212 protein-coding genes, 3 tRNA genes, 1 other RNA gene and 2 pseudogenes (1 of these 218 running past the window's edge) are annotated in these 224689 nt (G+C 63.7%); 115 read left to right on the top strand and 103 right to left on the bottom strand.

Going from position 1 to position 224689, the window contains the following annotated elements; genetic code table 11:
* From AC6CIG_RS14095 to glnT, 3 genes are all read left to right on the top strand, one after another.
* Positions 1 to 583: the 3' portion of a GltB/FmdC/FwdC-like GXGXG domain-containing protein gene (locus AC6CIG_RS14095; RefSeq protein ID WP_127708828.1), read on the top strand. 104 nt of this gene lie to the left of the window's left edge; only the last 583 of its 687 coding nucleotides appear in the window; its start codon lies beyond the left edge, outside the window; it ends in the stop codon at positions 581 to 583.
* A gap of 14 nt (positions 584 to 597) precedes the next feature.
* On the top strand, positions 598 to 1926 hold the full coding sequence (locus AC6CIG_RS14090) for an FMN-binding glutamate synthase family protein (RefSeq protein WP_127708826.1): 1329 nt from the start codon (positions 598 to 600) through the stop codon (positions 1924 to 1926).
* A gap of 81 nt (positions 1927 to 2007) precedes the next feature.
* Positions 2008 to 3315: a type III glutamate--ammonia ligase gene (gene glnT / locus AC6CIG_RS14085; protein WP_018099595.1), complete on the top strand. Its 1308-nt coding sequence runs from the start codon at positions 2008 to 2010 to the stop codon at positions 3313 to 3315.
* 113 nt (positions 3316 to 3428) lie between these two features.
* Here the strand turns inward: glnT and AC6CIG_RS14080 are convergent, their stop codons facing one another.
* The 6 genes and pseudogenes from AC6CIG_RS14080 to AC6CIG_RS14055 all read right to left on the bottom strand — a co-directional run bounded on the left by AC6CIG_RS14080 (position 3429) and on the right by AC6CIG_RS14055 (position 6897).
* Positions 3429 to 3692 (bottom strand): hypothetical protein, encoded by a 264-nt coding sequence (locus AC6CIG_RS14080; RefSeq protein ID WP_127708823.1) that lies wholly within the window; start codon positions 3690 to 3692, stop codon positions 3429 to 3431.
* Between the two features lie 27 nt (positions 3693 to 3719).
* Positions 3720 to 4461: pseudogene (locus AC6CIG_RS14075) on the bottom strand (hypothetical protein); the annotation flags it as partial.
* A gap of 139 nt (positions 4462 to 4600) precedes the next feature.
* Positions 4601 to 5998 carry an APC family permease gene (locus tag AC6CIG_RS14070; RefSeq protein ID WP_018099594.1) on the bottom strand — a complete coding sequence of 466 codons (1398 nt, stop codon included), beginning with the start codon at positions 5996 to 5998 and terminating at the stop codon, positions 4601 to 4603.
* A gap of 14 nt (positions 5999 to 6012) precedes the next feature.
* Entirely contained in the window at positions 6013 to 6174 is a 162-nt protein-coding gene (locus AC6CIG_RS14065) for a hypothetical protein (RefSeq protein ID WP_003532521.1), read from the bottom strand.
* A 13-nt stretch (positions 6175 to 6187) separates the two neighbouring features.
* The gene (locus tag AC6CIG_RS14060; protein ID WP_018099593.1) at positions 6188 to 6571 is read right to left on the bottom strand and encodes a hypothetical protein; all 384 of its coding nucleotides are present in this window, start codon (positions 6569 to 6571) and stop codon (positions 6188 to 6190) included.
* A gap of 8 nt (positions 6572 to 6579) precedes the next feature.
* Complete coding sequence (locus tag AC6CIG_RS14055) at positions 6580 to 6897, bottom strand: hypothetical protein (RefSeq protein WP_100669949.1); 318 nt, start codon at positions 6895 to 6897, stop codon at positions 6580 to 6582.
* Between the two features lie 388 nt (positions 6898 to 7285).
* Here AC6CIG_RS14055 and AC6CIG_RS14050 point away from each other — a divergent pair, with 388 nt between their 5' ends.
* Together AC6CIG_RS14050 and purU are read left to right on the top strand one after the other, a co-directional pair.
* Positions 7286 to 8020: a helix-turn-helix domain-containing protein gene (locus AC6CIG_RS14050; protein WP_018099591.1), complete on the top strand. Its 735-nt coding sequence runs from the start codon at positions 7286 to 7288 to the stop codon at positions 8018 to 8020.
* A gap of 181 nt (positions 8021 to 8201) precedes the next feature.
* Positions 8202 to 9086, top strand: a complete 885-nt coding sequence (gene purU, locus AC6CIG_RS14045) for a formyltetrahydrofolate deformylase (RefSeq protein WP_127708868.1) — start codon at positions 8202 to 8204, stop codon at positions 9084 to 9086.
* 155 nt (positions 9087 to 9241) lie between these two features.
* Here the strand turns inward: purU and AC6CIG_RS14040 are convergent, their stop codons facing one another.
* From AC6CIG_RS14040 to araD, 3 genes are all read right to left on the bottom strand, one after another.
* Entirely contained in the window at positions 9242 to 11695 is a 2454-nt protein-coding gene (locus AC6CIG_RS14040) for a phosphoketolase family protein (RefSeq protein ID WP_127708819.1), read from the bottom strand.
* Between the two features lie 144 nt (positions 11696 to 11839).
* On the bottom strand, positions 11840 to 12625 hold the full coding sequence (locus AC6CIG_RS14035; protein WP_127708817.1) for an NAD-dependent epimerase/dehydratase family protein: 786 nt from the start codon (positions 12623 to 12625) through the stop codon (positions 11840 to 11842).
* 63 nt (positions 12626 to 12688) lie between these two features.
* Positions 12689 to 14413, bottom strand: coding sequence for an L-arabinonate dehydratase (gene araD / locus AC6CIG_RS14030; protein WP_127708814.1), 1725 nt, complete (start codon positions 14411 to 14413; stop codon positions 12689 to 12691).
* A gap of 77 nt (positions 14414 to 14490) precedes the next feature.
* Here araD and AC6CIG_RS14025 point away from each other — a divergent pair, with 77 nt between their 5' ends.
* Positions 14491 to 15213, top strand: a complete 723-nt coding sequence (locus AC6CIG_RS14025) for a FadR/GntR family transcriptional regulator (RefSeq protein ID WP_018093743.1) — start codon at positions 14491 to 14493, stop codon at positions 15211 to 15213.
* A gap of 5 nt (positions 15214 to 15218) precedes the next feature.
* Here the strand turns inward: AC6CIG_RS14025 and AC6CIG_RS14020 are convergent, their stop codons facing one another.
* Complete coding sequence (locus AC6CIG_RS14020) at positions 15219 to 15362, bottom strand: hypothetical protein (protein WP_164866772.1); 144 nt, start codon at positions 15360 to 15362, stop codon at positions 15219 to 15221.
* A 160-nt stretch (positions 15363 to 15522) separates the two neighbouring features.
* On the opposite strand from AC6CIG_RS14020, the gene AC6CIG_RS14015 reads away from it, so the two are divergent.
* Positions 15523 to 16407 carry an SMP-30/gluconolactonase/LRE family protein gene (locus AC6CIG_RS14015; RefSeq protein WP_127708810.1) on the top strand — a complete coding sequence of 295 codons (885 nt, stop codon included), beginning with the start codon at positions 15523 to 15525 and terminating at the stop codon, positions 16405 to 16407.
* Between the two features lie 20 nt (positions 16408 to 16427).
* Here the strand turns inward: AC6CIG_RS14015 and AC6CIG_RS14010 are convergent, their stop codons facing one another.
* Genes AC6CIG_RS14010 through AC6CIG_RS13980 form a run of 7 tightly spaced genes read right to left on the bottom strand, consistent with a single transcriptional unit; the run spans position 16428 to position 23412 of the window.
* Complete coding sequence (locus AC6CIG_RS14010) at positions 16428 to 17069, bottom strand: glutathione S-transferase family protein (protein ID WP_498322833.1); 642 nt, start codon at positions 17067 to 17069, stop codon at positions 16428 to 16430.
* Positions 17066 to 18148: an ABC transporter ATP-binding protein gene (locus AC6CIG_RS14005; protein ID WP_127708806.1), complete on the bottom strand. Its 1083-nt coding sequence runs from the start codon at positions 18146 to 18148 to the stop codon at positions 17066 to 17068. Before AC6CIG_RS14005 ends, AC6CIG_RS14010 begins: the two co-directional genes overlap by 4 nt.
* A 24-nt stretch (positions 18149 to 18172) precedes the next feature.
* On the bottom strand, positions 18173 to 19246 hold the full coding sequence (locus AC6CIG_RS14000) for a Gfo/Idh/MocA family protein (RefSeq protein ID WP_127708804.1): 1074 nt from the start codon (positions 19244 to 19246) through the stop codon (positions 18173 to 18175).
* 1 nt (position 19247) lies between these two features.
* A complete protein-coding gene (locus tag AC6CIG_RS13995; RefSeq protein WP_127708802.1) occupies positions 19248 to 20264 on the bottom strand; it encodes a Gfo/Idh/MocA family protein in 1017 nt (338 codons plus the stop codon).
* A 22-nt stretch (positions 20265 to 20286) separates the two neighbouring features.
* Positions 20287 to 21174, bottom strand: coding sequence for a carbohydrate ABC transporter permease (locus AC6CIG_RS13990; RefSeq protein WP_018093749.1), 888 nt, complete (start codon positions 21172 to 21174; stop codon positions 20287 to 20289).
* Positions 21167 to 22123: a carbohydrate ABC transporter permease gene (locus AC6CIG_RS13985; RefSeq protein WP_018093750.1), complete on the bottom strand. Its 957-nt coding sequence runs from the start codon at positions 22121 to 22123 to the stop codon at positions 21167 to 21169. Before AC6CIG_RS13985 ends, AC6CIG_RS13990 begins: the two co-directional genes overlap by 8 nt.
* 5 nt (positions 22124 to 22128) lie before the next feature.
* A complete protein-coding gene (locus tag AC6CIG_RS13980; RefSeq protein ID WP_127708800.1) occupies positions 22129 to 23412 on the bottom strand; it encodes an ABC transporter substrate-binding protein in 1284 nt (427 codons plus the stop codon).
* A 193-nt stretch (positions 23413 to 23605) separates the two neighbouring features.
* Here AC6CIG_RS13980 and AC6CIG_RS13975 point away from each other — a divergent pair, with 193 nt between their 5' ends.
* From AC6CIG_RS13975 to deoA, 13 genes are all read left to right on the top strand, one after another.
* A complete protein-coding gene (locus tag AC6CIG_RS13975; RefSeq protein WP_018093752.1) occupies positions 23606 to 24283 on the top strand; it encodes a TetR/AcrR family transcriptional regulator in 678 nt (225 codons plus the stop codon).
* 122 nt (positions 24284 to 24405) lie between these two features.
* On the top strand, positions 24406 to 25554 hold the full coding sequence (locus AC6CIG_RS13970; RefSeq protein ID WP_437411864.1) for a Gfo/Idh/MocA family protein: 1149 nt from the start codon (positions 24406 to 24408) through the stop codon (positions 25552 to 25554).
* Positions 25555 to 25557: 3 nt separating this feature from the next.
* Complete coding sequence (locus tag AC6CIG_RS13965) at positions 25558 to 26721, top strand: dihydrodipicolinate synthase family protein (RefSeq protein WP_127708796.1); 1164 nt, start codon at positions 25558 to 25560, stop codon at positions 26719 to 26721.
* A gap of 9 nt (positions 26722 to 26730) precedes the next feature.
* Positions 26731 to 28146 carry an enolase C-terminal domain-like protein gene (locus AC6CIG_RS13960; protein ID WP_127708794.1) on the top strand — a complete coding sequence of 472 codons (1416 nt, stop codon included), beginning with the start codon at positions 26731 to 26733 and terminating at the stop codon, positions 28144 to 28146.
* Between the two features lie 17 nt (positions 28147 to 28163).
* Positions 28164 to 28988: a sugar phosphate isomerase/epimerase family protein gene (locus tag AC6CIG_RS13955; RefSeq protein ID WP_127708792.1), complete on the top strand. Its 825-nt coding sequence runs from the start codon at positions 28164 to 28166 to the stop codon at positions 28986 to 28988.
* A 47-nt stretch (positions 28989 to 29035) separates the two neighbouring features.
* Positions 29036 to 30346 carry a Gfo/Idh/MocA family protein gene (locus tag AC6CIG_RS13950; RefSeq protein ID WP_164866771.1) on the top strand — a complete coding sequence of 437 codons (1311 nt, stop codon included), beginning with the start codon at positions 29036 to 29038 and terminating at the stop codon, positions 30344 to 30346.
* 53 nt (positions 30347 to 30399) lie between these two features.
* Positions 30400 to 32619 (top strand): heavy metal translocating P-type ATPase, encoded by a 2220-nt coding sequence (locus AC6CIG_RS13945; protein ID WP_127708788.1) that lies wholly within the window; start codon positions 30400 to 30402, stop codon positions 32617 to 32619.
* A 276-nt stretch (positions 32620 to 32895) separates the two neighbouring features.
* The gene (locus AC6CIG_RS13940; RefSeq protein ID WP_018093759.1) at positions 32896 to 34431 is read left to right on the top strand and encodes an ABC transporter ATP-binding protein; all 1536 of its coding nucleotides are present in this window, start codon (positions 32896 to 32898) and stop codon (positions 34429 to 34431) included.
* Positions 34428 to 35561, top strand: coding sequence for an ABC transporter permease (locus AC6CIG_RS13935; protein ID WP_127708786.1), 1134 nt, complete (start codon positions 34428 to 34430; stop codon positions 35559 to 35561). Before AC6CIG_RS13940 ends, AC6CIG_RS13935 begins: the two co-directional genes overlap by 4 nt.
* Before the next feature lies 1 nt (position 35562).
* Positions 35563 to 36534 (top strand): ABC transporter permease, encoded by a 972-nt coding sequence (locus AC6CIG_RS13930; protein ID WP_018093761.1) that lies wholly within the window; start codon positions 35563 to 35565, stop codon positions 36532 to 36534.
* A 2-nt stretch (positions 36535 to 36536) separates the two neighbouring features.
* The gene (locus AC6CIG_RS13925; protein WP_003536146.1) at positions 36537 to 36932 is read left to right on the top strand and encodes a cytidine deaminase; all 396 of its coding nucleotides are present in this window, start codon (positions 36537 to 36539) and stop codon (positions 36930 to 36932) included.
* Entirely contained in the window at positions 36929 to 37726 is a 798-nt protein-coding gene (locus tag AC6CIG_RS13920) for a purine-nucleoside phosphorylase (RefSeq protein WP_127708784.1), read from the top strand. The genes AC6CIG_RS13925 and AC6CIG_RS13920 overlap by 4 nt, the downstream gene beginning before the upstream one ends.
* 6 nt (positions 37727 to 37732) lie before the next feature.
* Positions 37733 to 39049 carry a thymidine phosphorylase gene (gene deoA, locus AC6CIG_RS13915; RefSeq protein WP_127708782.1) on the top strand — a complete coding sequence of 439 codons (1317 nt, stop codon included), beginning with the start codon at positions 37733 to 37735 and terminating at the stop codon, positions 39047 to 39049.
* Between the two features lie 103 nt (positions 39050 to 39152).
* Here the strand turns inward: deoA and upp are convergent, their stop codons facing one another.
* The 6 genes from upp to AC6CIG_RS13885 form a co-directional block, all read right to left on the bottom strand.
* Positions 39153 to 39782 (bottom strand): uracil phosphoribosyltransferase, encoded by a 630-nt coding sequence (upp, locus tag AC6CIG_RS13910; RefSeq protein ID WP_018093764.1) that lies wholly within the window; start codon positions 39780 to 39782, stop codon positions 39153 to 39155.
* A gap of 110 nt (positions 39783 to 39892) precedes the next feature.
* A complete protein-coding gene (locus tag AC6CIG_RS13905; RefSeq protein ID WP_127708780.1) occupies positions 39893 to 40867 on the bottom strand; it encodes an adenosine deaminase in 975 nt (324 codons plus the stop codon).
* Positions 40864 to 42081 carry a phosphopentomutase gene (locus AC6CIG_RS13900; RefSeq protein WP_127708778.1) on the bottom strand — a complete coding sequence of 406 codons (1218 nt, stop codon included), beginning with the start codon at positions 42079 to 42081 and terminating at the stop codon, positions 40864 to 40866. The genes AC6CIG_RS13905 and AC6CIG_RS13900 overlap by 4 nt, the downstream gene beginning before the upstream one ends.
* Positions 42082 to 42251: 170 nt before the next feature.
* On the bottom strand, positions 42252 to 42836 hold the full coding sequence (locus AC6CIG_RS13895; protein ID WP_127708777.1) for a TadE/TadG family type IV pilus assembly protein: 585 nt from the start codon (positions 42834 to 42836) through the stop codon (positions 42252 to 42254).
* A gap of 7 nt (positions 42837 to 42843) precedes the next feature.
* Positions 42844 to 43458 carry a TadE/TadG family type IV pilus assembly protein gene (locus AC6CIG_RS13890; RefSeq protein ID WP_127708775.1) on the bottom strand — a complete coding sequence of 205 codons (615 nt, stop codon included), beginning with the start codon at positions 43456 to 43458 and terminating at the stop codon, positions 42844 to 42846.
* Positions 43459 to 43701: 243 nt separating this feature from the next.
* Positions 43702 to 44118 (bottom strand): pilus assembly protein N-terminal domain-containing protein, encoded by a 417-nt coding sequence (locus AC6CIG_RS13885; RefSeq protein WP_127708773.1) that lies wholly within the window; start codon positions 44116 to 44118, stop codon positions 43702 to 43704.
* 251 nt (positions 44119 to 44369) lie between these two features.
* Here AC6CIG_RS13885 and AC6CIG_RS13880 point away from each other — a divergent pair, with 251 nt between their 5' ends.
* The 9 genes from AC6CIG_RS13880 to AC6CIG_RS13840 all read left to right on the top strand — a co-directional run bounded on the left by AC6CIG_RS13880 (position 44370) and on the right by AC6CIG_RS13840 (position 53315).
* Positions 44370 to 44558 carry a Flp family type IVb pilin gene (locus tag AC6CIG_RS13880; RefSeq protein ID WP_127708771.1) on the top strand — a complete coding sequence of 63 codons (189 nt, stop codon included), beginning with the start codon at positions 44370 to 44372 and terminating at the stop codon, positions 44556 to 44558.
* 134 nt (positions 44559 to 44692) lie between these two features.
* Entirely contained in the window at positions 44693 to 45205 is a 513-nt protein-coding gene (locus tag AC6CIG_RS13875; RefSeq protein WP_127708866.1) for an A24 family peptidase, read from the top strand.
* Between the two features lie 127 nt (positions 45206 to 45332).
* Complete coding sequence (cpaB, locus tag AC6CIG_RS13870; protein WP_127708769.1) at positions 45333 to 46142, top strand: Flp pilus assembly protein CpaB; 810 nt, start codon at positions 45333 to 45335, stop codon at positions 46140 to 46142.
* A gap of 13 nt (positions 46143 to 46155) precedes the next feature.
* Positions 46156 to 47691 (top strand): type II and III secretion system protein family protein, encoded by a 1536-nt coding sequence (locus AC6CIG_RS13865; RefSeq protein WP_127708767.1) that lies wholly within the window; start codon positions 46156 to 46158, stop codon positions 47689 to 47691.
* 55 nt (positions 47692 to 47746) lie between these two features.
* Positions 47747 to 48427: a CpaD family pilus assembly protein gene (locus AC6CIG_RS13860; protein WP_127708765.1), complete on the top strand. Its 681-nt coding sequence runs from the start codon at positions 47747 to 47749 to the stop codon at positions 48425 to 48427.
* Positions 48428 to 48449: 22 nt separating this feature from the next.
* The gene (locus AC6CIG_RS13855; protein WP_018093776.1) at positions 48450 to 49736 is read left to right on the top strand and encodes a CpaE/TadZ family protein; all 1287 of its coding nucleotides are present in this window, start codon (positions 48450 to 48452) and stop codon (positions 49734 to 49736) included.
* A 62-nt stretch (positions 49737 to 49798) separates the two neighbouring features.
* The gene (locus AC6CIG_RS13850; protein ID WP_018093777.1) at positions 49799 to 51265 is read left to right on the top strand and encodes a TadA family conjugal transfer-associated ATPase; all 1467 of its coding nucleotides are present in this window, start codon (positions 49799 to 49801) and stop codon (positions 51263 to 51265) included.
* Between the two features lie 48 nt (positions 51266 to 51313).
* Positions 51314 to 52324 (top strand): type II secretion system F family protein, encoded by a 1011-nt coding sequence (locus tag AC6CIG_RS13845; RefSeq protein ID WP_127708763.1) that lies wholly within the window; start codon positions 51314 to 51316, stop codon positions 52322 to 52324.
* Positions 52325 to 52331: 7 nt separating this feature from the next.
* The gene (locus AC6CIG_RS13840; RefSeq protein WP_498322827.1) at positions 52332 to 53315 is read left to right on the top strand and encodes a type II secretion system F family protein; all 984 of its coding nucleotides are present in this window, start codon (positions 52332 to 52334) and stop codon (positions 53313 to 53315) included.
* Positions 53316 to 53527: 212 nt separating this feature from the next.
* Here the strand turns inward: AC6CIG_RS13840 and AC6CIG_RS13835 are convergent, their stop codons facing one another.
* On the bottom strand, positions 53528 to 54352 hold the full coding sequence (locus AC6CIG_RS13835; protein ID WP_127708759.1) for a tetratricopeptide repeat protein: 825 nt from the start codon (positions 54350 to 54352) through the stop codon (positions 53528 to 53530).
* Positions 54353 to 54483: 131 nt separating this feature from the next.
* On the opposite strand from AC6CIG_RS13835, the gene AC6CIG_RS13830 reads away from it, so the two are divergent.
* The 3 genes from AC6CIG_RS13830 to AC6CIG_RS13820 all read left to right on the top strand — a co-directional run bounded on the left by AC6CIG_RS13830 (position 54484) and on the right by AC6CIG_RS13820 (position 57171).
* Positions 54484 to 55875 (top strand): leucyl aminopeptidase family protein, encoded by a 1392-nt coding sequence (locus AC6CIG_RS13830; protein WP_127708757.1) that lies wholly within the window; start codon positions 54484 to 54486, stop codon positions 55873 to 55875.
* 88 nt (positions 55876 to 55963) lie between these two features.
* Entirely contained in the window at positions 55964 to 56308 is a 345-nt protein-coding gene (locus AC6CIG_RS13825) for a MarR family transcriptional regulator (protein WP_018093782.1), read from the top strand.
* 8 nt (positions 56309 to 56316) lie between these two features.
* Positions 56317 to 57171 (top strand): C40 family peptidase, encoded by an 855-nt coding sequence (locus tag AC6CIG_RS13820; protein ID WP_127708755.1) that lies wholly within the window; start codon positions 56317 to 56319, stop codon positions 57169 to 57171.
* Between the two features lie 118 nt (positions 57172 to 57289).
* Here AC6CIG_RS13820 and AC6CIG_RS13815 read toward each other — a convergent pair whose 3' ends face one another.
* The 5 genes from AC6CIG_RS13815 to AC6CIG_RS13795 form a co-directional block, all read right to left on the bottom strand.
* Positions 57290 to 58249, bottom strand: coding sequence for a 2-hydroxyacid dehydrogenase (locus AC6CIG_RS13815; RefSeq protein WP_127708753.1), 960 nt, complete (start codon positions 58247 to 58249; stop codon positions 57290 to 57292).
* Between the two features lie 10 nt (positions 58250 to 58259).
* A complete protein-coding gene (locus AC6CIG_RS13810; RefSeq protein ID WP_100670054.1) occupies positions 58260 to 59888 on the bottom strand; it encodes an ABC transporter ATP-binding protein in 1629 nt (542 codons plus the stop codon).
* 8 nt (positions 59889 to 59896) lie between these two features.
* Complete coding sequence (locus AC6CIG_RS13805; RefSeq protein ID WP_018093786.1) at positions 59897 to 61030, bottom strand: ABC transporter permease; 1134 nt, start codon at positions 61028 to 61030, stop codon at positions 59897 to 59899.
* Positions 61030 to 62112: a microcin C ABC transporter permease YejB gene (locus AC6CIG_RS13800; protein WP_127708751.1), complete on the bottom strand. Its 1083-nt coding sequence runs from the start codon at positions 62110 to 62112 to the stop codon at positions 61030 to 61032. The genes AC6CIG_RS13805 and AC6CIG_RS13800 overlap by 1 nt, the downstream gene beginning before the upstream one ends.
* A gap of 179 nt (positions 62113 to 62291) precedes the next feature.
* Positions 62292 to 64142 (bottom strand): extracellular solute-binding protein, encoded by a 1851-nt coding sequence (locus tag AC6CIG_RS13795; RefSeq protein ID WP_127708749.1) that lies wholly within the window; start codon positions 64140 to 64142, stop codon positions 62292 to 62294.
* A 193-nt stretch (positions 64143 to 64335) separates the two neighbouring features.
* Between AC6CIG_RS13795 and mepA the strand changes: the two genes are divergently transcribed.
* The 6 genes from mepA to AC6CIG_RS13765 all read left to right on the top strand — a co-directional run bounded on the left by mepA (position 64336) and on the right by AC6CIG_RS13765 (position 70375).
* Positions 64336 to 65403, top strand: a complete 1068-nt coding sequence (gene mepA, locus AC6CIG_RS13790) for a penicillin-insensitive murein endopeptidase (protein WP_127708747.1) — start codon at positions 64336 to 64338, stop codon at positions 65401 to 65403.
* 111 nt (positions 65404 to 65514) lie between these two features.
* Positions 65515 to 65895: a methylglyoxal synthase gene (locus tag AC6CIG_RS13785; protein ID WP_018093790.1), complete on the top strand. Its 381-nt coding sequence runs from the start codon at positions 65515 to 65517 to the stop codon at positions 65893 to 65895.
* Between the two features lie 46 nt (positions 65896 to 65941).
* Positions 65942 to 66961 (top strand): glucokinase, encoded by a 1020-nt coding sequence (locus tag AC6CIG_RS13780; protein ID WP_437411862.1) that lies wholly within the window; start codon positions 65942 to 65944, stop codon positions 66959 to 66961.
* A gap of 108 nt (positions 66962 to 67069) precedes the next feature.
* Entirely contained in the window at positions 67070 to 68875 is a 1806-nt protein-coding gene (locus AC6CIG_RS13775) for an ABC transporter ATP-binding protein (RefSeq protein ID WP_100669905.1), read from the top strand.
* Positions 68876 to 68890: 15 nt separating this feature from the next.
* Positions 68891 to 69709 carry a 4-hydroxy-tetrahydrodipicolinate reductase gene (dapB, locus tag AC6CIG_RS13770; RefSeq protein WP_437408048.1) on the top strand — a complete coding sequence of 273 codons (819 nt, stop codon included), beginning with the start codon at positions 68891 to 68893 and terminating at the stop codon, positions 69707 to 69709.
* A 30-nt stretch (positions 69710 to 69739) separates the two neighbouring features.
* Entirely contained in the window at positions 69740 to 70375 is a 636-nt protein-coding gene (locus tag AC6CIG_RS13765) for a 2,3-bisphosphoglycerate-dependent phosphoglycerate mutase (RefSeq protein WP_018093794.1), read from the top strand.
* Positions 70376 to 70481: 106 nt separating this feature from the next.
* On the opposite strand, the gene AC6CIG_RS13760 is transcribed toward AC6CIG_RS13765, so the two are convergent.
* Both AC6CIG_RS13760 and AC6CIG_RS13755 read right to left on the bottom strand, forming a co-directional pair.
* Positions 70482 to 71354 (bottom strand): methylated-DNA--[protein]-cysteine S-methyltransferase, encoded by an 873-nt coding sequence (locus AC6CIG_RS13760; protein ID WP_018093795.1) that lies wholly within the window; start codon positions 71352 to 71354, stop codon positions 70482 to 70484.
* A gap of 71 nt (positions 71355 to 71425) precedes the next feature.
* The gene (locus AC6CIG_RS13755) at positions 71426 to 71923 is read right to left on the bottom strand and encodes a DUF2244 domain-containing protein (RefSeq protein ID WP_437408047.1); all 498 of its coding nucleotides are present in this window, start codon (positions 71921 to 71923) and stop codon (positions 71426 to 71428) included.
* Between the two features lie 22 nt (positions 71924 to 71945).
* Here AC6CIG_RS13755 and nth point away from each other — a divergent pair, with 22 nt between their 5' ends.
* Positions 71946 to 72719, top strand: coding sequence for an endonuclease III (nth, locus tag AC6CIG_RS13750; RefSeq protein WP_437408046.1), 774 nt, complete (start codon positions 71946 to 71948; stop codon positions 72717 to 72719).
* On the opposite strand, the gene AC6CIG_RS13745 is transcribed toward nth, so the two are convergent.
* Positions 72713 to 73306 carry a TetR family transcriptional regulator gene (locus AC6CIG_RS13745; RefSeq protein WP_437408045.1) on the bottom strand — a complete coding sequence of 198 codons (594 nt, stop codon included), beginning with the start codon at positions 73304 to 73306 and terminating at the stop codon, positions 72713 to 72715. The two genes, nth and AC6CIG_RS13745, sit on opposite strands and share 7 nt — an antisense overlap.
* Before the next feature lie 67 nt (positions 73307 to 73373).
* On the opposite strand from AC6CIG_RS13745, the gene AC6CIG_RS13740 reads away from it, so the two are divergent.
* The 3 genes from AC6CIG_RS13740 (at position 73374) to AC6CIG_RS13730 (ending at position 75483) form a co-directional block, all read left to right on the top strand.
* Positions 73374 to 73799: a VOC family protein gene (locus AC6CIG_RS13740; RefSeq protein ID WP_018093799.1), complete on the top strand. Its 426-nt coding sequence runs from the start codon at positions 73374 to 73376 to the stop codon at positions 73797 to 73799.
* 138 nt (positions 73800 to 73937) lie between these two features.
* A complete protein-coding gene (locus tag AC6CIG_RS13735; protein ID WP_437408044.1) occupies positions 73938 to 74930 on the top strand; it encodes an adenosine kinase in 993 nt (330 codons plus the stop codon).
* A 37-nt stretch (positions 74931 to 74967) separates the two neighbouring features.
* Positions 74968 to 75483: a P-loop nucleotide/nucleoside kinase family protein gene (locus AC6CIG_RS13730; protein ID WP_437408043.1), complete on the top strand. Its 516-nt coding sequence runs from the start codon at positions 74968 to 74970 to the stop codon at positions 75481 to 75483.
* Between the two features lie 16 nt (positions 75484 to 75499).
* Here AC6CIG_RS13730 and AC6CIG_RS13725 read toward each other — a convergent pair whose 3' ends face one another.
* A complete protein-coding gene (locus AC6CIG_RS13725; protein WP_050563083.1) occupies positions 75500 to 76003 on the bottom strand; it encodes an SH3 domain-containing protein in 504 nt (167 codons plus the stop codon).
* A gap of 252 nt (positions 76004 to 76255) precedes the next feature.
* Between AC6CIG_RS13725 and AC6CIG_RS13720 the strand changes: the two genes are divergently transcribed.
* On the top strand, positions 76256 to 77260 hold the full coding sequence (locus tag AC6CIG_RS13720) for a 2-hydroxyacid dehydrogenase (RefSeq protein ID WP_003531928.1): 1005 nt from the start codon (positions 76256 to 76258) through the stop codon (positions 77258 to 77260).
* Between the two features lie 220 nt (positions 77261 to 77480).
* On the opposite strand, the gene polA is transcribed toward AC6CIG_RS13720, so the two are convergent.
* Positions 77481 to 80495 (bottom strand): DNA polymerase I, encoded by a 3015-nt coding sequence (gene polA / locus AC6CIG_RS13715; protein ID WP_437408042.1) that lies wholly within the window; start codon positions 80493 to 80495, stop codon positions 77481 to 77483.
* Between the two features lie 474 nt (positions 80496 to 80969).
* Here polA and AC6CIG_RS13710 point away from each other — a divergent pair, with 474 nt between their 5' ends.
* The 3 genes from AC6CIG_RS13710 to AC6CIG_RS13700 all read left to right on the top strand — a co-directional run bounded on the left by AC6CIG_RS13710 (position 80970) and on the right by AC6CIG_RS13700 (position 84213).
* Positions 80970 to 81413: a MarR family winged helix-turn-helix transcriptional regulator gene (locus tag AC6CIG_RS13710; protein ID WP_018093804.1), complete on the top strand. Its 444-nt coding sequence runs from the start codon at positions 80970 to 80972 to the stop codon at positions 81411 to 81413.
* Between the two features lie 94 nt (positions 81414 to 81507).
* A complete protein-coding gene (locus AC6CIG_RS13705; RefSeq protein ID WP_498322821.1) occupies positions 81508 to 82902 on the top strand; it encodes a M20/M25/M40 family metallo-hydrolase in 1395 nt (464 codons plus the stop codon).
* 363 nt (positions 82903 to 83265) lie between these two features.
* Positions 83266 to 84213 (top strand): lysylphosphatidylglycerol synthase transmembrane domain-containing protein, encoded by a 948-nt coding sequence (locus AC6CIG_RS13700; RefSeq protein WP_018093807.1) that lies wholly within the window; start codon positions 83266 to 83268, stop codon positions 84211 to 84213.
* Positions 84214 to 84266: 53 nt separating this feature from the next.
* On the opposite strand, the gene AC6CIG_RS13695 is transcribed toward AC6CIG_RS13700, so the two are convergent.
* Positions 84267 to 84758 carry a hypothetical protein gene (locus tag AC6CIG_RS13695; protein WP_437411860.1) on the bottom strand — a complete coding sequence of 164 codons (492 nt, stop codon included), beginning with the start codon at positions 84756 to 84758 and terminating at the stop codon, positions 84267 to 84269.
* Positions 84759 to 84855: 97 nt separating this feature from the next.
* The gene (locus tag AC6CIG_RS13690) at positions 84856 to 85779 is read right to left on the bottom strand and encodes a DMT family transporter (protein ID WP_275597004.1); all 924 of its coding nucleotides are present in this window, start codon (positions 85777 to 85779) and stop codon (positions 84856 to 84858) included.
* A gap of 504 nt (positions 85780 to 86283) precedes the next feature.
* Between AC6CIG_RS13690 and AC6CIG_RS13685 the strand changes: the two genes are divergently transcribed.
* The 3 genes from AC6CIG_RS13685 to dnaJ all read left to right on the top strand — a co-directional run bounded on the left by AC6CIG_RS13685 (position 86284) and on the right by dnaJ (position 92096).
* Positions 86284 to 88542, top strand: a complete 2259-nt coding sequence (locus AC6CIG_RS13685) for a transglycosylase domain-containing protein (protein WP_437408038.1) — start codon at positions 86284 to 86286, stop codon at positions 88540 to 88542.
* A 215-nt stretch (positions 88543 to 88757) separates the two neighbouring features.
* Complete coding sequence (dnaK, locus tag AC6CIG_RS13680; protein WP_018093811.1) at positions 88758 to 90683, top strand: molecular chaperone DnaK; 1926 nt, start codon at positions 88758 to 88760, stop codon at positions 90681 to 90683.
* Between the two features lie 273 nt (positions 90684 to 90956).
* Positions 90957 to 92096, top strand: coding sequence for a molecular chaperone DnaJ (gene dnaJ / locus AC6CIG_RS13675; protein WP_018093812.1), 1140 nt, complete (start codon positions 90957 to 90959; stop codon positions 92094 to 92096).
* Between the two features lie 154 nt (positions 92097 to 92250).
* Here the strand turns inward: dnaJ and AC6CIG_RS13670 are convergent, their stop codons facing one another.
* From AC6CIG_RS13670 to AC6CIG_RS13655, 4 genes are all read right to left on the bottom strand, one after another.
* Positions 92251 to 93135 carry a copper chaperone gene (locus AC6CIG_RS13670; RefSeq protein WP_437408037.1) on the bottom strand — a complete coding sequence of 295 codons (885 nt, stop codon included), beginning with the start codon at positions 93133 to 93135 and terminating at the stop codon, positions 92251 to 92253.
* Between the two features lie 4 nt (positions 93136 to 93139).
* Complete coding sequence (locus tag AC6CIG_RS13665; RefSeq protein ID WP_437408036.1) at positions 93140 to 93775, bottom strand: DUF1326 domain-containing protein; 636 nt, start codon at positions 93773 to 93775, stop codon at positions 93140 to 93142.
* Between the two features lie 114 nt (positions 93776 to 93889).
* Positions 93890 to 94894, bottom strand: a complete 1005-nt coding sequence (locus AC6CIG_RS13660; protein ID WP_018093815.1) for an inorganic phosphate transporter — start codon at positions 94892 to 94894, stop codon at positions 93890 to 93892.
* Complete coding sequence (locus tag AC6CIG_RS13655; RefSeq protein ID WP_437411857.1) at positions 94894 to 95538, bottom strand: DUF47 domain-containing protein; 645 nt, start codon at positions 95536 to 95538, stop codon at positions 94894 to 94896. Before AC6CIG_RS13655 ends, AC6CIG_RS13660 begins: the two co-directional genes overlap by 1 nt.
* 233 nt (positions 95539 to 95771) lie before the next feature.
* Here AC6CIG_RS13655 and recF point away from each other — a divergent pair, with 233 nt between their 5' ends.
* Genes recF through AC6CIG_RS13640 form a run of 3 tightly spaced genes read left to right on the top strand, consistent with a single transcriptional unit; the run spans position 95772 to position 98177 of the window.
* Complete coding sequence (gene recF / locus AC6CIG_RS13650) at positions 95772 to 96896, top strand: DNA replication/repair protein RecF (RefSeq protein WP_437408034.1); 1125 nt, start codon at positions 95772 to 95774, stop codon at positions 96894 to 96896.
* A 26-nt stretch (positions 96897 to 96922) separates the two neighbouring features.
* On the top strand, positions 96923 to 97699 hold the full coding sequence (locus AC6CIG_RS13645) for a molybdopterin-synthase adenylyltransferase MoeB (RefSeq protein ID WP_437408033.1): 777 nt from the start codon (positions 96923 to 96925) through the stop codon (positions 97697 to 97699).
* Between the two features lie 7 nt (positions 97700 to 97706).
* Positions 97707 to 98177 (top strand): GNAT family N-acetyltransferase, encoded by a 471-nt coding sequence (locus AC6CIG_RS13640; RefSeq protein WP_437411855.1) that lies wholly within the window; start codon positions 97707 to 97709, stop codon positions 98175 to 98177.
* A 117-nt stretch (positions 98178 to 98294) separates the two neighbouring features.
* Here the strand turns inward: AC6CIG_RS13640 and AC6CIG_RS13635 are convergent, their stop codons facing one another.
* From AC6CIG_RS13635 to AC6CIG_RS13595, 9 genes are all read right to left on the bottom strand, one after another.
* Positions 98295 to 98951, bottom strand: coding sequence for a TetR family transcriptional regulator (locus AC6CIG_RS13635; RefSeq protein WP_437408031.1), 657 nt, complete (start codon positions 98949 to 98951; stop codon positions 98295 to 98297).
* A gap of 64 nt (positions 98952 to 99015) precedes the next feature.
* Positions 99016 to 102162 carry an efflux RND transporter permease subunit gene (locus AC6CIG_RS13630; protein ID WP_437408030.1) on the bottom strand — a complete coding sequence of 1049 codons (3147 nt, stop codon included), beginning with the start codon at positions 102160 to 102162 and terminating at the stop codon, positions 99016 to 99018.
* Between the two features lie 10 nt (positions 102163 to 102172).
* Complete coding sequence (locus AC6CIG_RS13625) at positions 102173 to 103384, bottom strand: efflux RND transporter periplasmic adaptor subunit (RefSeq protein ID WP_494297771.1); 1212 nt, start codon at positions 103382 to 103384, stop codon at positions 102173 to 102175.
* Between the two features lie 404 nt (positions 103385 to 103788).
* Positions 103789 to 104799, bottom strand: a complete 1011-nt coding sequence (locus AC6CIG_RS13620; RefSeq protein ID WP_018093823.1) for an ABC transporter ATP-binding protein — start codon at positions 104797 to 104799, stop codon at positions 103789 to 103791.
* Positions 104800 to 104815: 16 nt separating this feature from the next.
* Positions 104816 to 105880, bottom strand: coding sequence for a Gfo/Idh/MocA family protein (locus AC6CIG_RS13615; RefSeq protein ID WP_437408029.1), 1065 nt, complete (start codon positions 105878 to 105880; stop codon positions 104816 to 104818).
* Entirely contained in the window at positions 105877 to 106716 is an 840-nt protein-coding gene (locus tag AC6CIG_RS13610; RefSeq protein ID WP_018093825.1) for a carbohydrate ABC transporter permease, read from the bottom strand. The genes AC6CIG_RS13615 and AC6CIG_RS13610 overlap by 4 nt, the downstream gene beginning before the upstream one ends.
* 12 nt (positions 106717 to 106728) lie before the next feature.
* The gene (locus AC6CIG_RS13605; protein WP_018093826.1) at positions 106729 to 107676 is read right to left on the bottom strand and encodes a carbohydrate ABC transporter permease; all 948 of its coding nucleotides are present in this window, start codon (positions 107674 to 107676) and stop codon (positions 106729 to 106731) included.
* Positions 107677 to 107942: 266 nt separating this feature from the next.
* The gene (locus tag AC6CIG_RS13600) at positions 107943 to 109202 is read right to left on the bottom strand and encodes an ABC transporter substrate-binding protein (protein ID WP_018093827.1); all 1260 of its coding nucleotides are present in this window, start codon (positions 109200 to 109202) and stop codon (positions 107943 to 107945) included.
* 55 nt (positions 109203 to 109257) lie between these two features.
* Positions 109258 to 110154 carry an N-acetylmuramic acid 6-phosphate etherase gene (locus AC6CIG_RS13595; RefSeq protein ID WP_437408028.1) on the bottom strand — a complete coding sequence of 299 codons (897 nt, stop codon included), beginning with the start codon at positions 110152 to 110154 and terminating at the stop codon, positions 109258 to 109260.
* Positions 110155 to 110353: 199 nt separating this feature from the next.
* On the opposite strand from AC6CIG_RS13595, the gene AC6CIG_RS13590 reads away from it, so the two are divergent.
* From AC6CIG_RS13590 to nagA, 4 genes are all read left to right on the top strand, one after another.
* Positions 110354 to 111238 (top strand): glucosamine kinase nucleotide-binding domain-containing protein, encoded by an 885-nt coding sequence (locus tag AC6CIG_RS13590; RefSeq protein WP_437408027.1) that lies wholly within the window; start codon positions 110354 to 110356, stop codon positions 111236 to 111238.
* Entirely contained in the window at positions 111235 to 111999 is a 765-nt protein-coding gene (locus AC6CIG_RS13585; RefSeq protein ID WP_018093830.1) for a GntR family transcriptional regulator, read from the top strand. The genes AC6CIG_RS13590 and AC6CIG_RS13585 overlap by 4 nt, the downstream gene beginning before the upstream one ends.
* 90 nt (positions 112000 to 112089) lie before the next feature.
* A complete protein-coding gene (locus AC6CIG_RS13580) occupies positions 112090 to 113112 on the top strand; it encodes an SIS domain-containing protein (RefSeq protein ID WP_437408055.1) in 1023 nt (340 codons plus the stop codon).
* Complete coding sequence (gene nagA, locus AC6CIG_RS13575) at positions 113109 to 114269, top strand: N-acetylglucosamine-6-phosphate deacetylase (RefSeq protein WP_437408026.1); 1161 nt, start codon at positions 113109 to 113111, stop codon at positions 114267 to 114269. Before AC6CIG_RS13580 ends, nagA begins: the two co-directional genes overlap by 4 nt.
* A 189-nt stretch (positions 114270 to 114458) precedes the next feature.
* Here the strand turns inward: nagA and AC6CIG_RS13570 are convergent, their stop codons facing one another.
* The 3 genes from AC6CIG_RS13570 to AC6CIG_RS13560 are packed head-to-tail and all read right to left on the bottom strand — an operon-like array spanning position 114459 to position 117468.
* Complete coding sequence (locus AC6CIG_RS13570; protein ID WP_437408025.1) at positions 114459 to 115202, bottom strand: copper homeostasis protein CutC; 744 nt, start codon at positions 115200 to 115202, stop codon at positions 114459 to 114461.
* On the bottom strand, positions 115199 to 116110 hold the full coding sequence (locus tag AC6CIG_RS13565; protein ID WP_437408024.1) for an ROK family protein: 912 nt from the start codon (positions 116108 to 116110) through the stop codon (positions 115199 to 115201). The genes AC6CIG_RS13570 and AC6CIG_RS13565 overlap by 4 nt, the downstream gene beginning before the upstream one ends.
* Positions 116107 to 117468 (bottom strand): amidase, encoded by a 1362-nt coding sequence (locus tag AC6CIG_RS13560; protein ID WP_018093835.1) that lies wholly within the window; start codon positions 117466 to 117468, stop codon positions 116107 to 116109. The genes AC6CIG_RS13565 and AC6CIG_RS13560 overlap by 4 nt, the downstream gene beginning before the upstream one ends.
* 385 nt (positions 117469 to 117853) lie before the next feature.
* Here AC6CIG_RS13560 and AC6CIG_RS13555 point away from each other — a divergent pair, with 385 nt between their 5' ends.
* Together AC6CIG_RS13555 and AC6CIG_RS13550 are read left to right on the top strand one after the other, a co-directional pair.
* Complete coding sequence (locus tag AC6CIG_RS13555; protein WP_437408023.1) at positions 117854 to 118588, top strand: sulfate transporter family protein; 735 nt, start codon at positions 117854 to 117856, stop codon at positions 118586 to 118588.
* A 76-nt stretch (positions 118589 to 118664) separates the two neighbouring features.
* Entirely contained in the window at positions 118665 to 118877 is a 213-nt protein-coding gene (locus tag AC6CIG_RS13550) for a SlyX family protein (RefSeq protein ID WP_033047208.1), read from the top strand.
* A 75-nt stretch (positions 118878 to 118952) separates the two neighbouring features.
* Here the strand turns inward: AC6CIG_RS13550 and AC6CIG_RS13545 are convergent, their stop codons facing one another.
* The 3 genes from AC6CIG_RS13545 to AC6CIG_RS13535 form a co-directional block, all read right to left on the bottom strand.
* Positions 118953 to 119945: a BMP family lipoprotein gene (locus tag AC6CIG_RS13545; protein ID WP_018093839.1), complete on the bottom strand. Its 993-nt coding sequence runs from the start codon at positions 119943 to 119945 to the stop codon at positions 118953 to 118955.
* Positions 119946 to 120229: 284 nt separating this feature from the next.
* The gene (gene msrA / locus AC6CIG_RS13540) at positions 120230 to 120883 is read right to left on the bottom strand and encodes a peptide-methionine (S)-S-oxide reductase MsrA (protein WP_018093840.1); all 654 of its coding nucleotides are present in this window, start codon (positions 120881 to 120883) and stop codon (positions 120230 to 120232) included.
* A 52-nt stretch (positions 120884 to 120935) separates the two neighbouring features.
* Entirely contained in the window at positions 120936 to 121253 is a 318-nt protein-coding gene (locus tag AC6CIG_RS13535; RefSeq protein WP_018093841.1) for a membrane protein, read from the bottom strand.
* Between the two features lie 230 nt (positions 121254 to 121483).
* On the opposite strand from AC6CIG_RS13535, the gene AC6CIG_RS13530 reads away from it, so the two are divergent.
* From AC6CIG_RS13530 to AC6CIG_RS13515, 4 genes are all read left to right on the top strand, one after another.
* A tRNA-Ser gene (locus AC6CIG_RS13530) sits at positions 121484 to 121573 on the top strand.
* Positions 121574 to 121892: 319 nt separating this feature from the next.
* The gene (locus AC6CIG_RS13525) at positions 121893 to 123074 is read left to right on the top strand and encodes a Fic family protein (protein ID WP_437408022.1); all 1182 of its coding nucleotides are present in this window, start codon (positions 121893 to 121895) and stop codon (positions 123072 to 123074) included.
* 12 nt (positions 123075 to 123086) lie between these two features.
* Positions 123087 to 124970 (top strand): SIR2 family protein, encoded by a 1884-nt coding sequence (locus AC6CIG_RS13520; RefSeq protein WP_437408021.1) that lies wholly within the window; start codon positions 123087 to 123089, stop codon positions 124968 to 124970.
* Positions 124970 to 126418: an argonaute/piwi family protein gene (locus AC6CIG_RS13515; RefSeq protein WP_437408020.1), complete on the top strand. Its 1449-nt coding sequence runs from the start codon at positions 124970 to 124972 to the stop codon at positions 126416 to 126418. The genes AC6CIG_RS13520 and AC6CIG_RS13515 overlap by 1 nt, the downstream gene beginning before the upstream one ends.
* Before the next feature lie 610 nt (positions 126419 to 127028).
* Here the strand turns inward: AC6CIG_RS13515 and AC6CIG_RS13510 are convergent.
* The gene (locus AC6CIG_RS13510) at positions 127029 to 128507 is read right to left on the bottom strand and encodes an MFS transporter (RefSeq protein WP_437411847.1); all 1479 of its coding nucleotides are present in this window, start codon (positions 128505 to 128507) and stop codon (positions 127029 to 127031) included.
* 131 nt (positions 128508 to 128638) lie between these two features.
* On the opposite strand from AC6CIG_RS13510, the gene AC6CIG_RS13505 reads away from it, so the two are divergent.
* Complete coding sequence (locus AC6CIG_RS13505) at positions 128639 to 129565, top strand: LysR family transcriptional regulator (protein WP_437408018.1); 927 nt, start codon at positions 128639 to 128641, stop codon at positions 129563 to 129565.
* Positions 129566 to 129578: 13 nt separating this feature from the next.
* Here the strand turns inward: AC6CIG_RS13505 and AC6CIG_RS13500 are convergent, their stop codons facing one another.
* Positions 129579 to 129848 carry a BON domain-containing protein gene (locus AC6CIG_RS13500; protein WP_437408054.1) on the bottom strand — a complete coding sequence of 90 codons (270 nt, stop codon included), beginning with the start codon at positions 129846 to 129848 and terminating at the stop codon, positions 129579 to 129581.
* Positions 129849 to 130049: 201 nt separating this feature from the next.
* Here AC6CIG_RS13500 and AC6CIG_RS13495 point away from each other — a divergent pair, with 201 nt between their 5' ends.
* Positions 130050 to 130994 (top strand): AEC family transporter, encoded by a 945-nt coding sequence (locus AC6CIG_RS13495; RefSeq protein ID WP_100669871.1) that lies wholly within the window; start codon positions 130050 to 130052, stop codon positions 130992 to 130994.
* Positions 130995 to 131023: 29 nt separating this feature from the next.
* On the opposite strand, the gene AC6CIG_RS13490 is transcribed toward AC6CIG_RS13495, so the two are convergent.
* Positions 131024 to 132121 carry a branched-chain amino acid aminotransferase gene (locus tag AC6CIG_RS13490; protein WP_437408017.1) on the bottom strand — a complete coding sequence of 366 codons (1098 nt, stop codon included), beginning with the start codon at positions 132119 to 132121 and terminating at the stop codon, positions 131024 to 131026.
* A gap of 172 nt (positions 132122 to 132293) precedes the next feature.
* Positions 132294 to 133064 (bottom strand): c-type cytochrome, encoded by a 771-nt coding sequence (locus AC6CIG_RS13485; RefSeq protein WP_498322813.1) that lies wholly within the window; start codon positions 133062 to 133064, stop codon positions 132294 to 132296.
* Positions 133065 to 133217: 153 nt separating this feature from the next.
* Here AC6CIG_RS13485 and AC6CIG_RS13480 point away from each other — a divergent pair, with 153 nt between their 5' ends.
* From AC6CIG_RS13480 to AC6CIG_RS13470, 3 genes are all read left to right on the top strand, one after another.
* Positions 133218 to 133970, top strand: a complete 753-nt coding sequence (locus AC6CIG_RS13480) for a 3-deoxy-manno-octulosonate cytidylyltransferase (protein ID WP_437408015.1) — start codon at positions 133218 to 133220, stop codon at positions 133968 to 133970.
* A 24-nt stretch (positions 133971 to 133994) separates the two neighbouring features.
* Positions 133995 to 134849: a prephenate dehydratase gene (locus AC6CIG_RS13475; protein ID WP_029961701.1), complete on the top strand. Its 855-nt coding sequence runs from the start codon at positions 133995 to 133997 to the stop codon at positions 134847 to 134849.
* A 168-nt stretch (positions 134850 to 135017) separates the two neighbouring features.
* Positions 135018 to 135155 carry a DUF1127 domain-containing protein gene (locus tag AC6CIG_RS13470; RefSeq protein ID WP_003533421.1) on the top strand — a complete coding sequence of 46 codons (138 nt, stop codon included), beginning with the start codon at positions 135018 to 135020 and terminating at the stop codon, positions 135153 to 135155.
* A gap of 122 nt (positions 135156 to 135277) precedes the next feature.
* Here AC6CIG_RS13470 and nudC read toward each other — a convergent pair whose 3' ends face one another.
* Positions 135278 to 136258, bottom strand: coding sequence for an NAD(+) diphosphatase (gene nudC, locus AC6CIG_RS13465; RefSeq protein ID WP_437408014.1), 981 nt, complete (start codon positions 136256 to 136258; stop codon positions 135278 to 135280).
* A gap of 2 nt (positions 136259 to 136260) precedes the next feature.
* Positions 136261 to 136707 (bottom strand): HIT domain-containing protein, encoded by a 447-nt coding sequence (locus tag AC6CIG_RS13460; RefSeq protein WP_437408013.1) that lies wholly within the window; start codon positions 136705 to 136707, stop codon positions 136261 to 136263.
* Between the two features lie 64 nt (positions 136708 to 136771).
* On the opposite strand from AC6CIG_RS13460, the gene ffs reads away from it, so the two are divergent.
* The 6 genes from ffs (at position 136772) to AC6CIG_RS13430 (ending at position 141887) form a co-directional block, all read left to right on the top strand.
* Positions 136772 to 136869: signal recognition particle sRNA small type (ffs, locus tag AC6CIG_RS13455), an RNA gene on the top strand.
* Between the two features lie 97 nt (positions 136870 to 136966).
* Positions 136967 to 138835, top strand: a complete 1869-nt coding sequence (locus AC6CIG_RS13450) for a DNA polymerase III subunit gamma/tau (protein WP_437408012.1) — start codon at positions 136967 to 136969, stop codon at positions 138833 to 138835.
* A gap of 107 nt (positions 138836 to 138942) precedes the next feature.
* Positions 138943 to 139266, top strand: a complete 324-nt coding sequence (locus tag AC6CIG_RS13445) for a YbaB/EbfC family nucleoid-associated protein (RefSeq protein WP_003533413.1) — start codon at positions 138943 to 138945, stop codon at positions 139264 to 139266.
* Positions 139267 to 139342: 76 nt separating this feature from the next.
* Entirely contained in the window at positions 139343 to 139954 is a 612-nt protein-coding gene (locus AC6CIG_RS13440) for a LysE family translocator (protein WP_437408011.1), read from the top strand.
* A gap of 51 nt (positions 139955 to 140005) precedes the next feature.
* A complete protein-coding gene (gene recR / locus AC6CIG_RS13435; RefSeq protein ID WP_018093855.1) occupies positions 140006 to 140611 on the top strand; it encodes a recombination mediator RecR in 606 nt (201 codons plus the stop codon).
* Positions 140612 to 140648: 37 nt separating this feature from the next.
* The gene (locus tag AC6CIG_RS13430) at positions 140649 to 141887 is read left to right on the top strand and encodes a lytic murein transglycosylase (RefSeq protein ID WP_437408010.1); all 1239 of its coding nucleotides are present in this window, start codon (positions 140649 to 140651) and stop codon (positions 141885 to 141887) included.
* 31 nt (positions 141888 to 141918) lie between these two features.
* Here the strand turns inward: AC6CIG_RS13430 and AC6CIG_RS13425 are convergent, their stop codons facing one another.
* Positions 141919 to 143574, bottom strand: coding sequence for an MFS transporter (locus AC6CIG_RS13425; protein WP_018093857.1), 1656 nt, complete (start codon positions 143572 to 143574; stop codon positions 141919 to 141921).
* A gap of 207 nt (positions 143575 to 143781) precedes the next feature.
* On the opposite strand from AC6CIG_RS13425, the gene rimP reads away from it, so the two are divergent.
* The 10 genes from rimP to AC6CIG_RS13375 all read left to right on the top strand — a co-directional run bounded on the left by rimP (position 143782) and on the right by AC6CIG_RS13375 (position 157100).
* A complete protein-coding gene (gene rimP, locus AC6CIG_RS13420; RefSeq protein WP_003534362.1) occupies positions 143782 to 144399 on the top strand; it encodes a ribosome maturation factor RimP in 618 nt (205 codons plus the stop codon).
* 45 nt (positions 144400 to 144444) lie between these two features.
* Positions 144445 to 146076 (top strand): transcription termination factor NusA, encoded by a 1632-nt coding sequence (gene nusA, locus AC6CIG_RS13415; protein ID WP_018093859.1) that lies wholly within the window; start codon positions 144445 to 144447, stop codon positions 146074 to 146076.
* Positions 146077 to 146081: 5 nt separating this feature from the next.
* Entirely contained in the window at positions 146082 to 146774 is a 693-nt protein-coding gene (locus AC6CIG_RS13410) for an RNA-binding protein (RefSeq protein ID WP_437408009.1), read from the top strand.
* Positions 146775 to 146879: 105 nt separating this feature from the next.
* A complete protein-coding gene (gene infB, locus AC6CIG_RS13405) occupies positions 146880 to 149549 on the top strand; it encodes a translation initiation factor IF-2 (protein WP_018093861.1) in 2670 nt (889 codons plus the stop codon).
* Between the two features lie 159 nt (positions 149550 to 149708).
* Complete coding sequence (rbfA, locus tag AC6CIG_RS13400; protein ID WP_026168496.1) at positions 149709 to 150116, top strand: 30S ribosome-binding factor RbfA; 408 nt, start codon at positions 149709 to 149711, stop codon at positions 150114 to 150116.
* Positions 150117 to 150128: 12 nt separating this feature from the next.
* Entirely contained in the window at positions 150129 to 151064 is a 936-nt protein-coding gene (truB, locus tag AC6CIG_RS13395; protein ID WP_437408008.1) for a tRNA pseudouridine(55) synthase TruB, read from the top strand.
* 193 nt (positions 151065 to 151257) lie between these two features.
* Complete coding sequence (locus AC6CIG_RS13390) at positions 151258 to 152976, top strand: sensor histidine kinase (RefSeq protein ID WP_018093864.1); 1719 nt, start codon at positions 151258 to 151260, stop codon at positions 152974 to 152976.
* 237 nt (positions 152977 to 153213) lie between these two features.
* Entirely contained in the window at positions 153214 to 153483 is a 270-nt protein-coding gene (gene rpsO / locus AC6CIG_RS13385; RefSeq protein WP_003534369.1) for a 30S ribosomal protein S15, read from the top strand.
* 366 nt (positions 153484 to 153849) lie between these two features.
* On the top strand, positions 153850 to 156003 hold the full coding sequence (gene pnp / locus AC6CIG_RS13380) for a polyribonucleotide nucleotidyltransferase (RefSeq protein WP_411922713.1): 2154 nt from the start codon (positions 153850 to 153852) through the stop codon (positions 156001 to 156003).
* 80 nt (positions 156004 to 156083) lie between these two features.
* Positions 156084 to 157100 carry a class I SAM-dependent methyltransferase gene (locus AC6CIG_RS13375; RefSeq protein ID WP_411922712.1) on the top strand — a complete coding sequence of 339 codons (1017 nt, stop codon included), beginning with the start codon at positions 156084 to 156086 and terminating at the stop codon, positions 157098 to 157100.
* Positions 157101 to 157184: 84 nt separating this feature from the next.
* Here AC6CIG_RS13375 and fabI read toward each other — a convergent pair whose 3' ends face one another.
* From fabI to fabA, 3 genes are read right to left on the bottom strand one after another with little or no spacing between them, the layout of a single operon-like run.
* Complete coding sequence (gene fabI / locus AC6CIG_RS13370) at positions 157185 to 157991, bottom strand: enoyl-ACP reductase FabI (protein ID WP_437408007.1); 807 nt, start codon at positions 157989 to 157991, stop codon at positions 157185 to 157187.
* Positions 157992 to 157995: 4 nt separating this feature from the next.
* A complete protein-coding gene (gene fabB, locus AC6CIG_RS13365; protein WP_018093868.1) occupies positions 157996 to 159216 on the bottom strand; it encodes a beta-ketoacyl-ACP synthase I in 1221 nt (406 codons plus the stop codon).
* 49 nt (positions 159217 to 159265) lie between these two features.
* Positions 159266 to 159781 carry a 3-hydroxyacyl-[acyl-carrier-protein] dehydratase FabA gene (fabA, locus tag AC6CIG_RS13360; RefSeq protein WP_003534377.1) on the bottom strand — a complete coding sequence of 172 codons (516 nt, stop codon included), beginning with the start codon at positions 159779 to 159781 and terminating at the stop codon, positions 159266 to 159268.
* A gap of 377 nt (positions 159782 to 160158) precedes the next feature.
* On the opposite strand from fabA, the gene irrA reads away from it, so the two are divergent.
* Entirely contained in the window at positions 160159 to 160581 is a 423-nt protein-coding gene (gene irrA / locus AC6CIG_RS13355; RefSeq protein WP_018093869.1) for an iron response transcriptional regulator IrrA, read from the top strand.
* 30 nt (positions 160582 to 160611) lie between these two features.
* Here the strand turns inward: irrA and AC6CIG_RS13350 are convergent, their stop codons facing one another.
* The 4 genes from AC6CIG_RS13350 to AC6CIG_RS13335 form a co-directional block, all read right to left on the bottom strand.
* Positions 160612 to 161247: a trimeric intracellular cation channel family protein gene (locus AC6CIG_RS13350; protein WP_018093870.1), complete on the bottom strand. Its 636-nt coding sequence runs from the start codon at positions 161245 to 161247 to the stop codon at positions 160612 to 160614.
* 63 nt (positions 161248 to 161310) lie between these two features.
* Complete coding sequence (locus AC6CIG_RS13345) at positions 161311 to 162099, bottom strand: YdcF family protein (RefSeq protein ID WP_018093871.1); 789 nt, start codon at positions 162097 to 162099, stop codon at positions 161311 to 161313.
* Positions 162100 to 162281: 182 nt separating this feature from the next.
* Positions 162282 to 162357 (bottom strand) — tRNA-Ala (locus tag AC6CIG_RS13340).
* A 245-nt stretch (positions 162358 to 162602) separates the two neighbouring features.
* A complete protein-coding gene (locus AC6CIG_RS13335; protein WP_003534381.1) occupies positions 162603 to 162992 on the bottom strand; it encodes a TIGR02300 family protein in 390 nt (129 codons plus the stop codon).
* Between the two features lie 284 nt (positions 162993 to 163276).
* Here AC6CIG_RS13335 and aroA point away from each other — a divergent pair, with 284 nt between their 5' ends.
* The 3 genes from aroA (at position 163277) to rpsA (ending at position 167151) form a co-directional block, all read left to right on the top strand.
* On the top strand, positions 163277 to 164644 hold the full coding sequence (gene aroA, locus AC6CIG_RS13330) for a 3-phosphoshikimate 1-carboxyvinyltransferase (protein WP_411922711.1): 1368 nt from the start codon (positions 163277 to 163279) through the stop codon (positions 164642 to 164644).
* Positions 164644 to 165282, top strand: a complete 639-nt coding sequence (gene cmk / locus AC6CIG_RS13325; protein WP_018093873.1) for a (d)CMP kinase — start codon at positions 164644 to 164646, stop codon at positions 165280 to 165282. Before aroA ends, cmk begins: the two co-directional genes overlap by 1 nt.
* Positions 165283 to 165444: 162 nt before the next feature.
* Positions 165445 to 167151, top strand: a complete 1707-nt coding sequence (gene rpsA / locus AC6CIG_RS13320) for a 30S ribosomal protein S1 (protein ID WP_003534399.1) — start codon at positions 165445 to 165447, stop codon at positions 167149 to 167151.
* A 366-nt stretch (positions 167152 to 167517) separates the two neighbouring features.
* Here rpsA and AC6CIG_RS13315 read toward each other — a convergent pair whose 3' ends face one another.
* Positions 167518 to 169113, bottom strand: a complete 1596-nt coding sequence (locus AC6CIG_RS13315; protein ID WP_437408004.1) for a hypothetical protein — start codon at positions 169111 to 169113, stop codon at positions 167518 to 167520.
* A gap of 238 nt (positions 169114 to 169351) precedes the next feature.
* Here AC6CIG_RS13315 and AC6CIG_RS13310 point away from each other — a divergent pair, with 238 nt between their 5' ends.
* A complete protein-coding gene (locus AC6CIG_RS13310) occupies positions 169352 to 169684 on the top strand; it encodes a DUF6665 family protein (protein ID WP_437408003.1) in 333 nt (110 codons plus the stop codon).
* Between the two features lie 65 nt (positions 169685 to 169749).
* On the opposite strand, the gene AC6CIG_RS13305 is transcribed toward AC6CIG_RS13310, so the two are convergent.
* Positions 169750 to 170277, bottom strand: coding sequence for a BA14K family protein (locus tag AC6CIG_RS13305; protein WP_437408002.1), 528 nt, complete (start codon positions 170275 to 170277; stop codon positions 169750 to 169752).
* A gap of 394 nt (positions 170278 to 170671) precedes the next feature.
* Between AC6CIG_RS13305 and AC6CIG_RS13300 the strand changes: the two genes are divergently transcribed.
* A tRNA-Leu gene (locus tag AC6CIG_RS13300) sits at positions 170672 to 170758 on the top strand.
* 132 nt (positions 170759 to 170890) lie between these two features.
* On the opposite strand, the gene cya1 is transcribed toward AC6CIG_RS13300, so the two are convergent.
* From cya1 to AC6CIG_RS13285, 3 genes are all read right to left on the bottom strand, one after another.
* A complete protein-coding gene (cya1, locus tag AC6CIG_RS13295; RefSeq protein WP_018093876.1) occupies positions 170891 to 172888 on the bottom strand; it encodes an adenylate cyclase Cya1 in 1998 nt (665 codons plus the stop codon).
* 150 nt (positions 172889 to 173038) lie between these two features.
* Positions 173039 to 174085 carry a hydroxyacid dehydrogenase gene (locus AC6CIG_RS13290; RefSeq protein WP_018093877.1) on the bottom strand — a complete coding sequence of 349 codons (1047 nt, stop codon included), beginning with the start codon at positions 174083 to 174085 and terminating at the stop codon, positions 173039 to 173041.
* An 84-nt stretch (positions 174086 to 174169) separates the two neighbouring features.
* Positions 174170 to 174499 (bottom strand): hypothetical protein, encoded by a 330-nt coding sequence (locus AC6CIG_RS13285; RefSeq protein WP_437408001.1) that lies wholly within the window; start codon positions 174497 to 174499, stop codon positions 174170 to 174172.
* A gap of 206 nt (positions 174500 to 174705) precedes the next feature.
* Here AC6CIG_RS13285 and AC6CIG_RS13280 point away from each other — a divergent pair, with 206 nt between their 5' ends.
* Positions 174706 to 175332, top strand: a complete 627-nt coding sequence (locus AC6CIG_RS13280) for a ribonuclease D (RefSeq protein ID WP_100669850.1) — start codon at positions 174706 to 174708, stop codon at positions 175330 to 175332.
* Positions 175333 to 175479: 147 nt separating this feature from the next.
* Here the strand turns inward: AC6CIG_RS13280 and AC6CIG_RS13275 are convergent, their stop codons facing one another.
* Entirely contained in the window at positions 175480 to 175761 is a 282-nt protein-coding gene (locus AC6CIG_RS13275; protein WP_018093880.1) for an Rdx family protein, read from the bottom strand.
* A 202-nt stretch (positions 175762 to 175963) separates the two neighbouring features.
* Here AC6CIG_RS13275 and AC6CIG_RS13270 point away from each other — a divergent pair, with 202 nt between their 5' ends.
* Positions 175964 to 176416 carry a DoxX family protein gene (locus AC6CIG_RS13270; RefSeq protein WP_010968461.1) on the top strand — a complete coding sequence of 151 codons (453 nt, stop codon included), beginning with the start codon at positions 175964 to 175966 and terminating at the stop codon, positions 176414 to 176416.
* 111 nt (positions 176417 to 176527) lie between these two features.
* Here AC6CIG_RS13270 and rnk read toward each other — a convergent pair whose 3' ends face one another.
* From rnk to AC6CIG_RS13255, 3 genes are all read right to left on the bottom strand, one after another.
* Positions 176528 to 176935 carry a nucleoside diphosphate kinase regulator gene (gene rnk / locus AC6CIG_RS13265; RefSeq protein WP_018093881.1) on the bottom strand — a complete coding sequence of 136 codons (408 nt, stop codon included), beginning with the start codon at positions 176933 to 176935 and terminating at the stop codon, positions 176528 to 176530.
* Positions 176936 to 177379: 444 nt separating this feature from the next.
* Positions 177380 to 179215 carry a translation elongation factor 4 gene (gene lepA, locus AC6CIG_RS13260; protein ID WP_018093883.1) on the bottom strand — a complete coding sequence of 612 codons (1836 nt, stop codon included), beginning with the start codon at positions 179213 to 179215 and terminating at the stop codon, positions 177380 to 177382.
* A 49-nt stretch (positions 179216 to 179264) separates the two neighbouring features.
* Complete coding sequence (locus AC6CIG_RS13255) at positions 179265 to 180530, bottom strand: MFS transporter (RefSeq protein WP_275596961.1); 1266 nt, start codon at positions 180528 to 180530, stop codon at positions 179265 to 179267.
* Between the two features lie 190 nt (positions 180531 to 180720).
* Here AC6CIG_RS13255 and AC6CIG_RS13250 point away from each other — a divergent pair, with 190 nt between their 5' ends.
* Positions 180721 to 181299: a helix-turn-helix domain-containing protein gene (locus AC6CIG_RS13250; protein WP_437408000.1), complete on the top strand. Its 579-nt coding sequence runs from the start codon at positions 180721 to 180723 to the stop codon at positions 181297 to 181299.
* A gap of 1 nt (position 181300) precedes the next feature.
* Positions 181301 to 181828: a GNAT family N-acetyltransferase gene (locus tag AC6CIG_RS13245; RefSeq protein ID WP_018093886.1), complete on the top strand. Its 528-nt coding sequence runs from the start codon at positions 181301 to 181303 to the stop codon at positions 181826 to 181828.
* 36 nt (positions 181829 to 181864) lie between these two features.
* Here AC6CIG_RS13245 and AC6CIG_RS13240 read toward each other — a convergent pair whose 3' ends face one another.
* Positions 181865 to 182503, bottom strand: a complete 639-nt coding sequence (locus AC6CIG_RS13240) for an exopolysaccharide biosynthesis protein (RefSeq protein ID WP_033047229.1) — start codon at positions 182501 to 182503, stop codon at positions 181865 to 181867.
* 260 nt (positions 182504 to 182763) lie between these two features.
* On the opposite strand from AC6CIG_RS13240, the gene AC6CIG_RS13235 reads away from it, so the two are divergent.
* Positions 182764 to 183429: a YiaD family glycine zipper/OmpA-like lipoprotein gene (locus AC6CIG_RS13235; RefSeq protein WP_033047230.1), complete on the top strand. Its 666-nt coding sequence runs from the start codon at positions 182764 to 182766 to the stop codon at positions 183427 to 183429.
* Between the two features lie 70 nt (positions 183430 to 183499).
* On the opposite strand, the gene AC6CIG_RS13230 is transcribed toward AC6CIG_RS13235, so the two are convergent.
* The gene (locus tag AC6CIG_RS13230) at positions 183500 to 184552 is read right to left on the bottom strand and encodes a lysine-2,3-aminomutase-like protein (protein WP_437407999.1); all 1053 of its coding nucleotides are present in this window, start codon (positions 184550 to 184552) and stop codon (positions 183500 to 183502) included.
* Complete coding sequence (epmA, locus tag AC6CIG_RS13225; RefSeq protein ID WP_437411842.1) at positions 184549 to 185601, bottom strand: EF-P lysine aminoacylase EpmA; 1053 nt, start codon at positions 185599 to 185601, stop codon at positions 184549 to 184551. The genes AC6CIG_RS13230 and epmA overlap by 4 nt, the downstream gene beginning before the upstream one ends.
* A 160-nt stretch (positions 185602 to 185761) precedes the next feature.
* Between epmA and efp the strand changes: the two genes are divergently transcribed.
* The 3 genes from efp (at position 185762) to mbfA (ending at position 188902) form a co-directional block, all read left to right on the top strand.
* Positions 185762 to 186331 (top strand): elongation factor P, encoded by a 570-nt coding sequence (efp, locus tag AC6CIG_RS13220; RefSeq protein ID WP_004435501.1) that lies wholly within the window; start codon positions 185762 to 185764, stop codon positions 186329 to 186331.
* Positions 186332 to 186527: 196 nt separating this feature from the next.
* Positions 186528 to 187769: a cyclopropane-fatty-acyl-phospholipid synthase gene (gene cfa1 / locus AC6CIG_RS13215; protein WP_018093891.1), complete on the top strand. Its 1242-nt coding sequence runs from the start codon at positions 186528 to 186530 to the stop codon at positions 187767 to 187769.
* 149 nt (positions 187770 to 187918) lie between these two features.
* Positions 187919 to 188902, top strand: coding sequence for an iron exporter MbfA (gene mbfA / locus AC6CIG_RS13210; protein ID WP_018093892.1), 984 nt, complete (start codon positions 187919 to 187921; stop codon positions 188900 to 188902).
* Between the two features lie 248 nt (positions 188903 to 189150).
* Here mbfA and AC6CIG_RS13205 read toward each other — a convergent pair whose 3' ends face one another.
* Both AC6CIG_RS13205 and AC6CIG_RS13200 read right to left on the bottom strand, forming a co-directional pair.
* Entirely contained in the window at positions 189151 to 189771 is a 621-nt protein-coding gene (locus AC6CIG_RS13205) for a transglutaminase-like cysteine peptidase (protein WP_026168499.1), read from the bottom strand.
* A gap of 282 nt (positions 189772 to 190053) precedes the next feature.
* On the bottom strand, positions 190054 to 190905 hold the full coding sequence (locus AC6CIG_RS13200) for an alpha/beta hydrolase (protein ID WP_437407997.1): 852 nt from the start codon (positions 190903 to 190905) through the stop codon (positions 190054 to 190056).
* A gap of 217 nt (positions 190906 to 191122) precedes the next feature.
* Between AC6CIG_RS13200 and infC the strand changes: the two genes are divergently transcribed.
* The 5 genes from infC to pheT all read left to right on the top strand — a co-directional run bounded on the left by infC (position 191123) and on the right by pheT (position 196232).
* Entirely contained in the window at positions 191123 to 191659 is a 537-nt protein-coding gene (infC, locus tag AC6CIG_RS13195; protein ID WP_014527030.1) for a translation initiation factor IF-3, read from the top strand.
* Between the two features lie 240 nt (positions 191660 to 191899).
* On the top strand, positions 191900 to 192103 hold the full coding sequence (gene rpmI, locus AC6CIG_RS13190; protein ID WP_004435490.1) for a 50S ribosomal protein L35: 204 nt from the start codon (positions 191900 to 191902) through the stop codon (positions 192101 to 192103).
* Between the two features lie 36 nt (positions 192104 to 192139).
* Positions 192140 to 192544 (top strand): 50S ribosomal protein L20, encoded by a 405-nt coding sequence (gene rplT / locus AC6CIG_RS13185; RefSeq protein ID WP_004435481.1) that lies wholly within the window; start codon positions 192140 to 192142, stop codon positions 192542 to 192544.
* A 145-nt stretch (positions 192545 to 192689) separates the two neighbouring features.
* Positions 192690 to 193772 (top strand): phenylalanine--tRNA ligase subunit alpha, encoded by a 1083-nt coding sequence (gene pheS / locus AC6CIG_RS13180; RefSeq protein ID WP_004435478.1) that lies wholly within the window; start codon positions 192690 to 192692, stop codon positions 193770 to 193772.
* A gap of 33 nt (positions 193773 to 193805) precedes the next feature.
* Complete coding sequence (gene pheT / locus AC6CIG_RS13175; RefSeq protein WP_437411840.1) at positions 193806 to 196232, top strand: phenylalanine--tRNA ligase subunit beta; 2427 nt, start codon at positions 193806 to 193808, stop codon at positions 196230 to 196232.
* A 213-nt stretch (positions 196233 to 196445) separates the two neighbouring features.
* Here the strand turns inward: pheT and AC6CIG_RS13170 are convergent, their stop codons facing one another.
* Together AC6CIG_RS13170 and AC6CIG_RS13165 are read right to left on the bottom strand one after the other, a co-directional pair.
* Positions 196446 to 196805, bottom strand: a complete 360-nt coding sequence (locus AC6CIG_RS13170; protein WP_018093897.1) for a nuclear transport factor 2 family protein — start codon at positions 196803 to 196805, stop codon at positions 196446 to 196448.
* 151 nt (positions 196806 to 196956) lie between these two features.
* Entirely contained in the window at positions 196957 to 197952 is a 996-nt protein-coding gene (locus AC6CIG_RS13165) for an aldo/keto reductase (RefSeq protein WP_437407995.1), read from the bottom strand.
* A gap of 184 nt (positions 197953 to 198136) precedes the next feature.
* Between AC6CIG_RS13165 and AC6CIG_RS13160 the strand changes: the two genes are divergently transcribed.
* A complete protein-coding gene (locus AC6CIG_RS13160; protein WP_018093899.1) occupies positions 198137 to 199027 on the top strand; it encodes a LysR family transcriptional regulator in 891 nt (296 codons plus the stop codon).
* A gap of 33 nt (positions 199028 to 199060) precedes the next feature.
* Here the strand turns inward: AC6CIG_RS13160 and AC6CIG_RS13155 are convergent, their stop codons facing one another.
* The gene (locus AC6CIG_RS13155; RefSeq protein ID WP_018093900.1) at positions 199061 to 199552 is read right to left on the bottom strand and encodes a YciE/YciF ferroxidase family protein; all 492 of its coding nucleotides are present in this window, start codon (positions 199550 to 199552) and stop codon (positions 199061 to 199063) included.
* A 221-nt stretch (positions 199553 to 199773) separates the two neighbouring features.
* On the opposite strand from AC6CIG_RS13155, the pseudogene AC6CIG_RS13150 reads away from it, so the two are divergent.
* Positions 199774 to 200483 (top strand): annotated as a pseudogene (locus AC6CIG_RS13150) (SDR family oxidoreductase).
* A 38-nt stretch (positions 200484 to 200521) separates the two neighbouring features.
* A complete protein-coding gene (locus tag AC6CIG_RS13145) occupies positions 200522 to 201154 on the top strand; it encodes a hypothetical protein (protein ID WP_437407994.1) in 633 nt (210 codons plus the stop codon).
* Positions 201155 to 201170: 16 nt separating this feature from the next.
* Here the strand turns inward: AC6CIG_RS13145 and AC6CIG_RS13140 are convergent, their stop codons facing one another.
* On the bottom strand, positions 201171 to 202121 hold the full coding sequence (locus AC6CIG_RS13140) for an aldo/keto reductase (protein WP_437407993.1): 951 nt from the start codon (positions 202119 to 202121) through the stop codon (positions 201171 to 201173).
* Positions 202122 to 202338: 217 nt separating this feature from the next.
* Here AC6CIG_RS13140 and AC6CIG_RS13135 point away from each other — a divergent pair, with 217 nt between their 5' ends.
* Positions 202339 to 203325 carry a Gfo/Idh/MocA family protein gene (locus tag AC6CIG_RS13135; RefSeq protein WP_018093904.1) on the top strand — a complete coding sequence of 329 codons (987 nt, stop codon included), beginning with the start codon at positions 202339 to 202341 and terminating at the stop codon, positions 203323 to 203325.
* 44 nt (positions 203326 to 203369) lie between these two features.
* On the opposite strand, the gene AC6CIG_RS13130 is transcribed toward AC6CIG_RS13135, so the two are convergent.
* A complete protein-coding gene (locus AC6CIG_RS13130) occupies positions 203370 to 203780 on the bottom strand; it encodes a hypothetical protein (RefSeq protein WP_324762726.1) in 411 nt (136 codons plus the stop codon).
* 126 nt (positions 203781 to 203906) lie between these two features.
* On the opposite strand from AC6CIG_RS13130, the gene AC6CIG_RS13125 reads away from it, so the two are divergent.
* The 3 genes from AC6CIG_RS13125 to AC6CIG_RS13115 all read left to right on the top strand — a co-directional run bounded on the left by AC6CIG_RS13125 (position 203907) and on the right by AC6CIG_RS13115 (position 207004).
* Positions 203907 to 204698, top strand: coding sequence for a helix-turn-helix domain-containing protein (locus AC6CIG_RS13125; protein ID WP_018093906.1), 792 nt, complete (start codon positions 203907 to 203909; stop codon positions 204696 to 204698).
* A gap of 135 nt (positions 204699 to 204833) precedes the next feature.
* Complete coding sequence (xseA, locus tag AC6CIG_RS13120) at positions 204834 to 206414, top strand: exodeoxyribonuclease VII large subunit (RefSeq protein WP_437407992.1); 1581 nt, start codon at positions 204834 to 204836, stop codon at positions 206412 to 206414.
* Positions 206414 to 207004, top strand: coding sequence for an NAD(P)H-dependent oxidoreductase (locus tag AC6CIG_RS13115; RefSeq protein ID WP_018093908.1), 591 nt, complete (start codon positions 206414 to 206416; stop codon positions 207002 to 207004). Before xseA ends, AC6CIG_RS13115 begins: the two co-directional genes overlap by 1 nt.
* Before the next feature lie 8 nt (positions 207005 to 207012).
* Here AC6CIG_RS13115 and AC6CIG_RS13110 read toward each other — a convergent pair whose 3' ends face one another.
* A complete protein-coding gene (locus tag AC6CIG_RS13110; protein ID WP_018093909.1) occupies positions 207013 to 207507 on the bottom strand; it encodes a MarR family winged helix-turn-helix transcriptional regulator in 495 nt (164 codons plus the stop codon).
* 175 nt (positions 207508 to 207682) lie between these two features.
* On the opposite strand from AC6CIG_RS13110, the gene AC6CIG_RS13105 reads away from it, so the two are divergent.
* Positions 207683 to 208567, top strand: coding sequence for an EamA family transporter (locus AC6CIG_RS13105; RefSeq protein WP_437407991.1), 885 nt, complete (start codon positions 207683 to 207685; stop codon positions 208565 to 208567).
* A gap of 136 nt (positions 208568 to 208703) precedes the next feature.
* On the opposite strand, the gene AC6CIG_RS13100 is transcribed toward AC6CIG_RS13105, so the two are convergent.
* Positions 208704 to 209960: an aminopeptidase gene (locus AC6CIG_RS13100; protein WP_018093911.1), complete on the bottom strand. Its 1257-nt coding sequence runs from the start codon at positions 209958 to 209960 to the stop codon at positions 208704 to 208706.
* Positions 209961 to 210031: 71 nt separating this feature from the next.
* Positions 210032 to 210718, bottom strand: a complete 687-nt coding sequence (locus AC6CIG_RS13095; RefSeq protein ID WP_437407990.1) for a glutathione S-transferase family protein — start codon at positions 210716 to 210718, stop codon at positions 210032 to 210034.
* 80 nt (positions 210719 to 210798) lie between these two features.
* Here AC6CIG_RS13095 and AC6CIG_RS13090 point away from each other — a divergent pair, with 80 nt between their 5' ends.
* Positions 210799 to 211251 (top strand): MarR family winged helix-turn-helix transcriptional regulator, encoded by a 453-nt coding sequence (locus AC6CIG_RS13090; protein ID WP_018093913.1) that lies wholly within the window; start codon positions 210799 to 210801, stop codon positions 211249 to 211251.
* Positions 211252 to 211276: 25 nt separating this feature from the next.
* Here AC6CIG_RS13090 and ybaK read toward each other — a convergent pair whose 3' ends face one another.
* The 4 genes from ybaK to AC6CIG_RS13070 form a co-directional block, all read right to left on the bottom strand.
* A complete protein-coding gene (gene ybaK, locus AC6CIG_RS13085; RefSeq protein WP_437411838.1) occupies positions 211277 to 211750 on the bottom strand; it encodes a Cys-tRNA(Pro) deacylase in 474 nt (157 codons plus the stop codon).
* 3 nt (positions 211751 to 211753) lie between these two features.
* On the bottom strand, positions 211754 to 212104 hold the full coding sequence (locus tag AC6CIG_RS13080; RefSeq protein WP_100669823.1) for an ArsC family reductase: 351 nt from the start codon (positions 212102 to 212104) through the stop codon (positions 211754 to 211756).
* Between the two features lie 84 nt (positions 212105 to 212188).
* Positions 212189 to 213358, bottom strand: coding sequence for a tyrosine aminotransferase (gene tatA, locus AC6CIG_RS13075; RefSeq protein ID WP_437407989.1), 1170 nt, complete (start codon positions 213356 to 213358; stop codon positions 212189 to 212191).
* A 96-nt stretch (positions 213359 to 213454) separates the two neighbouring features.
* Positions 213455 to 214516 (bottom strand): M14 family metallopeptidase, encoded by a 1062-nt coding sequence (locus AC6CIG_RS13070; RefSeq protein ID WP_437407988.1) that lies wholly within the window; start codon positions 214514 to 214516, stop codon positions 213455 to 213457.
* A gap of 243 nt (positions 214517 to 214759) precedes the next feature.
* Between AC6CIG_RS13070 and AC6CIG_RS13065 the strand changes: the two genes are divergently transcribed.
* The 3 genes from AC6CIG_RS13065 to AC6CIG_RS13055 are packed head-to-tail and all read left to right on the top strand — an operon-like array spanning position 214760 to position 215663.
* Positions 214760 to 215059 carry a hypothetical protein gene (locus tag AC6CIG_RS13065; RefSeq protein ID WP_018093919.1) on the top strand — a complete coding sequence of 100 codons (300 nt, stop codon included), beginning with the start codon at positions 214760 to 214762 and terminating at the stop codon, positions 215057 to 215059.
* Entirely contained in the window at positions 215056 to 215487 is a 432-nt protein-coding gene (locus AC6CIG_RS13060; protein ID WP_437407987.1) for a type II toxin-antitoxin system VapC family toxin, read from the top strand. The genes AC6CIG_RS13065 and AC6CIG_RS13060 overlap by 4 nt, the downstream gene beginning before the upstream one ends.
* Positions 215487 to 215663 carry a DUF5131 family protein gene (locus AC6CIG_RS13055; protein ID WP_437407986.1) on the top strand — a complete coding sequence of 59 codons (177 nt, stop codon included), beginning with the start codon at positions 215487 to 215489 and terminating at the stop codon, positions 215661 to 215663. Before AC6CIG_RS13060 ends, AC6CIG_RS13055 begins: the two co-directional genes overlap by 1 nt.
* Before the next feature lie 57 nt (positions 215664 to 215720).
* Here AC6CIG_RS13055 and guaA read toward each other — a convergent pair whose 3' ends face one another.
* From guaA to AC6CIG_RS13035, 4 genes are all read right to left on the bottom strand, one after another.
* Positions 215721 to 217283, bottom strand: a complete 1563-nt coding sequence (gene guaA / locus AC6CIG_RS13050) for a glutamine-hydrolyzing GMP synthase (RefSeq protein ID WP_324762739.1) — start codon at positions 217281 to 217283, stop codon at positions 215721 to 215723.
* 105 nt (positions 217284 to 217388) lie between these two features.
* A complete protein-coding gene (locus tag AC6CIG_RS13045) occupies positions 217389 to 218027 on the bottom strand; it encodes a 5'-methylthioadenosine/S-adenosylhomocysteine nucleosidase (protein WP_018093922.1) in 639 nt (212 codons plus the stop codon).
* Positions 218024 to 218476, bottom strand: coding sequence for a PaaI family thioesterase (locus AC6CIG_RS13040; RefSeq protein ID WP_018093923.1), 453 nt, complete (start codon positions 218474 to 218476; stop codon positions 218024 to 218026). Before AC6CIG_RS13040 ends, AC6CIG_RS13045 begins: the two co-directional genes overlap by 4 nt.
* Before the next feature lie 80 nt (positions 218477 to 218556).
* Complete coding sequence (locus AC6CIG_RS13035) at positions 218557 to 219012, bottom strand: TspO/MBR family protein (RefSeq protein ID WP_018093924.1); 456 nt, start codon at positions 219010 to 219012, stop codon at positions 218557 to 218559.
* Between the two features lie 81 nt (positions 219013 to 219093).
* Between AC6CIG_RS13035 and AC6CIG_RS13030 the strand changes: the two genes are divergently transcribed.
* Positions 219094 to 219648 carry a GNAT family N-acetyltransferase gene (locus tag AC6CIG_RS13030; RefSeq protein ID WP_033047231.1) on the top strand — a complete coding sequence of 185 codons (555 nt, stop codon included), beginning with the start codon at positions 219094 to 219096 and terminating at the stop codon, positions 219646 to 219648.
* On the opposite strand, the gene AC6CIG_RS13025 is transcribed toward AC6CIG_RS13030, so the two are convergent.
* The 4 genes from AC6CIG_RS13025 to AC6CIG_RS13010 form a co-directional block, all read right to left on the bottom strand.
* The gene (locus tag AC6CIG_RS13025) at positions 219594 to 220733 is read right to left on the bottom strand and encodes a DUF1513 domain-containing protein (protein WP_437407985.1); all 1140 of its coding nucleotides are present in this window, start codon (positions 220731 to 220733) and stop codon (positions 219594 to 219596) included. The genes AC6CIG_RS13030 and AC6CIG_RS13025 overlap by 55 nt on opposite strands.
* Before the next feature lie 51 nt (positions 220734 to 220784).
* Entirely contained in the window at positions 220785 to 221774 is a 990-nt protein-coding gene (corA, locus tag AC6CIG_RS13020) for a magnesium/cobalt transporter CorA (protein ID WP_026168503.1), read from the bottom strand.
* A gap of 218 nt (positions 221775 to 221992) precedes the next feature.
* Entirely contained in the window at positions 221993 to 223120 is a 1128-nt protein-coding gene (locus tag AC6CIG_RS13015) for an imelysin family protein (RefSeq protein WP_437407984.1), read from the bottom strand.
* Positions 223120 to 224670, bottom strand: a complete 1551-nt coding sequence (locus AC6CIG_RS13010; protein ID WP_437407983.1) for a di-heme oxidoreductase family protein — start codon at positions 224668 to 224670, stop codon at positions 223120 to 223122. The genes AC6CIG_RS13015 and AC6CIG_RS13010 overlap by 1 nt, the downstream gene beginning before the upstream one ends.
* Positions 224671 to 224689: the final 19 nt, after the last annotated feature.

Below are 224689 nucleotides of genomic sequence, written 5' to 3'. Positions count from 1 at the left end.
GCGCGGAAGCCATGCGGTCGCCGTCGGGATCGACGGTCCCGTCGTGGTCGATGTGAACGGCTCCGTCGGCTACTATTGCGCCGGCATGAACGACGGCGGAACGGTCACGGTCCATGGCTCGGCAGGCCCGGGTGTCGCGGAAAACATGATGTCCGGCACAGTGGTCGTCGAGGGCGATGCCAGCCAGTATGCGGGCGCGACCGGCCGCGGCGGCCTGCTTGTGATTAAGGGCAACGCGGCGTCGCGCTGCGGCATCTCGATGAAGGGCATCGATATCGTCGTCCACGGAAATATCGGCCATATGTCGGCTTTCATGGGCCAGTCGGGCCACCTCGTCGTGCTCGGCGACGCGGGCGATGCCTTGGGTGACAGCCTCTACGAGGCCAAGCTCTTCGTACGCGGCACGGTCAAGAGTCTCGGCGCCGATTGCATCGAGAAGGAGATGCGTCCGGAGCACCTGCAAAAGCTGGCCGAGCTCCTGGAAAAGGCCGATGTCAAGGATGTCCGTCCGGAAGAGTTCAAGCGCTACGGCTCGGCCCGCAAGCTCTACAATTTCAACATCGACAACGCAGACGCGTATTAAAGGCAGGGACCAGTATGAGCTATCACAACCCCTATACCCCGCCGCGCAAGTCCGCGACTTTCGACGACTATACGCTTGCGGAAATCCGCCGTGCGGCTGCGACGGGCATTTATGATATCAGAGGCGCCGGGACCAAGCGCAAGGTTCCGCATTTCGACGACCTTCTCTTTCTCGGTGCATCGATCTCGCGCTATCCGCTCGAAGGCTATCGCGAGAAGTGCGACACCTCGGTCGTTCTGGGAACGCGCTTCGCGAAGAAGCCGATCCATCTGAAGGTTCCGATCACCATCGCCGGCATGAGCTTCGGAGCGCTTTCCGGCCCCGCCAAGGAAGCACTCGGACGCGGTGCGACGGCTTCGGGAACGTCGACCACCACCGGCGACGGCGGTATGACGGATGAGGAGCGCGGTCATTCTCAGACGCTCGTCTATCAGTACCTGCCGTCGCGTTACGGCATGAACCCGAGGGATCTGCGCCGCGCGGATGCGATCGAGGTGGTGGTCGGGCAAGGGGCCAAGCCCGGTGGCGGCGGCATGCTGCTCGGCCAGAAGATCTCCGACAGGGTCGCCAACATGCGCAACCTGCCGAAGGGCATCGACCAGCGCTCGGCCTGCCGTCATCCCGATTGGACCGGGCCGGACGACCTCGAGATCAAAATTCTCGAATTGCGCGAGATTACCGATTGGGAGAAGCCGATCTACGTCAAGGTCGGCGGTGCGCGGCCCTATTACGACACGGCGCTCGCGGTAAAAGCCGGTGCGGATGTCGTCGTGCTCGACGGCATGCAGGGCGGGACCGCGGCGACGCAGGACGTCTTCATCGAGAATGTCGGCATGCCGACGCTTGCCTGCATTCGGCCGGCCGTCCAGGCGCTCCAGGATCTCGGCATGCACCGCAAGGTACAGCTCGTCGTGTCCGGGGGTATCCGCTCCGGCGCGGACGTCGCCAAGGCGCTGGCGCTTGGAGCCGACGCGGTGGCCATCGGTACCGCGGCGCTGGTCGCCATCGGCGACAACGACCCCCACTGGGAAGAAGAATACCAGAAGCTCGGCACGACGGCCGGCGCCTATGACGACTGGCACGAGGGCAAGGACCCCGCCGGCATCACGACGCAGGACCCCGAACTGATGAAGCGCCTCGACCCGGTCGCCGCCGGCCGGCGGCTGGCCAACTATCTGAAGGTGATGACGCTCGAAGCACAGACCATCGCCCGTGCCTGCGGCAAGAACCACCTCCACAATCTCGAGCCGGAGGATCTGTGCGCGCTGACGATGGAAGCCGCAGCCATGGCCCAGGTGCCGCTCGCGGGAACGAGCTGGTATCCTGGCAAAGGTACCTTTTGAATGAAAGGGTTAAGGGCCGCACTTGAGAGGGTGCGGCCCTTTCGTTTGAAATTGAGTGTCGGAATCCAAAAGGGGAACAAAGTGACACTGGATCTCTCCACATTCGCCCGCGAAAAGGGCGTCAAATATTTCATGATCAGCTACACCGATCTCTTCGGCGGGCAGCGCGCCAAACTGGTTCCCGCAGAGGCGATCGCCGACATGCAGAAGGGCGGCGCGGGCTTCGCAGGCTTTGCCACCTGGTTCGATCTCACGCCTGCACATCCCGATCTCTTCGCTCTCCCGGATGCGTCCGCGGCCATCCAACTCCCCTGGAAGAAGGATGTCGCCTGGGTGGCGGCAGACTGCGTCATGGACGACGCGCCCGTGGAACAGGCACCGCGCGTGGTGCTGAAGAAGCTCGTCGCTCAGGCCGCCCAGGAAGGTCTTCGCGTCAAGACCGGCGTCGAACCGGAGTTCTTCCTGATCTCGCCGGACGGATCGAAGATTTCCGACACGTTCGATACGGCGGAAAAGCCTTGCTATGACCAGCAGGCGATCATGCGCCGCTACGACGTGATCGCCGAAATCTGCGACTACATGCTGGAACTCGGATGGAAGCCCTACCAGAACGACCATGAGGATGCGAACGGCCAGTTCGAGATGAACTGGGAGTATGACGACGCGCTCCGGACCGCCGACAAGCACTCCTTTTTCAAGTTCATGGTGAAGTCGGTCGCCGAGAAGCACGGGTTGCGCGCGACCTTCATGCCGAAGCCGTTCAAGGGTCTGACGGGCAACGGTTGCCATTGCCACATTTCGGTCTGGGACCTGGAAGGCGAAGTGAATGCCTTTGCCGACAGCAAAGCGGAGTTCGGCCTTTCAGCCGAGGGACGCCACTTCCTGGGCGGCATCATGAAACATGCAAGCGCGCTCGCCGCGGTTACCAATCCGACGGTCAACTCCTACAAGCGGATCAACGCGCCGCGCACGATCTCCGGCGCGACCTGGGCGCCCAATTCGGTGACCTGGACCGGCAACAACCGCACCCACATGGTGCGCGTTCCCGGCCCCGGCCGTTTCGAGCTGCGCCTTCCGGACGGCGCCGTCAATCCCTACCTCCTGCAGGCGATCATCATTGCGGCCGGCCTTTCGGGCGTTCGCTCCAAGGCCGATCCCGGCCGTCACTACGACATCGACATGTACAAGGACGGCCATAAGGTAACCGACGCGCCGAAGCTTCCGCTGAACCTGCTCGACGCATTGCGGGAATACAATCGGGACGAGGAGCTGCAGGAGGCCTTGGGACGCGAGTTCTCCGCCGCCTATCTGAAGCTGAAACAGGGCGAGTGGAACACCTATTGCTCGCAATTCACCGAATGGGAGCACCAGACCACGCTCGACGTGTAGCACCAGGGCTTGTCCGTCAGCTTAAAAGAACCGGATCGTTTCGTTGTTGAAAGACAGTGAAACGATCTTGGAAACGCCTCGGCCGACGTCCCGGCCGTGACCTGCAGGTCGCTTCAGCTCTTCCGGGCCATCACCGTGCGGATGCGCGCACGGCGGTAGGCGTCGGGGATCGACAGGGCCCAGACGAAAATGCCGCCTGCATGCCGCCCGATGAAGGAGCGGTCCGGTGGCGTCGTCATGTAGGTGATCACCGAAAAGAAAACGACGAAAAAAGCGAAGGCCAGGCCCCGAGCCGCATCGCGCAGGGCAACATGGCCGGCCCCGGGCAACACCGTGGCCAATACCAGCACGAGATAGGGATTGATCGGCTTGGCCACGGCGGCCTCCTCAGCACTTTGAAACTGCGCACTCCCGGTCCGAAAACCGTTGAATACCTTCTGGGATCGCCCCCGCCGACGGCGGCAGCGAATAAACGGGCTCATCGTCCGCCAGCGAGCCGCTCAGGGCCTCTGCTTCGGCGATCGTCCGGCGTATCGTCTCGGGCGCGATGGCCGTGATTGAAAACTGCGCCTGCCGCAACAGCAGATGGGCGCCGCGTTGCCCCTGAGCCGCCTGGCGGACCAGCCGCACGCCGCGTGGAGTAATCGCGGCCTCCTTGAGCGTGGGATCGGCGAACAGCTTGCCGAACATGGCTGCGGCGCGTTCGACCTGCCGACGCGAAGCATTGCCGTCGCCGCGCATCAGGAGGGCGGCGTCGCTGGGCGGCGGGATCAACAGATGCGGCATCTCGTGCACGAGCGAGTAGAATTCGGCGCCGGTCGGCCGCGCCAGCGCACCGATCTTCGGCCTGGCACAGGGGCTGGTTTCGAGCAGGGTGAGCTTCAGCCACAGTTGCGGCAATCGTCGGCAGACCAGCGTGTCGGGGACGAGTTCGACCCGTACCTGCCGCCCGTCGTCCAGCCTGCCGGCGAGGATCGGAAAATGATCTGCGCCGTGGGTAATGCGGGCGCCCGGAAAGTGCCGCGCCGCTTCGTCCAGGAGGCCGCGGCGCTCGGTAATGGCGGCCCGGTGGTCGCGGACCGCGCGAACGCTCATCCATACGCCGGAAGCTATTGCGAAGGCAGAGAAGGCAATTGTGGTGATCATACGATCGCCCTGGCTTGGTCGCCGGCTTCTGCGCGGGAAGCGCTCCGGACAGTTTCGTGAGGGCGGGCGGCGCGCGCCGAACGGGCAGTGCGCGCCCCTTGAAGGCCGGCGGCTCGCAGGCGCCGCCGGCCCGACCCGATCAATAGCCTTGTGGCTTTGGCCACGGCATCGTGAACTGATCGCCGCGGCGTACGAACTTGTAGCGCCGGAAGTGAAACCACAGCGAAGCCACGATGTAGAAGCACATCATCGCGCTGAGCTGCGTGCCGTAGCCCAGGAACACGGCGAAATAGGCGGTCGAGCACAGAATGAGCAACACGACCGTGGGTAGCGGATGAAACGGGTGCACGTAGCCGCGCTTGATCTTGCCGAGCGGCCACTTGTTTCGGAACATCACCATGTTGAAGGTCATGAAGGTGTAGCCGAGCAGGCCCGACAGGATCGAGAAGGTCACGACCTGATCGAGCGGGGCGCCGAGCGCGAAGATAAGCGCGATCGGGACCAGGAATACGATCGCTCGATAGGGCGTGCGGTAGACCGGATGGACGGCCCCGAACCAGCTTGGCAGATAACGGTCACGGCTCATCGAGAACCAGGCGCGGGAAGCGTCGTTGATGCAGCCGTTGGCGGAGGCGAGCGTGGCGAATGCCGTGCCGACGAAAAGCAGGACCATCAGTCCGGTGCTGCCGGTGACGCGGGCGGCGTCGAACAAAGGCGTGCCGGCCTGGCCGAGATATTCCCACGGCATCAGGCCGGAGCAGATATACCAGGTCATGGTGGCCGCGATCAGCAGCGTCATGATGCCGGCCATCGTGCCGTAGGGAAGCGAGCGGGCAGGAGAGCGCACCTCCTCGGCCGCCTGGCAAGTACCCTCGATACCGAGATAGTACCAGAGCCCGAAATGCAGCGATGCCACGATGCCCACCCAGCCATAGGGTAGCGGATCCGAGGTGATGGCCGAAAAATCGAGCGGCACCGCCGAGGCGCCGAACTGCACCGATACGAACAACGCCACGATCGCAAGGAAGGCGATGGCGGTGATCACCAGGTTGAAGGTCAGGGTCGCGAGCACGCCGCGATAGTTGAGCCACGCCAGGAACATGATGGCGAGAACGATGAAGGGTTGCTGGTTGAGCCCGGCCTGGCCCTGCATTCCGGCCACGGTGTCGAGCAGGAAGCCGACGGTGATGGCGTTGGCGGCTTCGAGCATGGTATAAGCCATCACAAGGAAGAGGCCGACATTGAAGGCCATCAGCGGGCCGACGATGTGCTTGGCCTGAGCGTACTGCCCGCCGGCCGCGGCGACCGTCGAAGTCACTTCCGAGTCGATCATGGCGACGCAGGTGTAGAGCAGGCCGGCCACCCAGCAGGCCAACAGGCCGGCGATCATGCCGCCTTTGCCCACCGAGAAATTCCAGCCCATATATTCGCCGACGAGCACGATGCCGACGCCGAGTGCCCAGACGTGCGCAGGCCCGAGCACCCTCAGCAGGCGCAGCCGGTCCGGCTCGGCTACGGCGGATGTAGTATCGTCCATTTGCCGTCCTCCCCTCAGATCTCGTGGCGCTCTGCCGTCGCCTCGATCTCGCCTTCGCGAGAGGAGATCAGCAGTTCGTTGTCGTACGTGGTGTCGATGCGAACGAGATCGGCGAGCATCAGCACGCCGAACAGCGCCGAAAGCGCCCAGGCCGCGTATTCGAGTATGTCCCACATGGCCGCCGCCTCCCTAGCGTCGTTTCGTGCCGAAGCGTTCTTCGATCACTTCGCGGTACTCCCTGTCGGAAAGCCGGACCACCATCACGAAGTAACCGATGACGAGCACGGCCATGACGACGAGCGAGGCCCAACTGAAGCTATAGTCGAAGCGCGCGGTGATGATGTCGTTGGCGGCCGCCGGATCGGTGATGCCGAGCGCGGCCCACTGCTGCTGCTCGGTGGCGTTCTGGCCGAGCGCTTCCCAGGTCGGATCGGGGATCGGATTGGGCACCTTGGCCGCGCCCGCAAGGCCAAGATAGAGCGGTATGTAGAGGGCTCCGATGGTCAGCACCAGCAACGTGATCACGTCGAAGATCTGGCCTGCAAAGCTCTGTTTCGGAGGTTCGTATGCCATGATACCTCCTAGCGGCTTTGCGGGCGCATCTCGTCGAGATGCTTGAGATCGAGGCTGTAGATGAAGTGCTTGTCTTCTTCGTAATGGCGCAGCATGGCAATGATGGCGGCTGTGTTGAAGAGCAGCACCAGGCCGCAGGCGACCGTCAGGATGACGGCGATGGCCGGCGTTGCGATGTAGGGCCAAACGGTAAACAGCGCGAAGAGCAGGGTGCACCATAGGACCACGACGAAGGCCGTAAGGCAGACGCGGTCACGTCTGTGCATTGCATCGATACGCTGGCTGAAGCTCGCATCCTCGCCAAGCTTGCTTAGTGTCGCTTCCATTCGCTTTCCTCCTCCAATGGTTCTTCCTCCGGGTAGTTTTTCGTTCCTTATAATTTCGGTGCCGGGAGCCGGCCTTTTTCTGCTTAGAAAAAATATTTGCCTAACAGGAATGTCAGGCAAAGCGAGACCACTGTCAAGTGACGCCGTCCCGACCGAGCCGGGCCCGGGCGATCGAGCGACAGTGAGGCGGGGGGCTGATGGACGCGCGGGCGCATTCCAGCGTGTTCGCGGTCACGCCCCGTTAAGCGCAACACATCGCCGGAGCAGGCATAGGCTGCAGCGAGAGTTGATCTTCTACTCAGGGCAGAATACTTCCTCGGCCGCGCGCTTATGGCGTTGTGGAAGACCCAGAAATATTTACTATCAGTAAAAACAAGGCGAGATGGGCATGGGCAGGGAAAACGCGGAAAAACATCGGAACTCGAAGAAGAACGGCAAGGGGTCCGTGGGCGCCGACGGCGCGCGCAAGACGGCGGCAGAATTGGCGCGTGTCACGCCGCTCACTCAGGATCCGCATGCCATCCGCGATACTCGTGAAAAGGTGCTGGAAGTCGCGATCGGTCATGAGGTGCGTGCCTTCCGCAAGAAGCTCGGCATTACAGTCGCCGACGTCGCCTCCGCCACCGATATTTCGGTCGGCATGCTGTCGAAGATCGAGAATGGCAACACATCGCCGTCGCTCACGACTTTGCAGACGCTGTCCCGGGCGCTCGGCGTGCCGATCACCGCCTTCTTCCGCCGTTTCGAGGAGGAGCATAGCGCCGTGTTCGTCAAAGCGGGGGAAGGCGTCGACGTCGAGCGGCGCGGCACCCGCGCCGGCCACCAGTACAACCTCCTCGGCCATATCGGATCGAACACCTCCGGCGTCGTCGTCGAGCCTTATCTCATCACGCTGACCGAAGACTCGGACGTCTTTCCGACGTTTCAACACGATGGTCTGGAGTTCCTCTACATGCTGGAAGGCGAGGTGGTTTACCGGCATGGCAACAATCTTTACCGCATGACTCCGGGGGATAGTCTGTTCTTCGACGCCGACGCGCCGCACGGGCCGGAAGAACTGACCACGCTGCCGATCCGGTATCTGTCGATCATTTCCTATCCGCGCGGCCGCGGAGAGGACTGAGGAAAGCTTCTGCTCATCCCTTTTCGCCTACGCGCGATTTCCCGCCAAGCTGCGAAAGCAAAAGTTGCCTGAGGAGAAATATATATTCCTGAAGATTGATTCCATCGATCTGCTCTGGTAGCAATTTGCGGCGTCGGCAACACCCGTGCGCGCTACCAACGGCGAGGGGAGAGAAATGAAGATGCAGAATTTCGTTCTGACCGTATCCTGCAAGTCGACGCGCGGCGTGGTTGCGGCGCTATCGGGATATCTGGCCGAGCAGGGCTGCAATATCGCCGACAGCTCGCAGTTCGACGATCTGGGTACCGGCAAGTTCTTCATGCGCACCAGCTTCATCTCGGAGGAGCGGGTTGGCCTTGCGGCTCTCAAGGAAGGGCTGAAACCGATTGCCTCGAAGTTCGAGATGGAGACGGCGCTCCACGAACAGTCCGAGCGCATGAAGGTGTTGCTCATGGTGTCGCGCTTCGGCCATTGCCTGAACGATCTTCTCTACCGCTGGAAGATCGGCGCCTTGCCGATCGACATCGTCGGGGTCGTCTCCAACCACTTCGACTACCAGAAGGTGGTCGTCAACCACGACATCCCCTTCCACTGCATCAAGGTGACGAAGGAGAATAAGCCCAAGGCCGAAGCCCAGCTGATGGACGTCGTCGAGCAGACCGGCGCCGAGCTGATCGTTCTTGCCCGCTACATGCAGGTGCTTTCCGATGCGCTCTGCAAGAAGATGTCGGGGAAGATCATCAACATCCACCACTCCTTCCTGCCCTCGTTCAAGGGGGCGAACCCCTACAAGCAGGCCTATGAGCGCGGCGTGAAGCTGATCGGCGCGACGGCGCATTACGTCACCGCCGATCTCGACGAGGGACCGATCATCGAGCAGGATATCGCCCGCATCACCCATGCGCAGTCAGCCGACGACTACGTCTCGATCGGCCGCGACGTCGAAAGCCAGGTGCTGGCCCGCGCCGTGCACGCCCATATCCACCACCGCTGCTTCATCAACGGCAACCGCGTCGTCGTCTTCCCGCCGAGCCCGGGTTCCTACGCGTCGGAGCGGATGGGCTGAGGCCGATAGAGGCCGAGACCGGCTTGCTCCAACCCGCCATTACCGCCCATCGCATCAGAGGCACGCTCTGCATCGGACCCGTGATCGAAACACGGAAATAGGCCCGCTTCGGCGGGCCTTTCGTGATGGTAGGTCCGGCCGCGGAAGTGCGTCTCTCAGACATTGTCGCCTTCGGTCGATGTTCCCTGTGCCGTCCCGGCGCTGCCGCCGCCCCATTTCCAGCCACTGATCGCCGGCATGTCCTCGCCGTATTTTTCGATATGGTGCTTGTGGTCGATCAGCCGCTCGTGGATCGCCTGCTTGAAATATGCGGCGCGGGCGCCGAGTTGCGGCAGCCGGTCGATGACGTCCTCGACCAGATGGAACCGGTCCAGATGGTTGAGCACCACCATGTCGAAGGGCGTCGTCGTCGTCCCCTCTTCCTTGTAGCCGCGGACATGCAGATTGGCATGGTTCGTGCGGCGATAGGTGAGGCGGTGGATCAGCCAGGGATAGCCATGGAAGGCGAAGATGATCGGCTTGTCCTTGGTGAACAGGGCGTCGAAGTCGCGGTCCGGCAGGCCGTGCGGGTGCTCCCCCGACGGCTGCAGCTTCATCAGATTGACCACGTTGATCACCCGCACCTTCAATTCCGGCAGGTGCTCGCGCAGCAATTGCACTGCGGCAAGCGTCTCCAGCGTCGGAACATCGCCGCAGCATGCCATGACCACGTCCGGCTCGCAGCCTTTGTCGTTGCTGGCCCATTCCCAGATGCCGAGGCCTTCGGTGCAATGCTTCACCGCCTGGTCCATGGTTAGCCATTGCGGAGAGGGCTGCTTGCCGGCAACGACGACGTTGATGTAGTTGCGGCTCCTCAGGCAATGGTCCGTCACCGACAGCAGCGTATTGGCGTCCGGCGGCAGATAGACGCGGATGATGTCCGCCTTCTTGTTGACCACGTGGTCGATGAAGCCCGGATCTTGATGGCTGAAGCCGTTATGGTCCTGGCGCCAGACATGCGAGCTCAGGAAATAGTTCAAGGAAGCGATCGGGCGCCGCCACGGGATTTCGTTGCAGACCTTCAGCCATTTGGCGTGCTGGTTGAACATCGAGTCGATGATGTGAATGAAGGCTTCGTAGCAGGAAAAGAAGCCGTGGCGTCCGGTAAGCAGATAGCCTTCGAGCCAGCCCTGGCATTGATGCTCACTCAGGACCTCCATCAGCCGCCCGTCCGGCGACAAATGGTCGTCTTCCGGATAGATGTCCGCCATGAAACAGCGATCCGTGACTTCGAGCACGTCCTGCCAGCGGTTCGAGTTGTTTTCGTCCGGACTGAACAGGCGGAAGTTCCCGGACTTCAGGTTGAGCTTCATCACGTCGCGCAGATAGCTGCCCATCACGCGGGCCGATTCGGCCGTGGCCGTTCCGGGGCTCTGAATCGAAACCGCATAATCGCGGAAGTCGGGCATCTTCAGGTCGCGCAGCAACAGCCCGCCATTGGCATGCGGATTGTCGCTCATCCGGCGGCGGCCCGTTGGGGCAAGCTCCGCCAGTTCCGCCATCAGCCGCCCTTCACCGTCGAAAAGCTCCTCCGGCCGATAGCTCTTCATCCAGCCTTCGAGGATGCGGACATGCTCCGGCTTGTCCATGTCCCCCATCGGCACCTGATGCGATCGCCAGTAACCCTCGCATTTCTTACCGTCGATCTCGGCCGGGCAGGTCCAGCCCTTGGGTGTGCGGAAGACGATCATCGGCCAGGCAGGGCGTTTCAGATTTCCGTTGACCCGGGCGTCGGCCCGAATGCGCCTGATATCGGCAAGCGCGCTATCGAGCGCGCCCGCCAGCTGCTGGTGCACGTCTGCGGGGTCATGACCTTCGACGAAAAGCGGCGCATAGCCCATGCCCTCGAAGAATTTCTGCAGCTCCTCTCTGGGAATGCGTGCGAGAAAGCAGGGATTGGCGATCTTGTATCCGTTGAGGTGCAGGATGGGCAGGACGCACCCGTCGCGCGCCGGGTTCAGGAACTTGTTGCCGTGCCAGCCCGTCGCGAGCGGACCCGTTTCGGCTTCCCCGTCGCCCACGACGCAGGCGACGATCAGCTCCGGATTGTCGAAGGCGGCACCGTAGGCATGGCTCAACGCATAGCCGAGCTCACCGCCCTCGTGAATGCTGCCCGGCGTTTCCGGCGCGACATGGCTCGGGATGCCGCCGGGGAAGCTGAACTGCTTGAACAGCTTCCGCAGGCCCTCGGCGTCCTGGCTGATGTCCGGATAGACCTCGCTATAGGTGCCCTCCAGATAGGCGTGGGCGACGAGCGAGGGCCCGCCATGCCCGGGCCCGATGACATACATCATCTCGAGATCGTCGCGCTTGATCACCCGGTTCAGGTGGACATAGAGCATGTTTAGGCCCGGCGACGTACCCCAATGGCCGAGAAGCCGCGGTTTGATGTGCTCCCGCTTCAGCGGCTCGCTGAGAAGCGGATTGTCGAGGAGGTAGATCTGGCCGACGGAGAGATAGTTCGACGCCCGCCAGTAGGCGTCCATCCGCCGAAGTTCATCTGCGGAGAGCGGATTGGCGGATAATGGATTTTGGCCGGAAACGTCACCTGCCGTCCTGGGGGAAGTCATGTATTCCTCCTGAAGCGAGAGCTCGGATAGCGACGGCGCAACGAGCTGCCGAAGCTGCCGCTGCAGAATCTATGGCGGTGCCGCGCCAGGGCAATGCCGAGCAGCGGCGGGGATGGAGAACCGTGGTCTTGCGGACCGGTTGCGTTAACCCGGCAACTTCGCCGCCGCATGACGCCCGCCCTGATAGCGCACGCCGTCCGAAAGCGCCTCCTCACGCTCTTCAATCGCGTGCCGGTAAGGTTCGCTGCTGTCCTGCGGGCGCCAGCCGAGGAAATCCGCATGCCCGTTCGACCACCAGACGTCGCGGTTGGCGGAGACGCCATAGAGCACCAGATGGCCGATTTTCGGGGCATCGAGAAGCCTGCGCACAAGCGCCAGGAAGTCGCGCGGGCTCAGCCAGGTGGAGAGCATGCGGCGGTTCGTGGGTTCGGCAAAGCAGCTGCCGATCCTGAGGCAGGCGGTTTCCATGCCGTATTTGTCGAAATAGAGCCGGGAAAGATCCTCGCCGAAGCACTTGCTCACGCCGTAAAGGCTGTCCGGCCGCCGCGGCGACAGGTGGTCGAGCGTCTCGCCGACGGGATGGAAGCCGGTCACATGGTTGGTGCTGGCAAAGAGAACGCGGTTCACGCCGGCCTTTCGCGCGGCCTCGTAGAGATTGTAGGTGCCGAGGATGTTGGCCTGAAGAAGAGCGTCGAAGTCGGACTCCACCGAGATCGCACCGAGATGCAGGATCGCATCGCAGCCGCGCACGAGTCGGTCGACCGTCTCGCGCTCGGCGAGGTCGCAATGCACGACTTCCTCGCCCTCTCCGGCGGGAAAAAGCGTGGCGACATCCGAAAGGCGCAGAACATCGGCGCAGCCCTTCAGTCCCTCGCGGGCATAGCGGCCGAGGCCGCCTGCGGCCCCGGTTATCAATAGTCGCGTCGTCATGCGTACAACCTGCTTCGCACGGATCGTGATGACTTCGGCTCCAATGACCAGTCGTCACGGTGATCAATGAATCTCGGGTTCGGGCAGCTTATGGGGCGATTGCAGGAAGGTGAAGTCGCAGCCTTCCGGTGCCTGCTGGATATTCTCCGCATGCATCTTCAGATAGCCCCTCGAATAATCGCGCTCCGGCGGCCTCCATTCGGCGAGCCGGCGTTCGATCTCGGCCTGATCGACCTCGAGCGTGATCGTGCGGCGATCGACGTCGAGCGCGATGATGTCGCCGTTGCGGACCGCTGCCAGCGGGCCGCCGACATAGGCCTCCGGCGCCACGTGGAGGATGCAGGCGCCGTAGCTGGTGCCGCTCATCCGGGCGTCGGAAATGCGCACCATGTCGCGCACGCCCTCTTTCAAAAGCTTCTTCGGGATCGGCAGCATGCCCCATTCCGGCATGCCCGGTCCGCCGACCGGACCGGCATTGCGCAGGATCATCACCGTGTCGGCTGTGACGTCGAGATCCTCGTCGTTCACCGCTCTCATCATCGCGTCGTAATCGTCGAAGACGAGGGCCGGACCGCGGTGTTCGAGGAGGGCAGGGTCGGCGGCCGCGGGCTTCATCACGCAGCCCTGCGGCGCGAGGTTGCCTTTGAGAATTGCCGTGCCGCCGCGCGCGGCAACCGGCCTGTCCAGCGGGCGGATCACCTCCGGCAGATGGACTTCGGCCTCGTCGAGAGCGCCGCCGATCGTGCCGATCACATTGCGTTCCCCGGTGTGCAGGAGCGGCTTCAATTGTTTCCAGAGCGCGATCAGACCGCCGGCATAGTAGAAGTCCTCCATCAGGAATTCACCGGTCGGCCGGATGTTGCAGAGAACAGGGACTTGGGCCGATACGCGATCGAAATCATCGAGCGTCAGAGGAACGCCGCAGCGCCGCGCGATCGCGATAAGATGGATCATCGCATTGGTCGAGCCGGCCATCGCCATGTGCACCGCGAGCGCATTCTCGAATGCCTGCGCCGTCATGATGTCGGACGGCTTCAGGTCCTCGAAGACCATCTCGACGATGCGCGCGCCGGAAAGCGCAGCCATTCGCGCATGGCCGGCATCCGCCGCGGGGATGGCGGAGGCGCCGGGCAGGGAAAGCCCCAGCGTGTCGGCCAGCGCCGTCATGGTCGAGGCCGTGCCCATCGTCATGCAGGTGCCGAAGGAGCGGGCGATACCGCGCTCCATTTCGCTCCATTCGTTCTCGGTGATGCGGCCGGCTTCCTTTTCCGCCCAGTATTTCCAGACGTCCGATCCGGAACCCAGCATCCGGCCGCGATAATTGCCGCGCAGCATCGGCCCGGCCGGCACGAAGATCGTCGGCAGGTCGACCTGGATCGCTCCCATGATCGTTCCCGGCGTGGTCTTGTCGCAGCCGGCAAGCAGTACGACGCCGTCGACCGGATGCGAGCGGATGAGCTCCTCCACTTCCATCGCCAGGAAGTTGCGGTAGAGCATCGTCGTCGGCTTCACATAGGTCTCTGCCAGCGACATGGCCGGCAGCTCGATCGGGAAGCCGCCCGCCTGCCAGACGCCGCGCTTGACCTCCTCCGCCCGAGTCCTCAGATGCGCGTGGCACGGATTGATGTCGCTCCAGGTATTGATGATCGCGATGACGGGCTTGTTTGCGAGTTCCGCATGGTCGTAGCCCATCTGATAAAGGCGGGATCTGTGACCGAAGGCGCGAAGGTCCTTGACGCCGAACCAGCGAAAGCTTCGAAATTCCTCCGGCTTCTTGCGCCCGGTCATCGGCAGCCTCCTTTGCATTTGCGGGTGGGTCGGCTAGATTGCGCCTGTACAGAAAAATGACAGGTGAAGGCAGACCCTTGAACGACGTAACGTTGAAACTGAAACCGGCGCGGCGGGAGCGGCTTGCCGATGTTCTCTACGGGCAGATTCTCGAGCAGATCGCCAGCGGCCAGATGGCCGAGGGGGCCAAGCTGCCGTCCGAAGCGCATATCTGCCGCGACTTTCAGGTTTCCCGTCCGGTCGTGCGAGAGGCGCTGATGCGGCTGCAGGCCGACGGCCTCGTGGTTTCGCGCCAGGGCATCGGCACCTTCGTGAAATCGCGTCCGTCCGACAAGCTCACCAGTCTCGCCGCCTCGGCCGAGATCGCGATCTATCTCAGGGCTTTCGAGCCCCGGCTCGCGCTCGAGACGGAATGCGCGGGGCTTGCCGCGATGCGCCGGACCAAGGCTCAGCTCAACCAGATCGGCGAGGCGCTGGCGGCGCTGGAAGGCGCCTTCGCGCGCGGGGAAACCGGATGGGAAGAGGACTTCGCCTTTCACCACGCGGTAGCGGAAGCTGCGGGCAACGAACTTTTTCCACGCCTTCTGGAAGAGCTGCGTGACATTCTCAGCGGCTCGATGCGCATGGCGCTCGGCCTGACGCGGCAGGGCTCCGATGACCGCCGCCGCCGTGTCCTCGAAGAACACCGCAAGATCTACTCCGCCGTTTCGGGCCAGAACCGGGATCTCGCCCGCCTGTACATGCGCTACCATCTGACGGAATCGCGCGCCCGTATCACCGGCTCCCATGGCGATCTCTGATCCGGTCATGCTCCGATCCACTTCAAGCGCTCGCCGGTAGCCGGCTCGACCATTGCGGCCTCGCTCTCCGCCTTCGGGCGACACGCTGCCGCGGCGCGCCGCGCCGAGCGGCAGGCCTTCAGGGTCGCGGTTACGAGGGGCGTTTTCATGCAGATTTCCCGGCCGGTTTCTTGTATTTTTATTTTACAAGTTGAGCGAGGGCAAGAGCAATGATAGAGCTGGCAACGGCGGCAGCGAATTCAAAAACGGGAGTTTAAGCGCCTCTGGGCGCGTTTCTTCTGGCAGCGGCCCGGGCCCATGGTGTCAAACATGTCTTTCGATTTAACATTTGAGTGTCTTCTGGAATCGCGTTGCGACGTCGCCGAAAGCCCGGTTTTCGATGAGCACCGGAACTGCCTGTTCTTCGTCGATATCGGCCGCAGCGCCCTTCATCGCGTCGAGCTTTCGGGCGCCGGCCACGTCGAATGGACCGTCGAGGGCGGCGCCTGCAGCGCCGGCCTTGCGCGCTCCGGACGCCTCGTGCTGGCGCAGCGCGATCGCGTGGTTCTGTTCGATCCCGATGTCGGCGCGATCACCAGGGAAATCGCCGCGATCGAGCCGGACGTTGCTGATACGCGCCTCAACGACGGCAAGGTCGGACCGGACGGCGCCTTCTGGGTGGGGACGATGCACGATGTGCCCGACCGCCGGCCCGTCGCGTCGCTCTACCGCGTCTCGCCGGACGGCGCGGTGGAACGCAAGGTGGAAGGCATCGTCTGCTCCAACGGCCTTGCCTGGAGCGGCGACGGTACTCTTCTGTTCCACTCGGATTCGCGCGGCGCCTGGATCGACCGCTGGCAGTTCGACCCCGCAACGGGCGCGCTTTCCGGGCGCAGGCGGCTGGCAAGCCTGGATGAGGCGAGCGGCCGACCGGACGGAGCCGCAACCGACGCGGAAGCCCATTACTGGAGCGCCGGCGTGTCGGCGGGCGTCGTCAATCGCTTCTCGCCCGAGGGTCGCCTTGTCGGGACGCATCGCTTTCCGGTGCCGGCGCCGACCATGCCCTGCTTCGCCGGACCGGACCTGAAGACGCTTCTCGTCACGTCGCTGCGGCCTGCGGGCATCGGCGAGAAAAACCGCTCCGGCGGCATTTTCGCCGCAAGAAGTCCCGTGGCGGGTGTGGCCGTCCACCGCTTCGACGATCGCCGGATTTGAGGCTGGCGTCTGCGGTCTGATCAGCGCTCCGGAATCGGCGGCAGTTCGGGCGCATCCAGACCCCTGAAGGGATCGCGCCAGGCATCGATCTCCTCGAGCCGGTCATTCCAGCGGCAGATGTTGGGATAATCGCCAAGCGGCAGTCGGGCGGCATCGTTGAAGGGCAGAAAGCTCGCCATTCGGAAATCCGCATGGGATACGGCGTCTCCGACCAGCCAGTTCCGCCCGGAAAGCTCCATGTCGAGTATCGCCGCTGCCGTACGGAACCTGCTCAACCCCTCCTCGACCAGCAGTTGGTCGATCGGGCCGAGCCCATAGCGCTGCTTCGTGCCGCGCTCGAACTGCACCATGTCGCAAGCTCTTACGAAGTTTTCCTTGCCCCAGCTGATCCATCGGACCATGTCGGGTTCGTCGTCGCCCATGCGCCAGAAATCCGATTGCACCTGGCGTGAAAGCCGGCAGGCGATCGCGTCGGCCTCCCAAAGGCTTTTTCCGGCCTCCACGAGTATCGGCAGCGAAAGGTTGGGGTTGAGCGGCCGAAACCGCTCCGCCTGCCCCGGCGCGAAAGGTGAGGCGAATTCGAACTCAACCTCGGCTGCGAGATGGCGTGCCACCGCGACGGCAAGCCTCGGGTTGGGATTACGGCTGTAGAACAGTTTCATCGCATGGCCCTTCCGTCGGCGCCGAAGACGTGGCAGCGCGACGGGTCGAAGTGGACGGCGAGATTGGAGCCCCGCTCGACCTTCTGCTGCCCCTCCAGCGCGACGGTCAGCTGCTGGCGATCCAGCGTGATCCCGTAGAGCATGGTTTCGCCGCCGAGATTCTCGACGATCTCGACATTGACCGAAGCGAGCTCGATACCGCCCTCGCGCGCGGAAAGGTGCTCCGGCCGGATGCCGAATGTGACGTCCTGCCCCTGTGTCGCACCGTTCAGGCGACGGGGGAGGCGGATCGTTCCGCCGCAGACCTCGATCGCCGTTTCGCTTCCGGTGACGTCCGCGATCCGCGCCTTGAGGAAATTCATCTTGGGGCTGCCGATGAAGCCGGCGACGAAGCGGTTGACGGGATTGTTGTAGAGATCGAGCGGTGCGCCCACCTGCTCGATCCGGCCGGAATTCAGGACGACGATCTTGTCGGCCATGGTCATGGCCTCCACCTGATCGTGCGTCACATAGATCATGGTGTTGCCGAGGTCCCGATGAAGCCTTGAGATCTCCACGCGCATCTGCACGCGGAGTTCGGCGTCGAGGTTGGAAAGCGGCTCGTCGAAGAGGAAGATCCGCGGCTCGCGCACGATCGCGCGGCCGATCGCCACGCGCTGCCGCTGACCGCCGGAGAGCGCCTTCGGCTTGCGGTCGAGCAGCTTTTCGATCTGCAGGATCTCGGCCGCCCGGCGCACCTTCGGCTCGATTTCGGCCTTCTTGAAGCCGGCCGTTTCGAGGCCGAAAGCGAGGTTCTTGTAGACCGACATGTGCGGATAGAGCGCATAGGACTGGAACACCATCGCAATGCCGCGCCTGGCGGGTGCCACTTCGTTCATCCGGTCGCTGTCGAGCATCAGGGTGCCGCCGGAAATCTCCTCCAGTCCGGCGATCATTCTGAGCAGCGTCGACTTGCCGCAACCGGACGGACCCACGAAGACGGCGAACTCGCCGGGGTCTATGGTCAGGTCGATGCCGTGGATCACGTCGAGCGCGCCGTAGCGCTTCTCGACTTTCTGAAGAACGACGCTCGTCGCCATGTCAAAGTTCCTCCCTGCAGCCCTTTATCGGGTATTCGCACGCCAATCGGCATATTTCGGGCTGTCCGGCCCAAGCGGCAACTCTATTTCGCGGCCGGTATCGGCGGATTGATAGATCGCGGTGACCAGTTCCAGCGCGCGGCGCGCATCCTGCGTCGTCACGGGCAGGGGTCCTCTGCCGCTCAGGAAATCGTGGAAATGCGCCATCTGGGTGGTGAAGCGCGGCAAGACCGGACGCCAGTCGCCGGTCACTTCGTCTATGCGCGCCTGCACTTCGTCATTTGCCGCGATGATCTTCCACGGATCCTTACCCGGCGCATAAGGTTCGTGGCTGCTCTCGAAGGTGACGTTCTCGAAATGCAGCCTGAGCCGGCTGATCTGCTCCTGAGAGCCGAGCGTACAGGAAAGCGAAACGAAGGCGCCGTTCTTCATGAGCAGGCTCGCGGAGGCGCAGTCCTCGACCTCGATGTCGTTGACCCGGGTCGCGACCCGGCCGAACACGCGCGCCACCGGGCCGAGAAGATGCAGCATCATATCGTGCAGATGCAGCGCGTGGGTGACGAGCACGCCGCCGAGCTCCGTCGCCCACTTGCCCCTCCAGGGGACGGAATAATATTCGGGCGTGCGCAGCCAGAAAGTCTCGACCGAGCCGACATAGGGCTTGCCCGCGATGCCCGCCTCGATGATGCGCTTGGCTTTCTCGATGCCGTCGCCGTAGCGATACTGGAAGATCGGCATCAGCACGCCACTTGCCTGCTTCTCGGCTTCCATGATCGCATCGACGCCCTTCAGCGATCCGGTCAGCGGCTTTTCGCAGACCACATGCTTGCCGGCGGCAAGGGCCGCGAGCACCTGTTCGAGATGGATTCCTGGCGGGGTGCAGATGTCGATGATGTCGATTCCATCGTCGGCGAGAAGTTCCTCGAAGTGGCGGGTCCGCTGCTCGATCCCGAATTCGTCGCCCACTTCGTTCATCCGTTCCTCGTTGAGGTCGCAGAGAGCCTGGACTCGGAACTTGTCCGGGTGCGGCTGATAGCCCTCGACGATATGCGAACGCCCGATGCCGCAGCCGATGATGGCGACTGTCTTCACGCTCATGTCAGTTCCTGTCCCCGTTCTGTTCGGCGATCGCCTGCGCCTGAAGCGCAAGCTCCATGGCCTTGAAGCAGCGCTCCTGCGGCATCGCGGTTTCGGTCCTGTCGCGGATGTCGGCGAGGAACTGGCGCCCGAAGGGCAGGTCGACGCGGGAGCAGTCGATATGTTCGACGCCGTTCCGGTCCGCGAGAAACAGGTGGTTGCCGCCTTCGCGCCCGGCGAGATCGACCGTCTTGCGGACCTCGATCGTTCCGGATGTGCCGACGATGAAGAGCCGGCCGTCACCCCAGGTCGGCATTCCCTCCGGGGTCAGCCAGTTCACATGGATCATGCCGGTGCTCCGCCCGGTCGAGAGGTGGATGCTGCCCGTATCCTGCAGTTCGGGAGCGTCGGGAACGCTCCGGTTGCCGACGCTCGCCGAAAGCACGGTCGCGTCGTTGGCGCCGGTGAAGAACAGGAACTGCTCGCACTGGTGCGATGCGATGTCGGTCAGGATGCCGCCATAGTCCGTGCGGCGGAAGAACCAGTCGGGCCGCGTCCCGCGGCGCAGCCTGTGCGGGCCGAGGCCGACTATGTGCACCACCTCGCCGATCGCGCCGGCGGCGACGAGCTCGCCGGCCTTGACCGTGGCCGGGCTCTCGAAATGCTCCGAATAGAGGATCGAGAAGATGCGGCCCGTCTCGGCCTGGACCCGGCGCAGCTTGGCGAGCTGGTCGAAGCTCGTCATGCCCGGCTTGTCGACAAGCACGTCCTTGCCGTGCTGCATGGCGCGGATCGCCAGTTCCGCGCGCTCGCTCGAAACGGCGGCCGAGACGATGAGGCCGATGCTCTCGTCCTCGAGGATTTCCTCTGCCGTCGCGATGCGCGGGGCGTCTGCGTAGACGGCGGAAAATTCCGCGGCCAGCGCATCGTCCTTCTCGTGGAAACCGGCGAGGCGGGCGCCGGCCCGAAGCAGGCAGTCGACCTGGCCGTAGATGTGGTTGTGGTTGAGCCCGACGGCAGCGAAACGCAGTTCGTCCATGATGATTTTCTAGCTCCGTCGCTCAGCGCTTCATGCCGGTGGTGGCGATGCCCTCGATCAGAAGGCGCTGGAAGAAGAGGAAGAAGAAGAACACCGGCACGAGCGAGAGCGTCGACATGGCGAAGAGCCCGCCCCAGTCGGAGGTGCTGCTCGAGTCGACGAAGGTCCTCAAGCCGAGCTGGATCGTGTAGCTGTTCATGTCGTTGAGGTAGATCAGCGGCCCGAAGAAATCGTCCCAGGTCCAGATGAAGGAGAAGATGGCGGCCGTCGCCAGAACGGGAAGCGATAGCGGCAGCATGATCTTCCAGTAGATGCGCCAGGCGCCGCAGCCGTCCATCATCGCCGCTTCGTCCAGTTCGCGCGGGATTCCGCGGAAGAACTGCACCATGAGGAAGATGAAGAAGGCATCGCTGGCGAGAAACTTCGGGACCACCAGCGGCAGGAATGTGTTCACCCAGCCGAGATCGAGGAAGAGGACATATTGGGGAATGAGCGTCACGTGATACGGGATCATCATCGTGCCGAGCATGATCGCGAACCAGAAATTCCGCCCCGCGAAGCGCAGCCTTGCGAAGGCATAGGCCGCGAGCGAGCAGGCGACGACATTGCCGACGACGGTGAGGACCGCGATGACCAGCGAGTTCCAGAAGAACCGCCCGAAGCTGACGTCGAGCCCGAACCAGCCGCGCAGATAGGAGGAGAAATCCACCGAGGAGGGCCAAAGCGACGTGGAGGCGAAGATCTCGTCCTCCGGCCTGACCGATGCCGAGATCATCCACAGGAGCGGATAGATCATGGCGATCGAGGCGGCGATCAGGGCGGCGTGAACGAGGACCGATCCGACAGGGCCGCGGCGGCCCGTCGGGACCGGCGGCGGGGCGGTTACCGAGCTCATGGTCGCGTCAGTCATCGTAGTGCACCCAGTAGCGAGAGGTGAGGAACGAGAAGGCCGTGAACAGCCCGATGATCAGCACGAGAATCCAGGCAAGCGCCGAGGCGTAGCCCATGCGGAAATTACCGAAGGCCTCCTGGTAGAGGTAAAGAGTGTAGAACAGCGTCGAATTGATCGGACCGCCGGTGCCGCCGGAAATGATGAAGGCGGGAGTGAAGGCCTTGAAGGCGTCGATCGTCTGCACGACCGCGTTGAAGAAGATCACCGGCGTCAAGAGCGGCAGCGTGATCTTGTAGAACTGACGGAACTTGGACGCCCCGTCGAGGCTCGCCGCCTCGTACATGTCCGTCGGGATCTGCCGAAGGCCCGCAAGGAAGATGATCATCGGCGATCCGAACTGCCAGACGCTCAAGACCACGAGCGTCCATATCGAATAGTCCGGGTGAGAGATCCAGCTCGGCCCCTCGATGCCGAACTGGGCCAGCAGGCTGTTGATCAGGCCGTCGCCGGCGAAGAGCTGTCGCCAGAGCACGGCGATCGCGACGCTGCCGCCAAGGAGCGACGGCAGGTAGAAGATCGCCCGATAGACGGTGAGCCCCCGGACGCCGCGGTCGAGAAGGATCGCGACGAGCAGCGCGAAGGCGAGCTTGAAGGGCACCGAAAGCACGACATAGAGAAAGGTCACCTTGATCGCCGCGGCGAATTTCGGGTCCGCCGTCGCGATGCGCACGTAATTGGCGGTGCCGATCCATTCCGGCGCGCGGATCAGGTCGAAATTGGTGAAGGAAAGATAGAGCGAGGCGATGGCGGGCCCGAGCGTCAGGCCGAAGAAGCCGATGAGCCATGGCAACAGAAACATGTAGCCGGCTCCATGGCTTGCCCATGTCCTGGCCAGGCGGCCCTGTGCGGCCGGGCGCGATGACGCGCCCGTGCCGACTGCGACAGCGGTGTCCTGCACGGCCGCCATCCTCCTTAACCTCGTGCAAGGATTTGGCTGACCTCGTTCACCAGCGTCTCGCCTCCTTGCTTGGCGTCGAGCTGACCGAAGCCGACCTGTTCGGCGACGTTGCGCAGAGCGAATTCCGCCTCGCCGGCACCGCTGGGCGGCGGCGGCGGCAGATCGCCGGCAAGCGCTCCGAGGCCCGAGACATAGTCGAGCATGGCGCGGCCGAGCTCGTCGAGCGTCGACGCCAGTTTCTCGCGTACGGCTGCCGATTCCGGTACGCCGCGCTCGACGCCCAGGATTTCGGCGGCTTTCGGGTCCTTGACGAAGAAGTTGACGTATTTTGCGCCGAGTTCCGGGTCCTTGGTCTGGGCCGAGACCGAGAAGAACATCGACGGCTTGCGATAATGGCCGCCCTTCGCATCCTTGTCGATCAGCGGGTGGCTTCTCAGCGCCAGTTTGTCCTTGTTTATGCCCTGATAGGCGACGAACTGATTGGAGTGCGCGAAGGAAGCGGCCGCCTTGCCGAGCGATAGGGGGCTCGTCTCCACATTGTACTGGTCGAGCGCCTGGATGTCCGGCGGGACGCAGGCCTTGTCCTCGCGCATTTTCTGCCACATGGCGAACCATTCGGCCGCATCGTTCGCATCATAGGCGATCTTGCCGTCCGCGGTGAACAATGCCTTGCCGCGCTGGCGCAGCCAGTTTTCGAACAGCGGCTCGACCGCGCTGCCGTCGGAGAGGCCATAGAAACCCTTGCGCTTGCCGGCCTTGGTGATCTCGGCGCCCGTCCGCGCCATCTCTTCCCAGGTCGTGGACGGCGTCGGAAGTTCGATGCCGGCTTCCTCGAAAGCGGCGACATTGACCATCATCGCCGCCGAATTGGCGCCGAGGCTGATGCCGTAGAGCTTGCCTTCGACGCTGCCGCCCTTGATCTGCACCTGGTCGAAATCCTCGACCTTGAGCACGGAACCGAGATAATCGTCGAGAGGCGCGAGCGCGCCGCGCCGGGCATATTCGACGATGTAGCGATAGTCCATCTGGATGATATCGGGCGCATTGCGCCCGGCGACCTGGGTCGCAAGCCGCGGCCAGTAGTCGCTCCAGCCGAGGAATTCGCCGTTGATGGCGACGCCCGCGTTCTGTTCCTGGAAGAGCTGATTGACCTTGTTCGTGCGGTCGGCACGTGCCTGTGAACCCCACCAGAGCACCCGCAGCCGCGCCTCCTGCGCAAAGGCGGGCCCTAGTGCGGACATCGAAAGAAGTGCCGCCCCTCCCGCGAGTACGTTTCGCCTGCTGATCTTATGCGTCATCTGTTCCTCCTCCCTTCGGAACGCCTCCACAACGTTCCGGCCTCTTGCAACAAATAACTATTTGGTTACAAGTTATGGAGAAGCAGTGATCCTGTCAAGCAGTTGTGTGCCGAACTGTCATTGGCTTGTAAATTATTTTGACAAAGTTGCACCGAAGGCCGTTAAAGGCAAGAGGTTGCGGAGGTTGCGCGTGATGGACAAGATAAGAGGCGAGGCGAAAGGGAGGAGCGGGTCCGGGGGGCGCGCGGAGCGGGCGCTTCAGCGCGACCCCGAGCGCACGCGTGCCTCGATCCTCGCCGCCGCGACCCGGGAGTTCGCCGAAAACGGCATAGGCGGCGCCCGCGTCGATTCCATCGCCGAGAGGGCCGGCATCAACAAGCGCATGCTCTACCACTACTTCGGCGACAAGGAACAGCTTTATCTCGCGGTCCTGGAAGAGGCCTATGTGGGGATAAGAACGGCAGAAAAATCCCTTAATCTCAGCGACTTGGAACCCGAGCAGGGAATTGCCGAGCTTGCCATGTTCACCTGGGACTACTTCCTGGAACATCCGGAATTCCTGAGTCTCCTCGGCACCGAGAACCTGCACCGGGCCCGCTGGCTGCGTCAGTCGACGCGTCTAAAGGAGCTGCATTCGAGCTTCATAGACAAGCTTTCCGACCTTCTCCGGCGCGGCAAGGCCGAGGGGCTCTTTCGGCCCGACGTCGATCCGCTCAACCTCTATCTGACGATCGCCGCCCTCGGTTATTTCTACCTGTCCAACCAGTACACGCTCTCGACGATCTTCGGCCGCGACCTCATGGACAAGAGCAATCTCGACGTCTGGAAGCGCCATATCGTCCATGTCACGCTGGCGTCGATCCGGCGCTGATCCAGGCACATGTCGTTTTTTTTGTTGACAAGTGCGATTCTCCTCTGCCACAAAGTAACCGATTAGTTACTGGCTTGGGAGGGCTGGTTCTTCCCCTCACCGGCCTCTCAGGGAGGAACGGCATGCCGCGTTTGGGTATAATATTGCACGGTGTCACCGGCCGCATGGGCTACAACCAGCATCTGGTGCGCTCGATCCTGGCCATCCGTGATCAGGGCGGGATCACGCTCCAGTCGGGCGAAAGGCTGGAGATCGATCCGATCATTGTCGGCCGCAATCGCGACAAGATGGAGCAATTGGCCAAGCGCCATGCCATCGCCCGCTGGTCGACCGATCTCGACGCGGCGCTTGCCGATCCGAACGACCAGATATTCTTCGATGCCGGCACGACGCTGATGCGTGCCGAGCTCATCGGCCGCGCGCTCGACGCCGGCAAGCACGTCTATTGCGAGAAGCCGATCTCCGACGATCTGAGGACGGCGGTCAAGCTGGCGCGGAAGGCGCGCACCTCCGGGCTCAAGCATGGAGTCGTGCAGGACAAGCTGTTCCTGCCGGGCCTTCGCAAGCTGGCCCTGCTGAGGGATTCGGGCTTTTTCGGCAAGATACTCTCGGTGCGGGGCGAGTTCGGCTACTGGGTGTTCGAAGGCGATTGGGGCGTTCCGGCCCAGCGGCCCTCATGGAACTACCGGAAAAAGGACGGCGGCGGCATCATCCTCGACATGCTCTGCCACTGGCGCTACGTCCTCGACAATCTCTTCGGGGAAGTGAAGGCCGTCTCCTGCCTCGGCGCGACCCATATCCCAAGCCGTATCGACGAACAGGGCCGCGCCTACGACTGCGACACCGACGACGCGGCCTATGCCACCTTCGAACTCGAAGGCGGCATCGTCGCGCATATCAATTCCTCCTGGGCGGTGCGCGTGCGGCGCGACGATCTGGTGACGTTTCAGGTCGACGGAACCCATGGTTCCGCTGTCGCCGGACTCACGAAATGCTGGACGCAGCACCGCGTCAACACCCCGAAACCGGTCTGGAATCCCGATCAGCCGCAGATGATCGATTTCTACAGGACATGGGACGAGGTGCCGGATACGCAGGCCTTCGACAACGGCTTCAAGGCGCAATGGGAAATGTTCCTGCGCGACGTGGCGGAGGACGGCCCCTGGCCCTATGGGCTCGAGGCCGGCGCCAAGGGCGTACAGCTTGCGGAACTCGGCCTCAAATCCTGGGCGGAGCGCCGCTGGCTCGACGTTCCGGAATTGGAGCTCTGAACCATGGTCAGCATCAAGCTTCCAATCGAAGGCAGGCTTGCCAGCTACGACCTCACGGGTCGGCCGGTGCCTTTCAACAGGCGTGACGCCAAGGCCTTTTCCAGGGTCGCCTTCGCCGCCGCCCATGTGGTCGCCGACCCGCTCGCCGACAACGATCCCTGGCTGGCGCCGGCGATCGACTGGGAGCGCACGCTTGCCTTTCGTCACCGCCTCTGGGATCTCGGTCTCGGCGTCGCCGAAGCGATGGATACAGCCCAGCGCGGCATGGGCCTCGGCTGGCCGGAAGCGCGCGAACTCATCCGCCGCTCGCTTGCCGAAGCGCGCGGCCGCCAGGGCGCGCTGATCGCCTGCGGCGTCGGCACCGACCATCTGGCGCCTGGGCCGGACGTGTCGATCGACGATATTCTCCGGGCCTATGAGAGCCAGATCGAGGCGATCGAGGCAGAAGGAGGCCGGATCATCCTGATGGCGAGCCGGGCGCTTGCCGCCGCGGCGAAGGGCCCGGAGGACTATATCCGCGTCTACGACCGCGTTCTCTCGCAGGTGAAGGAGCCGGTGATCATTCACTGGCTCGGCGAGATGTTCGATCCGGCGCTCGAAGGCTACTGGGGCAATGGCGACCACATGGCGGCGATGAAGACCTGCCTCGAGGTCCTCGAGGCGCATGCCGCAAAGGTCGACGGCATCAAGATTTCACTCCTTTCCAAGGAGAAGGAGATCGTGATGCGGCGGCAACTGCCCAAAGCCGTGCGCATGTATACCGGCGACGACTTCAACTATGCCGAACTCATCGCCGGCGACGAGGAAGGGCATTCGGATGCGCTGCTCGGCATCTTCGACGCCATCGCGCCGGTGGCTTCGGCGGCGCTGGAAGCGCTGGGCAGCGGGCGAAACGGCGAATTCTTCGAATTGCTGGAGCCGACGGTGCCGCTCTCGCGCCACATCTTCAAGGCGCCGACGCGTTTCTACAAGACCGGCGTCGTCTTCCTTGCTTATCTGAACGGCCTTCAGGACCATTTCGTCATGATCGGCGGACAGCAGAGCGCCCGATCGCTCGTCCATCTCGCCGAGCTTTTCCGCCTTGCTGACAAAGCCGGGGTCCTGACCGATCCGGAGCTTGCCGCCGCCCGCATGCGGCGCGTGCTCGCCGTGCACGGCGTCGAGTGAGGCTTTGCGATGACGCAAGCCCCGCGCGTCAGGCTGGCCGAAGCGGAGGTTTTCGAGCGGCCGGTCGAGTTCCGTTTTCCCTTCCGCTTCGGCTCGGCGCGCGTTGCGAGCGCGCCGCAGGCCTTCGTCCGGGTGCGGGTGGAGGATGCGCGCGGCCGGTCCGCCATCGGCTGGTCGGCAGAGATGATGATGCCGAAATGGTTCGACAAGAACCCGGGTCTTTCGCCGCAGGATAATGTCGAGCAGCTGCGTGCCTCCTTGCGTCTGGCGGTCGAAGGGCTGACCACGCTGCAGGCGCAGACCCCCTTTGGACTGCACGCGGCTGCCGAGGGTGATCACCACCGGGCGGCAGCCGGGCATGGCCTGCCAGCCCTTGTCGCCTCCTACGGCCTGGCGCTCCTTGACCGCGCCATCCTCGACGCGGTGTGCCGCATGACCGGAGCAAGCGCCGCCGAGGCGGTCAGAGGCAACCTGCCGGGCATCACCGACGCAACCGCGCCCGATCTGGGAGGCTTCGACCTTGCGCGGTTCCTCTCGCGCCTCGAACCCGGCCCCAGGCTGGCCGTTCGCCACACGATCGGCCTTGCAGACGCGCTGACGGCGGCCGATTTCGCGCCCGGGCAGCGGCTGGCGGACGGCCTGCCACAGACGCTGGAAGAGGTGATCGCCGCCTATGGCCACCGCTATTTCAAGATCAAGGTATCGGGGCGCCCGGCCGAAGACACCGAGCGTCTGCTCGCCATCGCCGCCATTCTCGACCAGAGCGTCGATGCGTATCGGGTGACGCTCGACGGCAACGAACAGTTCGAAAATGCCGATGCCGTTGCCGATCTTCTCGACCGGATCGCCGAAGAGCCGCGTCTCGAAAAATTGAGCGCCTCGGCGCTCTTCTTCGAGCAGCCGATCGCTCGCGCCGAGGCGCTGTCGAAACCGGTCACGGAAGTCGCCCGGCGGATGCCGCTCGAAATCGACGAGTCCGACGGCGATATCGGCGCGTTTCTCCGTGCCCGCGCGCTCGGTTATGCCGGCATCTCGTCGAAGTCCTGCAAAGGCTTCTACCGGGCACTCATCAACCGCGCTCGCGTGGAGATGTGGAACGCCGAGGCCGGGACGGCATCCTGTTTCATGTCCGCCGAGGACCTGACCACGCAGTCGGGCCTGGCGCTCCAGCAGGACCTCGTGCTGGCAGCGCTTATCGGCGCCGGCCACGTCGAACGCAACGGCCACCACTATGTCGACGGCATGGCCGGCGCCCCGGCGGCAGAGCGGGCCGCCTATCTCGCCCGTCATGGCGATCTCTACGAAAGCGCTTCCGGGCGGGCGCGGCTGGCGATCCGCGGCGGCGAAATCACCTTTTCCACCGTCTTGCGGTCCGTCGGTCTCGGCTCATCCGTCGAGCCGGACTGGGCGGCGACGGTGTCCTGAAATCGGGAGGAAAACATATGCTGGTCGAAGGGCTTTCCATCAATCTGGCGACGATCCGGGAGCAGTGCGGCTTCGCCGAAGCCGTGGATATCTGTCTAAAGCACGGCATCACGGCGATTGCGCCCTGGCGGGACCAGGTGGCGGCGGTCGGGTTCGACGAGGCCGTGCGTATCGTCCGCTCCAACGGTCTGAAGCTCACTGGGCTATGTCGCGGCGGCTTCTTTCCGGCGCCGGAAGCCGCAGGACGCGAAAAGGCGATCGACGACAACAGGCGCGCGGTGGACGAGGCAGCGGAACTCGGCGCCGATTGCCTGGTACTGGTCGTCGGCGGCCTTCCGGGAGGTTCGAAGAACATCGACGCGGCCCGGCGGATGGTTCTGGAAGGGATCGCGGCGGTGCTGCCGCATGCGCGCGCGGCCGGCGTGCCGCTTGCGATCGAGCCGCTGCATCCGATGTATGCCGCCGACCGCGCCTGCGTGAACACGCTCGGACAGGCTCTCGATATCTGCGACACCCTCGGCCCGGGCGTCGGCGTGGCGATCGACGTCTATCACGTATGGTGGGATCCCGATCTCGACGAGCAGATCGCGAGGGCAGGCAAAATGAAGGCGATCCTCGCTCATCACATCTGCGATTGGCTCGTCCCCACCAAGGACATGCTGACGGATCGCGGCATGATGGGCGACGGCGTCATCGACCTCAAGGGTATCCGGCGCCGGATCGAGGCGGCCGGCTTCCACGGGGCTCAGGAGGTCGAGATCTTCTCAGCAGACAACTGGTGGAAGCGCCCGGCCGAGGAGGTGATCGCGACCTGTGTGGAACGCTACCGGAACTGCTGCTGATATGCTGGGGCAGGATGTGTCTCCTATAAAATATGCGTGAGGGTATGATGGACAACAAGCGTCGCTTTGCGCTGGTCGGCACCGGCAACCGCGGAACCACCATGTGGGGCAGGGATCTTCTGGCCGGCTGGCGCGGCCTCGTCGATCTGGTCGCCATTGCCGATACGAACGCGCTGCGGGCCGAGCGCGCCCGCACAATGATCGCCACCAATGCGCCCGTTTACGGCAATGTCGATACCATGCTTGCCGAAACGCGCCCCGATCTCGTCATCGTCTGCACCCCGGACGACACGCATGACGATATCGTCGTGCGCGCCCTGGAGTCCGGCGCCGACGTCATCACCGAAAAGCCGATGTCGACCACGGTCGAGAAGATCCGCCGCATTCTCGACGCGGAGAAGCGGACCGGGCGGCGGGTGGACGTTTCCTTCAACTACCGCTTCGCGCCGACCGCAGCACGCATCAAGGAACTCCTCAATGCCGGCGAGATCGGTCGCGTCACCTCGGTCGACTTCCACTGGTATCTCGATACGCGCCACGGCGCCGATTATTTCCGCCGCTGGCATGCCTATACGGAACGCTCGGGCAGCCTCTTCGTGCACAAGGCGACACACCATTTCGATCTCCTGAACTGGTATCTCGACAGCGATCCGGACGCGGTCAGCGCCTTTGCCGACCTGCAGATGTACGGCCGCAAGGGACCGTTTCGAGGTCCCCGCTGCAAGCTCTGTCCTCACAAGAGCGAGTGCGACTTCTACCTCGATCTCGAAGCCGATCCGTTTCTCGACTCGCTCTATGAGGAACCTTCCGAAATCGACGGCTATTTCCGCGACGGCTGCGTCTTCCGCGAGGACATCGACATCCCCGACACGATGGTCGCGAATATCCGCTACCGCAACGACGTCCACGTCTCCTATTCGCTCAACACCTTCCAGCCGATCGAGGGCCATCATATCGCCTTCAACGGTACGAAGGGCAGGATCGAGCTTCGCCAGTACGAGGACCAGCCGTGGGAGACGCCGGCCGAGGACATGATCCTGCTCGTCCGCAACTTTCCCAAGGGCAAGGCGGCGATCGAACGGATCACGGTGCCGCATTTTCCCGGCGGGCACTATGGCGGCGACGACCGGCTGCGGAATACGCTCTTCGCGCCGGATGCGACGGATCCGCTTGGACAGCGCGCAGGTGCGCGGGCCGGCGCCATGTCGGTCCTTTGCGGCATTGCGGCGCTTCAGAGTTCGCGTACGGGCAAGATCGTCAGCCTGGCCGATCTGATGCCGGAATTGTTCACCGACGGGGCGCAGGCGGAGCGCAAGCTCGCGGCGAATGCCGGGTGGACCGCGCATTTTCCCTCTTGAACCTCTAGTTGCTAGAGGACTTAGCCTGCTTCCGGTTTCGTAAGGAGCATGGAATGACAGGCATATTTCGGGAAACGAGATTCCGCGTCGATGGGATGGATTGCGCGTCCTGCGCGACCAAGATCGACACGGCCGTCAGGCGGGTTGCGGGGGTCGAGGACGTGAATGTCTCGGTGGCCGCCGGCACCATGACCGTCCGGCATGTGGCGCGCGACGATATCGGCGCCCAGGTGATGCGGAAGGTCGGCGGCCTCGGCTACGGGCTTACGCCGCTTGACGTTGCGACGGAACGGCAGCCGGCTCAGAGCGAGCACGCCTGCTGCGGCCACGGGCAAGTTGCAGGCGGCCCGCACCACGATCACGGCCATCCGACAATCCTTCCGGCAGGCACGAAGCCGTCGTCCCATTTCAGGGCGCCCTTGCCATGGTGGCGAACGGCAAAGGGCAGGCTCACGCTCGCCTGCGGCGTTGCCCTTGCCGCAGCCTATGCCATCGGTCAGTTCGTTCCCGGTACCGAGCCCTGGATTTTCACCCTCGCCATGCTCGTCGGCCTGGTGCCGATCGCGAGACGCGCGCTCATGGCAGCTGTTTCCGGCACGCCTTTCTCGATCGAGATGCTGATGACCATTGCGGCAGCCGGTGCCGTTTTCATCGGCGCCGGCGAGGAAGCGGCCATGGTCGTCCTCCTGTTCCTGATCGGGGAACTGCTCGAGGGCGTTGCCGCGGGCAAGGCACGGGCGAGCATACAGGCGCTGACCGCGCTCGTGCCAAAATCGGCGCTCCTCGAAGAAAACGGCAGGACCGTGGAGGTCCCCGCCGAAAGCCTGGCCCCTGGCGCCATCGTCCTCGTCCGTCCCGGCGACCGGCTTCCCGCCGATGGCATCATCGTCTCCGGCGAGAGCGGCGTCGACGAGGCGCCGGTGACCGGCGAGAGCACGCCCGTCCTGAAGGAAGCCGGCGCGAACGTCTTTGCCGGAACCGTCAATGGTGACGGCGCGCTGCGGGTGCGCGTCACCGCCGCCGCGGCCGACAATACCATCGCGCGCGTCATCAGGCTTGTCGAAGAGGCGCAGGAGAAGAAGGCGCCGACGGAGCGTTTCATCGATCGCTTCTCCCGATATTACACGCCGGGCGTGGTGCTCGTCGCGGCATTGGTCGCGATCATCCCGCCGCTCGCCTTCGGCGGCCTGTGGCAGGACTGGATTTACAAAGGGCTCGCGCTTCTCCTGATCGGTTGCCCCTGTGCCCTCGTCATCTCCACGCCGGCCGCGATCGCCGCGAGTCTTTCGGCAGGTGCACGCCGCGGTCTTCTGATCAAGGGCGGCGCCGTCCTCGAAAATCTCGGCAGGATCACAGCCGTCGCCTTCGACAAGACCGGAACGCTCACCGAAGGCAGGCCGAAGCTGACCGACATCGTCGCCTTCGGCAGATCGGAAGCGGAGGTGCTCGACTACGCCGCTGCGCTCGAACAGGGATCCAGCCATCCGCTGGCCCGTGCCGTCCTGTCGCGTGCCGAAGCCGATGGATTGGCGCTCCTTCCCGTCGAAGGCGCCAGGGCGATCGGGGGCAAGGGCGTTGCCGCTTCCGCAGACGGCGTCGAGCTTTTCCTCGGCTCGCCCGAGGCGGCCCGGGAGCGCGCACCGCTGGCGGCGGATGAACTGGCTCGGATCGAAACCCTGCAGGATGAGGGGAAGACCGTCTCCGTGCTCGTCGTCGGCGGGAGGGCAGCCGGAGCGCTTGCCATGCGCGACGAACCGCGTGCGGATGCCGCGGCGGGCCTGAGGGCGCTCGCCGCTCAGGGGTTGCGGGTGGTGATGCTCACCGGCGACAACCGGGCGACGGCCGAGGCGATCGCCGACCGGCTCGGGGGCATCGAGGCGCATGCAGGGCTTCTTCCCGAGGATAAGCAGCGCATCGTAAGCGGGCTCAAGGCCGAAGGCCTCGTCGTGGCGAAGGTCGGCGACGGCATCAACGACGCGCCGGCTCTGGCGGCGGCGGATGTCGGCATCGCCGTTGGCGGCGGCACCGACGTGGCGCTGGAAACGGCCGACGCGGCCAGCCTCCATGCCCGCGTCTCGGACGTCTCGGAGATGGTGAAGCTGTCACGGGTGACGATGCGCAACATTCACCAGAACATCACGATCGCACTCGGCCTCAAGGCCGTGTTCCTGGCGACCACCATTGCCGGCGTGACGGGCCTCTGGCCGGCGATCCTCGCCGATACCGGCGCGACCGTCCTGGTGACGATCAACGCATTGAGGCTGCTGCGTTAGCTGGCCGGGATTTAACCCGCGGCCTTCCGCAAGGCCCCCAAACCCTCCCCTCAAGGGGGAGGGAAGCGCCTTCACGCACCCGCGCCATGGATGCAATCTCCCTGTGTATATTCGCGCTGGACTCTCACCGGCGATCCTATGAGAGTATAAGGAGATTTCGTCGCCCAGGCTTTCGCGCCTGAAAATCGATGATAAACTTATACCAAATGGTAAAAAAATTGTCGGCACGGTTTCTGCGATGAGCCGAAGCGGGCAAAAAGGGGATCGCAGGCCAATATGAACAATATTGCCATCGAATTGCGTGGAATAGACAAGAGCTTCGGGCTGGTCCACGCCAACAGGAACATCAATCTCAAGGTTCGCAAGGGCACGATCCACGGCATCATCGGCGAAAACGGTGCCGGCAAGTCGACGCTGATGTCGATCCTCTATGGCTTCTATCAGGCCGACAACGGTGAGATCCTGGTCGACGGCAAGCCTGTTACCATTCGCGATCCGAATGCGGCGATCTCCGTCGGGATCGGCATGGTCCACCAGCACTTCATGCTGGTCGAGAACTTTACCGTGCTCGAAAACGTCATGCTCGGCGCCGAGGACAGCCAGATCCTCAACAAGGGCATCGCCAAGGCGCGGCAGGAGCTGAAACGGCTCGAGAAGGAATATGCGCTCGAGGTCAATCCGGACGCCCTGATCGAGGAGCTGCCGGTCGGCCTCCAGCAGCGCGTCGAGATATTGAAGGCGCTTTATCGAAGGGCCGATATCCTGATCCTCGACGAACCGACCGGCGTCTTGACGCCGGCCGAGGCCGATCACCTGTTTCGTATCCTCGGCCAGCTCAAGGCGCAGGGAAAGACGATCATCCTCATCACCCATAAGCTGCGCGAGATCATGGCGATCACCGACGAGGTGTCGGTCATGCGCCGCGGCGAAATGGTGGCGACGCGCACGACGCGTGAAACCTCGGTCGAGGAATTGGCCGAGCTGATGGTCGGTCGGCGCGTGCTGCTGCGTGTCGAGAAGGGCGAGAGCAATCCCGTTGACGTGAAGCTCGCCGTCCAGGGGCTGACGGTCAAGGACAGCCGCGGCGTGACCATGGTCGATAACGTCTCCTTCGAGGTTCGTGCAGGCGAGATCGTCGGCATCGCCGGCGTGGCCGGCAACGGCCAGTCGGAACTGCTCGAAGCGATCGCCGGCATCCGCAAGGCCGCCTCCGGGACGGTTCTCCTCAACGGCAAGCCGGTGGACGTGACCGGCAACGCGGACCCGGCGAAACTGCGGGATCGCGGACTGGCGCATGTGCCGGAAGACCGGCATCACGTCGGGCTCGTGCTCAAGTTCGAGGAGTGCGAAAACGCGATCCTCGGTTACCACCATGACCCGCGCTTCTCCAACGGCATGTTCCTGAACATCGATGCGATCCGCAAGGATGCCGAGGAGAAGATTGCCAAATATGATATTCGCCCGCCGAATGCGCGGCTGAGGACGGCCAATTTCTCCGGTGGCAACCAGCAGAAGGTCGTGCTTGCGCGCGAGATGGAGCGGGATCCGGACGTCCTCATCATCGGCCAGCCGACCCGCGGAGTCGACGTCGGCGCGATCGAATTCATCCACAAGCGGATCATCGAGATGCGCGACCAGGGCAAGGCCGTTCTGCTGGTTTCGGTCGAGCTCGACGAGATACGTTCCCTTTCCGACCGCATCCTCGTGATGTTTGCCGGACGCGTCGTCGGCGAACGCAGCCCCGAGGCGACCGAAGGCGAGCTCGGCCTGCTGATGGCCGGTGTCGAAGGCCGCAAGGAGGCCGCAGAATGAGTACGCCCTATGCGAAACTCCCGGTATGGGTGGAATATGGCCTCATCCCGCTGATCAATCTTGCCGTCGCCTTCCTCGTCGCCGGCCTCGTCGTTCTCCTCGTCGGCGAAAACCCGCTCGAAGCCGCCTATCATCTCATCAACGGCGCCTTCGGCCGCGGCGAATATATCGGCTTCACGCTCTATTATGCGACGACCTTCATCTTCACCGGGCTCGCGGTGGCGGTCGCCTTTCATGCCGGTCTTTTCAACATCGGCGGCGAGGGCCAGGCCTATGTCGGCGGCATCGGCGTGGCGCTCGCCTGCCTCTGGCTCGACCAGACTATGCCCTGGTACGTGGTCTTCCCGCTCGCCATCGTCGGCTCCGCCTTCTTCGGCGCGCTCTGGGCGTTCCTGCCCGGCTGGCTGCAGGCCAAACGCGGCAGCCATATCGTCATCACCACCATCATGTTCAATTTCATCGCCTCCAGCCTGATGGTCTATCTGCTGACACGCGTGCTGAAGCCGCTCGGCTCGATGGCGCCGCAGACGCGCACCTTCGCCGAAGGCGGGCAATTGCCGAAGCTCGACTGGCTGCTGTCGATCTTCGGCCTCAATATCGGCACGGCGCCGTTCAACATCTCGTTCCTCCTGGCGCTGGCGGCCGCCTTCGCGGTCTGGGTGCTGATCTGGCGCACCAGGCTCGGCTACGAGATGCGCACCATGGGCCATAGCCCGTCCGCCGCGCGCTATGCCGGTATCAGCGAAAGCCGCATCACCGTCGTCGCCATGATGATATCAGGCGGCCTTGCCGGCATGATGGCGCTGAACCCGATCATGGGCGAGCAGTTCCGCATGCAGCTGGATTTCGTGCAAGGCGCCGGCTTCGTCGGCATCGCGGTCGCGTTGATGGGGCGCTCGCATCCGGGCGGCATCATTCCCGCCGCGATCCTTTTCGGCGTGCTCTACCAGGGCGGCGCCGAGATCGCCTTCGAGATGCCTTCGATCTCCCGGGACATGATCGTCATCATCCAGGGTCTCGTGATCCTCTTTGCCGGGGCGCTCGAGAACATGTTCCGCCCGGCGATCACGCGCGCCTTCGCGATGCGCGGCCAGCGCGCGGCCGCCGTCGTGCAGACCAAGGGAGCCTGAAATGGACTTCTTCCACGTTCTCGTCGTGCTCCTGGAATCGACGATCCGCGTCTCCGTGCCGCTGGTCTTCGCAGCCCTTGCCGGTCTGTTCACCGAGCGCGCCGGCGTCTTCGACATCGGCCTGGAGGGCAAGATGCTCGGTGCGGCCTTTGCCGCCGGGGCGGCGGCAGCCGTCACGCAGTCCGTCTGGGTGGGGCTCGTTGCGGCGATCCTCGTTTCCGTGGCCCTCTCGCTCGTCCACGGCTATGCTTCGATCACCCAGCGCGGCAACCAGATCGTCTCGGGTGTGGCGATCAACTTCATCGTTGCCGGTTCCACCGTGATCCTGGGAGAGGCCTGGTTCCGGCAAGGCGGCCGCACGCCGGCGCTCGCCGAAGGCGCGCGGTTCCAGACGATCAACTTCCCCGACGCGGACATGATCCGCGAAATTCCCGTCCTCGGGCCGGTCTATGCGGACCTCCTGTCCGGCCATTTCCTGCTCACCTATCTCGCCTTCGCCATGGTGCCGATCAGCTGGTGGATTCTCTACCGCACCCGTTTCGGCCTGAGGCTGCGCGCCGTCGGCGAGAATCCGGGCGCGGTCGATACCGCCGGTATCTCGGTGATCTGGCTCAGATACCGGGCTGTCATCTGCTGCGGCATTCTCTGCGGCTTTGCCGGCGCCTATCTTTCGCTGGCGATGACGGCGGGCTTCGTCAAGGGCATGACGGCGGGTAAGGGCTATATCGCGCTTGCGGCGCTGATCTTCGCCAAATGGCGGCCGCTCAACGTCATGTTCGCCTGCCTGCTCTTCGGCTTCCTCGATGCGCTCGCGATTCGTCTGCAGGGCACGCCCTTGCCGCTTATCGGCCAGGTTCCGGTGCAGCTCATGCAGGCCCTGCCCTATATCCTCACCGTTATCCTGCTTGCCGGCTTCATCGGCAAGGCCATTCCGCCGAAGGCGGGCGGCGTACCCTATGTGAAGGAGCGCTAATCATGTCCAAGGACGAACTCTTTGTCGCGGCGCGTGAAGCCATGGCGAAGGCGCATGCGCCCTATTCCAAGTTTCCGGTCGGCGCCGCCATTCGCGCCGAGGACGGCAGGATCTATACGGGCGCAAACATCGAGAACCTGTCCTTTCCGGAGGGCTGGTGCGCCGAGACGACGGCGATCAGCCATATGGTAATGGCCGGCCAGCGCAAGATCACGGAGGTCGCGGTGGTCGCCGAGAAACTCGCGCTCTGCCCGCCCTGCGGCGGCTGCCGTCAGCGGCTTGCGGAATTTTCCGGCGCGAGCACCCGCATCTATCTTTGCGACGAAACGGGGATCAGGAAGACGCTGGCGCTCTCCGACCTGCTGCCGCACAGCTTCGAGACGGAGATTCTCGGATGACGGCGGCGGCGGACTTCCTCGGGGGCAAGCTCGGAGCGCTTGCGCCCCGCTACGGCATCGTGCTCGGTTCCGGCCTCGGCTCGCTCGTCGACGCAGTGGCGGAGCCGCTGCGCATCCCCTATGCGGAGATCCCGGGCTTTCCGGTGAGCGGCGTTTCCGGCCATGCCGGCGAGTTCGTGGCGGGCAGGATCGGCAACACTCCCGTCGCCGTGCTTTCCGGCCGTGCCCACTATTACGAACGCGGCGACGCCAATGCCATGCGCGTGCCGATCGAGATGCTGAAGCGGATCGGCGTCGAGAACCTGATCCTCACCAATTCCGCCGGTTCGCTGCGCGAAGACATGCCGCCGGGCTCGGTCATGCGCATTGCCGATCACATCGCCTTTGCCGGCGCCAATCCGCTGATCGGCGTCGAAAGCGACGAGCGCTTCGTCGGCATGACGAATGCCTATGACGCGGCGCTGGCCATAGGGATGGAGGAGGCCGCCGAACGCCTCGGCATCCCGCTCGCGCGCGGCGTCTATATGTGGTTCTCCGGGCCGAGCTTCGAGACGCCGGCCGAAATCCGCATGGCCCGTATCCTCGGTGCCGATGCGGTCGGCATGTCCACGGTACCGGAGGTCATTCTCGCCCGGTTCTTCGGACTGAAGGTCGCCGCCGCCTCCGTCGTCACCAATTTTGCCGCCGGCATGACCGGGGCGGAACTCAGCCATGAAGAAACCAAGCAAATGGCACCGCTCGGCGGCACGCGGCTGGCGGCAATCCTGAAAGAGATGATCGCGAGCGAAGGCTGAACGGCCATGCTTCCGCAGGAAATCATACGAAAGAAAAGGGACGGCGATCGGCTTGATCCGGCGGATATCGCCGGTTTCGTCGCGGGTGTGACCGATGGCTCGGTCTCGGAAGGGCAGGCGGCCGCCTTCGCCATGGCGGTCTGGTTTTCCGGAATGAATCGCGACGAATGCGTGGCGCTGACGCTGGCGATGCGCGATTCCGGGGAAACGCTCGACTGGAGCGATCTCGCACGCCCCATCGTCGACAAGCACTCGACGGGCGGCGTCGGCGACAATGTCTCGCTGATGCTGGCACCAATCGTCGCCGCCTGCGGTGCGGCCGTGCCGATGATTTCGGGCCGGGGGCTCGGCCACACCGGCGGGACGCTCGACAAGCTCGAATCGATTCCCGGCTATGACATCCAGCCATCGCCCGAGCTTTTTCGGCTGGTGGTCGATGAGGTCGGCTGCGCCATCATCGGCCAGACCGCCGATCTCGCGCCGGCCGACAAGCGCCTCTATGCGATCCGCGACGTGACGGCCACGGTCGATTCGGTGCCGCTGATCACCGCATCGATCCTTTCGAAAAAGCTCGCCGCAGGGCTCCGGTCGCTGGTCCTCGACGTCAAGCTCGGCAATGGCTCCTTCATGACGGATCCCGCCGAAACCGAAGTCCTGGCGCGTTCGCTGGTCGAGGTCGCCAATGGCGCGGGCGTGCGCACCTCTGCGCTGATCACCGACATGAACGAGCCACTGGCGGACGCGGCCGGCAACGCGCTCGAAATAGAGAGCTGCCTGGCCTATCTGCGCGGCGAGAAAGCGGGAACTCGCCTCGATCAGGTCGTGATGGCCCTGGCTGGGGAAATGCTCGTTGCAGCGGGTGTCGCGGCGCATGAAGCCGAAGCCGAAGCCATGGCGCGGCGCGTCCTGGAGAGCGGGGAGGCGATGGAGCGTTTCGGCCTCATGATCCGGCGGCTCGGCGGACCTGGCGATTTCGTGGATCGCCCGGGCGCCTATCTTGCCGGGGCGCCCGCGGTCCTTGCCGTGCCGGCGGGCCGGAATGGCTATCTGGCGTCCTGCGAGACGCGCGAATTGGGAATGTCGGTCATCGCACTCGGCGGCGGGCGCACCCGCCCGGATGACCGGATCGATCATCGCGTCGGTTTTACCGGCCTGAGACCGCTCGGGACGAAAGTCGAAAAGGGCGAGCCGATCGCCTTCGTCCATGCTGCCGACCGAAGCCAGGCCGAGGCGATCGCAAAGCGGGTTGCCACGCTCTATGCGATCGCAGACGAGGAGCCGGCGCAACGGCCTGTGGTCGTTTCGAAGCTGAGAGCGGAGTGAGGAAAAGCGTGTGCGGTTTTCCGCCCGCATCCCGCACCTTATCGGACTCGTTGACGAGATGCAGCGCCGTTTTCCGAGGCGGCAGGACGGCAGACCGACAGCCCTACTTCGTTCCGTACATGCGGTCTCCCGCATCGCCGAGGCCCGGCACGATATAGCCCTTCTCGTTGAGATGGCTGTCGATCGAGGCGGTGAAGATCGGTACGTCCGGATGGGCGCCCTGGAAGTTGCGAATACCCTCCGGAGCGGCAAGGAGGCAGAGGAAGCGGATGTTCCGCGCACCGCGCTCCTTGAGCTTCTCGATGGCCGCGATCGAGGAATTGCCGGTGGCGAGCATCGGGTCGACGACGATGACGAGGCGCTCGTTGATGTTGTCCGGCGCCTTGAAGAAATATTCGACCGCCTGCAGAGTCTCGTGGTCCCGGTAGACGCCGATATGCGCAACGCGCGCCGAGGGCACCAGTTCGAGCATGCCCTCGAGCAGGCCGTTGCCGGCGCGCAGGATGGAAGCGAAGACGAGCTTCTTGCCCTCGAGCACCGGCGCGTCGGTTTCCACGAGAGGCGTCTCGATCCGTTCGGTCGTCAGCTCCAGATCGCGCGTGACCTCATAGCAGAGCAGCGTCGAGATTTCCTTGAGCAGCCGGCGGAAGCCCGCAGTCGACGTTTCCTTCTTGCGCATGATGGTCAGCTTGTGCTGCACCAGCGGATGACCGATCACCGTTACGCCGTCCATGGCTCATCTTCCCCGCGAAAATTGGCTATCCACCCTCTTTTCCATGGAAAGGGCGGGGGCCGCAAGAGTGTAGGTGGAAGTTGTGCAGCTAGGCCCGCTCATCCGCGCAACTAGACATGCAACGCGGCCAGCAACCTCTCCCGCGTCGGCTCGTCCACGAAGGCGGCTTCAATCGCGGTCTGCGTCATCCGGTCGATCTCGCTGTCGGAGAAGCCCATCGCGTGGAAGGCGATTTCGTATTCCTGCGCGAGCGACGTGTGGAAGAAGGGAGGATCGTCGGAATTGAGCGTCACGCGGACGCCGGCTTCGTAAAGCCGCCTAAGGGGATGCGAGGCAAAGTCCGGGAACACCTGAAGCGCGACATTCGAACCGGGACAGACTTCGAGCACGACGCCCTCGTCGGCAAGGCGCTTCACGAGATCGCCGTCCTCGATCGCCCGGACCCCGTGGCTGATCCGGGCCGGGCGGACATGGTCCAGCGCATCACGCACGCTGAAGGCGCCGGAAAGTTCACCCGCGTGGATGGTGAGGCCGAGGCCGGCATCGCGGACGGTGTCGAAGGCGCGGGAGAATTCCGCGACGCTGTGCATGCGCTCCTCGCCGGCCAGATTGAAGCCGGTCACGAGCGGATGCCGGCGCATCGCTGCATATTCGGCGGTCCTGATGACCGAGTCGGGACCGAAATGGCGGATGCCGGTGATCAGCATGCGCGATTCGATGCCGGTCTTCGCCTTCGCCGCCTCCATGCCGGCGGCGAGGCCCTCGATATAGGCGTCGGCGCCGAGCCCGATCGTTTCGCCATGGTCGGGCGAGACAATGATTTCGCTGTAGATCGTACCCGCTTCGGCAAGCTCCGTCAGATAGGTCTCGGCGAGAAGCGCATAGTCGCCTTCGGTTCGAAACAGCGAGGCGACGGCGTCGTAGCACCTTACGAAGCTGGTGAAATCCTCCCAGACATAGGCCCTGTCGCGGATGATCGCGCTGGTGTCGACGCCGTATTTGCGGGCCTGCCTCAGCGCCAGTTCAGGCGGCGTCGCGCCCTCGATATGGCAATGCAGTTCGGCTTTCTTCAGATGAGCGGTCAAATGAGGCTTCTCCCATGTGGGCCGGCGCCAATGCCGAGATGTCTTGCGACGGTTTCGCCGATATGGGCGAAGCTGTCGGCGATGCCGAAGGAGCGGCTGCGAAGCGTCGGGCCGAACATCAGCACCGGCACGCGCTCGCGCGTGTGGTCGGTGCCGCGCCAGGTCGGATCGCAGCCATGGTCGGCGGTCAGGATCACCATGTCGCCGGGTTTCAGCCGGCGGTCGAGATCGGGCAGGCGTGCATCGAAGGCTTCCAGCGCGGCGGCATAGCCGGGCACGTCGCGGCGATGTCCGTAGAGCATGTCGAAGTCGACGAAATTGGTGAAGACGAGCGCCCCGTCTTCGGCCTCTTCGATGGCTTCCAGACTGGCGTCGAAGAGGGCCATGTTGCCGTTGGCCTTGGTGAGCCTGGTCACACCCTGATGGGCGAAGATGTCGCCGATCTTGCCGATCGCGTGCACCGTGCGCCCGGCCTCCTGCAGCCGGTCGAGAACGGTCTCGGGCGGCGGCACCGAATAGTCGCGACGGTTGCCCGTGCGCGTGAAGTTGCCCGGGTCGCTGCCGACGAAGGGCCGTGCGATGACGCGGCCGATATTGTGGTCGTCGACGAGCCGGCGGACGACCTCGCAGAGGTTCAGCAGGCGCTCCAGCCCGAAGGTCTGTTCATGCGCGGCGATCTGGAAGACGGAATCGGACGAGGTGTAGCAGATCGGCTTGCCGCTCCGCATATGCTCTTCGCCGTGGCGGGCGATGATGTCGGTACCCGAAGCATGGCAATTGCCGAGAATGCCGGGCACATCGCCCTCACGACAGATCGCTTCCACAAGTTCGGGAGGGAAGGCGTCGCCTTCGGCCGGAAAATAGCCCCAGTCGAAGGTCACCGGCGTGCCGGCGATTTCCCAATGACCGGACGGCGTGTCCTTGCCGCGCGAGACTTCGCTTGCAGCGCCGTAGATCCCGTAGACGCGTTCCGGCAGCGCCATGCCGGCGGGCAGCCGCCCGGTCGCGAGCCGCGCCGCATGCATGAGGCCGAGCGCCGACATGTTGGGCAGATGAAGCGGCCCTTCCCGCAGACCCGTCCGGTCGGCCGCTCCCGCCGCGCAGAATTCCGCAATATGTCCGAGCGTATCGGCGCCGAGATCGCCGAAAGCCTCTGCGTCCGGCGCATTGCCGATGCCGAAGGAATCGAGGACGAAAAGGAACGCACGCGCCATGAAACACCCTGACTGATCCCGAGCGCGAGCGCGATAAGCGGCGAGCCGGTGCCATTAAGATTTTCGCGGCCGTCGCCGCACAATCCGGCAGAAATAGCGCGCCGCCTTGTCCATTGCAATTGATGCATGCCGCCCAGGACCCACCCCGCGTGGGTGCCGGGAGGGAAGCCTCAGCAATCGGTGCAGTTGATGGTCGTGCCGAAGCGCTGGCGGTAGTATGAGGTCCGGGAGAGCGGGATCGTGCCGCCGGCGTCCGAGCCGAACAGGGAAATCTGGTGGTTGACGACGAGTTCGGTGCGCACGACGAAGGCATTCACCGCGTCGAGCTCCGCCGGAACGCTGACCACGGAATTGACCGCATAGGGGACCGTCGCGCCGTCGCTCGCGTCCGACCAGCCCCGGGACCAGGCGACCTTGCCTTCAGTCGTGCCGTTCACCTGGATACCGGTGATCTTGAGGTCGTAGTCGGAGCCGTCATAGGGCACCAGCATGTTTTTCGCGACGTTGCGCATGTCGTCCAGAAAGGCCTTGTTCACCTGCTGCTCCTGGGTGACGATATCGCTCACCGCACTCGAGGCCCGCCCGACCTTGCGCGCCACGGTGAAGCCGAGCGAAAGCTCGAAAGCGCCGACATAGGCCGCGATCAGAAGCGGCGCGACAATGGCGAATTCCACGGCACCGGCGCCGCGCCGGTCCCGCAACAGTCCGTGGAAGACACCCCACAGCTGCCGTTTGCATGCAGGAAGACGTTCCATGGCGGCCTCAATAGTTTTCGTTGCGGAAGGTGGCGGTCGAGACCATCAGATAGTCGCGCGGCATGCTGTCGCCGGCGGGTCTGAGCTTGGTCACCAGGGGACGAACGAGATCGGTGATCACGGTCCAGCGGTAATAGGCGCGCACCATGGTGTAGTCGTTCGGGCCGCCGGGTGCGAACGTAAAGCCGCTGGTGTCGAGATCGGAGCCGATCCGCGGCACGGCTTCCGGAAAGACACTGAGATCGGCGGGAAGCTTGCGGACGTCGAGATAGAGTTTCGAGGCTTGCGTCGCCTCGGTCGCCGAGCAGGTCATCATGATCGCGATTTCCTCGCAGAAGGCCTGGCGGAACTGGGTTTCTGTCGTGAAGCCGGGCTTGCCGGCATCGGTGGTGATTTCACCCGTGCGGATTTTCCGCGCCAGCGTATCGGTCGCATTGGCCAGCAATTGCTCCCCGGCAAAAGCGACGAATGTCTCGATCGAGGCGAAGACGACGATGAAGAAAGGCAGTGCAAGGATCGCGAATTCGATCGCCGTCGCACCTTTCCGGTCGCCGATGAAGCGCCGAAACAGGCCGCGCGGGGAGCGAGCCCGGGGAGTGGATGCTTTCTCGTCGATCGACATCGCGCCGTTCCATCATGTCAACTGGTTGGCGCAAAATACACGGCGACTGTTGAAGATTCGTTTTCGAGGACCCGGAGAATTTTAGTGGTTCTGAAGCTGAGGGCGGAAGGGCCCCTCATCCCGCTGCCGCGACCTTCTCCCCGCACGCGGGGAGAAGGGACAAGCGGCTCGCTTTGCGGCTCAAGTCCCCTCTCCCCGCGCGCGGGGAAGGGTTAGGGTGAGGGCAGGGCGAATTTCCCGGTCTTAATTGCCGCTCGAAGCCGAGGCCTGCCGTTCCGCACGCTCGCAATTGGGCGTGCAGGAGAGAACGGTGCGGACGGTCTGTTTATAGACGCGCACCGTGTTGCCCTCGTCGATCGATACGAGGATGCGCTCGTCGACCATGGCGTTGCCGTCCTGGTCGAGAATGACGAGATTGGTGGTGCCGAAATTGCGCCCGGTCAGCACGATGGTCTTCGCATCCGCCACGGTCGCGTCCGCAACCTCCGCATTGCCGATGATCACCTTGCTGACGGGCCGGTCGAGCTTCAGCACACGGGCGTGGTCCATATAGACGCGCATCATTTCTTCAGCTGCGCGGGCGCCGCCCGGTGCGGCGATCGCCAGAAGTGCAGTCGTTGCAAGCAGTGCGGCCCGTGGGGTCGCTGAGGGCGTGTTCATGGCGCGTCCTGACGGTCTATCTGCCGCATCTTGGCGCCTTTTGGTGAATGAATGGTTACGCCGATGCGGCGCAATTTAAGGCATCCATTTTCCGCACATTTACCCAGGAAAAAGCGAGTTTCCTTTAACCTCACGATAACCGGTTTCCTTAAGCGGAAAGCAATTAGCCCCCGCTAAATTCAGGGTATCCGATCAACGGCAACAGTTTGACGGACGTGCTGAACAACAAGTGAAGTTTGAGGAGAATAGTCATGAAGACCATTTTTGCACGCCTGATGAAGGATGAGTCCGGCGCAACCGCAATCGAATACGGCCTGATCGCAGCTCTGATCTCGGTGGCGTTGATCACCGGGGCGACGACGCTTGGAACTTCCCTGGATACCACCTTCAAAGGTCTCGGCACGAAGCTGACGACGGCCGTGAACAAGACTGCACCATAAGCACCGGATCGTAGCTTAGGTCTGAAACGAAAGAGCCGCCCTTGGGCGGCTCTGCCATCCATTCGCTTCAAATAGAACTTTTCTGGGATTTGCCAACAAGAGCATCGTCTTCACAGGACGGGAACATAGAAATCGTGACACAGGCTACCATTTTCGTCGTCTTCCCACTTTGCTTGGGATTTGCAGCGTTCTCGGACCTGTTCACCATGACGATTCCGAACCGCGTTTCCGTGATTCTTTTAAGTACTTTCCCAGTGGTTGCATTGCTGACGGGCTTCGATTTCGTCGAAGTTTGCTTCCATATGGCCGCCGCGGCGGCCGTCTTTGCAGTGTGCTTCTGCTTGTTTGCCACAAATGTGATGGGCGGGGGTGATGTTAAACTTCTCACCGCAAGTGCGGTTTGGTTCGGCTTTACACCATCGCTCACCATCTTCATCTTGTATGTTTCTGTCTTTGGCGGTCTATTGACGCTCGTCGTCCTGTTCTTGCGCAGCCAAGACGACCTGATCCTTGGCGCTCGCATCCCAATTCCGCGCTTGCTGCTAACGGCCAAAAAAATTCCCTACGGCATCGCCATCGCTTGCGGCGGATTTGCTGCCTATCCCTCGTCACCCCTGATGCAGGCCGCCTTTGCGCAGCTTCCCTGACACGCCTCCACCTCAAGGCTGGAGCGTAGCCTTCCGTTAACCATCTGCATAAGCATTCCATTAACCATAATTACACCAATTCCTGATCAACCTGATCCCGGGCAATTCCTGGGGGTTTGGGGCGATCATGAAACCGGTGCGCATTATCATTCTGGCGGTGGCCGTCGGCTCGGCTGCCTTGGCCGGGCTGTTGGCGATGAAGCTCACCCGCGCGCCCGCCCCGCAGACGGCGGAACCCGTCATCGAGCAGGCACCAACCATCAACGTGCTGGTCGCCGGTAAAAGCCTGCCGGTCGGCTCCCGCCTCGGTGCCGATTCCATCCATTGGAAGGCCTGGCCGAAGGATGGTGTCGCCGAGGGCATGATAACGGAGGAAAACCGTCCCGCCGCCGTCGAAGATCTTGCCGGCGCCGTCGTCCGCCTGCCGATCTTCACCGGCGAGCCGGTCCGCCGGGAAAAGATCGCCGACGCATCGAACCGGATCATGTCGTCGCTGCTGCCCGCCGGAAAACGCGCCGTCGCCACGGAGATCACGGTTGCGACCGGGGCGGGCGGCTTCATCCTACCGAACGATCGTGTCGACGTGATCATGGTGCGCAAGTCCGACGGCGATTTCTATCTGACCGAAACGGTGCTGAGCAATGTCCGTGTGCTGGCGATCGACCAGCAGATCGAGGAGAAGGAAGACGGCTCGAAAGCGGTCGTCGGTACGACCGCGACGCTGGAGCTGACGCCGGACCAATCGAAGGTCATGACGGTCGCGCAGCAGATGGCGGACCGCATCTCGCTGGCTCTGCGCAGCGTCGCCGACGCGCAAGAGCCGGATACCACGGCTGCCGACTACCTTCTCAACGGCGACGGCCGGCCGAGCATTCAGGTCATCAAGTCGGGCTCCATCGTCAAGGGCGACGGTGTGGCCCTCCAGAACCAGAAGTGAGGCGGGGCGCAAGGTGAAACCGATCGTAAAAAAGTTTCGGGCGTCTGTCGCAGCCGGCCTTTCCTTCTGCCTGACCTTTTCGGGTATGGCGCTGCCGACCCTCCCGGCCGCCGAGGCCGCCTCCTCCTCGGTGGTGAGGATCGTCGACAGCGGCCCCGGCGCCCGCAAGACCATCAATCTCGGTCTCAACAAGGCGGTCGTCGTGGACCTGCCGAGCGACGCCCACGACATCCTCGTCGCCGACCCGTCGCTCGCCGATGCGATCACCCGCACCTCGCGCCGCATCTATCTCTTCGGCAAGTCCGTCGGCCAGACGAATATCTTCGTCTTCGGCCCGGGCGGCGAGGAGATCGTCAGCCTGGAGGTCGCCGTCGAGCGCGACGTTGCCGGTTTGGAGGCGAACCTTCGCCGCTTCATTCCCGATGCGGATATCAATGTCGAAATCATTTCGGACAACGTGGTGCTGACAGGCACGGTCCGCACGCCGCTCGACTCGACCAGGGCCGTCGATCTCGCACGCGCCTTCCTGAAGGGCGGCGAGGCGACCACGCGCAACATCACCGCGCAGGGCAATAACGGCGATGCCGATATCTTCGCCGAGGATCGCCAGAGCTCGCAGATCGTCAATCTGCTGACGATCGAGGGCGACGACCAGGTGACGCTGAAGGTGACCGTCGCCGAGGTCAGCCGGCAGGTGCTGAAGCAGCTCGGCTTCAACGGCCGCGTCTCCGACGGCGAAAGCGGTATCAGCTTCCGTAATCCGGCCAATCTGGGCGACGCCATCGGCGTCGGTACGAACGCACTCATAAAGGGCTCGATCGGGCCAACCACCATTTCGAGCTACATCAACGCGATGGAGCAGGCCGGCGTGATGCGCACCCTGGCCGAGCCGAGCCTCACGGCCATTTCCGGACAGGAGGCGAAGTTCTATGTCGGCGGCGAGTTCCGGATCGCAGGCGTGCAGGAAGTGTCGAAAGACAAAGACACCGGAGATCCGGTCGTTGCCCGCGAAGTCAATGACGTCGAATATGGCATCAGGCTGAATTTCAAGCCCGTCGTTCTCGGCCCCGGCCGCATCAGCCTGCAGATCGAGACCGATGTGTCCGAGCCGACCTATGAAGGATCGGTCGTGACGGGCAACGGCGCCAACGGCATCCCCGGCAACACCTTCCTCGGCATCCGCCGGCGCGAGGCCTCGACCAGCGTCGAACTGCCGTCCGGCGGCTCGATCGTGATCGCCGGCCTCGTCCAGGACAATATCCGCCAGGCGATGTCGGGCCTGCCCGCCGCCTCGAAGATCCCGATCCTCGGCACGCTCTTCCGCAGCAAGGACTTCCAGCGCAGCGAGACGGAACTGGTCATCATCGCCACGCCCTACCTCGTCAGGCCGGTTGCCCGCAGCGCGATCTCGCGCCCGGACGACAACTTCAATCCGGCGAACGATCTCGAAAGCTTTTTCCTCGGCCGCGTCAACCGGATCTATGGACGCCCCGAGGCTCAGCCGCCGGCCGGCCGCTATCACGGCAATGTCGGCTTCATCTACAAATAGGCCGGCCATGAAGAAGCGAAGCGCAGCTCGAAACAGTCCCGAAAGGCAGCCGCCGATGGCCCTGAACCGCTTTCCGTATCGCCTGGCCCTGGGCGCGCTCGTCGGCCTGCTGCTGGCTGGCTGCACCAACAAAGACAGGCTCGCGACCGGTGCTCTTCCGGACGATTACCGCACCCGCCACCCGATCGTGCTGACGGAGGGCGAGCGGACGATCGACATTCCCGTCGCCTCGGGCGACACGCGGCTCACTCAGGGGACCCGCGACGTCATCCGCGGCTTTGCCGCCGAATATCGGAATGCGTCGAGCGGCGTCATCCAGATCATGCTGCCGCGCGGATCGGTGAACGGCCATGCCGCGCAGATCGTCCGCAAGGATATTCGTCGCGTGTTGGCAGCGGGCGGCGTGTCCCCGAAGAAGATGATCGAAACCACCTATGACGCCTCCGTGACGGGCGATGCCGCACCGATCCGCCTGAGCTATGTCGCGATAACTGCGCAGACCGCACCCTGCGGCGCGTGGCCGGAAGATCTGGCGCTGAACACGCTGGAAAACCGCAACTACTACAATTTCGGCTGTGCCACCCAGTCCAATCTCGCCGCTCAGATTGCCAATCCGACGGATCTCGTCGGCCCGCGCCAGATGTCGCCGATCGACGCCGAGCAGCGGGGCCAGGTGATCGACAGCTGGCGCGGCACGGAAAAGGGCGACGGCGGAACCACGATCGTCTTCAACTGAAACGGGCCTTCAAGGAAAAGCGATGAACGCGATTGAATACACGATCGAAAGCGGCGCTGCCGGCGATTGGCCCGCGGACGGGTCGCGCCCCGGCGACCTCGAGCAGCTCCGGCCCCTGCCGCGCATCTCGATCCACGCCTTCTGCGAAAGCGAAGCGGTGCAGCGACTCATGGAGCGTTGCGGCCAAGACCGCCGTATGGCGAAGGTCAGCCTTCGCATCACCGGTGGCGGCATCGCCGCCGCCGCGACCACTTTTACCAGCGTCTCGACGCCCAATCTGATCATTCTCGAAACCGCGGCCGAGACCGGCTCGCTGCTTTCGGAGCTGGCGCCGCTCGCGGAGGTCTGCGATCCGAGCACCAAGGTCATCGTCATCGGCCGCCATAACGACATCGCTCTCTATCGCGAGCTGATCCGCAACGGCATTTCCGAATATATGGTCGCGCCGGTCGGGATGGCGGATATGCTGAGCGCCGTCTCGGCGATCTTCGTGGATCCGGAGGCGGAGCCGCTCGGACGCAGCCTTGCCTTCATCGGCGCGAAGGGCGGCTGCGGATCGTCGGTCATCGCCCATAATTGCGCCTGGGGCATTTCCAATCTTTTCTCGACCGAGACGATCCTTGCCGATCTCGATCTGCCTTACGGAACCGCCAATATCGATTTCGATCAGGACCCCCCGCAGGGGATCGCCGAGGCCGTATTCGCACCGGATCGGCTGGACGAGGTCTTTCTCGACCGGCTCCTGACCAGATGCTCCGATCATCTGTCGCTGCTCGCCGCCCCCTCCATGCTCGACCGCGCCTATGACTTCGAGACGGGTGCGTTTCAGCCGATCCTGGAAGTTCTTCAGCGCAGCGCGCCCGTATCCGTTCTGGACCTGCCGCATGGCTGGACCGACTGGACCCGCTCTGTGCTTTCCGCGGCCGACGAGGTGGTCATCACCGCCGCCCCGGACCTGGCAAGCCTCAGAAACGCGAAGAACTTGCTCGATGCCTTGAAGAAGTTGAGGCCGAACGACAAGGCACCGCATCTCGTGCTCAACCAGGTGGGCGTGCCCAAGCGTCCGGAGATCGCTCCCGATGAGTTCTGCGCGTCGCTGGAGATCGAAGCCGCAGCGATCATTCCGTTCGATGCGGTCCTCTTCGGCAATGCCTCCAACAGCGGACGCATGATCGCGGAGATCGACCGGAAGTCGCCGGCCGCCGAGACCTTCTCCCAGCTGTCCCACCTCTTGACCGGGCGCACCACCGTCAAGAAGGCCAGACGGGGCGGCCTCGGCAAGGTTCTGGCGAAGCTCGGCAGGCGGTAGCGGACTATTTCCGATCCCGCACCCGAAGGGGCGGAGATCGATGAAGCAACTGGAATGAAGTGATGTTTGGCAAACGCGGAAATGAAGGTTCTGGCAAGGGTGGTGCGCGCGGCTTCTCGCCTGCGCCCCCGATGCCCGCGGTCCAGCTGGTACCGGTGGAGCGTGCCGCCGCGCCCGTTCTCGGCGAAACGATCGCTGCGCCATCCCGCCCGCAAGCGGCGGCGCCGCCTCAGCGGCGCCGAGCGCCGAGGGCGGAAGATTATTACGACACGAAATCGCAGGTCTTCTCCGCGCTGATCGATACGATCGATCTGTCGCAGCTCTCCAAGCTCGATATCGAGAGCGCCCGCGAGGAAATCCGCGACATCGTCAATGATATCATCACCATCAAGAACTTCGCGATGTCGATCTCGGAGCAGGAGGAACTGCTCGACGACATCTGCAACGACGTGCTCGGCTACGGACCGCTGGAACCATTGCTCGCGCGCGACGACATCGCCGACATCATGGTCAACGGCGCCGGGCAAACCTTCATCGAAGTGGGCGGCAAGGTCGAGGAATCGGAGATCCGGTTCCGCGACAACGGGCAACTGCTGTCGATCTGCCAGCGCATCGTCAGCCAAGTAGGCCGCCGCGTCGACGAATCGAGCCCGATCTGCGATGCGCGCCTGCCGGACGGGTCACGCGTCAACGTCATCGCGCCGCCGCTCGCGATCGACGGTACGGCGCTCACCATCCGCAAGTTCAAGAAGGACAAGCTGACGCTGGAGCAACTGGTGCGCTTCGGATCGATCACGCCCGAGGCCGCCGTCCTGCTGCAGATCATCGGCCGCGTCCGCTGCAACATCGTCATTTCCGGCGGCACCGGCTCCGGAAAGACGACGCTGCTCAACTGCCTGACGCGCTATATCGACAGCACCGAGCGGATCATTACCTGCGAGGATTCCGCCGAATTGCAACTGCAGCAGCCGCATGTCGTCCGGCTCGAGACGCGCCCGCCGAACATCGAGGGCGAGGGCGAGATCACCATGCGCGACCTCGTGAAGAACTGCCTGCGCATGCGCCCGGAGCGCATCATCGTCGGTGAAGTGCGCGGCCCGGAAGTCTTCGACCTGCTGCAGGCGATGAACACCGGCCATGACGGTTCGATGGGAACGATCCACGCAAATACCCCGCGCGAATGCCTGAGCCGCATGGAATCGATGATCGCCATGGGTGGCTATACCCTGCCGGCCAGGACCGTTCGCGAGATCATCTCCGGCTCGGTGGACGTGATCATCCAGGCCTCGCGCCTGCGTGACGGATCGCGCCGGATCACCCACATCACCGAAGTCACCGGCATGGAAGGCGACGTGATCATCACCCAGGACCTGATGCGCTACGAGATCGACGGGGAGGACGCCAATGGCCGCATCGTCGGCCGCCACGTCTCCACCGGCATCGGCCGGCCGCATTTCTGGGACCGGGCCCGTTACTTCAATGAGGACAAGCGGCTCGCGGCGACCCTCGACGCGATGGAAAAGCAATAGGCGAAACGGCTGCGGTCCCGCCGCTCCGAGTAAAGGACAGACCGAGCGATGTTCGGCATAGACATCACCGTCCTGGGATTGGCCGGCCTCGTCGCCCTGGCGGCGGCAGCACTCGCCTATGGTGTGCTCTATCCCCGTATCGAGACAGAGAAAAAGGCGGAAGGCCGCCTGCGCCGGGTCAGCGCCTCGGAGACGGACCGCACCAAGATCAAGGCGGCGCGCGACCGCGTCAACGAGATGTCGAAGCGTCGCAAATCCGTTCAGGATTCCCTGAAGGACCTCGAGAAGAAGCAACAGGAAAAATCCGCCAATGCGGCGCCTTCGATGAAGAAACGCCTGCTGCAGGCCGGTCTTTCGATATCGATCGCGCAGTTCTATCTGTTCAGTGCGCTTTTCGGGTTGCTCGCCTTCCTTGTCGTCCTCCTGGCAGGGGCCGGACTGATCATTGCCGCAGGCGTCGGCCTGATAGGCGCGGCCGGCCTGCCGCGGTGGATCGTCGGCTCGATGGTCAAACGCCGTTGCAGAAAGTTTCTCGACGAGTTTCCGAATTCGCTCGATGTCATGGTCCGGTCGATCAAGTCGGGGCTGCCGCTGAACGACGCCTTGCGGCTGATCGCGAGCGACGGGCAGGAGCCGGTCAGGACCGAATTCCGCCGTGTCGTCGAGTCCCAGCAGGTGGGTCTCAACGTTCCCGAAGCCTGCGCCCGCATGATTCACAGCATCCCGCTGCCGGAAGTGAACTTCTTCGCGATCGTCATCGCCATTCAGGCGCAGGCGGGTGGCAATCTGTCCGAGGCGCTCGGCAACCTCTCCAAGGTCCTGCGCGAACGCAGGAAGATGAAGGCGAAGGTCAGCGCGCTGTCGATGGAGGCCAAGGCGTCCGCCTGCATCATCGGCGGGCTGCCCTTCATCGTCGCAAGTCTCGTCTATCTGACTTCGCCGGACTACATGATGATTCTCTTCACCGACCCGCGCGGCCACATCATCATGGGCGCTTCCGCCGTTTGGATGAGCATCGGCATCTGGATGATGCGCAACATGATCAACTTCGACATCTGAGGATCCCGTGGCCGGCTGGATAGAGACGCTTACCGATCTGAACATCATCGTCGCGGCGCTCGCCTCGATGGCCGTGCTCGCCACGTTCTATTCGCTCGTGGCGCCCTTGCTCGAACGGGGAGACCTCGCGAAGCGGATGAAGTCGGTCGCCACCGAACGGGAGCAGATTCGCGCCCGCGAGCGCGCCCGGCTCAATGCCGAGGCGACCACCGGCAGGGCAAGCCTCAGGGCACAGCACAACACCTCGGTCCGGGAGATCGTCGAGCGGCTGAACCTCAGGAAGGCTCTGGTGGACGACAACACCGTCAACCGCCTGAAGACGGCCGGCTATCGCTCGCAGAACGCGCTCAACACCTTCCTCTTCGCCCGCTTCTGCCTGCCGTTCCTGTTTCTGACCGTTGCGGTTCTTTATATTTTCATGCTCGGAAATTTTGCCGATAAGCCGATCATGGTCAGGGTGTCCTTCGCCATCGGATTCGCCTATGTCGGCTTCTACGCGCCGAACATCTTCATCGCCAATGCGATCTCCAAGCGCCAGCAGTCCATTCGCCGCGCCTGGCCGGACGCGCTCGATCTCCTGCTCATCTGCGTCGAGTCCGGCGTCTCGATGGAACTCGCCATGCGCCGCGTCGCCGACGAGATAGCCGTGCAGTCGCAGCCGCTGGCGGAGGAACTGGTGCTGACGACCGCGGAACTCTCCTTCCTGCCCGAAAGGCGCATCGCGCTCGAAAATCTCGGCATGCGCACGGGTCTCGATGAGGTGAAATCGGTGACGCAGGCGCTGATCCAGGCCGACCGCTACGGCACGCCCGTCGCTCAGGCGCTGCGCGTTCTGGCGCAGGAGAGCCGCGACCAGCGCATGACCGCCGCCGAGAAAAAGGCGGCCGCACTGCCGCCGAAGCTGACGGTGCCGATGATCCTGTTCTTCCTGCCGGTCCTCGTCGCCGTCATCCTCGGCCCCGCCGGGATACAGGTGGCGGACAAGTTTTAGGATGGAAAGGCAAAGGTGGTTTAACCGCCCTTGAAAGGGACTGCCGCCTTTACCGGCTGTACTGCCTCACCCTAGCCCCTCTCCCCCGTGGAGAGAGGGGAGTGGAGAGGGCGGCATATCCCTTCTCCCCGCCTGCGGGGAGAAGGTCGCGGCAGCGGGATGAGGGGCGCGTGCCGCCACCCTTGCAGGTGGCGGTGCCGGCCGGTCAAGCTTCAATCCGCCTTCGCCGCATCCGCCTTTGCCAGCTGCTTCCACGCGCCCTGCTGAGACAGCATGGAGCGAAGATAGGCGACATTGGCCTCCGCCTGCTCGGCTGTCAGTTCCTGGCGGGCGATGACCTCCGCTTCCTGGAAGCGGCCCTGCAGGCCGACGGCAAGCGCGAGGTTCTGGCGCACGCTGCTGCCGGCATCCGGTTGGCTCGCCGCGGATTTGAGGTAGGTCTCGGCCGTCCGCAGATCCTTCGAGAGCAAATAGGACATGCCCAGATTGGAGAGGACCGAAGGCTCGTTGGGCTTGAGGTCCAGAGCCTCGCGATAGCGCAGCCGTGCCTCGGCGGAGCGGCCGAGCTGGTCGAGGATGGCGCCTTCCGCGGATTTCAGCTTCCAGTCGGGCCGGTCCGGCGTCTGGGCACGGCTGATCGTTGCGAGCGCCTGTTCCAGCTGACCCGCTGCGGCCTGGGCCTTGCCGTAGGCTCCGAGCACCTCGCGATCCGCCGGATGGTAGATCGCCACCTGTTGCATGACGGCAAGCGCCTGTTCGTTGCGGCCCGTCATGCGCAGGAGATTGGCGTAGTTGAGCCCGGCCTCCCGATCCTTCGGATTGCGCTCATAGGCCTTGCCGATGCGTTCGGCGGCGGCAGCGAGTTCGGTCGCGTTCATCGACTGCACCGGCCTCGTGAGCTTCGGGATAGATCCGGTCGTCAGCTCCTTCCTGCCCTGTTGTCCGGCGCAGGCGGAGAGCGACAGCGCCACCATCGCAACGGCAACCCCCGTTGCGAGGCGGCAAAGGGATAAGGAGAAAGTGTATTGCATCGTCATCGAAGCCCCAGCCATCCAGTCCTGCACCGGAACTCCAGACAAAAGCGGCGCAACTTTCACTCCAGCAATAATCTGTTAACCCTAACGGAGCGTTAATCGCACCTGTTCGCATCCGCCAAGCGAGGATTCCAATGGCTCCCTATCAGTTCATCGAGCGGCCATCGCCGTTCAACACCAGCAACGGCAAGACGCTGCCGATCTTTGCGGTGACGCCCGCGCATATAGAGACGGGGAGCATCGATCCGATCGCGCTCGATTGGGCGAAGAAGGCCGGCTTCAAGGCGGAATCCGGCGCGGTGCTGCTGATCCCCTCGGCCGATGGTCATCTCGGAGGCGCGCTGTTCGGGCTCGGCGCCAACCCGTCCGACACGCCCTTCCTGACCGGCAAGCTCGCCCGGGCGCTCCCGGCCGGCAAATGGCACATCGAAACGGCGCCGCTCACCGCCAATCGGCTGGCTCTCGGCTACGGCCTCGGGTCCTACCGCTTCGAGCGCTACAAACCCTCGAAGACGGACGCGCCGACGCTGCTCATTCCGGCCGATTCGGATGCGACCGATATCAAGCGGCAACTCGCCGGCGTGTTCCTGGCGCGCGACCTGATCAACACGCCGACCAACGATATGGGACCGGAAGCGCTGGAAACCGCATTCCGGGCGCTGGCCGCCCATTACAAGGCCGACGTATCGGTGATTTCTGGCGAAGCCCTGCTGACCGAGAACTTCCCGCTCGTCCACACGGTCGGCCGCGCCAGCGCCGAAGCGCCGCGGCTGCTTGAAATGCGCTGGGGCAGGAAGGGCCACCGGCAGGTGACGCTCGTCGGCAAGGGCGTCTGCTTCGACACCGGCGGGCTGGACATCAAACCGGCGTCCTCGATGCTGCTCATGAAGAAGGACATGGGCGGCGCTGCGAACGTCATGGGCCTTGCGCTGATGATCATGGATGCAAAGCTCAAGGTGGATCTGCGCGTGATCATTCCAGTGGTCGAGAATTCGATCTCGGCGAATGCCTTCCGTCCCGGCGACATCTACAAGAGCCGCAAGGGTCTGACAGTGCAGATCGACAACACCGACGCGGAGGGACGGCTGATCCTCGCCGATGCTCTCGCCTATGCGGACGAGGAGAAGACGGACCTCGTCATCGACATGGCGACCCTGACGGGCGCCGCCCGCGTGGCGCTGGGGCCGGACCTGCCGCCCTTCTTCACCGACGACGATGACCTCGCCCATGATCTTGCCGAAGCGAGCCTGGCCGTGGACGATCCGGTCTGGCGGATGCCGCTCTACAGGGGCTATGACAAGGATGTTTCCGCCCGCATCGCCGATCTCACCAACGCCCCCTCGGGCGGCATGGCCGGCTCGATCACGGCGGCGCTGTTCCTCAAGCGTTTCGTGACGAACGCGAAAAGCTGGGTCCATTTCGACATCTTCGGCTGGGCACAGTCCGAGCGCCCGCATTCGCCGATCGGCGGTGAAGCTCAGGCGATCCGAGCGCTTTACCATCACATCGGCAGGATAGCGGGGTAGCCGTTCGCGCGATCGAGCCACAAAAGAAACGCTTGCGTAACGATCGCCGGCTATGCTCCCGGACAGGTGATCCACGCAGGAGTTTCCTTTGCCGGTCGAACTTACCCCTTCTCAGGCGCTGGGGCTCTGGCATGCCGTGTCGCTCGAACAGGTGCGCGTCGACAGCCGCGATCTGACCTTGCGCCAGATGGCGATCCTGTTACAGATTTATCTCGTGCCGCCGCCCCATACGGTGCGCGGCCTCGCCGCGGCGCTCGGGGTGACGAAGCCGGTGATCACGCGCGCGCTCGACACCATGGGTGCGCTCGGCCTCGTCGACCGGATTCGCGACGAGCGCGACAGGCGCAACGTCATCATCAAGCGCACCGTCGAGGGCGCGCTTTATCTTGAAAAGTTCGGCGATCTGATCATCGATCAGGGCCGGAAAATGTGAGCTTATCCATGTCCGAGGTCCTCGACCGCCGCCTGAATGCCTATCGCGAGGATCTCGCGGAGGAACGCCTGCGCGGCATGGTCGAGGCAAAGCGCTTCGTGGAAGGCACGTCGGCGGCCGTATCCGTGCCGGTGACGCCGCTGCGGTCGAGGCCGGAGGCCGGCTGCGGTACCGATACGGAGCTTCTCTATGGCGAGACGGTGCGCGTGCTCGACGTCGCCGACAGATGGGCGTGGGTGAAGTCCGACCTCGACGGCTATGTCGGCTACGTACCGGAGGATGTGGTGCAGCCCCCGCAAGCGCCGGCGACGCACCTCGTGGCGGTGCCGAGGACGTTCGTCTATCGCGGCGCGGATCTGCGCTTTCCCCAGGCCTTTGCCCTTTCCATGGGAAGCCGGATCGCCGTCTCCGGTGAGGCCGAGACGCGCGGCACGCGCTATTTTCTGCTGGATGGCGGGCTGGCAATCGTCGCCGATCACTGCATCCCTGCAACCGGCGCGCTTACGGATGATTATGTCGCAATCGCGACCCGCTTTCTCGAAACGCCCTATCTCTGGGGTGGCCGCTCCGGCTTCGGCATAGACTGTTCCGGCCTCGTGCAACTCGCGATGCAGATGGCGGGGCGCAATGCGCCGCGCGATTCCGACATGCAGGCAAGCGGACTCGGCCGCCCCATCGAGCGCGAAGATCTCACGCGCGGCGACCTCGTCTTCTGGAAGGGCCATGTGGCGATCATGGAAGACGAGAAGACCCTGGTGCATGCCAACGGACACACGATGACGGTGGCGCGCGAAGGTCTCGAAGATGCCATCCGGCGCATCGCGTGGCTTTACGCGCAGCCGACGGGATACCGGCGGCCCTGATCCCCGGACTTTGCGGCTTTCTTGAGCCGCAGCCGCCCCTCATCTGCCTGCCGGCACCTTCTCCCCGCAGGCGGGGAGAGGGGGTGAGGGTGAGGGGCGGTCGCTGCGCTCCGCGCAATCAATAGCCGGCTAGCTTATCCACCACATGCTCCAGAGGCAGCCCGCGCTCGAAGCGCGCGATCTGGTGCTCCACATGCACAAAGAGCGCCCTGACGTCGGACGAAGCGGCGACATGCGGCGTCACATAGACATCCGGCATGTCCCAGAAGCGGCTTTCCGGGGAGAGCGGCTCCTGTTCGAAGACGTCGAGCGATGCGCCTCCGAGAACACCGGAATCGAGGCAGTCCAGAATGTCGGCCTCGACCTGACTGCCGCCACGGCCGGCATTGATGAAAACGGGCGCTCCGAACGGCCCCTTCCGGCTGAGCTTGGCGAAGAGGGCGGCGTTGAAGATACCCTTCGTATCCGGCGTCAGCGGCAGCAGGCCGACGAGAAAATCCGTCCTGCCGAGAAATGCGTCCAGTCCGGCGGCGTCGTAGGTCTCTACACCCTCGACCACCCGTTTGCTTCGCGACCAGCCGATCACCTTGAAGCCCATCACGGCGAGCTTGCGGGCGGAGTCCTGGCCAAGCACGCCCATGCCCATGATGCCGACCGTCACGTCGGCTGCTTCCGGCTGGCTGAGGTCGCGCCATTCGTGCTTCTTCGCCAGCGCCTCGTAGGCGCGGTGCTGGCGAAGATGCAGGAGGCACTGCATCACCACCCACTCGCTCATCCGCGTCGTCAGCGTCCGGTCGACGAAGCGCACCAGCGGCACGTCGGGCAGGCCCGGCAGCGTCAGCACGTGGTCGACGCCGGCGCCGCCGGAAAAGACCACCTTGAGATCGGGGGCGCGGGAGAAGAGGTCAGGCGCGGATTTCCAGACCACCGCATAGTCGATGCCGGAGAGGTCACGCCCCTGATGCGCCGGGTCGGCGAGATCGATCACCTCGCGGCCGGGAAAGGCGCCCGCAAGGGCGGCTTCGACCTCCTCGGGGATGAATTTCAGGTCGACGATTACGGGGCTTCTGGCGGACATGGACGCAACTCTACTGATGAATGGCGGCGAGATTGACCGCTTCGAGGTTGAAGGCGGCGGCCATCAGCGCCTTGGTATAATCTTCCGCCGGCGCCTCGAAGATGCGCTCGGCGGGTCCCTGTTCCACGACCTTGCCGAGCCGCATGACGATCACCTCGTTGGCGAGCGCGCGCACGACCCTGAGGTCATGGCTGATGAAGAGATAGGCGAGATTGTGCTTGCGCTGGAGATCGCGCAGGAGATCGACCACCTGGGCCTGCACGCTCATGTCGAGGGCGGAGGTCGGCTCGTCGAGCATGACGAACTGAGGTTTCAGCACCATCGCCCGGGCGATCGCGATGCGCTGGCGCTGGCCGCCGGAAAATTCGTGCGGATAGCGCCAGCGCGTCGCGGGATCGAGGCCGACCTCTTCCAGTGCTGCGGCGACGCGCTGATCGCGCTCGCCGTCCGTCAGCGCCTTCTCGTGGATCTTCAAACCCTCGCCGATAATATCGGCGATCGACATGCGCGGGCTCAGCGATCCGTAAGGGTCCTGAAACACCACCTGCATCCGGTTTCTGAGCGGCCGCATCTCGCGGAAACTGTAGGCGTCGATGTCTTCCCCGACGAAGGCGATGCGGCCCTTGGACGAGATCAGTCGCGTCAGCGCAAGGCCGAGCGTCGTCTTGCCGGAACCGGACTCGCCGACCACGCCCAGCGTCTGGCCGGCGCGGAGCGTCAGGTCGATGCCGTCCACCGCCTTGACGTGGTCGACCACCCGGCGCAGGAAGCCCGCCTTGATGGGAAACCAGACTTTCATGTCCTTGGCTTCGATCACGATCGGCCTGGAGGCGTCAGAGGGGGGCGGTTCGCCCCGCGGCTCGGAGGCAAGCAGGTGGCGGGTATAGGCGTGCTGCGGATTGGCGAAGATCTCGGCGGTCGGTCCGGTCTCGACGATCTTGCCCTTGGTCATGACGCAGACCCGATCGGCGATCTTGCGGACGATGCCGAGGTCGTGGGTGATGAACAGCATGGACATGCCGTGCTCGTCCTTGAGCGACTTCAAAAGCTCGAGGATCTGCGCCTGCACCGTGACGTCGAGCGCCGTCGTCGGCTCGTCGGCGATCAAGAGCTCCGGCCGGTTGGCGAGAGCCATGGCTATCATCACGCGCTGGCGCTGGCCGCCCGAAAGCTGATGCGGGTAGGCGCCGAGCCGCTTCTCCGCTTCGCGAATACCGACCTGCTCGAGGAGCTCCAGCGTTCTCGCGCGGGCGGCCGCACCCTTGAGTTGCTGGTGGATTTCCAGGATTTCGCCGATCTGCTGCTCGATCGTGTGCAGCGGATTGAGCGATGTCATCGGCTCCTGGAAGATCATGGTGACGTCGTTGCCGCGGACATGCCTGAGCTCGTCGTCGCTCGCCTTCAGGAGATCCTTCCCGTTGAAGAGGATTTCGCCGCTCGGATGGCTTGCGGCGGGGTAGGGCAGGAGCTTCAGGATCGAGTTGGCGGAGACGGATTTGCCTGAGCCGGACTCTCCGACCAGCGCCACGGTCTCGCCGCGCCTGATGTCGAAGGAGATGCGGTCGACAGCAAGCGAGGTTTCGCCGCCCTGGTGGAAGGCGACGGAGAGGTCGCGCACGGAAAGGAGGGTATCTGTCATCGTCGCGCTCACCGGAACGTCTTTCTCGGGTCGAAGGCGTCGCGCGTCGCCTCGCCGACGAAGATCAAAAGCGACAGCATGATCGACATGGCGAAGAAGGCGGTCAGCCCCAGCCAGGGCGCCTGCAGGTTGGACTTGCCCTGCGCGATCATCTCGCCGAGCGACGGGGAACCCGGAGGCATGCCGAAGCCGAGAAAGTCGAGCGAGGTGAGCGTGGTGATCGAGCCCGAAAGAATGAAGGGCAGGAAGGTGAGCGTCGCCACCATCGCGTTCGGCAGCAGGTGACGGTACATGATGGTGCCGTTGCCGACGCCGAGCGCGCGCGCCGCGTTGACATATTCGAAATTGCGGGCGCGCAGGAATTCGGCCCTGACGACGCCGACGAAGCCGACCCAGGAAAAGAGCAGCATGATGCCGAGCAGGATGAAGAAGCCCGGCGGCAGGATGGCGGCGATGATGAGCAGGATGTAGAGCACCGGCATCGACGACCAGATCTCGATGAAGCGCTGCATGAGCAGATCGGTCCAGCCGCCGAAATAGCCCTGCACGGCACCGGCCGAAACCCCGATCACCGCCGAGGCGATGGTCAGTGCGAGGCCGAATAGGACCGAGATGCGAAAACCGTAGATCATCCGCGCCATCACGTCGCGGGCCTGGTCGTCGGTGCCGAGCCAGTTCAGGTTGCCGGCTATGCATCCGGGGTCGTCGGCCCCTTGCGGATAGGCGGAGCAGCGCTCTTCTTCGCTCATCAGCCAGAAAGGGGGCGTCGGCGCCGAATGGGGGATGCTGGAATTGACCGTCTGGTAGGAATAGCGGATCGGCGGCCAGACCATCCAGCCGTTCGCCTCGATCTCGTCGCGGACGAAGTCGGACCGATAGTCGGTCTCGGCGAGGAAGCCGCCGAATTTCTCTTCCGGATAATCGATCAGCACCGGGACCAGGATCTCGCCCTTGTAGGAGGCGAGGATCGGCTTGTCGTTGGCGATGAATTCCGCGAACAGACTGAGTCCAAAGAGGAGAAGGAAGAGCCACAGAGACCAGTAGCCGCGGCGGTTGGCCTTGAAATTCTGCCAGCGGCGGCGCCCGATCGGCGTGAGCCAGCCCTTTTCCGGCGCGCCGGCATAGGCGGTAGCGGTGCTCATCAGACGTCCCTCCGCTCGAAATCGATGCGCGGGTCGACCCAGGTGTAGATGAGGTCCGAGACGAGGCTGACGACAAGGCCCATCAGCGAATAGATGAAGAGGGTCGCGAAGACGATGGGATAGTCGCGTTTTACGACCGCGTCATAGCCGAGCCGCCCCAGCCCATCGAGCGAGAATATGTATTCGATGAGCAGCGACCCGGTGAAGAAGGCGGAGATGAAGGCGCCGGGAAAGCCCGCAATGATGATCAGCATCGCATTGCGGAACACATGGCCGTAGAGAACGCGCCGCTCGGTCAGGCCCTTGGCCCGCGCCGTCGTCACATATTGTTTCTTGATCTCGTCGATGAAGGAATTCTTGGTCAGCAGTGTCGTGGTCGCGAAGGCGGAGAGCAGAAGCGTGATCAGCGGCAGCGTCATGTGCCAGAAATAATCGAGGATCTTCTCGTACCAGGGAAGCTGGTCGAAATTGTCGGAGACGAGGCCGCGCAGGGGGAACCAGTCGAAGAAGGATCCGCCCGCAAACAGCACGATCAGGAGAATGCCGAAGAGGAAACTCGGCACCGCATAGCCAACGATGATGACGCCGGAGGTCCAGACGTCGAAGGTGGAACCGTCGGAGACCGCCTTCTTGATGCCGAGCGGGATCGAGATCGCATAGGAAAAGATCAGGATCCAGACCCCGAGCGAGATCGAAACCGGCATTTTCTGGATGATGAGGTCGATGACCGGCGTATTGCGGAAGAAGCTCTCGCCGAAGTCGAAGCGGATATAATCCCACATCATCGTGACGAAGCGCTCGAGCGGCGGCTTGTCGAAGCCGAACTGCTTTTCGAGCTTGGCGATGAAATCGGGATCGAGCCCTTGCGCCCCGCGATACTGCCCGCCATCGCCGCCGCCGCTGGGCACGAGGTCGCCGGCATTGCCGGAAAGCCTGTCGGAGCCGGCCGCGTTGGTGAGGTCGGAGATCACCTGCTCCACCGGCCCGCCCGGCGCGAACTGCACCACGGCGAAGGAGATGGCCATGATGCCGACGATCGTCGGGATCATCAGCAGAAGCCGGCGCAGGATATAGGCACCCATCAGGCGAACCTCGGCAGAGTGGCGCCGCCGATCGTCGCGATCCGCGAGGCTCTGGCTTGCCGTCTATGTCGTCTCAATGGCCCAACTCCCTGGCGTGGTCGAATCCGCCGGCTCGTTTCCGTATTTGAGTGATTCGGTATTCGCATTTGGAATCGACCGGAGCCCCGAGCGCAAGTGCTTCATTTGCCGACGGCACTCTTGAACCACCATACGTCGGGGAAGCCGATGGAGTATTTCGGTAGTTCGGCGGGGCGCTCGAACTTATCCCAGTAGGCGATGTTCGCCTTCAGCTTGTAATAAAGCGGTACGACGTAGTTGTGCGCGAGGAGCACGCGATCAAGCGCTTTGGTAGCAGCGACGAGCGTTTCCCGGTCCTCGGCGAAGATCACCCGTTGGATCAGCTTGTCCACGCCCGGGTCGGCGATGCCCGCATAGTTTCGCGAGCCTTCGCGCGAGGCGGCGCTGGATCCCCAATAGTCGGCCTGCTCGTTGCCCGGGCTCAGGGTCTGGCCCCAGACCTGCCAGGTCATATCGTAGTCGAAGGTCCGCTCACGATTTGTATATTGCGAGGCATCGACCGTGCGTACGCGCGCCTCGATGCCGATTTTTCTGAGGTTCTGGGCGTAGGGCAGGGCAGCGCGCTCGAGTGCGGGACTGCTCAAAAGGATCTCGAAGGAAAAAGGCCGGCCCGTTGCCGTATCGACCATGCGATTGCCCTTGAGCTCGAAACCGGCCTGCTTCAGGAGTTCGATCGCCTTGCGCAGGTTGGCGCGCGCCTGCTGTGGCGTGCCGTTTACAGGGTTTGCATAGGGAGTGGTGAACACTTCCGGCGGAACGAGGTCTTTCACCTCGTTCAGGATTTCGAGTTCCTTGCCTTGCGGCAGCCCGGAGGAGGCAAGCTCGGTACCGAAGAAAAAGCTGTCGACGCGCTGATACTGGTTGAAGAAAACGGTGCGATTCAACTCTTCGAAGTCCAGCGCATAGTTCAGGGCCTGCCGTACCCTCTCGTCGTCGAAGGGCTTGCGGCGCATGTTGGGCACCATGGCCTGCATCACGCCAGTCGCGCGGAAGGGGTTAGGCACTTCCTCGCGCTTTACCTTTCCTTCCTTCGCGGCCGGAAAATCGAAGCCGGTCACCCAGCGCACGGCCTGATTTTCGACCCAGTAGTCGACGTTTCCGGAGCGGAAGGCTTCGAATTCGACATCGCGATCGCCGAAAAAGGAATAGGTGATCGAGTCGAAATTGTTCTGGCCGACATTGACGTTGAGCGAGGCGCCCCAATAGTCCGGCCGCCGTTCATAGCGGATCGTGCTGCCGGGAGAGAAGGATGCGATGCGATAGGGACCGGAACCCATGACCGGCTCCAGTGTCGTCCGTGATATGTCGCGCGGCTTGCCGTCCGCTCCCGTGCCTTCCCACCAGTGCTTCGGCACGACCAGAATCTGCCCCAGAATGAGCGGCAGTTCGTGGTTGTTCTTTTCGTCGAAACGGAAAGTGACGTCGCGGTCGCCGGTTTTCTCCGCCGCCACCACGTGCCGGTAGTAGCTCTGGTAGAGCGGATTCAACTCCTTAGCCCGTTCGAAGCTGAAGACGACATCTTCGGGCGTGACGGGTTTTCCGTCGGCCCATTTCGCTTCCGGCCGCAGACGGAAGGTCGCCGAGGAGATATCCTCGGGGAAGGATACGCCTTCTGCGAGAAGTCCGTAGGCGGTGGAAATTTCATCGTCGGCCGACTTCAGGAGCGTGTCGAAGACGAGCCCCAGCCCGATGGCGACTTCCCCTTTGACGAGAAGCGGATTGAAGGTATCGAAGGTGCCCGCTTGCGAAAGCCTGACGTCGCCGCCCTTTGGTGCGTCGGGGTTTACATAGCTGAAATGCTCGAAGCCGGGTGCATATTTGAGCTTGTCGACGAGCGACAGGCCGTGATGCCAGGTCGGTTCCTGCGCGTGTCCGGTTTGCGGCAGTAGGAAGCAGATTGCCAGACATGCGGCCACGAGGTTCGTTCTTACAGTACCGCCAAAATCCAGCATGCCAGCCGTTTCTCCTTTAGTTACCGCTGATCCTCCCGATGAGAATAGGCGAAATCAGGGCAATTGACAGGACCTGCCAAAAAACAGGCTGATTTCTTCGGTCACATCCCGGTGAGTCGCAAGCTTGATGCAACTGCGGCGAATCAGGATAGGAGAGGTCGGCGGCTTCCGCTGCAAGATCATGGGGAATGGAATGAGATTTGATGCGCGGGCTGCGCTTCGGCGCTGCGGTTCGACCGTCCTGGCTCTGATCATGGGGGTGAGCCTCGTCTCCGCCGAGGCGGCTGCAAACGACGCTCCCCCGGCCAAGGAACTCTTCGGCGCCAAGGACCTGCCGATGCAGGCGGCGCCGGCTTCGTTCGGCTTCTACTCCAAGGGTTGCCTTGCCGGCGGGGTCGCCATCCCCACCGACGGCCCGACTTGGCAGGCGATGCGCCTGTCGCGAAACCGCCGCTGGGGGCATCCCGCGATGATCGCTCTGATCGAGCGCTTCTCCCACGATGCCGTCGAGAAGATCGGCTGGCCCGGCCTTCTGCTCGGCGATATCTCGCAGCCGCGCGGCGGGCCGATGCTTTCGGGTCACGCTTCGCATCAGATCGGGCTGGATGCGGATATCTGGCTGACGCCGATGCCGCAGCGGACGCTGAGCTACCAGGAGCGGGAGACGATTTCCGCGACGTCCATGCTCGACAAGAGCAAGTTTCTGACGGTCGATCCCTCCATCTGGACACCCTCTCACGCCCGGCTGATCATGATGGCGGCGAGCTATCCGCAGGTCGAGCGGGTCTTCGTCAACCCGGCCATCAAGAAAAAGCTATGTGAAACCTGGAAGGGCGACCGCTCGGCGCTCGGCAAGGTCCGGCCGATCTACGGCCACGACTATCATTTCCACATCCGGATCAAATGCCCTGAAGGCTCCAAGGGCTGCAAGGACCAGGCCGTGGTTCCGGCGGGTGACGGCTGCGACAAGTCGCTCGCCTGGTGGTTCACGGACGAGCCCTGGGCAAAGCCGACCCAAAAGCCGGCCGCGAAGCCGCAGAAGCCGAAATTCGCGACTCTTGCCGATCTGCCGAAGGCCTGCGCCGTCGTGCTGAACGGTCCGGCACCCGCTTCCGAACAGGAGGCGACCTACAGCACCGCCTATCGCGCTCCTGCCGCCACTCCGGCTGCCGCGACCAGCATAGAGGCCGTAATCAGCGCGGCAGGCGAAGGGCTGCCCGCGAACATTCCCGTACCCCTGCCGCGGCCGGGCCTGCAGTAGCGCCATTGCAATTTGCCGATGCTCATGTATAGGCGTTCAATCGATTTAAATCGGTTCGCATGAGTGCGCCTGCTGCATCTGTGCGCCATGAACTTGCCGGGGGGCTCTCGCATGGCAGATCGGAAATGTCTCGCCCTGATCGCCCATGATCAGAAGAAGGATGACCTCGCGTCTTTTGCCAAGGCGAACGAGGCGGTCCTCTCCAAGTGGAAGATCGTCGCCACGGGGACGACCGGCGGACGTGTCCTCGACGTGTGTCCGGCGCTCGACATCGTCCGGCTGAAGAGCGGTCCCCTCGGCGGCGACCAGCAGATCGGCGCGCTGATCGCCACGGGAGACGTGGACTGCCTGATCTTCTTCGTCGATCCGTTGACGGCCATGCCGCACGACGTCGACGTCAAGGCACTGATGCGGCTCGCGATCGTCTATGACATCCCTATGGCGCTCAACCGCGCGACTGCCGAGCAGTTGATCGACTTCAGGCGCAACTGATACATAAACCCCGACATTCACGCCGCGATCAGGACGGACCTCTGCCATGGCCAATGCGAGTGAACACAGCTTTCCCTTCCCGATCCTGATCGGCGACATCGGCGGCACCAATGCCCGGTTCGCATTGCTCATCGACGCCTACGGCGAACCGAAGCAGCTTGCCCCGATCAGAACGGGCGATTTCGCCACGATCGAGGAGGCGATGCAGAAAAGCATCCTCGACAAGACCTCCGTCCAGCCGCGCTCGGCGATCCTCGCCGTAGCCGGGCCGATCAAGGGCGACGAGATACCGCTGACGAATGCCGGCTGGGTGATTCGCCCGAAGGACATGCTGGCCAGCCTCGGACTGGAGGACGTGCTGGTCATCAACGACTTCGAGGCCCAGGCGCTCGCCATTGCCGCGCCGGCCGATCAGGATGTCGTTCAGATTGGCGGCGGCGCCGTCCGGCCCTTCCATTCGCGCGTCGTGCTCGGCCCGGGTACCGGTCTGGGCGTCGCTGGACTGGTCTATGCGCAGCATACCTGGATACCCGTGCCCGGCGAGGGCGGCCATGTCGATATTGGCCCCCGAACGGAGCGCGACTTCCGGATCTGGCCCTTCCTCGAACCGATCGAGGGACGTATGGCCGGCGAGCAGATCCTGTGCGGCCGCGGCATCATGAATCTCTATCGCGCGGTCTGCGCAGCCAATGGCGAGGAAGCGGTTCTTGCGGATCAGGCGGCAGTGACGACGAGCGCCCTGTCCGGCGCCGATGCGGCGGCGGTCGAAACCGTGTCGCTCTTTGCGACCTATCTCGGGCGCGTTGCCGGCGACATGGCGCTGATCTTCATGGCGCGCGGCGGCGTGTTCCTTGCCGGCGGCATTTCGCAGAAGATACTGCCGGCGCTGACGAAGCCCGAATTTCGCGCCGCCTTCGAGGACAAGGCGCCGCATTCGGCGTTGATGCGGACGATTCCGACCTTCGCCGTCATTCATCCCATGGCGGCGCTCTCCGGCCTCGCGGCCTTTGCCCGCACGCCGAGGGACTTCGGTGTTGCAATGGAGGGACGCCGCTGGAGAAGGTGACGCTGCGGCCGGCGCAGAGACTCGCCAAAACGGCAGCAAAGCACTATAGAGCCCCCGAAAGCGATGCCGGGGTGCGGTACGCGAGCGGGCTCAGGGAAGACGGGCTTATTGAACGCCAAAGATAGAAACAAGCGCGCAGTCGATTCCGAAACGATCACGGGAATCCTCAGGCGCGTCATCGCCGAGAACGGCCGCGACCACATTCGTGGCTATGCTTTCGCAATCGCATGCCTTGTCGTGGTGGCGGCGACGACCGGCTTCACCGCCTGGATCATGGAGGCGGTCGTCAACGAGGCTTTCGCCAACAGGCGCGCCGACATCGTGCTCCTGATCTGCGGTGCGATCTTCGCCGCCTTCGTCCTCAGGGGGCTTGCGACCTACGGGCAGGCGGTCGCCCTTTCCAAGATCGGCAACAACATCGTGGCGCGCTATCAGCGCCGGCTTTATGCGCATCTGATGGCGCTCAGCGTCGGCTATTTCCACGAGCACCGCTCGGCCCAGCTCGCCGCCAAAGTCAGCCAGAACGTCAGCGGCATCCGCGACGTGCTCAACATGACGGTCACGTCCGTCGCCCGCGACCTCCTGACGCTGATCGGCCTGGTCGTGGTCATGTTCAGCAAGGACTGGCTCCTGTCGCTGATCGTCTTCTTCGTCGCGCCGCCATTGCTCCTCGGGCTCCGCTACATTTCCAGACGCCTGCGCCTGGCGACGCGCGAAGCCGTCGAGGTCAACAGCCGGGTTCTCGGCGCCATGCAGGAGACCATCCAGGGCATCACCATCGTCAAGGCCTTCACGATGGAGAACGAATTGCGGCGCAAGGTCGAGTCGATCATCGATCGTGCCGAGAACCGGGCAAACCGCATCGCGCGCCTGAGCGAGCGCACGGCGCCGATGACCGAGACCTTCGCGGGACTGGCGATCTCCAGCGTGCTTGCCTATGCGGCCTTCCGCACGATCTATCACAACGTGCCGCCCGGAGCGTTCTTCGCCTTCGTCACCGCCCTGCTCATGGCCTATGATCCGGCTCGCCGTCTCGCGCGCCTGCAGGTTTCGCTGGAACGCGCGGCCGTCAATGCCCGCATGATCTACGAGATTCTCGATACGGTGCCGCACCAGCGCGACCGTCCGGACGCCACCGAGCTGAGGCTCGGCGAGGCGACCGTCGAATTGCGCGACGTGCGCTTCGCCTATGGCACCGGCGACGAGATCCTCAAAGGCGTCAGCTTCCGTGCGGAGGGCGGCAAGACCACCGCCCTCGTCGGCCCCTCGGGCGCCGGCAAGTCGACCATCATCAGCCTGATCCCGCGCTTCTACGATCCGATGTCCGGCGAGATCCTGATCGACGGCCAGAATATCGCCGGCGTCACCAAGCAATCGCTTCGGGCGGGCCTCGCCTATGTCTCGCAGCAGCCCTATCTTTTCGAAGGCTCGATCCGCGACAACATCCGCTACGGCCGGCCCGATGCGACCGATGCCGAGATCGAGGAAGCGGCGCGGCTGGCCTATGCGCATGATTTCATTCTGGCGCAGCCGCAGGGTTACGATACGCCCGTCGGCGAGCATGGCGTGACGCTTTCCGGCGGCCAGCGTCAGCGCCTGTCGATCGCCCGCGCACTCGTCCGCAACGCGCCCGTCTTGCTTCTGGACGAGGCGACATCGGCGCTCGACACCGAGTCGGAAGCCGCCGTCCAGAAGGCACTCGAAGAGGCGATGAGCGGCCGCACCGTCATCGTCATCGCGCACAGGCTTTCCACCGTCGTCAACGCCGACAAGATCGTCGTCATGAAGGAGGGTACCGTCGTCGAGGAGGGCTCCCATGAGGAGCTTGCGCGGCGTCCTGACGGCCTTTACGCTCGCCTCCACAATCTCCAGGGCAGCGGAGCGGATACGGTCGCCGAGGCCCAGATCCTGTAGCACAAGGAATTTCAGATGAACGAAACGGACATGAAGCTCGTTGTGGTCGGCGCGGCCGGCCGTATGGGCCAGACATTGATCCGGATCATTCACGAGACGGCCGGGGTGCGCCTTCATGCCGCGATCGAGCGGACCGGATCGCCCTTTATCGGCCGGGATGCCGGCGAGCTTGCCGGTGTCGGTCCGATGGGGGTCGCGGTTACCGACAAGCCGCTCGAAGCCTTTGTCGAGGCCGAGGGCGTCCTCGACTTCACGGCCCCCGCCGCCACGGTGGAATTCGCCGGCCTTGCGGCGCAGGCACGCATCGTCCACGTGATCGGCACGACCGGCTGCTCGGCGGATGACGAGGCGAAGATCCGCGCCGCCGCCCGTCATGCCCGCGTCGTCAAGTCGGGCAATATGAGCCTCGGCGTCAACCTTCTCGGCGTGCTCACGGAAAAGGCGGCGCGTGCGCTTCCGGCCCGGGGTTGGGACATAGAGATCCTCGAAATGCACCACAAGCACAAGGTCGATGCGCCCTCGGGCACGGCACTGCTTCTCGGCGAAGCGGCGGCCAAGGGGCGCGGCATCGATCTTGCGGATCACTCCGTGCGGGTCCGCGACGGCCACACCGGTGCGCGGCCCGAAGGGTCAATCGGTTTTGCGACGCTTCGCGGCGGCTCCGTCATCGGCGAGCACTCGGTTGTGATTGCCGGAGAGGGTGAGATTGTCACGCTTTCGCACAGCGCGACCGACCGCTCCATCTTCGCCCGCGGCGCCGTCGCTGCCGCCCTCTGGGGCCGCAGCCAAAAGCCCCGCCTTTACTCAATGCTCGACGTTCTCGGGCTCGACTGACATCCGATAGTTCACAATGAGGAAATCGAAATGAGCGGCACCCTCGTCCTTGTCCGGCACGGCCAGAGCGACTGGAACCTGAAGAACCTCTTCACCGGCTGGCGCGATCCCGACCTCACCGAGCTCGGCATCGAGGAGGCAAAGGCCGGCGGCAAGGCGCTTGCCGATTACGGCATCAAGTTCGACATCGCATTCACCTCCGTCCTCATCCGGGCCCAGCGTACCTGCCAGCTCGTCCTCGACGCCGTCGGCCAGTCGTCGCTCGAAACGGTCCGTGACCAAGCCTTGAACGAGCGCGACTACGGCGACCTCTCCGGTCTCAACAAGGACGATGCCCGGGCGAAATGGGGCGAAGAACAGGTCCATATCTGGCGCCGCTCCTACGACGTGCCGCCGCCCGGCGGCGAAAGCCTGCGCGACACCGGCGCGCGCGTCTGGCCCTATTACCTGACCGACATCCTGCCGCGCGTGCTTTCGGGCGAGAAGGTGCTCGTCGCCGCCCATGGCAACTCGCTACGCTCTCTCGTCATGGTGCTGGACAAGCTGACCAAGGAGCAGATCCTCAAGCTCAATCTCGCGACCGGAGTGCCGATGGTCTACAAGCTGAACGCGGATTCGACGGTCGCTTCGAAGGAAGTGCTCGGGGATATGTCCGGGGCGCATTGAGGGCGCTTGATGGCAGGGGTTTTAACCCCTCCCGAACCCCTCCCCAAAAGGGGCTGGGGTTCGGGAGGGGCCTGTTTCCTACCCCATCATACCAGGAATGCTCCCTTCAAGCCTTCCCGGCCTCCCAGCCGAGGATCGCGCGCTTGCGCGTCAGGCCCCAGTGATAGCCGGTGAGATCGCCGGTCTTGCCGAGCGCACGGTGGCAGGGGACGACGAAGGAGATCGGGTTGCGCCCGACCGCGGCGCCGACCGCACGCGAGGCCGTCGGCTGGCCGAGGTTTTCGGCGATCCTGGAATAGGTCGTGGCCTTGCCGAGCGGAATCTGCAGCAGGGTCTGCCATACGCGGATCTGGAAATCCGAACCGATCAGGAAAATCCGGAGCGGCTCTTCCGCGCACCAGCGGTCGGGGTCGAAAATGCGTGCCGCATAGCGCGCCGTCGCCGCGCTGTCCTCGACATAGACGGCGTTCGGCCACCGGGCGGCCATGTCTTCGAAGCTCGCGCGCTCCTCGCCCGAATCGGCGAAGGCAAGGCCGGCGAGGCCGCGGTCGGTCACCATCACCAGGGCCGTGCCGAAGGGCGAGGGGTGAAAGCCGTAGCGGATGGTGAGGCCGGCGCCGCGCGCCTTCCACTCGCCGGGCGACATGGCCTCATGGGTGACGAAAAGATCGTGCAGCCGGCTCGGACCTGACAGACCGACCTCGATGCTGGTCTCGAGCAAGGGCATGTCTTCCTGGCGCAGGAGCCGCTTGGCATGATCGAGGGTGACCGCCTGCAGGAAGGCCTTCGGCGAAAGCCCGGCCCAACGGGTGAAGACTTTCTGGAGCTGCGTCGGCGACTGGCCGAGGCGTCGGGCGAGCGACTCGAGCGAGGGCTGCTCGCGATAGTCTTCGGTCAGCATCGCGATCACACGCCTGACCGTGTCGTAGTCGGTGCCTTCCGGGGTGATGTCGGTGGGAATGGATGTAACGACGTTCATGATCATCTCCTTGTGCCACAGATAATCATGCAGGCGATGCTATAACCACCCGATTCTTGTCGGCCGACCGCTCAGCGCGACCTGGAGGTCGCCAGCGCCCGGGCGAAGGCGACGGCGAAGGTTTCGCGGTCGTCGCGGTTGAGGAAGGAGCCGATATCGGTCTGCCGGCCGCCGCCACTGATCTTCATCGACACGATGCCGATCTCCTGATGACGCTTGATGCTGAAGCGCGCCCAGAAGGTGTTGAAGCGGTGCTCGATCATCCTCCCCGAGGGCGCGAACTTCCTGACCGAGACGTCGGTCCGCGAAACGCTGACCTCCTCGCGGGCCCGCGCAGTGTGGTAGTTGAGCCAGAAGGCACCGAAGAGCAGGATGAAATCGAGGCCGAAGAAAAAGACGACAGGCCAGGCGCCGATGACCAGAAACACGACGATGTGCATCAGGCTCATGACGCCGGCGATCATCAGGAAAATCTTGAGGCCCCTATGTCCCAGCGAGCGGTAGGGGGTGAGTTCGGCCGCAAAGATCGGCTCGTCATCGATGTTTGGCGCGGCGTTGCCTTTGATCATGACCCTTGACTATAGATGCAGCATGAAAAACGTGAAGCTCAAATCGCCACCGAAAGCGCCGAAGCCGGCGAAAGCGACAACGCGCCGCACGGGGCCGCGCAGTGCCTACCGCAGGGCGGAAGTCGAGGAAATCTTCCGCCGATTTTCGGTGCAGCGTCCGGAACCGAAGGGCGAGCTCGAGCACGTCAATCCGTTCACGCTCGTCGTGGCGGTCGCTCTCTCGGCGCAGGCGACGGATGCCGGCGTCAACAAGGCGACCCGGCAGCTCTTCGCTGTCGCCGATACGCCGGAAAAGATGCTGGCGCTCGGCGAGGAACGGGTTCGCGATTATATCAAGACGATCGGCCTCTACCGCAACAAGGCGAAAAACGTCATCGCTCTCTCCGAGAAGCTCATCACCGACTTCGGCGGCGAGGTGCCGCGCACGCGCGAGGAGCTCGTGACGCTGCCCGGCGTCGGGCGAAAGACCGCCAATGTCGTGCTCTCCATGGCCTTTGGTCAGCCGACGATGGCCGTCGACACCCATATCTTCCGCATCGCCAACCGTATCCGTCTTGCCCCGGGCAAGACGCCGGATGAGGTGGAGGCCCACCTCCTGCGGGTGATCCCCGACCACTATCTGCTCCACGCCCATCACTGGCTGATCCTGCACGGCCGCTACGTCTGCAAGGCGCGCCGGCCGGAATGCGAGCGCTGCGTGATAGCGGACCTCTGCAAATCGCCGGAAAAGACCTGCGACATCCCGGCCCCGCTCGTGGAATTGCCGCCGCAGGCGATCTCGCTCGCCGCTCATTGAGCGATCAGGCGATCGATCAGCCTGTCGATGGCGTAGGCATAGTCGGCCCGTGCGGCGCCCGCATCGATCTCGAGCGCAGCGCGGTCGAAGGCGGCCGATAACAGGAATGCCATCGCCTTGACCGTCTTCTCCTCCAGGCGGTGCGGAGTCATGGCGGCAGCGAGGCCTTCCTCCAGCGTTCTGCCGCCATGGGCGGCGTCGAGAGCCGCCATTTCGGTGACGCCCAGCACGGCCGGCCCGTCGAGCAACAGCAGGCGTACCCTGCCCGGAACGGCCATGGCGTCGAAATAGCCCGCCGCTCCTGCGAGGAGTGCCTCGCGGGGTGGGAGGGGAGCACCGGCCAATTGCTCGATCGTCGCCGCGACGTCGCGTGCTTCCCGTTCTACGATCGCCCGAAACAGCGCCTTCTTGTCCTCGAAGTGGTGATAGAGCGCGCCGCGCGTGAGCCCGGCTGCGGCAACGATGTCCGGCGTCGCCGTTTCGGCGTAGCCTCTGGAGACGAAGAGCGCCCGTGCGGCATCCAGGATCGCCGTGCGGGTGGCATCGGAGCGCTCCCGGTTGGAGCGTCTTGGTTCTTTCTGTTGCATACATGCAGCCTGTATGTTATTGAACGGATACATGCAGACTGTATGTTATCGAAAAACGGAGGGAAAGATGAAATCGACAAGCTATTATCCGGTGATCATGACGCAGGACGTTCGGCAGACGGCGGATTTCTACGTCAGGCATCTAGGCTTCGAGGCGCTTTTCGTGAGCGATTGGTACATGCACCTTCAGTCGACCGAAAACGAACATGTGACGCTCGCGGTGCTCGATTACCGTCATGAGACGGTGCCCGAACGGCACCGGGCGCCGGTGCAGGGCCTGCTCCTGAATTTCGAGGTGGAAGATCCCGATCGGCTCTATGCCACGATGCGTGACGCGGGCCTGCCCATCCTCAAGCCGATCTGCGACGAAGACTTCGGCCAGCGTCATTTCATCACGGCCGATCCGAACGGCGTGATGATCGACATCATTAAACCGATCCCGCCAAGCGCCGAGTTCGCCGCCGCCTATGACGCAAAGGCGCTGCCGACGTGATCGTCGGCATCTCCGAATTCCGCCGCATGCGGGAGCCTTCCCGCATTTGAAGAAGCGCATAACGCTGTTGCGTCTTCCAAATGGCCGGAAAACCGCTATTAACGAACACCGGTCACCAAGGAAACCCGGACGGAGTTCATGGCAAAATACGACGTTCTGACGATCGGCAACGCGATCGTCGATATCATTGCGCGCTGCGATGACAGCTTTCTCGAAGAAAACGGCATCATCAAGGGCGCGATGAACCTCATCAATGCCGATCGTGCCGAACTGCTCTATTCGAGAATGGGACCGGCGGTCGAAGCCTCCGGCGGCAGCGCCGGCAATACGGCGGCTGGCGTCGCGAGCCTCGGCGGCCGCGCCGCCTATTTCGGCAAGGTCGCCGACGACCAGCTCGGCGAAATCTTCACCCATGATATTCGCGCACAGGGCGTCCATTTTCAGACGAAGCCGCTCGACGGCCACCCCCCGACGGCCCGCTCGATGATTTTCGTGACCGAGGACGGCGAGCGCTCGATGAACACCTATCTCGGCGCCTGCGTCGAGCTCGGCCCGGAGGACGTCGAGGACGACGTCGTCGCCCAGTCGAAGGTCACCTATTTCGAAGGCTATCTGTGGGACCCGCCACGTGCCAAGGATGCGATCCGCGAAGCGGCGCGCATCGCCCACGCCCATGGGCGGGAAACGGCGATGACGCTGTCCGACAGTTTCTGCGTGCATCGCTACCGCAGCGAGTTTCTCGAACTCATGCGCTCGGGCACGGTCGATATCGTTTTCGCCAACCGGCAGGAGGCGCTCGCGCTTTACGAGACCGAGGACTTCGATCGCGCGCTCGAGCTGCTGGCCAAGGACTGCAAGCTTGCGGCGGTCACGCTGAGCGAGGAAGGCTCCGTCGTCGTGCGCGGCACTGAGCGCGTACGCGTCGGCGCGAGCGTTCTGGAGCAGGTGGTCGACACCACCGGCGCCGGCGATCTCTATGCCGCCGGCTTCCTCTTCGGCTATACCAGCGGCCGCTCGCTCGACGAGTGCAGCAGGCTCGGCAATCTGGCAGCCGGTATCGTCATAGGCCAGATCGGCCCGCGGCCGCTGGTCTCGCTTGCAACCGCTGCCCGGCAGGCCGCTCTCGTCTGAGGCGCCCGTCCGAGCGGCCAATCGAAAGCGCGCGTTCATGCTCATCATCTTGGGAGGCTTGCCCGGATCCGGGAAGACGACGATTGCTCGCGCTTTGGCGAAGCGATTGCGCGCGGTGCATGTGCGCGTCGATACGATCGAGCAATGCATCCGGGTTTCGGGCGGTCCGGGCTCCGACGTCGGGGCCGCAGGATATGTAGCGGCCTACGGGGTGGCTGAAGACAACCTCACGCTCGGCCACACCGTCATCGCGGATTCCGTCAATGGCCTGGGTGTGACGCGGGAGGCCTGGCTCGCCGTGGCAGACCGATCGGCGGCACGGGCGGTCGAGGTGGAGGTCGTCTGCTCGGACAAGGGGGAACATCGCCGGCGCGCGGAAACCCGGCTTTCCGACGTACCGGGTCTGACGAAACCAAGCTGGGAAGAGATTATCGATCGCGTTTACGAAGATTGGGGATCGCGACCCCTCGTCATCGACACCGCGAAGAAGAGCCCCGACGAGCTCGTCGCCGATCTCATTTCGAAGCTCGAACGCCAGAAACCGGGGAGCTGACGCCCTCCCGCACCGCTTACTTGAAGGCCTCGCCGGGATAGGCGCCCCAGATCTCGCTCTGGGCGATCCAGCCTTCGACCCCTTGCGTGTCGGCATGGCACCAGTCGCCGTTGCATTCGCCGATGTGCAGCATGACGCCTGGTTCGACGCGCGCGACGATCGGCGCCGTGCTCTGCGGATCGCGCCGCATGTTGACGAAAACTCCCTCTCCCTTGCTGCGCATCCACGGGGCGGCCAGCGCCGTGCGGTCGCCGGAGAGAAGCGCCTGGTTGACCCAGCCCTCGGTTCCGTCGGCGTCGCGGATACGGCGCCAGTTGTCATATTCCTGGATGATCTCGACCGGCACGCCGGATTTGAGATAGCGGAACGCCACGGCATAGTCGACGCTCGGGCCGATTCTCAAGTTCACGCTTTTCGCCTTCAGGCTGACGAAGCGGGGGAGGGGAAGGCCGCTCGGCCCCTTCGCCGCCTGCGCCTGGGCGGTGCCTGCCGTCAAGACCGCTCCGAGCAAGGCTGCCATCGTGAGGGTGGAAACTCGTGAAATGAAGTGACGCATGACGAAGCTCATCTTCCGAAGGTAAGCAGGGCTTGGCGCAAGCCCTTGCGGTGCTGACCGGCCAGGCGCTCGCAGATTCCCGCACTTTTCAAATCCCCGCACGGGGCGGCGAGTTTCAATTGTGTTCCCCACCGGGTCTGGTAGAAATTGCGGCTGTAGGGAGAACTATCACCCGACTTGGTTAAGGACCCGTCAACGAGGGCGCCGCTCACAGCAATGACAAGCAAGAAAAAGCCAACGGTCTACATCACCCGCAAACTGCCGGATGTCGTCGAAACCAGGATGCGTGAGCTCTTCGACGCGGAGCTGAACATCGATGACACGCCGCGCAGCCAGCCGGAGCTGGTCGCCGCGGTCAAACGGGCCGACGTGCTCGTGCCGACGGTGACGGACCGGATCGATGCGGCTCTGATCGAGCAGGCCGGGCCGCAGCTGAAGCTCATTGCCGCCTTCTCGAACGGCGTCGACAACATCGATGTGGATGCGGCCGCGCGCAAAGGCATAACCGTCACCAACACGCCGAACGTCCTGACGGAGGACACGGCCGACATGACCATGGCGCTGATCCTCGCGGTGCCGCGCCGGCTCGCCGAAGGTGCGCAGGTGCTGACCGACCGCAAGGGGGAGTGGGCAGGCTGGTCTCCCACCTGGATGCTGGGGCGGCGCATTGCCGGGAAACGCATCGGCATTGTCGGCATGGGGAGAATCGGCACCGCCGTCGCCCGCCGTGCCAAGGCCTTCGGGCTTTCGATCCACTATCACAATCGCCACCGCGTCAAACCGGAAACCGAGGAGATGCTGGAAGCGACCTATTGGGACAGCCTCGACCAGATGCTCGCCCGCGTCGACATCGTCTCCGTCAACTGCCCGTCGACCCCGGCGACCTATCATCTGCTCTCGGCCCGGCGGCTGGCGCTGATGCGGCCCGACAGCTACATCGTCAACACCGCGCGCGGCGGCATCATCGACGAGGCGGCGCTGATCAAGAGCCTCCGCGAGGGCAAGATCGCCGGCGCCGGGCTCGACGTGTTCGAGAACGAGCCGTCCGTCAATCCGAAGCTCATCAAGCTCGCCGGCGAGGGAAAGGTCGTTCTCCTGCCGCATATGAGCTCGGCGACGCTGGAAGGCCGTATCGACATGGGCGAGAAGGTGGTGATCAACATCCGCACCTTCTTCGACGGCCATCGCCCGCCGGACCGGGTCCTTCCGGGGCGGGATTGAAACACCACCACTTTGGCAAAAGCCGCGGCGCTATCCGCCGAGGGGCCGCATCCTCTCTACCCTCGTCCCTGTGCTCGTCACCGGGCCGAGAGCAGCGCCGCGTCTGCGGCGCGGGAAGCGTTCTTTCAGCCCAAGGACCTGGTCTGGCTGGATCCCTGTGACGAGCAAAGGGAGGAGGGATCAAACAAGCGGCGCCGGGTATTCCAGATCCCAACAGGCCTTAATGCGCCTCGTCCCAGTTGTGTGCCGCGCGCGCATCGACCTTGAGGGGCACCCTCATGTCGAGCGCGGGCATCGCGGCGTTCTCCATCACCGAGATGATGACCGGAATGGTGCGCTCGATCTCGCCATCCTCCACCTCGAAGATCAGCTCGTCATGCACCTGAAGCAGCATTCGCGCGGAGAGCTTTGCCGCTTCGAGCGCCGGCTCCATCTTGACCATCGCGCGGCGGATGATGTCGGCGGCCGAGCCCTGGATCGGGGCGTTGATCGAAGCACGCTCGTTGAAGGCACGCATCGACGGATTGGACGAGCGGATGTCCGGGTAGTGGGCCCGGCGTCCGAAGATCGTCTCGACATAGCCGTTCTCGCGGGCAAAGGCCTTGGTGTTCTCCATATAGTCGCGAATGCCGGGGAAGCGTTCGAAATAGCGTTTGATGTAGTCACCCGCCTCCGAACGCTCGATCGAAAGCTGGTTGGCTAGTCCGAAGGCGGAGATGCCGTAGATGATGCCGAAATTGATCGCCTTGGCGCGGCGGCGGATCTCGCTCGGCATGCCGTCCACCGGCACGCCGAACATTTCGGAAGCTGTCATCGCATGGATGTCGACGCCATCGGCGAAAGCCTGGCGCAGCTGCGGGATATCGGCCACATGGGCGAGCACTCTCAGCTCGATCTGGCTATAGTCGGCCGAGACCAGCTTGTGTCCCGGCGCCGCCACGAAGGCCGTGCGGATCTTGCGGCCTTCGCCGGTCCTGATCGGAATGTTCTGCAGGTTCGGATCGGAGGAGGAAAGCCGCCCGGTCGCCGTCGCAGCCATTGCAAAACAGGTGTGGACGCGCCTCGTTTCCGGATGCACGAAGCCGGGCAGGGCGTCGGTATAGGTCGATTTCAACTTGGTCAGCTGCCGCCAGTCGACGATCTTGCGAGGCAGGTCGTGCCCGGCGGCCGCGAGGTCTTCGAGCACCTGCGCGGAGGTCGACCATTGCCCGGTCTTGGTTTTGGAGCCGCCCGGAAGGCCCATCTTGCCGAAGAGAATGTCGCCGAGCTGCTTCGGCGAGCCGATGGTGAATGTCTCGCCGGCGAGGCGATAGATCTCGTCTTCGAGCGCCGCCGCCCCCTGTGCCAGCTCGCCGGAAAGGCGTGACAGGATTTGCCGGTCGATGGTTATGCCGCGTTCCTCCATCCCGGCAAGGACAGAAATCAGCGGTCGCTCCAGTCGCTCGTAGACGCGCGTCAACCCCTTGGCGGCGAGCCGGGGCTTCAGCACATGCCAAAGCCTTAGCGCGATATCCGCATCCTCGGCCGCATAGGTCGTCGCCTTGTCGATGTCGACGAAGTCGAAGGTGAGTGAAGACCGGCCGGTGCCGGTGACGTCCTTATAGGCGATCGGCTTGTGGCCGAGCCACCGCTCGGCAAGCGAATCCATGCTGTGGGCGCCGTTGCCGGCATCGAGCACATAGGACATCAGCATCGTGTCGTCGAAGCTTCGCATGGTGATGCCGTGCCGCTTCATCACGAGGTAGCCGTATTTCAGGTTCTGCCCGACCTTCAGGACGGACGGGTCCTCCAGCAGGTCCTTTATCCGGCTAAGGGCTTCACGGACCGGTGCCTGGCTGTCGACGGGTCCACCCCCCAGGAGGTCGCTGACGCCGCTCTTGTGCGCGAGCGGCACATAGGCCGCCCTGATCCTGGAGCCCGAAGGGTTGTTCGCGTAATCGGCGACCGCGAGCGAAAAGCCGACGAGGTCGGCGCGCATGGCGTCGGGCGACGTCGCCTGGGTGTCGAAGCCGACGAGCCCCGCCTCGCGGGCGTCGGCGATCCAACGCTCGAGCGTATCGAGATCGCGGATGGTGAGATATCCGGAATGATCGAAGGCGGCTTTGCCGAAATAGGACGCACGCGCCTCGGCGAGGCCCGCGGGCGTCGCGCCGGTCGTATCGGCATCCTGGCCGGAGGAGAGGAAGGAGACAGCCGCCCTGGCCGCATTTCCCCTGGGCGGCGTCGCGCTCGATGATTGCGGCGACGGCAACGGGCCGCCGGCCTCGCCGACGTCCAGATCCGGCCCATGCGCCTGCGCGCCCCATTCGACCGGCACATGAGCCGGTTCGATCGCTTCCGCATCCGTGTCGGTCGCCGCTGCGACGCGGCGCGTGAGCGTGGTGAATTCCATCGCCTTCAGGAATGCGATGAGCTTCGGGCCGTCCTGCGAATCGAGCCTGAAGTCCTCGGGCAGAACGTCGAGCGGCGTGTCCTTCTTCAACGTCACGAGCTCACGCGAAAGGCGCGCCAGATCGGCATTGGCGATGATGGACTCGCGCCGCTTCTGCTGTTTGATCTCGCCAGCCCGTTCGAGCAGCGTGTCCAGATCGCCATATTCTTCGAGGAGCTGGGCTGCCGTCTTCGGCCCGATCCCGGGGATGCCCGGCACGTTGTCGGTCGAATCGCCGGTCATGGCCTGGAGATCGATCATCTTTTCCGGGGGCACGCCCCACTTTTCGATCACGTCCGGAACGGTGATCTGCTTGTCCTTCATGCTGTCGTACATCGACACTTTCGGCGTGACGAGCTGCATGAGGTCCTTGTCGGAGGAAACGATGGTCACGTCGGCGCCCGCCTCCTCGGCAAGCCGCGCATAGGTCGCGATGAGGTCGTCGGCCTCGTAGCCCTCCTTCTCGATGCAGGGCAGGTTGAAAGCGCGGGTGGCGTGGCGGATGAGCCCGAACTGCGGAATCAGATCCTCCGGCGGCGCCGTACGGTTGGCCTTGTACTGGTCGTAGAGCCCGTTGCGGAAGGTCTTCGAGGAATAGTCGAAGATCACGGCCAAATGCGTCGGCGTCACGCCCACCGAGGTGTCGCGCGCGTCGGTCAAAAGCTTCCAGAGCATGTTGCAGAATCCCGCAACCGCATTGACGGGAAGCCCGTCCGACTTGCGGTTGAGCGGCGGGATGGCGTGGAACGCCCGGAAGATGAAGCCCGAGCCGTCGACGAGGAAGAGATGATCACCGTTTTTCATGCGGCCATGGATAGCGCGAGGCAGGGGAAAGGTCCATTGCGCTTTTCCGGCGCTACCCCATTTAAGTGGAGCGACAAAGGCCTGCCGGAACCCTGATATTCCGGTGCCGAACACTCACGCAAACGTTACGCATTTGTAATGCGCGATTCAGTCTCCCTATCCTTGAAATGCCACATTTGACTCCACAAATCATGTCGAGCGGCAATCATTCAATGCCGTGAGTCTGGTGATTGGCCTGTCCCCCGCCCGCACCAGATGAGGACAAAGGCCTCATCCCCCTCTCCGGGCCTTTGTCCCGCTTTCAAAGAGCCGCCACGGCGCAGCCTCCGCGCCGTGGCGGTTTTTTGTTGCCTATGCCCGTCAGTCGAAAGCGTATCGCCACACAGTCTCAAATCCCCGTGAAGTCGGCGCGGGTTCGGCTTCATTGCAGGCATTGTAACTTGTCTTCGCGCTCCTTCCCGCGTAGGCATAGACATGGCCTTCAATCGTATGGAATCTGCGACTTACCTGGCCAGCTTGTTGGCGAGGGGTTTCTCGCGCGCCCTGCAGGAGCGCGGTCAGAAACTCGGCTTTGCCCCCGGGCAATTCCCGGTCCTCCTGGAATTATGGTCCGAGGAAGGGCTGACTCAGAGACAGCTTCTCGACCGGCTCGACATCGAGCAGGCAACCATGGCCAATACGCTCGCCCGAATGGAGCGAGACGGCCTCATCGTCCGCCGCAAGCATCCGAACGACAAGCGTTCGCAGCAGATATTCCTGACCGAACGAGCCCGCAAGATGGAGGCCGCTGCGAAGGAGGCTGCTGCTGCAGCGGAGCAGTCGCTGCTTTCCGGCTTTCGCCGCTTCGAGAAAGAACTGATGCTCGAATATATGCGCATGGCGCTGGCGAATACGGCGCGCCACGGCGACGCCTCCTGATTTCACCCGACAATTTATCGTTGCATCAAAAGTTTTCGCTTAAAGCCGCCGGGTTTCGATTCTAGTTTCGCCGCGAAACCCAAAAAGGATTCGCATGATGGCAGATATCACCCCGGTTCTCGAGCGCGCCGACGCAAATCTCCCGCAAAGCCTCGAGCGGCTCTTCGACCTCGTCCGCATCAAGTCCATTTCCACCGATCCCGCCTTCAAGGAGGAGTGCCGCAAGGCTGCGGAGTGGCTGGTGGCGGAACTCGGAGCGATCGGCTTCGAAGCCTCGGTACGCGACACGCCCGGCCATCCGATGGTCGTCGCCCATCACGCTGCCGAGAAGGCGGACGCTCCGCACCTGCTCTTCTACGGCCATTACGATGTGCAGCCGGTCGATCCCCTGAACCTCTGGGAGACCCCGCCCTTCGAGCCCTCCGTCAAGGAGGTCGAGCCCGGCCGCAAAATCATCACCGGCCGGGGTACGGCCGACGACAAGGGCCAGTTGATGACCTTCGTCGAGGCAGTGCGCGCCTATAAGGAGACCCGTGGCGGCTTGCCCTGCCGCATCACCATTCTCTTCGAGGGCGAAGAGGAATCCGGCTCTCCGTCGCTCAAGCCCTTCCTCGAAGCCAATGCCGGTGAACTCAAGGCCGACTACGCTCTTGTCTGCGATACCAGCATGTGGGACCGGGACACGCCCGCGATTTCGGCCGGCTTGCGGGGCCTCGTCGGCGAGGAGGTCGTCGTCAAGGCGGCGGACCGCGACCTGCACTCCGGTTATTTCGGTGGCGCGGCGGCGAACCCGATCCATATCCTGGCCGAGATTCTCGCCGGCCTTCACGACGAGACCGGCCGCGTGACGCTCGACGATTTCTACGAAGGCGTCGAGGAGACGCCGGCCGAGATCAAGGCTGGCTGGGAAACGCTCGGACAGACCGCCGAGAAATTCCTCGGCGAGATCGGCCTCTCTATCCCCTCCGGCGAAAGGGGCCGCTCCGTGCTCGAACTCACCTGGGCACGGCCGACGGCGGAGATCAACGGCATCACCGGGGGCTATACCGGCGAAGGATTCAAGACGGTGATCGCTGCAGAAGCCTCCGCCAAGGTTTCGTTCCGCCTGGTCGGCAAGCAGGACCCGGCAAAGATCCGCGAGAGCTTCCGCGCCTATGCGCGCTCGAAAATTCCGGCGGACTGCTCCGTCGAATTTCATGCGCATGGCGGTTCGCCGGCTATTCATCTTCCCTATGATTCGGCGCTGCTGAGCACGGCTAAGGCGGCACTTTCGGATGAATGGCCGAAGCCCGCCGTGGTCATCGGCATGGGCGGCTCCATACCGATCGTCGGCGATTTCCAGCGGATGCTCGGCATGGAATCGCTGCTGGTCGGGTTCGGTCTTTCCGACGACCGCATCCACTCGCCCAATGAGAAATACGAGCTCGCGTCCTTCCACAAGGGCATCCGCTCGTGGGTTCGCATTCTCGACGCACTCGGCACGCGGTAAAGCTTTGCGGGCGGGGGGCTATGGTGAACACCGTTCGGCCATTGTCCACCGCCTTCGGCCATGAATGACAAATCGCATCCGCTTGACGGATATCAAGTCGACTTTGCTTGACCTGCCTGCCTTGGGATGCTTCCCTTTTTGAAAACAAACCAAAGTGGGAAATGAGCTGTTGGCAAGTGCAAGGATCGGGACGCGTCGTCCCGAGCATGTTTCTTTCGTTACGCAGAATGGGCATCGCCACCTCGGCAGCACCGCGAAGCGCTTGGCGTGCCTTCAACCGGCCGCTGCTGATGGGCACCCGCATCGCCGCGACGCTTCGCTCGTGAATCGATTTCCGCCGGAAAATCACGCAGAAGCCCCGGCATGAAACGGCTCAAGGCATATTTCTGGCCCGTTGTGGGGCTTGCGGCGATCTTGGTTTCGGTGCGCGCGCTCGTCGATGAACTGCGCGGCCTGTCTCTCAACGAGTTCCTGGCGAGCTTCCAGGCCATTTCGCTCGAAAGCTGGCTGCTCGCCATCGGTTCGACGTTTGTCGCCTATGCGGCGCTTGCCGCCTATGACCGGCTGGCGCTCGATCATCTCGGCCACCGCATCTCGCTGTGGTTCATCACCCTCTGCTCGTTCACCACCTATGCGCTTTCGCACAATCTCGGCGCCTCGGTTTTTTCCGGCGCGGTGGTGCGCTATCGAGCGTATCGGTCGAAAGGCCTGACGCCGGGAGAGGTGGGCGTGCTCGTCGCCTTCTGCTCCTTCACCTTCACGCTCGGCACGCTGATGCTCTCGGCCATCGTGCTGCTCCTGAGGCCGAATATCATCGAGAGATTTTCGGAGTTCCTGCCCATCGAAATGTCGTTGACGACGGGCGGCCTCATTCTCGCGCTCATCGCGCTCTACGTCCTCGGCAGCCTGGTCGGCATGCGGCCGCTGCGCACGCGCTGGTTCCAGCTGCATTACCCGCGACCCTCCATCGTGCTGAGGCAATTGATCATCGCCCCCGTCGAGCTTCTGGGCGCGGCCGGCATCATCTATTTCGCGCTGCCCGAAGCCGGCAATCCCGGCTATCTGGTCATTCTGGGCATCTTCCTCGCGTCCTTCTCCGCCGCGCTGCTCTCCCATGCGCCGGGCGGCATCGGTGTGCTTGAATTCTTCTTCATCGCGGCGCTTCCGGAAATGGACCCGGCCGACGTTCTGGCTGCGCTTGCCATTTTTCGGCTGCTCTACCTCCTCGTCCCCTTCGTGCTGGCGCTCGTCGTCATCCTCGTTTTCGAGCATTCCCGCTTTCTGGCCGAGCGTGCCGCGAAGGAGCCGTAGAGTTTCGCTGGAGCACTTCCAGGAAAAGTGTGGAACGGTTTTCCGTCCGGACCTCAGGGGGCGTTGCAGGTGGCGGGGATCGCCTTCTCGATGGGGCCTTCCGCTTCGTCGAGCCGGGCCGTCTCGATCTGATAGGGCGTGAAGGGCGGCACCTGCAGCGACGGATTGATGATCCTCGTCACGTAACAGCCGGAGAAAAAGCGGGTCTGTCCGCCTTCTTCGATGGATTTGATCGCGACCGGAACGGCCGAATAGATGCTGCCGGCAGCGCCCTCCGTGACGACCTTGCCGAACTTCGCTTCCACCGACACCGTCTTGGCGTAACCGTCGGCGAAGGCCTTGAACTCGCCGACGGGTTTCGACGCTCCGAAGTAGCCGTAGGCTCTGGCATATTCCTTCCGGTTGATCGCGTTGTAGAGCGAGCGGACGAGCGCCGCGCCGTCGGAGCGGTCGTCGACATAGGGAAATTCCTCCTGTGCCCTGGCCCCGATCCCCTGCGTGGCAAGGGCGGCAAGGGCGATCAGCACGGTGCAGCGAACCCTCATTCTCTCTCCTTTCGAACGGATGAGCCGGCCGGCCGAGAAGCCGGCGCGCTCGCGAGTGTCCGGTACGATCCCGACGATTTTGAGTCGAAGGAGAGGCTTACCGGGGCGGCAGACCGGCCTTTCGGCGGCCGACGACATGCTCGCGCCAGATGGTGAAGATGCCGGCGGCGACCACCAGCACCGAGCCGATAATCATGTTCGTCGTCAGCGTCTCGCCGAAGATGGTCACGCCCATGACGGAGGCGAAGACGAGCTGCAGGTAGGTAAGCGGCTGAACCGCGGCGGCATCGAGCATGTCGTAGGCGCGGATCAGAAAATAGTGGCTCGACGTGCCGGTGATGCAGAGCAGCACCATCCAGATCCAGTCCGCCCCGGAAAGCGTCGCCCAGAAGAAGGGCCCGACGAGACTGATCGCGAAGGCGCCGACGATGCCGGTATAAAAGAAGCTGGTCATCGCCGAATCGTCGCGACTGGCAAGCCTGGTGGTGATGACATAGAAGGCGAACATCACGGCTGCGGCCAGCGGCAGCAGAAAGTTCACGTCGAACGACCCGTCTTCCGGCCGCAGGATCAGAAGAACGCCGATGAGTCCGACGGCAATCGCCGACCAGCGCCGCCACCCGACCCGTTCGCCGAGCAGAGGCATCGACAGGAGCGCCACGAAGAGCGGAGTGGCCGCGAGGATCGCCTGCGAATGCGCCAGCCCGACGATGGTGAAGGACGTGATCACCACGACGATCTGCACGGGCAACAGGACGCCCCGCAGGAGCTGAATGAGCGGCTTTCTCGTCACCGCGGTCGCGGCAAATCCGCCCGGTGCCCGCGCCGCGATCACCGCAGCGAAGCCGGCAAATGCCCAGTAGCGGATCATTGCCACGAAGACCGGCGGGTAGATGGCGCCCAGATGCTTGGAGATGCCGTCCTGAATCGAGAAGATGACGATCGCCAGAAGGGCGAAGACGTAACCGTTTGCCTTGGATCTCATGGGGTGGTGATACACGCGCTTTGCGGCCGCAGCCACGAGTTTTTCGCCCTGTGCATCTGGCCGGATCCGAAGCGCGTCGCGCGAATGCGATGCGCTTTCAGGTATCGCCAGATACAGAAAGACCCCGAGCCGGGAGGAGGTGGCTCGGGGTCTTAAACTTGATCGGTTCTGGGAGGAGGAGTGAACCGACCGAATGCCGGGCGCCGTGGGAGGAGGTACAGCGCTTCGACAAGGAGGAGAATAGATTATTTTCGCTGAGGTAATAGTGCGAATGTTGCATTGCAGCATTGCGCCGGATGCAAGGCGGCGTTCAGCCTTCCAAGGGTGTGGAACCAGGAGGCCGGGGCCGATGCAAGGTTTTGAACAATCTGCCTTTTTCGCAAGAGAGCTCTTAACTCCCCCTTAAATTGCCGCATTTAAAGTACAACGCATCGGGACCAGCGGACGGGGTGGAGCCTACCGCACGACAACGGCACGGCCGGGATCGCCTGGGGGCGATGGGCACCGGTCCGGCCCCCAAAGGGGATATTTCCTTCCGGCATGGCGAGCGGCAAATCAGGACAGCGGATCGAGCCTTCCTTCGGCAGTAGCGACGACGGCGGCGACCTGCGCGTCGACGCGAGCGACCGCGTCTCGGGCGGCGGCGGCAAGCCGAAGCGCGCCAAGTCGCCCGAACGCGGCGCCAGGCGAGAAAAGCCCGGCAGGCGCGCCGGCGGGCGCGGCTCCGGAAGAAGCGGCTCCGGCGGCGGGTTCTTCGGCCTCGTGCGGCGGCTCGCCTATTGGTGCATCGTGCTCGGCATATGGGGCGCGATCGGCGTCGGCGGCCTCGTGCTCTATTACGGGGCGCGCATGCCGAGCGCCACGAGCTGGTCGATCCCCGAACGGCCGCCCAACGTCAAGATTCTCGCGGCGAATGGCGACATCATCGCCAACAGGGGCGCGACCGGCGGCGAGGCGGTCGCTCTCGAAGACATGTCGCCCTATATCCCGCAGGCGGTGATCGCCATCGAGGATCGCCGCTTCTATTCGCATTTCGGAGTCGATCCGCTGGGGCTGGCGCGCGCCATGCTCACGAACGTCATGAGCGGCCGCATGGTCCAGGGCGGCTCCACGCTCACCCAGCAGCTTGCCAAGAACCTGTTTCTCTCGCCGGAGCGGACGTTGGAGCGCAAGGTGCAGGAGGTGCTGCTCGCCTTTTGGCTGGAGCAGAAATACACCAAGGACCAGATCCTGGCGATGTATCTCAACCGCGTCTTCTTCGGGTCGAACGCCTATGGCGTCGAGGCGGCCTCCCGGCGTTACTTCAACAAGTCGGCGCGCGACGTCAATCTCGGCGAAGCGGCGCTGCTCGCAGGCCTTCTGAAGGCTCCCTCACGGCTGTCGCCGGCCCGAGACCCCGAAGCGGCGGAGGAGCGCGCACAGCTCGTGCTCGGCGCAATGCGCGAGGAAGGCTTCATCAGCGACTCCGAGATCAAGACGGCGATGTCGCAGGCGCCGACACGGGCAAAGAGCTTCTGGTCCGGCGCCGAGCACTATGTCGCCGACATGGTGATGGACCAGCTCCCCGGCATGATCGGCGAAGTCACGCAAGACCTCGTCATCGATACGACCATCGACCTTGCGCTCGAGAAGAAGGCGGAGGAGGTGCTCGCCGAGAAGCTCGAGGCCGAGGGCGGCAAGCTCAACGCCTCCCAGGCGGCGCTCGTCTCGATCGACGGCACAGGCGCCATCCGCGCGCTCGTCGGCGGCAGGGACTATGCCGAAAGCCAGTTCGACCGCGCCTCCAAGGCGAAGCGCCAGCCTGGCTCGGCCTTCAAGCCCTTCGTCTACGCGGCGGCGCTCGAGATCGGCCGCACGCCGATGTCCGTGCGCAACGACGCGCCGGTCCGGATCGGCAACTGGACACCTGAAAACTATGATCAGAAATACCGCGGCGAGGTGACGCTCGCCGATGCGCTCGCCAATTCGCTGAACACCATCGCCGCCCAGCTCGTCATGGAGGTGGGGCCGCAGAACGTGGTCAAGCTCGCGCACCGGCTGGGCATAGATTCCGAGATGCAGGCCAATGCATCGATCGCGCTCGGCACGTCGGAAGTGACGCTGGTGGAGCTGACGTCCTCCTATGCGCCTTTCATGAATGGCGGCTTCAAGGCGACGCCGCACGTCATCCGGCGCATCTCCGCCGCCGACGGCACCGTGCTTTACGAAAACACCTACGACAACCCGCCGCGGGTGCTCGATCCGGCGATCGTCAGCGAGATGAACCGGATGTTGGTGCGCGTGCTGACGGATGGCACCGGCAAAAATGCGCGCCTGCCGGGTTGGGAGGCGGCCGGGAAGACCGGAACGACGCAGTCCTTCCGCGACGCGCTGTTCGTCGGCTACACCTCCAACCTCGCGACCGGCATCTGGTTCGGCAACGACGACGGAAAATTCATGAAGAAGGTCACCGGCGGCGGCCTTCCCGCCAAGGCCTGGCACGATTTCATGGTTGCGGCGCATGAGGGTCTTTCGCCGTCGCCGCTCTTCGGCACGACGGGCGTGCAGCCGGTCTTCGACGAGGGCGGCATCGCTGCTGCCGGCGAAATGCCGGCCGAGGGTTTCGGCACGGGTAATCCCGACGTCTTTCCCGAGCGCCCGGCAGGCATGGACGGCGTCGAAAGCATGGACGGCATGGCCGCGGTCGATCAGGTCCGGCCTGCAGAACAGGCCGGAGGACCAGTCCCGCCGGCCGGCGTCGGAGAGACCACCGGTGGGACCCGCCGAACGACGCTGTTCGACCTGCTGACCGGCGGTTGAACCAGCGGCAGCGGGCCCCGTCGGGTGTTTGTGGATGACGGCTTGCATTTGCCGTCGTTCCCCCCGCAGAATGCCTTGCAGTCCGAAACGCCGGTCCTTATATACGCCGCATCGATGCAGCCGCGGCTGCGATGAAAGACAAAGACCATCCCGTTAGGGGCTGTCCCACGAATGCCTGACCGGGTTCCGACAGTCCGCTGCAAGGAGAGAACGACATGGCTAAAGTTATTGGTATTGACCTGGGAACGACCAACTCCTGCGTCTCCGTCATGGACGGCAAGGACGCGAAGGTGATCGAGAATGCGGAGGGCGCGCGTACGACCCCCTCCATGGTGGCATTCACCGAAGACGGCGAACGTCTCGTCGGCCAGCCGGCCAAGCGCCAGGCGGTGACCAATCCCGAAAACACGCTTTTTGCGATCAAGCGCCTGATCGGCCGCACCTTCGAGGATCCCACCACCCAGAAGGATAAGGGGATGGTCCCCTACAAGATCGTCAAGGCAGACAATGGCGACGCCTGGGTCGAAGCCCACGGCACCAGCTACTCTCCGTCGCAGATCTCCGCGATGATCCTTCAGAAGATGAAGGAAACGGCCGAGTCCTATCTCGGTGAAAAGGTCGAAAAGGCCGTCATCACCGTTCCGGCCTACTTCAACGACGCACAGCGCCAGGCCACGAAGGATGCCGGCAAGATCGCCGGTCTCGACGTGCTGCGCATCATCAACGAGCCGACCGCAGCGGCCCTTGCCTACGGCCTCGACAAGAAGGAAGGCAAGACGATCGCCGTCTACGATCTTGGCGGCGGCACGTTCGACATCTCGGTCCTGGAAATCGGCGACGGCGTCTTCGAAGTGAAGTCGACCAACGGCGACACCTTCCTTGGCGGTGAAGACTTCGACATGCGCCTCGTCGAATATCTTGCCTCCGAGTTCAAGAAGGAGCAGGGCATCGACCTCAAGAACGACAAGCTCGCGCTGCAGCGCCTGAAGGAAGCTGCCGAAAAGGCGAAGATCGAACTCTCGTCCTCGCAGCAGACCGAAATCAACCTGCCGTTCATCACGGCGGACGCTTCCGGTCCGAAGCACCTGACGATGAAGCTGTCCCGCGCCAAATTCGAGAGCCTGGTCGAAGACCTGATCCAGAAGACCATCGCGCCCTGCAAGGCCGCGCTTAAGGATGCCGGCGTTTCGGCTGCCGAGATCGACGAAGTCGTTCTCGTCGGCGGCATGACCCGCATGCCGAAGGTTCAGGAAACGGTGAAGCAGCTTTTCGGCAAGGAGCCGCACAAGGGTGTCAACCCGGATGAAGTGGTTGCCATGGGCGCCGCGATCCAGGCCGGCGTTCTGCAGGGCGACGTCAAGGACGTGCTGCTGCTGGACGTCACCCCGCTCTCGCTCGGTATCGAAACGCTCGGCGGCGTCTTCACCCGCCTGATCGAGCGCAACACGACGATCCCGACGAAGAAGAGCCAGGTCTTCTCGACGGCCGACGACAACCAGTCCGCCGTGACGATTCGCGTCTCGCAGGGCGAGCGTGAAATGGCGGCCGACAACAAGCTGCTCGGCCAGTTCGATCTCGTCGGCATTCCGCCGGCACCGCGCGGCGTGCCGCAAATCGAGGTCACGTTCGACATCGATGCGAACGGCATCGTCCAGGTGTCCGCCAAGGACAAGGGCACGGGCAAGGAGCACCAGATCCGCATCCAGGCCTCGGGTGGTCTTTCCGACGCCGAGATCGAGAAGATGGTCAAGGATGCCGAAGCCAATGCGGAAGCCGACAAGAAGCGCCGCGAAGGCGTAGAGGCCAAGAACCAGGCCGAAAGCCTGATCCATTCTTCGGAGAAGTCGCTCCAGGAGCATGGCGACAAGGTTTCCGAGACGGACCGCAAGGCGATCGAGGATGCGATCGCAGCGCTCAAGAGCTCCGTCGAAGCTTCCGAGCCGGACGCCGAGGACATCAAGGCCAAGACCAATACCCTCATGGAAGTCTCCATGAAGCTCGGTCAGGCGATCTATGAGGCTCAGCAGACGGACGCCGCCCATGCGGATGCCGCCGCCGACGCCAAGCGCTCCGGCGATGACGTGGTCGACGCCGACTACGAGGAAGTCAAGGACGAAGACGACCGTAAGCGGTCGGCCTGACGGCTTCGCCTTTCGATGAACGGGCCCGGGAGCAATCCCGGGCTTTTTCATAGATGGTTCATGGGCTGCAGCCCCAGGCGTGGAAGCGAACCGACCCTGCGCAGGAAAGTGGCTGCGAAACCGCCGTTTTCCGACAAAAAACGGCTTCCGCCCCGACTTGGCTATGGTATCGCGCTTAAAGGTTTACTAAATCCTGTGGCAAGATAATCAGGCAGCCGTCGGATCCTTCGCGCTGGCAAGCCCTGTCGCTGATAACAGGACGATCTTTGAAGCATGAAACGTGATCTTTACGAAACGCTTGGCGTTCAAAAAAACGCGGACGAAAAGGAGCTGAAGAGCGCCTTTCGCAAGCTCGCGATGAAATATCACCCGGACAGGAATCCCGGCGACCAGGAATCGGAAAAGTCCTTCAAGGAAATCAACGAAGCCTATGAGACGCTGAAGGACCCGCAGAAACGGGCAGCCTATGACCGCTACGGCCATGCGGCCTTCGAGCAGGGCGGCATGGGCGGAGGCTTCGGCAACGGCTTCGCCGGCGGCGGAGCGCACGGCTTCTCCGATATTTTCGAGGACATCTTCGGCGAGATGATGGGTGGCCGTCAGCGCCGCTCGTCCGGCGGACGCGAGCGCGGCGCGGACCTGCGCTACAACATGGAGATTTCGCTCGAGGAGGCCTATTCCGGCAAGACGGCGCAGATCCGCGTGCCGACGTCGATCACCTGCGACGTCTGCACCGGCACGGGCGCCAAGCCCGGTACCAGCCCGAAGACCTGCGGCACCTGTCAGGGTACCGGCCGCGTCCGCGCGGCCCAGGGCTTCTTCTCGATCGAGCGGACCTGCCCGACCTGCGGCGGCCGCGGCCAGACGATCGCCGACCCTTGCACCAAATGCCACGGCCAGGGCCGCGTCGTGGAGGAGCGGACGCTCTCGGTCAACATTCCGGCCGGTATCGAGGACGGCACGCGCATCCGGCTTTCCGGCGAGGGCGAGGCCGGCCTTCGCGGCGGCCCGGCGGGCGACCTCTACATCTTCCTCTCGGTCAAGCCGCATGAGTTCTATCAGCGCGACGGCGCGGATCTCTATTGCGCCGTGCCGATCTCCATGACGACGGCGGCGCTCGGCGGCAAGTTCGACGTCACCACGCTCGACGGTACCAAATCGCGCGTCACCGTGCCGGAAGGCACGCAGGCCGGCAAGCAGTTCCGCCTCAAGGGCAAGGGCATGCCGGTGCTGCGCTCCAGCCAGACGGGCGATCTCTATATCCAGATTCAAATCGAGACGCCGCAGAAGCTCACCAAGCGCCAACGCGAGTTGCTGCAGGAATTCGAGCAGATCTCGTCCAAGGAGAACAATCCCGAATCGACGGGCTTCTTCTCCCGAATGAAGGACTTCTTCGATACGCTGAGCGATTGAGGTAACGTCTCGGATGTTGCGCCTTCCCCTGTGCGGCCGCCTGGGGAAGGGGCCCGGGCCTGCGCGGCTTGTCCCTTCTCCGGTGAAACCGGCAGAAGGTGGCGGCAGCCGGAGGAGGGCCCGTTCGGCGGTCCCCCGGCATGGCACCATCCACCTATATTGCAGCTGAAACCAGTTGCCAAAGGCCGGCGGCGATGAGCAGCGTGCCCGCAATACGGGAGAGGAGGCGGCCCGGGAAGAACACCTTCTCCGCCAGCACGAAGATGGCGATTGCCGCAATCCAGAGCACATTCATGATGCCGCCGACGAAAAGAAGCGTCATCAGCGCCCAGCAGCAGCCGATGCAATAGAGCCCATGGCGCAAGCCCAGTCCGACGGCTCCCGCGGGGTCGCGGCGAAAGCCGCCGTGGCGCTGCAGGAACACGATTGGCGCCTGACATTGGCTGAGGCAGGCATCCTTGAGCGGCGTCCATTGGTAAAGACCCGCGACGATCAACACGGCACCGCTGAAGATGCGACTGGCGCTTGCCAGCGCCGTCGACAGCAGGGTTCCCTCCATGAGCCATTGCCCAAGCGTCGCGGCAAGCGCAAATCCCACCCAGGCAAGGAGATAGCCGCCGGCGAAAAAACCGGTCGCCGCAAAGGGCTTGCCCTCTTTCCGGCTTTGCCGGCCGACCCGGGCATAGAGCAGGATCATCGGCGTTGCCGAAGGCAGCATCATGCCGACCATCATCACGACCCACATGGTCAGGGTGACGCCGGCCTCTACGGAACTCCAGGGACGCGGTGAAATGCCGAGGACGGTGCCGAGCGACAGGGCGGCGCCGGCGTCCATCTCCATGCCGTCCATCTCCATGGCAGGGTCCATCCGCATGTCCGCTCCCATGCCGGGACCGGACATGCTCATGCCATCAATGTTCATGGCTGCTGCCAGCCAAAGAGTGTATGTCCAGGCGATCACCGTCAATGCGGCGAGCGACGCTGCCACGATGACGCGATCCCGTCTGAGCAGGCTTTCAAGCGCGGTGTCGGCCGGCATGACGTCAGTGAACCACGCCGCTTCCGGTCATGTGCAGATTGGCGAAGTGGGCGTGCGAATCCGCGAGCGAAACCGCCAGCGGCCCGCTCGTCTCGGCCCAGCCGCGCCCCACCTCGCAGCGGTCGTATTCGAAGCCGTGCGGAAGGTTGATGCGGGCGTGGTGCTCCTCACCGGTCACCGGATTGACGATCGGCTCGCCGCGAGCCTCCATCCATCCCGGAATGTTAACGCGCGCCGAGCGCCTTTCGACGTCGATCTCGAAATCGATCGGCGCGAAAACCGGTTCGTGGAAGGTCTCGAAAGTCGTCGCGAACACCTGGAAGAAGGTGGCGCCGGGCTCGGTGTCCTGGCCGCTCATGATCCGTAGCAGCGCCTCCCGCTGCTTGTCGGAGGCACGCTCGTCGATGATCGGAACCACCGCGCCCCTGCCCTCGTGAATGGCACCGGGCCAGGATACGATCATGCCGCACCTCAAGCCGTCGAGCCGGGTGTCGCCATGGTGTCCCTCGTCGATATCGACGACCCCGATCGCGCGGCAATTCCCCTCTGTAGGCAGTGCGTTGAACTGGCACGGGCAGCCATAGGCGCAGTTGCAATGGATGAATTCGCGGCCCTTGATCGTCCACTCGACGTCCGTCATCGTTTCCTCCCCAGATACGATGGAAGTTTCACTCTCCTCCGAATGCAATGCTATTAGATAGCGGGAATATACTCCCCGCCGACGGCAATGCCAACGGGGTGCCTCGCGAAAGCGTCAGGCGATGAGGTCCACTGCGAAATAGCAGAGCGCCGAGATCAACGCTGCCGCCGGCATGGTGATCACCCACGCGACGACGATGTTGCCGGCGAGCCCCCACCGCACCGCCGATACCCGCCTCGCCGCGCCGACGCCGATGATCGCGCCGGTGATCGTGTGGGTGGTCGAAACCGGAATGCCGAGCCAGGTCGCCGCGAACAGCGTGATGGCACCGCCCGTCTCCGCGCAGAAGCCCTGCATCGGGTTGAGCTTGGTGATCTTCGAGCCCATCGTGTGGACGATCCTCCAGCCGCCGAAGAGCGTGCCGAGCGCGATCGCCGCCTGGCATGTGATGACCACCCAGAAGGGCACGTAGAATTCCGAGCCGAGATAGCCCTGCGAGAAGAGAAGCACGGCAATGATGCCCATGGTCTTCTGCGCATCGTTGCCGCCATGGCCGAGCGAATAGAGGGAAGCCGAAACGAATTGCAGCACCCGGAAGGTGCTGTCGACGGCGAAGGGCGTCTGGCGGACGAAGACCCAGGAGACGATCAGGATCAACAGCAGTGCCAGAACGAAGCCGATGCCCGGCGACATGACGATGGCGCCGGCCGTCTTCAGGAGTCCTTGCCAGACGATCGAGCTGAAACCGGTCTTGGCCAGCCCGGCACCGACGAGGCCGCCGATGAGCGCGTGCGAGGAACTCGACGGGATGCCGAAGACCCAGGTGACGATGTTCCAGGTGATTGCGCCCATCAGCGCCGCGAAGATCACCTGCGGCGTGACGATACCCGGATCGATGATGCCCGTTCCAAGCGTTTCGGCGACGTGCAGTCCGAAGAAGAGGAAGGCTATGAAGTTGAAGAACGCCGCCCAGAAAACAGCATATTGCGGCCGGAGCACGCGAGTCGAAACGATGGTCGCGATCGAATTGGCCGCATCGTGCAAGCCGTTGAGGAAGTCGAAGAAAAGCGCGACGGCAATGAGCCCCACGAGCAGCGGGAAGGCGAGCGTCGCATCCATCAGACGTTCTCGATCACGATGCCGCTGATTTCGTTTGCCACGTCCTCGAAGCGGTCGACGACCCTTTCCAGTTCGCCGTAGATCTCGCTGCCGATGATATAGGCCATGGGGTTGGAAGCGCCGTGGCGCTGGAAGAGATCCTTCAGGCCCTGCTCGTGGAGCTGGTCGGATCTATCCTCGACATGCGTCACTTCCTCGGCGATGGCGCCGAGGCGATGGGCATTGGCGCCGATGCGACTGAGGAGCGGGATGGCCTCGGCGACCAGATGGGCGGCCTCGACGACCGCCGCGCCCATGGCCTGCATGCCGGGGTCGAAGCTCTTCTGTTCGTAGAGCCGGATCGTTTTCACCGTCTTGTGCATCATGTCGATCGCATCGTCCATCGACTGGATGAGATCCTTGATGTCGCCGCGGTCGAAGGGGGTGATGAAGCTGCGGCGGACCGCCAGCAGAACCTCGCGGGTGATCTCGTCGGCCTCGTTCTCGAGCGCGACGATGCGGTCGCAATGGCTTTCGATGTCAGGACCGCCGGCAAGCAGCGCGTTCAGCGCCTCCGCCGCACCCATGACGGCGCGCGAATGGTCGGCGAAGAGGTCGAAGAAACGGTCTTCCCGGGGGAGGAGCTTGCGAAACAGGCCGAGCATCAGGGATCCATCCAACTGTCGATTGTCACGCAGTTGTCATATTGTACTTGCGCGTTCGGGGAAAGTTCCGGTGCGGCCGAAAAAAAGGGCTTTCCCACAGGCGATTGGGCGGAAATGCGCAGCCCGGATACGGAATCGCCGCGGGCCGGGGAGAGGCAGACGAAACGCCCTTTCCGCCTTGCCTTGGCCCGGCTTTCATCCTACCTGACAGCAACGTCGAATGCGGACCCGCAATGCCCCACAAGGTCTTTCTCACACGCCTGAAACTGAGCGACTTTCGCAACTATGCAACGCTGGCGCTCGACCTCGACCAGCGCCATGTGGTGCTGACCGGCGAGAACGGCGCGGGTAAAACCAATCTGATGGAGGCGGTCTCCCTTCTTTCGCCCGGGCGCGGCTTGAGGCGCGCTGCCTATGCGGATATCGCCCGCGTCGGCGCCGCCGATGGTTTCTCGATCTTCGCCGCCGTCGACGGCATGGAAGGTTCGGTGGAGATCGGCACCGGTACTCAAGGGACCGAGGAGGGGCAATCACGGCGCCTCAGACTCAACGGCACTGTGGCCCGCACGGTCGACGAACTCACCGATCACCTCCGGGTGCTCTGGCTCACGCCGGCGATGGATGGCCTCTTCACCGGCCCTTCCGCCGACCGCAGGCGCTTTCTCGACCGGCTGGTACTGTCGCTCGATCCCGGGCACGGCCGGCGCGCCAGCGAGTTCGAGCGCGCCATGCGCAGCCGCAACCGGTTACTCTCGGAATTCCGGCCCGATCCCGCATGGCTGTCGGCCATCGAGCGCGAAATGGCCGGGCTCGGCATCTCCATGGCGCTCGCCCGTCAGGAGATGCTCGGCCTGCTCTCGGCCCTCGTCGAGCGAAGCCGGATCGATGGGACCTTTCCGTCCGCAAGCCTGTCGCTCGCCGGCTTTCTCGATGACTGTGCAGGTATTCCCGCCTTTGAACTCGAAGAGCGCTATCTGGCAATGCTCGCCGAAGGCCGTGCCCGCGATGCGGCCGCCGGCCGCACGCTCGACGGGCCGCACCGCACCGATCTCCTGATCCGCCACCAGGAAAAGGACATGGAGGCAGAGCGTTGTTCGACCGGCGAGCAGAAGGCGCTGCTCGTCGGTCTGGTTCTCGCGCATGCACGGCTCGTCGGGGACATGACCGGCCACGCCCCGGTGTTGCTGCTCGACGAAATCGCCGCCCATCTCGACCGGGGACGCCGTGCCGCCCTCTTCGATCTGGTCGATGGGCTGGGCGGCCAGGCCTTCATGACGGGCACCGACCGGGCGATGTTCGACGCCCTTGGCGAGCGGGCTCAATATCTGGCCGTTGCAAACGGCCGCGTTTCCGGGTGACATAGAGCGCCGTCCGCGAAAATTAAATGGAGACGCTAATGACGACCGATGCGACGCTCGCTCCTTCGGAGATCGCGCGCTACGCACGCCACATCGTGCTGCCGGAGATCGGCGGCCCGGGGCAGCAGAAACTCAAGGCCGCGCGCGTGCTCGTCATCGGCGCGGGCGGGCTCGGCGCGCCGGCTCTGCAATATCTCGCGGCCGCCGGTGTCGGCACGCTCGGGGTCGTCGACGATGACGTGGTCTCGTTGTCGAACCTGCAGCGTCAGGTGATCCACGCCACCGCCGATATCGGGCGGCCGAAGGTCGAGAGCGCCGCCGCGGCGATCGACGCCCTCAATCCGCATGTGAAGGTCGTGGCGCACGCGCTCAGGCTGGACCCCGAAAATGCAGATGCGCTCATGCGCCAATACGATCTCGTCGTCGACGGGTCGGATAATTTCGATACGCGTTATCTCGCCGCCGATACGGCCGCGGCGGCAGGCGTGGCGCTCGTCACCGGTGCCGTCGGACGCTTCGACGGCTCGGTCACCGTGCTGAAGCCCTACGAGACCGATGCCGAGGGGCACCCGAACCCCTCCTACCGCGATCTCTTCCCGGAGCCGCCACCGCCGGGAACCGTGCCGAGCTGCGCCGAAGCCGGCGTCCTGGGCGCGCTCACCGGCGTCATCGGCACGCTGCAGGCGATGGAAGCGATCAAGCTCGTCACCGGCATCGGCGAGCCGCTGGTCGGCCGTCTGCTGCTCTACGATGCGCTCGCCGCCCGGTTCGACACGATCCGCTATCGGCGCGGCACGCGTTGAGGACGCCATGGAGACGGTTCGCATCGGCGCCAGCTTCGATCGTTACGAGGAGTTGCTGTCGCTGATCCGTGCGTCCTTCGCCTATATGGACGGCCGCATCGATCCGCCCTCCTCGGCCCATGCGCTGACTGCGGCGTCCCTTAACCGGAAAGCAAGGGACGAGATCGCCTTCGTGGCCGTCGCCGGGCGTGAGCTCCTGGGCTGCATCTTCTGCAAGCCGGAAGCGGACTGTCTCTATATCGGCAAACTCGCCGTCGCTCCCGGCTTCCAGGGAAAGGGAGTAGGACGGATGCTCATCGCCGCCGCCGAGGAAACGGCGCGTGGTCTGGGCCTGCCTGCGCTGAGGCTTCAGACACGCATCGAGCTCACCGGGAACCAGGCCGCTTTTGCGGCTTTGGGCTTCGTGGAGACGGCGCGAACCGCCCATCCAGGCTTCACCCGCCCGACCTCGGTCGATATGCGCAAAGTGCTCAGCTAGATCACCATGCTTTTGGGTCGGGTCGACCTAGAAACACCACCGTGATCGGTTCCACGAAGTTGAGACGCGGGATGCGGGCGGAAACCGCACACGTTTGTCCTCATCCCGCTCTTATCCTTATCCCGCTCCAGGGCCGAGGTGTGGGGAGGTATCGCCGCGCGCCGGCATCCGCCGGAAGCCCGCAAAGAGAGACTGGAGCGCTTCGCTCCCCTGGGCCACGAGGTCGAAGCGACGGCCGAACAGCAGCCATTCGGTACAAAGCCCCATCATCATCCAGCGCAGGGTCCGTGCCGCGGTCGGCGGCGCCCAGTGCTCCTGCAACTGGCCCCTTTCCAATGCCCGGGCGAAGGCAAGCTCCAGAAGGGCATCGTGGCGCTCCTCGATCTCGCGCTGGCGCACGAGAACGGCGGACATGTCATTGTCGTAGTCGCAGCGCAGCATGATCGCGAGAATGCGCTGCCGCTGCTCGTCCGCGGCCAGGGTCGTCAACCAGTCGCTGGTCGCGCTCTCGACGATGGCGAGCGTGTCGAAGGCTTCCGTTTCGATCTCGCGTGCGATCATGTCTTCGTGAGGCAGCGGCACGGCCTCGTAAAGGGCGAGGAAGAGATCCGTCTTGTTGGCGAAATGCCAGTAGATGGCGCCGCGGGTGACGCCTGCCTCCTTCGCCACTTCCTCGAGCGTCGTATTGGGAACGCCCTTCTTGTAGAACATCCGCTCGGCGGCACACAGGATCTTCTGTCTTGTGGCCTCGGCGTCGGCCTTGGTTCGGCGCATCTATTCAAATTCTCCTTCGGCGACGGCCCGCCCGCCGCCCTAGGCGGGCGGGCCGTCTTCGATATTATTCGGCCGGGCTGGCGGTTTCGGATGCTGGCTTGGCCGCCTCCGGCGTCGCTCTTCCGCGTTCGAAGATCTTCATCACGAACACGAAGAAGACCGGGACGAAGAAGATCGCCAGCACCGTCGCCGAGATCATGCCGCCCATGACCCCCGTGCCGATGGCGCGCTGGCTGCCGGAACTTGCGCCCGTCGCGATCGCCAGCGGCAGGACGCCGAGGGTGAAGGCGAGCGAGGTCATCAGGATCGGCCGGAAGCGCAGATGCGCAGCCTCCAGTGTCGAGTCGATGAGCGACTTGCCCTGTTCGCGGAGTTCCTTGGCGAACTCGATGATCAGGATCGCGTTCTTCGCCGAAAGCCCGATGATCGCGATCAGGCCGACCTTGAAGTAGACGTCGTTCGGCATGTCCCGCATCGTCACGGCAAGCACGGCGCCGATGACGCCGAGCGGCACGACCATGATGACCGAGACCGGAATGGACCAGCTCTCATAGAGCGCGGCCAGGCACAGGAAGACGAGCAGGCAGGAGAGCGCAATCAGGAGCGGCGCCTGCGAGCCCGACTGGATTTCCTGCAGCGACTGCCCCGTCCATTCATAGCCGAAGCCCGCCGGAAGCTGGGCCACCAGGCGCTCCATCTCGGCGATCGCATCGCCGGAAGAGTAGCCGGGCGCGGCCTCGCCGCTGATGCGGACCGCCGGATAACCGTTGTAGCCCACCGTTTGCGTCGCCGCCTTGACCCATTCCACGTCCGCAAAGGCCGAAAGCGGAACCATGCCGCCATTGGAGTTGCGGACGTTCAGGTTCAGGAGATCCGCCGTCTGCATGCGCTTCGTTTCGTCCGCCTGCACCGTCACGCGCTGCATGCGGCCGGCATTCGGGAAGTCGTTGACATAGGACGAGCCGAGATTGGTCGAGATGGTCGAGTTGATGTCGGCAAAGGTCACGCCGAAGGTATTGGCCTTCTCGCGGTCGATATTGACGCTGACCTGCGCCGCATCGGGCATGCCCTCGAAGCGGACCCCCGTCAGGACCTTGCTCTGGGAGGCGAGGCCGAGCAGCTGATCGCGCGCTTGCGCCAGCGCCTCTTGACCGAGACCCGCACGGTCCTGCAGGCGGAAAGAAAACCCGCCGGTCGTCCCGAGCCCCTGGATCGCCGGAGGCGACAGAGCGAAGCTGATCGCATCCTTGATCTGACTCATGGCCATCGTGGCGCGGCCGGCGATCGACTGGGCGGAGTTGTCAGCATCGCGCTCGCTCCAGTCCTTGAGCGTCACGAATGCGAGCCCCGCATTCTGCCCGCTGCCGAAAAACGAGAAGCCGTTGATCGCCACGATCGTGTCGACCGCCTTTTCCTGGCCGAAGATGGTCTCGGTCTGCTCGATCACCTCCGTGGTGCGGTTTGCAGTCGCTTCCGAAGGCAGTTGCATCATGACGATGACGAAGCCCTGGTCCTCGTCCGGCAGAAAGGACGAAGGAAGCTGGAGAAAGGCCCAGCCGAGGCCGGCAAGCAGCGCGAGATAGATGACCATGAAGCGGCCGGTCCGCCGGACGATGCCCCCGACGGCGCGCGTGTAGCCGTGCGACGTCCGGTCGAAACCGCGATTGAACCAGCCGAAGAAGCCGCGCTTGGCGTGATGGTGACCCTTCGGAACCTGCTTGAGGAAGCTTGCGCAAAGCGCCGGCGTCAGCGAGAGCGCAAGCAGCGCCGAGAACAGGATCGAGACGACCATGGTAAGACTGAACTGGCGGTAGATCACGCCGACGGCGCCCGGGAAGAATGCCATCGGGATGAACACCGAAGCCAGCACCAGGGTGATGCCGATCACCGCACCAGTGATCTGCTTCATCGCCTTGCGGGTTGCATCCTTCGGAGTGAGCCCTTCTTCCGACATGATACGCTCGACGTTCTCGACCACAATGATCGCATCGTCGACGAGAATACCGATCGCCAGCACCATGCCGAACATCGTCAGCACGTTGATCGAGAAGCCCATCGCCAGCATGACGGCGCAGGTGCCGAGCAGGGCGACCGGCACGACGATGGTGGGAATTATCGTATAGCGGACGTTCTGCAGGAAGAGGAACATTACCAGGAAGACGAGGCCGACGGCCTCGACGAGGGTGTGCAGCACCTTCTCAATCGACACCGCGACGAAGGGCGAGGTGTCATAGGGGACCGAATATTCGAGCCCTTGCGGGAAGAACTCCGCGAGCTCGTCCATGCGCGCCTTGATCGCTGCCGAGGTCGACATCGCGTTGCCGCTCGGAGAGAGCTGCACGGCGATGGCCGCCGAGGGGCTGCCGTTGAGGCGGGTGGAGAAGGTGTAGCTTTCGCCGCCGATCTCGAGGCGCGCGACGTCGCGCAGCCGCACGGCGGAGCCGTCGGCATTCGCCCTCAGCACGATGGCACCGAATTCCTCCGGGGTCGAAAGCTGACCCTTGATGACGACCGGAGCGGTGACCTGCTGCGTGATCGGATTCGGCTGGGCGCCGATCGAGCCCGAGGCGATCTGGGCGTTTTGAGCCTGGATCGCTGCCGTGACGTCGGCTGCCGTCAGGTTGAGGCCGAGCATCTTGTCGGGATCAAGCCAGACGCGCATCGAGCGCTCGGTCGCAAAGAGCTGGGCGCGTCCGACGCCGGGCACGCGCTGGATCTCGCTGAGCACGTTGCGGCTGAGATAGTCGCCAAGCCCGATCGCGTCCATCGAACCGTCGGTCGACGTGAGCGAGATGATCAGCAGGAAGCCGGCGCCGGCCTCGTCCACCTGCACGCCTTGCTGCCTGACGGGATCGGGCAGGCGCGGTTCGACGCGCTGCACCCGGTTCTGAATGTCGACCGAGGCCTGGCTTGGATCGGTGCCCGGCTGGAAGGTGGCGTCGATCGAGACCGAGCCGGAGGAGCTGGTCGACGATTCGAAGTAAAGCAGCCCCTCGACGCCGTTCAGCTCGTCCTCGATCAGCCGCGTGACGCTCTGATAGGTGTCCTGCGAGGAGGCGCCGGGATAGTTGGTATTGATCGATATCTGCGGCGGTGCGACATCCGGATACTGCGAAACCGGCAGGAGCGGGATAGCGATGATGCCGGCGATCATGATGAAGATCGCCACCACCCAGGCAAAGATCGGCCTGTCTATGAAAAAACTGGGCATGATTTCGGTCTCACTTCACTTCGGTGCCGGGCTTTTCGCCGGCATCTGCCGAAGCGCTGGCCTGTTCGGGCGCGGGCTTTGCGTTCGGGTTCCAGTCGGAAGGCTGCACGGGCGCGCCCGGGCCGACTTTCTGGAAACCCTCGACTATGACCTTTTCGCCGGGTTTCAGGCCGGAGGTCACCTGCCAGCGCTCGCCGACGGTGCGTCCGAGCGTGACGTTGCGGAATTCAACCTTGTTGTCGGCATTCACGACATAGACCTGCGACTGCCCGGCATTGTTGCGCTGCACGGCCTGTTGCGGGACGGTGATCGCGTCCTTTTCCAAACCCTGCTGGATCTGGACGCGGACATACATGCCCGGCAGCAGATCGTTGTTCGGGTTGGGGAATTCGCCGCGCAGCGTCACCTGGCCCGTCGTCGCGTCGACGGCGGCTTCGGAGAAGAGCAGCCTGCCCTTGAGGGCGTAGGGCGTCCCGTCGTCGAGGATCAGCTGAACTTCGGCCTCGTTGTTGGCGCTCATCCACTGGCCGTCCTTGAGCGCCTTGCGCAGGCGGATCAGATCCGTCGCCGACTGGGTGAAATCGGCATAGATCGGGTCGAGCTGCTGGATCATTGCAAGGTTCTGGGTGTCGTTGGTGTTGACGAGCGCGCCTTCGGTGATCAGCGCCCGGCCGATCCGGCCGCTGATCGGAGCCGTGACGTTCGTATATTGCAGATTGAGCTTGGCCTCGGCGAGCCCTGCCTCGGCGATGCCGACATCGGCCTCGGCCTGGGCGAGGGCCGCGATCGCATCGTCGTACTGCTGCACGGCGGTGACCTGCGCCTCCTTCAGTCGCGACTGGCGGTCGGCCGTCCGCTTGGCCTGATCGACCACCGCCTGAGCGCGCTTCAGCGTCGCCGCGGCGCTGTCCACCTTGACCTGGAACGGTGCCGGGTCGATGCGGTAGAGCACGTCGCCTTCCTTGACCATGGTGCCCTGCTCGAACACGCGCTCGACGACGATGCCGGAGATGCGCGGGCGGACCTCGGCGATGCGGGTGGCGGTGATGCGGCCGGGCAGTTCGTTGGTGATCGGCAGCGGTTCCGCCTTCGTCGTGAAGACGGCGACCGGCGACGGCGGAGGGGCGGCAGCCGCTGCCTGCTGTTCTTCATTCTTCTGGCAGCCCGCGAGAAAAATCACGGATGCCAGCGCGGCGGCCAATATCGGTCGGTTCATGCGCATCGCAATGTCCATATTGTCAAAGGACCGGCCGCAGTCGCGGCGTTTCGCAAGCGCTGCGCGGTCCAAAAGTGAGGTGAAGCGGAGCCGGTATCGGCGTGGAAAATACCGGAAAGCTAATATACAGACGCCAATGTATGTTAATTTCTGCCGCAGTGCAACAGAGTTTCGACGCGCCGGTCGGGGAGGCAGAAAAGGACGAGTCGCAACGGTTTCGGCGTTGCGGCTCGCGGTGATCACGCAGGCGTGATTCGGGCCGAAGCTGTTTCAGGGGGCAAATCGGCCCCTCATCCCGCTGCCGTGACCTTCTCCCCGCCAGCGGGGAGAAGGAAAACAGGGGGACCGTCTGCGCCACGATGCCATGCCCCGCGGGCGGGGAGCGGGCAATCACACCGGCGCTTCGTCTCTTACTGACCCGACTTGATCACGCGCCCGTCCGCATCGAAGCGGTGCATGCTGCCGATTACCGGCGTCGCGTGGACGATGTCGTCGGCGGCGTAGCGGTGTTCGCCGAAGAGGCGCACCGTCAGCAGGCCGACCGTCTCCGATTCGATATAGATGATCGTGTCGGCGCCAAGATGCTCGACATGGATCACCTTGCCCTTCCAGTCCCCGCTTTCACGGGAGAGGCCGATATGCTCCGGACGGATACCGATCGTCTTTGCCTCTCCGTCGCCGAGCTTTGCGGCTTCGATGAAATTCATCTGCGGCGAGCCGATGAAGCCGGCGACGAAAAGGTTGGCCGGGCGATTGTAGAGCTCCATCGGCGAGCCGACCTGCTCGATCCGGCCGGCATTCAGCACGACGATCTTGTCGGCAAGCGTCATCGCCTCGACCTGATCGTGGGTCACGTAGATCATCGTCGCCTTGAGGCTGCGGTGAAGGCGGGCGATCTCGAGCCGCGTGTTGACGCGCAGCGCCGCGTCGAGGTTCGACAGCGGCTCGTCGAAAAGGAAGAGCTTCGGCTCGCGCACGATCGCGCGGCCGATCGCCACGCGCTGACGCTGGCCTCCGGAAAGCTCGGCCGGACGGCGGGCGAGATAGGGTTCGAGCGACAGCATGCCGGCCGCCTTGGCGACCTTTTCTTCGATCTCCGCCTTCGGCACACCCGCCTGCTTCAGCCCGAGGCCCATATTGTCCTTGACGGTCAGGTGCGGATAGAGCGCGTAGGACTGAAACACCATGGCGATGCCGCGCTTGGCCGGCGCCACATGGCCGACCTCGACGCCGTCGATCTGAACGCTGCCCGAGGTCGCGTCCTCGAGGCCGGCGATAGTGCGCAGAAGCGTCGACTTTCCGCAGCCGGACGGACCGACGAAGATGACGAACTCGCCGTCCTTCACGTCCAGGTCGATGCCCTTCAGCACCTCATGACTGCCGAAGGCCTTGCGGATGGTTTTGAGTTGAAGTGATCCCACGTGTCGCCCTCTTGGGTTAAAGCTCGACCGGCTTGCCGGTGCGCACACTCTCGTCGGCGGCGAGGCAGATCTTCAGCGACTGCACCGCATCGTCCATGTGCCGGCCGAGATCGATGTCTTCTCGTATGGCCTTGAGCACGAAGGCCTGCTCGCGCTCGCAAAGCTCCTGGTGGCCGGGCTCGCCCTCCATCACCAGGTCCTCGTCGGATTTCAGGAACCGGCCGTCCGGTCCCGTCGCGGCGCTGTGCACGCGGATGACGGAGGTTTTCGTGTGCACGTCGATGTCGTCCGATTTGGCGTTCTGATCCATAACGATCGACACGGAGCCGTTCGGAGACATCACATCCTTCACGAAAAAGGCCGTCTCGGAGATCATCGGGCCCCAACCCGCCTCGTACCAGCCCACAGAGCCGTCCTCGAAGATCACCTGCAGATGCCCGTAATTGTACATATCCGCGGCGATCTCGTTCGAGAGCCTCAAGCCCATGCCGCGCACCTCGACGGGCCTGGCATCGGTGATCTGGCACATGACGTCGACATAGTGGACGCCGCAATCGACGATCGGCGGTGTCGTCTGCATCAGCGACTTGTGCGTCATCCAGGTCGGGCCGCTCGACTGCTGGTTAAGGTTCATGCGGAAGACAAAGGGCCCTCCGAGCTTGCGGGCTTCCGCGATCAGCCGCATCCAGGACGGGTGGTGGCGCAGGATATAGCCGACGACCAGCTTGCGGCCGTTGGCCCGCGCGCAGGCGACGACGCGCTCGGCGTCGGCGACCGTCGTTGCCAGCGGCTTCTCCACGAAGACGTGGGCTCCCGCCTCCATCGCCATCACCGCATAATCCGCATGCGTGTCGGAATAGGTGTTGATCGAGCAGAGCTCCGGCTTCAGCGCGGCCAGCGCCTCCGGGAACGACGGCAGGATCTCGTATCCTGCCAGAGCCTCGGGCAACGCCACCTTCGATCGGTTGACCAGCCCGGCGATTTCGAAGCCGGGGTTCTGATGATAGGCGAGCGCGTGGCTGCGGCCCATATTGCCGAGCCCGGCGCTGAGCACGCGGATCGGGGGTGCGGATGAATTCACTTGACTGCTCCTGCCGTGATGCCGCGGATCAGCTGCCGCGAGAAGATGACGTAAAGGACGAGGACCGGGAAGATCGCCAGCGACAGAGCCGAGAGGACCGCGTTCCAGTTGGTGACGAACTGGCCGATGAAGATCTGCGAGCCGAGGGTGACGGTCTTGGTCGCCTCGGCGGGCGCGAGGATCAGGGGGAACCAGAGATCGTTCCAGATGGGGATCATGGTGAAGACGGCGACCGTCGCCATGGCCGGGCGGATGAGCGGCAGCACCAGCCGCAGGAAGATCGCATATTCCGACAGGCCGTCGATGCGTCCGGCATTCTTCAGGTCGTCGGATACGGTGCGCATGAACTCGGACAGAATGAATACCGCCAACGGCAGGCCTTGCGCCGTATAGACGAGGATCAGCGCGGTCAGCGTATTGACGAGACCAGTCGCCACCATGCCCTGCAGGATCGCCACCGTTCCGAGCCGGATCGGGATCATGATGCCAAGCGCCAGATAGAGTCCCATCAGCGTATTGCCGCGGAAGCGGTATTCGGAAAGCGCGAAGGCGGCCATGGCGCCGAACAGCAGGACGAGCGTGATCGAGACCACGGTGACGATGATGCTGTTCTGGAAATAGCCGATGAAGTCACCCTGCTTCAGCACCGTTTCGTAGCCGATCAGGCTGAAGGTCTCGGGTGTCGGGATCGCCAGAGGCTCCCGGAAGATCGCGTTGCGGCTCTTGAACGAGTTTACGATCGTCAGGAACACCGGAAAGAGTGCAACGAGCGTATAGGCGATCAGGGCCGCGTGAACGGCGCCCATGCGCACGAAGGAGGCGCGTGCTTTCGACATCTTCTATCCTCCTTAGAACTGATAGCGGCGCATGCGGCGCTGTATGCCGAAGAGATAGAGCGCGACGCCGGCGAGAATGATCAGGAACATGATCGCGGCGATCGTCGCGCCCATCGAACGGTCGCCGAGCTGAAGCTGGAAACCGAAGAAGGTGCGATAGAGCAGGGTGCCCAGGATGTCGGTCGACTTGTCCGGGCCGGCCAGCGCGCCCTGCACCGTATAGATCAGGTCGAAGGCGTTGAAATTGCCGACGAAGGTGAGGATCGACACGATGCCGATGGCAGGCAGGATCAGCGGAAGCTTGATCTTCCAGAACTGGCTCCAGCCGGTGACGCCGTCGAGCTCCGCCGCCTCGGTCACCTCGTCTGGAATGTTGAGGAGCGCCGCATAGATCAGCATCATCGGGATGCCGATATATTGCCAGACGGAAATGAGCGAAACCGCGATAAGCGCGGTGTCGGGCTTGCCGAGCCAGGGCCCGAACAGCGATCGCAGGCCGACCGTGTCGAGAAGATAGGGGGCGACGCCCCAGATCGGCGACAGGATCAGCTTCCAGATGAAACCGACGATGACGAAGGAGAGCAGCGTCGGCAGAAAGATCGCCGTGCGGTAGAAGGCGCCGAAGCGCAGCTTCGGGACGGACAGCATGGCGGCGAGCGCGATGCCGATCGGGTTCTGCACGGCCATGTGGATCAGGAAAAAGACGAAATTGTTCTTGAGCGCGTTCCAGAAATCCGCCGCCCAGCGCGGGTCGCCGAACAGAACCTTGAAATTGCCCAGGCCCACGAAGGTCAACTGGCCGTCAACCGTGTTGTAGAAGGACTGGCGCAGCGTCTCGAAGAGCGGAAGGATCATCACCGCCGTGTAGACGACGAGCGCCGGCAGCAGAAAGACGAGGATGTGCCAGCGCCGCGGGCGCCTGATCTCGGTGACGTCGGTCGTGATTTCACGTGGGTTCATCGGCCTCTGGCCCGTTCTCAAACCGGCTGGCCATAAGGGCGCAGCCTCGATTTCTTTCGAAATGCGGCGCGGCTTCCTGCCTTGCACCGTGCTTCCGTCAGGCGTCCCGGGGTCGCGGAGAGCCGGCAAGCCGCTTCGATCCGCTCGTTACAGGCGCGGCGCCTTAGCGCCGGTGCCCGAGCAATCCATGACGCCGCCCCGCATGCGATACGTTTGCACATGTCGGGGAGGGTGCGCAGACGGCGTCCACGCACCCCGTTTCGGTCTTACTTTACCGGCTTGAACCAGCTGTCGAGGCCGTCCTGGAGCTTCTTGGCCGCCGCCTCCGGCGTGTCCGTGCCGTTGATGACATTGGCCGACATGACCCAGGTTTCGTTCTCGAGGTTAGGGGTTCCGCGCGACAGGATCTGATAGGTCGAGCGGATGGTCGGCTTGCATTTCTCCCGCCAGGAGACGAATTCCTGAGCGAGCGGATCGGACATCTTCACCGCCGTCGAATTCAGGCTGAAGAAGCCGGGCAGGGCGTTCGCATAGATATCCGCGAACTCCGGCGAGGCGACCCAGGTGAGGAAGGTCTTGGCGGCATCCGCATTCTTGCTCTTGGCATTGAGTCCGATGCCGATGTCGTTGTGGTCGGAGATGTAGCAGGTATCGCCCGCCTTCTTCACCGGGGGCGGAAAGGCACCCATCTTGAATTCGGCCTGTGTGTTGAAGCCGGAGATTTCCCAGGAGCCGGCCGGGTAGATCGCCGCCCGGCCGAGCGTGAAGAGGTTCTGGCTGTCCGGATAGGTCTGCGCCTCGAAGCCGTCGCCGAGGTAATCCTTCCACTTCGCCAGCACGCGGAAAGGCTCGACCCACGGCTCGTCGGTCAGTTTCTGCTCGCCTTTCAGCAGAGCCAGACGGCCTTCCTCGCCCTTCCAGTAGTTCGGGCCGATGTTCTGGTAGCCCATCGTGGCGGCTTCCCAGAGGTCCTTGGTGCCCATCGCCATCGGGATGTAGTTGCCGTCCGCCTTGATCTTTTCGAGGACCGCGAAGAACTCCTCCTCGGTCGTCGGAACGGAAAGGCCGAGCTGGTCGAAGGCATCCTTGTTGTAGATGAAGCCGTGAATGACGGAAGCCATCGGCACGCAGAAGGTCGCCTTGCCGTCGTCGGTCGTCCACGCGGATTTGGCGACGTCGGAGAAATTCTCCATGCCGGGAAGACCGGTCAGGTCGGCAAGATGCTTCTTGTTGTAGAGTTCGAGCGAGGCGTCGAAGGGACGGCAGGTGATGAGGTCACCCGCGGAGCCGGCGTCGAGCTTGGCGTTGAGGGCGGCGTTGTATTCGGTGGGGGCCGAGGGCGCGAATACCACCTTGATGCCCGGGTTCTTCGCCTCGAAGGCGGGGATCAGCTTTTCCTGCCAGATCGCCAGGTCGTCATTGCGCCAGCTTTCGATCGTCAGCGTTGCATCCTGGGCTTGTGCAAGCCCGGTCGAGCCGAGAATGCTCGATGCGAGCAGCAAGCCTTTCATTGTTGTGCGGGTCATGCAGTTTCTCCCCTTTAGGCGCGTGTCGCGCGGTTTTGAATTCCCAGTTTATCTCTCACGCCCCGACGATGGCGATCGCCCGGCGCAAATTCTGATCGGCGCGCTCGAGCGCGTCCTCGGCATGGGCGACGTCCCTCGCTCCGGATGCGAGCAGGATCGCCAGCTTGACCGACCCGGCGGCAAGGCCGAGAAGCCTGTCCGCCTCGGCGGCGCCGATGCCGGTTATGTCCGAGACGATGCGGATCGCCCGGCCGCGCAGCTTGATGTTGTCGGCACGCAGATTGACCATGTGACCATCGAGCACGTGGCCGAGATGGATGCCGACCATGGTCGAGAGCATGTTGAAAGCGATCTTCTGAGCCGTCCCGGCGCCCATGCGGGTCGAGCCGGACACGACTTCCGGAGGCGTCTCCAGGAGGATGGAGACGTCGGCGTTCAGAAGGAGCGGTGCGCCGGCATTGTTGGCCACGCCGATGACGCGGGCGCCGCGTTGCCCGGCCTCGTCGGCAGCGGCGATCGCATAGGGCGTGGAACCGCTGGCAGAAACCGAAATGAGGCAGTCGCCCGCCCCGATTCCGGCGTTGCGCACATCGGCGCGCGCGAGCTCCATGTCGTCCTCATAGCCGCCGGCAAGATCGGTGAGGCTTTCGGCGCCGCCGGCAATGAGAATGACGATCTGCTCCCGAGCTATGCCGTAGGTGCCCGGCAGCTCGAGCGCGTCCGCCAACGCCATCAACCCGGAGCTTCCTGCGCCGGCATAGGCAAGCCGGCCGCCCGAGGCAAGGCTGTCCGCCGCAAGGCGGGCCGCGGCGGAAATCGGCTTGATCGCCTGTTCCACCGACCTTGCCGCCTCCTGCTGACCGGCTGCGAGCAAACGAAGGGCCAGCTCCGGACGCATGACGTCCAGGCCCTTGGCATTGTCGCGGCGTTCTTCGGTCTTGGCTGGCGGCATGGCATCGTCCTCCTCTTCTGGAATTAATGCCAAAAAAATACCACTTGTCTAGGAGAAATTTAACTTTTACCGCAAGAAACCACTGAAAAAAGAAATAAATCCATAGTTTTCAAAGAAGTAAGCTGGGGAATGATCTGTAGTCAGAAATCTCGCTTGGTTAATGGTATTTTTTTGGTATCTTGTGGTGACGGAGGTGCCCATGGCGTTTTACCTGATCGGAATTGATGGCGGCGGAACGAGCTGCCGCGCGGCTGTGGCAGCCCTCGACGGCCGCATTCTCGGCCGCGGCAAGGCGGGCGCCGCGAACATCCTTACCGATCCGGAAACGGCGCTGCAGAACATAACCGATGCGGCGCGCAACGCTTTCGGGGATGCGGGCCTCGACCAGGCCGCAATTGCGGCATCGCGCGCCATCGTCGGCGTCGCCGGCCACAATGTGGGCGATGCCGTTCATTACGTGAAGAGGCGGCTTCCCTTCGCTCAGGCCGATATCGAGTCCGACGGGCTGATCGCGCTGCAGGGCGCTCTCGGCGACGGGGACGGGGCCGTCGCGATACTCGGGACGGGCACGATCTATATCGCGCGCCGGGGCGATGAGATCAGCTATGTCGGCGGCTGGGGCTTCACCATCGGAGATCACGGCAGCGGCGCACGCATCGGTCACGCGCTGCTGCAGGAGACCCTGCTCGCCTATGACGGCATACATGAAGGCTCGCGCGTGACCGATGCCGTACTTGCCGAGTTCAACCACGACCCGCGCGACATCGTCGACTTCGCACGCCTCGCCAAACCCGGCGAGTTCGGCCGCTATGCGCCGCGCGTCTTCGAATATGCCGAGCGCGGCGACCCTGTGGCAGTCAGCCTGTTGGAGGCTGCCGCCGCGACGGTGGACGAGGCCCTCGACGTGGTGGTTTCGAGGGGAAGCGAGAAGCTGTGCCTGCTCGGAGGATTGGCGCCGCTTTATCGCCGCTGGCTCGCCGACCGGCATCAGCCGCGCTTCGTCGAGGCGCAGGCCGATGCTTTGACCGGCGCCGTCGCGCTGGCGGCGGCCCGTTTCGGCTCCCATTCCGGGGTATCGGCATGAACCAGCAGCTCGCCGCCATTCTGCCGCTCGAAACCCTGCAGTCGGGGGGCGCCGGCCCGCTCTATCTGAAGCTCAGACAATCGCTCGAAGAGGCAATCCTGTCGGGCAAGCTCAATCACGGAGATGCGCTGCCGCCGGAGCGGGATCTTGCGGATTACGCCAATGTCAGCCGAGTCACGGTCCGCAAAGCCGTCGACGATCTCGTGCGTGACGGGCTCCTCGTGCGCCGCCACGGTTCCGGGACCTTCGTCGTCCGGCCGGTTTCGCGCGTCGAGCAGTCGCTCTCGCGCCTGACCTCCTTCACCGAGGACATGGCCCGGCGCGGCCTCAACACGCGTGCGGAATGGCTGGAGCGCGGTCTCTTCCATCCCTCGCCGGACGAGATGATGACCCTCGGGCTCGCGGCCGACGCGCTGGTGGCGCGCCTTGGGCGGCTCCGTATTGCCGACGACATGCCGCTTGCGATCGAACGCGCCTGCGTTTCGGCGGAATTCGTTCCCGATCCGCTCGCCGTCGCCTCCTCGCTCTATTCAGAGCTCGAGAAGAAACAGGCCCGGCCGGTGCGCGCGGTGCAGCGGATCTCCGCCTGCAATATCAAGGAACCGGACGCGGCCATGCTCGGCGTCGCGGTCGGCGCCGCCGGTCTTTCGATCGAGCGCGTCTCCTATCTTGCTTCGGGGCGTGTGGTCGAATTCACACGGTCGCTCTACCGCGGCGATGCCTATGATTTCGTCGCGGAGCTGACGATCCCGGAAAACTGAGCCGGCGTGGCCGGACGAGGGAAGGGCGGGACCAAAAGTGTAAAGCGGTTTTCCGCCCGCATCCCGCCTGTTTGATGAAAGGACATGACGATGCAGACCAACATGCGGCGAGAAATCGACGAGATTCCCGAGGCCGCAGCCCGGTTGCTGGAGCGCTCGGCCACGGAGCTGGCGCAAGCAGGCGCGGCGCTGCGCGACAAGGATCCGGCCTTTCTGGTAACGATCGCCAGAGGCTCTTCCGACCATGCCGCGCTGTTCTTGAAATACGCGATCGAGCTCACGATCGGTCGTCCGGTCGCCTCGCTCGGACCATCGCTGGCGTCGATATACGGTGCCGATCTGAAACTCGGCGGTGCGGCGGCGATTGCGATCTCGCAGTCCGGCAAGAGCCCGGACATCGTGGCCATGGCCGAAGCCGCGACACGCGCCGGCGCCGTTTCGATCGCGCTGACGAACACGCTGCCGTCGCCGACCGCCGAGGCCTGCACCCACCCGCTCGACATTCTCGCCGGGCCCGAAATTGCCGTTGCGGCGACCAAGTCCTATGTCAACTCGATCGTCGCCGGTCTTGCCGTGCTCGGCGAGTGGACCGGCGACGCGACGCTCAAGCATGCGGTCGCCGATCTGCCGAACCAGCTTGCCAAGGCCGTGAAGCTCGATTGGCAGGACTTTGCCGACGACCTTGCAGAAGCGGAATCGCTCTATGTGCTGGGCCGCGGTCCGGCGTTGGCCATCGCCAGCGAAGCGGCGCTGAAGTTCAAGGAGACGTCCGGCATGCATGCCGAGGCCTATTCCGCGGCAGAGGTGCTGCACGGACCGGTGGCACTGGTCGGGCCCCGGTTCCCGGTGCTTGTGCTGGCCGCCCGCGATGCTGCCGAGGCCTCGGTTGCCGATATCGCGGACGGCATGAGCGCCAAGGGCGCGGTGGTGCACGTGACCTCGGCACGGGCGAGCAAGGCAAAGCGCCTGCCCTTCGTCGAGACCGGGCACCCGCTCACGGACGCCTTGGCACTGATCCTGCCGTTCTATGGCTTCGTCGAGGCCTGGTCCCGCTCTCGCGGTCTCAATCCCGACGCACCGGAGAATCTCAAGAAGGTGACGGAGACACGATGACTGCGAAGAAGACGATCAGCGGAGCGCGGATTTTCGACGGCATCGACTGGCACGACGGGGCAGCCCTCGTGATCGAGGCGGGACACGTCAAGGCGATTGCGCCGGCGGGAAGCGTCCCCGCCGGCGGCGAGACCGTCGACGCGCGTGGCCTGCTTCTCGTGCCCGGTTTCATCGATCTGCAGGTGAATGGCGGCGGCGGCGCGCTTCTGAACGAAGGGCCGACCCTCGAAAGCATCCGGCAGATCTGCGCGGCGCATGCGAAATTCGGCACGACGGCGCTGCTGCCGACCCTGATCACCGACACGCGCGCGGTCAGGACCGCGGCCATTGCCGCAGGCGTCGAGGCGAAAGCCGCGGCGGTTCCGGGCTTCCTCGGGCTGCATCTCGAAGGCCCGCATCTGTCCGTCGCGCGCAAGGGGGCTCACGATCCGGCGCTGATCCGCCCGATGGGCGATGACGATCTTGCCGAGATACTCGCTTGCGCAAAGGCGCTCGGCCGTCTGATGCTCACCGTGGCCCCGGAAAACGCCACCAGGGAGCAGGTGCGGGCGCTGGCCGATGCCGGCGTCGTGGTGAGCCTCGGCCATACCGACGTGGATTACGATACCGCCTGCGCCTATGCCAAAGCGGGTGCCCGGACCGTCACGCATCTCTTCAACGCCATGAGCGGGCTCGGCCATCGCGAGCCCGGCGTGGTCGGCGCGGCGCTTTCGACCGGCACGCTCCACGCCGGCATGATCGCCGATGGTTTTCACGTTCACCCGGCGTCGATGGGCATCGCGCTGCGCGGCAAGAAAGGGCCGGGTCAGATTTTCCTGGTCACCGACGCCATGTCGCCGATCGGCACCGACCAGACGAGTTTCTTCCTGAACGGACGGGAAATCCTGCGCCGGGGCGGGCGCCTGACGCTTGCCGACGGCACGCTTGCCGGCGCCGATATCGACATGCTGTCGTCGGTCCGCTTCGTCCACCAAAGGCTTGGTCTGCCGATCGAAGAGGCCGTTCGCATGGCCTCCGCCTATCCCGCCGACGCCATGGGAATCGCCTCGCACAAGGGCCGGCTCCTGCCTGGTACGGATGCGGACTTCGTGCTGCTCACGCCGGAACTCGCAATGAAATCGACCTGGATCGCCGGGGAGGCGGTTTTCGCGGCTTGAGGCAGCTTGGCGGCGCGATACACGGCAAGATTGTTCCTCTCCCCGCAGGCGGGGAGAGGGTACTTGCCCTATGAAACATGGGCGGTTGTGGCTGGGCAGGCAGTCTCCGCTCGTCCCTTCGCCCCGCCTGCGGGGAGAAGGTGGCCGGCGGGCCGGATGAGGGGCGGACGCCGGAAGGAGCCTCACAACTTACGCTTGAATCTTCGCCCCTATGGCATCGAGCCGCGCCCGCATCGCCCTGATCGTTGCTGCGTCCGTGCGGCGACGCTCAGGCGCGGCGAATCCCATCTCGACGAGGCGCATGTCTTTAGCCGGCTCAGCAACAGAACAGGACGAATGAACCTCGGCGACAGCAAGCCTCGGCACGATCGCTCCGACTGTGTCGATGGTGATGCCCGATCCGGGCATGATCGAGAGCCGTCCCGCCGCCAGTTCGATCAGTCTTTCCAGCGTATCGGCCGCTTCCGGTGCCGTTCTCGCGCCGCCCGAGGTCAGGATGCGTTCGAAGCCGAGATCGGCGGCGATCTCCACCGCCTCGGCGAAATCCGGCACCAGATCGAAGGCGCGGTGCAAGGTGAGCCCCAAACCTGACGCATGGCCGGCGAGTTTCGTCAGCATGCGCGCGTCCAGGCGGCCGTCGGCGAGCGATGCGCCGAGAACCACGCCGGCGAGCCCGGCATGCCGCGCGGCATCGATGTCGTGTCGCATGACCTCGAGGTCGGCCCTGTCATAGATGAAATCGCCCGCCCGCGGCCGGATCATCGCATAGACGGGCACCGGCGGTGGAGCGGCGGCGGCCATCAGGCCGGGGCTGGGTGTCAGCCCTCCCGCCCCAAGCGCCGAACAAAGTTCGATGCGGTCGGCGCCCCCGGCAACGGCGGCCTCCAGACCATCGGGATCGTCGACGCAGACCTCCAGCAATATGCGGCTCATGCCGATCTCCCTGCGAAGCCGAGCAAGGCGGCGCCGATCAGGCCGGGCTCCACCCGGCACTCGCCACGCACGACGAGCGGCCGGTCGAAACGCCTGAGGATGCGCGCCCGCACCGCCCGGTCGATCTCGGTGAGCAGCGCTTCGGCATTGGAAAGACCGCCGCCCACCGGCACGATCGTCGCCCCGGTGATGTTGATCACGAGCGCCAGCGGCGAACTCACCAGATCGACGAAGACGTCGATCGTGCGCGCCGCCTCGGCATTTCCGTTCTGCCAGCCTTCGATAATGTCGTGACTGGAGAGCGACTTGCCGTGGACCGTCTCGTGGAGTCTTTCCAGCCCGCGTGCACCGCCGACCGTATCGACGCAACGGCTCTGGCCGCAGCCGCAGGGAAAGGCCGGTATGGCAATGGGCGGGTGTCCGGCCGCGGCCGCGACGGCGGGGCCGTGACCCCACTCGCCGGCAAAGCCGCCATCGGCATTGATCAGCCGGCCGTCGATCACCAGCCCGCCGCCGACCCCGGTGCCGAGGATGGCACCGAAGACGATGCGATGGCCGCGCCCGGCGCCGACACCGGCCTCGGCAAGGGCGAAACAATCGGCATCGTTGGCGATCACCACCGGCAGGTGCAGCGCCGCTTCGAGTTCGGCGACGAGCTCACGCCCGTCGATGCAGGGAATGTTGGCGCATTTGATCCGGCGCGTCTCCGGATCGATCACCCCGGTGATCGAGATCGCCACCCTTTCGGGCAGGCCGCCCGCTTCGTCGAGCACGGATTCCATCGCCTCGACGAAGCGGCGGAAATCCGTGAGCGGCGTCGCGCGTCGGGGCAGCGGGAATATCCGCTCCGGCGAATGGGTGATCGCGCCCTTGATCGCCGAGCCGCCGATGTCGAAACAGACGATCATGCATCGCCCCGGATGGACGCCTCGGCGGCGAGTGCTGCGGAAAGCAGGCGGTCGTCCTGGTGATGAGGCGCCGAAAGCTGGAAGCCGACCGGCATGCCAGCCGCACCCGTGCCGCAGGGAAGAGAGACGCCGCAGAAATCCAGGAAGTTGCCGATCGATGTATTGCGCAGCGTCCTGGCATTGACCTTGAAGAAGAGATCGTCGTCGGCAAGAAGCGGATCGAGCGGCGGCGCCACATGCGGCAGGGTCGGATGCGCAATGAGCTCGCCGGCCCTGATGCTCTCGCCCGCTTCATGGATCAGCCGCTCGCGGGCGTCGAGGATGGCGATGTAATCGCTGACGGTGATCTTCTCGCCGAGGCGGCTACGGGCGACGACGCGCGGGTCCATGCGCTCCGCCTCCGGCCCTGCCAAGCGTTCCCGGTGCAGCGCGTAGGCCTCTGCCGTCACAAGAGCGCCGTGGCGGGCGGTAAGCTCGAAAATTTCCGCAAAGCTCGGGAAGGCCTGCCGGCGGACCTTCGCGCCCGCCGCTTCGAGGCGCTTGATCGCTTCCTCGAATGCGGTCACGACTTCCGGTTCGGCATCGTCGAAGACGATCGTCTCGGGAACGACGATTGAAAGATCGGCGATTTCGGCGCGGCGGATCACCGGCGCGGTCAGTCCATGCATGGCGGCGTCGGCCCAGACTGCATCCTGCACCGTCTGGCAAAGAGGGCCGAGCGAATCGAGGCTTTGCGCGAGCGGGAAGACGCCCTTCATCGCGTAACGGCCGCGTGTCGCCTTGTAGCCGACGATGCCGGTCATTGCCGCCGGGATACGGATCGAGCCGCCGGTGTCGGTGCCGATCGCCAGCGGTACGAGGCCGGCGGCGACCGCAGCGGCGGAGCCGGAGGAGGAGCCGCCGGGAATGCGATGGACATCCGCGGACCTCGGATTGCGCGGCGTGCCGTAATGCGGATTGATGCCGAGCCCGGAGAAGGCGAATTCGCTCATATTGGTCCGCCCGACGCTGACCATGCCGGCGCTGCCGATGTTCGCGACCACCGTTGCGTCGGCCGCGGCCGGCGGCCCTCCAGCGAGAATGACGGAACCTGCGGTCGTGACACCGCCGGCAAGATCGAAGAGGTCCTTCCAGGCGACGGGCAGGCCGTCGAGCAGCCCGAGGGAGCGGCCGGTCTTGATGCGCTCGGAAGCCGCCTTCGCTTCGCGCGCCGCACGCTCCTGCGTGAGCGCGACGAAGATCGATCGGTCGGGGTGGTTTTCGATCCGCGTCAGGGTTTCCGCGACAAGTGCGACGGGATCGAGCTTGCCGGACTGCGCGAGCACGGCGAGGCTCGCAAGTGTTCGTTGGTTGATCATGGTACCTTTTCCCGCTGGCGTTCCAGCGCTCGGATACGACTTTCCTTCCCCTGGATCACGATGTTTTTAGGTCGGGAGACCTGAAAACATGAGCGTGATCGTTTCCAGGAGGTTGAGACGCGGGATCCGGGCGGAAAACCGCACACACTTTTCCTCGTCCCGCTCCAGCATATCGCATTCGTTCGACGCACACGACAATGCCCTCCTCGTTATTCCGATAGAGCAGGCGGGGTGCTTCTGCGATGGTAAAGCAACCGGCGACTTGGGGGCTGTCGCCACAAAAGGAAACAGCAGCAGGCCCGAAAACCGCCTCCGGCCGGCTTGCCCCTGCCGGCCGCTCTGCCTACATGCCTTCCGGTTGCACTTATCGGCCAGGGAGACGGTCATGATTCTCGATGCGGCGCGCCTTGCCTTCGCCAATCTTTTCGCGACGGAGACCCGCACGGTCTTCTGGAAGGTCATCGGGCTGACGCTGCTGGCGCTCGTCGCGCTCTGGTTCGCGCTGCGCGAGCTCTTCGTCTGGCTTGCCCTGCCCTGGATCGATGCGCTGATGCCGGGCACACCCGACTGGGCGGGGTGGCTCACTTTCGTCGTCGGGATCTTTGCGAGCCTGGGACTCGCGCTCGCTCTGGCGCTGCTGCTGGCGCCGGTGACGGCGCTGATTGCCGGCTTCTTCCTCGACGATGTCGCCGAGGTGGTCGAGAAACGGGACTATCCCGGCGAGGCGCCCGGCACGCCGTTGCCTCTCGCCGAGGCTATCACCGGTTCGGCGAAATTCCTCGGCGTCGTCATTCTCGGCAACATCGTCGCGCTCTTCCTCCTGCTGGTGCCGGGCGTCAATCTTATCGCCTTCTTCCTCGTCAACGGCTACCTGCTCGGTCGGGAGTTCTTCGAGTTCGCCGCCATGCGCCATCGTCCGCCCGCGGAGGCGCGGCTCTTCCGTGCCAAACATCGCTCGACCGTATTCCTCGCCGGCCTCGTGCTGGCGGCCTTCCTAGCCGTGCCTCTGCTCAACCTGCTGACGCCGCTCTTTGCTGCCGGCATGATGGTGCACCTGCACAAGATGCTCTCGGCGCGGGACACCGGATTTGCGGGCACGACCGCGGCTGCGAGAAGCTGATCGCACCGCGCTCCCTTGACACCCGGCCGCGCGCCGACATTCTGCGCCCGACTTTGAATCCGACCGACGGAGAAGCATGATGCGCGAAGCAGAAGAGCGGATCACCCGGCTCGAAGAGACGGTGGCTCATCAATTGAAGACCATCGAGGAGCTTTCGGACCAACTGGCGGAGCAATGGAAGGTGGTCGAGCAGACGCGCGCCAAGCTCGATCGTCTGACGGAACGGTTCCTGAGCCTCGAAGAACAGGCGCAAGATGCGACTCCGGTGACGCGCCCGCCGCATTATTGATGCCTCTTGATCCGACAAAAAAAGCCTCCGGTCGGCTGAACCGGAGGCTTTTGAATAAGGTCAGATGTGCGACGATCAGTACGGGCAGGTCTCGTCGGTCATATAGTCGTGAACCTGGACCTTGCCGGCGATGATGTCGGCCTTCACCTTCTCGACCGCTTCCTTCATTTCCGGCGTGATCAGCGCCTGATTGTGCTCGTCGAGCGCGTAGCCGACTCCGTCTTCCTTGAGACCGAGGTTGGAGATGCCGAATTCGAACTTGTCGTCCTTCGCGGCCATGAAGGAGTCGTAGACGGCGACGTCGACGCGCTTCAGCATGGATGTCAGCACCTTGCCCGGCTGCAGCATGTTCTGGTTGGAATCGACACCGATTCCGAGCTTGCCCGCATCCGCTGCCGCCTGCAGCACGCCCACGCCGGTGCCGCCGGCAGCATGATAGACGACGTCGGAGCCCTGATCGATCTGCGACTTGGCGATCTCGCCGCCCTTTACCGGGTCGTTCCATGCATCGGGCGTGGTGCCGGTGTAAGCCTCGAGCACCTTTACGTCCTCACCGGTCGACTTGGCGCCGCCGACATAGCCGCAGGCGAATTTGTGGATCAGCGGGATGTCCATGCCGCCGACGAAGCTGACCGTCTTGGTCTTGGAAGCGAGGCCGGCAAGAACGCCGACGAGATATGAGCCTTCCTGCTCCTTGAAGACGATCGATTTGACGTTGGGTTTTTCGACAACCATGTCGATGATCGCGAACTTGGTGTCCGGATATTCGCCGGCGAGCTTCTCGAGCGACGCGGCCCAGTTGAAGCCGGCCATGACGATCGGGCTGTTGCCGTCGCTGGCGAAGCGGCGCAGCGCCTGTTCGCGCTGGGCGTCGTTGGCGATCTCGAACTCGCGATATTCGATGCCGGTTTCGGCCTTGAACTTTTCGGCTCCGTTGAAGGCCGCTTCGTTGAAGGATTTGTCGAACTTTCCGCCGAGGTCGTAGATGATCGCCGGCTTGATGTCGGCGGCCAATGCCGTCGCGGACATCATCGAGAATGCAAGGAGACCGAGAATGGTTTTTTTCATTGTAAAGCCCTGTTGTCGCTATTGATCTTTTCGGGTCTTCCGCCGGTCCCGAACGGGGCCCCCACCGCGGAACCCGCCCCTCTCTTTAAGGCTTGGGTGGGCGCATCCTTGCACGGCTTCGGCAAAAAAACATCCAAATTTTTTCGGATGGTAAAAAAGCGATCCGGCCGCCGAACTGGGCGGCGGAGGCGGCTCACGGCGCAAAAAAGGGGTGCGGACATATATCCGCACCCCGTTCGATCCTCCGCATGTCGAGAGCGTCGCTTCGACGCGCCGCGGAACGGTCAGGCGCCGATCGGGCAGCTGACGCCGGTGCCGCGCAATCCGCAATAGCCGTCCGGATTCTTGGCGAGATATTGCTGGTGATAGTCTTCGGCGAAGTAGAAAGGTCCCGCCTTCGCGATTTCGGTGGTGATCTCGCGATCATGCTTGCCGACCCGCAGCGCCTTCTGGAAGGCGTTGCGCGCAGCATTCGCCTCGGCGAGCTGCTCCTCGTCATAGACGTAGATCGCCGAGCGGTAGGTGGTGCCGACGTCGTTGCCCTGGCGCATGCCCTGGGTGGGGTCGTGCTCCTCGAAGAATGTCTTCAGCAGGCGCTGAAGCGAGACCTTGGCCGGATCGTAGACCACCAGCACCACCTCCGTGTGGCCGGTCAGCCCCGTCGTCGTCTCCTGATAGGTCGGATTGGGCGTGAGCCCGCCGGAGTAGCCGGCAGCCGTCACGTAGACGCCGGGGATCTCCCACAGGAGACGCTCGGCGCCCCAGAAGCAGCCCATACCGAAGAGGATCTTCTTCATGCCCTCCGGATAAGGGCCCTTGAGCGGCCGTCCGGACACGAAATGCGTCGTCGCGGTCGGGATCTCCTCCTCTCGGCCGGGCAGCGCCGTTGCAGCATCGGGCAGGATGGTCTTCTTGTTGAACATGTCGATCAGAAACATCTGAGGCTCCTTTCGTCAGCGCTCGTGGGAGCAAGCCGTGCGGCTCCGGCGCTCAGGCGGCAAAGCGCCCGGCAGCGGGTTTCTTCCTGTATCCGGCCATCCACAGGAGGAGGGCGAGGGCGAGGAATACGGCAAAGGCGGGCTGCGCCAGAATCCAGTGCAGCGCCCTGAGCCACATTGCAGGCCCGGCACCGGTCCGCTGCAGCGACTGAATCCAGTTCAGCTGGTCGGACCCGATCGCCGCTATGCCGTCGGCAAGCGAAGTGATGACCGGCTCCGACGCCGCTACCGACTGAATGGAATCGATCGTCCCTGCAAAGACCGCAGCCATCAGCGCCAGAAAGCTCGCAAACCGAAGCAGCAACCGCATCCGCTCCCCCCTTTCGGCTCGTCCTGCGCAAGAGATAGGCGCAAGGGCGGGCAAGCGCAATGGCGGGTCATCCGCAGCAGCTTTCACGGCCTGTCAATAATATGTCAGAAACCAGTTGATCCCGCGCGCATCATCGGTATATATCGCGCCCGTCTCCCGGTTTCACCGGTGACGCGGAAAAGCTTCGCTTTTCCCCATCCAGCCGGATCGACCGCCGGCTGCAGAAGGATGGACAGGTGGCCGAGTGGTTGAAGGCGCACGCCTGGAACGCGTGTATACGTGAAAGCGTATCGAGGGTTCGAATCCCTCTCTGTCCGCCATCAGCCGCCGATTGTCCTCTACAGCGCGATATTGCCGTCGGTCACCGCCGTTTCTCGATAAAGCCTGACATCTCAGCGTCTACAGCAATGAATAATCTTGTGGATCACTCGGTATCGTCCGCGTTGCCGGCGACGGACCATTTAGTGACAGTATCGGCGGCGCTTCCGCCACTGAAAGCGGACAAATACTACCAAGAACCTTTTGCGTGGGCCTACCGATGATGGTGTCGACCCTTATTTAAGAGCGCTTATCTTAGCTCACCCGCTATTTAAGTCAAAAGCTGATTGCTTAAATAACGCCGCGTTCGCATAATGCGACATGTCCGAATCAGCATCCAACCTCCGACTAGGCCGCTTTGTCGAAACCCCCGTTGCGGGGGAAATCGTGCGCGCCTTCGTACCGCCCTCACTACCTCCAGAACCGGCTATTGACGTGCTGGCCCTCCTGGAGCGGCTAAGTTTGGCCGAACGCGCCTTGGGGCGTCTGGACGGCATCACCGTGCTGCTGCCACGTCAAGAGCTGTTCCTTTATATGTATGTGAGGAAAGAAGCCGTGCTCTCGTCCCAGATCGAGGGCACGCAATCAACCCTTTCGGACCTGCTCCGCTTCGAAACTGAGGCGCAAGCCGGCCAGCCGATCGACGACATCCGCGAAGTCTCGAACTATGTCGATGCGATGATGTATGGGCTGGAGCGGCTGGAAGACCTGCCGCTATCGCTGCGTCTGATCCGCGAGATGCACCAACGGCTGCTACAGAGCGGGCGTGGCGGCACGAAAAATCCCGGCCAGTTTCGGCGGTCTCAGAACTGGATCGGCGGCTCACGCCCAGGCAACGCGCTGTTCGTGCCGCCGCCGCCGACCGAGATGGATGCTTGTCTCGATGCGCTTGAGCGCTTCATGCACGAGGACGGCTCGCGCCTGCCCGCCCTCATCAAGGCTGGGCTGCTGCATGTCCAATTCGAGACCATCCACCCGTTCCTGGATGGAAACGGCAGGATCGGTCGCTTGTTGGTGACGCTGTACCTGTGCGTCAACGGTGTGCTGCGCAAGCCGCTGCTCTATCTGAGCCTCTACCTTAAAACGCATCGCGCCGACTATTACCGCCTGCTTCAGGAGGTGCGCGAGCACGGGGCATGGGAAGCCTGGCTCGATTTCTTCCTTGCCGGTGTTGCGGATACGGCCAATCAGGCATTCGAAGCCGCCACCCGGATTGTCGATCTGTTCAAGGAAGACCGCGAGCGGATTACGACAGAAAGCGACCGGGCAGGCTCCGCGCTGCGTATCCATGATTTGTTTCAGCAAAACCCGTTCCTGACGGCCAACCAACTCGTTCAGCAAACAGGTCTCTCTGCCCCGACGGTCAATGCGGCGCTCGCCGATCTGGAACGGTTCGGCATCGTTGAAGAAATCACCGGACGCAAACGGGGGCGCGTGTTCAGTTACCGGCGATATCTCGCCATCTTGAGCGAGGGAACCGACCCGCTCCCCACGACGGCTTAAAAGGGGGAGTCCGTGCCGATAAAAACTATATCCGCCGCACAATTCGCGACCGCGTTCGATCTCAGGCCAAACCTCGTGGCATGGTTCCTCGGTGCTGGTGCATCGGCCGCCTCCGGCATTCCTACCGGCTATGCCATGATCCGCGATTTCAAGGCGCAAATCTTTTGCCGCGAGACAAACCTGTCAAAGCGGGAGATCGATACCGCTGATCCGATCTGGATTGACAGGATCGATGCCTTTTTCCGGCAAACGTCATTGTTGCCGCCTGACGGCGACCCTACGGAATATGCCAAGGCCTTTGAAGCGGTCTATCCAGAGGCCCGGCATCGCCGACAGTATATCGACGATGCGATCTCAAAGGGCAGTCCCTGTTTTGGACACAAGATACTTGGCAGTCTGATGGCTGTAGGCAAGGTCGATTGCGTTTTCTCGACGAACTTCGATCCGCTCATCGAGGAGTCGGCGCATTCGGCAAATAAGATTCTGCCAATAGGCGACCAGAACCGCCCGACTGTGGCGGCGATCGATTCCGCCGACCGTGCCATGCGGTGCCTCAATGAATCGGACTGGCCGTTGGTCGCCAAGCTCCACGGTGATTATCAGTCGATCGCGATTAAGAACACGGGATCGGAACTAGAGGAACAGGACGCCCGGATGCGGCATGTGCTGGTGGAATCCGGCAAGCGCTTCGGAATGATCTTCGTCGGCTATAGCGGACGCGACGCTTCGATCATGGAGGCGCTGAACACGGTTCTCGATGCGCCGTCGCCATTTCCGAACGGACTGTACTGGCTCACCTCGTCAGCTTCGCGTTTACTGCCCGCAGTGATCGAATTCCTAGAGCGCGCCGGAGCGGCTGGCGTGGACGTGGCCGTCGTTGAGTGCGCGACCTTCGACGAACTGGCTGCCGATATCATCAAGATAACCGATTTACCCAAGCCGCTTCTTGATCGGGTGATGGAAGGGCGACCTACGCCGCGCCTCGTACCCGTTCAGATTCCAAATGCCAAAGCCCGCGCATTCCCGGTGCTGCGCTATTCGGCAATTCTGCTCCAATCGATGCCGACCGCGGCTAGGCGCATCAGGTTGAGCCAACCGACAACATCGGCAGAGGTGCGCGAGATCTTCAAGGCGAAGGGATGTCGGGCGACGGCGGCCGCTTTGGCGCGTGAGCTAGCGGTGTTCGGGCGGGACCAAGAAATCCTGGATGCCTTGGATCCGCTCGGCCCATCGCTCGCTGGAACGATCGACCTAGATCCGGTCGCCGATAGCTGGGCGATGGGATTGCTCTACGACACGCTTGTGCGATCTCTCGCCCGACAGCGCCCGCTCATCCCACGTTACAGGCGTTCGGGCCATTCGCTCGTCGTTGCAACACCGCGCGACGGCGATGATCCTGATCGAACGCGGCGTCAGCAACAAACCCTATCCCGGCTGCGCGATGCCTACGGCACCAGTCTGTTTGGCACAGTGCCCAAGCTTGGCTTCCCGTTTCAGGAGGGTGTCCACCTCAAGCTGGAACAGGTCGATGGAAAGTGGTGGTGCGGCTTCGAGCCTTACACGTTCGTCCAGTTGCCCCGACAAGACACTCCACAAACGGAAGGTGCGGAGGATCTGGTCGCGCAAGAAGCGGCGGCCGAAGTGGGCATGCAAGCCGAGCGACGAGGTGATCCTGCCGGTGACTGGCGCCGCGAACGATGGGCTCCGCGCTATAATAGGAATTGGGCCAGCATTATTGGGGCTTGGGCCCAGCTTCTGACCGAGACGGGCGGCACGCTTCGAAGCGCTTTCGGACTCGAAGATGGCACTGGCATTGATGCCGTGTTCAAGGTGTCACCCGTCACAGGGTTTAGCCGGCCGTCGCATCACCATACCTACTTCGACAGGAGCAAATAATGGCGAACCCAGCCCTCACCGAGCTGCCGCCATTCACGCTCTTGGATGAGCCGGAACTGTCGTTTTCGCCATCCGACGCCACCCAGGTAGATGTCCATCCATTGCGCGGCCTCCTGAACTTCGGGCCGTATTCGAAAGGATCGTTTAGCGGATACACTCCCCGCATTCGAATCGCGACGGTTGGCCCGGAGAGCGCCTTCCATCGTCGTGGCGATCTGATGAAGCTGTTGCGCGGCGTGCATCGGCCTTCCGACCGATCAGAATATGTGCCGGAATATCCCGGTTTTGAGCGCCTGTTCCGCGTGTCGCTCGATCCCGCGCCAGCGAGTGCGCACATCAAGTGGCCTGAACACCTCGACCAGTTGCCGGGTGACGGCAACGCGCAGCATCGCCTATACCTTGCGCTGGATGCCGCGCTCCGCCGCCTCGACGCCGTTCGCAACGAGTTCGACGTTGTGCTGGTCCACTTTCCCGACACCTGGGACACGGCGACACGCGGAAAATTCTTTGACGCGCACGACGTGCTCAAGGCTCTGGGCGCCAAGTATAATATTCCAACCCAGGTTCTGAACGATCGCGTCTTCACCTTCAGCTTTAAGGCCTCGCTCGCGTGGCGTCTTTCAACCGCACTGTATGTGAAGGCTGCGGGCACGCCATGGAAGCTCGCGCCGCTGAAGGGTGTGCCGGCGGACACCGCCTACATCGGGTTGGCTTATGCCCTGCGCGGTGACCAACAAGATGCGCATTATGTGACGTGCTGCTCGCAGGTCTTCGACATGGACGGTGGCGGCATGCAGTTCGTCGCGTTCGAGGCGCGAGACCCGGTGGTCGACGTGGCCGAAGCCCGCCGGAACCCCTTTCTAAGTCGCGACGACATGCGCGCGGTCCTCGCCCGTAGCCTGGAACTCTATCAGGGGCGCAATGGCGGCAACCTACCAAAACGCATGGTCATTCACAAAACGACCGCGTTCAAGGAAGCTGAAATCGAGGGCGCGTTCGATGCGCTTACCGGCGTAGCGGAAATAGAGTGCGTCGAGGTCAGTTCGGCGTCGTGCTGGCGCGGCGTCTGGCTCATCAAGTCGGGACTAGAGAAGCCGCCGTCAAAACCGTCGGGGTTTCCCGTACCGCGCGGGACGATGGTGATCCGAACGGGCAATTCTGCCTTGGTATGGGTGGCGGGCAATGCTCCCGGGGTCTCAACCAAAGGCGATTACTATCAGGGCAAGAAGAGCATCCCCCGACCGCTGCAACTAATCCGTCATGCCGGCAGCGGGCCACTTGAACTCACAGCCCACGAGGCGTTGGCCCTCACGAAGATGGATTGGAACAACGACGCGCTTTACGACCCTGTGCCGGTTAGCATTCGCTATTCGCAGAAACTGGCCCGCACGATAGCGAATGTCCCCGACCTACCTCGGAATGTTTATCCTTATCGGTTGTTCATGTGAGCCCTCCGCGGGTGCCGATCACATGATGCTGTAGGATTGGCCATATTAATTGCAACAGATCGCGTAACTTAATTTGGCAAACAAGAATTCGCTACGTCCAGAGTCCCAGCACTGATGGCGAGCGCTCTGCACGCTTCAACCTCCACGTCGCGGCAACTCGTGCACGGCGGGCGGTGACCATCATGACGCCCGAAATTCAACCCTGTCATATCCTTCCCTGAGCAAGCCACCGTGACGGATGGGCATCGCAAGCACCCATTATTCTGGGTACGCAGCTTCGCGGGCTCTGACGGACGGCTCTTGCCGTCCGCTTATACCTATTTGGGAGGGCTATAGAGGGCTATGGAATAGATATAGTTCTCATCGCTATCCCGCATGGCCCGCCATCAGCCCCGATTGCCCTCTATAGTGCGATATTGCCGCCGATCGCCGCCGACGGCCGCAACGTCACCAAGTAACATGCGCGCCGTAGATCGCCGCCGTTTTTACGCCACAGCCCGACGTCTGCGACGCTCGTGATCGACCGTGTTGTCGGTGACGGACCAGTCGTCGAACGCAGCCGGCAGGGTTCCCGCCACTGACGAAGCAAGATGGTGCCGACAGCCGTACCTCACCGATCTTCGTCGCGTAGTGCTGCGCCGGCGGAAGCGCGCATCAAGAGAGCGCGGCTCCGGAGCGCGATGACGAGTGCTGCCATGACCAGGACGCCCGCGACTGTGAAAGTGATCCGCATGCCGGCGGCAACGGCCACGGGTGATGCGGCCGCGATCTCGGGTGCAGCCGATGCGAAGGCGAAGACGACTCCCATGACCGACGCGCCGGTGACGAGCCCGAGATTGCGCGAGAGATTGAGCATTCCGGAGACGACGCCGCGCCGGTCCGGGCGGACTTCCACCATCACGGCCGTATTGTTGGCCGCCTGGAACAGCTGGTAACCCGGCGTCAGGATAAGCATGGCGGCCAGGTAGCCGGCGACGCCGAACATCTCCGGAAGCACCGTCAGGGCGAATGAGCCGGCGGCCATTGCGAGGAGACCTGCGACGATCATGAACGGGGCTCCCAGACGGTCGACGGCACGGCCGGCCGGCAGACCGCTCAGGGCGGAGACGACCGGACCCGCCGACATGACGATCCCGACCAGCGCTTCGCCGAGGCCGAGCGAGCGCGAGAGGTAGAACGGCCCGACCACCAGCGTTGCCATCATCACCGTCGAGACGAGTGCGCTCATGGCAAGCCCCGCACCGAGCACCGGGTCCCGCAGAGCCTCGATCCGGATCAAGGGGGTCGCCGCTCTCCGCTCGGCCAGTACGAAGAGGCCGGCGCCGACGACGGCGGCGGCCAGGAGAGCCATGTTGAGCGGACCGAATCGATCGCGCCCAACGGTCATGGCGAGTGCATAGGCGGCCAGCGTCAGGCCGAGCAGCACCGTGCCCGGAACGTCGAAGCCTGCTTGCCTGGCCGCGGGCCTTTGGAGATCGGCGGGCAGCGAGCGGTGCGCGAGAAGAAGGGTCAAAGCGCCGAGCGGCACGTTAACGAGGAAGATCGCCTGCCAGCCGAGACCGGCGATGATGACGCCGCCGAGCGACGGCCCCAGCGCGGTTCCGATCGCAGACATGGTGCCCAGCAGGCCCATGGCGCCACCGGTCTTTTCCTTCGACACGGTCTCTCCGACCAGGGCCGTGGCGAGCGCCATCATGACCGCCGCACCGAGCCCCTGAACCGCCCGGGCGGCAATGAGGAGCTGCAGGCTTGGTGCAGCGCCGCACAAGCCCGAAGCCACGGTAAAGAGCAGGATCCCGGCAAGCAACAGCCGCCGGCGCCCGACGATGTCGCCGAGCCGGCCGACACCGACGATGAGGGTGGTAATGGCAAGGAGATAGGCAAGGACGACCCATTGGACCTGCTGGAACGAGGCGGAGAACGCCGTGGCGAGGCTCGGCAGGCCGACATTCGCGATGCTGGTGCCGAGCGAGGACAGCAGCATGGAGAGCGAAAGGCTGGCGAGCGCCCATCGGGCCGAGGCGGCTCTGTGCGGATTTGCACCTGCGGCATCATCTCGCGCGGCAACGGCTGGTTTCGGCATGAACATTCCTTCCCCGGACCCTGAAGCGTTCCGAGGAGAAGCTAACCGCTCGACCGTCATGGCGGAACACGCACGATTTGCACTTCATTCGTGTGTTTCACGCCATGTCCGATTGAAATCTGTGCTACTGTCGCCGCATGCCGAAACCCGATCTCAATCTCCTCGTCGTCCTCGACGTGCTGCTCGCAGAAGGCAGCGTCGCGCGCGCTGCCAAGCGGCTGCGCCTGAGCCCCTCGGCAATGAGCCGGGCGCTTCAGCGATTGCGCGAGACGACCGGCGACCCGCTTCTGGTTCGGGCCGGGCGCGGCCTCGTTGCGACGCCGCGTGCGCTCGAGCTGCGCGAGAAGGTCGGCCGGCTGGTGGAGGAGGCGCAATCCGTCCTGCGGCCGCAGGAGAAACTCGACCTGAAACGGCTCGTTCGGACGTTCACGCTGCGCACCAGCGACGGCTTCGTCGAAAACTTCGGGCCGAACCTCCTTGCCCGGCTCGGCGCGGAAGCCCCCGGACTACGCCTGGCCTTCGTGCAGAAATCGGACAAGGACAGCGGCCCGCTTCGGGACGGGAGCGTCGATCTCGAAACTGGTGTGGTGGGCGAGGCGACAGGGCCGGAGTTGCGGACGCAGGCTCTGTTCCGGGACCGGTTCATCGGCGTCGTGCGCAATGGCCACGCTTTGAGCGGGGGCGAGGTAACACCGGCCCGCTACGCAGCCGGCAGGCACATCCTTGTTTCACGGCGGGGGCCGGAGAAGGCGGCTGTCGGCATCGATGATATAATGAGGTCGATCGGATTGGAGCGCGAGGTCGTTACCATTGTGGGCGGCTTTTCGAGCGCCCTGGCGCTGGCTCGCTCCACGGATCTGATCGCCAGCGTTCCTGAGCGCCACACCAGCGCCTTGCGTCAGGGAATGCACAGCTTTGCGCTGCCCTTCTCCTTGCCGCAGATCACGGTTTCGCTGCTCTGGCATCCGCGGCTCGATGCCGATCCGGCGCATCGCTGGCTGCGCGGCTGCATTCGCGAGGTTTGCACCGCGCAAGGCTCAGACATGCCGGCCCTGGCCGGTTGAGAAACGGCGCGCTTCACTTTGTATCTTCGCGCGCCCTTAGTTCGTTCTCCACGCTCGAAACACCGATGACCGAGGCGGCCGCTTCGCCGGCAGAGGCAATGTCCGCTTCGCTTCCAACCGTACCGGAGAGCACGACGATGTTGCCTAAAGCGATCACCTCCATGTCGCTCGTATCGATCGCAGTTGCGTAGCGAAGGAAATGCAGAACTTTCTCCGCCAGATCGTCATCGGTCAGATGAGGATCGTCGTCCTTGTGAGAGTATTTCGGGTATTCGCTCGGCATTTCTGGTCGTTCCCGTCCTTGATCGCAACGCTTGGCAGCCCCGGAATGTTCCGGTCGCGCATGGCCGCGTTCGCGCTGATTCTTCTGTAATTGCTGCATGTTGGCTTGGGTTGGCCTAATCAAGAAGGCCGGCAGCATGCGCGTCCCTTGCCTCCACGGCTCGAACAGGGCTATGGCTTGGAAACCCATCAAGGCTCTTCCATGTCCGACGTCTTCCTGAACGTTCTACCGATTTTCGTCCTGATCCTGACCGGCTGGCTCATCGTCCGGCTCGGCTATCTGAAGCCGGCCGTCGGCGAAGCGCTCGGCGATTTCGTCTTCCGCGTCGCGGTGCCGGTGCTGCTCTTCCGTACCATCGCCGAGGCCGATTTCAAGGAAGGGTCGCCCTGGCCGCTCTGGGTTGCCTATTTCTCCGGCGTCGCGGTGACCTGGACCATCGGCCATCTGGCGGCGACGCTCGGCTTCGGCCGGGACGCGCGCATGGGGGTGCTTGCCGGCGTTTCGTCCGCCTTCGCCAATACGGTCTTCATCGGCCTGCCGCTCGTTTCCCGCCTTGTCGGCCAAGACGGTATCGTTGCGCTGTCGATCCTTCTCTCCGTCCATCTGCCGGTCATGATGATTGCCGGAACGGTGATGATGGAGCGCGCGGAACGTCAGACGACCGGCGCACCCGGGCAGGGCATCTGGAAGCTCATGGGCGGAGTTGCCCGCAACCTCGTCCGCAATCCCCTCGTGATCGGCCTTGCCTTCGGCGCTCTGTTCCATCTCCTCGGACAACCGCTCGGCGGACCGGTGAAGATCGTCGTCGACCAGCTTGCGGGCGTGGCAGCGCCTGCGGCGCTCGTCTCGATCGGCATGGCCCTCGACAAGTACGGTCTTGCCGGCAATACCGGGCTCGCGGCCGTGACGAGCACCCTCAAACTCCTGGTGCTGCCCGGCGCCGTCTTCGCCGCCTGCCATCTGTTAGGGCTGAGCGACAGCTGGACCGCGGCGCTGGTGCTGACCTCGTCGGTTCCGACCGGCGTCAACGCCTGGCTGATCGCCAACCACTTCAATGTCGGGCATGCGCTCGCCTCCTCGACCATCACCCTGACCACTGCGCTCGGCGTGGTCAGCGTGTCGGTGTGGGCCTATCTGCTGATGTGACGGGCGGGATTCCTGACCGAAGGCTGCGCTCAAAACAGCCGGTCGAGCCAGCCATGCGGGTCCGGCGCGCGGCCGTTCTGGATGTCCAGCAAGGCTGCCTTCAGGCGGCCGGCAACCGGACCGGCTCCGCCGTCGCCAATGGTGAAGCTGTGTTCACGGCCCTTGACCTTGCCGATCGGCGTTACGACCGCAGCCGTCCCGCAGGCGAAGGCCTCGGTGAGGCGGCCGCTTTCCGCATCCGCCTGCCATTGATCGATGGCATAGGGCTCTTCACGCACCGTAAGCCCCATATCGCGGGCAAGCGTGATCAGCGAATCGCGCGTGATGCCCGGCAGGATCGTGCCCGTCAGCGGCGGCGTCTGCAGCGAGCCGTCGCGGAAGACGAAGAAGACGTTCATGCCGCCGAGCTCTTCGACGAAGCGGCGCTCGACCGCGTCGAGGAACACCACTTGCTCGCAGCCCTCCTGCATCGCCTCCGCCTGCGCCGCAAGACTCGCGGCATAGTTGCCGCCGCATTTGGCCTCGCCGGTGCCGCCGGGCGCTGCCCGGGTGTAATTCTCCGAAACCCATATGGTGACGGCCGGGGCGCCGCCCTTGAAGTAGGAACCGACCGAGGAAGCAACGACGCAGTAGAGGTATTCAGCCGAGGGCTTCACGCCGAGGAGCACTTCCGTCGCGATCATGAACGGCCGGAGATAGAGCGCGGCTCCTTCACCGGCGGGAATCCAGTCGCGGTCGATACGAACCAGTTCGCGCACGGATTGGACGAACAGCTCCTCCGGCAGCGGCGCCATTGCGAGCCGAAGCGCGGAATTGCGGAAACGGCGCGCATTGGCGTCGGGGCGAAACAGCGTGGCGCCTCCGTCGGGAAGGCGATACGCCTTCATGCCCTCGAAGATCTCCTGGGCATAATGCAGAACGAGTGTCGACGGATCGAGATCGAACGCCTTTCGCGGGCCGATCTTCGCATCGTGCCAGCCGCGGCCCTCGGAATAGCGGATCGTCGCCATGTGATCGGTGAACACGCGCCCGAAGCCCGGATTGGCAAGCAGCGCATCGCGCTCGCCGGTCGCCATTCTGGTCGGGTTCTGCTCGAACAGGAAAGTCTGCTCACCGCTACCGGTCATCTGTCGTCTGCTCCTTCGTTCCGAGCGGTTGGTGTCGCTCGCGTTGCATATGTCGAATGGTGAAGGCCATTCTATATCATCATGCGGCCAGGCTCATCACATCTGCGGGATGTGAAAAAACCCGATCGACCGACCGGGTTTTTCAGGAAGTCTGGCCGTGTGCTGACCGCAGTCAGTTTGCCGGAGCCGGCGCCGGAGCGCCGGTCTGACCTGCCGGAGCTGCTCCGCCTTCGGCGGGAGCAGGGGCCGGGCTGGCTTCAGTGGCTGCGGGAGCCGCACCGCCCTCGGCAGGAGCCGCACCGCCCTCGGCAGGAGCCGGAGCTTCAGCAGCGGCGGGAGCCTGTCCCTCCTGACCTGCAGCGGGTGCTGCCTCGGTGGAGCCTGCCGCGGCGGCGTCCGGCAGCGGGGCCGGGCTGTCGGCCTTTTCACGCATCCATGCGATCAGGTTGGCGCGCTCGTCGGTCTTCTTGAGGCCCGCGAAGCCCATGGCCGTGCCCGGCACGTGCTTCTTCGGCGCTTCGAGGAAGTAGCTCAGATGATCGTAGTCCCACACGACCTTGCCGCCTTCGGAAAAGGTCTGCATGCCCGCGGAATAGCTGAAGCCCTCATGCGAGGCGATCGGGCGGTTGACGATGCCCCAGAGGTTCGGGCCGACCTTGTTCGGTCCGCCCTTCTCGATGGTGTGACAGCTTGCGCATTTCTTGAACACGGCCTCGCCGGCGGAGGCATCGGCGCTGGCGAGCAGTGGCCCGATCGGTTCGGACTTCGCTTCCTCGCCGCCGGCAGCACCCGCTTCGCCTGCCGCTTCCTCGGCGACGATGGCGAAACCTTCCTTCTCGGGAGCTTCGGAATGGAAAATGCCTTCCGACGCAATGGATACGGACATCAGAACGAAGACCGTACCCAACAAGGCACCCACACCCATGTTCACATATGGATTCATCTGCAAACGCTCCCTTAGCCACCGGCAAACAAAAAACCGGCCCATCTTGAAATCGCGCGGAACCTATGTCTTTTGGCTCTGCGTTGCAACAGAGATTATCAACCCCGGAGTGAGACGTTTTGACACTTTTTCCGGGTTTTCGAAGGCCGAACGATGAATCGTGAACAATCGGGCAAAACCCTCGTACTCATTCCGGCGCGCATAGCGTCGACTCGCCTTCCCGGCAAGCCGCTTGCCGACATTTGCGGCCTGCCGATGATCGTGCAGGTGGCAAGGCGGGCGGCGGAGGCCGAGGTCGGGCGGATCGTGGTGGCAGTCGATCATCCCGATGTCTTCGCGGCCGTGACCGGCGCCGGCTTCGAAGCGATCATGACGCGCGTCGATCACCAGTCGGGCTCCGACCGGATCCACGAGGCCCTTCTGAAGGCCGATCCGCATGGCGAAGCGGAAATCGTCATCAACGTTCAGGGCGATCTTCCGACGATCGAGCCCGGTCCCATTCGTGCGGCGCTGAAGCCGCTGGAAAATGCCTCGACCGACATCGCCACGCTGACCGTGGCGATCACCGACGAACACGAAAAGACCAATCCCAACGTCGTCAAGGTCGTCGGCTCGCCGCTTTCCGAAAGCCGCTTTCGCGCGCTCTATTTCACCCGCGCCACCGCACCCTACGGCGAAGGCCCCCTCTATCACCACATCGGGCTTTACGCCTATCGTCGCAAGGCGCTGGAAAGCTTCGTTTCGCTGAAGCCGTCGACGCTCGAGAAACGCGAATCGCTGGAGCAGTTGCGGGCGCTCGAAGCGGGTATGCGCATCGATGTCGAGATCGTGGACTCCGTGCCGCTCGGGGTCGACACGCCGGCCGATCTCGACAAGGCCCGCCGCATCCTTTCCGCCCGCGTCTGACATTCCGACATCAAGGGGACCAAAGTGACCGCCAAGACCAACCGGATTTCATTCCAGGGCGACTACGGCGCCAATTCCGACATGGCCTGCCGCGACATGTTCCCGTCGATGGAGCCGCTGCCGTGCCAGACCTTCGAGGACGCTTTCCTGGCGGTTGAAAACGGCGAGGCCGATCTCGCCATGATCCCGATCGAAAACACGATTGCCGGACGCGTCGCCGACATCCATCACCTCCTGCCGGAATCGCGCCTGCATATCGTCGGCGAATATTTCATGCCGATTCGCTTCCAGCTGATGGTGCTGCCCGGCGTCGGGCGCGAGGAAATCCGCACCGTGCACAGCCATATCCATGCGCTCGGCCAGTGTCGCAAGATCGTGCGTGCCAACGGGTGGAAGCCGGTGGTCGCGGGCGATACTGCCGGCGCCGCCAAGCTCGTCAAGGAAGTGGGCGACCGCTCGATGGCGGCGCTTGCTCCGCGTCTTGCCGCCGACCTCTACGGCCTCGACATCATCGCCGAGAACGTCGAGGACACCGACAGCAACGTCACGCGCTTCGTGGTGCTGTCCAGAGAGGAGAGCAGGGTTGCCCGCACCTCGAAGGACGAACTGATCATCACGACCTTCGTCTTCAACGTGCGCAATATCCCGGCGGCGCTCTACAAGGCGATGGGCGGCTTCGCGACGAACGGGATCAACATGACCAAGCTCGAGAGCTACCAGCTCGGCGGCAAGTTCGTGGCGACCCAGTTCTATGCGGACATCGAGGGGCATCCCGACGATACAGGCGTGCGCCACGCGATGGACGAGCTGCGCTTCTTCTCGGAAAATGTGCGCATCCTCGGCACCTATCCGGCGCATCCGATGCGCGGCGTGCTCTGACCATGCGGTGCGGCTTCGGCCGACCCGCTTCACCCCGGACGGCACGAGAAAACGGCAAAACTCGTTAACCGGCTACGCGTCCAGTGCATGCCTAATTTGCAATCATGGAACTACTTAAATCTTAGGCAAATGCCTATTTAGCTCTCGTACAAAGAAGGAGCTAAAAAGATGAAAATCCGTCAGAAGATTACGGAATACGTAAAGATGCGCCGTGCGGTCCGCGAGCTGAACGCTCTCGACGATCACGCCCTGAGCGATATCGGTATTTCCCGTTCCCAGATTCAGGCAGCCGTTTACGGCCGTTAATACCGGGATGACCCCGCGCCGCATTTGACCGCGCGACATCCGAAGTCTTCCACACCCCGCCTCCGTGCGGGGTGTGAGCGTTTTATACGCACGTTTGCTTACGGGCGTTCAAACATGGCACCTCAGCTGCGCTCGGGCCAGGCGAGCCAGTCGCGCATGAGCTGGTGCGCAATGGCGCCCTTCGGCGGCGGAATGTGCTCGTCTCCGGTGTCGGCGACGCCCGTGGCGCGCTCCAGCATCGCCTCGGTTTCCGCCCGCGTGAACCAGCGGACGTCTTCCAGTTCCTGTTCGTCGCGCTTGATGGCGGTCGACTTCGCTTCCGCATAGCAGCCGATCATCAGCGAATGGGGGAGCGGCCAGGGCTGCGACGCATGATAGCGCACGCGGCCGATCCGGATGCCGGACTCCTCGAGCGTTTCCCGCCGCACCGCGTTTTCGATCGTCTCGCCCGGCTCGACGAAACCGGCGAGGCAGGAATACATGCCCGGCGTAAAATGCGGGCTGCGGCCGAGCAGGCATTGATCGCGCTCGACATCGATCGTCAGCATGATAACGACCGGATCGGTACGCGGGAAGACCATGTGCCCGCAGGCCGTACAGATGCGCCTATAACCGCCGGCCGCACCGTCCATCGGGCCGCCGCAGCGGCCGCAGAACCGGTTGCCGGCGTTCCAGACGATCAGGCTCGACGCCTGCGCAAACTGCCCCAGCAGGTTTTCCGGCAGCATCTGTTGGCGATAGAGCGTGCGGGCATCGGCGATCTTGAAGGGCTCCGGCACCGTCTCCTCCGTCAGCCCCGAAGGCACGGCAAGACGCGGCTCGCCATTCGGCAGAAAGCCGAGCAGGACCGCATCGTCCATGGTCGGCTCGAGCCCCGCCAGTTCATAGGGCGCGAAGAGCGGATCGATGACCTTCTCGTCGTGCTTGACGATAAGCTTCGCCCCGGAAAAAGCCAGGAAATGCGCGCCGGGATGCTTGAGCGCCGCCTCGATGCAGTCGTCGGGGCGATGCTCGGACCGGCGGTCCAGGTGGTTCTCCGCGAAGGCGACGAGCGTGCTCGGCTCGGGGTGCGGGCTGTGAAGATCGAAGATCGTTTTCGTCATGCTCAGAGATTTTCCATGATGCGTGCTGCGAATGCCCTGTGCTCCTCCTCCGGCCACGGCTCGGCCTTGCCGAAGCCCCAGACCGGGCCCGGCCAGTTCGGATCGCCTTCACGACGGGCGATGATATGCACGTGAAGCTGCCGGACGATGTTGCCGAGCGCGCCGATATTGATCTTTACGGCGCCGGTCGCCTTCTTCAGGCCTGCCGCTACCATATTGGTCTCGAAGGTGAGCATCGCCTGGTCGAGCGGCGTCAGTTCGAAGACCTCCGTTATGTCGGCGCGTTGGGGTACGAGGATCAGCCAGGGCCAGCGCCGATCGTTCATCAGCCGCATCTGGCACAGCCCGAGCGTGCCGATCGGTATGCCGTCGCGCTCAAGTCGCTCGTCAAGCGTGAAGGTCGTCAAGAAACTCTCCTCGGCATCAAACGGATTCGCTTTGTTTTGCATATCGATACCAGTTTTTTGAAGGCTTGGCTTGCATTTGCTGCGGATATTGCCGATATGAAAGCCGGGAGGTTGGTGGTGGACGAGCCACTCGCCAACCGGGTCAGGTCCGGAAGGAAGCAGCCCTAACGAGCCCCGGCACGGGTCATCGTGCCAGCCTCCCACCTTCTCCGTCCTGTCGGGACACCACCTTCTTCGTCCCTGTCGGGGCACCACTTTCTTTGTCCCTGTCGGGACAAGAGTTCGAACAGCGGCAGGGTCGATGAGCGACGAAGCGCCCACTTCATCCCCGATTTTACCCGTCGAGAAACCGGCCGCCTACCGTGTTCTGGCGCGCAAATACCGCCCCAAGGACTTCTCCGACCTGATGGTCGGCCAGGAGCCGATGGTGCGCACGCTCACCAACGCCTTCGAAACCGGCCGCATCGCCCAGGCCTATATGCTGACCGGCGTTCGCGGCGTCGGCAAGACGACGACGGCGCGTATCCTGGCACGGGCGCTGAACTACAAGACCGCCGAGATCGACAAGCCCACCATCGACCTTCGCGTCCCCGGCGAACATTGCCAGGCGATCATGGACGGCCGCCATGTCGACGTGATCGAGATGGACGCCGCCTCGCATACCGGGATCGACGATATCCGCGAGATCATCGAGCAGGTACGCTATCGGCCGGTCTCCGCGCGCTACAAGGTCTATATCATCGACGAAGTGCACATGCTCTCGACGCAGGCCTTCAATGGCTTGCTGAAGACGCTCGAGGAGCCGCCGGAGCATGTGAAGTTCATTTTCGCGACGACCGAAATCCGCAAGGTTCCGATTACCGTCCTGTCGCGCTGCCAGCGCTTCGATCTCCGGCGCATCAGCGCTTCCGATCTGGTCGGCCTCTTCTCCACCATTCTCGGCAAGGAGGGAGTGCCCTTCGATCCGGAGGCGCTGGCGATGGTGGCGCGGGCAGCGGAAGGCTCGGCGCGCGACGGCCTGTCGCTGCTCGATCAGGCGATCGCCCATGGCGGCGGTTCGGTCGAGATCGAAACCGTGCGTTCGATGCTCGGCCTTGCCGACCGGGCGCGGATCGTCGATCTGTTCGAGCATGTCATCAAGGGCGACGTCGCCGCTGCGCTTGGCGAGTTCGCCGCGCAATACGAAGCCGGCGCCAATCCGACCGTGGTCCTCACCGACCTTGCCGACTTCACCCACCTCGTGACAAGGCTGAAATATGTGCCCGACGCGGTCAACGACCAGTCGCTGAGCGAGATCGAGCGCACGCGCGGGGCCGAATTCGCCGGCAGCGTTGCGGTGACGACGCTGTCGCGCGTCTGGCAGATGCTGCTCAAGGGCATTCCCGAGGCGGAGAGCTCGGCGCGCCCCGCAGGTGCTGCCGAGATGGTGCTGATCAGGCTCGCCCATGCCGCCCATCTGCCTTCGCCCGAAGAGGCCGCGCGGCGGCTTCTCGATCTTTCGGGTGGCGAAGGCGGCGGGCGCCCGGCCCCGAACGGCGGTGGCGGTGCGCAGGCGCCTGCAGGCACCCCGGTCGAAGCTCGCGCCGTGGAGACGGCCGTTTCGCGTCCAAGCGGCAATGGCGCGACCATGCTGCGCGCCGTGCCGAGCTCCGCGGCCCAGCCGATCGGTATCGGCCGCATCGAAGAGCGCACGGTGGCGAGTGCCGCTCCTAAACCCGAACCGAAGGTTGCTGTCAGTTCCATCGGCGACATCGCCGATCTCTGCGCCAAGAACCGCGACATCAAGCTGAAGACGATGGTGCGCGGTTTCCTGAGGCTCGTGCATATCGAACCCGGCCGGCTCGACGTCAATCTGCCCGACGACGCACCGAAGACGCTGCTGAACGAACTCGCAGTCAAGCTCAAGGAATGGACGGGTATCCATTGGGTCGTCAGCTACAGCCGGGAGCAGGGCGAACCGACGCTGGTCGAGGCCGAGCAGCGCGCGCAGGAGCAGCGCGTCAACGATGCGCGCCAGGACCCGGACGTCGCTGCCATTCTTGCGCGCTTTCCAGGGGCCAGGATCACCGACGTGCGCATCCGCGCGGCGGCAGAGGAGGTCGAGAGCCTCGCTCCGGCCGCGGCCGAATCCGAGGACGGCGACATCGTCCCGGGAGACGACATCGAGTAGCCGCGTCGCACGGACGCGGCGCTTCAGAGTATTTCCAGGAAAAGCGTGTAACGGTTTTCGTCCGGAAGTGCGTAGGGCCAAAGAATACCAGAGAACAGGAGACGACGATGCGCGACATCATGGGCATGATGGGCAAGGTCAAGGAAATGCAGGCCAAGATGGAGAAAATGCAGGCGGAGATCGCCGCGCTCGAAATCGACGGCACTTCCGGCGGCGGGCTCGTCACCGTCCGTCTCGACGGCAAGGGCCACATGAAAAGCCTTAAGGTCGATCCCTCGCTCTTCAAGGAAGACGATGTCGAGATCCTCGAAGATCTGATCGTCGCGGCCCATAAGGATGCCAAGGACAAAGCCGAGGCGGTGCAGGCGGAAAAAACCCGCGAACTGACCGCCGGTCTGCCGATCCCCCCGGGCATGAAGCTGCCGTTCTGATCCTCGGCCCCGCAGAGGCTGGCGCCAGCCGAGATGCGTGCTATCTTGCGGACCGTTTGCCGGAGGAGGGAGTGACATGACCGTCGCAACGCTGCTCGTCTTTGCCGGGGCGCTGCTGATTGCCGCTGGGTCGCCGGGGCCGAGCATTGCCGCGCTCGTCGCCCGGGTGCTGTCCAAGGGCGCCCGCGACGTCTTGCCGTTCCTCGCGGCCATGTGGATCGGTGAGGCGATCTGGCTCTCCTTTGCGGTTGCCGGTCTCGCGGCGATCGCCGAGACGTTCCATTGGATGTTCGTCGCGATCAAATGGGCGGGCGTCGCCTATCTCCTCTTCCTCGCCTGGAAGATGTGGTCGGCCGAGCCGCAAACGCCCGGCGAAAGCCTGCCGGAGGCGCGATCTGCATCGAAGATGTTCTTCGCCGGGCTGACGATCACGCTCGGCAATCCCAAGATCATGATGTTCTATGTGGCGCTGCTGCCCTCGATCATCGATCTCGGCTCCGTCACCCTCTTCGGCTGGGCCGAACTGGTCGCGACCATGTTCGTAGTCCTCGTCGCGATCGATGTCGCCTGGGTGCTTATGGCCGCAAAGGCGCGGCAGTTCCTCAAGAGCCGCCGGGCAGTAAGGATCGTGAACCGTGCCAGCGCAGGCACGATGGCAGGCGCGGCAGTGGCCATCGCCACGCGCTGAAGCGCTACGATTCCCATTGGCGGCGATAGACGGTTGGTCTAAAAGCCGGGCATGGCAAAGCGAGTCACCGGCCCCGAAATCGAAAAGCTGATCCAGCTCCTGGCGAAGGTCCCGGGCCTCGGGCCTCGTTCCGCCCGCCGCGCGGCGCTGCATCTCGTCAAGAAGAAGGAACAGTTGCTCGGCCCCCTTGCCGAGGCCATGGGCGAGGCCCATCGCAAGGTCAAGATCTGTTCCTGCTGCGGCAATGTCGACACTATCGACCCCTGCACGGTCTGCACCGACGAGCAGCGCGACCAGGCGGTGATCATCGTGGTCGAAGACGTCGCCGATCTCTGGGCGCTGGAGCGCGCCGGCGCCATGAACGCCGCCTATCACGTGCTCGGCGGCACGCTGTCGCCGCTCGACGGCATCGGGCCGGAGGATCTGAACATCAGGGGCCTCATCGACCGCGTCGCCAAGGGCGACGTGCGCGAGCTGATCATCGCCGTCAACGCGACCGTCGAGGGCCAGACGACGGCGCATTACATCACCGATCGACTCGAGGGCATGCCGGTGAGGATCACGCGCCTCGCCCACGGCGTGCCCGTCGGCGGCGAGCTCGACTATCTCGACGAGGGAACGCTGGCCGCCGCGCTCCGGGCGAGAACGGTGATTTGAGCATTCGCCTCCGCAGCTTCAGTTTCAAGGAAAAGAAATGCTGAGATTCCTTTCCATTCTGCTCCTGGCCTGCCTGTCTTTCGCTACCTTCTCCTTCGCCGCTTCCAAGGCCGACGTCGAAGCGCAGTTCCGGCAGTGGCTGCGAAACGATCTCTGGCCGGAGGCGCAGAAGGCCGGCGTATCGAATGCGGCCTTCGAAGCAGCGTTCGAGGGCGTCCGGCTCGACTGGGACCTGCCCGACCTCGCGCCGCCCGGCTTTCCCAAACCGAAGCAGCGCAAGCAGAGCCAGGCCGAATTTTCCTCTCCCGGATCCTATTTCTCGGAAAAGCGCCTGCAGGGTCTTGCCGCGACGGGCCGCAGCCTCGCCTCCGCCCACGCCTCGACCTTGAAGCGGATCGAGAGGACCTATGGTGTTCCCGGTCCGATCGTCCTTGCCATATGGGGCAAGGAATCCGGCTTCGGCCGGGCGAAGATCCCGCATCCGATCATGGATGTGCTGGCGACCAAGGCTTTCATGTCGACCCGGCCCGAGCTTTTCCGGCGCGAACTGATCGCGGCGCTGCATATTCTCGACAGCGGTGACGTCAAGGAGGCGCAGATGCGCGGTTCCTGGGCAGGTGCCATGGGCCAGCCGCAGTTCCTGCCTTCGAGCTTTCTGAAATATGCCGTCGATTTCGACGGGGACGGACGCCGCGACATCTGGAATTCCGTGCCGGACAGCCTCGCCTCGATTGCCAATTATCTGGCGCAGAAGGGGTGGCAGAGCGGGCGCGACTGGGGTTTCGAGGTCGCAATCCCGTCGGGCGTCTCCTGCGCCCAGGAAGGCCCGGACCTTGCCCGCCCGATCGCCGAATGGGCCGGCATGGGGATCGGCCGCATTTCGGGCAAGGCCTTCCCGGCGGCAGAACGTGCCGCGGCAGGCATGATGCTCGTCCCGGCGGGGACCCATGGACCGCAATTCATCGTCACGCCGAATTTCTACGTGATCAAGGAATACAATAATTCCGATCTCTACGCGCTGTACATCGGCAATCTGGCCGATCGCATCGCTTCCGGCGGCGGTGCCTTCCGCGGCAGATGGGGCGATGTCGGCGGCATGTTGCGATCCGATGTGCTCGCGATGCAGAACGCGCTGGTCGCGAAAGGCTACGACGTCGGCAAGGCCGACGGGCTGCCGGGCTACAAGACGCGCCGCTCGCTCGGCGACTGGCAGGCGAAGAGCGGCCTCAAGCCGACATGCTTTCCCGATGTTTCGCTGAAAGCAAAGCTTCGGTGAGTGACGTGGGGGATGGGCGGCTCCGCCCTCCTCAATGCATCTCGACGGATCGCTTGTAGCGCTCGTAGTGATCGGGAACGATCGTCTGGCGCTCGATCATGCGATGGACACGCGGCGGGTTCGGGCCGCGATGGAACGCGGTCAGCTTGTCGCCGACGGCGGCGTCGGCCTGGGTGCGCCGCTGATTGTGACGGACATATTCGACCCAGGTCGGCACGTGGTAGGTCTCGGTCCAGGTGGTCGGGTTTTCGAGGTCGCGCATCAGCGCCCAGTGGCCGGCTCCGTCGCGGATGCGGATACGCCTCCGCTCCGCCATCGTTTTCAGGAACTCGGGGATGTCCTCATCGGCGATTTCGTAGTCGATCATGACGACGATGGGGCCGCTGCGCGGCTTCAGGTCGAGCTCGAGCAGCGGCTCGTTGAAGCGGTTGAGCGGGTCGAGATTGAGCGACTTGAACTCCGGCAGGGCGAAGCGCAGTCCGATTGCCGCTCCCGCGAGCATTAGCAGACAGGAGCCGATGAGTGCGTTGGCCGCGCCGTATTGTTCGGCAGTGACGCCCCAGAGCCAGCTGCCGCCGGCAATCCCGCCGAAGGTCATCGTCTGGTAGAGCGAAAGCGCCCGGCCGACGACCCAGCGCGGCGTGGAGAGCTGTACCGTCGTGTTGAAGAGCGACAGCGCCAGCACCCAGCAGGCACCGGACACGGCGAGCACGAGGCAGGTCAGCCAGGCCTGCGAGCTGATGGCCGTGACCAGGGCGCTGAAGGCGAAGCCGGCGAAGGCATAGCGCACGATCGCCTCGCTGGTGAGGAATTCCCTCAGCCTTGCACTCAGGAGCGCGCCGCCGATCGCGCCGACGCCGAAGGCGCCCAGCATGACGCCGTAGGTGAGCGGGCCGCCGCCGACAAGGTCGCGTGCCACCAGCGGCAGCAGTGCAAGTATGGCGCTCGCCGAAAGGCCGAAGGCGAAGCCGCGCACGAGCACCTTGCCGATATTGGGCGACATCGCCACGTAGCGCAGCCCCGCAGAAACCGCGCGTCCGAGCGTCTCGCGCGGCAGCCGGTTTTCGGGAGCGACCGGTTTCCATCGGGCGAGCGCGAAGAGAATCGCGAAATAGCTGAGCGTGTTGGCGGCAAAGGCAGCCGCCGCACCCGCGGCCGCGACGATGGCGCCGCCGATCGCCGGACCGACGCTGCGGGTAAGATTGAATCCCATGCTGTTCAGCGCGACCGCAGCCGGCAGGTCGTCGCGCGGAACCATGTCGCCGACCGAGGCTTGCCAGGACGGGTTGTTGAGAGCCGTGCCGCAGCCGAGAAGAAAGGTGAAGATGAGCAGTAGCCACGGCGTAACGATACCGTAATAGGCGCAGACGGTGAGCAGCGCCGAGACGGCGAGCATGAAGCTCTGCGCGACGAGCATGATCCGCCGCCGGTCGAAATTGTCGGCAAGTGCGCCGGAAACCAGCGAGAAGAGCATGATCGGAAGCGAGGTCGAGGCCTGCACCAGCGCCACCATGTTCACCGATTGCGAAATGGACGTCATAAGCCAGGCCGCACCCACGGCCTGGATCAGCCCGCCGAAATTGGAGGCAAGGCTCGCGATCCAGATAGTACGGAAGATGTCGTGCCTGAAGGGCGCCAACGGCGATATGCGGTTCGTCACCTCTGATCTCTTTCGGTTGCTCGTCATATTGCTTCGTTATAAACCTCGCAACGCGATGCGCCAGACGCTGAAACTTGCGTTCGGGCCGAAAGGTCCGACCCGGCGCCTGCGCGACCCTTGCAATTTGCGGCAATGAAGCGTATATGAGCCTCAAATTCTTGATCGGTTAGATGAAGAGTGGGGCCGTGAGGACCCGCTCTTTTTTATTAGCCGGTCCGACGAGGAGAGGATCGTTTGTCCGATACGACAACGGCTGAAAATACGAATGAACCCCGGCTGATTACCGAAACCGGCCTCGACCGGCGTGTTGCCGACATCATCGAGCCGGTGCTCGTGGATATGGGTTTCCGCCTGGTGCGCGTGCGTATGTCCGGTCAGAACGGCCTGACGCTGCAGGTCATGACCGAACGCAACGACGGCACCATGACGGTCGAGGATTGCGAGGAGGTCTCCAAAGCGATCTCGCCGGTTCTGGATGTGGAAGATCCGATCGACAAGGCGTATCATCTCGAAGTGTCGTCCCCGGGGATCGATCGTCCCATGGTGCGCAGGTCCGACTTCATCCGCTGGCAGGGCCATCTGGTGAAGTGCGAGACGTCGGTCATGGTCGACGGGCGCAAGCGCTTTCGCGGCAAGATCGTTTCGGTGGACGAGGATGGCTTCCGGCTCGAGCGCGACCAGCCCGCCTATGGTGAAGAGGCGGCAGTCGCCATCCCGTTCACGGCGCTTTCGGAGGCGCGACTGATCCTGACGGACGAGCTCATCCGCGACGCGCTGACGGCCGACAAGAAAGCCAAGGCCGCGCGCGCCGCCAACGAAAACTTCGAAGACGAAGACACAGACAACGAATAAGGCTGGGTGCGCTTTCGATGCGCCTGCAACAGACGGAGACAAGACATGGCAGTCAGTGCTAACCGGCTCGAACTTCTGCAGATCGCAGATGCTGTGGCACGCGAAAAGGTCATCGACCGTGAGATCGTTCTGGCCGCGATGGCGGACGCGATCCAGAAGGCGGCTCGTTCGCGCTACGGTTCGGAATCGAACATCCGCGCCGACATCAATCCGAAGACCGGTGAAATCCGTCTCCAGCGTCTCCTGGAAGTCGTCGAAAAGGCCGAAGACTATTCGACCCAGATCCCGATCGAGCTCGCCCGCGACCGCAATCCCGATGCAAAGCTCGGCGATTTCATCGCCGATCCGCTGCCGCCCATGGATTTCGGCCGCATCGCCGCCCAGTCCGCCAAACAGGTGATCGTGCAGAAGGTGCGCGAAGCCGAGCGCGACCGTCAATATGAAGAGTTCAAGGATCGCGTCGGCGAGATCGTCAACGGCACCGTCAAGCGCGTCGAATACGGCAACGTCATCGTCGATCTCGGCCGTGGCGAGGGCATCATCCGCCGCGACGAGATGATCCCGCGTGAGAACATGCGCTATGGCGACCGCGTCCGCGCCTTCGTCTACGACGTCCGCCGCGAGCAGCGCGGACCGCAGATCTTCCTGTCGCGCACGCATCCGCAGTTCATGGTGAAGCTCTTCACCATGGAGGTGCCGGAAATCTATGACGGTATCATCCACATCAAGTCGGTCGCCCGCGACCCGGGCTCCCGCGCCAAGATCGCCGTCGTCTCCAACGATTCGTCGATCGATCCGGTCGGCGCCTGCGTCGGTATGCGCGGCTCGCGCGTGCAGGCCGTGGTCGGCGAGCTTCAGGGCGAGAAGATCGATATCATTCCCTGGTCGCCGGATCCGGCTTCCTTCATCGTCAATGCGCTGCAGCCGGCGGAAGTGGCCAAGGTGGTTCTCGACGAGGACGCGGAACGCATCGAGGTCGTGGTTCCGGACGAGCAGCTTTCGCTCGCGATCGGCCGCCGCGGCCAGAACGTGCGCCTTGCCTCGCAGCTGACCGGCTGGGACATCGATATCCTCACCGAGCAGGAGGAAAGCGAGCGTCGCCAGAAGGAATTCAACGAGCGCACGCAGCTCTTCATGGATGCGCTGGACGTCGACGAGATGGTCGGTCAGGTGCTCGCCTCCGAGGGCTTCGCCCAGGTCGAAGAGCTCGCCTATGTCGAACTCGACGAAATCTCCTCCATCGAGGGCTTCGACGAGGATACGGCAAACGAGCTCCAGACCCGCGCCCGCGAATATCTCGAAAAGATCGAGGCGGAAATGGATGCCAAGCGCAAGGAGCTCGGCGTTTCCGACGAGCTGCGGACGATCGATGGCCTCAACAGCCAGATGCTGGTCGCTCTCGGCGAGGAAGGCATCAAGACGATCGAGGACTTTGCCGGCTGCGCCGCCGACGACCTCGTGGGCTGGACCGAGCGCAAGGATGGCGAGACCAAGCGTTTCGAGGGCATCTTCTCGAAGTTCGAAGTCACCCGGGAAGAGGCCGAAACGATGATCGTGCAGGCTCGTCTGGCCGCCGGCTGGATCACCGAAGAGGATCTGGTCAAGCAGCAGGAGGAGGAGGAGCAGGAGCAGGATGAGACGATCGAGGTCGCCGAAGGCGCGGATCAGGACGCCTGATCGCGATGACCGTCGAGATCGATGCCGACAGCCTGCCTGCGGACAAGGGTCCGAAGGACCGGAACGGCAACAACCGGACCTGTATCGTCACGCGTGAGAGCGGCTCTCCTGAAGAGTTGATCCGCTTTGTCGCCGGCCCCGACGGCGTCGTCGTTGCGGATCTGAAGCGGCAGCTCCCGGGGCGCGGATGTTGGGTCAAGTCCGAGCGGCAGCTCGTGGAAAAAGCGGTGGCGAAGAAGCTCTTCGCCCGCGCTCTTCGCGCCGAAGTGAAGGCGAATGCCGGGCTCGCCGACGAGGTCGAGAGACTTCTCGCCGAGCAGCTCGCGGGCATGATGCACATGGCGCGCAAGGCGGGCCAGTTCATCTCCGGCGCGACGAAGACGGAGCAGGCGGTGCGCGGCCTTGCCGCGCTGGCCGTCTTTCATGCGATCGATGCGGCCGCGGATGGCGTCCGCAAGATCGATCAGGCCCGCAAGGCGATGAGCTTCGTCAGCCAGGACGAAACGGAAATACCCGCTTTCCGCCCCTTCACGGGGGCGGAAATGGAGGGACTTTTGGGAAGTAATGCCTTTATCCATGCCGCAGCGCTTGCAGGGCAGGCAGGTGAAGGTGTAGTGAAGCGCGCAATCATGCTCGAAAAGTACCGAGGATCCGTCCCGGTCCGGGCCGAAGGCGGCGCTGGCAAGCCACAGCAATGAAGCGCGTCACCGGCAGAGACCGGCATAGCGAGCATTGTTTGAGACAATTTGGAAGACAGGGTCAGGGGTTTCGTATCCGGCCCTGATCGCTAGGAACGGAACGGAATGACGGACAACAAAGACGACAAGACACTCAGCGTAGCGGGCAAGAAGACGCTGACCCTGAAGCCCTCCGGGGTGACGCAGGGCACGGTGCGTCAGGATATGGGCCGCGGTCGCACCAAGGCGGTCGTGGTCGAGACCAAGAGAACGCGCGGTCCGCTGAAGCACAAGGACGAGCGCCCGATCACGCCGGTTGCCGCCACGCCTGCCGCCCGCCCGGCTGAGCAGCGTCCGATGCCGCCGCAGCCCTCGGGACGTCCGGCTCCTCAGCCGCAGCCGCACCAGCCGCGCCAGGAACAGAACCGCCCTCGCGGCGGCGTCGTCCTGAACGACCTCTCTGCCGGTGAGATGGAAGCCCGCCGCCGCGCCCTGGCGGAAGCCCAGATTCGCGACGCCGAGGAAGCCAAGCGCCGCGCCGAGGACGAAGTGCGCCGCCGGCGCGAGGAGGAAGAGCGCCTCGCCCGCGAGAAGGAAGAGGCCGCGCGCCGTGCCGCCGAAGAGGCTGCGCGCCCGCCGGTAGAGGCTGAAAAGGCCGAGGAGAAGGTCGAGGCTGCAAGTCCCGCCGTCGGCGAACGCCGTGTCGAGACGCGCCCGCAGCCGGGACGCCCGGCTCCGGCTGCAACGCCGGCGGGGCCGGACGGTGCAGCACTTCGCGGCCGCCGCGGGACCGAGAGCGAGGAAGACGAACGCCGCCGCAGCGGTGCCGGTGCTCCCCGCGGCAAGGTCGTGCGTCCCGAGCCGGCCAAGCCCGCTCCCCGTGCAAAGGGTGACGAGGGCCGCCGCCAGGGCAAGCTGACGCTTACGACGGCTGCCGTGGACGAGGATGGCAGCCAGCGCGGCCGTTCGCTTTCGGCGATGCGCCGCCGCCAGGAGAAGTTCAAGCGCAGCCAGATGCAGGAAACGCGCGAGAAGATCTCCCGCGAAGTCGTCCTGCCGGAAACCATCACGATTCAGGAATTGTCGCAGCGCATGTCCGAGCGTGCGGTCGACGTCATCAAGTTCCTGATGAAGGAAGGCCAGATGATGAAGCCCGGCGACCTGATCGACGCCGATCTCGCGGAGCTCATCGCCGGCGAATTCGGCCACACGGTCAAGCGCGTTTCCGAATCGGACGTCGAGGAAGGCATCTTCAACATCTCCGACGTGGACGACGACATGCAGTCGCGGCCGCCGATCGTGACGATCATGGGTCACGTCGACCACGGCAAGACGTCGCTGCTCGACGCCATCCGCCACGCCAACGTGGTTGCCGGCGAGGCAGGCGGCATCACGCAGCACATCGGTGCCTACCAGGTCGAGCAGAACGGCCAGAAGATCACCTTCATCGACACGCCCGGCCACGCGGCCTTCACGGCCATGCGCGCCCGCGGCGCCCAGGCGACGGACATCGCCGTCCTCGTCGTCGCGGCCGACGACAGCGTGATGCCGCAGACGATCGAGTCGATCAACCATGCCAAGGCGGCCGGCGTTCCGATCATCGTGGCGATCAACAAGATCGACAAGCCGTCCGCGAATCCGCAGAAGGTCCGCACCGAGCTGCTGCAGCACGAAGTCTTCGTCGAATCCATGGGCGGTGAGGTTCTCGACGTCGAGGTTTCGGCCAAGAACCAGACCAACCTCGACAAGCTTCTCGAGGCGATCCTGCTGCAGTCCGAACTCCTCGACCTCAAGGCCAATCCGAACCGGACGGCCGAAGGCACGGTGGTGGAAGCCGAGCTCGACCGCGGCCGCGGTGCGGTTGCGACCGTCCTCGTACAGAAGGGTACGCTCACTCCGGGCCAGATCATCGTCGCGGGCGATCAGTGGGGCCGCGTGCGCGCACTCGTCAACGACAAGGGCGAGCATGTGAAGGCCGCCGGGCCGTCGACGCCGGTCGAGGTTCTCGGTCTCTCCGGAACGCCGGCGGCGGGCGATCGCTTCGCCGTCGTCGAGAGCGAGAGCCGGGCGCGCGAAATTTCGGAATATCGCCAGCGGCTCGCCCGCGAGAAGGCGGTTGCCCGCCAGTCGGGTTCGCGCGGTTCGCTCGAGCAGATGATGACCCAGCTCCAGACCTCCGGCGTCAAGGAGTTCCCGCTGGTCATCAAGGGCGACGTGCAGGGCTCGATCGAAGCGATCTCCGGCGCTCTGGACAAGCTTGGCACCGACGAGGTGCGCGCCCGCATCGTTCATTCGGGTGCCGGCGGCATCACCGAGTCGGACGTCTCGCTTGCGGAAGCTTCGAACGCAGCCATCATCGGCTTCAACGTCCGTGCCAACAAGCAGGCGCGGGATGCGTCCGAGCGTGCCGGCATCGAGATCCGCTACTACAACATCATCTACGACCTGGTGGATGACGTGAAGGCGGCGATGTCCGGTCTCTTGTCGCCGGAGCGGCGCGAGACCTTCCTCGGCAATGCCGAGATCCTGGAGGTGTTCAACATCACCAAGGTCGGCAAGGTCGCGGGTTGCCGCGTCACCGAGGGCAAGGTCGAACGTGGCGTCGGCGTCCGTCTGGTACGCGACAACGTCGTCATCCACGAAGGCAAGCTCAAGACGCTCAAGCGCTTCAAGGACGAAGTCTCCGAGGTTCAGTCCGGCCAGGAATGCGGTATGGCCTTCGAGAACTACGAGGACATCCGTGCCGGCGACACGATCGAGTGCTTCCGCGTCGAACACGTCACGCGGACGCTCTGATCCGATCCGGCAGGGTATTGGCGAGCGCCGGATCGGCTCCGGCGCTCGCTTTTTTTTGAGTGAGAAGGCGCGCGACGCCGCCCGCCTCTCGCATGTTGGAACCGATCGCGTTTCGATAGGGGCTTGATACGCCCGATCGGCGCGGTCCAGGGTGAAACGATGGCCAAATCCACATCCTCCGCTCCGTCCCAGCGCATGCTGCGCGTCGGCGAACAGGTGCGCGCAGCGATCACGCAGGTGCTGCAACGCGGTGAAGTACTCGATCCGCTGATCGAAAACACGGTGATTTCCATTTCCGAGGTGCGCATGTCGCCCGATCTGAAGATCGCCACGGCCTATGTGACCCCACTCGGGGTCGCCGATCACGCGGCGGTTATCGAAGCGCTGAACAGGCATGCGAAATTCATTCGCGGGCGGCTCGGCCCGCAATTGCGGCAGATGAAATACATGCCGGACGTCCGGTTCCGGGACGATACCAGCTTCGACAACTATCAGAAGATCGACTCGCTGCTGCGCTCGCCGGAGGTCAGTCGCGATCTCGATCGCGACGGCGACGACGAAGAGTAAGCGACAGAACCGATGTCCAGACCCCGCAAACCGAAGGGCCGCCCGATTTCGGGATGGCTGATCCTCGACAAACCCCTCGATTTCGGTTCGACCGAGGCCGTATCCAAGATCAAGTGGCTGTTCAAGGCGCAGAAGGCGGGCCATGCCGGCACGCTCGATCCGCTCGCCTCCGGCATGCTGCCGATCGCGCTCGGCGACGCGACGAAAACCGTTCCCTACGTCATGGACGGCCGCAAGATCTACGAATTCACGGTGGCCTGGGGCGAGGAGCGCTCCACCGACGATCTCGAAGGCGAAGCCGTCCGCTCGTCCGCCGCGCGTCCGGAGGAAGAGGCGATCCGCGCCCTGCTGCCGAAATATACCGGCGTAATCGCGCAGGTGCCGCCGCAGTTCTCCGCGATCAAGATCGGCGGCGAGCGCGCCTATGATCTCGCCCGCGAGGGCGAAACCGTCGAGATCCCGGCGCGGGAGGTGGAGGTCTTCCGCCTGTCGCTCATCGGTTCGGCTCCGAACCTCGCTCACTTCGAGATCGAATGCGGCAAGGGCACCTATGTCCGTTCGCTTGCCCGCGACATGGGCCGCGATCTCGGCTGCTTCGGTCATATCGCGTCGCTGCGCCGCACCTTCGTCGCTCCTTTCGGCGAGGAAGACATGGTGCCGCTCGCCGACCTCGTGGCACTGGAAAAGATCGAGGACGAGACGGAGCGTCTCGCCGCGCTCGACGCGTATCTGATCGACACGGGGGAGGCCCTGTCCGACCTGCCGCATATCGCGGTCAGCGACGACCAGGCGCACCGGCTCAAAATGGGCAATCCGATCATCCTGCGCGGACGTGACGCACCGCTGCCCGCGCCTGAGGCCTATGCCACCGTTCAGGGCAAGCTGGTGGCGATCGGTGAGATCGCCGAGGGCGAGTTCCGGCCGAAGCGCGTTTTCGCCTCCCAATAATTCTGCTGGTCGAAAATCGATCTTGCGCGTTTAAAGTCGAGCGGCGCGGCACGCGCGGCGTATACTCGTTGTGCGCCGAAGCCCATATTGTCATTGTGGGCCTGCCGGCCGCGCTCGAATCATGGACGGGCGGCCCGGAAGCACACGGCACCCGCTCCGGTAATGCGGCAGGGAATCGGCAAGAGGCGTACATATGGTGGAAGCGTCAGAGAAGAGCCGGGAAGATGCTTCATCCGGCAGCCTGCAGGCCGCCGCCGGCTTCGTCCGCGATTATCTTCGCAGGCCCTTCAGCTTCTACCTGATCTCGCTGCTGCTGATCGCCATCATACCGCCTTTCATCTTTTCCTTCGTGATCCTGCAGCGCAATCTCGACGCGCAGAGGGAGGAGGTCACGTCTCTGCTGCGCGCCTCCACCGGCTCGGTCACGCGCATCGTCGAGCGCGAGGTCGACGGCATGCTGACGACGCTCCGGGTGCTGGCGAAATCCGGCGCCGTGGACCTCGCCGACATGCGAGGCTTATACGACCGTGCATCGGTCGCATTGGCCAACACCGATTCCCACCTGATCATCGTCGACGCCGACCATGATCTTCTCCTGAGCACCCGCGTTCCCTTCGGGACGCCGCTCGGGCAGGCGAAGGATCCGGAGGTCGATCTCGCCCTGCAGAGTACCGCACCGCTGGTTTCAGGGGCTTTCCCGGCCGAAATCGGAGAGGGCTGGGTCTTCACCGTGTATCTGCCGGTCACGACGCCCGACGGAAAGAAGTATCTGCTGGGCCTTAGGCAGGATGCCCAGCGCATGACGAAAGCCGTCAACCGCGACACGCTCTCGCCCGGGTGGAATGCCGCGCTCGTCGACGGAAAAGGCAAGGTGATCGTCTCCTCGGACTCGTCGGTGAAATCCGGCGACCCGTTCTTTCTCGACGAATTGCCGTTGCTCAGCATCGGCGTCAGCAATACCACCGCGAGGGGTGTGGACTATCGCGTCGCGTCCGAGTTTTCGGTGGTGACCGGGTGGCGTATCGTCGCTTGGGCGCCGAGCGCCATCGTCGATCAGCCGATGCTATGGTCCTTCCTCTGGCTCTCCTTCGGCGGGATCATTTTCGCAAGCATCGCGGTCGCCGGTTCACTAACCATCGCGCGGCTGCTCACACAGGGCGTCCGGTTGCTGGCCATGGATGCACGGCGATTGGGGGCGGGCGAGCCCGTCGAAGCGCGCCGCTACATGATCACCGAGGTCGAGGCGGTATCGACCGCGCTCGCAAGCGCAGCGACGGCCAGGGCCAAGGCCGAAGGCGAGATTCGCCTGCTGATGCGGGAGGTCGCGCATCGCGCGAAGAACCAGCTCACCGTCATCCAGTCGATGCTGGCGCAGTCGGCAAATTCGGCGGAGGAGCCGTCGGATTTCGTCGAGGCGTTTCGCAAGCGCCTTGCGGGCCTCGCGCGCTCGACCGACCTCATGGTGGCCAACGCCGCCTCCGGAGTCGACTTCCGCGAGCTGGTGCGCAACCAGCTTCAGCCGTTCATGCCGGCCGAGTCCGACCGCGTCGTGCTCAGCGGACCTGCCCTGCGGCTGGACGCCCAGATGGCGCAGACCCTTGGCATGGCACTGCATGAACTGGCTACCAATGCCATAAAGCATGGAGCGCTCGCCAACCAGACCGGCATGATCCAGGTCGAGTGGTCGGTGGCCGAGGGTGCGATCGACATTCGCTGGCGCGAGAGGGGTGCCGATATCGTCGCGCCTTCCGGAAAGAAGGCCCGCCGAGGCTTCGGCACGGTCGTGCTCGAGCGCATGCTCGGCCTTGCGCTTCGTGCGGAGCTCGAAAGGACGATGCATGCGGATGGCATCGAATGGCGGATACGCATCCCGCGCGGCGAGGACCTTTCCTCGCAGGAGCCAGGCGGTTGAGGGGCGGATCGTCCTGAGCAAACCACCACGAATGGATGCCGGAGCATCCGTGCGCAACCGGAATTGACGGTGCGCGGGAGGCGGTGCCGCGCAGCGGTTTCATGACCCTTTCCTTTTGGAACGGATTCGGTTATAGGCACGCCAGCGAAAGGCGCCGCCTCTTCGTGCGAACGGCCGTAGCTGGACGACATCCCGGCTGCCGGCGACCCTCAAATCCTCGAACGAAAGGATCAAACGATGTCGGTTACTGCAGAGCGCAAAGCTCAGATCATCAAGGAATTCGCAACCGTAGAAGGCGACACCGGTTCTCCGGAAGTTCAGGTTGCCATCCTGACGGAACGGATCAACAACCTGACCGAACACTTCAAGGACCACAAGAAGGACAATCACTCCCGACGTGGCCTCCTTGCGCTGGTTTCCAGCCGGCGGTCGCTCCTCGACTATCTGAAGAAGAAGGACGAGGCGCGCTACACCAAGCTGATCGGTGCCCTGGGCATCCGTCGCTAAACGACTGGTCCGGCGGGTTGCCTCGGCAACCCGCCGGCTTTTTTCTACAGCCCGTGCGCTCTTCAAAAAAGCCTAGGGTATTGTACAGGGCGCCACAGCGCCGCGCGTCCTATTGGACGCGCAACGTCCAGCGGACCGGATGGGCCGGGATCGCGGATCAACCAATGGCCCGTCATGGGGCAGGATTGCAGGATGCTTCGGCGCCTGCTTGCCGAAGCGGCTGCTATACGCAGCGCGGCAAAGCGGTATGCGGCCGGTTTTCTTTGAAGCCTCCCGTTGTCTTGCCCGTGATGCGCCACCATGCGGCTTTGAGATCGCCCGCGCTTTTTGAGCCGCGGAAGGTCTGTCGCACACGAAGGACAGAACATGTTCGAGACACACAAGGTAGAAATCGAATGGGCGGGGCGTCCGCTCAAGCTCGAAACCGGAAAAATCGCGCGGCAGGCCGATGGTGCCGTTCTCGCGACCTACGGCGAAACCGTCGTGCTCGCCACGGTGGTTTCGGCGAAGGCACCGAAGCCAGGCCAGGATTTCTTCCCGCTCACCGTCAACTATCAGGAAAAGACCTACGCTGCCGGCAAGATTCCCGGCGGCTATTTCAAGCGTGAGGGCCGCCCCAGCGAAAACGAGACGCTGGTGTCGCGTCTGATCGACCGGCCGATCCGCCCGCTCTTCCCGGAGGGCTACAAGAACGATACCCAGGTCATCGTCACGGTCATGCAGCATGACCTCGAGAACAACCCGGACGTCGTCGCGATGGTCGCGGCCTCCGCTGCATTGACGCTTTCCGGCGTTCCCTTCATGGGTCCGGTCGGCGGTGCCCGCGTCGGCTACATCAACGGCGAATACGTTCTCAACCCGCATCTCGACGAAATGGACGAATCCACGCTCGACCTCGTCGTCGCCGGCACGCAGGAAGCCGTGCTGATGGTGGAGTCGGAAGCGAAAGAGCTGCCGGAAGATGTCATGCTCGGCGCCGTCGTTTTCGGCCAGAAGGGCTTCCAGCCGGTGATCGACGCTGTCATCAGGCTCGCTGAAGTTGCCGCCAAGGAGCCGCGCGAATTCAATCCGGAAGATCACTCCGCTCTCGAAAACGCGATGCTCTCGATCGCCGAAGACGAGCTGCGCAACGCCTATAAGATCACCGAGAAGGCCGCGCGCTATGCCGCCGTGGACGCGGTAAAGGCAAAGGTCAAGGAACATTTCCTGCCGGAAGGCGTCGAGAACCCGGCCCACACCGCCGAAGAGATCGCCGCTGTCTTCAAGCACCTGCAGGCCAAGATCGTTCGCTGGAACATCCTCGACACGAAGAGCCGCATCGACGGCCGCGACCTCGTCACGGTTCGCCCGATCGTCGCCGAAGTCGGTATCCTGCCGCGCACGCACGGTTCGGCGCTCTTTACCCGCGGTGAAACGCAGGCGATCGTCGTTGCCACGCTCGGCACCGGCGAAGACGAGCAGTATGTCGATTCCTTGACCGGCATGTACAAGGAAAACTTCATGCTGCATTACAACTTCCCGCCCTATTCGGTCGGTGAAACGGGCCGCATGGGTTCTCCGGGCCGCCGCGAGATCGGCCACGGCAAGCTCGCCTGGCGCGCCATCCATCCGATGCTGCCGACCACGGAACAGTTCCCATACACGCTGCGCGTCGTTTCCGAGATTACCGAGTCCAACGGTTCGTCCTCCATGGCAACCGTCTGCGGCACGTCGCTTGCACTGATGGACGCGGGCGTTCCGCTCGCCAAGCCGGTTGCCGGCATTGCCATGGGCCTCATCAAGGAAGACGACCGTTTCGCCGTCCTCTCCGACATTCTCGGCGATGAAGACCACCTTGGCGATATGGACTTCAAGGTCGCCGGCACGGATACCGGCATCACCTCGCTGCAGATGGACATCAAGATCGAAGGCATCACCGAGGAGATCATGGGTGTTGCCCTCAACCAGGCCAAGGGAGGCCGCCTGCATATTCTCGCCGAAATGGCCAAGGCCATCTCGGAGAGCCGCGGCCAGCTCGGCGAGTTCGCGCCGCGCATCGAAGTCATGAACATTCCGGTCGACAAGATCCGTGAAGTCATCGGCTCGGGCGGCAAGGTCATCCGCGAAATCGTCGAAAAGACCGGCGCCAAGATCAATATCGACGACGACGGCACCGTCAAGATCGCCTCGGCTTCCGCCAAGGAGATCGAGGCCGCCCGCAAGTGGATTCACTCGATCGTCGCCGAGCCGGAAGTCGGTCAGGTCTATGAAGGCACCGTCGTCAAGACGGCCGATTTCGGCGCCTTCGTCAACTTCTTCGGCGCCCGCGACGGTCTCGTTCACATCTCGCAGCTCGCTTCCGAGCGCGTTGCCAAGACCACGGACGTCGTCAAGGAAGGCGATAAGGTCTGGGTCAAGCTGATGGGCTTCGACGAGCGCGGCAAGGTTCGCCTCTCCATGAAGGTCGTCGATCAGGCGACCGGCAAGGAGATCGTTGCCGAGAAGGGCGAAAAGAAGGACGGCGGCGAAGCCGCCGAGTAAGCCGCCCTCGGCTGAAACCATTCAGGGCGCGGAGCGGATCGCTTCGCGCCCTTTCTCGTGACGAAAACGGAATCGAACCCATGAGCCGCGACGCGCTGAAAACACTGTTCCATCCTTTCGCAACGGGGATCATCGATCCGCCGGGAGAGGGCGAGCGGGTGCTCTTCCTCGGCGCCGAGGCGGGCTACCGCTTGCCGGAGGGCTTTGCAGCCGAAGTCTCCGCCGTGCAGCCGCTGAAGCCCCTCTACCGCGCGCTGACGGCAGCTCGCGCCGATGTGGCGCCGGTCGCCGCGGGCGACGGCTATGACGCCGCGCTCGTTCTGTGCGGCAGGCACAAGGGCGAGAACGAAGACCGCATTGCGCAGGCGTTGAAACGCACCCGTGCCGGCGCGCTGATCGTGGTGGCCGGCGGCAAGGAGGACGGCATTCAGTCGCTGCGCAAGCGGATCGACAAGTTCGGCTGGGATGGCGACTCGATGCCCAAATATCACGGTGTGGCCTTCTGGTTCACGCGCCCGGAGGAGGTTGCCGAGGCCATCTCGGCGCTCGCCAAGGTCCCGGTGCGCGTCGACGGCCTGTTCGTGGCATCGCCCGGCATGTTCTCGCACGACCGCGTCGATGCCGGCTCGGAACTGCTCGCGTCGCGGCTGCCGCGCGATTTCACCGGTCACGCGGCGGATTTCGGCGCCGGCTGGGGTTATCTCTCGGTCAAGCTTGCCGAGGCTTCGCCGAGCCTCAAGGGCATCGATCTGTTCGAAGCGGATTTCGAAGCACTGGAGGCGGCACGGGCAAACATGGCGGCGAATGCGCCTTCGACGGCGGCTCGTTTCTTTTGGCACGACCTGACGGCGGAAGAGACGCGCGACAAATACGACCTTATCGTCATGAACCCGCCCTTCCACGAGGGCCATGCTGCCGAGCCCGCGCTCGGCGCGGCAATGATCAAGGCGGCCGCCAAGGCGTTGAAGCATGGTGGCCGGCTGATGCTCGTCGCCAATCGCGGACTTCCCTATGAGCCGGTCCTGGCGGAGAATTTCAAGGAAATCGGCGAGACCTGCCGCAATGCGCGCTTCAAGGTGCTCTGGGCGAAACGCTGACCCAGTGAACAAGCTCCTCATCCGGCCTGACGGCCACCTTCTCCCCGCAAGCGGGGAGAGGGTTAGGTAAGGGGCAATCCCTGCTTAATCCGCGTCTGCGACCCGCAAGGCTTCGAGCGTCGGCATCGAAGTGATGTTGTAGCCGGAATCCACATAGTGAATTTCCCCGGTGACGCCGCGCGAGAGGTCCGAGAGCAGATAAAGTGCGGAACTGCCGACGTCTTCTATGGTGACGGTCCGGCGCAGGGGCGAGTTCTTCTGCTGCCAGGAGAGCATTGCGCGCGCGTCGGAAATGCCGGCGCCTGCAAGCGTCCGGATCGGACCGGCCGAGATCGCATTGACGCGGATGCCGCGCGCTCCGTAATCGGCGGCCAGGTAGCGTACCGAAGCTTCGAGCGCGGCTTTAGCGACGCCCATGACGTTGTAATTCGGCATGACCCGCATCGAGCCGCCATAGGTGAGCGTCAGCATGGTGCCGCCCTCGCTCATCAGCTCCGCTGCACGCTTGGCAATCTCGGTAAAGGAGAAGCAGGAGATCACCATGGTGCGGCTGAAATTGTCCCGCGTCGTGTCCGCATAGAGACCCTTTAGCTCGTTCTTGTCCGAGAAGCCGATGGCGTGGACGATGAAATCGAGCTTGCCCCAGCGCTCCCTTATGGCGTCGACGACTGCGTCGACGGAGTCGAGGTCCTCGACGTCGCAGGGGAGCAGGAAGTCGGAATTGACCTCCGCAGCCAGCGGCTTGACGCGCTTGCCGAGAGCTTCGCCCTGATAGGTGAAGGCGAGCTCGGCGCCCTGAGCGGCGAGAGACTTGGCGATACCCCAGGCAATAGAATGGTTGTTGGCGACGCCCATGATGAGGCCGCGCTTTCCGTTCATCAGTCCGTTCATCGTGTTATCCGTTATAGCGCTGGAAGACGAGCGTCGCGTTCGTGCCGCCGAAGCCGAAGGAGTTCGAAAGAACCGTGTCGATCTTGGCATTGTCGATGCGCTTGCGGACGATCGGCACGCCTTCGAATTCGGGGTCGAGCTCGGTGATGTGAGCGCTTTCGCCGATGAAGCCGGCCTGCATCATCAGGAGACCGTAGATCGATTCCTGCACGCCGGCGGCGCCGAGCGAGTGGCCGGTCAGCGATTTCGTGGACTGCACATGCGGCATCTTTTCGCCGAAGACCTCGCGGATGGCGCCGATCTCCTTCTGATCGCCGACCGGCGTCGAAGTGCCGTGGGTATTGATGTAGTCGACCTCGCCCTTCACCGTGGCCAGCGCCTGGCGCATGCAGCGCACCGCGCCCTCGCCGGAAGGCGCGACCATGTCGTAGCCGTCCGAAGTGGCGCCGTAACCGACGATTTCCGCATAGATCTTGGCGCCGCGCGCCTTGGCGCGCTCCAGTTCTTCCAGAACGAGAACGCCGGCACCGCCGGCGATGACGAAGCCGTCGCGGTTCGCGTCATAGGCACGTGAGGCGACGGATGGCGTGTCGTTGTACTTCGACGACATGGCGCCCATGGCGTCGAAGAGATTGGACATGGTCCAGTCGAGATCCTCGTGGCCGCCCGCGAACATGACGTCCTGCTTCCCCCACTGGATCATTTCCGCGGCATTGCCGATGCAATGCGCCGAAGTCGAGCAGGCCGACGAGATCGAGTAGTTGACGCCGTGGATCTGGAACCAGGTCGCAAGCGTCGCCGAAGCCGTAGACGACATCGCCTTCGGCACCACGAAGGGGCCGATCCGCTTCGGGCTGTTGTTCTTGCGGGTGATCTCCGCCGCTTCGACGATCGCGCGGGTAGAAGGGCCGCCCGAACCCATGATGATGCCGGTGCGCTCATTGGTGATGTCGCCGGCCTCGAGCCCGGAATCGGCGATCGCCTGCTTCATCGCCACATGGTTCCAGGCGCCGCCCTGGGACAGGAAGCGCATGGCGCGGCGGTCGACGAGGTCGCTCGGGTCGAGCGTCGGCGCTCCCCAGACCTGGCACTTGAAGCCGTGCTCGGCAAAATCCGGAGAAAACGTGATGCCCGACCGCGCATCGCGGAGCGACGCGGTGACTTCGTCGGCATCGCTGCCGATGGAGGAAACGATGCCGAGGCCCGTTACAACAACCCGTCTCATGTCAGATGACCTTTTCTTCGATTGGAACCGTGCGGGGGTCGCCCGCAGTTCAGTCGGCCTTTTCCTGGAAGAGGCCGACCCTGAGATCGGTGGCCTTGTAGATCGTTTCGCCATCGGCCTTCATCCAGCCGTCGGCGATGCCAAGAACCAGACGGCCGCGCATGACGCGCTTGAAGTCGATGCCGTATTCTACCAGCTTGGTCTTCGGCGTCACCATGCCGGTGAACTTCACTTCTCCGGTGGAGATGGCGCGGCCCTTGCCCGCCTCGCCGAGCCAGCCGAGGAAGAAACCGGTCAATTGCCACATTGCGTCGAGACCGAGGCAGCCGGGCATGACCGGATCGCCCATGAAGTGGCAGGGAAAGAACCAGAGATCCGGCGTAATGTCGAATTCGGCGCGGACATAACCCTTGTCGTTTGGCCCGCCCGTTTCCGAAATGTCGGTGATGCGGTTGAACATCAGCATCGGCGGCAGCGGCAGCTGCGCATTGCCGGGGCCAAACATTTCGCCTCGGCCGCAGATCAGGATTTCCTCATAGCTGAAGCTGGATTGTCTGGTGGTCATGAATGGTTGCTTCCCGAGTCTATTATGTGTTCTCCGACCTGCTTTAGTGCAAGTTCGGTCTGATTTGAAGCGCAACCTGTCATCCGCGGCTGCGATGCGGGCTACGGCTCATGACGTTCCAAATAGGGCGGCATGCGGGTGTAGGAAAGCTCTCTCATCGTCGCCGAACCGCTCGGAATGGTGACATCATTCCGCCGTCGCTTACAGTATGAATGTGGCGGCGGCCAGAGTTAAATGCCCGCCTTCCCCCGCTTTGGGCCGATTTTCAGGCGTTTGCGGCCTTCGCACGTGCGGAATCTATTGAAAGCCGCGGCGCCAGAAGTTATATCGCAAATTGATAATCCACGGATCCCGCAGGTATATCGGAACGGCTGTCGATGACGAAAGCAACGCACATGTCCTCACAGGAGAGGCTGCGCAGTTCGGGTTTGCGCCCGACGCGCCAGCGCGTTGCGCTTGCCGATCTGATCTTCGCCAAGGGCGACCGTCACCTGACGGTGGAGGAACTCCATGAAGAGGCCGTCACGGCCGGCGTTCCCGTTTCGCTCGCGACCGTCTACAACACGCTCCACCAGTTCACCGAAGCCGGCATGATCCGCGTCCTCGCCGTCGAGAGCGCCAGGACCTATTTCGATACGAATGTCTCGGATCACCACCATTTCTTCATCGAGGGCGAAAACGAAGTCCTCGACATTCCGGTGAGCAATATTCAGATCGACAATCTCCCCGAACCGCCGGAAGGCATGGAAATCTCCCATGTCGACGTGGTCATCCGGCTGCGTCACAAGAGCGAGCGCTGAGCGTCGTCGCTCTCGCGCCGCGAAGTTTCGTCACATCACGTCCTTCGGGTCACGGCCGGGCCCGGCCTTGCCCGTCGGCAGCGTCCAGCCGTATCGAAGCGCGCCGCCCCGCACGGCGAAGGCCGTGACGACGCCGAGTGCGGACGCTGCGACGAGCGGCAATCCGACCAGGCTGGCCAGGACGAAGGCGCCGGCGCCGATGAGGGCGGCGCTGACGTAGATCTCCGGCCTCAGGAGGACAGAGGGCTCGCCGGCCAGAAGATCGCGCAGAACCCCGCCGAAGGTCGCCGTCAGGGCGCCCGTGACCAGGGCGACGATAGGCGAGCCGGTCGCCGCCAGCCCCTTTGCCGCGCCCATCACGCAATAGGCCGAGAGGCCGAGCGCGTCGAGCCATACGAGCATCCGGTAGCGTGATTCGAGCAAATGGGACGTGAGGAAGACGGCCACCGCCACTGCCGCGCAGACGATGATGAAATTAGGGTTCACCACCCAGAACACCGGCGTCGCGCCGAGAACGAGGTCGCGGATGGTACCGCCGCCAATGCCCGTCGCGGAAGCGAGAAACAGATAGCCGATGATGTCGAGCTGCTTGCGGGAGGCCGACAGCGCGCCGGTCGCCGCAAAGATTGCGACGCCCGCATAGTCGAGGAATTCGAGGATCGGCATGGCTGCTCCGCTTGGCTGCAAGTCTCCTCTAATCGTAACCTATTAAAGAAAACATGCGGTAGGCTACCGCGGCAGCAGCGTCTCAGTCCGGCCGAGGAGATAATAGGCAACGAGCCCTGTCCACTCCTTGGCGGCCGTCGTCGCCAATTGGGCATTGAGCGAGGGCTGGGTGAAATCGAAGCCGAGCCGCACCTTGCCGCTCGTGCGATAATCCGTCGGCCAGGGCGTGACTTCCATGCCGTTTGCGCGAAAGAGGCCGATCGAGCGCGGCATGTGGTAAGCGGAGGTCACGAGCGCACAACGCTCGAGCCCGTTCTCGGCCAGCAAATCCCTGGTATAGCGTGCGTTTTCGAAGGTCGTCCGCGATTCTCCCTCGCGGATCAGCCGGTTGGAACCGATGCCGAAGGTCCCGAAGAATTTCTGCGAGGCATGCGCGTCGCCCTCGTAGATGCCGCTGAGCGACCCGTCTCCGCCCGAGACAAGGATGCGAGCCTGGGGATAGGCCCGCGCGAGCCTCAAGGTTTCGACGAAGCGTTCGGCCGCCTGGTTCAGCTCCATGCCGCCGCGGCTCGCCATCACCACATTCTCGAAGGCGCCCCCGAGCACGATGATGCAAGCAAGCTCCGTCGGCTCCGTCGCGGGGCGGGGAAACCGGTCCTCGAGGATCTGCAGGAAATAGGAGCCGGCGGTGGTGAAGAGAGTGACGAAGAGGACGGCGAGCCCGAAGACGCTCAAAGTACCGCCGCTGCGGCGGAAACGGCCAAGCATAAGCAGCACGCCGGCGAACAGGGCGAGGAAGGCGAGGGACAGCGGCTGGGCTACGAGCCAGAAGATTTTCGAGACGAGAAACATGGGCAGATCGTTCTTCGGCCTCGGCCGGTAAAGATTTCATGAATGACGGCGCCGCGTCTAGCGGCGTGCACAATACAGGACGATAGCCTGGTGCGCCTCGCCGGTTGCTGCACGGCAAGGTTTTTCTTTGCGAGCAGCGTTCAAGCGGCTGAATTCCTTACGTCGGGGGATCGAAAAGATTTTGGTGGAGCTAAGCGGGATCGAACCGCTGACCTCTTGCATGCCATGCAAGCGCTCTCCCAGCTGAGCTATAGCCCCATCAGGGTCCGGCTTTGCCGGTCCGGGAAGATCGCGAGGCGCGTTGCGCCCGGCGAGTGGCGGCTTATTACTTCTGCTAGGTGCAGATGGCAAGCCGAAAAGTGAGGGCCGGGACGAATTATTTTTTGGTTCCGGCCGGATGCTTCGATGCCGATCGCGTTCGACGGATGGGGCGGCTTCGTGCGCCTTTCGAAACGCTTGCGGGCAGGCATGCGGGCGCTGATCCGCCCGCGACGCCAGTCTGTTCAGACGTCGTCGTCCTCGTCGGAAACGCCGATGATGTCGCTCATGTCGTCGTCATCGTCTTCGTCGTCGGTCTGGAGGAAGGTGTCGTCGTCGTCACCCTCGATCTCGACATCGTCGTCGCCGAGATCCGGCAGATCGTCTCCGCCCGAGGCTTCGTCGTCCGCTTCCTCGAGCGAGACGAGTTCGACTTCCGTGTTCTCGGTATCGACTTCCTTGACGTCTTCCTCTTCTTCCTTCTCGAGCACCTTGGCGACGGAGGTTTCCTCGAAGAAGGACAGCGGATAGGACTTGCCCGTGTAGGGGGAGACGATCGGATCACGGTTCAGATCGTAGAATTTGCGCCCCGTTTCCGGGTCGATGCGCTTTGTTCCAAGTTCCGGTTTTGCCACAGTCAAAGCCTCTTGAATGGCCGGCGAGCCGGCTCTTGCCGGAAAGCCGGCGGTTAGAAACGTATCAAGCTTATGATGATTAGCCGGTCCCCATAATCATCTTGGCGAGTTCTGTCAAAGATAAACTTCCGCGAGCTCCGGCCGTCATTTTCTTCACAGCAGGAGGATGACCCTTTTCGCGCATTGTGTTAGGGAGCCGGCGAGACCGGCGGTCCGCCACCAACGCGCCGGAAAGCACCACCTTCCGCGCCAGCCGTCAGCCGGATTGTCAGAGGAAAACCACGATGTCTCACGGCTCGAACCCGCGGCCCGCCACCGCACGCAAGTCTTCCGACCTCAAGGGTACTTTGCGCATTCCGGGCGACAAGTCGATCTCGCACCGCTCCTTCATGTTCGGCGGCCTTGCCGCGGGCGAGACGCGCATCACCGGTCTTCTCGAAGGCGAAGACGTGATCAATACCGGCAAGGCCATGCAGGCGATGGGCGCCAGGATCCGCAAGGAGGGCGACACCTGGATCATCGACGGTGTCGGGAACGGCGCGCTGCTCGCGCCGGAGGCGCCGCTCGACTTCGGCAATGCCGGCACCGGCTGCCGGCTGACGATGGGCCTTGTCGGCGTCTATGATTTCGATTCCACTTTCATCGGCGATGCCTCGCTGACCAAGCGCCCGATGGGCCGCGTGCTCGATCCGCTCCGCGAAATGGGCGTTCAGGTGAAGTCGGCGGAGGGCGACCGGCTGCCGGTGACCCTGCGCGGGCCGAAGACGCCGAACCCGATCACCTATCGCGTGCCGATGGCGTCTGCCCAGGTGAAATCCGCCGTGCTGCTCGCCGGCCTCAACACGCCCGGCATCACGACCGTCGTCGAGCCGGTGATGACCCGCGACCATACGGAAAAGATGCTGCAGGGCTTCGGTGCCAAGCTGACGGTCGAGACCGATGCCGAGGGTGTGCGCACCATTCGCCTCGAGGGCCGCGGCAAGCTGACGGGCCAGGTGATCGACGTGCCAGGCGATCCGTCCTCCACGGCCTTTCCGCTGGTGGCGGCGCTCATCGTTCCGGGCTCGGACATCACCATCCTCAACGTGCTGATGAACCCGACCCGTACCGGTCTCATCCTGACGCTGCAGGAGATGGGCGCCAATATCGAGGTCATGAACAAGCGGCTTGCCGGCGGCGAGGATGTCGCCGATCTGCGCGTTTGCTATTCGGAGCTGAAGGGCGTCACCGTGCCGGAGGAGCGCGCCCCGTCGATGATCGACGAATATCCGGTGCTCGCGGTCGCCGCCGCCTTCGCCGAGGGCGCAACCGTGATGAACGGGCTGGAAGAGCTCCGCGTCAAGGAGTCCGACCGTCTGTCCGCCGTTGCGGACGGCCTGAAGCTCAACGGGGTGGATTGCGACGAGGGCGAGGCCTCGCTGGTCGTGTGCGGCCGGCCCGGCGGCAAGGGCCTGGGCAATATCGCGGGCGGCCAGGTGAAGACCCATCTCGACCACCGCATCGCCATGAGCTTCCTTGTCATGGGACTTGCCTCGGAGCATCCGGTGACGGTCGACGATGCGACGATGATCGCGACGTCCTTCCCCGAATTCATGGGCCTGATGACCGGACTGGGCGCGAAAATCGAAGAGGCAGAGAACAAGGCAGCCTGATGACCTTCGTAATCGCCATCGATGGGCCTGCGGCCGCCGGCAAGGGAACGCTCTCGCGCCGGATCGCCGAGCAATACGGCTTCCACCATCTCGACACGGGGCTCACCTACCGCGCCACCGCCAAGGCGCTCATGGATGCCGGACTGCCGCTCGGCGACGAAGCTGTGGCCGAGACGATGGCGCGCGAAGTGGACCTTTCCGGGCTCGATCGCGCCGTGCTTTCGGAGCATTCGATCGGTGAGGCGGCCTCGAAGATCGCCGTCATGCCGGCCGTGCGCCGGGCACTGGTCGAGGCGCAGCGGGCCTTCGCGCGCAAGGAGCCGGGTACCGTCCTCGACGGGCGCGACATCGGCACGGTGGTCTGCCCTGATGCGGCGGTGAAGCTCTATGTGACCGCTTCCCCCGAAGTGCGGGCGAAACGGCGCCATGACGAGATCATCGCCGGCGGCGGAAAGGCTGACTACGCCGCGGTTTTCGAGGACGTGAAGAAGCGCGACGAGCGCGACATGGGCCGTGCCGACAGTCCTTTGAGACCTGCCGAGGACGCGCACTTGCTTGATACTTCCGAAATGAGTATAGAGGCGGCATTCCAGGCGGCGAAGACGCTGGTCGACGCCGCCCTGAAAGAGAAGATTTGAAGAAGGCCTGATCCGGCCCAGCCGGTCTCCTTCTTGAAAATAGCCTGAAATTCCGTCCACGCGCCGGATTGCTCCATGACAGGAGCGGACTGGGTTCAGGCCTGTCTAACACCAACCCCCGGCGCACATGCGTTTCCGGCAGGAGACGCAGCAGGAGATTATATGTCTGCAACCAACCCCACCCGTGATGATTTCGCAGCGCTTCTGGAAGAGTCCTTCGCCAAGACGGACCTCGCCGAAGGCTATGTCGCCAAGGGCATCGTCACGGCGATCGAAAAAGACGTCGCAATCGTCGACGTCGGCCTCAAGGTCGAAGGCCGCGTACCGCTGAAGGAATTCGGCGCCAAGGCCAAGGACGGCACGCTGAAGGTCGGCGACGAAGTCGAAGTCTATGTCGAGCGCATTGAAAACGCACTCGGCGAAGCAGTCCTTTCGCGCGAGAAGGCCCGCCGCGAAGAGAGCTGGCAGCGCCTGGAAGTCAAGTTTGAAGCCGGCGAACGCGTCGAAGGCATCATATTCAACCAGGTCAAGGGCGGCTTCACCGTCGATCTCGACGGCGCCGTAGCCTTCCTGCCGCGTTCGCAGGTCGACATCCGTCCGATCCGCGACGTGACGCCGCTGATGCACAACCCGCAGCCCTTCGAAATCCTGAAGATGGACAAGCGCCGCGGCAACATCGTCGTTTCGCGCCGCACGGTTCTCGAAGAGTCCCGCGCCGAGCAGCGTTCTGAAATCGTTCAGAACCTCGAGGAAGGCCAGGTTGTCGAGGGTGTCGTCAAGAACATCACCGATTACGGTGCGTTCGTCGACCTCGGCGGCATCGATGGCCTGCTGCACGTCACCGACATGGCGTGGCGCCGCGTCAACCATCCGTCGGAAATCCTGAACATCGGCCAGCAGGTCAAGGTTCAGATCATCCGCATCAACCAGGAAACCCACCGCATCTCGCTCGGCATGAAGCAGCTCGAGTCCGATCCGTGGGACGGCATCGGTGCGAAGTATCCGGTCGGCAAGAAGATCTCCGGTACCGTCACGAACATCACCGACTACGGTGCCTTCGTCGAGCTGGAGCCGGGCATCGAAGGCCTGATTCACATCTCCGAAATGTCCTGGACGAAGAAGAACGTTCACCCCGGCAAGATCCTGTCCACGAGCCAGGAAGTCGACGTGGTCGTTCTCGAAGTCGACCCGACCAAGCGCCGCATCTCGCTCGGCCTCAAGCAGACGCTCGAGAACCCGTGGCAGGCCTTCGCGCATAGCCATCCGGCTGGCACGGAAGTCGAAGGCGAAGTCAAGAACAAGACCGAATTCGGTCTGTTCATCGGCCTCGATGGCGATGTCGACGGCATGGTCCACCTCTCCGACCTCGACTGGAACCGTCCGGGCGAACAGGTCATCGAAGAGTTCAACAAGGGCGACGTCGTTCGTGCTGTCGTTCTCGATGTGGACGTCGACAAGGAGCGCATCTCGCTCGGCATCAAGCAGCTCGGCCGCGATGCGGTCGGTGAAGCTGCCGCTTCCGGCGAACTGCGCAAGAACGCCGTCGTTTCGGCAGAAGTCATCGGCGTCAACGATGGCGGCATCGAAGTGCGGCTCGTGAACCACGAGGACGTCACCGCCTTCATCCGTCGCGCCGATCTCTCGCGCGATCGCGACGAACAGCGTCCGGAGCGTTTCTCGGTCGGCCAGACCGTCGACGCGCGGGTCACCAACTTCTCCAAGAAGGACCGCAAGATCCAGCTGTCGATCAAGGCTCTGGAAATCGCGGAAGAGAAGGAAGCCGTCGCTCAGTTCGGCTCTTCCGACTCGGGTGCTTCGCTCGGCGACATTCTGGGCGCTGCGCTCAAGAACCGCCAGAACAACGAGTAATCGTTGACGGCTTGAAATGATAAGCCCGCGGAGAGCGATCTCCGCGGGCTTTTTCGTGGGCTGTAGCGACCTTTGCGCGTCTTATGAGACGCGCGGCGCAGTGGGAAAAACCGTTACACTTTGTGCTCTAAGGCCTGTTGAGATTCGGGTCACCCGCCGCCGCTTGTTTGATTTCCTCATTCCTGTGCTTGTCACAGGAATCCAGCCAGACCAAGTCCTTGGGCTGAAAGAACTCTTCCCGCGCCGCAGACGCGGCGCTGCTCTCATCCCTGTGACGAGCACAGGAATGAGGGAATCAAACAAGCCGCCGCGGGTGGCCCGAATCTCACCAGGCCTTAGGTCGACCCGACCTGAAGACATCTTGACCTAAGCCAGGCCGCCGAGCTTTCGGTAGAGGTCATAGGCGTCGGCTGCCGGTCGCTCTTCGGTCTGATCCTCCTCGCCGCCGGCGCCATGTCCCAGCTGCCGGTCGTCGCTTTCCGTTTCTCCCTCGTCGTCCCTTGCGTCTTTCTCCGGCTCGCTCTCGCTTTCCCGCTTGCGCCGGTTCACCTCGTCGGCATCGCTTTCTTCGGCCGGCGGGTAGGGAACCAGGGCGAGGGGAAACATTTCGCGCGGAAGTCCGCTTTCGGGGACCCGGGCGAAGCCCTGCGGCGCCATCGCGTCCTCGCCGGTCCGACGCTCTGCCTGAGGAGGAGGCAGGTCGCGAAGCGGTGCACCCGTTTCGGCGTCGGGTGCGATATCCACCGGCGGTTCGCCGGCGGCTGCTGCGCTTCTGATCACGCCGGCGGTCTCCCGTGGCCGCGCCGGCGTCTCGTTCTTCGGCGTCAGGGGCACGGCCGGTCCTGTGTCTCCCGTATCTCGAGGCTGCCAGCTCTTGATCGTCCCCGGCAACGCAAGACTGTCGCGTATGATCGTTCTCAAGGTCTCCGCCGGCGGTTGCGCCATGCGCGCGGCACTTTGAATCCGCACGCGTGGCCTGTCGTCCTCCCTCGCGGAGCGCGGCGGGCCGTCGGTGCCCTCCGAGGCTTCGCCGCCAGGGAGTTTTTCAGCGCCGGCCTCTGCGGCTGCAGCCTTGTCCTCGGCTGCAGCCTTGTTCTCGGCCGTCGCAGGTTTTGCATCCTTCAGCACTGCGCGCGCACTCCCGTTCAGGCCCTCCGCCTGACTGGGGCGTGGCGCCGATGGTTGCGCCGAATCCGCTTCGCTATCCGGGAGCTGCTTATCGGAGCCTTCCGGCGTCATGGCCGGCGTTTCTGCCATCTCCGCCATCTCGTTCTCAAGCGGGCTTGCCGAAGCATCTCTCGCTGCAACTTCCGCACCTCGCGGCGCTGCAGGAGCGTTCGTGGGCGTCTTCGGCGAACGTTGCTGCCCGACCGGAGCCTCCTCGTGCGCCGCTTCGATAGCCGCGCCTGCGGATGTCGTCTCAATCCGGACGCTTTCCGTATCGGCGCCGTAGGTCTTCCTGAGCATCGCTTGCAGGAGCGCGAGGTCCCCCGGGACCGGTGCCTTGGCGCCCGGAAGCGCCGGCGGGACGTGTGCCGGCAGGGGCAGGCTGCGGAGCGGGGTCCGATCGGGCGGCATCGCGCCCCGGCGGTCGGCAGTTATCGCCGCCGCAATGGCGACGCGCTGCGCAAGGTTGCGCGCTGCCAGTTGCTTCTCCAGAAGCTGGCGTTCCGGCATTGGCAATGCTTCGATGAAGCCGGTCAACCGCCGAATGAAGGCGCGTCCGGTCTCCTGCGGCAGGGGTGGAAATTTGAGGATGAGCGCCAGGTCTTCGACCAACTTCACCAGCGCGTCCTTGGATAGGACCTCCTTGCCGGAGAGATGGCGGGTCAGCGCATCGACGATCTTCCGGATCGCCTCGCTACGCTCCGTCGCCGGCAGCGGGCGGCGCAGGCCCTGCGTCGTCTCCTCGGCAGTTCCGACGGCTGTCCTGATGGCGATGAAGGCGGGCAGTTCGGGCATGATCCGCAAGCCTAGAGCACTTCCGGGAAAAGTATCTAACGGTTTTCCGACCGGAAGTGCGTTGGACCAAAGGGTTAGAGCATCTCAGTGTTTCCATGAAACATTGAAATGCTTAGGCCAAACGAGTTTAGGGAGTGTTAACCATGACGATGACGTGGTGCCACGCCGCAGTCTTGCGCGGCCCCTTGCGGGAAGCTCATTCACGGCCCATCCTGCCATGAGCTTGATGGAGCCGCCGATGACATTTCGCCCGCCGCAATCGCTGCGCCGTTTCGATCTCACCGGTAACGGGGTGAACGTTCTCGAATACGAACTGATGGCCGAGCGCGCCGACGCTCTTGGGCGCAATGGCCTGAAGGTCGAAAAGGCAATGGCCGCCCTGAATGCCTTTGACGGCAACAGGCACCCGCCTTCCGAACGCGAGCGACTGCTCGACGAGGCAGCCGACGCGGTTTGGGCCTTCCTCATCCAGCGCGAGACCTGCGGCCTTCGCGACAGCCGCGATGCCGTGCGCCGCTACGGCATTCCGAAGGAAGTCATGGCGCGCGTCGGGATCGTCAGAAAGCGCTGACCGACGGGAGCGCCGCGCGCCGGATAGAACGCGCGGAACTCGATGAATCCAAACGGTACGCTCCCCTACCGATAGGGCGAATAGCACACCCGATAAACCCCGCCATAGGTCAGGTACCGGTTGGTGGCCGGGTTATAGGACCGATAGCGCGACAGGCACCAGGCGACATGGCTGTTGCCGCCGCTCCGGACATAGCCGCCGCCATAGTAGCGTGGTCTATAGGAGCGATAACCGTAATATCCGGGCCCGGGATAGCTGTAATAGCCGGGGCCGTAGTAGCGCGGCCCGTAGTAATAGCGGTTCCCGTAATAGGGCCGGTAGCGGTAGCTGGGTCCGAAATAGAAGCTGATCCCGGACCGTCGGTAATAGGGGCTCCAGCCCGGATAGAAGCCGGACCCTCCGTAATAACCGCGGCGAGAATAGCCGCCGCGCCACCCGTAACGGCCCCGATGCGTGGCATTCTCGATACCGGCCGGCGCTTTGATCGCAATGTCGAGCGCCGGGCGCGGCATGGCCTGAACGGACGTTACAGGGGGAACCGCGGAGACGGCGGCGAGTGCGCAGCTCACAACGAAATTCCGAAATTTCGTCATCTTCTCCTCACTTTCCGAAAGCCGTTGCTTTCCGGTTTTTGTCCCTGCTCCTTTCAGCGCGGCGCGACTTATCAGACGCGCAAAGATCGCTGTAACTCTTCAAGTTGCTGCATGTTTTGGCGTCGATCGGGTCGACCGACGAAACATGCAGTAGGCGTTTGGCGCCGCATGTTTATTCGTGGGCGTGTGCTCCACGTGTCGGCGCGGGCGCGTTCCGGATTCTGCTCCTCCGCCGTTGCTCTAGAATGCGCCTCTCCGGCCCCCATGTCACTGGAATTCTTGCCCTATCATCGAGGAGCCGGGCGCGCTTTACCGCGCTTTTTCGCGATGCGAGACGAAAACTTCAAAATGCCTGTTGACACTTCGGTCACGGCCTTTTACATGCCGGTCCGTCGCCCAGATGGCGGAATTGGTAGACGCGCCAGCTTCAGGTGCTGGTACTCGAAAGGGTGTGGAGGTTCGAGTCCTCTTCTGGGCACCATTCCTTTTTCCAGTAACCGCTTTTGCGGTTCGGAAGTCAAAAAAAGCCCGGTTTCCGGGCTTTTTTTGCTTTCAGAGTTCCGAGGCAAATTCGCCGGTGCCGCCGTTTGCCGCGGCATCTGCCTTTCCTTCTTCAGGCGGCCGTTCCGGCTTCGGTAGTGTCAACCGTACGGACGACGCCCACGACTTCGTAAATGTCGAGCGCCGTCGAACGGCCCTTTGCCTTGGCGGTGCCGAGCGGGCGGAACTTCACCATGTCCTTGCATTGGGCGACCACCGCGCCGCTTGCAAGAACGCTCGTGCCGTAATCCTTGTTCATGCCCTCGAGCCGGGAGGCGACGTTCACCGTGTCGCCCATCGCCGTATATTGCAGCCGTTCCCTGGCGCCGACGCTGCCGACGACGGCCGTTCCGGTGTGGATGCCGAAGCGCGTGCGGAACTCCGGCAGTCCCTTGGCGCGTTGCGCGGAATTGAAGGCCTGGAGCCTCTCCTCGACCGCGAGTGCGCAGCGACAGGCATGCTCGGCATGCCTGGTATCGGCGACCGGCGCGTTCCACATGGCGAAGACCGAGTCTCCATGGAACTGGATGATGGTTCCGTCGTGGGCGGCGACGACCTCGCTGAACAGATCGAAATACTCCGAGAGCATCGCGACCACTTCTTCCGGCGAACGGCCCTCGCTGATGGTGGTGAAGTCGTAGATGTCGGTGAACATCGCCGTCACTTCCTGCCGCCATGCGGCGCGGCCGCCGAAATGGCCGGATTCGATGCCCTTGCGCACCAGTTCCTTCGGGACGTAGAGCGCGAAGGTGAAGATCGCGTCGCGAGCTCTGTTCATTGCGCCGTTGAGCGTCGAGATTTCCGCCACATGCGATGAAACGTCGATAGGAGTGGCAAAATCCAGGTCCTGCAGGCGGTTGGCGCTGTCGGTGAGCTGGTTGAGCGACTTCGTGATCAGATGCGCAAGCACGAGGGCCAGGAGAACGGCGACCACCACCACGGCGCCCGAGACGGCAAGTCCCTGAACGAGGGTCTCGTTTGCGGCCGCCAGCAGCTCGTCGAGCGGGGCCGCGACGACCACCCGGTGCCCGGACAGAAGCAATGCCGATTCGAGCGGCGCCACCGTGACGAGATAGGTGCGGTTTCCGACTTCGACGAGAGTTGCCTTCCCGGCCGGTGGCGGGTTGCGCCGGATGCTTTCGATCAGTCCATCTTCCTGCGGCGTGGCCACCGGCCGGTCCCGGCCCTTCGATGCCATGATGCGTCGCATCATCACGGTGTCGGAATGGATGATCGGCCGTCCGACCGCATCGAGAATGAACGAGACGGATTCGTCCGTCAGCCGCTCGCGGGAGAGGAAGTCCGTGATCGTATCGAGCACCACATCGGCACCGATGACGATCTGCGGGTTGCCGCGGTGCGCTTGCGATATGGTCATCCCGAGATTGCCTGTCGTGGCCATCTCATAGGGACCGATCGCCACCGGTGCCTTGCCGTTGACGGCTGCGCGATACCAGGGCCGCGTCCTCGGGTCGAAGCCGTTGGAAGCAGCGCGGCGTTCGGCGAACTGCAGGCCGCTCGCGTCGAGGAACAGGATCCGGTCGAACGGCTTGCCCCGGTCGTCCCTCTCCATCGAGCGCACGGCGATGGCCGCTCCCCGCGGTGCGTCGAGCGCCATGCGCCAGGCGGCCGAGTCCAGATCGACCACATGAAAGAACGCACCGCTCGGATAACCGACATAGACGCCGTCGATGTGCGGCGAGCGGGCGATGCCCTCGCGCAGCACCGCCACCTTGTCGTTCATGCGTTCGGGCGGCGGCACGAGAAAGGCATTGGCGACGGATGCGACGAGACTGACGAGCGCGGAGGTGTCCCCGGAAAGAGCGCCGAGCCGATCGACCAGGCGGCCGACGAAGGCGTCCATATTGTCTTCGGCATCGGCGATCGAAGCGCTGCGTGCGCGGTGGTAGTCAAGTCCCACCAGCGTCGCGGACACGACGATGAGCATAGCAACCATCACGAGACCGAGCAGCGATCGCAGAGAGCTGGTCCAGGTCCGGGAAGGCTTGTCCGCGTTGGAATCTTGCATGCTTTCGATGTCCTCGAATCCGGATTCCGATCTTTGCAGCATTGCAACGCATTTTCATAGCACCACCGGCCGCATACGACCTGCGCTACAGCGCCGCGCGTCCGGTCGGACGCGCAAAGATCGCTGCAGCACTTCGATCTGCTGCATGTTTTGTCGTTTGCTCGGCTACGACAGTTTGCGGCCCATCACTCTTCAGTTGACGGTGACGGGCTTCGAGCGCATTCGGGCCACCGTCTCCCGCTCCGCCCGCTTGCAGCGCATCGGCGGCAGACTGCGGTCCATCAGTTCCATATCCTCGAGCACCATCTCGCCCATCCTCTTGAAGGCGATGTCGAGCGCACCGGCCCGGTGCGCCGAGCGCAGGAAGCCGGCCAGCCGGCGGACGGGATGTCCAGGGGGCAGGGGCTCCTCCGGGAAGACGTCGCTTGCCGCGCGGATATGGCCGCTTTCCACGGCTGCGATCAATGCATCGAAATCCACGACGCCGGCGCGGCTCAGGAGAATGAAGGCGGCGCCCGGACGCATGGCCGCGAAGGCCCTGGCGTCGAGGAAGCCCTCATTGTCACTGGTTACCGCTGCGACAACAAACAGGAAGTCGCTCTCTGCGAGGACCGTTTCGAGCGACGCCGGTTCGACGCCGGCGTCGAGAAGAACGGAGGCCGGCAGCCAGGGATCATGGACGCGGATCTTCGCACGAAATCCCGAAAGGACGCGGTTAAGCGCCTTGCCGAGATCGCCGAAGCCGATGATGCCGATCTCCGAGCCCGAGAGGAGCCGGGCGGACTTGTTGCCCTCACCGCCCCAGCGTTCGCGGCCCTCGCGGAAATCGACATCCGCATCGACGATGCCGCGGGCGAGGTTGAGCGCCATGGCGAGCCCCATCTCCGCCACCGGTTCGGCGAAGACCTGGCCGGTGGTGAGCACGTGGATGCCGCGCTGGAAAACCACGTCGTAGGGCATGTTGTCGATGAGGTTGCTTTCGACGTTGAGAACGGCCCGCAGCCGCGGCATGCGTTCCAGCGTTTCTGCGGAAAGCGGCGGCTGTCCGACGATATAGCGGACCTCGGAGAGGACGGCGGAGCCGAGCCCGGCGATGTTCTCCGGATCGGCTTCGATCACGCGGTAGCGCCGGTGAAGACGCTCGAGCGCGTCGGGCGTGAAGATCAGATCGAGCGTACGCGGCGCGGGCGCGCTGATGACAAGTGGCCGGTCGCTTTGCGGCCTGTCGGTTTCGGGCATGGTTTCCTCCAGTCAGTGCCGTCCGGGACGCAGTTTCGCCTGTCCCGAGCGCGCAATGCAAGCGTGCCTTTGTCTGGTTCGAACTCAGTAGTTGAGGCCGCGCTTCTGCCGCTCGAGCGACGGCGGCAGCTCGCCGCTCTGGAAGATCGGGCCGCTGCCCTCGCGGCAGCGGTAGACCGTATCGTAACGGGGACGGCCGTGAGACGACTCGAAGGGGCCGTAGCGGTCGATGAAAACCTGCCGGCAAACGATGTTCTTATCGTCGCCCAGCGGGTTCGCCGGCCGTACGCCCGGCAGGTCGTGAAAGACCTGCGCCAGCTCGAATGTCGCCCCGCCGGCGAGGCCGGTACCGGGCGAGAGGGTCGACATCAGGGCGACGAGGGGGGGCGCCAGGGCGAAACGGAACCAGGTCATATACGAACTTTCTCGGGGTGCCGGCAAACGGAACGTCTGCCGAAGGACAAGGTATCGCGGCCGGCCAACATGCGCTATAGGCCAGCTACGCTCCACAGCGCCGCGCGCCTGATCAGACTGGCCGGGTCGCTTGCAGCACTTGTATCTCAGCAGGTTTCCTGAACCGTTCTCCGGGAATCATGCAAGTAACGATCTGGGGATTTTCGATGGCGAATACAATAAGGTTCCACGAGGGGGACATTTCCGAGACCGACGCCGCCCGTTATACGGGCGCGATCGCGATCGATACGGAGACGCTCGGCCTGGTTCCGCGTCGCGACCGCCTCTGCGTCGTGCAGCTCTCGTCGGGCGACGGGACTGCCGATGTGATCCGCATTGCCGCCGGCCAGAAACAGGCGCCGAATCTCGTCTCGATGCTCGCCGATCCGACGCGCCAGAAGATCTTCCATTTCGGCCGCTTCGACATCGCCGTGCTGTTCCATACCTTCGGCGTCACCGCGTCGCCGGTCTTCTGTACCAAGATCGCCTCGCGCCTCGCCCGCACCTATACGGACCGGCACGGCCTCAAGGACAATCTCAAGGAACTGCTCGACATCGACATATCCAAGCAGCAGCAGTCTTCCGATTGGGCGGCCGACATTCTTTCGCCGGCGCAGCTCGAATATGCCGCCTCCGACGTGCTCCACCTGCATGCGTTGCGCGACAAGCTGACGGCGCGGCTCCTGCGCGATGGCCGGATGGAACTCGCCGAGGCCTGCTTTTCGTTTCTCCCGACGCGTGCCAAGCTCGATCTGCTCGGCTGGGAGGAAACGGACATTTTCGCCCATAGCTGAGTTCTACGGCGCCGACCGGTGCGGGAGCAGGCGCCGGTTGCGATAGCAGAGCATTTCAATGTTTCGTGGAAACACTGAAATGCTCTAGGCATTTGCTCTAACGCATTTCCGGACGGAAAACCGTTACACACTTTTCCTGGAAGTGCTCTAGCTCCTGTCCGTGTGGCCGAGATCGCGCTCGGGCTCGATCACGTCGCGAATGCGTTGCTTCAGCTCCTTAGGCCCGGGAAAGCCGCCGTCGCGCTTGCGTTCCCAGATCAACGCGCCATCGATGCGAATCTCGAAATTGCCGCCGGTCCCGGGGATGAGCGCCACTTCCCCAAGCGTGTCGGCGAAGGTCGACAGCAATTCCTGCGCCATCCATCCGGCGCGCAGCAGCCAGTTGCACTGGGTGCAATAGAGGATGGTGACGCGTGGCTTTTCGCTCATCCGGCATGTCCTGTTCACTTGGCTTCCGCGCCACAGGAAACATGGAGCAGCGTCGTCGCGCAAGCGCCGCAATCCATGCCTTCACGCATGTCTCACATAAATGTCAGCTTCAGCGGTCATGTTTTTGACGCTGAGCCCTTGTTTTCCAAAAGGCCTGAGGCAAGAGAAACCCCTGATTTGCAATAGATCCGAAAGGGATTTCATGACCGATACCGCTGCCAATAATCGACCGCGCGCGATCCTGCCGGCGCTCGAAAAGATTTATCTGCCGCTCGATACTTTCGCCGAGACGTTGCTGCGCGTCGTGGCAGGCCTGCTGCTCGTCACCCACGGCTACGGCAAGATCCTCAATCCCTTCGGCGCGGCCGGCATGGTGGAGGGGCTTGGGTTCTATCCGGGCGTTTTCTGGTCGCCCCTGCTTTCGGCGACCGAGTTCTTCGGCGGCATCTTCATTGCCATCGGCTTCCTGACGCGGCCTGCTGCCTTCGCGGCGACGATCGTGCTGCTCGTCACCGTCTATTTCCACGGCATCGTCCAGGGGCAGGGCCTTGGCGGGGCGGAGAAGTCCATCCTCTGGGCGGCGATCACGCTCTTCTTTGCCATTCGCGGCGCCAACAGCCAGTCCGTCGATGCCAAGCTCGGCCGCCAGTTCTGATCTCACCCTTTGAATTGGAGCGCTTCCGGGCGGCGACACATTTTGCCTGGAAGCGCTCTGAAAGCGGCCGGCTCGATCCGGCCGCTTCGAGCAATTGTGCCGGCGGCACGCTCAGCCCGCCTGCGGCATCACGCTGCGGATCGTCATACGGTGTACCTTGCCGGCCCTGTCGACCCAGTCGATCGACTGTCCGACGGAAAGGCCGATAAGCGCCGCTCCGATCGGCGTCAGTACGGAAATCTTACCGGCTTCGATGTCGGCCTCCCCCGGGTAGACGAGCCTCACTTCCTTCGCAAAACCGTTGTCGGCGTCAAAGGCGACGGTCGAGCCCATCTGCACGCTGTCTTTGGGCAGCTTGCCGGGCGCGGCGATTCGCGCGCGGTCGAGTTCGGAAAGCAGCGCCTCCGCGACTTCCGGAACACGGTCGAGCGCCGAGGAGGCGATCGCCGTCAGACGTGCATGGTCTTCGGCATTGATGACGATCGAGGGAAGCTTCTTGCGGGTTGTCTTGTCCGCCATGATGATACCTGTGCCTGGGCGCACCGCTCTGCTTGCGCCGAAAGTGAAATGTCGAGGATGATTTACGCTCGCCGCTCGGGGGTGGAGGCTTGGCCATCCGCTCGCCGATGCGCAGGCCCCCTTACCCGGAGAGCGCACGCATCCGGGCCGGGGTCAGGTTCCTGCGATGGGGCAGACCCGGAAAGAACAGCGGAAATGGATCGCGAGCACTGGCATGGGTCTGAAGGTCGGAAACTTCGCCAACGAAGTCAAGCCCGCGTCGCCACTTGAGACACCGCAGCGCACGTGGTCGATCATTGCGGATCGCGCAAGCAGATCGGAAGCCTTGAAACGCAAAGTCCGTGGCGGCGACGCTTTCGTCACGCCGCCCGCAGGTCGATAACACGCGTTTCGCCTTGCTTCAGGTCGATGCGCATTTTCGATGCGCATCGACCTGATTGGAAATCACTCGTCGCTCATCTTCAGTGCGGCGATGAAGGCTTCCTGCGGGATTTCCACCTTGCCGAACTGGCGCATCCGCTTCTTGCCAGCCTTCTGCTTCTCCAGCAGCTTGCGCTTTCGGGTGGCGTCGCCGCCGTAGCACTTTGCGGTCACGTCCTTGCGCAGCGCCGAGATGGTTTCGCGGGCGATCACGTTGCCGCCGATGGCGGCCTGGATCGGGATCTTGAACATGTGCTTCGGGATCAGTTCCTTCAGCTTTTCGCACATTTCGCGGCCGCGCTTTTCCGCCGCCATCCGGTGCACCATCATCGACAGCGCGTCCACCGGCTCGCCGTTGACGAGGATCGACATCTTCACGAGATTGCCTTCCTTGTGCTCGGTGATCTGGTAGTCGAAGGAGGCGTATCCCTTGGAGATCGACTTCAGCCGGTCGTAGAAATCGAACACGACTTCGTTCAGCGGCAGGTCATAGGTGAGCATCGCGCGGGTGCCGACATAGGTCAGCTCGATCTGGATGCCGCGACGATCCTGGCAGAGTTTCAGGATGCCGCCGAGATATTCGTCGGGCGTCAGGATCGTCGCGCGGATCCACGGCTCGTGGATTTCGGCGATCTTGACCACGTCCGGCATGTCGGCAGGGTTGTGAAGCTCGCGCTCCGAGCCGTCGGTCATAAACAGCTTGTAGACGACCGAGGGTGCCGTCGCGATCAGATCGAGATCGAATTCGCGCTCCAGACGCTCCTGGATGATTTCGAGATGCAGGAGGCCGAGGAAGCCGCAGCGGAAACCGAAGCCGAGCGCTGCGGAGGATTCCATTTCGAAGGAGAAGGAGGCGTCGTTGAGGCGCAGCTTGCCCATGGCCGAGCGCAGGTCCTCGAAGTCGGCGGCGTCGACCGGGAAGAGGCCGCAGAACACGACCGGCTGGGCCGGCTTGAAGCCGGGCAGCGCCTTGGCGGTCGGCCGCTTGTCCTCGGTGATCGTATCGCCGACGCGGGTGTCCGCCACTTCCTTGATAGAAGCCGTGATGAAACCGATTTCGCCGGGGCCGAGCGCCTCCATGGCAACCATCTTCGGCGTCAGCACGCCGACGCGCTCCACCTGGTACTTCGCATCCGTCCCCATCATGCGGATGGTCATGCCCTTTTTCAGCGTTCCGTCGATGACGCGCACCAGAACCATGACGCCGAGATAAGCGTCGTACCAGCTGTCGACGAGCAGCGCCTTCAAGGGCGCGGCGTCGCCGCCCTCGCTTTTCGGGGCGGGCAGCCTATGGACGATCGCCTCCAGCACATCCGGAATGCCGAGACCGGTCTTTGCCGAGATCAGCACGGCGTCGGAGGCGTCGATGCCGATCACTTCCTCGATCTGCTCCTTGATCCGCTCCGGCTCGGCCGCAGGCAGGTCGATCTTGTTCAGAACGGTGACGAGCTCGTGATTGTTGTCGATCGCCTGGTAGACATTGGCGAGCGTCTGGGCTTCGACGCCCTGGCTGGCGTCGACGACGAGCAGCGAACCTTCGCAGGCCGAAAGCGAGCGCGAGACCTCGTAGGCGAAGTCGACGTGGCCGGGCGTGTCGATGAGGTTCAGCACATAGGTCTCGCCGTCGTTCGCCTTGTAGTGCAGGCGCACGGTCTGGGCCTTGATGGTGATGCCGCGCTCGCGCTCGATGTCCATGCTGTCCAGGACCTGCTCGGACATTTCTCGTTCGGCGAGGCCGCCGGTCGACTGGATCAGCCGGTCGGCAAGCGTCGATTTGCCGTGATCGATATGCGCCACGATCGAGAAGTTGCGGATATGCGACAGGGGCGTCTTGGAAGATGGTGTGCTCATGGGCCGCATATAGCAGCGTGATCAGGCGGCGCAAAGCGGGAAATGAAGGCTTCGTTCACTATAAATCCGGGCGTCTGACCGGCCGTTCCGCTCGCGCTTCCGTCTCGGCGAGTGCCGCGGCATTCGGCACCTGGGCGCTTTTGAATTCGAAGCTGTCGCAGTGCTCGGGCGGGACGCGTTCGCGCGAGCGGAGGCGAACGAGCACGAAAAGGGCGTAGAGGAGCGCCACCGTCATCGTCGCATAGATGAAGGTCCGTTGGCCGAAGGCCGGCGTCAGCAAGGTCACGAGCATCGGAACGAGGGTCGCCGCTGCCGACCAGGCGACCAGCATGGTGCTGGCGAGCGGCACGAAATCTGCCGGATCGGTTCGATCGTTGGCATGCGCATTGGCGATCGAATAGACCGTCTCGACCGCTCCCGCGAACATCGCGAAAACCAGCATGAGCAGGAGCAGGTTGTCGAAGGAGACGGCGAGCGCAGCGATGCCCGCGGCGATGACGAGCATACAGGTGGCGATGAGGACGATCCGGCGGTCGGTGCGGTCTGAAAGGGCGCCCATCGGATACTGGATGAAGAGCAGACCGAACTGCATGACGAACATCAATGCCGCTACGTCTTTCTGACTGACGGAATTGGCGGCGGCATAGATCGGCGTAAAGCCCTGCACCAGCATGGAGAGGCCGCCGGATGCAAGCACGCCGATGAAGGCGACCGGAGAAATCCGCCAGACCATGGGAATGTCGATGCTGACCCGGGCAGGGGCGGGCGGCGTGGGCAGGCGCGTGAGGCCGATCGGCAGGATGGCGACCGCGGTGAAGAAGATCGTGACGATCGGGGCGAGATTGCCCTCGACCGGGATTTGCCCGAAGAGCCAGGCGCCGGCGCCGAGCCCGATGACATAGGCCATGTAGAAGAGCGCCATCGCCCGGCCGCGCCAGTGGTTCTCGCTGGCATGGTTGAGCCAGCTCTGCGTGATGATGAAATTCATGTTGGCGGCAATGCCGTAGAGGCCGCGTGCGACGACCCAAAGCAGCGGGTGGACGCCGAGGCTGATCGTCAGCGCCGCGAGAATGACCAGCGCCATCGAGCAGGAAAAGGCGCGGGCGTGGCCGACGCGGCGAATGAGCGAGCCGCCCATGAGGCAGCCGATCAGCCCGCCGAAGGCAATCGCCGTCACGGCGGCTCCCGGGACCCAGTCCGGCGCCGCCGAGCGCGTCAGCACGAAGGGCACATAGGCGAGCATCATGCCGTTGCCGACCGCGACCGATGTCATGGAGGCGACGATGCTCGCGATCGACAGCAGCGACGAAGGAGATCGATGCATCTGCCTGTCCTTCTGCCGATCGTATGAAGATGATCTAAATTATTGAAGTTGGATGTTTTTTAAGAATCGGCGCAGAGTCTGGACGATAAAGCAGGACCCGGACCGGCGCTGTCGTCAAAGCGGCATGCGCGAATTTATTTCTCGGTTCGATCGCCTTGACTCCATTATATGAGAAGTGCAGTCTCAGATAATGGAAAATGCACTCGCCCCTCTCGAAGAGACCATCGGCATGCGCCTGCGCGAGCTGCGCATGGCCGGGGATCTTACGCTTGACAACCTGGCCGGCCGCTCCGGCGTCAGCCGCGCCATGATTTCGCGCATCGAACGCGGCGAGGCGAGCCCGACGGCGCAGCTTCTGGCGAAGCTATGCAGCGCGTTGGGCACGACGCTTTCGGCGCTTTTTGCTTCCGAGAGGGGCGAGGCCTCGCCCTTGGCCCGGCGCGCGGAGCAGCGGCTGTGGCGCGATCCCGAAAGCGGCTACCTGCGCCGTTCCGTTTCACCCGAAGGCGTCGGTTCGCCGGTCGACATCGTCGAGGTCGAGTTTCCGCCCGGCGCCCGCGTCGTCTTCGAGCGACAGCCGATGGACCGCGGCATCACCCAGCACCTCTGGCTTTTTTCCGGCCGCCTCGAACTGACGATGGAAAGCGGACGACAGCTCTTGGAGCCGGGCGACTGCCTCTTCATGGGGCTCGAAGAGGCCCACATCTTTTACAATCCCCACGAGGAACCGGCGCATTACGCCGTCATCCTCTGCCGCAACAAGGTTTGACATGCCCGACGCCGATATACGCGTGCTCACCGCAGAAGAAACCCTGGCCGCCCTGCCGGCTCTGGCCGAAATCCTCTCCGATTGCGTCGAAGGCGGCGCTTCGGTCGGCTTCATGCATCCCTTTTCGCCGCACGCCGCCGTTCAATTCTGGGCGGGCGTCGCCGCCGCCGTCGGGCGCGGCGAAACGGTTCTCCTCGCGGCCGAAGTCGATGGCCGGATGGCGGGCACCGTGCAGCTCGGCGTCGGCACGATGCCGAACCAGCCGCATCGCGCCGATGTCAGGAAACTGCTCGTCCACCGCGACGCCCGCGGCCTCGGCCTGTCGCGTCGCCTGATGGACGCAGCCGAGGCGGAAGCCCTCAGGCGCGGCAGAAGAGTCCTGGTCCTCGACACGGCGACCGGAGAGCCGGCCGAAGCGATCTACGAGCGCTTCGGCTGGACGCGCGCCGGTGTCGTTCCCGACTACGCGCTGATGCCGGACGGCCGCTATTGCGCGACGACATTCTTCTACAAGCACCTTGCCACATAGGGCGGCTCGGATGGACCCGTCCGGTTGCCGTCGCAATCACGAAACGAAGAAGTGCGAGAGCCCCTGGCCGGCGGCGAAAGCGGCATAGCCGAGAACTGCGAAATAGACGGTGGTCGCGAACAGGAAGAAATAGCCGCCGGCCACCATCAGCCCGTCGCGCTGGATGATGCCGAGCGACAGGAGCAGGATGGCGATGCCGGGCAGCGTGTTCGACAGCGGAATCAGCCCGAGCGGAAACATGAGAAGCACGCCACCGGCCATGATCATCAACCCGTTGAAACGGTTCATCAGGGCGCCTTCGGTCAAAAAATTGACCCGCGGGCGCACATAGCGGTCGAGCTTCGAGACCAGTGCCGCACCTTTGCGGAGCGTCGGCACGAGCTTTTCCGTGTCGATCTCCCGATCGAGGATGCGCTTCGGCAGCCAGGGTACGCGGTTGAGGGTGATCGCGAGCGAAATGAGAATGATGGCCGCCCCGAAGACGGTGCTGACGCCCGGAATGGAAACCGGGATCAGGAACGGCAGGGTCAGCAGCGCGCAAAGAAGGAGGAAGCCCTGCTCGCCGATCTCGATCATCAGCTCGCGCAGCGTGATCGTATTGCCTCTGATCGAAGCGATCATGCCGGTGAGCGTGTCGCTGAGGCTGCGTTGCGAATCGCCGAACTCGACCGCCATGATTTTTCCTTTCACGATTTGCGGGCGCTCCATGCGGCGCCCGCGGTTCGCATTCTTTACGCCGAACCGGGCCCGGCAGACCATAGCGCCAAGCGCGTGAACCTTCGGTTAGCGAGCCCTCTGGTCAGCAATATGGCGAGGTCCGGCAGAAATGGTGCACCGCAATACCCTCGATCGGGGAAAGTAGAAGGCCCCTTCATCTTCCTGCCGCAATCGATAGTATGAACCGATCCTGAGCACCAATGGGGACAATTGATTCGATGATCAAGAAATGCGCCATCCTGGCTGTCGTGGCCGTCTATCTTTCCGGATGCACCACCACCGATCCCTATACGGGAGAACAGAAGATGTCGAACACGGCCGGAGGCGCTTTGATCGGCGCGGGTCTCGGCGCTGCGACCGGTCTTCTGGTGGGCGGCAGTGCCGCGGGCCGGCGTGATGCCGCTCTTGTCGGCGCAGGCATAGGCGCTCTCGGCGGCGGCCTGGTCGGAAACTACATGGATCAGCAGGAATCGGAACTGCGGGCGCAGTTGCAGGGCACCGGCGTTTCGGTCACCCGCGCCGGCGATCGCATCATCCTGAACATGCCGTCGAACATCACCTTCGCGACCGACCGCGACCAGGTGATTCCGGCCTTCTATCCGACCCTCGACTCGGTTGCGATCGTGCTGCGCAAGTTCAACAAGACGCTGATCGACGTCGACGGTCACACCGACTCGACCGGCAGCGCCTCCTACAACCAGGGACTTTCGGAGCGGCGCGCGGCCTCGGTCGCCAACTATCTCGCCAGCCGCGGCGTCGACCAGCGCCGCATGTCGGCAGTGGGCTACGGCCTGGAGCGGCCGATTGCGTCGAACGCCACCGAAGTCGGCCGCGCCCAGAACCGCCGCGTCGAAATCTCGATCGCGCCGATCAAGCAGGGCTGAACGGCTTCAAACATTATGGCGAAGGGCCGCGCGGATCGTCCGGGCGGCCCTTTCACGTTCCGATACGGCCTCACCCCTTCGGCGGATAGTCGTGCCTGTTCCCGCGGAAGTCGGTGACCGTGTAGCAGCCGCCGCCTTCCGCCTCGATCGCGCTGGCGCTGACGATGGCCTTGCCGTAGCCGCCGGGGATGTCGAGGATGTAGGCGGGTTGGCAAAGGCCCGAGACGCGTCCACGCAGCGAGGCGACGAGAGCCTGGCCCTCCTCGATGGACAGCCGGAAATGGCCGGTGCCGGGCGCAAGATCCGGATGGTGCAGGTAATAGGGCTTGATCCGCGTCTCGACGAAGGCGCGCATCAGCGCGGCGAGCACGTCCGGGTCGTCGTTGACGCCCTTCAGCAGCACCGACTGGCTCACCATGACGATGCCCGCATCGATCAGCCGCGCGGCGGCGGCGCGCGCCTCGGCGGTGAGTTCCCGCGGATGGTTGGCATGAAGCGCCACATAGGTCGCCTTGCCGCTGCTCCTCAAAGCGGCGATCAGCCCCGCATCCACCCGTTCGGGCTCGACCACCGGCACGCGCGTGTGGAAGCGCACGACCTTGACGTGCTCGATTTCTGCGAGCCGCACCATGATTTCGCCAAGCCGCCGGGGCGAGAGCACCAGCGGATCGCCGCCGGTCAGAATCACCTCCCAGATTTCCGGACGCCCGGCGATATAGGCGAGCGCCGCATCGAGTTCCGCGGGCGCGAGGGTGCCGAGACCCTCGGGGCCGACCATCTCGCGGCGGAAACAGAAGCGGCAGTAGACCGGGCAGACATGAACCGCCTTCAGGAGCACCCGGTCCGGATAACGGTGGACGATGCCGGCAACCGGGCTGTGCGTGCCGTCGCCGATCGGATCGGCACGCTCTTCCGGCAGGAGTGTGAGTTCGGCCATGTCGGGCACGAACTGCCGCGCAATCGGGTCGTTCGGATCGTCCCGGTTCACAAGGCGCGCGATTGCCGGGCTGATGGCTACGGCGTAGCGGGACGCGACACGGGAAATCGCCTCTTCCTGCTCTGGCCCAACGAGGCCGGCGTCGGCGAGCTCGCGCGCTGTCCTGATGGCGCGCTCCGCAGTCATGGCCTGACCTCCGCGACCGGGGCCCAAAGAACCTGGTCGATGCGGGATGCACCCGTTGCCAGCATGACCAGACGGTCGAAGCCGAGCGCGATGCCGCTCGCCTCGGGCATGCCGACGAGCGCCGCGAGGAAATCCTCGTCGATCGGGTAGGTCTCGCCGTAGACCCGCGCCTTTTCCGCCATTTCCAGCTCGAACCGGCGGCGCTGCTCGGCGGCATCGGTCAATTCGCCGAAGGCATTTGCGAGTTCGACGCCGCAGGCATAGAGCTCGAAACGCTCTGCCACGCGAGGGTCGCCGGCTGCAGGCCGGGCAAGTGCGGCCTCGGCGACCGGATATTCGTCGAGGATCGTGGCGCGCCCGAAGCCGAGATTGGGCTCGACCCTTTCGACGAGCACGCGGCTGAAGAGATCGGCCCAGCCATCGTCTCCGGCGACACGCAAGCCCACCTCCCGCATGGCCGCCGCGAGGCCGTCGCGGTCGGTGGAGCCGTCTTCCTGGATCGAGGCGAGAAGGTCTATCCCCGCGAAGCGCGCGAAGGCCTCGGCGACCGAGAGCCGCTCCGGCTCGGCGAAGGGATCGCACGCTCTTCCCTGATAGACGAGGGACCGCGCGGCGACTGTCTCGGCGGCGAGCGCGAGAATTCCGGCGCAGTCATGCATCAGCGTCTCGTAGCTCTCCTCGGCCCGGTACCATTCGAGCATGGTGAATTCCGGATGATGCAGCGGGCCGCGCTCGCGGTTGCGGTAGACATGTGCGAAACAGGCGATGCGCCGTTCGCCGGCGGCAATGAGCTTCTTGCAGGCGAATTCGGGAGAGGTGTGGAGATAGAGCGGCTGGACGGAGCCGTCGAGCCCAAGCGCCTCGGTCGCAAAGGCGTGCAGATGCGCCTCGTTGCCCGGCGATACCTGCAGCGCTGCCGTGTCGACCTCGACGAAACCGCGTTCGTCGAAGAACCGGCGGAGCGCCGACTGGATGCGATTGCGCCCGATCAGGAAGGGGCGCCGGTCGGCATGGACATCGGGTGTCCACCAGGGAGAAGCATGCGGCATGGTCGGTTCGGTCCAGGCTTTCTTCCGCGCGAATGCCGCTCAGGCTGGCTATTTGCGCGAAATTAGGGTAGTGGCGGCGCGAAAACTGAATTTTCGCGTCCCTTCCGGGCCGATCTCCGGCCCGCTCGTGTCGCTGATACCTCTGTTACAAGGAAGACTAATGGTCAAGGTCATCGCTTCTTCGGTCCGCAAGGGCAACGTTCTCGACGTCGACGGCAAGCTTTATGTCGTGCTCACCGCGCAGAACTTCCATCCGGGCAAGGGCACGCCGGTCACGCAGGTCGACATGCGCCGCATCTCCGACGGCGTGAAGGTCTCCGAGCGCTACCGCACGACCGAGCAGGTCGAGCGCGCCTTCGTCGAAGACCGCGAGCACACCTTCCTTTATGAAGATGGCGAAGGCTTCCACTTCATGAACCCGGAAAGCTACGACCAGCTCGTCATGAGCTCCGAAGACATCGGCGATTTGAAGGCCTATCTTCAGGAAGGCATGGCCGTGATGCTGTCGATCCACGAAGGCATTGCCATCGCCATCGACCTGCCGCGCCACGTCACTCTCGAAATCACCGAGACGGAGCCGGTCGTCAAGGGCCAGACGGCCTCCTCCTCCTACAAGCCGGCCGTGCTTTCGAACGGGGTTCGTACCCTGGTGCCGCCGCACATCCAGGCCGGCACCCGCGTCGTCATTGCGACCGAAGACGGGTCCTATGTCGAGCGTGCCAAGGACTGATCTGTCCTGACGGAGATCGAAACGGGGACGGTCGTCGATGACTGCCGTCCCCGTTCTCGTTTCACCGTTCAATTGAAGCGGCGAAACGCTCGAAGCCTGTGAAACCGAGCGCTTCCGCACGGAAAACCGTTACACATTTTTTCTTGAAGTGCTTAGGATGCCGCCCTCCGGATCGGGATGAGAGGCGCGGCACTGCATGTTTCCATTATCGCATATGATGAAGTCGTTCATTCGCAAGGGGACGCTCACGGTAATCGATGCCGACGGCAAGCGGCACGTCTTTGCCGGCGAGCCGGGGCCGAGCGTGACGATGCGGCTCACCGACAAGCGGCTCTATCGCAGCCTCGTCTTCAATGCCGAGCTCGCCGCCGGTGAAGCCTATATGGACGGGACCATGCGTTTCGAGGAAGGCTCGACGCTGCGGGACTTCCTGACGCTCTTTTCGATCAACCGCCTGTCGCTCGGCTCCTATCCGATCCAGAAGCTGCTACGGGCGGTGAAGATGCGTTTTCGCAAGCGCCAGCAGGCCAACCCCAAGGGCAAGGCGCAGCAGAACGTCGCGCATCATTACGATCTAGGCAATGATTTCTACAAGCTGTTCCTCGACGAGAACATGCTCTATTCCTGCGCCTATTTCCGCGAGCCGCACGAGACTTTGGAGGCTGCGCAGCGAAACAAGCTGAGACTGCTTGCGGCAAAGCTCTGTCTGAAGCCGGGCATGAGGGTACTCGACATCGGCTGCGGCTGGGGCGATCTCGCCCTCTATCTCGCCTCGCTCGAAGACGTCGAGGTGCTGGGTGTCACCCTTTCCAAGGAACAGCAGGCGCTCGCCTCCGAGCGGGCACGTGCGGCCGGAATGGCGGACCGCGTGCGCTTCGAACTCAAGGACTACCGCGACGTCGAGGGGCCGTTCGACCGGATCGTTTCGGTCGGCATGTTCGAGCATGTCGGCGTCCATCACTATGACGAGTTCTTCAAGAAACTGAATGCGTTGATGCCGGATGACGGGCTGGCCGTGCTCCATTCGATCGGTCATATGAGCCCGCCCGGCATGGCGAGCGCCTGGCTCCGCAAATACATCTTCCCCGGCGCCTATTCCCCGGCATTGTCGGAGGTCTTCGAGGTGGTCGAACGCAACAGCCTTTGGGTGACCGATCTCGAATTCCTGCGCGTGCACTATGCTACCACGCTCGCCCATTGGGGCGCGCGCTTCGACGAGAATCGCGACAAGGTGGTGGCGATGTACGACGAGCGCTTCGCCCGCATGTGGGAGTTCTACCTGATCAGCGCGGAAATGATGTTCCGCACCGGCAGCCAGCTCGTCTTCCATATGCAGCTGTCGCGATCACGCGACGCGGCGCCGATCGTTCGTGATTACATCACCGATCTGCAGCGCACCTATATCGAGAAGGAAAAGGCGCTCGATCTGGCGGTTTGACTCAACCCCCGGGTTGACCCTTCCAATCCCTCCCCACAAGGGGAGGGGGCGAGTGCGCGCCGCGAAGAAGGACGCGTTGCCGCCGATCCACCGCCTTGACGCTTCACGCATCGGCGCCTATTTAGAATTATTCTAAAGAAGGTCTTGCGATGCTCTCCCGGCTTTTCTCCCGTTACAAACGTCCGTTCCTGTCCTTGAGCGAACAGGAAATCCTTGCCCTCGCCATATCCTCGGAAGAGGACGACGGACGCATCTATCTCGCCTATGCCGACGCTCTGCGCCAAAAATACCCCCATTCCGCAAGGGTTTTCGAGGAAATGGCGGAGGAGGAAAGCCACCACCGCCAGGCCCTGATCGACCTGCACGTCGCCCGTTTCGGCAACCGCATCCCGCTCGTTCGGCGCGAACACGTGCGTGATTTCCCGGAGCGCAAACCCGATTGGCTGATCGCCGAGATGCCGATCGAGAAGGCGCGCGCCGAAGCCGAGGCGATGGAGGAGGCGGCGCACCGGTTTTACGTCGAGGCTGCGGCGCGCACGCGGGACGCGGCGACGCGCAAGCTCTTGGGCGATCTGGCGATCGCCGAGAAGTCGCATGAATCGCTCGCCCGCCGGCTCGGTGAGGAGCATACGCCGGTGGACGTGCGCGACGAGGAAGATGAGACCTCACGCCGCCAGTTCATACTCACCTATGTGCAGCCGGGCCTCGCGGGACTGATGGATGGCTCCGTTTCGACGCTCGCGCCGATCTTCGCCGCAGCCTTCGCCACGCAGGATACGTGGCAGACCTTTCTCGTCGGTCTGTCGGCCTCCGTCGGCGCAGGCATATCGATGGGTTTCACCGAGGCGGCGCATGATGACGGCAAGCTTTCCGGCCGCGGCTCGCCGGTCAAGCGCGGGCTTGCCTCGGGCATCATGACGGCACTCGGCGGTCTCGGCCACGCTCTGCCCTATCTCATTCCGCATTTCTGGACCGCGACAATGACGGCGGCGGCAATCGTGTTCTTCGAACTATGGGCAATCGCCTTCATCCAGAACCGCTATATGGAAACGCCCTTCCTGAGGGCCGCCTTCCAGGTGGTGCTCGGTGGCGGCCTGGTTCTTGCCGCCGGCATCGTCATCGGGAATGCTTAGACTTTTCCTGGAAGTGCTCTGGAGTCGTGCTCGTCACAGCGAGCAGCAGCCGCGTCTGCGGCGCGGGGATGAGCTCTTTCAGCCCAAGGACCTGGTCTGGCTGGATTCCTGTGACGAGCACAGGAAGGAGGGATTTCGGGGACGGTACGCGTTACTTCATCGCCCGCTTTGGGATCCGAGCGATTTCACCGACACGCATCAAAAAGGCCGCAGGATGCGGCCTTTTTGAATAGAACCGTTCGACGGGATCAGTTTCCGACGGAACCGACGAGCACTTCCCCGCCATTGTCGATGGTGACCCAACGGCCGCTGTGGGTCGTCGCCTGCCGCTTGAGGAAGCGGTAGGGCGTGTGCGTCCACAGCTTCACCCCATCGTCGAGATTGTCGAGAACGAAGTCGCCCTGCGCTGTGCGTACCGTCAGCACCGCATGGCCCTCGCCATCCGGCTTGCGCACCACCGTCATCAGCAGGTTGCCGGCGGAGAAGCCCTTCTGCATGAGGCGTCTGCGCTTTTCGAGCGCGAAGTCCTCGCAATCGCCCTGTCTCCCCGGATAGGACCACACCTCGTCCCGGCCGGTAAGCTCGATGTCGGTTACCGGCGCGATCTGCCGGTTGACGGAAGCGTTGACCTGGCGAATGGCAGCCCAGCCGCCGGCGGTGACACGCGGCGGCACCGTCGCCTTCGAACGGACGCTGCACTCGCCCCTGTGCTTCTGACAGAACTCGTAATGCCCGATCGGCTGCGAGGTCACCGCGCCGGTCTGCATCCAGGGAGTAGCTCCCGCCTGTGCGGGAATTGCCGTGTTCGTGGAAATGAAAAGCGCACACAGCGCCGCGAAACTTGCCTTAACCCCGGTCCAAGACTGCATACAGATCCCCTGCAACGCGCCCGCATCCGTACCTTCCGGATCGATCCGCGCAATCAAAAGTTGTCGACAGCTTTATTAGGAGTTTCCCCTGCGCTGCTCTAATCGTTAATAAAGAGTTAATATACTCCGCTTGTCGGAGTCAATCGCCTGATTCGGACTAGTCCGTTTTATGGTTAAGGCTCGGGGCAGACGGACGCGGAAGCCCGCCAGCGCAGGGGTTTGGCTGTGCCTTGCGAAGCAATCTCAGGGAATTTGATTAGGCCGGATGGACTAGCCGTGCACTCAGGCCTTGGTCAGCATGGCGTCGATCGCCTGTTTCAATTTGGCAATGTCCTCCTCACGGGACAACCGGTGGTCGCCATCGCGGATCAGGGTCATGACGACGTCGTCAGCCGGCATGTGCTCCATCAGCTTGAGGGCATGCGTGTAGGGGACGTCCGGATCGCGCATGCCCTGGAGAATGTGCACCGGGCAGCCGGTTTCGATCGGCCCTTTCATGACGAGGTTGTTGCGGCCATCCTCGATCAGCGCGCGGGTGAAAACATTGGGTTCGGGGCTGTATTCCGATGGCTCTTCGAAATAACCGCGTTCGGCGAGCGAGGTCCTTTCGGCATCGGTAAGATTGGGCTCGATGAGCTCGGCGGTGAAGTCGGGGGCCGGGGCGATCAGCACGAGGCCGCAAAGGCGGCCGACCCCACCTTCCCCGAGGCGGGCGCGGCTTTTGAGCTTCTCGGCAAGGCGCAGCGCGACCCAGGCACCCATGGAGGAACCGATCAGGATCATGCGCGCCGTCGCGGCGTGATCGATCACGGCGAGACTCTCCTCGACCCAGCGCGAGATCGTGCCGTCCCTGTAGTCGCCGTCCGACGCGCCATGGCCCGAATAGTCGAAGCGAATGCAGTCGGTGCCGGCCTCGCGCGCGTGCCGCTCGACCTCCACCGCCTTCGTTCCGGTCATGTCGGATCGGTAGCCGCCGAGCCAGACGAGCGCCGGATGGCCTGGATGCTGCCGGTCTTTCGATTGGACATCCGACGGATTTCCGGCGCGGAAGATACGCATGGCGATGCTTCTCGCCGCTTCTCCCGTTCCCACTTCGATCCGCGTGATCTCGGTTTCAGCCGGCGTGGTCGACATCGAGTAACTCCCTGAAGGCCTGATAATGACGGATTTCCTTCTAAAACAGATTCTTTCGGGCATCGACAGAGGATGATTTTCATTGCGGGCCATGCTATTGACTCTGGAGCCGCAATTCACACATTGCCGTCAGTGACTGTTTCAAGCGCTTCTGTTTGAGATCGCGCTGACCGTTTGACCGAATATTTACTATCAATAGCTCGAGGAGAGTACGACCATTCGCAGACCCTTCAAAGCGGACGCTCCAGTCAAGGAAGGACCGCGCGCAAACAAGGAAATCCGGGTCCCCCGGGTTCAGCTTATCGATGCCGAAGGCCAGAACTTGGGCAGCATTCCGATCGACCAGGCGCTCCGCATGGCGGACGAGGCCGGTCTCGACCTCGTAGAGATCGCACCGAACTCCGATCCGCCGGTGTGCAAGATCCTCGACCTCGGCAAGCTGAAATACGCGAACCAGAAGAAAGCCGCCGAGGCGCGCAAGAAGCAGAAGATCGTCGAGATCAAGGAAATCAAGATGCGCCCCAACATCGACACCCATGATTATGAGGTGAAGATGAAGGCCATGAACCGCTTCTTCGAGGAAGGCGACAAGGTCAAGGTGACGCTGAAGTTCCGCGGCCGCGAAATGGCCCACCAGGAACTCGGCATGAAACTTCTGATGCAGGTCAAGGACGACACCCAGGAAATCGCCAAGGTGGAAGCCGAACCCAAGCTCGAAGGCCGCCAGATGATGATGGTTCTTGCGCCGAAGTGACCGGCGGAGCCTGACAGACCAGACACGCTTGGTGAAGCCGCCCCGGGAGGAGTTCGTGGGGCGGCTTTCCTTTTTGGGAAAGCTTACGCGCGAGCGACCTCCGGACCGCTTGCCTTTTCCGGGATGTGCGGTTATAAGCCCCCGTCCGAACGGTCCGGCAGGGCATGCCGTGGCCGTTCTTAACGCTGGAAATGGGCCTCGTCTGCCTGTTTCGCATATCAAGAACAATGGAGTAGCAAAATGCCCAAGATGAAGACGAAATCGTCTGCCAAAAAGCGGTTCAAAATCACCGCAACCGGCAAAGTTCGAGCTGCTGCTGCTGGCAAGCGCCACGGTATGATCAAGCGGTCCAACAAGTTCATTCGCGACGCGCGCGGAACCATGGTTCTCGCTGAGCCCGATGGCAAGAAGGTCGTCAAGAACTACCTGCCTAACGGTCTTTAAGACGTCTGGCGATTTGGATTTTAAGGAGATCATGACATGGCACGTGTAAAACGCGGCGTAACCTCCCACGCCAAGCACAAGAAGACGCTCAAGGCAGCCAAGGGCTTCTACGGCCGCCGCAAGAACACCATCCGCGCCGCCAAGGCAGCGGTGGATCGTTCCAAGCAGTTTGCTTACCGCGACCGCAAGGTCAACAAACGCAATTTCCGCGCGCTCTGGATCCAGCGCATCAACGCTGCCGTCCGCGAGTTCGGCCTTACCTACGGCCGCTTCATCGACGGTCTGAACAAGGCCGGTATAGAAGTCGATCGCAAGGTTCTGTCCGACATGGCAATCCATGAGCCGGCAGCATTCGGCGCCCTGGTCGAAGCTTCCAAGAAGGCGCTCGCCTATCTCAAGGAAGCCGGCACGGCAAACGAGTTTGAAAGCGCTGTCCGTTAAGCCAGCGTTTTCCCAAGACCGTTTCTGAAATTGTTGGGAAACCCGCGCTGGCAGGGCTGGCGCGGGTTTTTCTTGTTCGGCTCGCGGGGCGATCCTAGCGCCGAAGTGTCGAACCGATACACGAACCGCATCGAGGCAGGACAGAATGAGTGAACTGGAAACATTGGAACGGACCTTGCTGGCGGAAATCGACGCCGCCGCCGACGAGGGGGCGATCGAGGCGGTGCGCGTCGGCGCGCTCGGCAAGAAGGGATCGATCTCGGAACTGCTGAAGACGCTCGGTTCGATGAGCCCGGAGGAGCGCCAGACCCGCGGCGCGCGCATCAATGCGCTGAAGAACACGGTGACGGAGGCGATCTCCGCCCGCAAGACGGCGCTCAAGGACGCGGCGATCGCCGAACGGCTGGCGCGCGAGACGGTGGACATCAGCCTGCCCGTCCGGTCCTCGCCGGCCGAGCGCGGCCGCATCCATCCGATCAGCCAGATCGTCGACGAAATCACCGCGATCTTCGGCGACATGGGTTTCTCGATTGCCGAGGGGCCGGATATCGAGACCGACTACTACAACTTCACGGCCCTGAACTTCCCCGAAGGTCATCCGGCCCGCGAGATGCACGACACCTTCTTCTTCGCGCCCGACGAGAAGGGTGAGCGCAAGGTGCTGCGCACGCACACCTCGCCGGTGCAGATACGCACGATGGAGGCCGGGCAGCCGCCGATCCGCATCATCATTCCGGGCAAGACGTATCGCCAGGATTCCGACGCGACCCACTCGCCGATGTTTCATCAGGTGGAAGGTCTCGTCATCGACAGGACGGCGAATGTCGCCAATATGCGTTGGGTGCTCGAGGAATTCTGCAAGGCCTTCTTCGAGGTCGATCAGGTGACGATGCGCTTCCGCCCGTCCTTCTTCCCGTTCACGGAACCCTCCTTCGAGGTCGACATCCAGTGCGACCGCTCCGGCCCGATCGTCAAGTTCGGCGAGGGCAAGGACTGGATGGAGATTCTCGGCTGCGGCATGGTGCATCCGAACGTGCTCAGGGCCGGCGGCCTCGATCCGGACGAATATCAAGGCTTCGCCTGGGGCATGGGCCTCGATCGCATCGCCATGCTGAAATACGGCATGCCCGACCTGCGCGACTTCTTCAATGCCGATGTCCGCTGGATGACCCATTACGGCTTCCGCCCGCTCGACATGCCGACGCTCTTCGGCGGCCTCTCGGCGTGACCCGCGCAGAAAATCAAGGACACAGGTGACATCATGAAGTTCACGCTCTCCTGGCTGAAGGACCATCTGGAAACCGACGCCTCGCTCGAGGAAATCTGCGCCCGCCTGACGATGATCGGGCTGGAAGTCGAGGATGTCGACGACAAGGCGGCGTTCAAGCCCTTCGTCATCGCCAGGGTGATCTCCGCCGAGCAGCATCCGAATGCCGACAAGCTCAGAGTGCTGATGGTCGACACCGGCTCCGGTGAGTCGGTGCAGGTCGTCTGCGGCGCGCCGAACGCGCGCAAGGGCCTCGTCGGTGCCTTTGCCGCGCCCGGCACCCATGTGCCCGGCATCGGCGTGACGCTCTCCGTCGGTAACATCCGTGGCGTCGAAAGCCGCGGCATGATGTGCTCGGAAAAGGAGCTGGAGATCTCCGACGACCACACCGGCATCATCGATCTGCCCGAGAACGCGCCGGTCGGCACCAGTTATGCGACCTATGCCGGCCTCGACGACCCGGTCATCGAGATAAACCTGACCCCGAACCGGCCGGATTGCACCAGCGTCCACGGCATCGCCCGCGATCTCGCGGCATCCGGTCTCGGCACCTTGAAGACGCGACCGGCGCCGTCCTTCGCGGTGGAAGGCGAGACGCCCGTCAAGGTCCGCCTCGATCTCGGTGAGGACAGGCATCTCTGCCCCGGCTTCGCGCTTCGCCTCGTGCGCGGCGTGAAGAACGGCCCGAGCCCCGCCTGGATGCGCCAGCGGCTGACTGCCATCGGCCTCCGCCCGATCAACGCGCTGGTCGATATCACCAATTACCTGACCTTCGACCAGGGCCGGCCGCTGCATGTCTTCGACGCGGCGAAGGTCGCGGGCAACCTGACGGTCCGCCGTGCCAGGGAAGGCGAAAAGGTGCTGGCGCTCGACACGCGCGAATATACGCTGTCGCCCGCCAATGTGGTGATCGCCGACGAAGAAGGCGTCGAGTCGATCGGCGGCATCATGGGCGGCGAGCATTCCGGCTGTGACGAGGCGACGACCGACGTGCTGATCGAATCGGCGCTCTGGGATCCGATGAACATCGCCAAGACCGGCCGCACGCTCGGCATCATCACCGATGCGCGCTACCGCTTCGAGCGCGGCGTCGATCCGGAATACATGGCGCCTGGCCTCGAACGGGCGACCGAACTGGTGCTGGAGCTCTGCGGTGGTACCGCGGCCAAGATGGACGTCGTCGGTTATGAGGGCCACGAGCCCAAGTCCCTCGATTTCCCGGTCTCAGAGGTCAAGCGCCTGACCGGCCTCGAGGTCTCCTCCGAGGAGAGCGTTTCCATCCTCAGGAAGCTCGGCTTCGGCGTCGAGGGCTCCGGCGAACGCCTGACGGTAACCGTCCCTTCCTGGCGGCCGGACATCGACGGCAAGGCGGACCTCGTAGAGGAGGTCATGCGCATCCATGGCGTCGACAACATCGTCGCCGCGCCGCTTGCAAGCCACAATGCCGTCAACGGCAAGATCCTGACGGTGCTGCAGATCCGCACGCGCCAGGCGCGGCGTGCGCTCGCAAGCCGCGGCATGCTCGAAGCCGTCACCTGGTCCTTCATCCCGGAAGAGCATGCAAAACTCTTCGGCGGCGGCCGGCCGGAACTGAAGCTGGCCAATCCGATCGCCGCCGACATGTCGGACATGCGGCCGTCGCTCCTGCCGGGCCTCCTGGCCGCGGCGCAGCGCAATGCCGACAAGGGCTACGGCGATGTCGCGATCTTCGAGGTTTCCGGCATCTATGACGGCGACACGCCCGAGGCGCAGCGCCGCGTCGCCGGCGGCATCCGCCGCGGCACCGCATCGCTCAACGGCACCGGCCGGTCGTGGTCGAACGCCGTAAAGGGCGGCGGCAAGCCGGTCGATGTCTTCGACGCGAAGGCCGATGCCATCGCCGTGCTCGAGGCCTGCGGCGTGCCGATGGCCAATGTCCAGTTCGAAGCCGGCGGTCCCGCCTGGTATCATCCCGGCCGCTCGGCGACGATCAAGCTCGGCCCGAAGATCGTGCTCGGCGCTTTCGGGGAGTTCCACCCGAAGACCTTGGACGCCCTCGACGTCTCCGGGCCGCTTTCAGGCTTCGAGATCTATATCGATGCCATGCCGGAGCCGAAGAAGAAGACGACCCGCACCAAGCCGGCACTGGAGCTTTCGCCCTTCCAGGCAGTCAAACGCGACTTCGCCTTCGTCGTAGACAAGGCGGTCGAGGCCGCTGCGATCGTCAGGGCGGCGTCCGGCGCCGACCGCAAACTGGTTACGGCCGTCAACGTCTTCGACGTCTTCGAAGGCGCATCTCTCGGCGAGGGCAGGAAGTCGGTTGCGATCGAGGTAACGATCCAGCCGGTAGAGCGCACCCTGACCGACGAGGATTTCGAGGCGCTGACCTCGCGCATCGTCGCCAACGTGGCAAAGAGCACCGGGGGCGTGCTGCGGGCCTGATGAATAGGTGAGGGGGAGCCGGTTTGGTTTCCTCATTCCTGTGCTTGTCACAGGAATCCAGCCAGCCCAAGTCCTTGGGCTGAACGAACGCTTCCCGCGCCGCAGACGCGGCGCCGCTCTCATCCCTGTGACGAGCGCAGGGATGAGGAAAAAGCAGAGATTGCAATCCTCCGAAAAGTCCTACAGCGCCCCCGCGTCTTATGAGACGCGCAACTAGCCATGCCGGTGCCAGACCTTGTTGACGATCAGCCATCGCCCGTCGACCTTCAGCAAGGACAGGTAATCGGAATAGCGCGCGCCGGCGAATTCATCGATCACCTTCACGCTGGCGACGTCGCCGGTGACGTGGACCATCTCCACTTCCATGAGCGGCTGCGTATCCGGGGACGCCGCGCCCTCTCTCACGATGGAGGCGATGAAGGCGTCGCGTGTCTGCCACTCGACGGCTCCTCCTGAGTTGCCGACGATCGATGCGCTCGGATGGAAGGCCTTGCGCAAGGCTCCCTCGTTGGCGAAGGCCATGCCGTCGACATAAAGATGGACGACCGCGCTGATGGCCTGCTCTTCGGACATGGTTTTTTCCTCCTTTCCGGAGCGGTGACAGACGCGGCTATCCGCCCCGCAGGCCGCTCCTGTTCCCACGAAGGCGGGCATCTTCTCATAGGTAGGACATCGCAATGGAATTGCGATGTCCTCCAGGACTTCGCCGCTGCCGGCCGGGTCTTCACCTGTTCGTCAGTGCCAGCGACGCATCGGTGTAGCGTTTTCCTGCGACCAGCGCTGGAGAGAGCGCTTCGCCGAGTTCGGCGCGTTCCCTGTCGGTGAGGACGATTCCGGCGGCAGCCACGTTCTGCTCCAGATGCTCGATCCTGCGCGCGCCCGGGATCGGAACGATGTCATCTCCCTGGTTGACCACCCAGGCGAGTGCGAGCTGGGCGGCCGTCACGCCTCTTTCCACGGCCAGCCTTTCGAGGGTTGCGACCAGCGCGGCGTTGGCCTCGAAGTTCTCCTGTTGGAAGCGCGGCAGCGACCGGCGGAAATCGTCGGCAGCGAGATCTTCGACCTTGCGGATGGTGCCTGTCAGCATGCCGCGCCCGAGCGGACTATAGGGCACGAAGCCGACGCCGAGTTCGCGGCAGGTATCGAGCACCTCCTGTTCCGGGTCGCGCGACCAGAGCGAATACTCGCTTTGTATCGCTGCGATCGGATGCACGGCATGGGCACGGCGTATGGTGGCGGCGCTTGCCTCGGAAAGTCCGAGTGCGCGCACCTTGCCCTCCTTCACCAGTTCCGCCATCGCGCCGACGGTTTCCTCGATCGGCACGGCGGGATCGACGCGGTGCTGGTAATAGAGGTCGATGACGTCCGTTCCGAGTCGCTTGAGGGAGGCCTCGGCGACGGCTTTCGCATTTTCCGGCCGGCCGTCGACGCCTTTGACTGCCTCGGCGGCGGGTTTGCCGGGGTCGATGCGGAAACCGAACTTGGTGGCGATCACCACCTGATCTCGCCGGTTCTTCAGCGCCTTGCCCAGGAGCTTCTCGTTCTCATAAGGCCCATAAACTTCCGCCGTATCGAAGAAGTCGACGCCGAGTTCGATGGCGCGGTGTAGCGTGCGGATCGATTGGCTCTCGTCGGCTTCGCCATAGGCGAAGCTCATGCCCATGCAGCCGAGGCCGACGGCCGAAACGGTGAGTTCATTGCCGAGCTTGCGGGTCTTCATTGGATTTCCTTTCGGTCTGAACGCGCGGCCTGCGGGGTGGCATACGGCGTTCGCGAAGAAGATGGAGAAGCAATCGCTGGACTGAGCCTTTCGGCACGGGCCCGACGACAAGGCGAAGATAGGTGCCGCACGGCCGGTTGAAAATCTCTGTCAATTCTCACGGGCTGTTCTATTATTTCGATCAATGAACCGCACACAGCTCTCCCAACTGGCCGTCCTTTCCGCCGTCGCCGCCCATGGCAGCTTTCGCGGGGCGGCGAAGGAACTCGGCATCGCGCCGTCTGCCGTCAGCCACGCCGTGGGCAGTCTGGAAGCGAGCCTCGGCGTTCGTCTCCTCGCGCGCACGACGCGCAGCGTCGCGGCCACGGAGGAGGGAAAGCGCCTGCTGGAGCGGCTGCGGCCGGCGCTCGACGACATTGCCGAGGCGCTGCAGCGGGCGGCGGAGGCACGCGATCGTCCGGCCGGAAAACTGCGCGTCACCGCCCCTCGTTTTGCAGCCGACCTCATTCTGGCGCCGCGCCTTGGCGACTTCCTCGGGCGCTATCCGGACATCGTCCTCGAAATCGCCAATGAGGACGGCTTCACCGATATTGTCGAGGAGGGTTATGACGCCGGCATCAGGCTCGGCGAGAGCCTGGAGGCCGACATGGTCGCGGTGAAGGTCGGGCCGGAGCTGAAAAGCGCGGTCGTCGCCGCACCGACCTATTTCGAGCGCTTTCAGCGGCCGCGGCACCCGCGCGATCTGGCGGGCCATCGCTGCATCCGCCGCCGCTTCTCCAACGGGACCCTCTATCGCTGGGAGTTCGAGAAAGAGGGGGAGGAACTGACCGTTTCGGTGAACGGCCCGCTCATTCTGGGCGAGGACCGGCCGATCATCGAGGCCGCGATCGGCGGTGCGGGGCTCGCCTATCTCTTCGAGCCGCGCGTCAGCGGATATGTAGGTGAGGGCAAATTGGTCCGGGTGCTCGAGGACTGGTGCGCGCCCTATGCGGGCCCCTTCCTCTATTATCCGACCCGCCGGCTGATGCGCCCGGCGCTCCGGGCCTTCATCGATTTCTTCCGCCACAGCGGGTGACGGCCGGCGGGAAGCGCCGGCCGTCGTGACGGCTTACGCGGCCTTCTTGTTCACTTGGGCCATCGCGAGTTTCGTCAGGTCCTCGTCGGTGACGACTTCTTCCTTCAAAGTCGCATCGAGCAGCGATACCGCATCCTTGAGTCCGATGGTCTTTGCCCAGGTCTTCAGGGTGCCGTAGCGTGAGATTTCATAATGCTCGACCGCTTGCGCGGCGGAGATGAGGCCCGCATCGAGCGCGGCCGTGCCCTTGAATTCGTCCATGATCTCTTCGCCCTCGGCGACGATGCCCTCGATCGCCTCACAGGTCTTGCCCTGCGGGCGCTTGCCGATCATTTCGAATACCTGCTGCAGCCGCTCCACATGGGTCTCGGTCTGCTCCTTGTGCTTCTCGAACGCGGCCTTCAGCTCAGGGGCCTGGGCTGCGCGTGCCATCTTCGGCAAAGCCTTCAGGATTTTCCGCTCGGCATAATAGATGTCCTTGAGCGTATCGTGGAACAGGTCGTCCAGCGTTTTTTCTTTGGCCATTTCGGGTTTCCTTCCTCGTCTGCTTCGTGTTGCCTTCGACCCGCAATCAACAGCAAAGGGCGAAGATTTGTTCCTCGCGACGGCAAAAAGCGCGTGAGACGCGGGTCAAATTCGTCGCTTTCGCGAAGGGTGTCCGTTTCACTTCAGGCGGAAATCGGGTGGTTGCAGCGTGGCGCATCGGCAATGGTCCCGCCGTCAACGCAGTCGGATGGAGAAGAATCATGTCGAGACTGGAAGGTAAGGTCGCGATCGTCACCGGCGCAAGCTCGGGTATCGGCCGCGCCGCCGCGCTGCTCTTTGCGCGCGAGGCGGCAAAGGTCGTCGTCACCGCCCGCAACGAGAATGCGCTTGCGGAGCTTACCGACGAGATCGCCCGAGAGGGCGGCGAGGCGGCAGCGCTTGCCGGCGACGTGCGCGACGAAGCCCTGCATGAGGCGCTGGTCGAACTGGCGGTGCGCCGCTTCGGCGGGCTCGATACGGCCTTCAACAATGCCGGGGCGCTCGGTGCGATGGGAGAGGTTTCGTCGCTCAGCGTCGAAGGCTGGCGCGAGACGCTCGATACCAATTTGACGAGCGCCTTCCTGGCGGTGAAGTATCAGGCTCCGGCAATCGCGGCACGGGGCGGCGGTTCGCTCACCTTCACTTCGAGCTTGATCGGGCTGGTGCAGGCGCTGGCCGTCGAGCTTGGCGCGCGCGGCATCCGCGTGAACGCGCTGCTGCCCGGCGGCACCGACACGCCCGCCAATTTCGCGAACCTGCCGGGGCGGCGCCCGAGACGCGCGGTTTCGTGGAAGGGCTGCACGCATTGAAGCGCATTGCGCGACCCGAGGAAATCGCCGAAGCGGCGCTTTATCTCGCCTCGGACGGTGCCAGCTTCGTGACCGGCGCGGCGCTGCTGGCCGATGGCGGCGCTTCGGTGACGAAGGCGTGAGCGCAGAGCGTGAGCACAGCGACTGAAAGCGGGGAAACATGAAGAAACCTGGGTCGATGAAATCGCTTGAAGACCTCGGGCGCGTACGCCTCTCGAAGAACTTTTTCCTGCGCGATTTCCTTCACTCCGAAATCGCGGAGTTCTACCGGATTCCGAATATCCCCGACGATCCGGAACTGGCGATCGAGGCCGGACGGAAACTGTGCGGCGAACTTCTGGAACCGCTCGAGGCGACCTTCGGTCGGCTGCACATCCGCTCGGGTTACCGAAACCGCGCCGTGAACGCCTTCGGCAACGCCAACAGGCTCAACTGCTCGACGAATGCGGCAACGGCCGCCGACCATATCTGGGACATGCGCGATGCGGAGGGCTGCATGGGGGCCACCGCCTGCATCGCCATTCCCTGGGTCTGGGACCGGGAACGTCACGAAGGCGGCTGGCAGAGCCTGGCCTGGTGGATTCACGACCACCTTCCCTACGCCTCGCTCTGCTTTTTTCCCAAGCTTTGGGCCTTCAACATCCAATGGCACGAGAGGCCGCGCCGCAGGATCAGCAGCTACGCCGAGCCGCGCGGGCTGCTGACCAGGCCCGGCATGGCCAACCACGAGGGCAGCCATGCGCATCTTTACCCAGGGTTTCCGAAGCTTGCGGCCGGAGGCGGGTCTTCCTGACGAGGGCAAATCCCCTCTATTCGCTCACTTCGTTCAGCCGTCTTATCGCCTCTTCCGGCAACGTCAATTCCGCCGATCTCACCAGACTCGACAGCTGGTCGGCATTGGTGGCGCTGGCGATCGGTGCGGTGACGCCGTCGCGGGCAATGATCCAGGCGAGCGCGATCTCCGCCTGTTTCGCGCCGGTCTCCTCGGCGATTTCATCCAAGACGCCGAGGATCCGCATGCCGCGTCCGTCGAGATATTTTTCGACGCCGCCGCCGCGAGCGGAGCCTTCCAGATCCTTGTGTGAGCGGTACTTGCCGGAAAGAAAGCCTCTCGCAAGGCTGAAATAGGTGATGACGCCGATCTCCTCGGCGATGCAGAGATTGCGCAGCGGACCGTCATAGGAAGCGCGGTCGTAGAGATTGTATTCGGGCTGCAGCACATCGTAGCGGGGCAGGCCGTTCGCCGCCGCGACGTCGAGAGCGTCGCGCATCTGCTGCGCATCGAGATTCGATGCGCCGATCGCCCGCAGCTTGCCCTGGGAGAGAAGCGTATCGTAGGCGGCAAGCGTCTCTTCATAGGGTGTGTCGGGGTCCGGCCAGTGGGAGAGATAGAGGTCGATATAATCGGTCTGCAGGCGTTTCAGCGATTCCTCGACTGCCTGCATGATCCAGCGCCGCGAGAGGCCGTTGCGGTCGGGTCCGAGCTCCGAACCGACCTTGGTGACGATGACGGCGCCGTCGCGCGAGCGTCCGGATTGCTTCAGCCATTTGCCGATGATCGTTTCCGACTCGCCGCCTCTGTTGCCCGGCGCCCAGGAGGAATAGACGTCGGCGGTGTCGACGGCGTTGAAACCTGCATCGAAAAAGGCATCGAGAAGCGAGAACGACGTTTTCTCATCCGCGGTCCAGCCGAAGACGTTGCCGCCGAAGACGAGCGGGGCAATCGAGAGGCCGGTACGGCCAAGTCTGCGCATTTTCATGGTTTCGCTCCATGTGGTTGGATGAAAACAAGCTGCGATGGGGAGGATAGCGGCAAAAACATAGGCCAGCTCGCCATCGAATGACACCGGCATTCGTGGTTTTTCTGACCTCGCCACGGCTTGCTAGGTACGTACCTCGGGGATAGTCTCGGCGCAGCTTTTGACCCAGGGGAATGTCGCGCGTCCTTTGCGGCGCGCACGAAAAGGAGTCTGCCTCATGCTGCGTTTCGGAATTTTGTCGACGGCCAAGATCGGCCGCGAGCTCGTCGTACCCGCCATCCAGGACGCCGAGAACTGCGTCGTCACGGCGATCGCGAGCCGCGATCTCGCCAAGGCGAGGACCATGGCCGACCGTTTCTCCGTGCCGCATGCCTTCGGCTCCTATGAAGAGATGCTCGCCTCCGACACGATCGACGCCGTCTATATCCCGCTGCCGACGTCGCAACATGTCGAATGGGCGATCAAGGCGGCGGATGCCGGCAAGCATGTGCTTTGCGAGAAGCCGCTGGCGCTCAAGGCCGAAGAGATCGACGCCGTGATCGCGGCGCGCGAGCGCAACAGGGTGCTGATCTCGGAAGCCTATATGGTGACCTACAGCCCCGTCTGGCGGAAGGTGCGCTCGCTCATCTCGGAAGGTGCCATCGGGCGCCTCAGGCATGTCCAGGGCGCCTTCACCTATTACAACCGCGATCCCGGCAACATGCGCAACGTCCCCTCGCTCGGCGGCGGCGGCCTGCCGGATATCGGCGTCTATCCGGCAATCACGACCCGGTTTTCGACCGGCAGGGAGCCGCTGCGCGTCCAGGCCAGTACCGAGCGCGATCCGGAATTCGGCACCGACATCTATTCGAGCGTTCGTGCCGACTTCGGCGATTTCGAGCTGAGCTTCTATATCTCGACACAGCTCGCCGCCCGCCAGGTCATGGTCTTCCACGGCGACAAGGGCTACATCGAGGTGAAGTCGCCCTTCAATGCCGATCGCTACGGCCGGGAAGAAGTGGAATTGACCAACCAGAACCACGGCCAGTCGCAGCTCTTCCGCTTCCAGGATGCGCGTCAGTACAAGCTCGAGGCCGAGGCCTTCGCACGTGCTGCGAAAGGTGAAGCGGAGGATGTGGTGACGCTGGAAAACTCGCGCCTGAACCAGATGTTCATCGACGCGATCTACCGCGCCAGCGAAAAAGACGGCTGGGAGCCCGTCTGAAGCTAAGGATCGGCCCGGCACCCATTGCGCCGGGCCGACCCCATTCATGCCGCCTGGAGCAGCCGTGCCTGAGACGCGCCCCGCATCTTGAAGAAGAGAAAGTCGGCGACGCCCACCATGGCCACGACGATCAGCGCCAGTCCTGCGATCGTCAAGGCCGAATAGGCAGACGCGAGAATGGCCAGGCTTCCGACCTGCCAGAGTATGTCGCCGGCGATGCTGATCCGCGTTGCGAGGGCGCTCGGCCCTTCTTTTCTGGCGGCGGCAAGGTGGAAGGCGCCCCAGACGAGGAGCCCAGCGCCAAGCGCCATGATCACCGCAGGCGACAGGGCGGGACTGACGACCGCCGCAAGCGGTGGCGCTGCCGCGAGGAGAGCCGAGCCGGCGATCAGCGAAAAGATGCCGTCGGCGAGAAATGTCTTGTTGAGAAGAGAGCGGGTGGAAAGGTCGAACATATCTGTCTCCATCGGTTGTCGATGGGCAGATGCTGGACCAGAGCGGTCATTAAACCAATTACCTCCGAGGTAATGGATTTTGTGCCGCGTTCGGGCGACGCTGCCCCCGCAACAGGGAAGATAAAGATGGAATTCGGCAGCCGCCTGAAGGAATGGCGAGGACATCGCCGCATGAGCCAACTCGACCTCGCCATGGCGGCGGGCATTTCCGCGCGCCATCTCTCGTTTCTGGAGACGGGCCGCTCCAAGCCGTCCGAGGGAATGATCCTGCGGCTCGCCTCGGTTCTCGACGTCCCCGCGCGTGAACAGGGCACGCTCTTCACCGCGGCGGGCTACCGGCCGCGCGTTGCGGCGCGGCCCGCGACGGGTCTCGATGCAATGCCTCCGGCTGTCGCGCATGCCATCCGGCTGATGCTCGACCGGCACGATCCCTATCCGGGCCTCGTTTTCGACCATCAGTATACGGTGCTGCTGACCAATCCGGCTTTCGAGGCGCTTGTCGGTGCCACGGGCGTTCCGTTCAAGCCGGGGGAGAACTTCCTCGACGGCTTTCTCGGTGCGGAGAAGGTCCGCGGTCTCGTGGTCAATTGGGAAGCCGCCGCAGCCGATCTCGTTCAGCGGGTGCGCATGGAGGCGTGGCTGCAGGGTCCGCGCAGCCCATTGCAGCGAAGGCTGGACAGGCTGGTTGCCGACCCGGCGGTGGCAATGGCGATCGACAACTTCCCGGCGACGGACCGCTTGCCGGTGCTGCCCATCGAACTGCGCATCGGCGAAGCGTCGCTTAGCTTCATCACGACGCTTTCGACCTTCGGCTCGACTCAGGACGCGCTCGTTGAGGGCGTTCTGATCGAATCCTTCTTTCCGGCCGACGACGCGACCCGGCGCTTCTTCGGGCAGGTCGGGCGCGACGTCCAGTAGAGCACTACCGGGAGAGCCGCACACTCTTCCTGAATTGTTCCAGATCGTTTTCACCATTCCACACGGGACGGGAAACGATGTAGAAAAACGCGCCTTGCTGCTGATCTTCGCCGCGCTGTCGGCTACAAGTGACGTATGACTTCGTTCTTTGATTCCGAATCTCCCTCCAACGTCGCCGAATATTCGGTGTCGGAACTGTCCGGCTCGATCAAGCGCACGATCGAGCAGACCTTCGAGCATGTCCGGGTGCGGGGCGAGATTTCCGGCTATCGCGGTCCTCATTCCTCCGGCCATGCGTATTTTGCCTTGAAGGACGATCGCGCCCGCATCGACGCGGTCGTCTGGAAGGGCACCTTCGCGCGGCTGAAGTTCCGGCCGGAGGAGGGGATGGAGGTCATCGCGACCGGCCGGGTCACGACTTTCCCCGGCTCGTCCAAGTACCAGATCGTCATCGACTCGCTGGAGCCCGCGGGTGCAGGTGCGCTGATGGCGCTGATCGAGGAACGCAAGCGTAAGCTTGCCGCGGAAGGGCTTTTCGATGCGGGCCGCAAGCGGCCGCTGCCTTTCATGCCGAGGGTCATCGGCGTCGTGACCTCGCCGACCGGGGCTGTGATCCGCGACATCCTGCACCGCATTGCCGACCGTTTCCCGGTCCATGTCATCGTCTGGCCGGTGCGCGTGCAGGGCGACGGCGCCTGCGAGGAGATTGTGGCAGCGATCGAAGGTTTCAATGCGCTGCAGCCGGGCGGCGCCATTCCTCGCCCCGACGTGCTGATCGTCGCGCGCGGCGGCGGCAGCCTCGAGGATCTCTGGTGCTTCAACGACGAGGCCATGGTGCGCGCCGCGGCGGCTTCCGCCATCCCTCTGATCTCGGCCGTCGGCCACGAGACGGACTGGACCCTGATCGACCATGCGGCCGACCAGCGGGCGCCGACGCCGACCGGTGCGGCCGAGATGGCGGTACCGGTGAAGGCCGATCTCGAGGCCCAGCTCGCCGGTCTCGCAGCCCGGCTCAAGGGCGCCGCGGCGCGGCAGATGGACAATCGCCGCCAGACGCTGCGTTCGCTTGCACGGGCGCTGCCCTCGCTCGACCAATTGCTCGCCCTGCCGCGGCGTCGCTTCGACGAGGCGGCCGCCGGACTCGGCCGTGGCCTGCAGATGAACACGGCCAACAAGCGGCGAAGCTTCGAGCGCAATGCGGCCCATCTCCGGCCGGAGCTCCTGATGGCAAGGATCGTCGATCGGCGCCAGCGCGTCTTAGATGCCGTAAACCGGGCCGAGCGCATCGTCGAGCGTAAGCTTCAACGTGGCGCTCAGCGCATTTCGTCCGCCGATGCCTCGCTCCGTGTTCTGCCGTCACGGCTGATCGGCCAGATTCATCGCGCATCGGATCGCGTCTCCAGCCTGAGCAGGCGTGGGGATGCGGCAATCGCCGCCGATCTGCGCAGGATGAAAAGCGCGCTTTCGGCGCAGGATCGCGTGCTGCAGTCGCTCTCCTATCACAGCGTTCTGCAGCGCGGCTTCGCGCTGGTGCGCGATGCCGCGGGCGAGCCGGTGAAACAGGCGGCTGCCGTGCATCCCGGGATGGCGCTTTCGCTGGAATTCGCCGATGGCCGCGTGGCGGCGGTCGCCGGCGAGGACGGCACTCCGCCGCAGTCGCCGAAGAAGCGGCCTGCGCGCTCCGGCGAGCCGACGAAGCAGGGCAGCCTCTTCTGATGCATATCCTGATGGTGCTCGCCCATCCGCTAGAAGAGAGCTTCGCTGCGAGTGTCGCGCGCGTGGCCAGGGAGACGCTCGAGGCCAAAGGCCATACGGTCGATCTGCTCGACCTTTATCGCGAAGGATTCGATCCGCGGCTGACCGTGGCCGAGCGGGGCAGCTATTTCGATAAAGGTTACGACGCCTCCGGGGTCTCCCGCTGGGTCGAGCGGCTGCGGGCTGCGGACGGACTCGTACTCGTCTTTCCGCAATGGTGGTTCAATTTCCCGGCGATCCTCAAAGGTTTCTTCGATCGCGTCTTTGCGCCCGGGGTCGCTTTCGACCATGATGCGGCGGGCGGCCGTATCATTCCTCGCCTCGGCAACATCAAGCTGTTCTGGGCGCTGACCAGTACCGGGTCCCCCTGGTGGGTCGTGCATCTCTACATGGGAAATCCGGTGCGGCGGCTGCTGAAGCGCGGCATCGCCGCCTTCTGCGGCAAGGGGCTGGACTTCCGCATGCTCACTCTGCACGACATGGATCGGGCGACGGAGGCGAAGCGGAAGCGCCATCTCGAGCGTGTGAGGGCTCTGGTGAGCCGGATCTGACCGGCAACCTATTCGAAGACCGCGAGGAATTTCCTGAGCAGCGCGTCCAGAGCCTCCCGTTCGTCGGGTTCGAGGCCTGCAACGAGGCGCTGCTGGTTGGCGACATGGTCAGTGACTGCGGCGTCCACGCGCTTGAGGCCCTGCGGCGTCAGGGCGATGAGGACGCCGCGCCGGTCTTCCGGATTGTCCAGGCGCTCGACAAGCCCGGCTTTCTCGAGCTGGTCGATGCGGTTGGTCATCGTGCCGGAGGTGACCATCGTCGTTCCCAACAGATCCCCCGGCGAGAGCCGGAAGGGCGGGCCGGAGCGCCGCAGCGTTGCGAGCACGTCGAAACTCGCCGAGTTCAGGCCGTGTTCGGCAAGGGTGCTTTCCACCTCGCGAGCGAGATGGGCCCGGAGCCGCGATAGTCGGCCGAGCAGACCCATGGCCGTCACATCGAGCTCCGGCCGCTCTCTGCGCCACTGCGCCAGGATTTTGTCTACGTGATCCATATCCGTCTGCATTAGAGTACTTCCAGGAAAAGCGTGTAACGGTTTCCGTCTTTCTATGAAACGTTGGAATGCTCCAGCGATCGGAGTGAACGCTTCATCCTTCCTGAAGTCGTAGCCACCATGTATCTTGACGTCAAGATAAATTGGATTAGAGTTATCTTGACGTAGAGATTCTTGAGGTGAAGATATGGGTATCCGCAGCTCCGATATTCTGCTCACGGCTATAGCGCCGGCCATATGGGGCAGTACCTATCTGGTCACAACGGAATTTCTGCCGGCGGGTTACCCGGTCACGGTCGCAATGCTCAGGGCGCTTCCGGCAGGGCTGCTGCTGCTGCTTGTCGTCCGGCAAATGCCGACGGGTGTATGGCTGGCGCGCAGTTTCGTGCTCGGCGCGCTCAACTTCTCGTTCTTTCAGACGATGCTTTTCGTTTCCGCCTACCGGCTGCCCGGCGGTGTCGCCGCAACCGTCGGAGCCATTCAGCCGTTGATCGTGATCGTCCTGTCGCGCATCGTTCTCGGCTCGCCGGCCCGTGCCTTGAGCGTCGTTGCCGGCGTTGCCGGCATGTCGGGGGTCGCGCTCCTGGTGCTGACGCCGAAAGCGGCGCTGGATCCGGTGGGCGTCGCGGCTGGCTTGGCAGGCGCCATCTCCATGGCATTCGGCACGGTGCTGAGCCGACACTGGACGCCGCCGGTCTCGCCGCTCACCTTCACCGCCTGGCAATTGGCGGCCGGCGGACTGCTTCTGGTGCCGGTCGCCTTCCTGCTGGAACCCTCTTTGCCATCGCTCACTGAAGCGAATATTCTGGGTTTTATCTATCTCGGCCTGATCGGCACGGCCTTCACCTACCTGCTCTGGTTCCGCGGGTTATCGCGGCTCGAACCCTCCCAGGTTTCGCCGCTCGGCTTCTTGAGCCCGGTCGTCGCGATCCTCATCGGCTGGACCGTACTCGATCAGCAGCTGACGGCGGTGCAGGTGCTTGGGATCGCAACCGTCTTCGCAAGCGTGTGGATGAGCCAGTATGCACAGGCGACGCGCCGCGCGGCATCCGCGCCCTCTCTTCGGGTTTAACCAGAGGACCGACCTTCTCCCCGCAAGCGGAGAGAGCGGATGTCCGCGATGATACGCTGCCGCGAGTCTGCTTCGCCCCGTCCGCAGGAAGAAGGTGCGGCAGGCGGATGAGGGGCACCGCCATGCCGCAAAACGATCAGGCCCACTCGCCCTTGCGCATGACGGGCACACGGCTGCCATCGAGGCGCACGCCGTCGATGTCCACTTTGCCGGAGCCGATCATCCAGTCGATGTGGATCAGGCTCGAATTGCCGCCCTGGGCGCGGATCTGCTCCTGGCTGAGGCTTGCACCGTCGAGGAAGCACTTCGAATAGCACTGGCCGAGCGCGATGTGGCAGGAGGCGTTCTCGTCGAAGAGCGTGTTGTAGAAGAGGATGCCGCTGGCCGAAATCGGCGAGGAATGAGGCACCAGCGCCACTTCGCCGAGCCGCCGGGCGCCCTCGTCGGTATCGAGCACCTTGTTCAGCACCTCTTCGCCCCGCGAAGCCTTGGCCTCGACGATCCGGCCGGCTTCGAAACGCACCTGAATATTGTCGATCAGCGTGCCTTGGTGGGAGAGCGGTTTGGTGCTCGAAACATGGCCTTCGACGCGCAGCGCGTGCGGCGTCGTAAACACCTCCTCGGTCGGGATGTTCGGATTGCAGGTGATGCCGTTCTTGGCGACCGAGGCGCCGCCGTGCCACTCATGCCCATCGGCGAGTCCGACGGTGAGGTCGGTGCCGGGCCCGGTGAAATGCAGGGCGGCGAAGCGCTCTCCGTTCAGCCAGGCCGAGCGCCGGTGCAGCTCGGCATTATGGTCCTTCCATGCGGCGATCGGATCGTCGACGTCGACCCGCGACGCTGCGAAGATGGCGTTTGCGAGTTTTTCGACGGCGGCCGCTTCCGGATCGTCCGGGAACATCTGCTTCGCCCAGGAGGGGTTCGGATAGGAGACGATGTTCCAGTTGATGTCGAAATTGGAGATCTTCTCGAGCGCCGGCTTGTAGGCGATCGAGTTCGCCTTGTTGGCGCGGGCGACCTTCGCCGGGTCCTGAGCCGAAAGCAGCATCGGGTTGTCGCCGGCGATGGCCAGGCGCGCAGCTCCTCCGGCATAGGCTTTGGCCATGCCTTCATAGAGCCAGTCGCTGGCGCGGTCGAAGCTCTCGTCGGGCGCATGGGCATAGCGGGCAAGCGTCGCTTCCTCGTCGGCGTAGAAGGTCGTCACCAGTCCGGCGCCTGCCATATAGGCGTGCTTGGTGATGAGACGCACGAGCGGCAGCGCCGCAATCGGCGCGGTCATCACCAGGTCCTGACCCTTCTGCAATTGCAGACCGATCTTGATGGCGACCTCGGCGAGCTTTTCGAGCTTGACGGGATCGATTGGATTCCTCGTGGATTGGAGGGGGGCGTTCATGGCGGCTCCTGCTCGTCTTCTTGCGGATGTCAGCGGTTTTAGACCGGTTCCGCGGAAAACAGAAGGGTTCTTCAGGCCGCCACTCTTCCGGTGTCGAGCAACGCCGCTTGGTGCTGCTCGAGGAACGCCATCAGCCGTTGCGGATAGTCCTCGCCCACTGCGGCTTTCACGCTCGGCCTCCGGGCCAGCGCCTCGCGCCAGGTGATGACGCGCGGCAGGTCCTTGAAGATGCCGCGGTCGGAGATCTGATCGAACACGTCGAAATAGCGGAAGATCGGCGCAAAGACCGCATCTACGAGGCTGAAGCGGCCGCCTGCAAAATACGGACCCTCGGCAAGCTCCGCCTCCATGGTCGCGAATTTCGCCTGGAGGACCTTGCGCTTGGCCTCCAGTGCCGCGGGGTCCTGGGTCGTTTCGTAGACCCAGAGATCGGCAAGGATGGAAGAGCCGAACTCCATCCAGCCGCGATGGCGCGCGCGCAGCAACGGATCGGCGGGATGAAGCTTCGGTCCGGTCTGCGTCTCCTCCAGATACTCGCAGATGACGCTGCTCTCGAAGAGGATCGCTTCGCTCCCGCTTTGCGGAATGCGCAGCAGCGGCACCTTGCCGAGCGGTGAAATCCTCAGGAACCAGTCCGGCTTGTCGGCGAGATCGATATTGACGCGTTGGAAGGGCACGCCCTTTTCCGCAAGCGCGATCGCGGCGCGTTGCACATAGGGGCAGAGATGGTGGCTGATCAGGGTGAGTTGCGCGGTCATCGGTCGCTCCCGGTTCGATTTAGATGCATCTGCATATAACTTGTCTTGCCAAATGGGTCAAGATAGATGTAACTGCATCTATGAGCATGAAGAAGACGGAACGCAGCGAGCCGACCGAGGCCGCTACCCTTGCATGGATCGGTCTGATGCGGGCACAGCAGCGCCTGCTATCCGCCATCGAAAAGGATTTCAAGGAGGCGGCCCTGCCGCCGCTGGCGTGGTACGACGTGCTGTGGGAACTGGTGAAGGCGGATGGCGGGAGACTGCGGCCCTTCGAGATCGAGGCGCGCACGCTGCTTGCCCAGTACAATCTTTCGCGCCTGATCGACCGGCTGGAGAGGGAAGGGCTCGTGCAGCGGAAGGCCTTCGACGAGGACGCGCGCGGCTGCTGGGTCGTGGTGACCGAGAAGGGGCGGGACACCCGGAAGCGCATGTGGCAAACCTATGCGCCTTCGATCGCGCGCCATGTCGGCGCGAAACTGAGCGAAGGAGAGGCACGCGAGCTCGCGACGCTGCTTTCGAGACTCGGCTGACGCGCGCCCTTCTTCTGCGCAGAGATCAGGCGATCAAAGGCGCGGCGACTGCCCGCAACACGGCCTGCGCGTCCTTCGGTGCAAGCCGTACCTGCAGACCTCTTTGCCCGCCATTGATGAACACCAGTTCTTCGGCAAGCGCCGCTTCCTCGATTGCGGCCGGAACGGTCTTCCTTTGCCCGAAGGGGCTGATGCCGCCGACGTGATAGCCGGTGAGCCGCTCGGCGTCCGCCGGCTTCATCATGCTTGCCGACTTGCCGCCGAAGGCTGCGGCGAGCTTCTTCATGCTCACCTCCCGGTCCGAGGGCACGATGCAGCAGACCGGCTTGCCGTCCACCTCGGCCATCAGCGTCTTCAGCACGCGGGAAGGGTCTTCTTCGAGCGCCTCCGCCGCCTGCAGTCCGACGCGTTCGGCACCGGGATCGTAGTCATAGCTGTGAACGGTGAAGATGACGCCGGCCTTTGCGAGAGCCTGCGTCGCCCGGGTCGTCTTCGACATGGTCTAAGCCCCGAACGCGGCTTCGTAGAGTTCCGGCTTGAAGCCGACGAGCAGCCTGCCCTGGGCCTCGAGCACCGGGCGCTTGATCATCGACGGCTGCTCGAGCATCAGCGCAATCGCCTTGTCGGCCGTCAGGTCCCGTTTGTCGGCCTCATCCAGCTTGCGGAAAGTGGTGCCCGAGCGGTTGAGCAGCGTCTCCCAACCGAGTTCGGCGCACCAGCGCTCGAGTCGTGCACGATCGATGCCTTCCGCCTTGTAGTCGTGGAAATCGTAGGAAGTGCCGCGGCTGTCGAGCCAGTTCCGCGCCTTCTTCATCGTATCGCAGTTCTTGATGCCGTAGATCGTAACCGTCATGCCGAATCTCTCCGTACTTCCAGATGCGGGAGGACATAGCCGGGCGCCGCGCGTCGGAAAAGGCCCGGAGCATAAGACAAGAGATCAGAGACTGGTGAACTTGCCGGCAACCTCGGCGGCTTCCGCCGTCTTGAGCCCGGCGATGTTGATGCGGCCGGATGCCGGCATATAGATGCCGTGCTCGGTCCTCAGCCGCATCACTTCCGCTTCGGAAAGCGGCAGCATGGAAAACATGCCCTCCTGATCGGCGACCGCGCCGAGGCTCTGCCAGCGGGTGCGGAGTCCCTCGGAAAGCGATCGCCGCAGGCCGGTCATCCTGAGCCGCATCGACTCGAGCTCCTCCGCCCAGCCGCGCCTGAGGTCCGGGTCGTCAAGGATCGTCCGCACCACCGCTGCGCCGTGATCCGGCGGCATGGAATAGCTGGTGCGGGCGAGGCCCGCGAGGTTTGAGCGCACCCTGTCCGCCGACGCAGAAGAGCTGGTCCGCGCGAAGATCGCGCCCGTGCGCTCGCGATAAAGCCCGAAGGACTTCGAGCAGGAAACCGCGACGAGCGCTTCCGGGACGACGCCGAGAAGATGCCTGAGGCCCGCGACATCCTGGTCGAGCCCGCGGCCGAAGCCCTGATAGGCGAGGTCGACGAGCGGCAGCAGGCCGCGCTCGGCGACCAGGGCGGCGATTTCCATCCATTGCGCTTCGCTCAGGACGCCACCGGTCGGGTTGTGGCAGCTTGCATGCAGCAGCACGGCGTCGCCGAGTGCGGCACCTTCCAGCGCGCTCACGAGGTTATCGAAGATTACCGACTGCGACGGAATGTCGAAGAAGTCGTAGGTGGCGATATCGAGCCCGGCCGCCTTGAAGATCGGCGCGTGGTTCGGCCAGCTCGGCAGCCCGAGCCAGATGCCTCGGCCGCCCATGCGCGCAATGAGGTCAGCCGCCAGGCGGAGGGCGCCGGAGCCGCCGGGCGTCTGGACGCCCGCAACGTGGCTCCGCTCGATCATGTCGCCGCCGACGAGTTCCCATAGCCGATCGAGGAAGACGAGGTCGCCTTCGGGGCCGATATAGGCCTTGCTGTCCTGTGTCTCGAGAAGCCGCTTTTCCGCCGCCTTGACGGCCCGGAAGATCGGCGTGCGTCCGGTCTCGTCGCGATAGACACCAACGCCGAGATCGACCTTTCCAGGGCGCTCATCCTTTCTGAACAGGCCGATCAGGGCCAGCAAGGGATCGTCGGCTTGGCGGGCGAGGGCGTCGAACATCCGGTATTCCTTGTGGAGCAGTGGATCGAATCATAGTCGTTTCCCACAGGCGGAAAGGCAAGCGGTTCCGCACCGCGACTGGTCGAAACGGCGGGTTCAGGCCTCCAGCGTCCCCGGCTTGCGCGCCGCACGCGAAGGCCCGGCGCAGGCGATCTTCATCAGGTCGGACCGGCGGCGGGCGAGACGGGTGGAGACGCGCGTGACGATGAGCCCATCCTGCGGCGCCCGAACCTCGACGGTGCCGCCCGGCACGCCGGGGCGGACCAGGATGGTCGCCAGCAGTTCTCCGGCCTCGACGCTGTCGCCGATATTGCGGTGGAAGAGGACCGCACCGGCCTCCGGTGCGCGGATCATCTCGATATTGTCGAGCGGCACGGCTTTGCCGGCAAAAGCCGGAAGGCCGACGCCGGTGCTCGCAACGACTCCGCGGCCGGCAAGAAAGCGAAACATGCTTTCGGCGTCCTTTCGCGCAATTTCCGGATAGACATCGCGCGTGCCGCGCAGTTCCACGGTCACCGACAGGCGGCCGGGCAGGGCGGTCCTGCGCTCGCCTTCGCTCTCGTGCTTCCATGCATGGGCGACCGCCTCCTCGAAGGCCGAGCTTTGCCCGTCGGAAAGGAACACCGCCTCCATGTCGAGGGCCGCTGCAAGGTCGGCGGCCTCCGGCCAGAATGCCTCGTCGATATAGGCATATTGCAGCCCCTCGTCGTCGCAATGGAGGTCGAGCACCAGATCCGCGCCGAGCGCCATATGAAGAAGGTGCCGCTTCAGCCGATCGACGGCCGAGTAACGGTCCGGCCCTTCAAGCAGACCGTCACGCTCGCCAAGGGAGATCAGCGGGAAATCCCGGTTGAAATTGGCGCGGGAGCCCAGATCGAAGCGGCCCTGCAGTTCGCCGAAATGCGACTGCGCCGCGCCGATCGGATTTGCCTGCGGAACGATGGTGATATCCCCGAGAACGGCGCCGTCATTTTCCGCCTGGCGGAGCCGTTCGAGCAGGAAATGAAGAAGTGCCGTTCCCGGCAGCTCGTTGGCATGGAGCGCCGCCTGGATATAGGTACGCGGCGCTGCGCCGTTTGCCCCCTTGAACCGGAACACCGGCAGCCGCCACTCGATGCCCGGCGTATCGCCGGCGAAGATGATTTCGGAAATGTCCACAGGTGCCTCTCCGTCGCTTGATTTTGTCAGCGCTTATCGGCTTTGGCCGGCTTGTCTGCAAGAGCCGGATGAATGGCGGTGGGGGCGATGCCGACGGATTTGCCGAACAGGGGGTACGCTATCCGTCGATCCATATGATTTGGTTGGCGATGCGATTGGCCGCGGGCTCCCGTCAGACAACCGCGCGACCTTGCTATACGCCGCTGTTCTGGCTATATTACTGGAAATAGTCCGGAGCCGATCATGGGAAGTTCACAGAAGCGCGCCATCCAAAATTATCGCTCTCGCCTTGGTGAGCGCGGCCTTGCACGCTTCGAAGTGCTCGGCCGGAACACTGATCGCGACCTCATCCGATCGCTAGCCAGACGCCTGGCCGAGGATACGCCTGAAGCTTCAGAGCTTCGCGCAACGGTTAGCAAATCGATCGCAGGCGATCCCCCGAAGCGTGGCGGCATCCTCGCGGCCCTGCGGCGTTCGCCACTGGTGGGTGGGGAACTCGATCTTTCCCGCCCCCGTGAAGAGGGACGTAAGGTCGATCTGTGACGCGCTATCTGCTGGACACCAACATCATCAGCAATGTTGTTAGACCGCAGCCATCTGACTCGCTACTGGCGTGGATGTCGGCGCAACGCGATGAGAATCTCTTCATTGCGTCACTGACGGTGGCAGAAATTCGCCGCGGAATTTTGGAGAAGCCACAAGGCAAGAAGCGCGAGGTCCTCGATAAGTGGTTCTCTGGGCCTGAAGGGCCTCAGGCTCTGTTTGCTGGCCGCATCCTGTCGTTCGACGCCAAAGCAGGTCTGATCTGGGCGCAGCTAATGGCGACTGGGAAAGCGGCCGGTAAGCCGCGCAGCGGGCTCGACATGATCATCGCTGCTGTCGCCGGCGCAAACGACTGCGTGGTAGTAACAGATAATGAAAGGGATTTTGCCGGAGTTGAGATTCTCAATCCTATGCGCGGAGCGATCTAATGCAGCGCCGGTCGGACGAATGCGTGGGGGATCTGATGGCTGAAACTCAAATAGAGTGGACGGATTCCACTTGGAACCCTGTGGCAGGAAGTTCGATCGTCACCGCCGGCTGCACGCTCTGCTATGCAATCGAAATGGCCAAACGACCGAAACTCCATGATCAGCCGAACCTCTGATTTTCCCGCCTTTTCTACGATATTCTACGCTGTAGCCGCCGATCGCCGCCGTTTTCCTCACTCCCACTCGATCGTGCCCGGCGGCTTGGAGGTGACGTCGTAGACGACGCGGTTGATGCCGCGGACCTCGTTGATGATGCGGGTGGCGGCGCGGCCGAGAAATTCCATGTCGTAGTGGTAGAAGTCGGCGGTCATGCCGTCGACGGAGGTGACCGCACGCAGCGCGCAGACGAATTCGTAGGTGCGCCCGTCGCCCATGACGCCGACCGTCTGCACGGGAAGCAGCACGGCGAAGGCCTGCCAGATGGCGTCATAGAGGCCCGCCTTGCGGATCTCGTCGAGATAGATCGCGTCCGCTTCGCGCAGGATTTCCAGCTTCTCGCGCGTGATGCCGCCGGGGCAGCGGATCGCGAGGCCTGGGCCGGGGAAGGGATGGCGGCCGATGAAGCTTTCGGGCAGGCCGAGTTCGCGGCCGAGCACGCGGACTTCGTCCTTGAAGAGCTCGCGCAGCGGCTCGACGAGCTGCATGTTCATGCGCTCCGGCAGGCCGCCGACATTGTGATGCGACTTGATCGTCACCGAGGGGCCGCCGGTGAAGGAGACGCTTTCGATGACGTCAGGATAAAGCGTGCCCTGGGCGAGGAAGTCGGCGCCGCCGAGCTTCTTGGCCTCTTCCTCGAAAACCTCGATGAAGAGACGTCCGATGATCTTGCGCTTCGTTTCCGGGTCACTGACGCCTTCGAGTTCGCCGATGAAGCGATCGGAGGCGTCGATGTGGAGCAGATGAAGGTTGTAATGCTCCTGGAACATGGCGACGACGTTCGCCGCCTCGTCCTTTCGCATCAGACCATGATCGACGAGGATGCAGGTGAGCTGGTCGCCCACCGCTTCGTGGATAAGGAGGGCCGCCACCGACGAGTCGACGCCGCCGGAAAGCGCGCAGATGACCTTCTTGTCGCCGACCTGCTTGCGGATCGCCTCGACCGCCTTGGCGCGGTAGGCCGACATGGTCCAGTCACCCGTAATGCCGGCGACCTTGTGGACGAAGTTGGCGATGAGCTTTGCGCCGTCGGGCGTATGCACGACTTCCGGATGGAACTGGACGGCATAGTATTTGCGCTTTTCGTCGGCGATGAAGGCAAAGGGTGCGTTGGAAGAGGTGGCGACGACCTCGAAGCCGTCGGGCAATGCGGTGACCCGGTCGCCATGCGACATCCACACCTGGTGGCGCGAGCCGAGCGACCAGAGCCCGTCGAAGAGTGCGCAGTCCTTCTCGACTTCCAGGAACGCCCGTCCGAATTCGCGGTGATGGCCGCTCTCGACCTTCCCCCCGAGCTGGGCGCACATGGTCTGCTGACCGTAGCAGATGCCGAAGACCGGCAGGCCGCTGTCGAAGATGACGGAAGGCGCGCGGGGCGAGCCGATGTCGAGGGTCGAAGCCGGGCTGCCGGACAGGATCACCGCCTTCGGCTTCAGCCGGTTGAAGCCTTCCTCGGCAGACTGGAACGGCACGATCTCGCAATAGACGCCGGATTCGCGTACGCGCCGGGCGATGAGCTGCGTCACCTGGCTGCCGAAGTCGACGATCAGGACGGTGTCGGGATGGGCTGTCTGGGTCATAGCGGGCCTTCAAGCAAGCTTGATCATGGCGAGCCTTTAATGAAAGCCCGCCTTTGGCGCAACGATAACATTGCACCCGGACAATCAGGCGCCCGGGCGGAAGGCTCAGAGCCGGATTTCGCCCCCCTCCAGCGCCGCCTCGAGCCGGTCGATGGTGGCTGCGAGCTTCTCGTCTATCACGTTCAGGTATTCCGTCCAGTCGCCGACATGCTTCAGCTCCGCCTTCCCGTCCGAAATGCCGCGCAGCCCGATGAGCGGCACGCCATACGACTGGCAGGCGCGCAGGATCGCAAAGGTCTCCATCTCGACCATGTCGGCGTCGATCTCGTCATAGGTCCTGCCGGAGACGATGTTGGCGCCGGTCGAGAGCCGCGCCTTCTTCACGCCGGGAATGCTGAGCGGCAGTTTAACGACGGCTGGCAGATCCAGGAAGGGCGTCGCGCCCTTCTCGAAGCCGAGGGGCGAGGCGTCCATGTCGCGGTAGGCGACCGAGACCGCCTGGTAGATTTCGGTCTGTTCGAGCGTCGCGGACCCGGCCGAGCCGAGCGAGACGACGAGGTCCGGCAGGCTGCCTCCGGCGTGGAGCTCCGCAAGCGCCCTGGTCAGGCTGACGGCCGCCTCGACCGGACCGACGCCCGTCATCAGCGGTGCGATCCTGGCACGGAGGGAGGGACCGTACTCGGCGTCCACAGCCATGACATAGAGAATAGTGCGCCCCGCTACCGGCTTGAGTTCGAAGCTCATCCTTCGATCCCCTCGCGTCCGCGCACCACCATCATCGTGCCTGTCATCGAGGCGATGAGCTTGGCCGGTCCGTCGGACCTGACCGCATAGGCCCGCCCGTCCGAGACGATGATCGTCGTGCCGGGCTTCGTCACCTCGCCGCGAAAGAGGAAGCGCTCGCCCCGTCCGGGCGAAAGCAGATTGACCTTGAACTCGATCGTCAGCAGCGATGCGTCGGGGTCGATCACCGAATAGCCGGCATAGGTACCCGCCGCATCGAGCGCGGCGGAAATTACGCCGGCATGCAGAAGGCCGTGCTGCTGAGTCAGCTTGGGATCGAAGGAAAGCTCGATCTCGACGGTCCCCGGTTCGACGCGCGTGAGTTCGGCTCCGATCGTGCGCATCGCGGCCTGCCGTCTGAAGCTTTCCCGGATGCGCTTCCTGAAGTCGTGAGGATCGCTTTCGTCCATGTGTCGGTTTGCCTTGATTCCCCGGACAACGCCGCCCGGATTTTCCCGGAGACTGGCACGCCGGCTGCGGCCCGGCAAGCTCAATTCATGAGGAAAATCGAACCGTTGAGCAGGGTCGCGAAGGCCACCCATGCAAGGTAGGGCACAAACAGCAGAGCCGAAATCCGGTCCTTGCGCAGGCTTGCGAGGATGAATGCCACGATGGACGCGAACAGGGCGAAGATGACGACCAGCGCGGCAGCGATCTGGTGCAGCCCGAAAAACAGCGGCGACCAGAGAAAGTTCAGGATCATCTGGGTGAGCCACAGTGGCCACAGGACGGAGTGGCCGCGATGATCGAGAAAGCTGCGGGCACCGGCAATTCCGATCATCACGTAAAGGATCGACCAGGCCGGAGCGAAGACCCAGTTCGGCGGCGTGAAGCTCGGCTTTGCCAGCGACCGATACCATGCGTCGGGGATGTTGATGTAGCCGATGGCGAGGCCGAGGCCGAGAACGGCAACGACGAAAAGGACATGCGCGAGGGTTCTGTTCATGCGTGCTAAATGGAGCCGGGGGCGGCGATTTCCAGTCGCTGCACCGTTTGGCGGCGAAGCGGCGCCACCTATATGTGGTCTATGAAAAGCTTCCGGCGCATCGAAATCCGCCCGGCCGTGCCCGACGACCTCATGACGATCGCGTCGGTCCTGGTCAGGACCTGGCGCGCGACGTTTCGCGGCATCATATCCGACGCCTATCTCGATGCCATGACCGTCGAGGACCAGGCGATACGGCATGCGCGGCGCATGCGTCTTCCGGGCAGCTTCATCATGGTCGCGGCCGACATGACCGACGACCGGGTGATCGGCTTTGCAAATTGCGGCAAGGCAAGGGGAATGCCGCCAGCATTCGACCGGGAGCTCTACGAGCTCTATCTTCTGCCGGAGTTCCATGGCGCAGGCCTCGGCTCCGCGCTGGTGCGCAGCGTCGCCGGCCATTGCCGCGACACAGGAGGATCGTCGCTTTTTGCCTGGGTGCTGAAGGGTAACCCCAACCGGGTATTCTATGAGCGGCTCGGTGCCCGCGCCGTCGGCGAGGGCCGGGTCAGCGTCGGCAGAGAAAGCCTGGATCAGGTGGCCTATCGCTGGGACGATCTCACGGCGCTCTCCGACTTCGGAGACGCGTCTATCTGATCCGCGGTCAGCCGGACTATGTGCTGATCCCAGGCAACGGGGCTCCTTCGCTCCTTGAATAGGCCGCGGTAGGAGGAGACGGCGAAACCGTGCTTCGCGGCGGCAATGCCCGCTGCGTCCGCAACCGGTTCCTCCTTGAGGACGGCACCGGTTTTGGCGTTGAGGGTCACCGCGACGTTGCCCTTGGGAGAGGTGAGGCCGACGAGCCCTTCCTGGCGGTTGACCGCGATAGCGCCGACGTAATTGGCGAGCGCCGCGGTCGTTCGTTCCGGCAGGTCTACGAAGGTCAGGTCTTCGCCCTTGGCGAAGTGCCCGACCAGCGGCGGAAGCTCGTTGCGCGCACCTTCGTACTGGCAGGCGAACCAGACACGTCCGTCGGCGCCGATGTCGACATGGCGGGTCGAAAGGCGATTGAGATCAGGCGGCAGCACATGCTTCTCGATGAGCGCCCCCGTTGCGGCGTCCACGAGTGCGAGGCTCGGCTCCATGCCGTCGAGATTGAGCTTGGTGCGGCCGAAATCCGGATGGGTCTCGATGCCGCCATTGGCTATTGCGAGCGTGCGTCCATCGGCGGCAAGCGTCATGTCGTGCGGGCCGATGCCGTAAGTCGGAAACTCGCCGATCCGGGTAAAATCCCGGCGGCCGTCATAGATGCCGACCATGCCGCGATTGGCGGAGAAGTCGTTTTCGGTCGCATAGAGCAGCCGGCCGTCGGCCGAGAAGCAGCCATGGCCGAAGAAGTGGCGGCCCTCGGCGGAGGTGATGACGACCGGCTCGGCGGTGCCGTCCGGCGCAAAGATCATGGCATAGGTGCCCGGCCGCCGGGCAAAGGCGACCGCGCGCCGGCTTACCGGGGAGAAGGTCATGCCGTGCGCGCGCGCCGGCAGCAGCCTGCGCTCCACGATCTCGCCCGTTTCCGTGAGCGTCGCGACACCGTAGCTGCCGTCCTGCGCCATGAAGGCCGAGGCGAAGACGGCATCGGCCCTTTCGAGTGCAAAGGCGCCCCGGGGGGCAAGGGCGGCCACCCACGCGGCACCCGCCATTTTGACGAAGCTGCGGCGGTCGATGAGGGTATTGGTCTTCATGCAATTTCCTGCAACGGTCGAATTCCTGCAACGAGCGAGGTCACTCCGCTATCACAGCCAACCTCGCCGTTTGAAATAGACATACGGCAACAGGGCCGAGGCGACCATCAGCATCAGCGCATAGGGATAGCCGAAACGCCAGGTGAGTTCCGGCATCACCTCGAAGTTCATCCCGTAAATCGAGGCGACCAGGGTCGGCGGCAGAAACACGACGGCGGCGACCGAGAAGATCTTGATGATCTGGTTCTGTTCGAGGTTGATGAGCCCCAGCGTCGCGTCGAGCAGGAAATTGATCTTGTTCGACAGGAACAGCGCGTGGTCTCCGAGGGATGCCGCGTCGCGCTGAACGAGCTTTATCCGCTGCCGGCTCTCCTTGGCCCCCTTGCGGTGCGTGGACCCCTCAATGGCGACGTGATAGGCGACGAGCCTGCCAATGCTGACGAGGCTTTCGCGGATGACGGTCAGCAGGTCGCCCTTCTGGCCGATCTGCTCGATCAGCGACTGCAGGTCGCGCGTCTTCTTGGTGGCGCTGGCGTTCGACTTGCGGAAGACCTCCCGTGAGATCTGATCGACGTCGTTGCCTGCGCGCTCCAGAGCATCCGCCGTACGGTCGATCATCGCCTCGAGCAGGCCGAGCATCACGAGCTCTCCCGTCTCGCACGCCGCGCCGTTCGGCTTCATGATGCGGTTGGCATAGACCTGGAACGGCTTCGGCTCCGCATGGCGGACCGTCACGAGGGTCGCGCCTTTGAGGATGAAGGTGACGGGCACCTTGGCCGGGTAATCGCTGTCGAGTTTGGCGGTCGCCGTCATCGTCATGAACTCGGCGCCGTCCTCCTGGTAAAGCCGGTCGGAAAGCTCGATTTCCTGCATCTCGTCACGGGTCGGAATGGCAATGCCGAGGCGCTCCTCGACGAGGCGCGTTTCTTCGCTCGACGGATTGAAGAGATCGAACCAGATCACCGGTTCCTGGCATGCCAGGCCGTCGAGGAGGTCGACGTGCACAAGTCGGCTGTTCTGGCTTTTGTAGATGCGCAGCATTTCAGGCTCCATGGGGCCGAGTCATCCGACCGGCGGAGCCCTGATCAAATCAGGTCCGGACGGCCGTGAGCATGAAGGCTCGACTTCGACTGTCGGGGTTCATCTTGAGTTGATCCTTGTTGGTGAGACATGTCCGCGCAGGCGGCCATGGATGCGCTTTGCTCCGAAATGCCCTGCTTGTCAACCATCGGGTTCCGCAGCGTTTTCACGTTCCCGTGTCAGTCGCCGTCGGCGGAGGAGAATCCGGCGCCGAGGCCGATCGAACCGCCGAATTCGCGATTGAGCCGGTCGAGCAGATCGGCCGTGTTGAGCGCGATGAAATCCAGCTTGGCGCGCTGCTTCTCGTCGGCAAGCGCGTCCTCGATCGGCCCTTCGATACCGTCCGTAGCGGCGATCAGAGCCTTGAAGAGGAAATCGATGGAACCGGCGATCGAGCGGCTGTCGGCTGGCAGAAGGCTCTCCATGCCGGCCGTATCGAAGAGTCTCTGGAGACCACCGAGATTCGCCGAGATCGCCGGCATCGTGTTGGCCGAGCGCCAGTAGATGGCAAGTTTCGGACGGCCCCTGTCGGGCGTCCCGTGGACCGTTCCGGCGTAGAAGGGCCGCAGCCGCTGGTCCTTTATCATCTCGACGCTGTGGACGAGCACGCCCAGAAGCTCGGTCGCGGCTTCCCTGTTGTCCCGGAAGAGCGGATTGCCCGGGCCTGGCTCCTTCCAGGCCGCCTGGATCCCGTCCGGCTTTTCCCATGCGGCAAGGAGCTCACCCGCGATGCTCCTCAAATTCTGCGAGACAGCAAGCCCATATCGGCAGCGAAAGTCCCCTTCCTTGCCGGAGAGAACCTCCGCGCCGGTACCGTAGAGCACGAATTCGAGTGCCCCGAGGCCCTGGACGGCGACGCTCTTCCCCTTGAGGGTCTCCGGGCTTGTGGCGCTCTCGTCTTTCTTGGCGAGAATTGCCTGGACCTGCTTCAAGCCCGTGCTTTTCCGGTCGGGATAGAAGAGGAAGCGTTCGAAACGGTTCTGTTCGAGGGCCGGACCGAGGCGGATGATCTCGATCGCGGACCATCTCTCGACGACGCTCGAAAAGGCCGACCGCGCCGCTTCGAGGGTCGTCTCGGAAGGTGACTTGCAGAGCCCGGCGCTCGCTTCGGAGAGGGCGTTCGTCGCCTCTGCGAGGTCTCGATAGCCGGGGATGATGAAGCCGTCCACGGCCTGCGCCATCACCCTCGGCACGGCCGCCTCTTCGACGACACGCGGGGAAAGCGCACCGCCTTCCTGCGCCGCCGCGGGGGCAGCGAGGAATATCAGGCTAAGGGCGAGAGGAAGGCTCGCGAACGGAAGGCGCATCAGAGGGACTCCAGGAATGTGATCAGGGCTTTGCGGTCGTCCTTCGGCATGGCGGCGAAGGCATTGCGTGCCTTCGCCGCTTCGCCGCCGTGCCAGAGAATGGCTTCGGCCAGGTTTCGGGCGCGTCCGTCATGGAGAAGGAAGCTGTGCCCACTCACGGTCTCGGTCAAGCCTATGCCCCAAAGCGGGGGCGTGCGCCATTCGCGGCCACTGGCCTCGCCGACCTGCTGGCCGTCGGCGAGGCCTTCGCCCATGTCGTGCAGGAGGAAGTCGGAATAGGGCCAGATGAGCTGAAACGCCTGCGCCTTGTGCGTGGCGTCCCGTCGGGTCACGAATTTCGGTGCATGGCAGGCGGCGCAGCCGGCTTCATGGAAGAGCCGTTTGCCCCTCAGGGTTTCCGGAAAGCTCGCCTTGCGGCGAGCAGGCACGGCAAGATTGGAGGAATAGAACGTCACGAGGTCGAGCACCGGGTCGGGGGCCTCGACCGCTCCGAGCCGCGGCTGCACGCCGTCCGGAAGATCGAGGCAGCCCGTCTGGGCAGCCGTGCAATCGCCATGACTGCGGTCGAGATCGGAGGTGGAGATGCCGATATCGACGGCAAAGGCATCGGCGACCTGCTGGCGCACGGAAGGGTTCTGCGCTTTCCAGCCGAAGCGGCCGAGAGTGACGCGGCCGGTCCGGCGCTCGCGCACGAGGGCCGGACGTCCGCTGATGCCGTCGCCGTCGCGATCCTCCGGATCGGCACGCGCCAGAATGTCGGCCTCGTGGATGGCCTCGATGAGACCGATGCCGATCATCGGCGAGGCGACGCGCGGCGACAGCGTCGTCGCCGCATCGAGCGGTCCGTAACCGGGATCGGCGATCGCATAATGCGGCTTGCGGAGCGGGACCGTATCGCCGCCGGCAAGCGCCACCAGTTCTTCCGTATAGGTGATGTCGAGACGGCCCTCGGCAGCAAGCCCCGGCACGGCGCTGTCCTGAAGCTGAGCACCATAGACCGGGTCGGGAAAGTTGAGCCGTGCATGGGAGGCGATCTGCGCGCGCTCGGCATCGTCGCGCGGGGCACGGGCGAGCCGAAGGAGCATCGACGTCGCGTCGGCGGCCCCCTCGGGCGGACGGCCGCGTCCGTCGCGGACATGACAGCTCTCGCAGGCCCTCGCATTGTAGAGCGGCCCCAGCCCGTCCGAGGCCTGCGTGGAAGAGGGTGAGGAGACCCAGAGCTTTTCGAAGAGCGCCTTGCCGAGGTGAAAATCCTGTTCGTCCTCGAAGGAGAGGTTGTCCGATGCCTGGGAGAAGATCATCCGATCCGCCCGTGCAATCGTCGTCGCAGCACCGGCCGGCATTGCTTCGAAGGGCTCAGGCCTGGAAAAATCGGTGGTTGGGCGCGTGACCGACAGAACGCGCTCGAGGTCATCGGCGGAAAGGTCGTCGCGAACAGGCGCGCACCCGACATCCGCCTTTTCCGCGATACCGCCATCGCGCGACGCCGCGGGGGCGATGCAAATGAGAGCGGCAACGGTTAGCGCGAGAAAGCGGGCGAAGACATTCATCGAGGGAGGCCGGGCCGCC

The sequence above is a fragment of the Sinorhizobium sp. GQ132 genome (genome assembly GCF_059758575.1).
This window is presented reverse-complemented; position numbering and strand designations above follow the sequence as displayed.

Coding starts and splice junctions, on each gene's coding strand:
- AC6CIG_RS14090 (WP_127708826.1), top strand. CDS start 598: ATGAGCTATCACAACCCCTATACCCCGCCGCGCAAGTCCGCGACTTTC.
- AC6CIG_RS14070 (WP_018099594.1), bottom strand. CDS start 5,998: ATGGACGATACTACATCCGCCGTAGCCGAGCCGGACCGGCTGCGCCTG.
- AC6CIG_RS14065 (WP_003532521.1), bottom strand. CDS start 6,174: ATGTGGGACATACTCGAATACGCGGCCTGGGCGCTTTCGGCGCTGTTC.
- AC6CIG_RS14060 (WP_018099593.1), bottom strand. CDS start 6,571: ATGGCATACGAACCTCCGAAACAGAGCTTTGCAGGCCAGATCTTCGAC.
- AC6CIG_RS14055 (WP_100669949.1), bottom strand. CDS start 6,897: ATGGAAGCGACACTAAGCAAGCTTGGCGAGGATGCGAGCTTCAGCCAG.
- AC6CIG_RS14050 (WP_018099591.1), top strand. CDS start 7,286: ATGGGCAGGGAAAACGCGGAAAAACATCGGAACTCGAAGAAGAACGGC.
- purU (WP_127708868.1), top strand. CDS start 8,202: ATGCAGAATTTCGTTCTGACCGTATCCTGCAAGTCGACGCGCGGCGTG.
- AC6CIG_RS14040 (WP_127708819.1), bottom strand. CDS start 11,695: ATGACTTCCCCCAGGACGGCAGGTGACGTTTCCGGCCAAAATCCATTA.
- AC6CIG_RS14035 (WP_127708817.1), bottom strand. CDS start 12,625: ATGACGACGCGACTATTGATAACCGGGGCCGCAGGCGGCCTCGGCCGC.
- araD (WP_127708814.1), bottom strand. CDS start 14,413: ATGACCGGGCGCAAGAAGCCGGAGGAATTTCGAAGCTTTCGCTGGTTC.
- AC6CIG_RS14020 (WP_164866772.1), bottom strand. CDS start 15,362: ATGAAAACGCCCCTCGTAACCGCGACCCTGAAGGCCTGCCGCTCGGCG.
- AC6CIG_RS14015 (WP_127708810.1), top strand. CDS start 15,523: ATGTCTTTCGATTTAACATTTGAGTGTCTTCTGGAATCGCGTTGCGAC.
- AC6CIG_RS14010 (WP_498322833.1), bottom strand. CDS start 17,069: ATGAAACTGTTCTACAGCCGTAATCCCAACCCGAGGCTTGCCGTCGCG.
- AC6CIG_RS14005 (WP_127708806.1), bottom strand. CDS start 18,148: ATGGCGACGAGCGTCGTTCTTCAGAAAGTCGAGAAGCGCTACGGCGCG.
- AC6CIG_RS14000 (WP_127708804.1), bottom strand. CDS start 19,246: ATGAGCGTGAAGACAGTCGCCATCATCGGCTGCGGCATCGGGCGTTCG.
- AC6CIG_RS13995 (WP_127708802.1), bottom strand. CDS start 20,264: ATGGACGAACTGCGTTTCGCTGCCGTCGGGCTCAACCACAACCACATC.
- AC6CIG_RS13990 (WP_018093749.1), bottom strand. CDS start 21,174: ATGACTGACGCGACCATGAGCTCGGTAACCGCCCCGCCGCCGGTCCCG.
- AC6CIG_RS13985 (WP_018093750.1), bottom strand. CDS start 22,123: ATGGCGGCCGTGCAGGACACCGCTGTCGCAGTCGGCACGGGCGCGTCA.
- AC6CIG_RS13980 (WP_127708800.1), bottom strand. CDS start 23,412: ATGACGCATAAGATCAGCAGGCGAAACGTACTCGCGGGAGGGGCGGCA.
- AC6CIG_RS13975 (WP_018093752.1), top strand. CDS start 23,606: ATGGACAAGATAAGAGGCGAGGCGAAAGGGAGGAGCGGGTCCGGGGGG.
- AC6CIG_RS13970 (WP_437411864.1), top strand. CDS start 24,406: ATGCCGCGTTTGGGTATAATATTGCACGGTGTCACCGGCCGCATGGGC.
- AC6CIG_RS13965 (WP_127708796.1), top strand. CDS start 25,558: ATGGTCAGCATCAAGCTTCCAATCGAAGGCAGGCTTGCCAGCTACGAC.
- AC6CIG_RS13960 (WP_127708794.1), top strand. CDS start 26,731: ATGACGCAAGCCCCGCGCGTCAGGCTGGCCGAAGCGGAGGTTTTCGAG.
- AC6CIG_RS13955 (WP_127708792.1), top strand. CDS start 28,164: ATGCTGGTCGAAGGGCTTTCCATCAATCTGGCGACGATCCGGGAGCAG.
- AC6CIG_RS13950 (WP_164866771.1), top strand. CDS start 29,036: ATGGACAACAAGCGTCGCTTTGCGCTGGTCGGCACCGGCAACCGCGGA.
- AC6CIG_RS13945 (WP_127708788.1), top strand. CDS start 30,400: ATGACAGGCATATTTCGGGAAACGAGATTCCGCGTCGATGGGATGGAT.
- AC6CIG_RS13940 (WP_018093759.1), top strand. CDS start 32,896: ATGAACAATATTGCCATCGAATTGCGTGGAATAGACAAGAGCTTCGGG.
- AC6CIG_RS13935 (WP_127708786.1), top strand. CDS start 34,428: ATGAGTACGCCCTATGCGAAACTCCCGGTATGGGTGGAATATGGCCTC.
- AC6CIG_RS13930 (WP_018093761.1), top strand. CDS start 35,563: ATGGACTTCTTCCACGTTCTCGTCGTGCTCCTGGAATCGACGATCCGC.
- AC6CIG_RS13925 (WP_003536146.1), top strand. CDS start 36,537: ATGTCCAAGGACGAACTCTTTGTCGCGGCGCGTGAAGCCATGGCGAAG.
- AC6CIG_RS13920 (WP_127708784.1), top strand. CDS start 36,929: ATGACGGCGGCGGCGGACTTCCTCGGGGGCAAGCTCGGAGCGCTTGCG.
- deoA (WP_127708782.1), top strand. CDS start 37,733: ATGCTTCCGCAGGAAATCATACGAAAGAAAAGGGACGGCGATCGGCTT.
- upp (WP_018093764.1), bottom strand. CDS start 39,782: ATGGACGGCGTAACGGTGATCGGTCATCCGCTGGTGCAGCACAAGCTG.
- AC6CIG_RS13900 (WP_127708778.1), bottom strand. CDS start 42,081: ATGGCGCGTGCGTTCCTTTTCGTCCTCGATTCCTTCGGCATCGGCAAT.
- AC6CIG_RS13895 (WP_127708777.1), bottom strand. CDS start 42,836: ATGGAACGTCTTCCTGCATGCAAACGGCAGCTGTGGGGTGTCTTCCAC.
- AC6CIG_RS13890 (WP_127708775.1), bottom strand. CDS start 43,458: ATGTCGATCGACGAGAAAGCATCCACTCCCCGGGCTCGCTCCCCGCGC.
- AC6CIG_RS13885 (WP_127708773.1), bottom strand. CDS start 44,118: ATGAACACGCCCTCAGCGACCCCACGGGCCGCACTGCTTGCAACGACT.
- AC6CIG_RS13880 (WP_127708771.1), top strand. CDS start 44,370: ATGAAGACCATTTTTGCACGCCTGATGAAGGATGAGTCCGGCGCAACC.
- cpaB (WP_127708769.1), top strand. CDS start 45,333: ATGAAACCGGTGCGCATTATCATTCTGGCGGTGGCCGTCGGCTCGGCT.
- AC6CIG_RS13860 (WP_127708765.1), top strand. CDS start 47,747: ATGGCCCTGAACCGCTTTCCGTATCGCCTGGCCCTGGGCGCGCTCGTC.
- AC6CIG_RS13855 (WP_018093776.1), top strand. CDS start 48,450: ATGAACGCGATTGAATACACGATCGAAAGCGGCGCTGCCGGCGATTGG.
- AC6CIG_RS13850 (WP_018093777.1), top strand. CDS start 49,799: ATGTTTGGCAAACGCGGAAATGAAGGTTCTGGCAAGGGTGGTGCGCGC.
- AC6CIG_RS13845 (WP_127708763.1), top strand. CDS start 51,314: ATGTTCGGCATAGACATCACCGTCCTGGGATTGGCCGGCCTCGTCGCC.
- AC6CIG_RS13835 (WP_127708759.1), bottom strand. CDS start 54,352: ATGACGATGCAATACACTTTCTCCTTATCCCTTTGCCGCCTCGCAACG.
- AC6CIG_RS13830 (WP_127708757.1), top strand. CDS start 54,484: ATGGCTCCCTATCAGTTCATCGAGCGGCCATCGCCGTTCAACACCAGC.
- AC6CIG_RS13820 (WP_127708755.1), top strand. CDS start 56,317: ATGTCCGAGGTCCTCGACCGCCGCCTGAATGCCTATCGCGAGGATCTC.
- AC6CIG_RS13815 (WP_127708753.1), bottom strand. CDS start 58,249: ATGTCCGCCAGAAGCCCCGTAATCGTCGACCTGAAATTCATCCCCGAG.
- AC6CIG_RS13810 (WP_100670054.1), bottom strand. CDS start 59,888: ATGACAGATACCCTCCTTTCCGTGCGCGACCTCTCCGTCGCCTTCCAC.
- AC6CIG_RS13805 (WP_018093786.1), bottom strand. CDS start 61,030: ATGAGCACCGCTACCGCCTATGCCGGCGCGCCGGAAAAGGGCTGGCTC.
- AC6CIG_RS13800 (WP_127708751.1), bottom strand. CDS start 62,112: ATGGGTGCCTATATCCTGCGCCGGCTTCTGCTGATGATCCCGACGATC.
- AC6CIG_RS13795 (WP_127708749.1), bottom strand. CDS start 64,142: ATGCTGGATTTTGGCGGTACTGTAAGAACGAACCTCGTGGCCGCATGT.
- mepA (WP_127708747.1), top strand. CDS start 64,336: ATGAGATTTGATGCGCGGGCTGCGCTTCGGCGCTGCGGTTCGACCGTC.
- AC6CIG_RS13785 (WP_018093790.1), top strand. CDS start 65,515: ATGGCAGATCGGAAATGTCTCGCCCTGATCGCCCATGATCAGAAGAAG.
- AC6CIG_RS13780 (WP_437411862.1), top strand. CDS start 65,942: ATGGCCAATGCGAGTGAACACAGCTTTCCCTTCCCGATCCTGATCGGC.
- dapB (WP_437408048.1), top strand. CDS start 68,891: ATGAACGAAACGGACATGAAGCTCGTTGTGGTCGGCGCGGCCGGCCGT.
- AC6CIG_RS13765 (WP_018093794.1), top strand. CDS start 69,740: ATGAGCGGCACCCTCGTCCTTGTCCGGCACGGCCAGAGCGACTGGAAC.
- AC6CIG_RS13760 (WP_018093795.1), bottom strand. CDS start 71,354: ATGAACGTCGTTACATCCATTCCCACCGACATCACCCCGGAAGGCACC.
- AC6CIG_RS13755 (WP_437408047.1), bottom strand. CDS start 71,923: ATGATCAAAGGCAACGCCGCGCCAAACATCGATGACGAGCCGATCTTT.
- nth (WP_437408046.1), top strand. CDS start 71,946: ATGAAAAACGTGAAGCTCAAATCGCCACCGAAAGCGCCGAAGCCGGCG.
- AC6CIG_RS13745 (WP_437408045.1), bottom strand. CDS start 73,306: ATGCAACAGAAAGAACCAAGACGCTCCAACCGGGAGCGCTCCGATGCC.
- AC6CIG_RS13740 (WP_018093799.1), top strand. CDS start 73,374: ATGAAATCGACAAGCTATTATCCGGTGATCATGACGCAGGACGTTCGG.
- AC6CIG_RS13735 (WP_437408044.1), top strand. CDS start 73,938: ATGGCAAAATACGACGTTCTGACGATCGGCAACGCGATCGTCGATATC.
- AC6CIG_RS13730 (WP_437408043.1), top strand. CDS start 74,968: ATGCTCATCATCTTGGGAGGCTTGCCCGGATCCGGGAAGACGACGATT.
- AC6CIG_RS13725 (WP_050563083.1), bottom strand. CDS start 76,003: ATGGCAGCCTTGCTCGGAGCGGTCTTGACGGCAGGCACCGCCCAGGCG.
- AC6CIG_RS13720 (WP_003531928.1), top strand. CDS start 76,256: ATGACAAGCAAGAAAAAGCCAACGGTCTACATCACCCGCAAACTGCCG.
- polA (WP_437408042.1), bottom strand. CDS start 80,495: ATGAAAAACGGTGATCATCTCTTCCTCGTCGACGGCTCGGGCTTCATC.
- AC6CIG_RS13710 (WP_018093804.1), top strand. CDS start 80,970: ATGGCCTTCAATCGTATGGAATCTGCGACTTACCTGGCCAGCTTGTTG.
- AC6CIG_RS13705 (WP_498322821.1), top strand. CDS start 81,508: ATGATGGCAGATATCACCCCGGTTCTCGAGCGCGCCGACGCAAATCTC.
- AC6CIG_RS13700 (WP_018093807.1), top strand. CDS start 83,266: ATGAAACGGCTCAAGGCATATTTCTGGCCCGTTGTGGGGCTTGCGGCG.
- AC6CIG_RS13695 (WP_437411860.1), bottom strand. CDS start 84,758: ATGAGGGTTCGCTGCACCGTGCTGATCGCCCTTGCCGCCCTTGCCACG.
- AC6CIG_RS13685 (WP_437408038.1), top strand. CDS start 86,284: ATGGCGAGCGGCAAATCAGGACAGCGGATCGAGCCTTCCTTCGGCAGT.
- dnaK (WP_018093811.1), top strand. CDS start 88,758: ATGGCTAAAGTTATTGGTATTGACCTGGGAACGACCAACTCCTGCGTC.
- dnaJ (WP_018093812.1), top strand. CDS start 90,957: ATGAAACGTGATCTTTACGAAACGCTTGGCGTTCAAAAAAACGCGGAC.
- AC6CIG_RS13670 (WP_437408037.1), bottom strand. CDS start 93,135: ATGCCGGCCGACACCGCGCTTGAAAGCCTGCTCAGACGGGATCGCGTC.
- AC6CIG_RS13665 (WP_437408036.1), bottom strand. CDS start 93,775: ATGACGGACGTCGAGTGGACGATCAAGGGCCGCGAATTCATCCATTGC.
- AC6CIG_RS13660 (WP_018093815.1), bottom strand. CDS start 94,894: ATGGATGCGACGCTCGCCTTCCCGCTGCTCGTGGGGCTCATTGCCGTC.
- AC6CIG_RS13655 (WP_437411857.1), bottom strand. CDS start 95,538: ATGCTCGGCCTGTTTCGCAAGCTCCTCCCCCGGGAAGACCGTTTCTTC.
- recF (WP_437408034.1), top strand. CDS start 95,772: ATGCCCCACAAGGTCTTTCTCACACGCCTGAAACTGAGCGACTTTCGC.
- AC6CIG_RS13645 (WP_437408033.1), top strand. CDS start 96,923: ATGGAGACGCTAATGACGACCGATGCGACGCTCGCTCCTTCGGAGATC.
- AC6CIG_RS13640 (WP_437411855.1), top strand. CDS start 97,707: ATGGAGACGGTTCGCATCGGCGCCAGCTTCGATCGTTACGAGGAGTTG.
- AC6CIG_RS13635 (WP_437408031.1), bottom strand. CDS start 98,951: ATGCGCCGAACCAAGGCCGACGCCGAGGCCACAAGACAGAAGATCCTG.
- AC6CIG_RS13630 (WP_437408030.1), bottom strand. CDS start 102,162: ATGCCCAGTTTTTTCATAGACAGGCCGATCTTTGCCTGGGTGGTGGCG.
- AC6CIG_RS13625 (WP_494297771.1), bottom strand. CDS start 103,384: ATGCGCATGAACCGACCGATATTGGCCGCCGCGCTGGCATCCGTGATT.
- AC6CIG_RS13610 (WP_018093825.1), bottom strand. CDS start 106,716: ATGTCGAAAGCACGCGCCTCCTTCGTGCGCATGGGCGCCGTTCACGCG.
- AC6CIG_RS13605 (WP_018093826.1), bottom strand. CDS start 107,676: ATGAACCCACGTGAAATCACGACCGACGTCACCGAGATCAGGCGCCCG.
- AC6CIG_RS13600 (WP_018093827.1), bottom strand. CDS start 109,202: ATGACCCGCACAACAATGAAAGGCTTGCTGCTCGCATCGAGCATTCTC.
- AC6CIG_RS13595 (WP_437408028.1), bottom strand. CDS start 110,154: ATGCCGCCAGCCAAGACCGAAGAACGCCGCGACAATGCCAAGGGCCTG.
- AC6CIG_RS13590 (WP_437408027.1), top strand. CDS start 110,354: ATGGCGTTTTACCTGATCGGAATTGATGGCGGCGGAACGAGCTGCCGC.
- AC6CIG_RS13585 (WP_018093830.1), top strand. CDS start 111,235: ATGAACCAGCAGCTCGCCGCCATTCTGCCGCTCGAAACCCTGCAGTCG.
- AC6CIG_RS13580 (WP_437408055.1), top strand. CDS start 112,090: ATGCAGACCAACATGCGGCGAGAAATCGACGAGATTCCCGAGGCCGCA.
- nagA (WP_437408026.1), top strand. CDS start 113,109: ATGACTGCGAAGAAGACGATCAGCGGAGCGCGGATTTTCGACGGCATC.
- AC6CIG_RS13570 (WP_437408025.1), bottom strand. CDS start 115,202: ATGAGCCGCATATTGCTGGAGGTCTGCGTCGACGATCCCGATGGTCTG.
- AC6CIG_RS13565 (WP_437408024.1), bottom strand. CDS start 116,110: ATGATCGTCTGTTTCGACATCGGCGGCTCGGCGATCAAGGGCGCGATC.
- AC6CIG_RS13560 (WP_018093835.1), bottom strand. CDS start 117,468: ATGATCAACCAACGAACACTTGCGAGCCTCGCCGTGCTCGCGCAGTCC.
- AC6CIG_RS13555 (WP_437408023.1), top strand. CDS start 117,854: ATGATTCTCGATGCGGCGCGCCTTGCCTTCGCCAATCTTTTCGCGACG.
- AC6CIG_RS13550 (WP_033047208.1), top strand. CDS start 118,665: ATGATGCGCGAAGCAGAAGAGCGGATCACCCGGCTCGAAGAGACGGTG.
- AC6CIG_RS13545 (WP_018093839.1), bottom strand. CDS start 119,945: ATGAAAAAAACCATTCTCGGTCTCCTTGCATTCTCGATGATGTCCGCG.
- msrA (WP_018093840.1), bottom strand. CDS start 120,883: ATGTTTCTGATCGACATGTTCAACAAGAAGACCATCCTGCCCGATGCT.
- AC6CIG_RS13535 (WP_018093841.1), bottom strand. CDS start 121,253: ATGCGGTTGCTGCTTCGGTTTGCGAGCTTTCTGGCGCTGATGGCTGCG.
- AC6CIG_RS13525 (WP_437408022.1), top strand. CDS start 121,893: ATGTCCGAATCAGCATCCAACCTCCGACTAGGCCGCTTTGTCGAAACC.
- AC6CIG_RS13515 (WP_437408020.1), top strand. CDS start 124,970: ATGGCGAACCCAGCCCTCACCGAGCTGCCGCCATTCACGCTCTTGGAT.
- AC6CIG_RS13510 (WP_437411847.1), bottom strand. CDS start 128,507: ATGTTCATGCCGAAACCAGCCGTTGCCGCGCGAGATGATGCCGCAGGT.
- AC6CIG_RS13505 (WP_437408018.1), top strand. CDS start 128,639: ATGCCGAAACCCGATCTCAATCTCCTCGTCGTCCTCGACGTGCTGCTC.
- AC6CIG_RS13500 (WP_437408054.1), bottom strand. CDS start 129,848: ATGCCGAGCGAATACCCGAAATACTCTCACAAGGACGACGATCCTCAT.
- AC6CIG_RS13495 (WP_100669871.1), top strand. CDS start 130,050: ATGTCCGACGTCTTCCTGAACGTTCTACCGATTTTCGTCCTGATCCTG.
- AC6CIG_RS13490 (WP_437408017.1), bottom strand. CDS start 132,121: ATGACCGGTAGCGGTGAGCAGACTTTCCTGTTCGAGCAGAACCCGACC.
- AC6CIG_RS13485 (WP_498322813.1), bottom strand. CDS start 133,064: ATGAATCCATATGTGAACATGGGTGTGGGTGCCTTGTTGGGTACGGTC.
- AC6CIG_RS13480 (WP_437408015.1), top strand. CDS start 133,218: ATGAATCGTGAACAATCGGGCAAAACCCTCGTACTCATTCCGGCGCGC.
- AC6CIG_RS13470 (WP_003533421.1), top strand. CDS start 135,018: ATGAAAATCCGTCAGAAGATTACGGAATACGTAAAGATGCGCCGTGCG.
- nudC (WP_437408014.1), bottom strand. CDS start 136,258: ATGACGAAAACGATCTTCGATCTTCACAGCCCGCACCCCGAGCCGAGC.
- AC6CIG_RS13460 (WP_437408013.1), bottom strand. CDS start 136,707: ATGCAAAACAAAGCGAATCCGTTTGATGCCGAGGAGAGTTTCTTGACG.
- AC6CIG_RS13450 (WP_437408012.1), top strand. CDS start 136,967: ATGAGCGACGAAGCGCCCACTTCATCCCCGATTTTACCCGTCGAGAAA.
- AC6CIG_RS13445 (WP_003533413.1), top strand. CDS start 138,943: ATGCGCGACATCATGGGCATGATGGGCAAGGTCAAGGAAATGCAGGCC.
- AC6CIG_RS13440 (WP_437408011.1), top strand. CDS start 139,343: ATGACCGTCGCAACGCTGCTCGTCTTTGCCGGGGCGCTGCTGATTGCC.
- recR (WP_018093855.1), top strand. CDS start 140,006: ATGGCAAAGCGAGTCACCGGCCCCGAAATCGAAAAGCTGATCCAGCTC.
- AC6CIG_RS13430 (WP_437408010.1), top strand. CDS start 140,649: ATGCTGAGATTCCTTTCCATTCTGCTCCTGGCCTGCCTGTCTTTCGCT.
- AC6CIG_RS13425 (WP_018093857.1), bottom strand. CDS start 143,574: ATGACGAGCAACCGAAAGAGATCAGAGGTGACGAACCGCATATCGCCG.
- nusA (WP_018093859.1), top strand. CDS start 144,445: ATGGCAGTCAGTGCTAACCGGCTCGAACTTCTGCAGATCGCAGATGCT.
- AC6CIG_RS13410 (WP_437408009.1), top strand. CDS start 146,082: ATGACCGTCGAGATCGATGCCGACAGCCTGCCTGCGGACAAGGGTCCG.
- infB (WP_018093861.1), top strand. CDS start 146,880: ATGACGGACAACAAAGACGACAAGACACTCAGCGTAGCGGGCAAGAAG.
- rbfA (WP_026168496.1), top strand. CDS start 149,709: ATGGCCAAATCCACATCCTCCGCTCCGTCCCAGCGCATGCTGCGCGTC.
- truB (WP_437408008.1), top strand. CDS start 150,129: ATGTCCAGACCCCGCAAACCGAAGGGCCGCCCGATTTCGGGATGGCTG.
- AC6CIG_RS13390 (WP_018093864.1), top strand. CDS start 151,258: ATGGTGGAAGCGTCAGAGAAGAGCCGGGAAGATGCTTCATCCGGCAGC.
- rpsO (WP_003534369.1), top strand. CDS start 153,214: ATGTCGGTTACTGCAGAGCGCAAAGCTCAGATCATCAAGGAATTCGCA.
- pnp (WP_411922713.1), top strand. CDS start 153,850: ATGTTCGAGACACACAAGGTAGAAATCGAATGGGCGGGGCGTCCGCTC.
- AC6CIG_RS13375 (WP_411922712.1), top strand. CDS start 156,084: ATGAGCCGCGACGCGCTGAAAACACTGTTCCATCCTTTCGCAACGGGG.
- fabI (WP_437408007.1), bottom strand. CDS start 157,991: ATGAACGGACTGATGAACGGAAAGCGCGGCCTCATCATGGGCGTCGCC.
- fabB (WP_018093868.1), bottom strand. CDS start 159,216: ATGAGACGGGTTGTTGTAACGGGCCTCGGCATCGTTTCCTCCATCGGC.
- fabA (WP_003534377.1), bottom strand. CDS start 159,781: ATGACCACCAGACAATCCAGCTTCAGCTATGAGGAAATCCTGATCTGC.
- irrA (WP_018093869.1), top strand. CDS start 160,159: ATGACGAAAGCAACGCACATGTCCTCACAGGAGAGGCTGCGCAGTTCG.
- AC6CIG_RS13350 (WP_018093870.1), bottom strand. CDS start 161,247: ATGCCGATCCTCGAATTCCTCGACTATGCGGGCGTCGCAATCTTTGCG.
- AC6CIG_RS13345 (WP_018093871.1), bottom strand. CDS start 162,099: ATGTTTCTCGTCTCGAAAATCTTCTGGCTCGTAGCCCAGCCGCTGTCC.
- aroA (WP_411922711.1), top strand. CDS start 163,277: ATGTCTCACGGCTCGAACCCGCGGCCCGCCACCGCACGCAAGTCTTCC.
- cmk (WP_018093873.1), top strand. CDS start 164,644: ATGACCTTCGTAATCGCCATCGATGGGCCTGCGGCCGCCGGCAAGGGA.
- rpsA (WP_003534399.1), top strand. CDS start 165,445: ATGTCTGCAACCAACCCCACCCGTGATGATTTCGCAGCGCTTCTGGAA.
- AC6CIG_RS13315 (WP_437408004.1), bottom strand. CDS start 169,113: ATGCCCGAACTGCCCGCCTTCATCGCCATCAGGACAGCCGTCGGAACT.
- AC6CIG_RS13310 (WP_437408003.1), top strand. CDS start 169,352: ATGACATTTCGCCCGCCGCAATCGCTGCGCCGTTTCGATCTCACCGGT.
- AC6CIG_RS13305 (WP_437408002.1), bottom strand. CDS start 170,277: ATGACGAAATTTCGGAATTTCGTTGTGAGCTGCGCACTCGCCGCCGTC.
- cya1 (WP_018093876.1), bottom strand. CDS start 172,888: ATGCTGCAAAGATCGGAATCCGGATTCGAGGACATCGAAAGCATGCAA.
- AC6CIG_RS13290 (WP_018093877.1), bottom strand. CDS start 174,085: ATGCCCGAAACCGACAGGCCGCAAAGCGACCGGCCACTTGTCATCAGC.
- AC6CIG_RS13285 (WP_437408001.1), bottom strand. CDS start 174,499: ATGACCTGGTTCCGTTTCGCCCTGGCGCCCCCCCTCGTCGCCCTGATG.
- AC6CIG_RS13280 (WP_100669850.1), top strand. CDS start 174,706: ATGGCGAATACAATAAGGTTCCACGAGGGGGACATTTCCGAGACCGAC.
- AC6CIG_RS13275 (WP_018093880.1), bottom strand. CDS start 175,761: ATGAGCGAAAAGCCACGCGTCACCATCCTCTATTGCACCCAGTGCAAC.
- AC6CIG_RS13270 (WP_010968461.1), top strand. CDS start 175,964: ATGACCGATACCGCTGCCAATAATCGACCGCGCGCGATCCTGCCGGCG.
- rnk (WP_018093881.1), bottom strand. CDS start 176,935: ATGGCGGACAAGACAACCCGCAAGAAGCTTCCCTCGATCGTCATCAAT.
- lepA (WP_018093883.1), bottom strand. CDS start 179,215: ATGCGGCCCATGAGCACACCATCTTCCAAGACGCCCCTGTCGCATATC.
- AC6CIG_RS13255 (WP_275596961.1), bottom strand. CDS start 180,530: ATGCATCGATCTCCTTCGTCGCTGCTGTCGATCGCGAGCATCGTCGCC.
- AC6CIG_RS13250 (WP_437408000.1), top strand. CDS start 180,721: ATGGAAAATGCACTCGCCCCTCTCGAAGAGACCATCGGCATGCGCCTG.
- AC6CIG_RS13245 (WP_018093886.1), top strand. CDS start 181,301: ATGCCCGACGCCGATATACGCGTGCTCACCGCAGAAGAAACCCTGGCC.
- AC6CIG_RS13240 (WP_033047229.1), bottom strand. CDS start 182,503: ATGGCGGTCGAGTTCGGCGATTCGCAACGCAGCCTCAGCGACACGCTC.
- AC6CIG_RS13235 (WP_033047230.1), top strand. CDS start 182,764: ATGATCAAGAAATGCGCCATCCTGGCTGTCGTGGCCGTCTATCTTTCC.
- AC6CIG_RS13230 (WP_437407999.1), bottom strand. CDS start 184,552: ATGACTGCGGAGCGCGCCATCAGGACAGCGCGCGAGCTCGCCGACGCC.
- epmA (WP_437411842.1), bottom strand. CDS start 185,601: ATGCCGCATGCTTCTCCCTGGTGGACACCCGATGTCCATGCCGACCGG.
- efp (WP_004435501.1), top strand. CDS start 185,762: ATGGTCAAGGTCATCGCTTCTTCGGTCCGCAAGGGCAACGTTCTCGAC.
- cfa1 (WP_018093891.1), top strand. CDS start 186,528: ATGTTTCCATTATCGCATATGATGAAGTCGTTCATTCGCAAGGGGACG.
- mbfA (WP_018093892.1), top strand. CDS start 187,919: ATGCTCTCCCGGCTTTTCTCCCGTTACAAACGTCCGTTCCTGTCCTTG.
- AC6CIG_RS13205 (WP_026168499.1), bottom strand. CDS start 189,771: ATGCAGTCTTGGACCGGGGTTAAGGCAAGTTTCGCGGCGCTGTGTGCG.
- AC6CIG_RS13200 (WP_437407997.1), bottom strand. CDS start 190,905: ATGTCGACCACGCCGGCTGAAACCGAGATCACGCGGATCGAAGTGGGA.
- rpmI (WP_004435490.1), top strand. CDS start 191,900: ATGCCCAAGATGAAGACGAAATCGTCTGCCAAAAAGCGGTTCAAAATC.
- rplT (WP_004435481.1), top strand. CDS start 192,140: ATGGCACGTGTAAAACGCGGCGTAACCTCCCACGCCAAGCACAAGAAG.
- pheS (WP_004435478.1), top strand. CDS start 192,690: ATGAGTGAACTGGAAACATTGGAACGGACCTTGCTGGCGGAAATCGAC.
- pheT (WP_437411840.1), top strand. CDS start 193,806: ATGAAGTTCACGCTCTCCTGGCTGAAGGACCATCTGGAAACCGACGCC.
- AC6CIG_RS13170 (WP_018093897.1), bottom strand. CDS start 196,805: ATGTCCGAAGAGCAGGCCATCAGCGCGGTCGTCCATCTTTATGTCGAC.
- AC6CIG_RS13165 (WP_437407995.1), bottom strand. CDS start 197,952: ATGAAGACCCGCAAGCTCGGCAATGAACTCACCGTTTCGGCCGTCGGC.
- AC6CIG_RS13160 (WP_018093899.1), top strand. CDS start 198,137: ATGAACCGCACACAGCTCTCCCAACTGGCCGTCCTTTCCGCCGTCGCC.
- AC6CIG_RS13155 (WP_018093900.1), bottom strand. CDS start 199,552: ATGGCCAAAGAAAAAACGCTGGACGACCTGTTCCACGATACGCTCAAG.
- AC6CIG_RS13145 (WP_437407994.1), top strand. CDS start 200,522: ATGAAGAAACCTGGGTCGATGAAATCGCTTGAAGACCTCGGGCGCGTA.
- AC6CIG_RS13140 (WP_437407993.1), bottom strand. CDS start 202,121: ATGAAAATGCGCAGACTTGGCCGTACCGGCCTCTCGATTGCCCCGCTC.
- AC6CIG_RS13135 (WP_018093904.1), top strand. CDS start 202,339: ATGCTGCGTTTCGGAATTTTGTCGACGGCCAAGATCGGCCGCGAGCTC.
- AC6CIG_RS13130 (WP_324762726.1), bottom strand. CDS start 203,780: ATGTTCGACCTTTCCACCCGCTCTCTTCTCAACAAGACATTTCTCGCC.
- AC6CIG_RS13125 (WP_018093906.1), top strand. CDS start 203,907: ATGGAATTCGGCAGCCGCCTGAAGGAATGGCGAGGACATCGCCGCATG.
- xseA (WP_437407992.1), top strand. CDS start 204,834: ATGACTTCGTTCTTTGATTCCGAATCTCCCTCCAACGTCGCCGAATAT.
- AC6CIG_RS13115 (WP_018093908.1), top strand. CDS start 206,414: ATGCATATCCTGATGGTGCTCGCCCATCCGCTAGAAGAGAGCTTCGCT.
- AC6CIG_RS13110 (WP_018093909.1), bottom strand. CDS start 207,507: ATGCAGACGGATATGGATCACGTAGACAAAATCCTGGCGCAGTGGCGC.
- AC6CIG_RS13105 (WP_437407991.1), top strand. CDS start 207,683: ATGGGTATCCGCAGCTCCGATATTCTGCTCACGGCTATAGCGCCGGCC.
- AC6CIG_RS13100 (WP_018093911.1), bottom strand. CDS start 209,960: ATGAACGCCCCCCTCCAATCCACGAGGAATCCAATCGATCCCGTCAAG.
- AC6CIG_RS13095 (WP_437407990.1), bottom strand. CDS start 210,718: ATGACCGCGCAACTCACCCTGATCAGCCACCATCTCTGCCCCTATGTG.
- AC6CIG_RS13090 (WP_018093913.1), top strand. CDS start 210,799: ATGAGCATGAAGAAGACGGAACGCAGCGAGCCGACCGAGGCCGCTACC.
- ybaK (WP_437411838.1), bottom strand. CDS start 211,750: ATGTCGAAGACGACCCGGGCGACGCAGGCTCTCGCAAAGGCCGGCGTC.
- AC6CIG_RS13080 (WP_100669823.1), bottom strand. CDS start 212,104: ATGACGGTTACGATCTACGGCATCAAGAACTGCGATACGATGAAGAAG.
- tatA (WP_437407989.1), bottom strand. CDS start 213,358: ATGTTCGACGCCCTCGCCCGCCAAGCCGACGATCCCTTGCTGGCCCTG.
- AC6CIG_RS13065 (WP_018093919.1), top strand. CDS start 214,760: ATGGGAAGTTCACAGAAGCGCGCCATCCAAAATTATCGCTCTCGCCTT.
- AC6CIG_RS13055 (WP_437407986.1), top strand. CDS start 215,487: ATGCAGCGCCGGTCGGACGAATGCGTGGGGGATCTGATGGCTGAAACT.
- guaA (WP_324762739.1), bottom strand. CDS start 217,283: ATGACCCAGACAGCCCATCCCGACACCGTCCTGATCGTCGACTTCGGC.
- AC6CIG_RS13045 (WP_018093922.1), bottom strand. CDS start 218,027: ATGAGCTTCGAACTCAAGCCGGTAGCGGGGCGCACTATTCTCTATGTC.
- AC6CIG_RS13040 (WP_018093923.1), bottom strand. CDS start 218,476: ATGGACGAAAGCGATCCTCACGACTTCAGGAAGCGCATCCGGGAAAGC.
- AC6CIG_RS13035 (WP_018093924.1), bottom strand. CDS start 219,012: ATGAACAGAACCCTCGCGCATGTCCTTTTCGTCGTTGCCGTTCTCGGC.
- AC6CIG_RS13030 (WP_033047231.1), top strand. CDS start 219,094: ATGAAAAGCTTCCGGCGCATCGAAATCCGCCCGGCCGTGCCCGACGAC.
- AC6CIG_RS13025 (WP_437407985.1), bottom strand. CDS start 220,733: ATGAAGACCAATACCCTCATCGACCGCCGCAGCTTCGTCAAAATGGCG.
- corA (WP_026168503.1), bottom strand. CDS start 221,774: ATGCTGCGCATCTACAAAAGCCAGAACAGCCGACTTGTGCACGTCGAC.
- AC6CIG_RS13015 (WP_437407984.1), bottom strand. CDS start 223,120: ATGCGCCTTCCGTTCGCGAGCCTTCCTCTCGCCCTTAGCCTGATATTC.
- AC6CIG_RS13010 (WP_437407983.1), bottom strand. CDS start 224,670: ATGAATGTCTTCGCCCGCTTTCTCGCGCTAACCGTTGCCGCTCTCATT.